The sequence below is a fragment of the Streptomyces sp. NPDC028722 genome (genome assembly GCF_040637655.1).
Taxonomy (GTDB): domain Bacteria; phylum Actinomycetota; class Actinomycetes; order Streptomycetales; family Streptomycetaceae; genus Streptomyces.
On record NZ_JBEZWU010000001.1, the window covers coordinates 114,600 to 341,907 of the forward strand.

At 72.7% G+C, this 227,308-nt stretch carries 202 protein-coding genes, 2 pseudogenes and 2 riboswitches (2 of these 206 only partly in view); of the genes and pseudogenes, 91 read left to right on the plus strand and 113 right to left on the minus strand.

What is annotated here, in order from left to right; genetic code table 11:
- Nucleotides 1-1,421: the 5' portion of an anthranilate synthase component I gene (locus tag AB0F03_RS00480; RefSeq protein WP_361984643.1), read on the minus strand. The gene continues 58 nt to the left of window position 1, outside the view; 1,421 of the gene's 1,479 nt are visible here — the first part of the coding sequence; the start codon lies at nucleotides 1,419-1,421; its stop codon lies off the left edge, out of view.
- 11 nt (nucleotides 1,422-1,432) lie between these two features.
- Nucleotides 1,433-1,834, minus strand: coding sequence for a phosphoribosyl-AMP cyclohydrolase (gene hisI / locus AB0F03_RS00485; protein ID WP_356820814.1), 402 nt, complete (start codon nucleotides 1,832-1,834; stop codon nucleotides 1,433-1,435).
- 139 nt (nucleotides 1,835-1,973) lie between these two features.
- On the opposite strand from hisI, the gene AB0F03_RS00490 reads away from it, so the two are divergent.
- The gene (locus AB0F03_RS00490; RefSeq protein ID WP_361984646.1) at nucleotides 1,974-2,609 is read left to right on the plus strand and encodes a TIGR03085 family metal-binding protein; all 636 of its coding nucleotides are present in this window, start codon (nucleotides 1,974-1,976) and stop codon (nucleotides 2,607-2,609) included.
- Nucleotides 2,610-2,622: 13 nt separating this feature from the next.
- A complete protein-coding gene (locus AB0F03_RS00495; protein WP_361984649.1) occupies nucleotides 2,623-3,009 on the plus strand; it encodes a VOC family protein in 387 nt (128 codons plus the stop codon).
- A 7-nt stretch (nucleotides 3,010-3,016) separates the two neighbouring features.
- Here AB0F03_RS00495 and AB0F03_RS00500 read toward each other — a convergent pair whose 3' ends face one another.
- From AB0F03_RS00500 to hisD, 10 genes are all read right to left on the minus strand, one after another.
- Entirely contained in the window at nucleotides 3,017-4,267 is a 1,251-nt protein-coding gene (locus AB0F03_RS00500; RefSeq protein WP_361984653.1) for an MFS transporter, read from the minus strand.
- A gap of 108 nt (nucleotides 4,268-4,375) precedes the next feature.
- Entirely contained in the window at nucleotides 4,376-4,963 is a 588-nt protein-coding gene (locus tag AB0F03_RS00505) for a helix-turn-helix domain-containing protein (protein WP_361984656.1), read from the minus strand.
- A gap of 84 nt (nucleotides 4,964-5,047) precedes the next feature.
- Nucleotides 5,048-5,803, minus strand: coding sequence for an imidazole glycerol phosphate synthase subunit HisF (gene hisF / locus AB0F03_RS00510; RefSeq protein ID WP_361984659.1), 756 nt, complete (start codon nucleotides 5,801-5,803; stop codon nucleotides 5,048-5,050).
- Nucleotides 5,800-6,210 carry a RidA family protein gene (locus AB0F03_RS00515; RefSeq protein WP_361984662.1) on the minus strand — a complete coding sequence of 137 codons (411 nt, stop codon included), beginning with the start codon at nucleotides 6,208-6,210 and terminating at the stop codon, nucleotides 5,800-5,802. The genes hisF and AB0F03_RS00515 overlap by 4 nt, the downstream gene beginning before the upstream one ends.
- Nucleotides 6,207-6,932 (minus strand): bifunctional 1-(5-phosphoribosyl)-5-((5-phosphoribosylamino)methylideneamino)imidazole-4-carboxamide isomerase/phosphoribosylanthranilate isomerase PriA, encoded by a 726-nt coding sequence (gene priA / locus AB0F03_RS00520; protein ID WP_361984665.1) that lies wholly within the window; start codon nucleotides 6,930-6,932, stop codon nucleotides 6,207-6,209. Before priA ends, AB0F03_RS00515 begins: the two co-directional genes overlap by 4 nt.
- 3 nt (nucleotides 6,933-6,935) lie before the next feature.
- Nucleotides 6,936-7,580: an imidazole glycerol phosphate synthase subunit HisH gene (gene hisH, locus AB0F03_RS00525; RefSeq protein ID WP_361984668.1), complete on the minus strand. Its 645-nt coding sequence runs from the start codon at nucleotides 7,578-7,580 to the stop codon at nucleotides 6,936-6,938.
- A complete protein-coding gene (locus tag AB0F03_RS00530) occupies nucleotides 7,571-7,735 on the minus strand; it encodes a hypothetical protein (RefSeq protein WP_361984671.1) in 165 nt (54 codons plus the stop codon). Before AB0F03_RS00530 ends, hisH begins: the two co-directional genes overlap by 10 nt.
- Before the next feature lie 3 nt (nucleotides 7,736-7,738).
- Nucleotides 7,739-8,332, minus strand: a complete 594-nt coding sequence (gene hisB, locus AB0F03_RS00535; RefSeq protein ID WP_361984673.1) for an imidazoleglycerol-phosphate dehydratase HisB — start codon at nucleotides 8,330-8,332, stop codon at nucleotides 7,739-7,741.
- Complete coding sequence (locus AB0F03_RS00540) at nucleotides 8,329-9,438, minus strand: histidinol-phosphate transaminase (RefSeq protein WP_361984676.1); 1,110 nt, start codon at nucleotides 9,436-9,438, stop codon at nucleotides 8,329-8,331. Before AB0F03_RS00540 ends, hisB begins: the two co-directional genes overlap by 4 nt.
- Complete coding sequence (hisD, locus tag AB0F03_RS00545; RefSeq protein WP_361984678.1) at nucleotides 9,435-10,760, minus strand: histidinol dehydrogenase; 1,326 nt, start codon at nucleotides 10,758-10,760, stop codon at nucleotides 9,435-9,437. Before hisD ends, AB0F03_RS00540 begins: the two co-directional genes overlap by 4 nt.
- A 220-nt stretch (nucleotides 10,761-10,980) precedes the next feature.
- Between hisD and AB0F03_RS00550 the strand changes: the two genes are divergently transcribed.
- From AB0F03_RS00550 to ybaK, 4 genes are all read left to right on the plus strand, one after another.
- Nucleotides 10,981-12,558 carry an oxidoreductase gene (locus tag AB0F03_RS00550; RefSeq protein ID WP_361984681.1) on the plus strand — a complete coding sequence of 526 codons (1,578 nt, stop codon included), beginning with the start codon at nucleotides 10,981-10,983 and terminating at the stop codon, nucleotides 12,556-12,558.
- Between the two features lie 171 nt (nucleotides 12,559-12,729).
- Nucleotides 12,730-13,782 carry a hypothetical protein gene (locus tag AB0F03_RS00555; protein WP_361984684.1) on the plus strand — a complete coding sequence of 351 codons (1,053 nt, stop codon included), beginning with the start codon at nucleotides 12,730-12,732 and terminating at the stop codon, nucleotides 13,780-13,782.
- A gap of 11 nt (nucleotides 13,783-13,793) precedes the next feature.
- Nucleotides 13,794-14,534, plus strand: coding sequence for an LON peptidase substrate-binding domain-containing protein (locus AB0F03_RS00560; RefSeq protein WP_361984686.1), 741 nt, complete (start codon nucleotides 13,794-13,796; stop codon nucleotides 14,532-14,534).
- Nucleotides 14,535-14,552: 18 nt separating this feature from the next.
- Nucleotides 14,553-15,050 (plus strand): Cys-tRNA(Pro) deacylase, encoded by a 498-nt coding sequence (gene ybaK / locus AB0F03_RS00565; protein ID WP_361984689.1) that lies wholly within the window; start codon nucleotides 14,553-14,555, stop codon nucleotides 15,048-15,050.
- 54 nt (nucleotides 15,051-15,104) lie between these two features.
- Here the strand turns inward: ybaK and AB0F03_RS00570 are convergent, their stop codons facing one another.
- The 4 genes from AB0F03_RS00570 to AB0F03_RS00585 all read right to left on the minus strand — a co-directional run bounded on the left by AB0F03_RS00570 (nucleotide 15,105) and on the right by AB0F03_RS00585 (nucleotide 19,053).
- Entirely contained in the window at nucleotides 15,105-15,773 is a 669-nt protein-coding gene (locus tag AB0F03_RS00570) for an AAA family ATPase (RefSeq protein WP_361984692.1), read from the minus strand.
- Nucleotides 15,774-15,807: 34 nt separating this feature from the next.
- Nucleotides 15,808-16,629 (minus strand): ABC transporter permease, encoded by an 822-nt coding sequence (locus AB0F03_RS00575; RefSeq protein ID WP_361984695.1) that lies wholly within the window; start codon nucleotides 16,627-16,629, stop codon nucleotides 15,808-15,810.
- A gap of 64 nt (nucleotides 16,630-16,693) precedes the next feature.
- Entirely contained in the window at nucleotides 16,694-17,707 is a 1,014-nt protein-coding gene (locus tag AB0F03_RS00580; RefSeq protein WP_361984698.1) for an ABC transporter ATP-binding protein, read from the minus strand.
- A gap of 122 nt (nucleotides 17,708-17,829) precedes the next feature.
- Complete coding sequence (locus tag AB0F03_RS00585) at nucleotides 17,830-19,053, minus strand: NYN domain-containing protein (RefSeq protein ID WP_361984701.1); 1,224 nt, start codon at nucleotides 19,051-19,053, stop codon at nucleotides 17,830-17,832.
- A 225-nt stretch (nucleotides 19,054-19,278) separates the two neighbouring features.
- Between AB0F03_RS00585 and AB0F03_RS00590 the strand changes: the two genes are divergently transcribed.
- The gene (locus AB0F03_RS00590; RefSeq protein ID WP_361984704.1) at nucleotides 19,279-19,458 is read left to right on the plus strand and encodes a hypothetical protein; all 180 of its coding nucleotides are present in this window, start codon (nucleotides 19,279-19,281) and stop codon (nucleotides 19,456-19,458) included.
- Nucleotides 19,459-19,529: 71 nt separating this feature from the next.
- Here the strand turns inward: AB0F03_RS00590 and dnaE are convergent, their stop codons facing one another.
- The gene (gene dnaE, locus AB0F03_RS00595; RefSeq protein WP_361984707.1) at nucleotides 19,530-23,069 is read right to left on the minus strand and encodes a DNA polymerase III subunit alpha; all 3,540 of its coding nucleotides are present in this window, start codon (nucleotides 23,067-23,069) and stop codon (nucleotides 19,530-19,532) included.
- Nucleotides 23,070-23,305: 236 nt separating this feature from the next.
- Between dnaE and AB0F03_RS00600 the strand changes: the two genes are divergently transcribed.
- From AB0F03_RS00600 to AB0F03_RS00615, 4 genes are all read left to right on the plus strand, one after another.
- Entirely contained in the window at nucleotides 23,306-24,631 is a 1,326-nt protein-coding gene (locus tag AB0F03_RS00600) for a DUF2252 domain-containing protein (RefSeq protein WP_361984710.1), read from the plus strand.
- 67 nt (nucleotides 24,632-24,698) lie between these two features.
- Nucleotides 24,699-25,385, plus strand: coding sequence for a hypothetical protein (locus AB0F03_RS00605; protein ID WP_361984713.1), 687 nt, complete (start codon nucleotides 24,699-24,701; stop codon nucleotides 25,383-25,385).
- Between the two features lie 102 nt (nucleotides 25,386-25,487).
- The gene (locus AB0F03_RS00610; protein ID WP_361984715.1) at nucleotides 25,488-26,300 is read left to right on the plus strand and encodes a thioredoxin domain-containing protein; all 813 of its coding nucleotides are present in this window, start codon (nucleotides 25,488-25,490) and stop codon (nucleotides 26,298-26,300) included.
- A gap of 80 nt (nucleotides 26,301-26,380) precedes the next feature.
- Nucleotides 26,381-28,051: an alkaline phosphatase D family protein gene (locus AB0F03_RS00615; protein ID WP_361984718.1), complete on the plus strand. Its 1,671-nt coding sequence runs from the start codon at nucleotides 26,381-26,383 to the stop codon at nucleotides 28,049-28,051.
- Nucleotides 28,052-28,059: 8 nt separating this feature from the next.
- Here the strand turns inward: AB0F03_RS00615 and AB0F03_RS00620 are convergent, their stop codons facing one another.
- Nucleotides 28,060-28,632 (minus strand): dienelactone hydrolase family protein, encoded by a 573-nt coding sequence (locus AB0F03_RS00620; RefSeq protein ID WP_361984720.1) that lies wholly within the window; start codon nucleotides 28,630-28,632, stop codon nucleotides 28,060-28,062.
- A gap of 108 nt (nucleotides 28,633-28,740) precedes the next feature.
- Here AB0F03_RS00620 and AB0F03_RS00625 point away from each other — a divergent pair, with 108 nt between their 5' ends.
- Nucleotides 28,741-29,847 (plus strand): mechanosensitive ion channel domain-containing protein, encoded by a 1,107-nt coding sequence (locus AB0F03_RS00625; RefSeq protein WP_361984723.1) that lies wholly within the window; start codon nucleotides 28,741-28,743, stop codon nucleotides 29,845-29,847.
- A 61-nt stretch (nucleotides 29,848-29,908) separates the two neighbouring features.
- Here the strand turns inward: AB0F03_RS00625 and AB0F03_RS00630 are convergent, their stop codons facing one another.
- The 5 genes from AB0F03_RS00630 to AB0F03_RS00650 all read right to left on the minus strand — a co-directional run bounded on the left by AB0F03_RS00630 (nucleotide 29,909) and on the right by AB0F03_RS00650 (nucleotide 35,001).
- Nucleotides 29,909-31,495, minus strand: coding sequence for a Na+/H+ antiporter (locus AB0F03_RS00630; RefSeq protein WP_361984728.1), 1,587 nt, complete (start codon nucleotides 31,493-31,495; stop codon nucleotides 29,909-29,911).
- A 150-nt stretch (nucleotides 31,496-31,645) separates the two neighbouring features.
- Complete coding sequence (locus tag AB0F03_RS00635) at nucleotides 31,646-32,110, minus strand: GNAT family N-acetyltransferase (protein ID WP_361984731.1); 465 nt, start codon at nucleotides 32,108-32,110, stop codon at nucleotides 31,646-31,648.
- A complete protein-coding gene (locus tag AB0F03_RS00640) occupies nucleotides 32,107-33,051 on the minus strand; it encodes an RluA family pseudouridine synthase (RefSeq protein WP_361984734.1) in 945 nt (314 codons plus the stop codon). Before AB0F03_RS00640 ends, AB0F03_RS00635 begins: the two co-directional genes overlap by 4 nt.
- A 98-nt stretch (nucleotides 33,052-33,149) precedes the next feature.
- The gene (gene lspA / locus AB0F03_RS00645) at nucleotides 33,150-33,785 is read right to left on the minus strand and encodes a signal peptidase II (RefSeq protein WP_361984737.1); all 636 of its coding nucleotides are present in this window, start codon (nucleotides 33,783-33,785) and stop codon (nucleotides 33,150-33,152) included.
- Between the two features lie 67 nt (nucleotides 33,786-33,852).
- Nucleotides 33,853-35,001, minus strand: a complete 1,149-nt coding sequence (locus tag AB0F03_RS00650) for a TraR/DksA C4-type zinc finger protein (protein ID WP_361984740.1) — start codon at nucleotides 34,999-35,001, stop codon at nucleotides 33,853-33,855.
- 627 nt (nucleotides 35,002-35,628) lie between these two features.
- Between AB0F03_RS00650 and ileS the strand changes: the two genes are divergently transcribed.
- Nucleotides 35,629-38,772 carry an isoleucine--tRNA ligase gene (gene ileS / locus AB0F03_RS00655; RefSeq protein ID WP_361984743.1) on the plus strand — a complete coding sequence of 1,048 codons (3,144 nt, stop codon included), beginning with the start codon at nucleotides 35,629-35,631 and terminating at the stop codon, nucleotides 38,770-38,772.
- A 540-nt stretch (nucleotides 38,773-39,312) separates the two neighbouring features.
- Here ileS and AB0F03_RS00660 read toward each other — a convergent pair.
- The 16 genes from AB0F03_RS00660 to rsmH form a co-directional block, all read right to left on the minus strand.
- Entirely contained in the window at nucleotides 39,313-40,587 is a 1,275-nt protein-coding gene (locus AB0F03_RS00660) for a DivIVA domain-containing protein (RefSeq protein WP_361984746.1), read from the minus strand.
- Between the two features lie 52 nt (nucleotides 40,588-40,639).
- Complete coding sequence (locus AB0F03_RS00665; protein ID WP_121789244.1) at nucleotides 40,640-40,930, minus strand: YggT family protein; 291 nt, start codon at nucleotides 40,928-40,930, stop codon at nucleotides 40,640-40,642.
- A gap of 59 nt (nucleotides 40,931-40,989) precedes the next feature.
- Complete coding sequence (gene sepF / locus AB0F03_RS00670) at nucleotides 40,990-41,631, minus strand: cell division protein SepF (RefSeq protein WP_361984749.1); 642 nt, start codon at nucleotides 41,629-41,631, stop codon at nucleotides 40,990-40,992.
- A 128-nt stretch (nucleotides 41,632-41,759) separates the two neighbouring features.
- Nucleotides 41,760-42,479, minus strand: coding sequence for a YggS family pyridoxal phosphate-dependent enzyme (locus AB0F03_RS00675; RefSeq protein ID WP_361984752.1), 720 nt, complete (start codon nucleotides 42,477-42,479; stop codon nucleotides 41,760-41,762).
- Between the two features lie 6 nt (nucleotides 42,480-42,485).
- On the minus strand, nucleotides 42,486-43,214 hold the full coding sequence (gene pgeF / locus AB0F03_RS00680) for a peptidoglycan editing factor PgeF (RefSeq protein WP_361984755.1): 729 nt from the start codon (nucleotides 43,212-43,214) through the stop codon (nucleotides 42,486-42,488).
- A complete protein-coding gene (ftsZ, locus tag AB0F03_RS00685; RefSeq protein ID WP_361984758.1) occupies nucleotides 43,211-44,422 on the minus strand; it encodes a cell division protein FtsZ in 1,212 nt (403 codons plus the stop codon). The genes pgeF and ftsZ overlap by 4 nt, the downstream gene beginning before the upstream one ends.
- 280 nt (nucleotides 44,423-44,702) lie before the next feature.
- Nucleotides 44,703-45,497: an FtsQ-type POTRA domain-containing protein gene (locus tag AB0F03_RS00690; RefSeq protein ID WP_361984760.1), complete on the minus strand. Its 795-nt coding sequence runs from the start codon at nucleotides 45,495-45,497 to the stop codon at nucleotides 44,703-44,705.
- Nucleotides 45,498-45,577: 80 nt separating this feature from the next.
- Nucleotides 45,578-46,672, minus strand: coding sequence for an undecaprenyldiphospho-muramoylpentapeptide beta-N-acetylglucosaminyltransferase (gene murG, locus AB0F03_RS00695; RefSeq protein WP_356820740.1), 1,095 nt, complete (start codon nucleotides 46,670-46,672; stop codon nucleotides 45,578-45,580).
- Between the two features lie 6 nt (nucleotides 46,673-46,678).
- The gene (gene ftsW, locus AB0F03_RS00700; protein ID WP_361984763.1) at nucleotides 46,679-48,058 is read right to left on the minus strand and encodes a putative lipid II flippase FtsW; all 1,380 of its coding nucleotides are present in this window, start codon (nucleotides 48,056-48,058) and stop codon (nucleotides 46,679-46,681) included.
- 68 nt (nucleotides 48,059-48,126) lie between these two features.
- Nucleotides 48,127-49,569, minus strand: a complete 1,443-nt coding sequence (gene murD, locus AB0F03_RS00705) for a UDP-N-acetylmuramoyl-L-alanine--D-glutamate ligase (RefSeq protein ID WP_361984766.1) — start codon at nucleotides 49,567-49,569, stop codon at nucleotides 48,127-48,129.
- The gene (gene mraY, locus AB0F03_RS00710) at nucleotides 49,551-50,621 is read right to left on the minus strand and encodes a phospho-N-acetylmuramoyl-pentapeptide-transferase (protein WP_361985798.1); all 1,071 of its coding nucleotides are present in this window, start codon (nucleotides 50,619-50,621) and stop codon (nucleotides 49,551-49,553) included. The genes murD and mraY overlap by 19 nt, the downstream gene beginning before the upstream one ends.
- Nucleotides 50,621-52,027 (minus strand): UDP-N-acetylmuramoyl-tripeptide--D-alanyl-D-alanine ligase, encoded by a 1,407-nt coding sequence (gene murF, locus AB0F03_RS00715; protein WP_361984768.1) that lies wholly within the window; start codon nucleotides 52,025-52,027, stop codon nucleotides 50,621-50,623. The genes mraY and murF overlap by 1 nt, the downstream gene beginning before the upstream one ends.
- A gap of 4 nt (nucleotides 52,028-52,031) precedes the next feature.
- The gene (locus AB0F03_RS00720; protein WP_361984771.1) at nucleotides 52,032-53,687 is read right to left on the minus strand and encodes a UDP-N-acetylmuramoyl-L-alanyl-D-glutamate--2,6-diaminopimelate ligase; all 1,656 of its coding nucleotides are present in this window, start codon (nucleotides 53,685-53,687) and stop codon (nucleotides 52,032-52,034) included.
- A 31-nt stretch (nucleotides 53,688-53,718) separates the two neighbouring features.
- On the minus strand, nucleotides 53,719-55,683 hold the full coding sequence (locus tag AB0F03_RS00725) for a penicillin-binding transpeptidase domain-containing protein (RefSeq protein WP_361984774.1): 1,965 nt from the start codon (nucleotides 55,681-55,683) through the stop codon (nucleotides 53,719-53,721).
- A gap of 5 nt (nucleotides 55,684-55,688) precedes the next feature.
- Nucleotides 55,689-56,255 (minus strand): septum formation initiator family protein, encoded by a 567-nt coding sequence (locus AB0F03_RS00730; RefSeq protein WP_361984777.1) that lies wholly within the window; start codon nucleotides 56,253-56,255, stop codon nucleotides 55,689-55,691.
- A gap of 91 nt (nucleotides 56,256-56,346) precedes the next feature.
- The gene (gene rsmH, locus AB0F03_RS00735; RefSeq protein WP_361984779.1) at nucleotides 56,347-57,303 is read right to left on the minus strand and encodes a 16S rRNA (cytosine(1402)-N(4))-methyltransferase RsmH; all 957 of its coding nucleotides are present in this window, start codon (nucleotides 57,301-57,303) and stop codon (nucleotides 56,347-56,349) included.
- Nucleotides 57,304-57,722: 419 nt separating this feature from the next.
- Between rsmH and AB0F03_RS00740 the strand changes: the two genes are divergently transcribed.
- The 4 genes from AB0F03_RS00740 to AB0F03_RS00755 all read left to right on the plus strand — a co-directional run bounded on the left by AB0F03_RS00740 (nucleotide 57,723) and on the right by AB0F03_RS00755 (nucleotide 63,344).
- A complete protein-coding gene (locus AB0F03_RS00740; RefSeq protein ID WP_361984782.1) occupies nucleotides 57,723-58,271 on the plus strand; it encodes a carbonic anhydrase in 549 nt (182 codons plus the stop codon).
- Nucleotides 58,272-58,531: 260 nt separating this feature from the next.
- Nucleotides 58,532-59,608, plus strand: coding sequence for a MoxR family ATPase (locus tag AB0F03_RS00745; RefSeq protein ID WP_361984785.1), 1,077 nt, complete (start codon nucleotides 58,532-58,534; stop codon nucleotides 59,606-59,608).
- The gene (locus AB0F03_RS00750; protein WP_361984788.1) at nucleotides 59,608-60,966 is read left to right on the plus strand and encodes a DUF58 domain-containing protein; all 1,359 of its coding nucleotides are present in this window, start codon (nucleotides 59,608-59,610) and stop codon (nucleotides 60,964-60,966) included. Before AB0F03_RS00745 ends, AB0F03_RS00750 begins: the two co-directional genes overlap by 1 nt.
- A complete protein-coding gene (locus tag AB0F03_RS00755; RefSeq protein WP_361984790.1) occupies nucleotides 60,963-63,344 on the plus strand; it encodes a DUF3488 and transglutaminase-like domain-containing protein in 2,382 nt (793 codons plus the stop codon). The genes AB0F03_RS00750 and AB0F03_RS00755 overlap by 4 nt, the downstream gene beginning before the upstream one ends.
- 377 nt (nucleotides 63,345-63,721) lie before the next feature.
- Here the strand turns inward: AB0F03_RS00755 and AB0F03_RS00760 are convergent, their stop codons facing one another.
- The 3 genes from AB0F03_RS00760 to AB0F03_RS00770 form a co-directional block, all read right to left on the minus strand.
- A complete protein-coding gene (locus tag AB0F03_RS00760) occupies nucleotides 63,722-64,099 on the minus strand; it encodes a DUF3040 domain-containing protein (RefSeq protein WP_356820718.1) in 378 nt (125 codons plus the stop codon).
- A gap of 278 nt (nucleotides 64,100-64,377) precedes the next feature.
- Complete coding sequence (locus AB0F03_RS00765; RefSeq protein WP_361984793.1) at nucleotides 64,378-65,205, minus strand: methyltransferase; 828 nt, start codon at nucleotides 65,203-65,205, stop codon at nucleotides 64,378-64,380.
- Between the two features lie 234 nt (nucleotides 65,206-65,439).
- A complete protein-coding gene (locus AB0F03_RS00770; RefSeq protein ID WP_361984796.1) occupies nucleotides 65,440-66,024 on the minus strand; it encodes an SAV_6107 family HEPN domain-containing protein in 585 nt (194 codons plus the stop codon).
- Nucleotides 66,025-66,186: 162 nt separating this feature from the next.
- Here AB0F03_RS00770 and AB0F03_RS00775 point away from each other — a divergent pair, with 162 nt between their 5' ends.
- From AB0F03_RS00775 to AB0F03_RS00795, 5 genes are all read left to right on the plus strand, one after another.
- On the plus strand, nucleotides 66,187-67,059 hold the full coding sequence (locus AB0F03_RS00775) for an ATP-binding cassette domain-containing protein (RefSeq protein ID WP_361984799.1): 873 nt from the start codon (nucleotides 66,187-66,189) through the stop codon (nucleotides 67,057-67,059).
- On the plus strand, nucleotides 67,031-69,115 hold the full coding sequence (locus AB0F03_RS00780) for a YhgE/Pip domain-containing protein (protein WP_361984802.1): 2,085 nt from the start codon (nucleotides 67,031-67,033) through the stop codon (nucleotides 69,113-69,115). The genes AB0F03_RS00775 and AB0F03_RS00780 overlap by 29 nt, the downstream gene beginning before the upstream one ends.
- A gap of 47 nt (nucleotides 69,116-69,162) precedes the next feature.
- Nucleotides 69,163-69,792, plus strand: coding sequence for a TetR/AcrR family transcriptional regulator (locus AB0F03_RS00785; protein WP_361984805.1), 630 nt, complete (start codon nucleotides 69,163-69,165; stop codon nucleotides 69,790-69,792).
- Nucleotides 69,793-70,188: 396 nt separating this feature from the next.
- Complete coding sequence (locus AB0F03_RS00790) at nucleotides 70,189-70,791, plus strand: DUF4126 domain-containing protein (protein ID WP_361984809.1); 603 nt, start codon at nucleotides 70,189-70,191, stop codon at nucleotides 70,789-70,791.
- Between the two features lie 58 nt (nucleotides 70,792-70,849).
- On the plus strand, nucleotides 70,850-72,361 hold the full coding sequence (locus AB0F03_RS00795; RefSeq protein WP_361984812.1) for an NAD(P)/FAD-dependent oxidoreductase: 1,512 nt from the start codon (nucleotides 70,850-70,852) through the stop codon (nucleotides 72,359-72,361).
- Between the two features lie 48 nt (nucleotides 72,362-72,409).
- On the opposite strand, the gene AB0F03_RS00800 is transcribed toward AB0F03_RS00795, so the two are convergent.
- From AB0F03_RS00800 to AB0F03_RS00825, 6 genes are all read right to left on the minus strand, one after another.
- Entirely contained in the window at nucleotides 72,410-73,366 is a 957-nt protein-coding gene (locus AB0F03_RS00800; protein WP_361984815.1) for a hypothetical protein, read from the minus strand.
- A 53-nt stretch (nucleotides 73,367-73,419) separates the two neighbouring features.
- The gene (gene metF / locus AB0F03_RS00805; protein ID WP_361984817.1) at nucleotides 73,420-74,343 is read right to left on the minus strand and encodes a methylenetetrahydrofolate reductase [NAD(P)H]; all 924 of its coding nucleotides are present in this window, start codon (nucleotides 74,341-74,343) and stop codon (nucleotides 73,420-73,422) included.
- A gap of 161 nt (nucleotides 74,344-74,504) precedes the next feature.
- Nucleotides 74,505-75,155 (minus strand): thiamine phosphate synthase, encoded by a 651-nt coding sequence (gene thiE, locus AB0F03_RS00810; RefSeq protein ID WP_361984820.1) that lies wholly within the window; start codon nucleotides 75,153-75,155, stop codon nucleotides 74,505-74,507.
- Nucleotides 75,156-75,243: 88 nt separating this feature from the next.
- Entirely contained in the window at nucleotides 75,244-75,609 is a 366-nt protein-coding gene (locus tag AB0F03_RS00815; protein ID WP_361984823.1) for an Rv2175c family DNA-binding protein, read from the minus strand.
- 109 nt (nucleotides 75,610-75,718) lie between these two features.
- Nucleotides 75,719-76,966 (minus strand): FAD-dependent oxidoreductase, encoded by a 1,248-nt coding sequence (locus AB0F03_RS00820; RefSeq protein ID WP_361984826.1) that lies wholly within the window; start codon nucleotides 76,964-76,966, stop codon nucleotides 75,719-75,721.
- Between the two features lie 32 nt (nucleotides 76,967-76,998).
- Nucleotides 76,999-77,349, minus strand: coding sequence for a hypothetical protein (locus tag AB0F03_RS00825; RefSeq protein ID WP_361984829.1), 351 nt, complete (start codon nucleotides 77,347-77,349; stop codon nucleotides 76,999-77,001).
- Nucleotides 77,350-77,402: 53 nt separating this feature from the next.
- Nucleotides 77,403-77,514, plus strand: a riboswitch (TPP riboswitch).
- On the opposite strand from AB0F03_RS00825, the gene thiO reads away from it, so the two are divergent.
- The 6 genes from thiO (at nucleotide 77,512) to AB0F03_RS00855 (ending at nucleotide 83,290) form a co-directional block, all read left to right on the plus strand.
- Nucleotides 77,512-78,681, plus strand: a complete 1,170-nt coding sequence (gene thiO / locus AB0F03_RS00830) for a glycine oxidase ThiO (protein WP_361984832.1) — start codon at nucleotides 77,512-77,514, stop codon at nucleotides 78,679-78,681. Its footprint overlaps the riboswitch before it by 3 nt.
- On the plus strand, nucleotides 78,678-78,890 hold the full coding sequence (gene thiS, locus AB0F03_RS00835) for a sulfur carrier protein ThiS (protein ID WP_361984835.1): 213 nt from the start codon (nucleotides 78,678-78,680) through the stop codon (nucleotides 78,888-78,890). The genes thiO and thiS overlap by 4 nt, the downstream gene beginning before the upstream one ends.
- Before the next feature lie 3 nt (nucleotides 78,891-78,893).
- Nucleotides 78,894-79,688 carry a thiazole synthase gene (locus tag AB0F03_RS00840; RefSeq protein ID WP_361984838.1) on the plus strand — a complete coding sequence of 265 codons (795 nt, stop codon included), beginning with the start codon at nucleotides 78,894-78,896 and terminating at the stop codon, nucleotides 79,686-79,688.
- Between the two features lie 161 nt (nucleotides 79,689-79,849).
- A complete protein-coding gene (gene pknB, locus AB0F03_RS00845; protein ID WP_361984841.1) occupies nucleotides 79,850-81,778 on the plus strand; it encodes a Stk1 family PASTA domain-containing Ser/Thr kinase in 1,929 nt (642 codons plus the stop codon).
- Nucleotides 81,779-81,835: 57 nt separating this feature from the next.
- Nucleotides 81,836-82,717 (plus strand): deoxyribonuclease IV, encoded by an 882-nt coding sequence (locus AB0F03_RS00850; RefSeq protein WP_361984844.1) that lies wholly within the window; start codon nucleotides 81,836-81,838, stop codon nucleotides 82,715-82,717.
- Between the two features lie 75 nt (nucleotides 82,718-82,792).
- Nucleotides 82,793-83,290 (plus strand): DUF4396 domain-containing protein, encoded by a 498-nt coding sequence (locus AB0F03_RS00855; RefSeq protein WP_361984846.1) that lies wholly within the window; start codon nucleotides 82,793-82,795, stop codon nucleotides 83,288-83,290.
- Between the two features lie 18 nt (nucleotides 83,291-83,308).
- Here AB0F03_RS00855 and AB0F03_RS00860 read toward each other — a convergent pair whose 3' ends face one another.
- Nucleotides 83,309-83,941 (minus strand): sulfite oxidase-like oxidoreductase, encoded by a 633-nt coding sequence (locus tag AB0F03_RS00860; protein ID WP_361984849.1) that lies wholly within the window; start codon nucleotides 83,939-83,941, stop codon nucleotides 83,309-83,311.
- 175 nt (nucleotides 83,942-84,116) lie between these two features.
- Between AB0F03_RS00860 and bfr the strand changes: the two genes are divergently transcribed.
- Nucleotides 84,117-84,596 (plus strand): bacterioferritin, encoded by a 480-nt coding sequence (bfr, locus tag AB0F03_RS00865; RefSeq protein WP_361984851.1) that lies wholly within the window; start codon nucleotides 84,117-84,119, stop codon nucleotides 84,594-84,596.
- A 12-nt stretch (nucleotides 84,597-84,608) separates the two neighbouring features.
- Here bfr and AB0F03_RS00870 read toward each other — a convergent pair whose 3' ends face one another.
- Nucleotides 84,609-84,842 (minus strand): (2Fe-2S)-binding protein, encoded by a 234-nt coding sequence (locus AB0F03_RS00870; protein ID WP_361984854.1) that lies wholly within the window; start codon nucleotides 84,840-84,842, stop codon nucleotides 84,609-84,611.
- Nucleotides 84,843-84,996: 154 nt separating this feature from the next.
- On the minus strand, nucleotides 84,997-86,349 hold the full coding sequence (locus AB0F03_RS00875) for a class II 3-deoxy-7-phosphoheptulonate synthase (protein ID WP_361984857.1): 1,353 nt from the start codon (nucleotides 86,347-86,349) through the stop codon (nucleotides 84,997-84,999).
- A gap of 105 nt (nucleotides 86,350-86,454) precedes the next feature.
- On the opposite strand from AB0F03_RS00875, the gene AB0F03_RS00880 reads away from it, so the two are divergent.
- Together AB0F03_RS00880 and AB0F03_RS00885 are read left to right on the plus strand one after the other, a co-directional pair.
- Complete coding sequence (locus tag AB0F03_RS00880; RefSeq protein WP_121791294.1) at nucleotides 86,455-86,511, plus strand: trp operon leader peptide; 57 nt, start codon at nucleotides 86,455-86,457, stop codon at nucleotides 86,509-86,511.
- Between the two features lie 99 nt (nucleotides 86,512-86,610).
- On the plus strand, nucleotides 86,611-88,500 hold the full coding sequence (locus AB0F03_RS00885; protein ID WP_361984860.1) for an anthranilate synthase family protein: 1,890 nt from the start codon (nucleotides 86,611-86,613) through the stop codon (nucleotides 88,498-88,500).
- A gap of 68 nt (nucleotides 88,501-88,568) precedes the next feature.
- Here the strand turns inward: AB0F03_RS00885 and AB0F03_RS00890 are convergent, their stop codons facing one another.
- The 4 genes from AB0F03_RS00890 to AB0F03_RS00905 all read right to left on the minus strand — a co-directional run bounded on the left by AB0F03_RS00890 (nucleotide 88,569) and on the right by AB0F03_RS00905 (nucleotide 92,455).
- Nucleotides 88,569-89,597, minus strand: coding sequence for a 6-phosphofructokinase (locus AB0F03_RS00890; protein ID WP_361984862.1), 1,029 nt, complete (start codon nucleotides 89,595-89,597; stop codon nucleotides 88,569-88,571).
- A 108-nt stretch (nucleotides 89,598-89,705) separates the two neighbouring features.
- Nucleotides 89,706-90,383 carry a response regulator transcription factor gene (locus tag AB0F03_RS00895; protein ID WP_361984865.1) on the minus strand — a complete coding sequence of 226 codons (678 nt, stop codon included), beginning with the start codon at nucleotides 90,381-90,383 and terminating at the stop codon, nucleotides 89,706-89,708.
- A complete protein-coding gene (locus AB0F03_RS00900; RefSeq protein WP_361984867.1) occupies nucleotides 90,380-91,624 on the minus strand; it encodes a DUF5931 domain-containing protein in 1,245 nt (414 codons plus the stop codon). The genes AB0F03_RS00895 and AB0F03_RS00900 overlap by 4 nt, the downstream gene beginning before the upstream one ends.
- Before the next feature lie 60 nt (nucleotides 91,625-91,684).
- Nucleotides 91,685-92,455: a lysophospholipid acyltransferase family protein gene (locus AB0F03_RS00905; protein WP_361984870.1), complete on the minus strand. Its 771-nt coding sequence runs from the start codon at nucleotides 92,453-92,455 to the stop codon at nucleotides 91,685-91,687.
- Nucleotides 92,456-92,557: 102 nt separating this feature from the next.
- Here AB0F03_RS00905 and AB0F03_RS00910 point away from each other — a divergent pair, with 102 nt between their 5' ends.
- Both AB0F03_RS00910 and AB0F03_RS00915 read left to right on the plus strand, forming a co-directional pair.
- Nucleotides 92,558-93,337, plus strand: coding sequence for an alpha/beta fold hydrolase (locus AB0F03_RS00910; protein ID WP_361984872.1), 780 nt, complete (start codon nucleotides 92,558-92,560; stop codon nucleotides 93,335-93,337).
- Entirely contained in the window at nucleotides 93,330-93,953 is a 624-nt protein-coding gene (locus tag AB0F03_RS00915) for a hypothetical protein (protein WP_361984875.1), read from the plus strand. The genes AB0F03_RS00910 and AB0F03_RS00915 overlap by 8 nt, the downstream gene beginning before the upstream one ends.
- 94 nt (nucleotides 93,954-94,047) lie before the next feature.
- On the opposite strand, the gene AB0F03_RS00920 is transcribed toward AB0F03_RS00915, so the two are convergent.
- The 6 genes from AB0F03_RS00920 to AB0F03_RS00945 form a co-directional block, all read right to left on the minus strand.
- Nucleotides 94,048-94,800, minus strand: a complete 753-nt coding sequence (locus AB0F03_RS00920) for an endonuclease/exonuclease/phosphatase family protein (RefSeq protein WP_361984878.1) — start codon at nucleotides 94,798-94,800, stop codon at nucleotides 94,048-94,050.
- Between the two features lie 458 nt (nucleotides 94,801-95,258).
- Complete coding sequence (locus AB0F03_RS00925; RefSeq protein WP_361984881.1) at nucleotides 95,259-96,212, minus strand: ROK family glucokinase; 954 nt, start codon at nucleotides 96,210-96,212, stop codon at nucleotides 95,259-95,261.
- Between the two features lie 67 nt (nucleotides 96,213-96,279).
- Entirely contained in the window at nucleotides 96,280-96,768 is a 489-nt protein-coding gene (locus tag AB0F03_RS00930) for a DUF5304 domain-containing protein (protein WP_361984884.1), read from the minus strand.
- Between the two features lie 57 nt (nucleotides 96,769-96,825).
- Nucleotides 96,826-97,998, minus strand: coding sequence for an ArsA-related P-loop ATPase (locus AB0F03_RS00935; RefSeq protein WP_361984887.1), 1,173 nt, complete (start codon nucleotides 97,996-97,998; stop codon nucleotides 96,826-96,828).
- 44 nt (nucleotides 97,999-98,042) lie between these two features.
- Nucleotides 98,043-98,486 carry an SRPBCC family protein gene (locus AB0F03_RS00940; protein WP_356820656.1) on the minus strand — a complete coding sequence of 148 codons (444 nt, stop codon included), beginning with the start codon at nucleotides 98,484-98,486 and terminating at the stop codon, nucleotides 98,043-98,045.
- A 120-nt stretch (nucleotides 98,487-98,606) separates the two neighbouring features.
- Nucleotides 98,607-99,404, minus strand: a complete 798-nt coding sequence (locus AB0F03_RS00945; protein WP_361984890.1) for a metallophosphoesterase — start codon at nucleotides 99,402-99,404, stop codon at nucleotides 98,607-98,609.
- Nucleotides 99,405-99,702: 298 nt separating this feature from the next.
- Between AB0F03_RS00945 and AB0F03_RS00950 the strand changes: the two genes are divergently transcribed.
- Complete coding sequence (locus tag AB0F03_RS00950; RefSeq protein WP_361984893.1) at nucleotides 99,703-101,499, plus strand: AMP-dependent synthetase/ligase; 1,797 nt, start codon at nucleotides 99,703-99,705, stop codon at nucleotides 101,497-101,499.
- Between the two features lie 194 nt (nucleotides 101,500-101,693).
- On the opposite strand, the gene AB0F03_RS00955 is transcribed toward AB0F03_RS00950, so the two are convergent.
- Entirely contained in the window at nucleotides 101,694-102,836 is a 1,143-nt protein-coding gene (locus AB0F03_RS00955; protein WP_361984896.1) for a glycosyltransferase family 4 protein, read from the minus strand.
- 143 nt (nucleotides 102,837-102,979) lie between these two features.
- On the opposite strand from AB0F03_RS00955, the gene AB0F03_RS00960 reads away from it, so the two are divergent.
- Nucleotides 102,980-104,215 carry a glycosyltransferase 87 family protein gene (locus tag AB0F03_RS00960; protein ID WP_361984899.1) on the plus strand — a complete coding sequence of 412 codons (1,236 nt, stop codon included), beginning with the start codon at nucleotides 102,980-102,982 and terminating at the stop codon, nucleotides 104,213-104,215.
- On the opposite strand, the pseudogene AB0F03_RS00965 reads toward AB0F03_RS00960, so the two are convergent.
- The 6 genes and pseudogenes from AB0F03_RS00965 to AB0F03_RS00990 form a co-directional block, all read right to left on the minus strand.
- A pseudogene (locus AB0F03_RS00965) lies at nucleotides 104,176-104,391 on the minus strand (MATE family efflux transporter); the annotation flags it as partial. The gene AB0F03_RS00960 and the pseudogene AB0F03_RS00965 overlap by 40 nt on opposite strands.
- Before the next feature lie 65 nt (nucleotides 104,392-104,456).
- A complete protein-coding gene (locus tag AB0F03_RS00970) occupies nucleotides 104,457-105,659 on the minus strand; it encodes a hypothetical protein (RefSeq protein WP_361984902.1) in 1,203 nt (400 codons plus the stop codon).
- Between the two features lie 26 nt (nucleotides 105,660-105,685).
- On the minus strand, nucleotides 105,686-106,696 hold the full coding sequence (locus AB0F03_RS00975; RefSeq protein ID WP_361984905.1) for an NlpC/P60 family protein: 1,011 nt from the start codon (nucleotides 106,694-106,696) through the stop codon (nucleotides 105,686-105,688).
- Nucleotides 106,697-106,938: 242 nt separating this feature from the next.
- Nucleotides 106,939-107,973 (minus strand): NlpC/P60 family protein, encoded by a 1,035-nt coding sequence (locus tag AB0F03_RS00980; RefSeq protein WP_361984908.1) that lies wholly within the window; start codon nucleotides 107,971-107,973, stop codon nucleotides 106,939-106,941.
- Between the two features lie 212 nt (nucleotides 107,974-108,185).
- The gene (locus AB0F03_RS00985; protein WP_361984911.1) at nucleotides 108,186-109,529 is read right to left on the minus strand and encodes an NYN domain-containing protein; all 1,344 of its coding nucleotides are present in this window, start codon (nucleotides 109,527-109,529) and stop codon (nucleotides 108,186-108,188) included.
- Between the two features lie 45 nt (nucleotides 109,530-109,574).
- Complete coding sequence (locus tag AB0F03_RS00990; protein WP_356820636.1) at nucleotides 109,575-109,814, minus strand: hypothetical protein; 240 nt, start codon at nucleotides 109,812-109,814, stop codon at nucleotides 109,575-109,577.
- Between the two features lie 153 nt (nucleotides 109,815-109,967).
- On the opposite strand from AB0F03_RS00990, the gene AB0F03_RS00995 reads away from it, so the two are divergent.
- Nucleotides 109,968-110,762: a rhomboid family intramembrane serine protease gene (locus AB0F03_RS00995; protein WP_361984914.1), complete on the plus strand. Its 795-nt coding sequence runs from the start codon at nucleotides 109,968-109,970 to the stop codon at nucleotides 110,760-110,762.
- Nucleotides 110,759-111,040, plus strand: coding sequence for an Lrp/AsnC ligand binding domain-containing protein (locus AB0F03_RS01000; RefSeq protein ID WP_121789193.1), 282 nt, complete (start codon nucleotides 110,759-110,761; stop codon nucleotides 111,038-111,040). The genes AB0F03_RS00995 and AB0F03_RS01000 overlap by 4 nt, the downstream gene beginning before the upstream one ends.
- Nucleotides 111,041-111,095: 55 nt before the next feature.
- Here AB0F03_RS01000 and AB0F03_RS01005 read toward each other — a convergent pair whose 3' ends face one another.
- From AB0F03_RS01005 to AB0F03_RS01030, 6 genes are all read right to left on the minus strand, one after another.
- Nucleotides 111,096-112,457, minus strand: a complete 1,362-nt coding sequence (locus tag AB0F03_RS01005) for an aminotransferase class V-fold PLP-dependent enzyme (RefSeq protein ID WP_361984917.1) — start codon at nucleotides 112,455-112,457, stop codon at nucleotides 111,096-111,098.
- A 176-nt stretch (nucleotides 112,458-112,633) separates the two neighbouring features.
- Nucleotides 112,634-112,750: riboswitch (SAM riboswitch) on the minus strand.
- Nucleotides 112,751-112,824: 74 nt separating this feature from the next.
- The gene (gene trpD, locus AB0F03_RS01010) at nucleotides 112,825-113,889 is read right to left on the minus strand and encodes an anthranilate phosphoribosyltransferase (RefSeq protein ID WP_361984920.1); all 1,065 of its coding nucleotides are present in this window, start codon (nucleotides 113,887-113,889) and stop codon (nucleotides 112,825-112,827) included.
- Nucleotides 113,890-114,010: 121 nt separating this feature from the next.
- Nucleotides 114,011-115,672, minus strand: coding sequence for a cytochrome bc complex cytochrome b subunit (locus AB0F03_RS01015; RefSeq protein ID WP_361984923.1), 1,662 nt, complete (start codon nucleotides 115,670-115,672; stop codon nucleotides 114,011-114,013).
- Nucleotides 115,669-116,727 (minus strand): Rieske 2Fe-2S domain-containing protein, encoded by a 1,059-nt coding sequence (locus AB0F03_RS01020; protein WP_361984926.1) that lies wholly within the window; start codon nucleotides 116,725-116,727, stop codon nucleotides 115,669-115,671. The genes AB0F03_RS01015 and AB0F03_RS01020 overlap by 4 nt, the downstream gene beginning before the upstream one ends.
- Entirely contained in the window at nucleotides 116,724-117,536 is an 813-nt protein-coding gene (locus AB0F03_RS01025; RefSeq protein WP_361984929.1) for a c-type cytochrome, read from the minus strand. The genes AB0F03_RS01020 and AB0F03_RS01025 overlap by 4 nt, the downstream gene beginning before the upstream one ends.
- A gap of 61 nt (nucleotides 117,537-117,597) precedes the next feature.
- Nucleotides 117,598-118,218: a heme-copper oxidase subunit III gene (locus tag AB0F03_RS01030; RefSeq protein ID WP_361984932.1), complete on the minus strand. Its 621-nt coding sequence runs from the start codon at nucleotides 118,216-118,218 to the stop codon at nucleotides 117,598-117,600.
- A 154-nt stretch (nucleotides 118,219-118,372) separates the two neighbouring features.
- On the opposite strand from AB0F03_RS01030, the gene AB0F03_RS01035 reads away from it, so the two are divergent.
- Nucleotides 118,373-118,774, plus strand: a complete 402-nt coding sequence (locus AB0F03_RS01035; protein WP_361984935.1) for a hypothetical protein — start codon at nucleotides 118,373-118,375, stop codon at nucleotides 118,772-118,774.
- Nucleotides 118,775-118,914: 140 nt separating this feature from the next.
- Here AB0F03_RS01035 and AB0F03_RS01040 read toward each other — a convergent pair whose 3' ends face one another.
- From AB0F03_RS01040 to coxB, 4 genes are all read right to left on the minus strand, one after another.
- Nucleotides 118,915-120,177: an Ig-like domain-containing protein gene (locus AB0F03_RS01040; protein WP_361984938.1), complete on the minus strand. Its 1,263-nt coding sequence runs from the start codon at nucleotides 120,175-120,177 to the stop codon at nucleotides 118,915-118,917.
- Between the two features lie 167 nt (nucleotides 120,178-120,344).
- Nucleotides 120,345-120,743, minus strand: coding sequence for a cytochrome c oxidase subunit 4 (locus tag AB0F03_RS01045; RefSeq protein WP_361984941.1), 399 nt, complete (start codon nucleotides 120,741-120,743; stop codon nucleotides 120,345-120,347).
- A complete protein-coding gene (gene ctaD / locus AB0F03_RS01050; RefSeq protein ID WP_361984944.1) occupies nucleotides 120,740-122,476 on the minus strand; it encodes a cytochrome c oxidase subunit I in 1,737 nt (578 codons plus the stop codon). Before ctaD ends, AB0F03_RS01045 begins: the two co-directional genes overlap by 4 nt.
- Nucleotides 122,473-123,432 (minus strand): cytochrome c oxidase subunit II, encoded by a 960-nt coding sequence (gene coxB, locus AB0F03_RS01055; RefSeq protein ID WP_356825137.1) that lies wholly within the window; start codon nucleotides 123,430-123,432, stop codon nucleotides 122,473-122,475. The genes ctaD and coxB overlap by 4 nt, the downstream gene beginning before the upstream one ends.
- Nucleotides 123,433-123,760: 328 nt before the next feature.
- On the opposite strand from coxB, the gene AB0F03_RS01060 reads away from it, so the two are divergent.
- A complete protein-coding gene (locus AB0F03_RS01060) occupies nucleotides 123,761-125,143 on the plus strand; it encodes an aminotransferase class V-fold PLP-dependent enzyme (RefSeq protein WP_361984948.1) in 1,383 nt (460 codons plus the stop codon).
- Nucleotides 125,144-126,002: 859 nt separating this feature from the next.
- Here the strand turns inward: AB0F03_RS01060 and AB0F03_RS01065 are convergent.
- Complete coding sequence (locus tag AB0F03_RS01065) at nucleotides 126,003-126,977, minus strand: carbohydrate kinase family protein (protein ID WP_361984951.1); 975 nt, start codon at nucleotides 126,975-126,977, stop codon at nucleotides 126,003-126,005.
- A 130-nt stretch (nucleotides 126,978-127,107) separates the two neighbouring features.
- Here AB0F03_RS01065 and AB0F03_RS01070 point away from each other — a divergent pair, with 130 nt between their 5' ends.
- Nucleotides 127,108-127,317, plus strand: coding sequence for a hypothetical protein (locus AB0F03_RS01070; RefSeq protein ID WP_361984954.1), 210 nt, complete (start codon nucleotides 127,108-127,110; stop codon nucleotides 127,315-127,317).
- Nucleotides 127,318-127,449: 132 nt separating this feature from the next.
- Nucleotides 127,450-129,075 (plus strand): hypothetical protein, encoded by a 1,626-nt coding sequence (locus AB0F03_RS01075; protein ID WP_361984957.1) that lies wholly within the window; start codon nucleotides 127,450-127,452, stop codon nucleotides 129,073-129,075.
- 92 nt (nucleotides 129,076-129,167) lie between these two features.
- On the opposite strand, the gene erpA is transcribed toward AB0F03_RS01075, so the two are convergent.
- Complete coding sequence (gene erpA / locus AB0F03_RS01080) at nucleotides 129,168-129,524, minus strand: iron-sulfur cluster insertion protein ErpA (protein WP_121789178.1); 357 nt, start codon at nucleotides 129,522-129,524, stop codon at nucleotides 129,168-129,170.
- Between the two features lie 304 nt (nucleotides 129,525-129,828).
- On the opposite strand from erpA, the gene nadA reads away from it, so the two are divergent.
- Complete coding sequence (gene nadA, locus AB0F03_RS01085) at nucleotides 129,829-131,013, plus strand: quinolinate synthase NadA (RefSeq protein WP_361984960.1); 1,185 nt, start codon at nucleotides 129,829-129,831, stop codon at nucleotides 131,011-131,013.
- 65 nt (nucleotides 131,014-131,078) lie between these two features.
- Here nadA and AB0F03_RS01090 read toward each other — a convergent pair whose 3' ends face one another.
- The 5 genes from AB0F03_RS01090 to AB0F03_RS01110 all read right to left on the minus strand — a co-directional run bounded on the left by AB0F03_RS01090 (nucleotide 131,079) and on the right by AB0F03_RS01110 (nucleotide 137,936).
- The gene (locus AB0F03_RS01090) at nucleotides 131,079-134,180 is read right to left on the minus strand and encodes an efflux RND transporter permease subunit (RefSeq protein WP_361984963.1); all 3,102 of its coding nucleotides are present in this window, start codon (nucleotides 134,178-134,180) and stop codon (nucleotides 131,079-131,081) included.
- A 192-nt stretch (nucleotides 134,181-134,372) separates the two neighbouring features.
- Nucleotides 134,373-135,053, minus strand: a complete 681-nt coding sequence (locus AB0F03_RS01095) for a response regulator transcription factor (protein WP_361984966.1) — start codon at nucleotides 135,051-135,053, stop codon at nucleotides 134,373-134,375.
- Complete coding sequence (locus AB0F03_RS01100) at nucleotides 135,050-136,267, minus strand: histidine kinase (RefSeq protein WP_361984968.1); 1,218 nt, start codon at nucleotides 136,265-136,267, stop codon at nucleotides 135,050-135,052. The genes AB0F03_RS01095 and AB0F03_RS01100 overlap by 4 nt, the downstream gene beginning before the upstream one ends.
- Before the next feature lie 566 nt (nucleotides 136,268-136,833).
- Complete coding sequence (locus tag AB0F03_RS01105; RefSeq protein ID WP_361984971.1) at nucleotides 136,834-137,112, minus strand: hypothetical protein; 279 nt, start codon at nucleotides 137,110-137,112, stop codon at nucleotides 136,834-136,836.
- Nucleotides 137,113-137,144: 32 nt separating this feature from the next.
- A complete protein-coding gene (locus AB0F03_RS01110; RefSeq protein WP_121789173.1) occupies nucleotides 137,145-137,936 on the minus strand; it encodes a PspA/IM30 family protein in 792 nt (263 codons plus the stop codon).
- Between the two features lie 246 nt (nucleotides 137,937-138,182).
- On the opposite strand from AB0F03_RS01110, the gene AB0F03_RS01115 reads away from it, so the two are divergent.
- The 3 genes from AB0F03_RS01115 (at nucleotide 138,183) to AB0F03_RS01125 (ending at nucleotide 140,757) form a co-directional block, all read left to right on the plus strand.
- Nucleotides 138,183-138,812, plus strand: a complete 630-nt coding sequence (locus AB0F03_RS01115) for a DUF3043 domain-containing protein (RefSeq protein WP_361984974.1) — start codon at nucleotides 138,183-138,185, stop codon at nucleotides 138,810-138,812.
- A 77-nt stretch (nucleotides 138,813-138,889) separates the two neighbouring features.
- Entirely contained in the window at nucleotides 138,890-139,627 is a 738-nt protein-coding gene (locus AB0F03_RS01120; protein WP_361985801.1) for a class I SAM-dependent methyltransferase, read from the plus strand.
- A gap of 56 nt (nucleotides 139,628-139,683) precedes the next feature.
- On the plus strand, nucleotides 139,684-140,757 hold the full coding sequence (locus AB0F03_RS01125) for a trypsin-like peptidase domain-containing protein (RefSeq protein WP_361984976.1): 1,074 nt from the start codon (nucleotides 139,684-139,686) through the stop codon (nucleotides 140,755-140,757).
- Nucleotides 140,758-140,790: 33 nt separating this feature from the next.
- Here the strand turns inward: AB0F03_RS01125 and AB0F03_RS01130 are convergent, their stop codons facing one another.
- Nucleotides 140,791-141,000 carry a hypothetical protein gene (locus AB0F03_RS01130; RefSeq protein WP_361984979.1) on the minus strand — a complete coding sequence of 70 codons (210 nt, stop codon included), beginning with the start codon at nucleotides 140,998-141,000 and terminating at the stop codon, nucleotides 140,791-140,793.
- 79 nt (nucleotides 141,001-141,079) lie between these two features.
- Here AB0F03_RS01130 and AB0F03_RS01135 point away from each other — a divergent pair, with 79 nt between their 5' ends.
- Nucleotides 141,080-142,282, plus strand: coding sequence for a bifunctional adenosylcobinamide kinase/adenosylcobinamide-phosphate guanylyltransferase (locus AB0F03_RS01135; RefSeq protein ID WP_361984981.1), 1,203 nt, complete (start codon nucleotides 141,080-141,082; stop codon nucleotides 142,280-142,282).
- A gap of 12 nt (nucleotides 142,283-142,294) precedes the next feature.
- Here AB0F03_RS01135 and AB0F03_RS01140 read toward each other — a convergent pair whose 3' ends face one another.
- On the minus strand, nucleotides 142,295-143,278 hold the full coding sequence (locus AB0F03_RS01140; RefSeq protein WP_361984984.1) for a class I SAM-dependent methyltransferase: 984 nt from the start codon (nucleotides 143,276-143,278) through the stop codon (nucleotides 142,295-142,297).
- A gap of 133 nt (nucleotides 143,279-143,411) precedes the next feature.
- Between AB0F03_RS01140 and cobT the strand changes: the two genes are divergently transcribed.
- The 3 genes from cobT (at nucleotide 143,412) to AB0F03_RS01155 (ending at nucleotide 147,239) form a co-directional block, all read left to right on the plus strand.
- Complete coding sequence (cobT, locus tag AB0F03_RS01145) at nucleotides 143,412-144,545, plus strand: nicotinate-nucleotide--dimethylbenzimidazole phosphoribosyltransferase (RefSeq protein ID WP_361984987.1); 1,134 nt, start codon at nucleotides 143,412-143,414, stop codon at nucleotides 144,543-144,545.
- A 152-nt stretch (nucleotides 144,546-144,697) separates the two neighbouring features.
- Complete coding sequence (locus AB0F03_RS01150; protein WP_361984990.1) at nucleotides 144,698-146,494, plus strand: phosphatidylglycerol lysyltransferase domain-containing protein; 1,797 nt, start codon at nucleotides 144,698-144,700, stop codon at nucleotides 146,492-146,494.
- 10 nt (nucleotides 146,495-146,504) lie between these two features.
- Entirely contained in the window at nucleotides 146,505-147,239 is a 735-nt protein-coding gene (locus AB0F03_RS01155) for a hypothetical protein (protein WP_361984992.1), read from the plus strand.
- Here the strand turns inward: AB0F03_RS01155 and AB0F03_RS01160 are convergent.
- Nucleotides 147,179-147,943: a hypothetical protein gene (locus AB0F03_RS01160; protein ID WP_361984995.1), complete on the minus strand. Its 765-nt coding sequence runs from the start codon at nucleotides 147,941-147,943 to the stop codon at nucleotides 147,179-147,181. The genes AB0F03_RS01155 and AB0F03_RS01160 overlap by 61 nt on opposite strands.
- A 96-nt stretch (nucleotides 147,944-148,039) precedes the next feature.
- On the opposite strand from AB0F03_RS01160, the gene AB0F03_RS01165 reads away from it, so the two are divergent.
- A complete protein-coding gene (locus AB0F03_RS01165) occupies nucleotides 148,040-148,825 on the plus strand; it encodes an adenosylcobinamide-GDP ribazoletransferase (protein ID WP_361984998.1) in 786 nt (261 codons plus the stop codon).
- Between the two features lie 73 nt (nucleotides 148,826-148,898).
- Here AB0F03_RS01165 and AB0F03_RS01170 read toward each other — a convergent pair whose 3' ends face one another.
- A complete protein-coding gene (locus AB0F03_RS01170; protein ID WP_361985001.1) occupies nucleotides 148,899-150,935 on the minus strand; it encodes a hypothetical protein in 2,037 nt (678 codons plus the stop codon).
- Nucleotides 150,936-151,276: 341 nt separating this feature from the next.
- On the opposite strand from AB0F03_RS01170, the gene AB0F03_RS01175 reads away from it, so the two are divergent.
- The 8 genes from AB0F03_RS01175 to AB0F03_RS01210 all read left to right on the plus strand — a co-directional run bounded on the left by AB0F03_RS01175 (nucleotide 151,277) and on the right by AB0F03_RS01210 (nucleotide 163,530).
- Entirely contained in the window at nucleotides 151,277-152,821 is a 1,545-nt protein-coding gene (locus tag AB0F03_RS01175) for a leucyl aminopeptidase (RefSeq protein ID WP_361985003.1), read from the plus strand.
- 297 nt (nucleotides 152,822-153,118) lie between these two features.
- Complete coding sequence (gene lpdA, locus AB0F03_RS01180; RefSeq protein WP_361985005.1) at nucleotides 153,119-154,507, plus strand: dihydrolipoyl dehydrogenase; 1,389 nt, start codon at nucleotides 153,119-153,121, stop codon at nucleotides 154,505-154,507.
- 60 nt (nucleotides 154,508-154,567) lie between these two features.
- A complete protein-coding gene (gene sucB / locus AB0F03_RS01185) occupies nucleotides 154,568-156,415 on the plus strand; it encodes a 2-oxoglutarate dehydrogenase, E2 component, dihydrolipoamide succinyltransferase (RefSeq protein ID WP_361985008.1) in 1,848 nt (615 codons plus the stop codon).
- 182 nt (nucleotides 156,416-156,597) lie between these two features.
- Nucleotides 156,598-157,221 (plus strand): GntR family transcriptional regulator, encoded by a 624-nt coding sequence (locus AB0F03_RS01190; RefSeq protein WP_361985011.1) that lies wholly within the window; start codon nucleotides 156,598-156,600, stop codon nucleotides 157,219-157,221.
- Between the two features lie 285 nt (nucleotides 157,222-157,506).
- Complete coding sequence (gene aceE, locus AB0F03_RS01195) at nucleotides 157,507-160,209, plus strand: pyruvate dehydrogenase (acetyl-transferring), homodimeric type (RefSeq protein ID WP_361985014.1); 2,703 nt, start codon at nucleotides 157,507-157,509, stop codon at nucleotides 160,207-160,209.
- A 307-nt stretch (nucleotides 160,210-160,516) separates the two neighbouring features.
- On the plus strand, nucleotides 160,517-161,503 hold the full coding sequence (locus tag AB0F03_RS01200; protein ID WP_361985017.1) for a WYL domain-containing protein: 987 nt from the start codon (nucleotides 160,517-160,519) through the stop codon (nucleotides 161,501-161,503).
- A 56-nt stretch (nucleotides 161,504-161,559) separates the two neighbouring features.
- Nucleotides 161,560-162,078 (plus strand): DUF4240 domain-containing protein, encoded by a 519-nt coding sequence (locus AB0F03_RS01205; RefSeq protein WP_356825268.1) that lies wholly within the window; start codon nucleotides 161,560-161,562, stop codon nucleotides 162,076-162,078.
- 267 nt (nucleotides 162,079-162,345) lie between these two features.
- Entirely contained in the window at nucleotides 162,346-163,530 is a 1,185-nt protein-coding gene (locus tag AB0F03_RS01210; RefSeq protein WP_361985020.1) for a MarP family serine protease, read from the plus strand.
- Nucleotides 163,531-163,576: 46 nt separating this feature from the next.
- On the opposite strand, the gene AB0F03_RS01215 is transcribed toward AB0F03_RS01210, so the two are convergent.
- Complete coding sequence (locus tag AB0F03_RS01215; RefSeq protein WP_361985023.1) at nucleotides 163,577-164,062, minus strand: GNAT family N-acetyltransferase; 486 nt, start codon at nucleotides 164,060-164,062, stop codon at nucleotides 163,577-163,579.
- Between the two features lie 73 nt (nucleotides 164,063-164,135).
- On the opposite strand from AB0F03_RS01215, the gene AB0F03_RS01220 reads away from it, so the two are divergent.
- Nucleotides 164,136-165,032, plus strand: a complete 897-nt coding sequence (locus AB0F03_RS01220; protein WP_361985026.1) for a TIGR01777 family oxidoreductase — start codon at nucleotides 164,136-164,138, stop codon at nucleotides 165,030-165,032.
- Nucleotides 165,033-165,213: 181 nt separating this feature from the next.
- On the plus strand, nucleotides 165,214-166,587 hold the full coding sequence (locus tag AB0F03_RS01225) for an NAD(P)/FAD-dependent oxidoreductase (RefSeq protein WP_361985029.1): 1,374 nt from the start codon (nucleotides 165,214-165,216) through the stop codon (nucleotides 166,585-166,587).
- A 14-nt stretch (nucleotides 166,588-166,601) separates the two neighbouring features.
- On the opposite strand, the gene AB0F03_RS01230 is transcribed toward AB0F03_RS01225, so the two are convergent.
- Complete coding sequence (locus AB0F03_RS01230; protein ID WP_361985032.1) at nucleotides 166,602-168,077, minus strand: regulator; 1,476 nt, start codon at nucleotides 168,075-168,077, stop codon at nucleotides 166,602-166,604.
- A 239-nt stretch (nucleotides 168,078-168,316) separates the two neighbouring features.
- On the opposite strand from AB0F03_RS01230, the gene lipB reads away from it, so the two are divergent.
- From lipB to AB0F03_RS01250, 4 genes are all read left to right on the plus strand, one after another.
- Complete coding sequence (gene lipB / locus AB0F03_RS01235; RefSeq protein ID WP_361985035.1) at nucleotides 168,317-169,114, plus strand: lipoyl(octanoyl) transferase LipB; 798 nt, start codon at nucleotides 168,317-168,319, stop codon at nucleotides 169,112-169,114.
- A gap of 97 nt (nucleotides 169,115-169,211) precedes the next feature.
- Complete coding sequence (gene lipA / locus AB0F03_RS01240) at nucleotides 169,212-170,177, plus strand: lipoyl synthase (RefSeq protein WP_361985038.1); 966 nt, start codon at nucleotides 169,212-169,214, stop codon at nucleotides 170,175-170,177.
- A 251-nt stretch (nucleotides 170,178-170,428) separates the two neighbouring features.
- Complete coding sequence (locus AB0F03_RS01245; protein ID WP_356825203.1) at nucleotides 170,429-170,626, plus strand: hypothetical protein; 198 nt, start codon at nucleotides 170,429-170,431, stop codon at nucleotides 170,624-170,626.
- 77 nt (nucleotides 170,627-170,703) lie between these two features.
- Nucleotides 170,704-171,405, plus strand: a complete 702-nt coding sequence (locus AB0F03_RS01250; RefSeq protein WP_356825205.1) for a DUF4191 domain-containing protein — start codon at nucleotides 170,704-170,706, stop codon at nucleotides 171,403-171,405.
- Between the two features lie 106 nt (nucleotides 171,406-171,511).
- Here AB0F03_RS01250 and AB0F03_RS01255 read toward each other — a convergent pair whose 3' ends face one another.
- Nucleotides 171,512-172,705, minus strand: coding sequence for a ferritin-like protein (locus AB0F03_RS01255; RefSeq protein WP_361985042.1), 1,194 nt, complete (start codon nucleotides 172,703-172,705; stop codon nucleotides 171,512-171,514).
- A 192-nt stretch (nucleotides 172,706-172,897) separates the two neighbouring features.
- Here AB0F03_RS01255 and AB0F03_RS01260 point away from each other — a divergent pair, with 192 nt between their 5' ends.
- Together AB0F03_RS01260 and AB0F03_RS01265 are read left to right on the plus strand one after the other, a co-directional pair.
- Complete coding sequence (locus AB0F03_RS01260) at nucleotides 172,898-173,980, plus strand: right-handed parallel beta-helix repeat-containing protein (protein WP_361985045.1); 1,083 nt, start codon at nucleotides 172,898-172,900, stop codon at nucleotides 173,978-173,980.
- Nucleotides 173,981-174,023: 43 nt separating this feature from the next.
- Entirely contained in the window at nucleotides 174,024-175,088 is a 1,065-nt protein-coding gene (locus AB0F03_RS01265; protein WP_361985048.1) for a methyltransferase, read from the plus strand.
- Nucleotides 175,089-175,164: 76 nt separating this feature from the next.
- Here AB0F03_RS01265 and AB0F03_RS01270 read toward each other — a convergent pair whose 3' ends face one another.
- From AB0F03_RS01270 to AB0F03_RS01300, 7 genes are read right to left on the minus strand one after another with little or no spacing between them, the layout of a single operon-like run.
- Nucleotides 175,165-175,497, minus strand: coding sequence for a TcmI family type II polyketide cyclase (locus AB0F03_RS01270; RefSeq protein ID WP_121789139.1), 333 nt, complete (start codon nucleotides 175,495-175,497; stop codon nucleotides 175,165-175,167).
- 21 nt (nucleotides 175,498-175,518) lie between these two features.
- Entirely contained in the window at nucleotides 175,519-175,998 is a 480-nt protein-coding gene (locus AB0F03_RS01275) for an SRPBCC family protein (protein ID WP_361985051.1), read from the minus strand.
- Between the two features lies 1 nt (nucleotide 175,999).
- Complete coding sequence (locus tag AB0F03_RS01280; protein ID WP_361985054.1) at nucleotides 176,000-176,257, minus strand: acyl carrier protein; 258 nt, start codon at nucleotides 176,255-176,257, stop codon at nucleotides 176,000-176,002.
- Between the two features lie 54 nt (nucleotides 176,258-176,311).
- Entirely contained in the window at nucleotides 176,312-177,556 is a 1,245-nt protein-coding gene (locus tag AB0F03_RS01285) for a ketosynthase chain-length factor (protein ID WP_361985057.1), read from the minus strand.
- On the minus strand, nucleotides 177,553-178,821 hold the full coding sequence (locus AB0F03_RS01290) for a beta-ketoacyl-[acyl-carrier-protein] synthase family protein (RefSeq protein ID WP_361985060.1): 1,269 nt from the start codon (nucleotides 178,819-178,821) through the stop codon (nucleotides 177,553-177,555). Before AB0F03_RS01290 ends, AB0F03_RS01285 begins: the two co-directional genes overlap by 4 nt.
- The gene (locus tag AB0F03_RS01295) at nucleotides 178,818-179,282 is read right to left on the minus strand and encodes a cupin domain-containing protein (RefSeq protein WP_361985063.1); all 465 of its coding nucleotides are present in this window, start codon (nucleotides 179,280-179,282) and stop codon (nucleotides 178,818-178,820) included. Before AB0F03_RS01295 ends, AB0F03_RS01290 begins: the two co-directional genes overlap by 4 nt.
- Nucleotides 179,283-179,315: 33 nt before the next feature.
- A complete protein-coding gene (locus AB0F03_RS01300; protein WP_361985066.1) occupies nucleotides 179,316-180,401 on the minus strand; it encodes a SchA/CurD-like domain-containing protein in 1,086 nt (361 codons plus the stop codon).
- A 201-nt stretch (nucleotides 180,402-180,602) separates the two neighbouring features.
- Here AB0F03_RS01300 and AB0F03_RS01305 point away from each other — a divergent pair, with 201 nt between their 5' ends.
- Nucleotides 180,603-182,249 (plus strand): FAD-dependent monooxygenase, encoded by a 1,647-nt coding sequence (locus AB0F03_RS01305; RefSeq protein WP_361985069.1) that lies wholly within the window; start codon nucleotides 180,603-180,605, stop codon nucleotides 182,247-182,249.
- 512 nt (nucleotides 182,250-182,761) lie between these two features.
- On the opposite strand, the gene AB0F03_RS01310 is transcribed toward AB0F03_RS01305, so the two are convergent.
- A complete protein-coding gene (locus AB0F03_RS01310) occupies nucleotides 182,762-183,229 on the minus strand; it encodes an RDD family protein (protein ID WP_361985071.1) in 468 nt (155 codons plus the stop codon).
- Between the two features lie 209 nt (nucleotides 183,230-183,438).
- On the opposite strand from AB0F03_RS01310, the gene glnA reads away from it, so the two are divergent.
- The 4 genes from glnA (at nucleotide 183,439) to AB0F03_RS01330 (ending at nucleotide 186,912) form a co-directional block, all read left to right on the plus strand.
- A complete protein-coding gene (gene glnA / locus AB0F03_RS01315; protein ID WP_361985074.1) occupies nucleotides 183,439-184,848 on the plus strand; it encodes a type I glutamate--ammonia ligase in 1,410 nt (469 codons plus the stop codon).
- Between the two features lie 179 nt (nucleotides 184,849-185,027).
- Nucleotides 185,028-185,282, plus strand: coding sequence for a hypothetical protein (locus AB0F03_RS01320; protein ID WP_361985077.1), 255 nt, complete (start codon nucleotides 185,028-185,030; stop codon nucleotides 185,280-185,282).
- A gap of 121 nt (nucleotides 185,283-185,403) precedes the next feature.
- Nucleotides 185,404-186,324, plus strand: a complete 921-nt coding sequence (htpX, locus tag AB0F03_RS01325; protein ID WP_361985080.1) for a zinc metalloprotease HtpX — start codon at nucleotides 185,404-185,406, stop codon at nucleotides 186,322-186,324.
- 3 nt (nucleotides 186,325-186,327) lie between these two features.
- Nucleotides 186,328-186,912 (plus strand): hypothetical protein, encoded by a 585-nt coding sequence (locus tag AB0F03_RS01330; RefSeq protein ID WP_361985083.1) that lies wholly within the window; start codon nucleotides 186,328-186,330, stop codon nucleotides 186,910-186,912.
- A gap of 19 nt (nucleotides 186,913-186,931) precedes the next feature.
- On the opposite strand, the gene AB0F03_RS01335 is transcribed toward AB0F03_RS01330, so the two are convergent.
- Complete coding sequence (locus AB0F03_RS01335) at nucleotides 186,932-187,207, minus strand: hypothetical protein (RefSeq protein WP_361985086.1); 276 nt, start codon at nucleotides 187,205-187,207, stop codon at nucleotides 186,932-186,934.
- 132 nt (nucleotides 187,208-187,339) lie between these two features.
- Between AB0F03_RS01335 and AB0F03_RS01340 the strand changes: the two genes are divergently transcribed.
- Nucleotides 187,340-188,083: an alpha/beta fold hydrolase gene (locus AB0F03_RS01340; protein ID WP_361985089.1), complete on the plus strand. Its 744-nt coding sequence runs from the start codon at nucleotides 187,340-187,342 to the stop codon at nucleotides 188,081-188,083.
- 48 nt (nucleotides 188,084-188,131) lie between these two features.
- On the opposite strand, the gene AB0F03_RS01345 is transcribed toward AB0F03_RS01340, so the two are convergent.
- Nucleotides 188,132-188,446 (minus strand): hypothetical protein, encoded by a 315-nt coding sequence (locus tag AB0F03_RS01345; protein ID WP_356825240.1) that lies wholly within the window; start codon nucleotides 188,444-188,446, stop codon nucleotides 188,132-188,134.
- Nucleotides 188,447-188,668: 222 nt separating this feature from the next.
- On the opposite strand from AB0F03_RS01345, the gene AB0F03_RS01350 reads away from it, so the two are divergent.
- The 8 genes and pseudogenes from AB0F03_RS01350 (at nucleotide 188,669) to AB0F03_RS01385 (ending at nucleotide 196,468) form a co-directional block, all read left to right on the plus strand.
- Nucleotides 188,669-189,040, plus strand: a complete 372-nt coding sequence (locus AB0F03_RS01350; RefSeq protein WP_361985092.1) for an arsenate reductase family protein — start codon at nucleotides 188,669-188,671, stop codon at nucleotides 189,038-189,040.
- A 119-nt stretch (nucleotides 189,041-189,159) separates the two neighbouring features.
- Nucleotides 189,160-189,912, plus strand: a complete 753-nt coding sequence (locus AB0F03_RS01355) for a hypothetical protein (protein ID WP_361985095.1) — start codon at nucleotides 189,160-189,162, stop codon at nucleotides 189,910-189,912.
- Nucleotides 189,913-190,042: 130 nt separating this feature from the next.
- Nucleotides 190,043-190,559, plus strand: a pseudogene (locus AB0F03_RS01360) (hypothetical protein); the annotation flags it as partial.
- A gap of 494 nt (nucleotides 190,560-191,053) precedes the next feature.
- Entirely contained in the window at nucleotides 191,054-191,629 is a 576-nt protein-coding gene (locus AB0F03_RS01365) for a winged helix-turn-helix domain-containing protein (protein WP_361985098.1), read from the plus strand.
- Nucleotides 191,630-191,696: 67 nt separating this feature from the next.
- Nucleotides 191,697-192,722, plus strand: coding sequence for an NAD-dependent epimerase/dehydratase family protein (locus AB0F03_RS01370; protein WP_361985101.1), 1,026 nt, complete (start codon nucleotides 191,697-191,699; stop codon nucleotides 192,720-192,722).
- Nucleotides 192,723-192,773: 51 nt separating this feature from the next.
- Nucleotides 192,774-194,051 (plus strand): sensor histidine kinase, encoded by a 1,278-nt coding sequence (locus AB0F03_RS01375; RefSeq protein WP_361985104.1) that lies wholly within the window; start codon nucleotides 192,774-192,776, stop codon nucleotides 194,049-194,051.
- Nucleotides 194,036-194,689, plus strand: a complete 654-nt coding sequence (locus AB0F03_RS01380; RefSeq protein ID WP_361985107.1) for a response regulator transcription factor — start codon at nucleotides 194,036-194,038, stop codon at nucleotides 194,687-194,689. The genes AB0F03_RS01375 and AB0F03_RS01380 overlap by 16 nt, the downstream gene beginning before the upstream one ends.
- 174 nt (nucleotides 194,690-194,863) lie before the next feature.
- The gene (locus tag AB0F03_RS01385; protein ID WP_361985110.1) at nucleotides 194,864-196,468 is read left to right on the plus strand and encodes a DUF1996 domain-containing protein; all 1,605 of its coding nucleotides are present in this window, start codon (nucleotides 194,864-194,866) and stop codon (nucleotides 196,466-196,468) included.
- 84 nt (nucleotides 196,469-196,552) lie between these two features.
- On the opposite strand, the gene AB0F03_RS01390 is transcribed toward AB0F03_RS01385, so the two are convergent.
- Nucleotides 196,553-196,945, minus strand: a complete 393-nt coding sequence (locus AB0F03_RS01390; protein WP_356825254.1) for a hypothetical protein — start codon at nucleotides 196,943-196,945, stop codon at nucleotides 196,553-196,555.
- 115 nt (nucleotides 196,946-197,060) lie between these two features.
- Here AB0F03_RS01390 and AB0F03_RS01395 point away from each other — a divergent pair, with 115 nt between their 5' ends.
- The 5 genes from AB0F03_RS01395 to AB0F03_RS01415 all read left to right on the plus strand — a co-directional run bounded on the left by AB0F03_RS01395 (nucleotide 197,061) and on the right by AB0F03_RS01415 (nucleotide 202,311).
- Nucleotides 197,061-197,561, plus strand: a complete 501-nt coding sequence (locus AB0F03_RS01395; RefSeq protein ID WP_361985113.1) for a tetratricopeptide repeat protein — start codon at nucleotides 197,061-197,063, stop codon at nucleotides 197,559-197,561.
- Nucleotides 197,562-197,610: 49 nt separating this feature from the next.
- Nucleotides 197,611-199,518 carry a hypothetical protein gene (locus AB0F03_RS01400; protein ID WP_361985116.1) on the plus strand — a complete coding sequence of 636 codons (1,908 nt, stop codon included), beginning with the start codon at nucleotides 197,611-197,613 and terminating at the stop codon, nucleotides 199,516-199,518.
- A gap of 79 nt (nucleotides 199,519-199,597) precedes the next feature.
- Nucleotides 199,598-200,494, plus strand: a complete 897-nt coding sequence (locus AB0F03_RS01405; protein ID WP_361985119.1) for a metal-dependent hydrolase — start codon at nucleotides 199,598-199,600, stop codon at nucleotides 200,492-200,494.
- Nucleotides 200,491-201,558, plus strand: coding sequence for a PDR/VanB family oxidoreductase (locus AB0F03_RS01410; RefSeq protein ID WP_361985122.1), 1,068 nt, complete (start codon nucleotides 200,491-200,493; stop codon nucleotides 201,556-201,558). Before AB0F03_RS01405 ends, AB0F03_RS01410 begins: the two co-directional genes overlap by 4 nt.
- A gap of 36 nt (nucleotides 201,559-201,594) precedes the next feature.
- Nucleotides 201,595-202,311, plus strand: coding sequence for a TetR/AcrR family transcriptional regulator (locus AB0F03_RS01415; RefSeq protein WP_361985125.1), 717 nt, complete (start codon nucleotides 201,595-201,597; stop codon nucleotides 202,309-202,311).
- A 7-nt stretch (nucleotides 202,312-202,318) separates the two neighbouring features.
- On the opposite strand, the gene AB0F03_RS01420 is transcribed toward AB0F03_RS01415, so the two are convergent.
- From AB0F03_RS01420 to AB0F03_RS01450, 7 genes are all read right to left on the minus strand, one after another.
- Complete coding sequence (locus tag AB0F03_RS01420; RefSeq protein WP_361985128.1) at nucleotides 202,319-202,681, minus strand: isomerase; 363 nt, start codon at nucleotides 202,679-202,681, stop codon at nucleotides 202,319-202,321.
- Nucleotides 202,682-202,713: 32 nt separating this feature from the next.
- Nucleotides 202,714-208,119 carry a pullulanase-type alpha-1,6-glucosidase gene (gene pulA / locus AB0F03_RS01425; protein WP_361985131.1) on the minus strand — a complete coding sequence of 1,802 codons (5,406 nt, stop codon included), beginning with the start codon at nucleotides 208,117-208,119 and terminating at the stop codon, nucleotides 202,714-202,716.
- Between the two features lie 161 nt (nucleotides 208,120-208,280).
- Nucleotides 208,281-209,657 carry an alpha-amylase family protein gene (locus AB0F03_RS01430; RefSeq protein WP_361985134.1) on the minus strand — a complete coding sequence of 459 codons (1,377 nt, stop codon included), beginning with the start codon at nucleotides 209,655-209,657 and terminating at the stop codon, nucleotides 208,281-208,283.
- 132 nt (nucleotides 209,658-209,789) lie between these two features.
- A complete protein-coding gene (locus AB0F03_RS01435; protein ID WP_361985804.1) occupies nucleotides 209,790-211,472 on the minus strand; it encodes a glycoside hydrolase family 13 protein in 1,683 nt (560 codons plus the stop codon).
- Between the two features lie 177 nt (nucleotides 211,473-211,649).
- Nucleotides 211,650-212,555 (minus strand): ABC transporter permease subunit, encoded by a 906-nt coding sequence (locus AB0F03_RS01440; RefSeq protein WP_361985137.1) that lies wholly within the window; start codon nucleotides 212,553-212,555, stop codon nucleotides 211,650-211,652.
- A gap of 19 nt (nucleotides 212,556-212,574) precedes the next feature.
- A complete protein-coding gene (locus AB0F03_RS01445) occupies nucleotides 212,575-213,579 on the minus strand; it encodes a sugar ABC transporter permease (protein WP_361985140.1) in 1,005 nt (334 codons plus the stop codon).
- Nucleotides 213,580-213,678: 99 nt separating this feature from the next.
- A complete protein-coding gene (locus AB0F03_RS01450; protein ID WP_361985142.1) occupies nucleotides 213,679-214,953 on the minus strand; it encodes an extracellular solute-binding protein in 1,275 nt (424 codons plus the stop codon).
- A 377-nt stretch (nucleotides 214,954-215,330) separates the two neighbouring features.
- Here AB0F03_RS01450 and AB0F03_RS01455 point away from each other — a divergent pair, with 377 nt between their 5' ends.
- Nucleotides 215,331-216,365 carry a LacI family DNA-binding transcriptional regulator gene (locus AB0F03_RS01455; protein ID WP_361985145.1) on the plus strand — a complete coding sequence of 345 codons (1,035 nt, stop codon included), beginning with the start codon at nucleotides 215,331-215,333 and terminating at the stop codon, nucleotides 216,363-216,365.
- 68 nt (nucleotides 216,366-216,433) lie between these two features.
- Nucleotides 216,434-217,300 carry a phosphatase PAP2 family protein gene (locus AB0F03_RS01460; protein ID WP_361985148.1) on the plus strand — a complete coding sequence of 289 codons (867 nt, stop codon included), beginning with the start codon at nucleotides 216,434-216,436 and terminating at the stop codon, nucleotides 217,298-217,300.
- A 32-nt stretch (nucleotides 217,301-217,332) separates the two neighbouring features.
- On the opposite strand, the gene AB0F03_RS01465 is transcribed toward AB0F03_RS01460, so the two are convergent.
- Complete coding sequence (locus tag AB0F03_RS01465) at nucleotides 217,333-220,326, minus strand: bifunctional [glutamine synthetase] adenylyltransferase/[glutamine synthetase]-adenylyl-L-tyrosine phosphorylase (RefSeq protein ID WP_361985151.1); 2,994 nt, start codon at nucleotides 220,324-220,326, stop codon at nucleotides 217,333-217,335.
- A gap of 132 nt (nucleotides 220,327-220,458) precedes the next feature.
- Nucleotides 220,459-221,322, minus strand: coding sequence for a DUF72 domain-containing protein (locus tag AB0F03_RS01470; protein ID WP_361985153.1), 864 nt, complete (start codon nucleotides 221,320-221,322; stop codon nucleotides 220,459-220,461).
- Nucleotides 221,323-221,448: 126 nt separating this feature from the next.
- Between AB0F03_RS01470 and AB0F03_RS01475 the strand changes: the two genes are divergently transcribed.
- From AB0F03_RS01475 to AB0F03_RS01490, 4 genes are all read left to right on the plus strand, one after another.
- On the plus strand, nucleotides 221,449-222,336 hold the full coding sequence (locus AB0F03_RS01475; protein ID WP_361985156.1) for an alkaline phosphatase family protein: 888 nt from the start codon (nucleotides 221,449-221,451) through the stop codon (nucleotides 222,334-222,336).
- Between the two features lies 1 nt (nucleotide 222,337).
- Entirely contained in the window at nucleotides 222,338-223,600 is a 1,263-nt protein-coding gene (locus tag AB0F03_RS01480; protein ID WP_361985159.1) for an MFS transporter, read from the plus strand.
- Nucleotides 223,597-224,616 (plus strand): TolB-like translocation protein, encoded by a 1,020-nt coding sequence (locus AB0F03_RS01485; protein ID WP_361985162.1) that lies wholly within the window; start codon nucleotides 223,597-223,599, stop codon nucleotides 224,614-224,616. Before AB0F03_RS01480 ends, AB0F03_RS01485 begins: the two co-directional genes overlap by 4 nt.
- A 141-nt stretch (nucleotides 224,617-224,757) precedes the next feature.
- Complete coding sequence (locus AB0F03_RS01490) at nucleotides 224,758-227,223, plus strand: Orn/Lys/Arg decarboxylase N-terminal domain-containing protein (RefSeq protein ID WP_361985165.1); 2,466 nt, start codon at nucleotides 224,758-224,760, stop codon at nucleotides 227,221-227,223.
- Nucleotides 227,224-227,291: 68 nt separating this feature from the next.
- Here the strand turns inward: AB0F03_RS01490 and AB0F03_RS01495 are convergent, their stop codons facing one another.
- A protein-coding gene (locus AB0F03_RS01495; RefSeq protein WP_361985168.1) for a glutamine synthetase crosses the window boundary here: on the minus strand, nucleotides 227,292-227,308 show its final stretch. The gene runs 118 nt beyond the window's last position; only the last 17 of its 135 coding nucleotides appear in the window; its start codon lies beyond the right edge, outside the window — the gene reads right to left on this strand; the stop codon is at nucleotides 227,292-227,294.

Below are 227,308 nucleotides of genomic sequence, written 5' to 3' on the forward strand. Positions count from 1 at the left end.
CGGCACTCCAGGTCCTCGGCGGCCGGGTCGGAGTCGGCGACGATGCCGGCGCCGGCCTGGACGTACGCGGTGCCGTCGCGGAGCAGGGCCGTACGGATGGCGATCGCGGTGTCGGAGTCGCCGGCGAAGTCGAGGTAGCCGACGCAGCCGCCGTACAGTCCGCGCCGGGAGGGCTCCAGCTCGTCGATGATCTGCATCGCCCGGGGCTTGGGGGCGCCGGAGAGGGTGCCCGCCGGGAAGCAGGCGGTGAGCACGTCGAAGGCGGTGCGGCCCGGGGCCACCTTGCCGGTGACGGTCGAGACGATGTGCATCACGTGCGAGTAGCGCTCGACGGACATGAAGTCGACCACCTCGACCGAGCCGGGCTCGCAGACCCGGCCGAGGTCGTTGCGGCCGAGATCGACGAGCATCAGGTGCTCGGCGCGCTCCTTGGGGTCGGCGAGCAGTTCCTCGGCGAGGGCCTGGTCCTCCTGCGGGGTGGCCCCGCGGTGCCGGGTGCCGGCGATGGGGTGGACCATCGCGCGCCCGTCCTCCACCTTCACCAGGGCCTCCGGGGAGGAGCCGACCACGTCGAACCCGTCGAGGCGGAAGAGGTACATGTACGGCGAGGGGTTGGTGGCCCGCAGGACCCGGTAGACGTCCAGGGCGCTCGCCGTGCACGGCGTCTCGAAGCGCTGGGAGGGCACGACCTGGAAGGCCTCGCCCGCGCGGATGCGCTCCTTGATGTCCTCGACGGCCCGCCGGAAGTCGGGGCCGCCCCACAGGGCGGTGTGGTCGGGCAGCTCGGAGGGCGGCAGGACGGCCGGGGGCTGGGCGACCGCGCGTGTGAGGTCGGCCTCCATGGCGTCGAGACGGGAGACGGCGTCCGCGTACGCCTCGTCCACGCCGGTGTCGAGGTCGTTGTGGTTGATCGCGTTGGCGATCAGCAGGACCGAGCCCTCCCAGTGGTCCATCACGGCGAGGTCGCTGGTCAGCAGCATGGTCAGCTCGGGCAGCCGCAGGTCGTCGCGTTCGCCGGGGCCGATGTTCTCCAGGCGGCGGACGATGTCGTAGCCCAGATAGCCGACCATGCCGCCGGTGAAGGGCGGCAGGCCCTCCTGGTGCGGGGTGTGCAGGGCCTCCAGGGTGGCGCGCAGGACCGCGAGGGGGTCGCCGTCCACGGGGACGCCGACCGGCGGGGTGCCGAGCCAGTGGGCCCGGCCGTCGCGTGCGGTGAGCGTGGCGGCGCTGCGGACCCCGACGAAGGAGTAGCGGGACCAGGACCGGCCGTTCTCCGCCGACTCCAGCAGGAAGGTGCCGGGGCGCTCGGCGGCGAGCTTGCGGTAGAGCGCGACCGGGGTGTCGCCGTCGGCGAGGAGCTTGCGCGTGACCGGGATGACACGCCGGTCGGCGGCCAGTTTGCGGAAGGTCTCGAGGTCCATGGCCGCTGACCTTACTGAGCGGAGGCGGTCGGGCCGGAATCGGCGGCTTCGAGGAGGACGTCCGCGTCGAAGCAGGTGCGGGCACCGGTGTGGCAGGCGGCGCCCACCTGGTCCACCTTGACCAGCAGCGTGTCGGCGTCGCAGTCCAGCGCGACCGACCTCACCCACTGGAAGTGGCCCGAGGTGTCGCCCTTGACCCAGTACTCCCCGCGGCTGCGGGACCAGTAGGTGCAGCGGCCCGTGGTCAGCGTCCGGTGCAGTGCCTCGTCGTCCATCCAGCCGAGCATGAGCACCTCGCCGGTGTCGTACTGCTGGGCGATGGCGGGGACGAGCCCGTCGGTGCTGCGCTTGAGCCGCGCGGCGATCTCCGGGTCGAGGCTGCTGGGCCGGGGCGTGCCGGTCGTACTGGTCATGGGTGCCATTGTGCCGCGCGGGGCCGGCCGGGCGGCCGGGGCGTCCGGGGAATGGTCAGGGCGCCGGCGGCGCCCTCCGGGGAGGGAGATGGGCGGGTGGCGGCTGGGAGGACCGCCGGCGGGGCCGTAGGCTGGCTGCATGTCGACCTTCGCCAAGCGTGAACGGCTTCTTCTCGCCGACCTCTTGGAAACCGTCGGCCCGGCCGCGGAGACACTCTGCGAGGGCTGGCGGACCCGGGACCTGGCCGCGCACGTGGTCGTGCGCGAGCGCCGCCCCGACGCGGCGGGGGGCACGCTGGTCAAGCAGCTCGCGCCCCGTCTCGAGAAGGTGATGGCCGAGTACGCCGCCAAGCCGTACGAGGAGCTGATCCGGCTGATCCGGACCGGCCCGCCCCGCTTCTCACCCTTCCAGCTCAAACAGGTCGACGAGGCCGCCAACATCATCGAGTTCTACGTCCACACCGAGGACGTCCGCCGCGCCCAGCCCGGCTGGAGTCCGCGGGAGCTGGACGCGGTCTTCCAGGACGCGCTGTGGTCCCGTCTGGAGCGGGCCGCGCGGCTGATGGGGCGGGGCGTGCCGACGGGGCTGGTGCTGCGCCGCCCGGACGGGCAGACGGTGGTGGCGCACCGGGGCACTCCGGTGGTGACGGTGACCGGTGAGCCGTCGGAGCTGCTGATGTTCGCGTTCGGCCGGCAGAGCGCGGCCCGGGTGGACCTGGAGGGTGACGCGGACGCGATCACCACGCTGCACGAGTCCCGGCAGCTGGGCATCTGAGAGGGGCGCCCCCGTGATCAAGGTGGCGATGACCGGCGTCTACGTGGACGACGTGGCACGGGCGCACACCTTCTACACGGACGTCCTCGGCTTCGAGACCCGGCTCCACATGGACCTCGGCGGTGGCACGCTGTTCGTCACCGTCGGCGCGCCCCAGGGGGCCCAGCCGGATCTCCAGCTGCTGCTGGAGCCCGGCGAGGGGCCGTACCGCAGGGCGCTGTACGAGGCGGGGCTGCCGTGCATCGTCTTCTCCGTGGACGACATCCGGGCCGAGTACGAGCGGCTGCGCGGGCTCGGGGTCCGGTTCACGCATCCCCCGCGGGACCAGGGGCCGGTGCTGGCGGCGGTGTTCGACGACACCGTCGGCAATCTGGTGCAGCTGGTGCAGCCGAAGGAGTGAGGCGGCGTCAGCCCGGGATCTCGGCGCGGCGCAGGCCCGGCACGAGGAGGGCGACGGCCCCGCCGAGGCCGCAGACGACCGCGCTGACCACGAAGACCGGCCCGAGGCCCCAGACGCCGATCGCGGCGGCGGCGAACGGCATGCTCAGCGGGGCGAGGCCGAGACTGACCAGGCCGGCCACGGCGGTGACCCGGCCGAGGTAGGCGGGGTCGGCCTGGGTCTGGAGCAGGGCTCCGCACAGGGCGCCGCTGAGCCCGGCGAGCAGGCCGACGAGCAGGGCCACCCCGACGGCGGCGGCGAGCGCGGGCACGAAGGCGAGGGCGCCGATGGCGACGGAGCCCGCGACGCACGCGCACCCGGTGACCAGCCCCGCGCGGGGCACCCGGCCGCGCACGGCCAGCAGCAGCGAGGCGGCACCCGCGCCGGCGCCGAACCCGGCGAGCACCCAGCCCATCCCGGGGGCGCCCCAGCCGCGCCGGTCGGCGAGCAGGGTCAGGCCGACGTTCAGCGGGCCGACGAAGCCGAAGTCACCGAGGGCGATGGCCAGCATCAGCGGGGCGAGGACCCGGTGGCGGCGGATGTGGCGCAGGCCGTCCCGCAGCTCGCTCCAGGCGGTGCCGCGCGGGGCGTCCGTCCGGTCGGCGGGCTGGTCCCGGACGCGGACGGAGATCAGCAGCGGCACCGAGACGGCGATCAGCACGCCCGCCAGGGCGAAGGCCGCCGGCGCACCGCCGACCGCGACGCCGAGGCCGCCGAGCGGGGCCCCGGCGACGTTCGCGAACCGGATGGCGAGTCCGCGCATGCCCTGCACGCGGGCGAGCTGGCCGGTGCCGGTGATCCGGGCCGGGAGGGCGCCCACGGCGGGCAGGAAGACGGCGTCGACGGTGCCGAAGACCAGCGCGAGCAGGGCGAGCGGCCACAGTCCGGGGCTGGTGAGGAACAGCAGGGCGGCGACCGTGAGGACGGCGGCGCAGCGCACCGCGTCGCTGCCGATGACGACCCTCCTGGGGCCGAGCCGGTCGGCGACCACTCCCCCGCCGAGCAGCAGCACCGCCCGGGGCAGCGCGCTGGCCGACATCACCAGGCCGGCCCGCGCCGGGCTCCCGGCCTGGACGGCGGCCCAGGACAGGGCCAGGTAGTACACGCTGTCGCCGAGCATGGAGGAGGTGTAGGCGCCGAGCCAGCGCAGGACGTCGGGGTCGCGGTGGGCGGGGCGGTCGGGCCTGGCGGGGGCGGGGGGCAGGACGGTGGCGGTCACGGAGAGGTCCTCTCAGACACGGATCCGACGCGAACCGGCACGAACCGACGCGGACCGGGCGCGAATCGGACGTAGACCTGGCACGAATCGACGTGGGTCGGGCGGGGGTCAGACCCGGAAGGGGAAGCCGTACGCGAACAGCGCGACGCGTTCGCGGCCCTCGGTGTCGCCCGCGGCCTCGGCGGCGCGGGCCCGCTCGTCGTACCGGCGCAGCAACGCCTCCAGCTCCTGCTTCAGCGCGGCGAGCTCCGCCGGGGTCAGCCGCATCCAGGACTCGTTGTCGAGGGACGCGGTATTCCACTCGGGGGTCCAGGTGGGCCGCTCGTCCAGGTACCGGCGGTAGTGGTCGGCGCGCTGGTCGTGGAAGAGGCGCGTGGCCGCCAGATGCGCCGCGGCCCTGCCGGGCTCGCCCCGGAAGTCCTCGCCCCGGATGCTCACCCCGTCCGAGGCGGGCCGCCACCAGCGTTCCCGCCCGTCCCCGGTCTGCGGCTCGGCCTCCTCGATCAGCCCGTGCCCGGCGAGCTTGCGCAGGTGGTAGCTGACCAGCGAGACGGCCTCGTCCACGTGCTCGGCGAGCTGGGAGGCCGTGGCGACCCGCTCGACGCACAGCAGCCGGTACAGATCCGCGCGCAGGGGATGCGCGAGGGCCTTCAGCGTGCCCACGTCCGTGATGCGGCGGTTCTCTTCGCTCGGCATGCCCTCACCCTAGATACGAAAGAGAAGTTGCGCAATTAACGTTGCACAGCTTCTCTTTCGTATCCGCTCCGGGGCTCCGGAGGGTCACCGCACCGGGTGCCCGGCCTCCCGGAGGGTCTGCTTCACCTCGCCGATCCGCAGGTCGCCGAAGTGGAACACCGACGCGGCCAGCACCGCGTCCGCGCCCGCCTCGACGGCCGGCGGGAAGTCGGCGAGGGCGCCGGCGCCGCCGGACGCGATCACCGGGACGGTCACGTGCTTGCGGACCGCCGCGATCATCTCCAGGTCGTAGCCGTCCTTCGTGCCGTCCGCGTCCATGGAGTTCAGCAGGATCTCCCCCGCGCCCAGCTCGGCCGCCCGGTGCGCCCACTCCACGGCGTCGATGCCCGTGCCGCGCCGGCCGCCGTGGGTGGTCACCTCGAAGGTGCCGCCGGGGGTGCGCCGCGCGTCCACCGAGAGGACCAGCACCTGACGCCCGAAGCGTTCGGCGATCTCGCGGATCAGCTCCGGACGCGCGATCGCCGCGGTGTTGACGCCCACCTTGTCGGCGCCCGCCCGCAGCAGCTTGTCCACGTCCTCCGCCGTGCGGACACCGCCGCCGACCGTCAGCGGGATGAACACCTGCTCGGCGGTGCGGCGCACCACGTCGTAGGTCGTCTCCCGGTTGCCGGAGGAGGCGGTGATGTCCAGGAAGGTCAGCTCGTCGGCGCCCTCGGTGTCGTACACCTTGGCCATCTCGACGGGGTCGCCCGCGTCGCGCAGGTTCTGGAAGTTGACGCCCTTGACGACCCGGCCGTTGTCCACGTCCAGGCAGGGGATGACTCGTACGGCCAGGGTCATGCGGGCACCCCGGGTTCTCCGCCGGAGCGGAACGCCTCCACCTCGACCTCGACGACCAGACTGGGGTCGACGAGACCCGAGACGATGATCATGGATGCGGCGGGCCGGACGCTGTCGAACAGCTCCTTGTGGGCACGGCCGACCTCGTCCACGTCCCGGGCGTGCGTGAGGTACATGCGGGTGCGTACCACGTCGTCCCGGCCGAGCCCCACCTTCTCCAGCGCCGTCAGCGCCACGTCGAAGGCGTTGACCGCCTGCTCGTAGGGGCCGCCCCCCGCGATCTGGCCGTCCACGATGGAGGTGCAGCCCGAGACCAGCACCAGGCCGTTGGGCAGCGCCACCGCGCGGGCGTAGCCGAACTGCTCCTCCCAGGGCGCGCCCGTCGTCACACGCCGTACGTCACTCACCGGGACACCGCCTCCAGAGCCTCTTCCAGGGTGAACGCCTTCGCGTACAGCGCCTTGCCGACGATGGCGCCCTCGACGCCGAGGGGCACCAGCCCCGCGATGGCGCGCAGGTCGTCCAGGGACGACACGCCGCCGGAGGCGACGACCGGGCGGTCGGTGGCGGCGCACACGTTCTTCAGCAGCTCCAGGTTGGGGCCCTGGAGGGTGCCGTCCTTGGCGATGTCGGTGACGACGTAACGGGCGCAGCCCTCCTTGTCGAGGCGCTCCAGCGTCTCGTACAGGTCGCCGCCGTCGCGGGTCCAGCCGCGGCCCCGCAGGGTCGTGCCGCGCACGTCCAGGCCGACGGCGATCCGGTCGCCGTGCTCGGCGATGACCCGGGCGACCCACTCGGGGGTCTCCAGGGCGGCCGTGCCGAGGTTCACCCGGGTGCAGCCGGTGGCGAGGGCGGCGGCCAGGGTGTCGTCGTCGCGGATGCCGCCGGACAGCTCCACCTCGATGTCCATCGCGCCGGTGACCTCGGCGACCAGGGCGCGGTTGTCGCCGGTGCCGAACGCGGCGTCCAGGTCGACCAGGTGCAGCCACTCGGCGCCGGAACGCTGCCAGGCGAGGGCGGCCTCCAGCGGGGAGCCGTAGGACGTCTCGGTCCCGGACTCGCCGTGGACGAGGCGTACGGCCTGGCCGTCGCGTACGTCGACGGCGGGGAGGAGTTCGAGCTTGGCCATGGTCTACAGGGTTCCGATCCAGTTGGTGAGGAGCTGGGCACCGGCGTCGCCGGACTTCTCGGGGTGGAACTGGGTCGCCCGCAGGGCGCCGTTCTCCACGGCGGCCACGAACGGCTTGCCGTGCGTCGACCAGGTGACCCTGGGCGCCTCGATCACCGGGTTGTGGCTCTCCAGGGTCCACTCGTGGACGGCATAGGAGTGCACGAAGTAGAAGCGGGCACCGGCGTCGAGGCCGGCGAACAGCTCGGAGCCGGCGGGCGCGTCGACGGTGTTCCAGCCCATGTGGGGCACCACGTCGGCCTGGAGGGGCTCGACGGTGCCGGGCCACTCGTCCAGGCCGTCGGCCCGGACCCCGTTCTCGATGCCGCGCGCGAAGAGGATCTGCATGCCGACGCAGATGCCCATGACGGGGCGGCCGCCGGACAGCCGGCGGTCCACGATCCAGTCGCCCCGGGCGGCGCGCAGGCCGTCCATGCAGGCCGCGAACGCGCCGACGCCCGGCACCAGCAGCCCGTCGGCGTTCATCGCCCGGTCGAAGTCACGCGTGATCTCGACGTCGGCGCCCACGCGCGCGAGGGCGCGCTCGGCGGAGCGGACGTTGCCGAAGCCGTAGTCGAAGACGACGACCTTCTTGGTGCTCAATTCCACACCTCCAGCCGCATGACGCCCGCGACGAGGCACAGGGCCGCCCCGATGGAGAGCAGCACGATGAGGCTCGCGGGCATCTTCTGCTTGACGAAGGAGATGATCCCGCCGGCCAGGAAGAGGCCGACGACGATCAGGAGGGTCGACAGACCGGTCATGGGTTAGAGCGCGCCCTTCGTGGAGGGGAGGATGCCGGCCGCGCGCGGGTCGCGCTCGCTGGCGTAGCGCAGCGCCCGGGCGAGCGCCTTGAACTGGCACTCCACGATGTGGTGCGCGTTGCGTCCGTACGGCACGTGCACGTGCAGCGCGATCTGCGCCTGGGCGACGAACGACTCCAGGATGTGCCGGGTCATCGTCGTGTCGTACGCGCCGATCATGGATGCCATGTTCTCGGGCTCGGTGTGCACGAGGTACGGGCGGCCGGACAGGTCGACGGTGACCTGGGCGAGGGACTCGTCCAGCGGGACCGTGCAGTTGCCGAAGCGGTAGATGCCCACCTTGTCGCCGAGCGCCTGCTTGAAGGCGGCGCCCAGCGCGAGGGCGGTGTCCTCGATGGTGTGGTGGGAGTCGATGTGCAGGTCGCCGTCGGTCTTCACGGTCAGGTCGAACAGACCGTGCCGGCCGAGCTGGTCGAGCATGTGGTCGTAGAAGCCGACGCCGGTGGCGATGTCGGTCCGTCCCGTGCCGTCGAGGTCGATCTCGACCAGGACCGCGGTCTCCTTGGTGGTGCGCTCCACGCGTCCTATGCGGCTCATGCCTCAAACTCCTTCTTCAAGTCCCGTACCGCGTCGAGGAACGCGTCGTTCTCCTGCGGGGTGCCGGCGGACACCCGCAGCCGTCCCGGTACGCCGTTGTCCCGGACCAGGACGCCCCGGTCGAGGATCCGCCGCCAGGCGTCGTGGGCGTTCTCGAAGCGGCCGAACTGCACGAAGTTCGCGTCGGACTCGGTGACCTCGTAGCCCATCGCGCGCAGTTCGGTGACCAGCCGGTCCCGTTCCGCCTTCAGCTGCTCGACGTAGCCCAGCAGCGTGTCGGTGTGCTCCAGGGCGGCCAGGGCGATCGCCTGGGTGATCGCCGACAGGTGGTAGGGCAGGCGCACCAGCTGGACGGCGTCGACGACCGCGGGGTGCGCGGCGAGGTAGCCGAGGCGGAGCCCGGCGGCGCCGAACGCCTTCGACATGGTGCGGGAGACGACCAGGTGGGGGCGGTCCGCCAGCAGGGGCAGCAGCGACTCGCCATGACTGAACTCGACGTAGGCCTCGTCCACGACGACCATCGACGGCTTCGCCCGCTGGGCCGCCTCGTACAGCGCGACGACGGTCGACGCCGGCACCGCGTTGCCGGTGGGGTTGTTGGGGGTGGTGATGAAGACGACGTCCGGCCGGTGCGTGGCGATCGCCCGCTCCGCGGCGGCGGGGTCGAGGGTGAAGTCCTCGTTGCGCGGGCCGGCGACCCAGCCGGTGTTGGTGCCGCGCGCGATGAGGGCGTGCATCGAGTAGGACGGTTCGAAGCCGAGGGCCGTACGGCCCGGGCCGCCGAAGGCCTGGAGCAGCTGCTGGATGACCTCGTTGGAACCGTTGGCGGCCCAGACGTTCTCGGTGCCGAGCGGGTGCCCGCCGGTCCTCGTCAGGTACCTCGCCAGCTCGGTGCGCAGCTCGACCGCGTCCCGGTCGGGGTAGCGGTTCAGGTCGCGGGCCGCCTCCCGCACCCGTTCCGCGATCCGCTCGACCAGCGGGCCGGGCAGCGGGTAGGGGTTCTCGTTGGTGTTCAGCCGTACCGGCACGTCCAGCTGGGGCGCGCCGTAGGGGGACTTGCCGCGCAGCTCGTCCCGTACGGGTAGGTCGTCGATGCCGAAGCTCACTTGTCCGCCGGAACCTTCCATCCGAACCGCGCCTTGACCGCCGCGCCGTGCGCCGGCAGGTCCTCCGCCTCCGCCAGCGTCACCACGTGGTGGGCGACCTCGGCGAGCGCCTCCCTGCTGTAGTCCACGATGTGGATGCCGCGCAGGAACGACTGGACGGACAGGCCCGAGGAGTGGCAGGCGCAGCCACCGGTGGGCAGGACGTGGTTGGACCCGGCGGCGTAGTCGCCGAGCGAGACGGGGGCCCAGGGGCCGATGAAGACCGCGCCCGCGTTCTTCACCCGGTCGGCCACCTCGGCGGCCCGGGCGGTCTGGATCTCCAGGTGTTCGGCGCCGTACGCGTCGACCACCCGCAGGCCCTCCTCGACGCCGTCGACGAGGACGATCGCGGACTGCCGGCCCTTGAGCGCGGGCACGATCCGGTCCTCGATGTGCTTGGTGGCCGCGACCTGCGGCTCCAGCTCCTTCTCGACCGCGTCCGCCAGCTCGGCGGAGTCGGTGACGAGGACGGCCGCCGCGAGCGGGTCGTGCTCGGCCTGGCTGATCAGGTCCGAGGCGACGTGCACCGGGTCGGCGGTGGCGTCCGCGAGGATCGCGATCTCGGTCGGGCCGGCCTCGGCGTCGATGCCGATCCTGCCGGTGAAGTAGCGCTTGGCGGCGGCGACCCAGATGTTGCCGGGGCCCGTGACCATGTTGGCGGGCGGGCAGGACTCGGTGCCGTACGCGAACATCGCGACGGCGGTGGCGCCGCCCGCGGCGTACACCTCGTCCACGCCGAGCAGCGCACAGGCGGCGAGGATCGTCGGGTGCGGGAGGCCGCCGAACTCCGCCTGCGGCGGGGAGGCGAGCGCGATGGACCCGACGCCGGCCTCCTGGGCCGGTACGACGTTCATGATCACGGAGGAGGGGTAGACGGACCGGCCGCCGGGCGCGTACAGCCCGACGCGTTCGACCGGCACCCACTTCTCGGTCACCGAGCCGCCGGGCACCACCTGGGTGGTGTGCGTGGTCCGGCGCTGCGCGCGGTGGACGAGGCGGGCGCGGCGGACGGACTCCTCCAGGGCGGCGCGCACGGCCGGGTCGAGGCCGTCGAGCGCGTCGGTGAGCGCCCGGGCCGGGACACGGACGGATTCCAGCCGTACTCCGTCGAACTTCTCGGCGAAGTCGATCAGCGCCGCGTCACCCCGATGATGCACGGCCTCGCAGATGGGACGCACCTTCTCCAGGGCGGCCGCGACGTCGAAGTCGGCTCGGGGCAGCAGGTCGCGCAGGGCGGGGCCCTCGGGAAGGGCGTCGCCGCGCAGATCGATTCGGGAGATCACAGTCCCAATTCTCTCAGACCGGCGTAGGGAGTCGTCCGCGCGTATCAATGGCTGATACAGAACGCGGGCCAATGGCGGGCCAATGGCTGGTACATAGGCTGGCCGGAACCCGGAAGATCCCCTTCACCTGCTGTGTTCCGAGGGTCACTCACCGGGCATGAACGGCTGTACGAAACCACTGGACCGGACTGGACCGGGACTGGACCGGGAGAGGACAACGGTGACCGAGGGGACCGGCATCCGCGCCGGGGACCTGCCGGACGACCTGACGGCGGCCGAGGCCGGCATGTGGCAGGCCTTCCGCAACGGCAGCGTCTACGACCTGAGCAGCGGAGACGCCATCGTGGACGATCCGCACGGCGGTCATCCGTGGGGTCCCGAACGCACCGTGCGGGCCCGCATCGTGTGCTGGCTGCTGCTGGACGGCCCGCCGGCGCTCGCGGGCCGGGTGTCCGCGCTGAAGCTCGCCGGCGTGCGGATCACCGGCACGCTGGACCTGGCGGGCGGCCAGGTCACGCCGTACCTGGAACTGAGCGGCTGCCGGTTCGACGAGGAGGTCCGGCTGCCGGAGGCCCGGTTCACGACCGTGCGCCTGGTGGACTGCTCGGTGCCGCGCCTGGAGGCGGCCCGTGTGCACACCGAGGGCGATCTGCACCTGCCGCGCTGCCGTTTCCAGAACGGGGTCCGGCTGACCGACGCCCACATCGGCACCGATCTGCTGCTCAACCAGGCGATCGTGTACCGGGACCGCAGCGGCCGGTCGATCGCGGCGGACGGCATGACCGTCGGCCAGGATCTCCAGGCCGAGCTGCTGGAGTCGCACGGCGAGCTGAGCCTGCGCGGCGCCAAGGTCGGCGTGTCGCTGAGCCTGCGCGGCGCGAAACTGGCCAATCCGTACGCCCGGCTGGCCCTGAACGCCCCCCAGCTGACGGTCGAGCGCACCCTGTACCTGACCCCGGCCGGCGTCGGCAGCCCGCTGCTGAGCGGCACGACACCCGCGCGCGGGACGCGCATCCAGCGGTTCGAGTGCCGGGGCGGGGTGCGGCTGGACGACGGGCGGTTCGGGGACGCCGTCGACCTGGAGCGGGCCCGGTTCACCTTCACCGACGACCAGGAGCTGTCGCTGCGCCGGGTGCAGACGCCGGAGCTGCGCTTCCTCGGGGACCGGCCCGAGCGCGGCAAGGTGGTGCTGTCCGGCGCGCGGATCGTGAACCTGGTGGACCGCGCGAGCAGCTGGCCGGACGAGGGGAACCTGCACATGGGCGGGTTCGCCTACGAGAACCTGGTGCCGCAGGGCCCGTTCCCGCTGACCCGGCGCCTGGACTGGGTGTCGGCGGCCACCGCCGAGTACGCCCCGGAGCCCTACGAGCGGCTGGCCGCGGTGCTGCGCGCGGCCGGGGAGGACGAGGACGCGCGCGAGGTGCTGCTCGCCAAGCAGCGCCGGCGGCGCGAGACGCTGCCGCTGGCGGGCAAGCTGTGGGGCCACGTCCAGGACTGGACGGTCGCCTACGGCTACCGGCCCGGCCGGGCGGCGGTGTGGATGACGGTGCTGTGGGCGGCGGGCACACTGGCGTTCGCGCACGCGGCCCACCCGCCGGTGAACCCCGGCGGCCACCCGGCCTGGAGCCCGGCGCTGTTCACGCTGGACCTGCTGCTGCCGGTGATCGACCTGGGGCAGGCCGGCCAGTGGCAGCTGCGCGGCGGCTGGCAGTGGCTGGCGGCGGTGATGATCCTGCTCGGCTGGATCCTGGCGACGACGGTGGCGGCGGGCGCGACCCGGCTGCTGCGGCGCAGCTGAGGCCGCGACGCGACACGCCGGACACCCGGGGCATCGACACCCGTCCTTCACCTCCGGACCCGGACGCACACAATTTGAACATTCATCCTTTACGGGTCCTTGACTCGCAGACATACAACTTTCCCCGACTTGCCCGGACCCTCTGGCGCCGCCGGGACCTGCGGACTTTCAATGGTCGGCACCATGGCTCTGCTGCCCTCGTTCATCCGCCCCACCCGGATGGCCAAACGCTCCGCGCACCCGTCCGGCCGGCCGCCGGCCGGGGACGAGACGGTGCTCGACGCCCCCGACGACCGACTCTCGCCCGCGCTGGTCGCCGCCGGACGGGGCGAGTACGCCGTCGCGGCCGGTCTGCTGGCCGCCACCCGAGCCGCCGCCGAGTGGGAGAACCGGGACCGGTACACGCGCCGCCTCGCCGCCTTCGCCCGCTCACGCCCCGAGTGGTACGAGGAGTGGCGCGCCGCCGCCCCCGAGGACCCCGGCGCGCTGCTGGTCGGCGCCCAGCTGGCGGTGGACCGCGCCTGGCCCTCGCCGGCGCGCGCCGAACTGCTGCGCGAGGTCAGCCCGCACATCACCGCCGCCGCCCGCGCCGACGACCGCGACCCGGTGCCCTGGCGGATCGCGCTGGACCACGCGCGCGGCTCACGGGCCGGGCACCGCTACTTCGAGGAGCTGTGGGAGGCCGCGGTCCGCCGCGCCCCGCACCACTACGGCTGTCACGTGGCCGCCCTGCGCTACCTCGCCGCCTCCTGGCACGGCTCGCACCACGCGTGCTTCGACTTCGCCGACCGCGCCGCGCAGGACGCCCCCGCCGGCTCGCTCGTGCAGGCCCTGCCCGCCCGCGCGGCCTTCGGCTACCTGACCGACGGCTGCGGCCCCGAGGTGCCGCGCGCCCGGCTCGACGCGGCGGCCGACCGGGCGATCGGGCTCTCCGGGCACTTCCCCGAGGCCGATCCGTGGCCCGCCGAGGTCCGCAACAAGCTGCTGTACGTCCTGCTGCGCCTGGACCGCCGGGAGGACGCCCGCACGCAGCTGCGGCTGATCGGCCCGTACGCCACGTCCTTCCCCTGGGAGCTGTTCTCCGACGACCCGCTGGGCCACTTCCTGCGCCTGCGCGAGCACCTGCTGACGCAGGGGCCCCGGCCCCTCCCGGCCGGGCTGATCACCGCACCCGAGGACCCCCTCGGCGAGCACGGCGGACACGTCCGCGCCGACGACCACTAGGCTGGGGCGCCGTGACCACCGTCCGTCTCCCGCTCTTTCCGCTGAACTCGGTGCTGTTCCCCGGGCTCGTGCTGCCGCTGAACGTCTTCGAGGAGCGGTATCGCGCCATGATGCGCGAGCTGCTGAAGACCCCCGAGGACGAAGCGCGCCGGTTCGCCGTCGTGGCCGTCCGCGACGGCCACGAGGTCGCGCCCAGCGCCCCCGGCATGCCGGATCCCACGGCCGAGCCGGAACGCGGCCCGTCCGCCGGCTTCGGCCCCGACCTCGTCCGGGCTTTCCACAGCGTCGGCTGTATCGCGGACGCGGCGACCGTCCGGGAGCGGTCCGACGGCACGTTCGAGGTGCTGGCGACGGGCACGACCCGCGTCCGCCTGCTGTCCGTGGACGCCTCGGGCCCCTTCCTCACCGCGGAGCTCCAGGAGCTGCCGGAGGAGCCCGGAGACGAGGCCGGGGCACTGGCGGAGGGCGTCCTGCGGTCCTTCCGCCAGTACCAGAAGCGCCTGGCGGGCGCCCGCGAGCGCTCCCTGTCCTCGGGGGCGGAGCTGCCGGACGACCCGAGCGTGGTGTCGTACCTGGTGGCGGCGGCGATGGTGCACGACACGCCGACCAAGCAGCGCCTGCTCCAGGCGCCGGACACCGCGTCCCGGCTCCGGGACGAGCTGAAACTCCTTCGCGCGGAGACGGCCATCATCCGTAGCCTGCCGTCGTTGCCGGCGTTCGAGCTGACGCGGACGCCGACCAGTCTCAACTGAGGAGGACCGGCACTCCCGATGGCGAAGAAGCAGAAGCAGCAGTCCGGGGGCACGCCCGCGACGGTGGCCCTGACGGCGGCTGGCGTGGACTTCACGGTCCACGCCTACGCACACGACCCGTCCCACCCCTCCTACGGCGAGGAGGCGGCCGAGGCGATGGGCGTCTCCCCCGACCGGGTCTTCAAGACCCTGGTCGCCGACGTGGACGGCTCCCTGGTGGTCGGCGTGGTCCCGGTGGCGGGCTCCCTGGACCTGAAGGCCCTCGCGGCGGCGGTCGGCGGCAAACGCGCCACGATGGCCGACCCCACCCTCGCCGAACGCACCACCGGCTACGTCCGCGGCGGCATCTCCCCCCTCGGCCAGCGCAAGAAGCTCCGGACGGTCCTCGACGACTCGGCCGGGGCCCATCCCACGATCTGCGTCTCGGCGGGCCGCCGCGGCCTGGAGGTGGAACTGGCCCCGCAGGACCTGGCCGACCTGACGGACGCGGTCCTGGCCCCCATCGGCCGGGGCTGAGGGTCCCGGCCCCGGCGGCCGGGGCGCGGGGGCGTACCGGGCGGAGCGTCGCGGTCAGGCGTGCGGGTGCGGCGGCTCGGGGTCCTGCGGGCCGAAGAGCTCCGGCTCGGGGTCCCGCGGCCCGAAGAGCGCCGTGAGCCCGAGATGCACCAGCGCCCCGCCCAGCGGCCAGGCCAGCAGCGAGCCCCTCGCCCCGAGCTTCAGCGGCGCAGCGAACGTCACCCCCTTGCCCGCGGCCCGCGCGCGTGCGAGCACGTCGGACCCGGGGCCCAGCCACACGCCCAGCCGCCAGGCCAGCAGCGAGCCGAGCAGCCCGCCCACGCCCAGTGCCACCACGACCGGCACGCCTCCGCGCCGCCGTAGCAGGAAGACGACCACCGCGCTGACCAGGCCGAAAGCGAGCCCCAGCAGCGCGAACGTGCCGTCCACGCCGATCGCCTGCTCGCCCTCGGTGTCCTTGAGGTAGACGACCCAGTTCTTGTCGATCACGTCCCCGACCAGCGGCACGTGCGGCGCCAGCCACCACCACAGCAGTCCCAGCAGCACCCCGCCGAGCGCCACCGCCACCGTGATCACGGCGGCGTCCCGTACTTCCGTCTTCATCCCGGGGCCGTCCTGTTCGTACGGACCCGCGCCCGGCGCCCCGGCGGACGGCGGGGCCTGCCGTACCTGGTGCGGGGAATCGTCGTGCGGGGGCGGAGGCGGAGTCAGCGGTGCGGTCACCCTGACATCGTGCCAGGTCGCGCCGCGCGGCGCGTCACCGGACGGCGGCCCTGCGGTACGCCCGTGCCGCCACGGCCAGCGAGACCACTCCGACACCCGCGCACACCCCCAGGTCAGCGAGGACGACCGCCCAGTCCGGGTGCGCCCCGAACGTCCGGGCGTACGCCTCCACACCGTAGGTCGAGGGCAGCAGATCACGGGCCAGCCGTACGATCTGGGGCATCCGGTCGGCCGGCAGCACGCCCAGCAGCAGCGCCGCCGACATGCCCAGCTGGCCGAGCAGCGTGGCCAGTTCCGGCCGGGGCGCGAGGAGTCCGCACGCGGCGCCGAGCCCGGACAGCGCGGCCCCGGCGAGCGGGATGACGGCCAGCAGGATCCACAGGTTGGACAGCGGCAGCCCGAACAGCACGCACCCGAAGACGGCGGTCACCAGCGTGCCCGGCACGGTGAAGGAGGCGTACGCCGCCGCGGCGCCCAGCACCACGGCGGCCGGCGGCACCGGCAGCGTGGCGTAGTGGTCGAGTCCGCCGCTGGCCCGCAGCTGCCCGAAGTACTGGGACAGCAGGTTCAGCGCGACGAACGCGACGACCAGCACCGAAGACCCGGCCACCACGGACTGGGCCTCGCTGCCGCTGTCGACGACCCCCCGCATCATCACGGTGATCCCGACGGACTGGAAGGTGGCCACGAACAGCAGAGGCATCCGCGCCACCCGGGCCCGGGACAGCTGCGCCCGGTAGACAGCCACCAGCGACGGCCACAGCCGCGCGGGCGGCCCCAGCTCGGCCGGACCGGGCGCCGTCCCGGGCACGGCCCGGGCGCCGCCCGGCACCACCTCGGCGGGTACGACACTCACGGTGAGCTGCTCCCCTTCCCTACGGCGGTCGCGTGGACCCCTGCGCTCGGCGCGGCCGGTGCGCTCATGCCCTCACCAGCCCCTGCCGGGCCGCGCCGCCCAGCGCCAGGTAGACGTCCTCCAGGCTGGGCGTGGCGAGCGTGAAGTCGTCCAGGGCGGCGAAGGCGGCTCCGCCGGTCACCGTGGCGACGACGGCGCGGGCCTCCTCGGGCACGAGCCGGAGCGTCCAGCGCCGGCCGGACTCCACGGCCCGCTCGCGCAGGACGGCGACCTCGGGCACCTCCAGCGGCGCCCGCTCCCGCCACACCAGCTCGACCCGTACCTCGCCGGCGACCCGCGCCTTGAGTCCGGCGGGACTGTCGCAGGCGATGACCCGTCCCTGGTCGAGCACGGCGACCCGGTCGAGCACGGTCTCGGCCTCGATGACGTTGTGGGTGACCAGCAGCACGGTCGTGCCGCGCTCGGCCCGGCGCCGGTCCACGGCCGCCCACACCGCGCGCCGGGCCACCGGGTCCATGCCGGTGGTCGGCTCGTCCAGTACGAGCAGCGGCCGTTCCCCGACGAGGGCGGCGGCGAGGCAGGCGAGCCGCCGCTGGCCGCCGGACAGCTTCTTCAGCGCCCGCCCGGCGATCGGGGCGAGCCCCAGTTCGTCCAGTACGGCGTCCCGTTCGGCCCGCGCCCGCCGGACGTCCAGGCCGCGCAGGCGTCCGGTGGTCTCGGCGGCGAGGGAGACGGTCAGCTCGTCCAGGGCGGAGGACTCCTGGCCCAGGTACGCGAGGAGCCGCGCGGCCCGCTCGGGATGGCGCACGATGTCGTGCCCGAGGATCTCCACGCTTCCGGCGTCCGGCCGCAGCAGCCCGGTCAGCTGCCGTACGAGGGTGGACTTGCCGGCGCCGTTCGGTCCGAGCAGCCCGAAGATCTCCCCGCCGCGCACGTCCAGCTCGACCCCGTCGGTGGCGCGCAGCTCGGGGGTGCCGGGTGCGCCCCGCCGCCCCTTCACGGCCGGGTAGGTCTTGCTGAGCCCGCGCACGCGTACGACCTCGTCGTACCGAAGTGCCTGTGCCGCGCGCGTACTCACAAGGGACGAGGGTACGGGGTCGGGGGCCTTTACTCGCCTTTGGGGCCGCTTCTCCCGGTCACCGCGGCACGACCGCGCCGCCTTCGGCGGGACGGCCGCGGTCCTCGGCGGGGTGCGTCGCGTCAGTCGGCCGCGGGCGTGCTCTCCGTCGCCGCCGGAACGCCGGCCTCCCGCCAGAAACCCGCCCGGATGGCGTAGCGGTCGTGCTCGTCGATCTGGTCGTCCTTGTGGGCCAGCAGCCCGAACCGCGCCGCGTAGCGCAGCAGCTCCCCGTCGATCCGGTGCGGGATCCGCGGGTACATCTGCGACAGCCGCGCAAGATGGCTCTGCTCGCCGCCGAGCCGGGACATCCAGCGGCGGGCGAAGACCTGCCCCACCTCGTACGGGTCACCCCCGACGGTGGTGATGTCCTCCTCCCGGTCGGCCCAGCGCTGCTCGGCCGTGGTGAGCTGGGCCAGCGTCGGCATCGAGGCGACCTCGGGCGGCTCCGTGACCGCGCCGGGCCGGTCGACCCACCCCTTGTCGGAGGACCAGCGCAGGGTCGCGGTCGGCGGTTGCTGCGCGGGCTGGGCGCCGGGCGCGCGCAGCGCGGCGAGATCCTTGGGGGTCGGTACGGTCCTGGCGGCGGACGCCCGCTCCTGGGCGCCGTTCTCCGTCCCGCCGGTGCCCGGCGGTCGGTCGGTCCGCTCGGCGGAACCCTCGGTGGCCGCCGACGGCGCCGACTCGGGCAGCGGCGCGGAGAGGATCGCGGCGATCTCCGGGCGGGGCACGGGCGGCGGCGCGCAGATCCCGGTCAGCTCCTTGGCGCGGACGGCCTGGGTGATCCAGGCGCGGTCCAGCACGCGCCGCTCGTCGGCCTCGGCGACCAGGTCCTCGGACTGGTTGTAGTCGCCGTCGGCGGCCTGGACGGCCCACAGGTGGACGGCGACGCCGTGCTCCTTGGCGGCCATCATGCCGGGCAGCAGATCGCCGTCGCCGGTGACGAGGACGACGTCGGAGCAGGCGCGGTTGCGGGCCAGCTCGGTCAGTTCGGCGTGCATGGCCGCGTCGACGCCCTTCTGGGCCCAGCGTCCGTCGCTGCGGGTGAGGGCGCCGAGCCGGACGGTGACCCGGGGCATCACGCGCAGTCGGCGGTGCTCCGGCTGGGGGACGCGGTCGGGGGCGCCGTCGAACCAGTAGATGCGCAGCAGCGGCCGTTCGGTGTCGAACTCCGCGCGGTCGCGCAGTGCCTGGATCAGGGCGGCGTGGTCGACGGTGATCCGGGACCGCGAGGGCTCACCGGCGAGGAGGCTGGCGGCGGCGCCCAGCAGATACCCGGCGTCCACCAGGACGATGCAGCGGTCCACGCGACTCACCCTCTTCCCGGGAGGTTTTACTCCGGACTTCCCCCGAGTCTGCCCGACCGCGCGGGGGTTAACGGCCGGAACTCGATCTTCGGCGTGGCGTTTGCGGATCCCGCGCGCTCACCCACCCTGTCACACACGGTAATTATCCGACATGCGCCTGATGTCAGCCTATGTGAATCTGGTCCCGTCCCTGGCCCCCAGACCCCTCGCAGGAGGCAGATCAGCATGGCCAAGAACAAGAACCGCAAGCAGGCCGGCCCGCAGAACCGTGGCCCGCAGGCCGAGCAGACCCACGAGCGCACGCACCGTCCGCCGGCGGAGGAGCCCGAGTCCTCGATGGCGGGCATACCGGGCAGCCCGGCGGACGTCGCCCGCAAGCAGCAGAAGCGCTTCGGTCACAACTAAAGGGCAGTTGAAGCCCGGGCACACGAAAGGGGCGCACCCGTCGCGGGTGCGCCCCTTGACGCCGGGGGACCTCAGCCGGCCAGGCAGGACGGGCCGAGGAGCACCTTCAGGTCGCCGAAGAGCGCCGGGTCGGGCTTGACCCGGTGGCGGTCCAGACGCAGGACGGTGGTCTTGCGCGGGCCCTGGAGCTTGATACGGACCTCGCTGTCGCCCTTGTGGTGGCTGAGGATCTCGCCGAGCCGGCTGACCATCGGCGGGGTCACCTTCACCGAGGGGATGGTGAGGATCACGGGCGCGTTGGTGCCGGCGTTGGACAGGTCCGGGACCATCAGCTCCATGGCGACGAGGCGGGGCACGTCCTCGCGCTTGTCGAGCCGGCCCTTGACGAACACGACCGCGTCCTCGACGAGTTGGGTCGACACCAGCTGGTAGGAGGCGGGGAAGAACATGCACTCGATGGAGCCGGCGAGGTCCTCCACCGTGGCGATGGCCCAGGCGTTGCCCTGCTTGGTCATCTTGCGCTGGAGGCCGGAGATGATCCCGCCGATCGTCACGACCGCGCCGTCCGCGTGCTCACCGCCGGTGAGCTGGGCGATCCCCGCGTCGGCCTTGTCGGCCAGCACGTGTTCCAGGCCGAACAGCGGGTGGTCGGAGACGTACAGACCGAGCATCTCCCGCTCCTGGGCGAGCAGATAGGTCTTGTCCCACTCGTCGGCGGAGAACTCCACGTCCAGCCCGAAGCCGGGTTCGCTGCTGCTCTCCTCGCCCATGCCGCCGAAGAGGTCGAACTGCCCCTCGGCCTCCTTGCGCTTGACCGCGACCACGTTGTCGATCATCGGTTCGTACTGCGCCGTCAGGCCCTTGCGGGTGTGCCCCATGGAGTCGAAGGCGCCGGCCTTGATCAGCGACTCCGTGGTCCGCTTGTTGCAGACCACCGCGTCCACCTTGTCCAGGTAGTCCGGGAAGGAGGAGTACTTCCCCTTCGCCTTGCGGCACTTGATGATCGACTCGACGACGTTGGTGCCGACGTTGCGGACGGCGGAGAGGCCGAAGAGGATCACGTCGTCGCCCTGGGCGGCGAAGTTGGACTCGGACTCGTTGACGTTCGGCGGGAGCACCTTGATGCCCATGCGGCGGCACTCGTTGAGGTAGACCGCCGACTTGTCCTTGTCGTCCTTGACGGAGGTCAGCAGGGCGGCCATGTACTCGGCGGGGTAGTTGGCCTTGAGGTACGCGGTCCAGTACGAGACCAGGCCGTACGCGGCGGAGTGCGCCTTGTTGAACGCGTAGCCGGCGAAGGGGACCAGCACGTCCCACAGGGCCTGGATGGCCTCGTCGCTGTAGCCGTTCCGCTTCGCGCCGGCCTGGAAGATGGTGAAGTTCTTCGCCAGTTCGTCGGGCTTCTTCTTGCCCATCACGCGGCGCAGGATGTCGGCCTCGCCGAGCGAGTAGCCGGCGATGATCTGGGCGGCCTTCTGGACCTGCTCCTGGTAGACGATCAGGCCGTAGGTGACGGCCAGGACCTCTTCGAGGGGCTCCTCCAGCTCCTTGTGGATCGGGGTGATCTCCTGGAGCTTGTTCTTGCGCAGCGCGTAGTTGGTGTGCGAGTCCATGCCCATCGGGCCGGGACGGTAGAGCGCCGAGACGGCGGAGATGTCTTCGAAGTTGTCGGGCTTCATCAGGCGCAGCAGCGAGCGCATGGGGCCGCCGTCGAACTGGAAGACGCCGAGGGTGTCGCCGCGCTGGAGCAGTTCGAAGGTCGTCGGATCGTCGAGCGGGAGGCTCAGCAGATCGATGTCGACGCCCTTGTTGGACTTCACCATCTTGACGGCGTCGTCCATGATCGTCAGGTTGCGCAGGCCGAGGAAGTCCATCTTCAGCAGGCCGAGCGACTCGCAGCTCGGGTAGTCCCACTGCGTGATGGTCACGCCGTCGGTGTGCCGGACCCAGACGGGCACGTGCTCGGTGATGGTCTCACTGGACATGATGACGCCGGCGGCGTGCACGCCCATCTGCCGGACCAGGCCCTCGACGCCCTTGGCGGTGTCGATGACCTTCTTCACGTCCGGCTCGTTCTCGTACATCGCGCGGACCTCGCCCGCCTCCGAGTACCGGGGGTGGCTGGGGTCGGTGATGCCGTTCAGGTCGATGCCCTTGCCGAGGACGTCGGCGGGCATGGCCTTGGTGATCCGGTCGCCCATCGCGTACGGGTAGCCCAGCACGCGCGCGGAGTCCTTGATCGCGTTCTTGGCCTTGATCTTGCCGTACGTGCCGATCATGGCGACCTTGTCGGCGCCGTACTTCTCCGTCACGTACCTGATCACCTCGACGCGCCTGCGCTCGTCGAAGTCGATGTCGACGTCGGGCATGGAGACGCGCTCGGGGTTGAGGAACCGCTCGAAGATCAGGCCGTGCGGGATCGGGTCGAGGTCGGTGATGCCCATGGCGTACGCGACGATCGAGCCGGCCGCGGAGCCTCGGCCGGGGCCGACCGCGATGCCGTTGTTCTTGGCCCACATGATGAAGTCGGCGACGACGAGGAAGTAGCCCGGGAACCCCATCTGGATGATGACGTCCATCTCGTACTCGACCTGCTTCTGGCGGTCCTCGGGGATGCCGCCGGGGAAGCGGCGCTCCATGCCGCGGCGGACCTCCTCCTTGAACCAGGTGACCTCGGTGTAGCCCTCGGGGATGTCGAACTTCGGCATCAGGTCGCGCTTCTCGAACATGCCGGCGGTGTCGACCATCTCGGCGACGAGGAGCGTGTTGGCGCAGCCCTCCTGCCAGGCGTCCGAGGAGTCGATGGCGTACATCTCGTCCGTGGACTTCAGGTAGTAGCCGGTGCCGTCGAACTTGAAGCGGTCGGGGTCGGAGAGGTTCTTGCCGGTCTGGATGCACAGCAGGGCGTCGTGGGCGCCCGCCTCGTGCGCGTACGTGTAGTGCGAGTCGTTCGTCACCAGCGGCGGGATGCCGAGCTTCCGGCCGATCTCCAGCAGGCCGTCGCGGACCCGGCGCTCGATCTCGATGCCGTGGTCCATCAGCTCCAGGAAGTACCGGTCCTTGCCGAAGATGTCCTGGTAATCGGCGGCGGCCTTGAGTGCCTCGTCGAAGTGGCCGAGGCGCAGCCGGGTCTGCACCTCGCCGGAGGGGCAGCCGGTGGAGGCGACGATGCCCTCGGACCACCGGGCGATGGTCTCCTTGTCCATCCGGGGCCACTTCGTCAGCCAGCCCTCGGCGTACGCGTCGGAGGACAGCCGGAAGAGGTTGTGCAGACCGGTCCGGTTCACCGCCCACATCGTCTTGTGGGTGTAGCCGCCGGAGCCGGAGACGTCGTCCCGCTTCTGGTGCGGCTGGCCCCACTGGATCTTGCGCTTGTTGCGCCGGGACTCCGGGGCGACATACGCCTCGATCCCGATGATCGGGGTGATTCCGGCGTTCTTCGCGGAGTGGAAGAAGTCGTACGCCCCGTGCAGGTTGCCGTGGTCCGACATGGCGATATGGGTCATGCCCATCTCGTGGCAGGCCTGGAACATGTCCTTGAGCCGCGCGGCACCGTCCAGCAGCGAGTACTGGGTGTGGACGTGCAGGTGCGTGAAGGGCGGCTTTGACACGGTTCGAGCCTCCAGGGCAAACGTGCGTCGACGGGTGTCCCACGGGCTGTGGACAGTCAGGGGGACAGCGTCGAAGTCTATGCCCCCGCACTGACACGCGCGGGCCCCGTCCGCGTACCTTCGTGCGGGAAGCGGGCACTCCCGCGTGGCGTCGCCCGTTGAAACGGCGGAAGCGCCGTCGTACGCGTTCCCGCACCTACACGCACCACCCGTCCCGCACCAGGAGGCACCCCGCGATGTCGGTCCCCCAGCTCAACGACGAGCAGCGCGGCGAGGAGATCCTCGCCGTCTTCGACACCGCCTTCGGCCGGCTCCTGGCCGCCGACCCGGCCGCGTTCCGGGTGAAGTTCCGCAAGATGGCGGCCTCGGCGTTCGCCTTCTACCGCGGCACGGCGGCCCTCTTCTACCATGACCTCGACGCCGAGAAGCGCGGCGGTCCGTACCTGGACGACCGCACCTCGCGCGTGTGGATCCACGGCGACCTGCACGCGGAGAACTTCGGCACGTACATGGACTCCAACGGCCGCCTGGTCTTCAACGTCAACGACTTCGACGAGGCCTACGTCGGCCCCTTCACCTGGGACCTGAAGCGTTTCTCGGCCTCCATCGCGCTCATCGGGTACGCGAAGGCGCTCGGCGACGAGCAGATCACCGAGCTGGTGACGGTCTACGCCGACGCCTACCGCGAGCGCGTCCACGCCCTGGCCACGGGCGCCAAGCGGGACGAGGTGCCGCCGTTCACGCTGGACACCGCGCAGGGCCCGCTCCTCGACGCGCTGCGTGTCGCCCGCTCGCTGACCCGGTTCGGCCTGCTGGACTCGATGACCGAGATCCGGGACTTCGAGCGCCGCTTCGCCCCCGGCGGCGGCTCCATCGAGCTGGACGCGGCCACCCGCTACAAGGTCCTGGCGGCCTTCGACGGCTATCTGGAGACGCTGCCGGACTCCTCCCTGGCCCGCCCGGACTCCTACCGGGTGAAGGACGTCGTGGGCCGGCGCGGCATCGGCATCGGCTCGGCGGGTCTGCCGTCGTACAACATCCTCCTGGAGGGCCACAGCGACGCCCTGGAGAACGACGTGGTGATCTACATCAAGCAGGCGCAGACCCCGGCCGTCTCCCGGCACATCACGGACCCGGCCATCGCGGAGTACTTCCAGCACGAGGGCCACCGCACGGTGATCTCCCAGCGCGCCCTCCAGGCGCACGCCGACCCCTGGCTGGGGTGGACCGAGCTGGACGGCGCGGGCCAGCTGGTCGCCGAGGTCTCGCCGTACGCGGTGGACCTGGACTGGGGCGACATCGACGACGTCGAGGAGATCGCGGCCGTCGTCGCCGACCTGGGCCGGGCCACCGCCACCATGCACGCGGCGGCGGACGACCAGTCCGGCGAGTCCCTGGTGCCGTTCTCCACCGAGCGGGCCATCGACGCGGCGCTCGCGGCCGACGAGGAGGGCTTCGCGCCCCTGCTGGTGGACTTCGCGCACAGCTACGGCGCACGCGCGCGTGCCGACCACCAGATCTTCGTGGACCTGTTCCGCAACGGCCGGATCCCGGGGCTGTGACGCCGCGGATTCACAGGCATCCTTTAGGGGTCTCTTACCCGCGTACGTGACAGACTCTGCTCTCGCTATGGACATATCCGGGACCCAGCTCAGAGCCGTGCGCGCGGCGCTGTTCACGGCCTTCGTCGTGACGCTCGGCACCGCGTCGCACGTGCTGCTGTCCCGTGCCCCGCTGCCGTCGGCCGCCGTGGCCGCGGTCGCCGCGGGGGTGTTCGCCACCGCCTACGCGCTGGCGGGCCGTGAGCGCGGCTTCGGCCGGATCGCGGCCCTGCTGGTCCCGCTGGAGCTGGCCGCCGACACGGTGTTCACCACCGGCCAGCACGCCTGTTACGGCCGGGCGGGCGGCCCGGTCGCCGGCCCGCTGCGCGCGGTCGGCCTGGACGTGCTGTGCGAAGGCCGGATGGGCGCCCCCCTGGTCCGGGTGACCGGTGGCGGCGACCGGGCCGGCGCCCTGTTCGCCCATGCCGGCCCGGCCGCCGCCTGGCTGCTGCTCGCCGCGCACGTCGGGGTCGGCCTGCTGGCCGCCGCCTGGCTGCGCCGGGGCGAGCGGGCCCTGGCCCAACTGCTGTACGCGGTGGCCGGCACCACGTTCCGGCCGCTGCTGCTGGCGGTGGCCGCGGTCACCGTACGGGCGCTGCCGGCCCGCCGGGCGCCCCGCCCGGCGCCGCCCCGCAGCGCGGCCCGTGACCGGCTCCTCACGCACTCCCTGGGACGGCGTGGACCGCCGCGCTCCCCCGCCGCGGCCCTCGCCTGAGCCACCCCGGCTCCCGCGCGGCCGACGGCGTCCGGACACCGACCGGTCCCCCACCCGCGCCCGCGTACGAGCGGGGGCGCGTCCCCCATGGAGATCACCAGCATGAGCAAGCGGAACAGCCAGACGGCGAAGACGGCGGCCCGGGAGCGGCTGCGCCAGGAGCGCGAGCGGCAGGCCAAGCGCGACAAGGCCAGGCGGCAGACCATCGTGGCCGCCTCGGTCGTGGCCGTCCTGGCCGCGGCCGGCGGCATCGGCTACGCCGTCGTCCAGAACAACAAGCCCCAGTACTGGGAGGCCGCGAAGGACGACAAGCTCGTCAAGCCGGCCCACACCACGGGTGCCGACGGCACGACCGTCGTCGTCGGCAAGGCGAGCGCCGGGAAGACCCTCGTGATGTACGAGGACCCGCGCTGCCCGGTGTGCGCGGCGTTCGAGCAGACGGTCGGCCCGACGGTGAAGAAGGACCTCGACGCCGGCAAGTTCAAGCTCAAGTACGTCGGCGCCACCTTCATCGACCGGAGCCTGCCCGGCGAGGGCTCCAAGAACGCGCTCAGCGCCCTGGGCGCCGCGCTGAACGTCAGCCCCGAGGCCTTCCTCGAGTACAAGTCCGCGATGTACTCCAAGAAGTGGCACCCCGAGGAGACCACGGACAAGTTCAAGGACGACGCCTACCTGATCAAGATCGCCGACACCGTCCCCGCGCTGAAGGGCAACGCGGCGTTCCGCAAGGACGTGAAGGACGGCACCTACGACCGGTGGGCGCTGGAGGAGTCGAAGGTCTTCGACAAGGACGGTGTCTCCGGCACCCCGACCCTGAAGATGAACGGCAAGACCCTGACGGGTCCGGACGGCAAGAACGCCCCCATGACCGTCGCCGACTTCGACACCGCGCTCGGAGCGGCCCTCAAGGGCTGAGCCGACGCCCGGCCGAAGAGTGGGCGAACTTTCGCGAGTTCGCCCACTCTCGCGCGTACTGATCAGTAGCCTGATCGTCCGTGACCAGTCGATACAGATCATCCGAGGCCGCTCAGCGCCTCGGCACGCCGTTCCCCCGCCGCCGTACGGTCGTCAAGGCCGCGGCGGCGACCGCTGTCCTGGCGGGCCCGCTCGCCGCCGCCCTCCCGGCCCGCGCCGCCACGGACGCCCCCGCCTTCCTGCACGGCGTCGCCTCCGGTGACCCGCTGCCGGACGGCGTACTGCTGTGGACCCGCATCACCCCGGTCCCGGAGGCGATACCGGGCTCCGGGGCCGGCCCGGACACCGAGGTCAGCTGGGTCGTCGCCAGGGACAGGGCGCTGACGGACATCGTCGCCAAGGGCTCCGTCACCGCGACCGCGGGCTCCGACCACACCGTGAAGGCCGACATCCGCGGCCTGGCACCGGCCACCGACTACTGGTTCCGCTTCTCGGCCGGCGGCACCGACTCCCCGGTGGCGCGCACCCGCACCGCGCCGGCGGCCGACGCCGACGTGCCCGGGCTGCGCTTCGGCGTGGTCTCCTGCGCCAACTGGGAGGCGGGCTACTTCGCCGCCTACCGCCATCTCGCCGCCCGCAACGACCTGGACGCCTGGCTGCACCTCGGCGACTACATCTACGAGTACAAGAGCGGCGAGTACGCCGCCCGCGGCACGGTCGTCCGCCCGCACGCCCCGGCCAACGAGATCCTCACCCTCGCCGACTACCGCACCCGGCACGCCAAGTACAAGACCGACCCCGACCTCCAGGCCCTGCACCTGAAGGCGCCCGTCGTCGCGATCTGGGACGACCACGAGTTCGCCGACAACGCCTGGTCGGGCGGCGCGGTCAACCACACCGAGGGCGCCGAGGGCACCTGGGTGGCCCGTCAGGCCGCCGCCAAGCAGGCCTACTTCGAGTGGATGCCGGTCCGCCCGGCCGTCGCCGGCACCACCTACCGGCGGCTGCGCTTCGGCAGGCTCGCCGACCTGTCCCTGCTGGACCTGCGCTCCTTCCGCTCCCAGCAGGCGTCCACGGCCAGCGGCTCGGTGGACGACCCGGACCGCACGCTCACCGGACGCGCCCAGCTCGACTGGCTGAAGGCCGGGCTGAAGGCCTCCGACACCCGGTGGCGGCTGGTCGGCAACTCGGTGATGATCTCGCCGTTCTCCTTCGGCTCCCTCACCGCCGACCTGCTCAAGCCGCTCGCCAAGCTGCTCGGGCTGCCGCAGGAGGGCATCGCCACCAACACCGACCAGTGGGACGGCTACACCGACGACCGCCGCGAACTCCTGGCCCACCTGCGCTCCAACGCCATCGGCAACACCGTCTTCCTGACCGGTGACATTCACATGGCCTGGGCCAACGACGTGCCGGTGGACGCGGGCACCTACCCGCTGTCGGCGTCGGCGGCCACCGAGTTCGTGGTGACCTCGGTGACCTCCGACAACCTGGACGACATCGTGAAGGTGCCCGAGGGCACGGTCTCCGCGGTCGCCTCACCGGTCATCAAGGCCGCCAACCGGCACGTCCACTGGGTGGACACCGACCGGCACGGCTACGGCGTGCTGGACATCACCGCCGACCGCGCGCAGATGGACTACTACGTCCTGTCCGACCGCACCGACGCGCGCGCCACGTCCGGCTGGGCGCGCTCCTACCGCACCCGCAGCGGCACGCAGAAGATCGAGCGGACCTACGACCCGGTGTGACCCCTCGCTCAGCGCAGCGTCTCCAGGAAGCCGAGCGCCACCCGCCAGGTGGCCTCGGCGGCCTCCGCGTCGTGATCCGGCAGACCGGGGTCGGTGTAGAGATGCCCTGCCCCGGCGTACCGGTACACCTCCACGTCGGCACCCGCCCGGCCCATCTGCAGATACCAGGCGCTCAGCCAGTCGTCCGTCTCGAACGGGTCCGGCTCCGCCACGTGCAGCTGCACCGGCAACTCGTCCACCTGCGCGTTCGGCGCGATGTCGGAGGTGCCGTGCAGGAGCAGCAGCCCGCGCGCCTTGCCGTCGCCGAGGGCGAGCGTCTGGGCGACGGACGCGCCCAGCGAGAACCCGGCGTACACCAGCCCCCGGTCCGAGTACGGCGCGGCCGCCAGCACGGCCCGCTTCAGCAGCTCCTCCTTGCCGGTGCGCTCCTGGAACTCCATGCCGTCCTCGACGGTGTCGAACGTGTGTCCCTCGAAGAGGTCCGGCGTCCACACCTCGTGTCCCGCCGCGCGCAGCCGGTCCGCGGCCTCGCGCACCGCGGGCCGGAGTCCGTAGGCCGAGTGAAAGAGCATGATGTTCATGAGGCCATGGTGCCAGCCGTCGCCCTCGCGGCCGTATCGGCGGCCCTACCCACACACGCTCGGAACACACATGTTCATCACCCGCCGAGCCCGGTTAGGTTCGGAGGCATGGAGAACGTACTCCGCCCCCTGATCGTGGTGGGCAGCTCGGTGCTGCTCACCCTTGCCCTCGGCTGGGCCACCGACCGGCTGCTGCGCAAGGCCGACGAACGCAACCCGGACTCGACGCTGTGGGAACTGCTGCGGCGCGGCCGCATCCCCTACCAGCTGGTGCTGTGCGCCGCGCTGCTCAGAGGCTCCTACGACCAGGCGCAACTGTCCGCGCAGCACCACACCGGCATCGGCCGCGCGCTGACGCTGGTGCTGATCGGGTCCGCCGCCTGGCTGGTGATCCGGATAGCCGCGGCCGTCGTCGAGACCTCCTACAGCCGCTACGCGCGCGTCCACCGGGACGCGGCCCGGGTGCGCCGGGTCCGCACCCAGGTGGAACTGATCATGCGGGTGGTGTCCGCGATCGTCATCGTGATGGCGATCGCCTCGATGCTGCTGACGTTCCCCGCGATGCGCGCGGCCGGCGCCTCGCTGCTGGCCTCCGCCGGCATCCTGGGCATCGTCGCCGGTGTCGCCGCCCAGTCGACCCTGTCGAACCTGTTCGCCGGGCTGCAGATCGCCTTCGGCGACATGGTCCGCATCGGCGACACGGTCGTCGTGGACGGCGAGTGGGGCACGGTCGACGAGATCACCCTGACCTTCCTGACCGTACGGACCTGGGACGAGCGCCGGATCACCATGCCGGTGTCGTACTTCACCTCCAAGCCCTTCGAGAACTGGTCCCGCGGCACCCCGCAGATGACCGGGACCGTCTACTGGCACCTCGACCACAGCGCGCCGATCGAGGCGATGCGCGAGAAGCTGCGGGACATCCTGCGCTCCTGCCCGGCCTGGGACGGCCGGGCCTACAGTCTCCAGGTGACCGACACCACACCGAACACCGTCCAGGTGCGCGCCCTGGTGACGGCGAAGGACGCGGACGACATCTGGACGGTGCGGGTCGCGGTCCGCGAACAGATGATCACCTGGCTGTCCGAGGAGCACGCCTACGCGCTGCCCCGGGTGAACACCTCCGAGGCCGTGCTGCCGCCCTACCGCGTCCCGTCCCCCGACGGCGCCTCGCTGCGCCGGGCCTACGAGTTCCCGCGCACCGGCCGGGGCTGACCGGCCGGACGGTCACGGCGCCGGTTCTCCGGCGGCCACGCGGCGCGGCCACGGGAGCGGGTCACCGCAGGCTGCGCACGTCGAGGTGGCGCAGTACCCGGTCCACGATCTCCGGATCCGACCCGGGCTCGCTGCGCGCCGCCAGCACCTCGTGCCGCGCCGCGCTGAGCATCTCGCCCTGGATGCGCCGCACCCGCTTGAGCCGCCTGGCCCGCTGGTGCTGCGCCTCCCGGCGCTCCTCCTCCCCCATGTCCGGACTGATCCGGATGCCGATGTCGAAGGCCCGCCGCAGCATCTGCTCGGAGAGGTCGTCGGGCAGGTCCTCCACCTGCTCGATCTCCCGCAGCCTGCGCTTCGCCGCCTTCGCCGCCCGCACCGCGAGTTCCTTCTCGAACTCCTTCTCCCGCTCGGAGTCGGCCCGCACGCCCAGCCGCCGCACCAGCCACGGCAGTGTCATCCCCTGCACCACCAGCGTCGCGATGATCACCCCGAAGGCGATGAACACGAGCACGTCCCGCTGCGGGAAGGGCGAGCCGTCGTCGGTCTTCAGCGGGATCGCGAGGACCAGGGCCACGGAGGCCACCCCGCGCATCCCGGACCACCACATGACGACGGTCTCCCGCCAGCTGACCGGGATGTCCTCGTCGTAGTCCCGGCGGGCGTGCAGCCGCTTGGTCAGCCAGGTGGCCGGCAGCAGCCACAGCAGCCGTACGACGACCACCACGCCGACCACGGCGGCCGACCAGCCCAGCAGCTCGCCCCAGCGTCCGCGGCCCGTGTGGATGGCGTTGTGCAGCTCCAGGCCGATCAGCCCGAAGGCGACCCCCGTGACGAGGGTGTCGATGATGTCCCAGAAGGTGTGCCCGGCCAGCCGGGTCATCACGTCGTCGGCGTCGGTGGCGTACTCGGCGAGGAACAGAGCCGTGGTGAGCACGGCGAGCACCCCGGAGCCGTGCAGCTTCTCCGCGAGCACGTAGGAGGCGTACGGCACCAGCAGGGTCATGCCGATCTGGAGGGTCGGCTCGTCCAGCAGGTCCATCAGCCTGTTCGCGCCCCAGCCCAGCACCAGTCCCACGGCCACCGCGACGACGGCGGACAGCACGAGGTCGAGCCCGGCCCGCCAGGGCGAGAAGGAGCCGCTGAGGGCGGCGGCGATCGCCACGTGGTACAGCACGATGGCCGTCACGTCGTTGAAGAGGCCCTCGCCCTCCAGGATGGACACCAGGCGCCGCGGCAGCCCCAGCTGTCCGGCGACACTGGTCGCGGCGACCGGGTCGGGCGGTGCGATCAGGGCGCCCAGCGCGACGGCCGCGGCGATCGGCAGCCCGGGCACGATCGCGCTGGCGACCAGTGCCACGCACACCGTGGTCACGAACACCAGGGCGACGGCCAGCAGGAAGATCGGTCGGACGTTGGCCGCAAACTGCCGCCAGGAGGTCCGGCGCACGGCGGCGTAGAGCAGCGGCGGCAGCAGCGCGGGCAGGATCAGGTCGGGCGGGATGTTCACGTCGGGCACGAAGTCGGCCACCGCCAGGGCCCCGCCGAACAGGGTCATCAGCACGGGCGCCGGCACGCCGAACCGGTCCCCGAGCGGGACGCTCACCAGGGCCCCGAGCAACAGGGCGAACAACAGGGCCAACTGATCCACGGACGGCGCTCCGGGCTCGACGATCACACGGCAGACCTCTAGCCTGCCACGACGCCCGCGCCCCGGCCGTACCGACGTCTCCCGGGCGGAGCTGCGGGCGGGAGCTGCGGGGTGCGGCGGGCGGGAACCAGAGGGTGCGGCGGGTGGGAGCTAGAGGGAGCGGCGCATCGCCCGGTGCGGTATGCCGGCGTCCGGGAACTCCGGGCCGTACGCCACGTAGCCGAGCCGCTCGTAGAAGCCCTGGGCGTGGGTCTGCGCGTGCAGGTCGAGCGCGGTGAGGCCCTCCGCGCGGGCGATGTCCTCGATGGCGCGCACCAGGGCCGCGCCGATGCCTAGCCCGCGTGCCTCCCGGGAGACGGCGAGCCGCCCCAGGGAGCCGACCGCCGGGTCGCCACCGGTCTTCGCCGCCGCCTCGCCGTGCAGCAGCCGCCCGGTGCCCAGCGGTACACCGTCCTCGCGGACCGCCAGGACATGCACGGCCACGGCGTCCCAGGCGTCGTACTCGATGTCCTCGGCGACGCCCTGCTCGGCGACGAAGACCTCTTTGCGGACCGCGAAGCAGGCCTCGCGGTCGGTGAGGTCCGTCGCGACCCGGACGGTGTGGCGCGGGCTCACGCCCACGTCTCCTCGCGGACCTGGTCGAGGGCCTGCCGCAGGTCCTCGGGGTAGTCGCTCCCGAACTCGACCCACTGTCCGTCGCCGGGGTGCTCGAAGCCGAGCCGGACCGCGTGCAGCCACTGGCGGGTCAGGCCCAGCCGCTTGGCCAGGGTCGGGTCGGCGCCGTAGGTGAGGTCCCCGACGCACGGGTGGCGGTGCGCGGCCATGTGGACGCGGATCTGGTGGGTGCGCCCGGTCTCCAGCTTCACGTCGAGCAGGGAGGCGGCGCGGAAGGCCTCGACGAGGTCGTAGTGCGTCACCGACGGCTTGCCGTCCGCGGTGACCGCCCACTTGTAGTCGTGGTTGGGGTGGCGGCCGATCGGGGCGTCGATCGTGCCGCTCGTCGGGTCCGGGTGGCCCTGGACCAGGGTGTGGTAGCGCTTGTCGACCGTGCGCTCCTTGAACTGGCGCTTGAGCGACGTGTAGGCGCGCTCCGACTTCGCGACCACCATCAGACCGGACGTGCCGACGTCCAGACGGTGCACGATGCCCTGGCGCTCGGCAGCGCCGGAAGTGGAGATCCGGTACCCGGCGGCGGCGAGACCACCGATGACGGTCGGCCCGGACCAGCCCGGCGACGGGTGCGCGGCCACGCCGACCGGCTTGACGATCACGACCACGTCATCGTCGTCGTGCACGATCTCCATGCCCTCGACCGGCTCGGCGACCACCTGCACCGGCGCCGCGGCCTGCGGCATCTCGACCTCGAGCCAGGCGCCGCCGTGCACCCGCTCGGACTTGGCGACCACCGCCCCGTCGACCTGGACCTTGCCGGCCGCGGCCAGCTCCGCCGCCTTCGTGCGGGAGAAGCCGAACATGCGGGAGATGGCGGCGTCGACGCGCTCGCCCTCCAGGCCGTCTGGCACGGGCAGGGTACGAATCTCGGGAACGGTGCTCACCCGTCGAGTATGCCGGACGGGTGCCCGGCCACCGAACGGGCCTGTGGAAAACCGCCCGTCCGCAGGCCCCGCGGACGACGGGACGGGCGGGACCGGCCTCAGTCCTTGTGGACCGTGCCGTCCGGGTCCAGGCCGCGGAAGGACAGCAGCACGATCAGGATGCCGCCGCACACGATCGCCGAGTCGGCGAGGTTGAACACCGCGAAGCCCTGGGGCGCGATGAAGTCCACGACCTCGCCCTCGAAGATCCCCGGCGCCCGGAAGATCCGGTCGGTGAGGTTGCCGAGCGCACCGCCCAGCAGCAGGCCGAGCGCGATCGCCCAGGGAAAGCTGTAGAGCTTGCGGGCGAGACGGATGATCACCAGGATCACGGCGGCGGCGATGAGGGTGAAGATGATCGTGAAGGCCGCGCCGAACCCGAAGGCCGCGCCCGGGTTGCGGATGGCGTGCAGCTCCAGCCAGTCCCCGACGACCCGGATCGGCGCGTGGCCCTCCAGGCGGGCGACGACGAGCATCTTGCTGATCAGGTCGAGGGCGTACGCGAACGCGGCCACCGCGAACAGCACGGCGATCCGGCGCCCGCGGCCGGTCCGCCGCCCCACCGGGGCGGACCCCACGCCGGCATCGGCCGGGCCGGACGCTCCCGGACCGGCGGGCGCTCCGGCCGCCGCAGTCCGCTCGCCGCCGTCGTCCGGGGTTTCCGGCGTACCGATGATGCGCTCCGCCTCTGCCACGTGAGTCCCTCAACCTAGGTGCCTGACTGGGGACGAGACTACGGCACGCCCCCACGGCCCCCGGCGTTCAGGAGCGGCGTTCCTGCTTCTGCTTGCACTCCACGCACAGCGTGGCCCGCGGGAAGGCCTGCATGCGTGCCTTGCCGATGGGATTGCCGCAGTTCTCGCACAGGCCGTAGGTGCCCGCGTCGAGCCGTTCCAGGGCGCGCTCGGTCTGGTCCAGCATCTCGCGCGCGTTGGCGGCCAGCGCCATCTCGTGCTCGCGGGTGATGTTCTTGGTGCCGGTGTCGGCCTCGTCGTCGCCCGCGCCGTCCCCGGAGTCCCGCATCAGGCCGGCGACGGACGCCTCCGACGAGCTGATCTCCGCCCGCAGCCGCCCCGACTCGGAGTCCAGCTCCGCGCGGGCCTCCGCGACCTCTTCCGGGGTCCAGGGGTCCTCCCCGGTGCGCACCGCCAGCTCGCCGGGCTCCGCCGCGGCGGCCCTCGCCTTGGGAAGGGGGGTCTGTTCCGCCGTGACCGTGCCTGGGGTCTTCTTCGCAACCACTGTCGTGGCTCCCGTCTGCTTCGCGGCCCGCGCCGCACCCGCCTTCTTGGCCGTGCTCTTGTGGGCCGTCTCCGTGGAGACGTCCCCGTGGACCGCCCGCCTGCCGCCGGCCTTCCTCGCCGCCGGCTCCCGGGGGACCGTCTTGTCCGTAGCCGCCTCGCCGGTGGCCGTCCTGTCCGTAGCCGCCTCGCCGGTGGCCGTCTTCGTCGCCGGCTCCCTGGGCACCGCGGCCTTCCCGGCCGCCGCGTCCTGCACCGAGCCGTCGGCCCCCGCGTGGCCGTGTGCCGCCTTCCCGGCCACCGCCTTCCGCGCCGGGGACCTCCCGGCCGCCGTCTTCCGCACCGGCGTCCGTTCCACCGCCGCCCGCTCCGCCGTCGTCTCCGCCGCCCTCTCCGTCGGGGCCGCGTCCTTGACGGCCGCGTCCGCCGGGGCCGTGTCCGTCACAGCCGCCTCGTTCACGGCCGTCTCCTTCACGGCCGCCTTCTTCGTGACCGTCTTGCGCACGGTGGCTCTCCTCGCCACCCGTTCCTCCGCCTTCGCCGCCTCTCCCCGCTCCTGATCCACGGCCGCGTGGCCGGCTGCCGGCTTCCCCGCGGCCGTCCTCCCGGCGGCAGGTCCCGCGCCCGTCCTGCCGGTCGCCGGCTGCTGTACGGCGGTCTTCTTCGCCACCATGGCCGCGGCCCCTTCACATATTGTGATCTTGCTCGCGAATCGTGCTGGGACGATAAATCGACTCGAGTCCCGCGGCAACGGGGCACACCGCCCGATTCGCCCGCCCGCACCCCCCGAGCCACGGGCCTGCATCCGTTGTGCCCAGCTCCCCGCCGGGTAATCCGTCCGGTCGGGCCCGCGCGGACACGTACGCCCACCCCCTCGCCATTCGGGTCACGCGGCCCGGCTCGGGCCCGCCTCCACACCCGCCTCCACGCCTGCCTCCGCGCCGCGCGAAAACCGGTCCGCCGATGTCCGTGGGGCGCCGTACACTGGTCGGAGCGAAAAGCGTGGATGGGGACGAGTAGCGGCGTACGCAGCCCAGAGCGACCCGGGGACGGTGTGAGCCCGGGGGCGAGCGCGACGTGAAGATCACCCCGGAGCCGCCGGAAGAAAGCCGCAGCCGCAGGGCGACGGCGAGTAGACCCGGCCTCGCGACCCCAATGAGGGGGCTCACCGGCGTGTACGGCGCGGCGGAGGGCCAAGGAGGGTGGTACCGCGGGAGCGCGCCGCACACGGCGTGGATCAGGATCTGAGGCTCTCGTCCCTCCGACGGAAGGCAGCAAGTCCGTTGGAGGATGCTCGCAGATGACAGCGCCGACGTACCGCCAGGTGCCCGCACAGGTCGACCTGCCCGCCCTTGAGCACGCCGTGCTCGACTTCTGGCACGAGCAGAAGATCTTCGCCAAGAGCCTGGAGCAGTCCGAGGGCCGCCCCGAATGGGTGTTCTACGAGGGCCCGCCCACCGCCAACGGCATGCCCGGCGCCCACCACATCGAGGCCCGCGTCTTCAAGGACGTCTTCCCCCGCTTCCGCACCATGCGCGGTTACCACGTGGGCCGCAAGGCCGGCTGGGACTGCCACGGCCTGCCGGTCGAGCTGGCCGTCGAGAAGGAACTGGGCTTCGCCGGCAAGCAGGACATCGAGGCGTACGGCATCGCCGAGTTCAACGCCCGGTGCCGCGAGTCGGTGACCCGGCACACCGACGCCTTCGCCGAGCTGACGACCCGCATGGGCTACTGGGTCGACCTGGACGACGCCTACCGGACCATGGACCCCGAGTACGTGGAGTCCGTGTGGTGGTCGCTGAAGGAGATCTTCGGCAAGGGGCTGCTGGTCCAGGACCACCGTGTCGCCCCCTGGTGCCCGCGCTGCGGCACCGGTCTGTCCGACCACGAGCTGGCGCAGGGCTACGAGACGGTCGTCGACCCCTCCGTGTACGTCCGCTTCCCGCTCACCTCCGGCCCGCTCGCCGGCGAGGCCGCCCTGCTGGTGTGGACGACGACCCCCTGGACCCTGGTGTCCAACACGGCGGTCGCCACGCACCCGGAGGTCACCTACGTCGTCGCGACGGACGGCGAGGAGAAGCTCGTCGTCGCCGAGCCGCTGCTCGCCAAGGCGCTCGGCGAGGGCTGGGAGACCACCGGGCAGACCTTCACCGGCGCCGAGATGGAACGCTGGACGTACCAGCGCCCGTTCGAGCTGGTGGAGTTCCCCGAGCCGGCGCACTACGTGGTCAACGCCGAGTACGTGACGACCGAGGACGGTACGGGTCTGGTCCACCAGTCCCCTGCCTTCGGTGAGGACGACCTCAAGGTCTGCCGCGCCTACGGCCTGCCGGTCGTCAACCCCGTCCGCCCGGACGGCACCTTCGAGGAGGACGTCCCGCTCGTCGGCGGCGTCTTCTTCAAGAAGGCGGACGAAAAGCTCACCGAGGACCTGGCGCAGCGCGGCCTGCTCTTCCGGCACCTGCCGTACGAGCACAGCTACCCGCACTGCTGGCGCTGCCACACCGCGCTCCTGTACTACGCGCAGCCCTCCTGGTACATCCGCACGACGGCGATCAAGGACCGTCTCATCCAGGAGAACGAGAAGACCAACTGGTTCCCGGACACGGTCAAGCACGGCCGCTTCGGCGACTGGCTGAACAACAACATCGACTGGGCGCTGTCCCGCAACCGCTACTGGGGCACCCCGCTGCCGATCTGGCGCTGCGAGGACGACCACCTCACCTGCGTCGGCTCCCGCGCGGAGCTGACCGAGCTGACCGGCACCGACCAGTCGGGCCTGGACCCGCACCGGCCGTACATCGACGACGTCACCTTCGCCTGCCGTCACGACGGCTGCGGGAAGACGGCCACGCGCGTGCCGGAGGTCATCGACGCCTGGTACGACTCGGGTTCCATGCCGTTCGCGCAGTGGGGCTACCCGTACAAGAACAAGGAGCTGTTCGAGAGCCGGTATCCGGCGCAGTTCATCTCCGAGGCGATCGACCAGACCCGCGGCTGGTTCTACACGCTGATGGCCGTCGGCACCCTCGTCTTCGACAGGTCGTCGTACGAGAACGTCGTCTGCCTGGGCCACATCCTCGCCGAGGACGGCCGCAAGATGTCCAAGCACCTGGGCAACATCCTCCAGCCGATCCCGCTCATGGACCAGCACGGCGCGGACGCGGTGCGCTGGTTCATGGCGGCCGGCGGTTCCCCGTGGGCGGCCCGCCGGGTCGGCCACAACACCATCCAGGAAGTCGTCCGCAAGACCCTGCTGACGTACTGGAACACGGTCGCCTTCCAGGCGCTGTACGCCCGCACGTCCGGCTGGGCGCCCTCCGCGGCGGACCCGGCGCCGGCCGAGCGTCCGGTGCTGGACCGCTGGCTGCTGTCCGAACTCCACGCCCTGACCGACCAGGTGACCCAGGCGCTGGAGGCGTACGACACCCAGCGCGCCGGCAAGCTGCTGTCCGCTTTCGTGGACGACCTGTCCAACTGGTACGTCCGCCGTTCGCGCCGCCGCTTCTGGCAGGGCGACAAGGCCGCGCTGCGCACCCTGCACGAGGTGCTGGAGACGGTCACGAAGCTGATGGCGCCGATCACGCCGTTCATCACCGAGCGGGTGTGGCAGGACCTGGTCGCGCCGGTCACGCCGGGCGCGCCCGAGTCCGTGCACCTGGCCCCGTGGCCCGAGGCGGACCTGTCCGCGATCGACCCGGAGCTGTCGCGGCAGATGGTCCTGGTCCGCCGGCTGGTGGAGCTGGGCCGCGCCACACGCGCGGAGTCGGGCGTCAAGACGCGCCAGCCGCTGTCCCGTGCGCTGATCGCGGCGACCGGCTTCGAGTCCCTCGACCCGGAGCTGCACGCGCAGATCACGGAGGAGCTGAACGTCGAGGCGCTGGCATCGCTCAGCGAGGTCGGCGGCAGCCTGGTCGACACGACCGCCAAGGCCAACTTCCGGGCGCTGGGCAAGCGGTTCGGCAAGCGGGTGCAGGACGTGGCCCGGGCGGTCGCCGGTGCCGACGCCGCCGCGCTGTCCCTCGCGCTGCGGGAGGGCACCGCGTCCGTGGAGGTCGACGGGGAGACGGTCACCCTCGCCCCCGACGAGGTCATCATCACGGAGACCCCGCGCGAAGGCTGGTCGGTGGCCGCCGACTCCGGTGCCACGGTCGCCCTCGACCTGGAGATCACCGAGGAGCTGCGGCAGGCCGGTCTGGCCCGGGACGCGATCCGGATGATCCAGGAGGCCCGCAAGAACAGCGGCCTGGACGTGGCCGACCGGATCGCCCTGCGCTGGACCTCGACCGATCCCGCGGTCATCGCCGCGCTGTCCGAGCACAGCGCCCTGATCGCCGAGGAGGTCCTCGCGACCGACTTCGCCCAGGGCGAGGCGGACGGCACCTACGGCGACGCCTTCACCGACGAGGGCCTGTCCCTGACGTTCCGGCTGCGCCGGGCGTAACCGCCCGGACGCGCGCAAGGGCCCGGTCTCCGGCGAGGAGACCGGGCCCTTGCGCATGGACGCCGGACCAGCAGACCCGGGCCCTTGCGCATGGACGCCGGACCAGCAGACCCGGGCCCTTGCGCGTGGACACCGAACCAGCAGACCCGGGCCCTTGCGCGTGGACACCGAACCAGCAGACCCGGGCCCTTGCGCGTGGACACCGGACCGGCAGACCCGGCCCTTTTCCCGTGGACACCGGACCAGGGGTTCCCCCCCGGACGTCGTACCCGGAGTTCCTGCCCGGACGCGGACCAGGAGTTCACGCCCGGTACCGGACCGTGGGTTCCGCCCGGACGCGACGCCGGACCGTGGCTTCCGCCGGGATACCGGACCGGGCCTGCCGCCCGGATGGCGGCCGGTCCCGTCACCGTCGCGCGGTGTCCCGCACCCCACGGCGGGCGCGCGCAACCCGCGTAAAAGGGGCGGGCCCCCGGACCGAAGTCCGGGGGCCCGCCCCTGAGGCGCTGCCGACGCCGTTGTCGTACTAGTACCCGGTGCTCAGTTGTCGTCCTCGTCGATCAGGAACCCGCGCATCGGCGAGGGCGCCTGGCCCATCGGGGACGGACCCTGCGGGCGGACCGGGGCCATGGGCTGGGTCATGGCCGGGGTCATCTGCTGCTGGCCGCCGTAGGACGGGCCGGGGTTGCCGGGGTTGCCGCCCATCCCCTGGTTGCCGCCGTAGGACGGGGCGCTCGCGCCGGCCGGGGCCATGGAGGGCGCCGGGGACGGCGGCAGGGACGCGGTGGCCGGAGTGCGCGGCGGGGCCAGGGAGTCGTCGGCCTGGGTCTCCAGCTGACGCAGCTGCGACTCCAGGTACGACTTCAGCCGCGTGCGGTACTCGCGTTCGAAGCCGCGCAGGTCCTCGACCTTGCGCTCCAGCGTGGCGCGCGCGGACTCCAGGGAGCCCATGGCGACGCGGTGCTTCTCCTGCGCGTCCCGCTCCAGGGCGTCGGCCTTGGCACGGGCGTCACGCTCCAGACCCTCGGCGCGGCTGCGGGCCTCGCCGACGATCTTGTTGGCCTCGGAACGGGCCTCGGCGATCGCCTGGTCGGCGGTCTGCTGGGCCAGCGAGAGGACACGGGCGGCACTGTCGCCGCCGGGGCCCTGGCCGTGGCCGCCCATGGGACCGCCCATCGGGCCGCCCATCTGCTGCTGCATGGGCGGCTGACCGCCCATGTGACCCTGACCCATCTGGCCCTGGCCCATCTGGCCCTGACCCATGGAGCCCTGACCCATCTGACCCTGGCCCATCTGGCCCTGACCCATGGAGCCCTGCCCCATCTGACCCTGCCCCATCTGACCCTGGCCCATCTGACCCTGGCCCATCTGACCCTGACCCATCGGGCCGGGGCCCTGCGGGCCACCCTGACCGCCGGGGCCGGCGGGCAGCTGCGGGGCACCGCTCGGCAGCTGGGGCGGACCACCCATGGGGCCGCCCATCTGCTGCTGCGGCGGGCCCGATATGCCGGCGGGCACCGGTGCGCCGGGACCTCGCATCCCCTGCTGGGGCATGCCCTGCTGAGGCATTCCCTGCTGGGGCATCCCCTGCTGCTGGTCCTGCTCCGGGGGCTTGCGCATGTTCTGCTGGTTCTGGGCAGCCGCGCGCGTGGCCGCGGCCAGTTTGGCGCGCAGGTCCTCGTTCTCGCGGAGCAGCCGCGTCAGTTCGGCTTCGACCTCGTCGAGGAAGGCATCGACCTCGTCCTCGTCATAGCCTTCTCGGAGGCGGACGGTCGTGAACTGCTTGTTCCGCACGTCCTCGGGGGTCAACGGCATCTCTTCACCTCAACGTAGTCATCGGCAGTCGGCAAGACCGTATCGTCCACCCTCATCTCACGAAGTGCTGCGCAATGGAGATGAGGACGTAAACGATGATCATCAGTACGAAGAAGGACAGGTCGAGCGCCACGCCCCCGAGACGCAGCGGCGGGATGAACCGCCGCAGAAGCTTCAACGGTGGATCGGTGACAGTGTAGGTGGCCTCCAGTACGACCACCATCGCCTTGCCGGGTTGCCACGAGCGGGCGAACTGGAACACGTAATCCATGACCAGCCGGAAGATGAGCACGACGAGGAACACCATCAGCGCGATGTAGATCACCTGCGCGAACACGCTCATGGCCTGCGGTTCCCTCTCCCCTGCTCCGTGCTTTCCGTACTGCGGTCCGGTCGTGCGTCTCAGCTCTGGTTGAAGAACCCGCCCTCTGCGATGCGGGCCTTGTCCTCCGCCGTGACATCGACGTTAGCAGGAGACAACAGGAACACCTTCTGCGTCACCCGCTCGATGCTGCCGTGAAGACCAAACACCAAACCGGCCGCAAAGTCGACAAGTCGCTTGGCGTCTGTGTCATCCATCTCAGTCAGATTCATGATCACCGGGGTGCCCTCACGGAAGTGTTCCCCGATGGTACGGGCCTCGTTGTAGGTCCGCGGGTGAAGCGTGGTGATCCGGTAAGGCTCTCGTTCCGACACGACCTTGGGCATGATCACCGGTGCGTTCTTCTCCAGAGACTGACGTTCTTGTGTGATGGATGCCACGGGCGCGATCCGCGCCGGGCGCCCCGATTCCGCGGCGAGCGAAGTCGAACGGGCCACCGGTTCGCGTGGCGCGGGCGGTTGCACGATTCGCACCTCTTCGTCCCTTTGGGACTGGTGTGCACCATGCGACTGATGCGACGGTTCGTGCCGTCGGTGGTCCCGCTCGGGCTCCGGGTCCAGCTCGGGCTCGAATTCGTCGTCGGGGTCGAATCCGCGGCCGTCGTACCCATCGTCCTCCACGAGGCCGAGGTAGACCGCCATCTTGCGCATCGCGCCGGCCATGCTCTGAGTCCTCCGCTCTGTGGTGGATCGACTGACGACTGCCAAATGCCCGCGATCCACGTGGTCGTTGTGCCCGGCTTGACGGGCACTGACCATATTTTCTGCTGTGGTCCGACTTCCTGGCGACGTTACCCGAGCCTGGGGCGGACTCCGAGTACCGCACTGCCGACGCGTACATGTGTCGCTCCGGCGGCCACGGCCTGTTCGAGGTCCGCACTCATCCCTGCCGACACCATGGTTGCAGCCGGATGGGCCCGGCGCAGGTCGGTCGACAAATCCATGAGCCGTCCGAACGCCGCCTGTTCGCGTCCCGCGTATTCCCCGGTGAGCGGAGCGACGGTCATCAGGCCGTCGAGCCGCAGACCGGGCGCCGCGGCCACGAGGTCGGCCAACTCTTCGATTCCGTCCGGCGCCACGCCACCGCGCTCGCCCCGGCCGCTCGCCCCCGCGTCGAGCGCGACCTGGAGGAGGCAGCCCACCTCGCGCCCCACCCGTACCGCTTCCTTCGACAGCGCGGCGACGAGCCGGGAACGGTCGACGGACTGCACGACATCGGCATAACCGACCACGGAACGGACTTTGTTGGTCTGCAACTGCCCGACGAAGTGCCAGGTCAGGGGCAGATCCGCGCACGCGGCGGCCTTCGGGGCCGCGTCCTGGTCGCGGTTCTCGGCGACTTGGCGCACGCCGAGCCCGGACAGGATCCGCACATCGCTCGCCGGGTAGGTCTTGGTGACCACGATGAGGGTCACCTCGTCCCGCCCGCGCCCGGCCGCCGCACACGCGGTCGCGATGCGCTCCTCCACCTTCGCCAGGTTCGCGGTGAGTTCCGTCTTACGGTCCGTCATGCCCCATCAGTCCAGCCACACATAGCCGGCGAGCCGCCCCGTGGTGCGGTCGCGGCGGTACGAGAAGTGGTCCCCCGACTCCAGCGTGCACACCGGCGACTGCGCCCGGTCGCGCACCCCGAGCCGGTCGAGCTGCGCGTGCACGCCGGCGCCCACGTCGACCGCGGGCGTGCCCCAGCTCGTCTCGGCGTGCGCCGCCGGTTCGACGGCGGCGACCTCGGCGCGCATCGCCTCCGGCACCTCGTAGCACCGGCCGCAGACGGCCGGTCCGGTGCGGGCGACGATCCGGTCCGGTACGGCGCCGAGTTCGACCATGGCCCGTACGGCGGCCGGGACGACCCCCCGGACCATGCCGGGCCGGCCCGCGTGGGCCGCGGCGGCGACCCCGGCGACGGGGTCGGCCAGCAGAACCGGCACGCAGTCGGCGGTGAGGACGGCGAGGGCGAGTCCGCGCCGGGCGGTGACGACCGCGTCGGCCTCGGGCACCGGACGCCCGCCCCACGGCGCGTCCACGACCACGACGTCGGCGCCGTGCACCTGCCGCATCCAGACCACCGAAACGGGGTCGAGACCGAGCGACTTGGCCGCCAGCTCCCGGTTGGTCCCCACGGACTCCGGGGCGTCGCCGACCGCGCCGCCGAGGTTCAGCTCCTCGTACGGAGCGGCGCTCACCCCACCCCACCGGTCGGTGAAGGCGAAGTGCGCGCCGCTCACGCTCTCGCGCCGTCCTATCACTTGAGGAAGTCCGGGACGTCCAGCTCCTCGGCGGTACTGTCCGCGTACGCGGGCCGCGGCGCCGGCGCGACCGGCGGCGGGACCGGGATGTCGGCCACCGGCTCGGGCGCCGGCTCCGGCTCCTCCTTCGGCTTCACGCTGCCCAGCGACCCGAAGGACGGGCGGCTGGGCTCGCTCGACCGCACGGGCGCGGGCTCCTCGCGGCGGGCGGGCGCCGATCCGGAGGTCGAGCCGAGCACGTTGTCCCGGCGGGCGGGCGGCTGGCCGCCGTCGAAGCCGGCCGCGATGACGGTGACCCGGACCTCGTCGCCCAGGGCGTCGTCGATGACCGCGCCGAAGATGATGTTGGCCTCGGGGTGCGCGGCCTCGCTGACCAGCTGGGCGGCCTCGTTGATCTCGAACAGGCCGAGGTCGGAGCCGCCGGAGATGGAGAGCAGCACGCCGCGGGCGCCGTCGATGGACGCCTCCAGCAGCGGGGAGGAGATCGCCATCTCGGCCGCGGCCACCGCGCGGTCGTCGCCGCGGGCCGAGCCGATGCCCATGAGGGCCGAACCGGCCTCGGACATGACCGACTTGACGTCGGCGAAGTCCAGGTTGATCAGGCCGGGGGTGGTGATGAGGTCGGTGATGCCCTGCACACCGGAGAGCAGGACCTGGTCCGCGGACTTGAAGGCGTCCAGGACCGAGACCTGGCGGTCCGAGATGGACAGCAGCCGGTCGTTGGGGATGACGATGAGGGTGTCGACCTCTTCGCGGAGTTCCGCGATGCCGTCCTCGGCCTGGTTCGCGCGGCGCCGTCCCTCGAAGGTGAACGGGCGCGTGACCACGCCGATGGTCAGGGCGCCGAGATTGCGCGCGATGTTGGCCACGACGGGTGCGCCGCCGGTGCCGGTGCCGCCGCCCTCGCCGGCCGTCACGAAGACCATGTCGGCCCCCTTGAGGACCTCCTCGATCTCCTCGCGGTGGTCCTCGGCGGCCTTGCGGCCGACGGCCGGGTTGGCTCCGGCGCCGAGTCCGCGGGTGAGTTCGCGGCCGACGTCGAGCTTGACGTCGGCGTCGCTCATCAACAGCGCCTGTGCGTCGGTGTTGATGGCGATGAACTCGACGCCCTTGAGACCGACCTCGATCATCCGGTTGATGGCATTGACACCACCGCCGCCGACACCGATGACCTTGATGACTGCGAGGTAGTTCTGCGGTGCTGCCACGTCGAAGGCCTCTCGCCTCGAATTACGTTGTCGCCGCCGTGCGGTTGCCCCGCGCCGGGACGACGGATGCCGAATGGGACGGTCCGTAGCGCCGACCCGAACCCTAACCTTGAAGTTTAGGGTTACCAGTGTGTCTGTTCCCTGGAGTCTTCTGAACAGGACACTAAGTCGACAAGTGGCGCCCGTTCAACGAACACGCCGAACCTCCCGTTTTTCTTTTCACCCTATGTGATCAGGCATAGCAGTGCCCAACCAGGGTGCTGGCCTGCGCTGATGTGCGTCAACTCCCCGATGACGAAGGGGCGGTGGGAACGGTGACATCAAAGTGCCGTGCGCCGGGAACTGCTTTCATGAGAGCCGTGAGGGCCCGCGCCTTGGCGCTGCCGTTCTCGCCGCTGCCCCATGCCACCGTGCGCCCGTCGCCCCACTCCAGCGAGATCGCGTCGTAGGAGCGGACTTGGACGGCACGGGTGACCCTCAGCACGGGCTCCGGCAGGTCACCGGCGACCCGGACGGCCTCGCGCACCAGCCGGTCCACGCCGAAGCGCCGGAAGCTCGCGGCGCCGGACCCCTTGCGGGAGGCGGACACCTCCAGCGCCGGAACGCCCTTCGGCGCCTGCGGAACCGTGGCGAACCGGACACCTTCGTGGTCGACTTCGACGAAGTTCCCGCCCTTTCGGATCAGCAGAACCGGAGTGCGCTCGATCACTTTCAGGCCGATTCCATGCGGCCAGGAACGAACCACATCTACGGTGTCAATTCGGGGCAATTTCTGCCGAAGCCGGGCTTCGACGGCATCCGTGTCGGCGGAGATCATCGGCTCCCCGATGGGCACGGCCGCCGCCTCGCGCACCTGGGCGGGGGTCAGCACCCGCGTCCCGGACACCGAGACGTGGTCCACCCGCAGCCAGGCGGAGCCGTACAACGCCCAGACGGCACCGGCCCCGAGGAGCACCAGGAGGGCCGCGACGGCGGCGAGCACCAGGAGGCGCCGCCTCCTGGCCCGGGAAGCGGACGGCGGGCCGGACGACTCCTGCCGGCGTTCACCGCGCTCGGCGGTCGTCGGTCCGGCCACGCTCACTCCTTTTCCTGGCCCGGTTCACCTCCGGGGCGCGCCCGTGCGGTGCGCGCCCCTTCGGCTCACCCGCCCATGCCTTACTGCGGACGGCGTGAGGCGATCGCCTCGTACACCAGGCCGACGAGCAGGTCGTCGGCGTCCCGGCGGCCGAACTCGCTCGCCGAGCGGGACATCTCGTACAGCCGGTGGGGGTCGGCCAGCACGGGCAGGACGTTGTGCTGCACCCACTCGGGCGTCAGTTCCGCGTCGTCGACGAGGAGTCCGCCGCCGGCCTTGACCACCGGCTGGGCGTTCAGCCGCTGTTCGCCGTTGCCGATGGGCAGCGGGACGTAGGCGGCCGGCAGTCCGACGGCGGAGAGTTCGGCGACGGTCATCGCGCCCGCGCGGCAGAGCATCATGTCGGCCGCCGCGTACGCGAGGTCCATCCGGTCCAGGTAACTTACCGGGATATAGGGCGGCATTCCCGGCATCTGGTGCACTTGCGGCAGTTCGTTCTTCGGACCGACCGCGTGCAGGATCTGGATGCCGGCCTGCTGGAGCCAGGGAGCGACCTGCTGGACCACCTCGTTGAGGCGCCGGGCGCCCTGGGAACCGCCGGAGACGAGCAGCGTGGGCAGGTTCGGGTCGAGCCCGAAGCGGGCGCGCGCCTCCGGGCGGACGGCCGCGCGGTCCAGGGTGGCGATGGAGCGGCGCAGCGGGATGCCGATGTAATGGGCGTCACGCAGCTTGCTGTCCGGGGTCGAGACGGCGACCCGGGCCGCGTACCGCGAGCCGATCTTGTTGGCCAGGCCCGGGCGGGCGTTGGCCTCGTGGATCACGATGGGCACACCGAGGCGCTTGGCGGCCAGGTAGGCGGGCAGGGCGACGTAGCCGCCGAAACCGACCACGGCGTCCGCCTTGGTGCGCTCCAGGATCTGCTCGGCCGCCTTGATCGTGCCGCGCAGCCGGCCCGGGACGGTGATCAACTCCGGCGTGGGCTTGCGGGGCAGCGGCACCGCCGGGATCAGCGCCAGCTCGTAGCCGCGCTCCGGAACGAGCCGGGTCTCCAGGCCGCGCTCCGTGCCCAGGGCCGTGATCCCCACGGTCGGGTCCTGCCTGCGCAGGGCGTCCGCGAGGGCGAGCGCGGGCTCGATGTGGCCGGCGGTCCCCCCACCGGCGAGTACGACATGCACCGAAATTCACCGCTCTCCGGACGTACGCGCCGCCGAGGCACGCCGTCGCATCGTGTTCCATCTCCGTGGTCCCCGGCCGGATACCCGCCCGGCACCGGAGCCTCCCGCCCGCTTTCTACCAAAGCGAGGTTGCCGCGTCGCGAGCGCCGCCCGCGCAGCGGGCTCGTCGCGCGCGAAGGCGATCAGCAGCCCGATGGCGAACATGGTCGGCAGCAGGGCGGACCCTCCGTAGGAGAACAGCGGGAGCGGGACACCGGCGATCGGCAGCAGACCGAGCACCGCACCGATGTTGATCACCGCTTGGGCGGTGATCCAGGTGGTCACGCCTCCCGCGGCATACCTCACGAAGGGGTCCTCCGTGCGTCCGGCCACGCGGATACCCGCATAGCCTAGAGCCGCGAACAGGGCGAGCACCGACAGTGTCCCCGCGAGACCCAGCTCCTCGCCGGTGACGGCGAAGATGAAGTCCGTGTGGGCTTCCGGGAGTTGGCCCCATTTTTCCACACTCGCGCCGAGTCCGGAGCCGAAGAAGCCGCCGGAGGCGAGGGCGTAGATGCCGTGCACGGCCTGCCAGCAGTCGGCGACCCCGGTCTTCGGCTCGGTTGCGCCGATGCAGGCGAGGCGGGCCATCCGGTTGGGGCTGGTCTTGATGAGGACCACACCGATCAGCGCGGCGACCGACAGCACGCCCGCGAACAGCCGGGTCGGCGCGCCCGCGAGCCACAGCAGGCCGAACAGGATCGCCGTGAGAATGATCGCGGTGCCCATGTCCCCGCCCAGCATGATCAGCCCGAGCAGCAGGAACGTGACCGGGACCAGCGGCACCAGCATGTGCTTCCACTGGGTCAGCAGCTTGCGCTCCTGCTTGCGGGCGATCAGGTCCGCGCCCCACAGCACCAGGGCCAGCTTGCCGAACTCGCTGGGCTGGATCTGGAAGGAGCCGCCGAGCGAGATCCAGTTCTGGTTGCCGTTGACCGCCATCCCTATCCCGGGCACCTGCACCAGGGCCATCAGGAAGACGGCGCCGGCGAGGATCGGGTAGGCCAGCGCCCGGTGCAGTTTCACCGGCATGCGGGAGGCGGCGAACAGCAGTGCGCCGCCGATGAGCGCGGCGAGGAACTGCTTGCGGAAGAAGTAGGACCCCGGCAGCGACAGCTGCAACGCGGTGATCTGCGAGGCCGAGTAGACCATCACCAGACCGAGCACGGTGATCAGCACGCTGCCGCCGGCGATCAGGTAGTAGGCGGTCAGCGGCCGGTCCCAGGCCCTGCGCGCACGGGTGCAGAACCGCTGGACGGGGTTCTCGCGCGGGCGCCGGGGAAGGGCGGGACGCGGGCGCCGGGGCGCCCGCTGCACGGGCGGCCGGCCGGTTCGGCTACTGGGCATCGGCGCCTCCACTGAACGTCGACCGTCCCACGCGTCCCTCCCAAGGTCCGCCCGGCAGGCGGCCGGGGTCAGGCGCCGAGTTCGCGGACCGCCGCCGCGAACGCGTCGCCGCGCTGGTTGTAGTTGGTGAACATGTCCATGGAGGCGCAGGCCGGGGCCAGCAGCACCGTGTCGCCGGGCCGGGCCAGCCGCTTCGCCTGAGTCACCGCCTGGAGCATCGCCCCAGTGTCGGTCCGGTCGAGGTCGACGACGGGTACTTCCGGGGCGTGTCGCGCGAGGGCCTCTCGGATCAGTGCCCGGTCGGCGCCGATCAGGACGGCTCCGCGCAGTCGCTTCGCCGACTTGGCGACCAGTTCGTCGAACGTCGCGCCCTTCGCCAGACCGCCCGCAATCCATACGATCGGTTCATATGCCGCCAACGAGGCTTCCGCGGCGTGGGTATTGGTCGCCTTGGAGTCGTCGACGTACGCCACCCCGTCGATGTCGGCCACGTGCGCGATGCGGTGGGCGTCGGGCCGGAAGGCCCGCAGGCCGTCGCGTACGGCCGTGGCGGGCACGCCGAAGGCGCGAGCGAGGGCCGCCGCGGCAAGGGCGTTGGCGATGTTGTGCGGGGCCGGCGGGTTCACGTCGGAGACCTCGGCCAGCTCCTGCGCGTTCTTCTGCCGGTTCTCGACGAAGGCCCGGTCGACCAGGATGCCGTCCACCACGCCCAGTTGAGAGGGTCCGGGCGTGCCCAGGGTGAACCCCACGGCCCGGCAGCCCTCTTCGACGTCGGCCGCGCGCACGAGGTCCTCGGTGGCCGGGTCGGCGGCGTTGTAGACGCAGGCGACCCGGTTCCCCTCGTAGATACGGCCCTTGTCGCGCGCGTACGCCTCCATGGAGCCGTGCCAGTCCAGGTGGTCCGGCGCGAGGTTGAGGACGACCGCCGAGTGGGCACGCAGGGAGGGCGCCCAGTGCAGCTGGTAGCTGGAGAGTTCCACGGCGAGGACGTCGTGGCGCTCCTCGCCGAGGACCGCGTCCAGCAGGGAGACGCCGATGTTGCCGACGGCGGCCGTGCGCAGGCCCGCCGCGGTCAGGATGGAGGCGAGCATCTGGACGGTCGTGGTCTTGCCGTTGGTGCCCGTCACGGCCAGCCAGGGGGCCGCGTCGGGGCCGCGCAGGCGCCAGGCCAGCTCCACGTCGCCCCAGACGGGCACGCCCGCCGCATCGGCCGCCAGGAACAGCGGCTTGTCCGGCTTCCAGCCGGGCGCGGTGACGATCAGCTCGGTGCCCTCGGGCAGGGTGGCCCCGTCGCCGAGGCGCACGGTGATGCCGAGCGCCTCCAGCTCAGCCGCCTGTTCGCGCGCGCGTGCGTCGTCGCCGTCGTTGACGACCGTGACGACCGCCCCGCGCGCGTGCAGCGCCTTCGCCGCCGGGATCCCGGAGACGCCGAGCCCGGCGACGGTGACGTGCCTGCCCTGGAATGCGAAGGCCTCTGAAGGCACCGAGGAGGTCACTTGTCCGCTGCCCATCCCGCGTAGAAGAGGCCCAGTCCGACGATCACACAGATGCCCTGGATGATCCAGAAACGGACCACCACAAGTACCTCGGACCAGCCCTTGAGTTCGAAGTGGTGCTGGAGTGGCGCCATCCGGAAGACGCGCTTGCCGGTGAGCCGGAAGGAGCCGACCTGGATGACGACCGACATGGTGATGAGGACGAACAGGCCGCCCATGATGGCCACCAGCAGCTCCGTGCGGGAGAGGATGGCCAGGCCGGTGAGGACACCGCCGAGCGCGAGCGAACCGGTGTCACCCATGAAGATCTTCGCCGGCGAGGTGTTCCACCACAGGAAGCCCAGGCAGGCGCCCATCAGCGCGGAGGCGATCACGGCCAGGTCCAGCGGGTCGCGCACCTCGTAGCAGGCGCCCGGGTTGGTCAGGGTGCCCGCGTTGGCGCAGGACTCCTGGAACTGCCAGACGCCGATGAAGGTGTAGGCGCCGAAGACGAGGACGGAAGCGCCGGTGGCGAGGCCGTCCAGACCGTCGGTCAGGTTCACGCCGTTCGACATCGCGAGGATCATGAACAGCGCCCAGACGACGAACAGCACCGGGCCGAGCGTCCAGCCGAAGTCGGTGATGAACGACAGCTTGGTCGAGGCCGGGGTGTTGCCGCGCGCGTCGGAGAACTGGAGCGACAGCACGGCGAAGGCGATGCCGACGGTCAGCTGGCCGGCCATCTTGGCCTTGGCCCGCAGGCCCAGCGAACGCCGCTTGACGATCTTGATGTAGTCGTCCAGGAAGCCGACCAGGCCCATGCCGGCCATCAGGCCGAGGACCAGCAGACCGGAGTAGGTCGGGGGGTAGCCGGTGATGAGCTTGCTCAGGAAGTACGCGGCGATCGTCGCCAGGATGAAGGCGATACCGCCCATGGTCGGCGTACCGCGCTTGCTGGCGTGCTCGCGCGGGCCGTCGTCACGGATGTACTGGCCGTAGCCCTTGCGGGCGAGGAGCTTGATCAGCAGCGGGGTGCCGACCAGGGTCAGGAACAGACCGATGACTCCCGAGAACAGGATCTGCTTCATCATCGGGCATCGACCCCGCCCTCGGCACCGGTCTCGGTGAGCGCCTGGGCCACGCTCTCCAGCCCCACCGACCGGGACGCCTTCACGAGTACGACGTCCCCCGGGCGCAACTCGCTGCGCAACAGGTCGATCGCCGCCTGTGCGTCGGACACGTGCACCGACTCCTCACCCCACGAACCCTCGTTATATGCGCCCAGTTGCAGCCAGGAGGCCTCAATCCCCCCGACGGCGACGAGCTTGCTGACGTTGAGCCGGACGGCGAGCCGTCCGACGGCGTCGTGCTCGGCGAGCGCCTCGTCCCCCAGCTCGGCCATCTTGCCGAGCACCGCCCACGTGCGGCGCCCCTTGCCCATGGCCGCGAGCGCCCTGAGGGCGGCCCGCATGGACTCGGGGTTGGCGTTGTAGGCGTCGTTGACGATGGTCACGCCGTCCGGGCGCTCGGTGACCTCCATGCGCCAGCGGGAGAGGGAGCCCGCCTCGGAGAGCGCGGTGGCGATCTCAGCTGCGGACATGCCCAGCTCATGGGCGACGGCGGCCGCGGCGAGCGCGTTCGACACGTGATGCTCACCGTACAGGCGCATCGTCACATCGCTTGCACCGGAGGGTGTGTGAAGCCTGAAGGCGGGCTGTCCGCTGTCCGTGAGTCGTACGTTCTCGGCGCGTACGTCCGCTTCGGCCGACTCTCCGAAAAGGACCACCTTCGCCTTGGTACGGGAGGCCATGGCCCGCACCAGCGGGTCGTCGGCGTTGAGGATCGCCGCGCCGTCCCCGGGAAGGGCCTCCACGAGTTCGCCCTTGGCCTGGGCGATCTGCTCGCGCCCGCCGAACTCGCCGATGTGGGCGGTGCCGACGTTGAGCACCAGGCCGATCTTCGGGGGGGTCAGATCCGCGAGGTAACGGATGTGCCCGATGCCGCGGGCGCCCATCTCCAGCACGAGGAACCGGGTCTCCTCGGTGGCGGTCAGGGCGGTCAGCGGCAGCCCGATCTCGTTGTTGAGCGAGCCGGGGGTGAACACCGTCGGCGCCTTGCGCCGCAGGACCTGCGCGATGAGGTCCTTGGTGCTGGTCTTGCCGGCCGAGCCGGTCAGGGCGACGAGGGTCGCGCCGAGCCGCTGTACGACGTGCCGGGCGAGGGCGCCGAGGGCCGTCTGGACGTCGTCGACGACGATCGCGGGGACGCCGACCGGCCGGGACGCCAGCACGGCGACCGCGCCGCCCTGGACGACCCGGGCCGCGTAGTCGTGGCCGTCCACGCGCTCGCCGACGAAGGCGGCGAACAGGCTGCCGGGCACCACCTCGCGGGAGTCCCGGACGACCGGTCCCGTGACCTGCGCGGACGGATCCGGTATGTCGTGCGTCTGCCCGCCGACGACTGCTGCGATCTCGGCGAGGGAGAGGGCGATCACAAGTTCATCCCTGGGTCTGCTGGATAGCTTCGCGAAGCACCTGGCGGTCGTCGAAGGGACGGATCACGCCGGCGATGTCCTGGCCCTGCTCGTGGCCCTTGCCCGCGACCAGTACCGTGTCGCCGGCCTGGGCGCGGCCCACGGCGGCGGCGACGGCGGCGGCCCGTTCCTCGAACAGGAGCACCTCGCCGCGCTCGTGCGCGGGCACGGAGGCCGCGCCCTGGAGCATGGTCGCGAGGATCGCGAGGGGATCCTCGGAGCGGGGGTTGTCGGAGGTCAGTACGGCCGTGTCGGCCAGCCGGGCCACGGCGGCGCCCATCGGGGCGCGCTTGGTCCGGTCGCGGTCGCCGCCACAGCCGAGGACGACGTGCAGCCGGCCCTTGGTCACCTTGCGCAGCGCCTTGAGCACGGACTCGACCGCATCGGTCTTGTGGGCGTAGTCGACGACCGCGAGGTACGGCTGCCCGGCGTCGACGCGCTCCAGACGGCCGGGGACGCCCGGCACGGCCGCGATGCCGTCGGCGGCCGCCTGCGGGTCGAGGCCGGCCGCGGCGAGGGCGACGACGGCGGCGAGGGTGTTCGCCACGTTGAACGGGCCCGGCAGCGGGGACCTGGCCTGGACCCGCTCGCCGTTCGGGCCGAGGACGGTGAACGTCGAGTCCATCGGACCGACCTGGACGTCCTCGGCGCGCCAGTCGGCGTCGGGGTGGCCCTCGGCGGAGAAGGTGACGACGGGGACGCCCGCCTCGGCGGCGAGCCGGCGGCCGTACTCGTCGTCGGTGTTGACGACACCGAGCCTGCTGCGCCGCGGCGTGAACAGCTGGGCCTTCGCCTGGAAGTAGTCCTCCATGCCGGAGTGGAACTCCATGTGCTCCGGGCTGAGGTTGGTGAAGACGGCGATGTCGAAGACGCAGCCGTCGACCCGGCCGAGGACCAGGGCGTGGCTGGAGACCTCCATGGCGACCGCCTCGACACCGCGTTCGCGCATGACGGCGAACAGGGCCTGGAGGTCGGTGGCCTCGGGGGTGGTGCGCTCGGACTTGATGCGCTCCTCGCCGATGCGCATCTCGACGGTGCCGATGAGTCCGGTGCTGCGCGCGGTCTTCAGGCCGCCCTCGACCAGATAGGCCGTGGTGGTCTTGCCTGAGGTGCCGGTGATGCCGATCTGGAGCAGGTCGCGGCCCGGCCGGCCGTAGATGGTGGCCGCGAGTTCGCCCATCCCCGCGCGCGGGTCGTCCACGACGAGTACGGGCAGCCCGGTGGCGGCGGCGCGTTCGGCGCCCGTCGGATCGGTGAGCACGGCGACCGCGCCCAGACCGGCGGCCTGGGTGGCGAAGTCGGCGCCGTGCAGCCGGGCACCCGGCAGGGCGGCGTACAGGTCGCCGGGGCGGACGGCACGGGAGTCGTGGGTGATGCCCGTGACCTCGGCGGAGCCGGCCGGAGCGGCGGCACCCAGCTGATCGGCGAGTTCCGCGAGGGGTGTGGCGGAGACCTCGACCGGTCGCGGCGGTCCCGGATATGTCACGGAAGCGCCCTTCTGGGTGGTTTGGGACTGATCAGCGTGTGGCACGGCGGTGAGCGTACCGGGCGCACCCGCTCCGGAGCGAAGCGAGGGGCCCTCGGCCCCGTGGTTCCCGTCGTCGGGGGTGATCGTTGTCACGAGCTGGTTCCTGGTGTTTCCGGGGTGCTGATCAGGGCTTGTAGTCGACGGGCAGGTTGGCGGCCCTGGCTCCGGTCGGCGGGATCTGGAGGGTCTTGAGGGCGAACTCCATCACCTGCTTGTAGATGGGACCGCAGATCTGACCGCCGAAGTAGCTGCCGGCGGTGGCGTTCTGGATGGCGCAGTACACGGTGACGCGCGGGTTGTCCGCGGGCGCGAAACCGGCGAACGACGAGGTGTACCCGCGATAGCGGCCGGTGGCCGGATCCACGCGGTTGGCCGTGCCGGTCTTGCCCGCGACCCGGTACCCGGGGATGCGGGCCTTGATGCCGGTGCCCTGCTCGTCGTCCACGACCGACTCCAGCATCTGGGCGACCGCCTTGGCGGTCTTCGCGCTGACCACCCGGGTCTTCGTGGGCTTGTGGGCGGGTGTGAAGCGCCCGTCGGCACCCTTCGTGCCGCGCACCAGGCTCGGCTCGACGCGCACTCCGCCGTTGGCGATCGTCGAGTACACGGAGGCGGCCTGCATCGCGTTGATGGAGAAGCCCTGGCCGAAAGGAATCGTGTACTGCTGCGAGGTGGACCACTTCTGCGGCGGCGCGAGGATGCCGCGGGTCTCACCGGGGAAGTCCAGCCCGGTGTAGCCGCCGATGCCGAACCGGTGCAGATAGGAGTGGAGGATCCGGTTGGCCTCGGGCTGGGACCTGCCGAGTTCGCCGGTGGCCAGGATGGTGCCGATGTTGCTGGACTTGGCGAGCACGCCGTTGAGCGTGAGGTACCAGGTGGCGTGGTCGATGTCGTCCTGGAAGAGGCGGTCGCCGCGGTGCAGCCGGTTGGGTACGACGACGTGGGTGAGCGGGGTCGCCACGTTCTGCTCCAGCACGGCCGCCATGGACATCACCTTGGCGGTGGAGCCGGGCTCGAAGGCGTCCTGGAGGGCGGCGTTGCCCATGGCGTCGCCGTCGGCCTTCGACAGGTCGTTCGGGTCGAAGCCGGGCGAGTTGGCCATGGCCAGGATCTGGCCGGTGCGGGTGTCCTGGACGATGACGTACCCGCGGTCCGCCCGGGACTTCTTCACCTGCTCGGTGATGGCGTTCTGCGCGGCCCACTGGATGTCCCGGTCGATGGTCAGCTCGACGTCGGCCCCGGGCACGGCCGGTGTCTGCGTCGACCCCACGGTCGGCACCTGGCGGCCGCCCGACTGGGCGTACCGGACCTTGCCGTCCTTGCCGGTGAGCTGCTTGTCCAGTTCCTGCTCGATGCCGCCGCCGCCCCGGCCGTCGGCGTTGACCCAGCCCAGTATCCCGGCGGCCAGGTCTCCGTTGGGGTACACGCGCTGGCTGCTGGGATCGGCGAAGACGCCGGCCAGCACATTGGCGGTGTGCCGGTCCGTCCCCGCCTTCTTGGCGAGCGCGGCCTTGAGGTCCTTGATCTGCTTCCAGACCTGCGGGGTCTGCCGCGCGGCGAGCCGGGTGTAGCGGGAGTTCCTGTTGGCGGGCCGCAGCTTCTGGACGAGCGTCGCCTGGTCCTGGCCGAGGATCGGCGCGAGCAGCGCGGCTGCCTGCTCGGGGCCGTCGCCGGTCTTCAGCTGCTTGGCGGTGAACATCGTCGGGTCGGCCGTGATGTCGTACGCGTCCTCGCTGATGGCGAGGGCCACGCCGTTGCGGTCGGTGATCCCGCCGCGCGCGGCGGCCAGGGTGTGCACCACGTAGCGGTTCTGCTCGGCCCGGGCCGCGTAGGCGCTCGCGTCGACGGCCTGGACCTGGAGCAGCCGTACGACGAAGGCGAGCAAGACCAGGGTCAGGCCGAGGCCGACCAGGCGCAGCCGGGGCCGGGGGCTGCCGAGCCGGAGGGGACGCGGGGGCATGGGCCGGGCCCCGGCGGGGCGGCGGGCCGGGCGGGCGCCGGGCCCGGGCTGCCGCCGGACGGCGCCCCGTGGCCGGGGCGGCTTGGCGGGTCCGGGCACGCGGCGGCGGGGCGGTTGCCTGTCGGACACTTCCGTCACCTGCCGGGGGTCGGGGTGGGGGCGGTCTGGGGGGTGAGGGGCGGCGCGGCTGCCGGGGCGGGGGCCAGGGGGTCGCCCACCGGGGGCTGGGCCGGCGGGGCGGGGGGCGCCGCGGTGGGCGGCTGGGGCGGGGCGGCGGGGAGGCCGGCGGCCGGGAGCACCGCCCCGGGGTCGAGGGGGCCGGAGAAGACGGCGGACTCGGGGGCGGGGCTGGGGACACCGCGCACGGTGCCGCCGGGGCCGAGGAAGGCCGGGTCGCCGCCGGGGACCATGCCGAGCTCCTGGGCGCGGCGCTGGAGGGCGTCGGGGGACGAGTAGGCGTCGATGTCCCGCTGGAGGGACTGCTCCTCGTCGGTGAGGTTCTTGGTCTGTTTCTGGAGATCGGCCAGTTGGAACGAGCCTTCGCTGAGGGCGGAGTTGAGGACCAGCAGCCCGATGAGGCCGCCGCCCAGGAGCAGGACGACGAGGAGCACGAACGGGGTGCGGGCCGCCCGGGCGCGGCCGGCCGGGAAGAGCCGGGCGAGCCGGGCCGCCCTCCCCTTCAGCTGGGGTTTCCTGCTCACCGCTCCCCCCGTGCCCGGAGGTGACCGGTCCCCGGGTGCGTGGCGGGAACCGGTTCCCGGTGCGTGGGGGGAACCCACCGACCCGTCTGGCTCACTCGACGTCCTCCCTGATGCGCTCGGCGCCCCGCAGTCTCGCCGGGGCGGCGCGGCGGTTCTCGGTGATCTCGTCCTCCGTGGGAAGTTCGGCACCACGGGTGAGCAGCTTGAGCCGCGGCTGGTAACGCTCGGGCACGACCGGCAGCCCGGGCGGCGCGGTGGACGCCGCTCCGGCCGCGAACACGTGCTTGACGAGCCGGTCCTCGAGCGAGTGGTACGACAGCACGGCGATCCGCCCGCCCACGTCCAGGGCCTTCACGGCGGCCGGGACCGCCCGCTCCAGGACGGCCAGTTCGCCGTTCACCTCGATGCGCAGCGCCTGGAAGGTGCGCTTGGCCGGGTTGCCGCCGGTGCGCTTGGCGGCCTGCGGCAGGGCGTCGCGGATCAGGGTCACGAGCCGGGCGCTGTTCGTGAACGGCTCCTTCTCCCGCTCACGGACGATCGCGGAGACGATCCGCTTGGCCTGCTTCTCCTCGCCGTACGCGCGCAGGATGCGCACGAGGTCGCCCGGCGGGTAGGTGTTGAGGACCTCGGCAGCGCTGATGCCGGCCGTCTGGTCCATGCGCATGTCCAGGGGCGCGTCCTGGGCGTAGGCGAAGCCGCGGTCGGCCTCGTCGAGCTGCATGGAGGAGACCCCGAGGTCGAACAGCACGCCCTGGACGCGCGCGATGCGGAGCCGGTCCAGTACGTCGGGCAGTTCGTCGTACACGGCGTGCACGAGGGTGGCGCGGTCCCCGTACGGTGCGAGCCGCTCGCCGGACAGGCGCAGCGCCTCCTTGTCGCGGTCGAGGCCGATCAGCCGCGCCCCGGGGAACCGGGCCAGCAGCGCCTCGCTGTGGCCGCCGAGCCCGAGGGTGCAGTCGACGACCACCGCTCCCGGGCGTTCCAGGGCGGGCGCCAGCAGGTCCAGGCACCGCTGGAGCATCACCGGGACGTGTCGACTCTGGCTCAAGGGGGCCTCTCAGGATCCGGCGCGGCCGTACGCACCGCCGGGTCCCCGCCGGCTCGTGGAGGGGCGGCCTGCCGGCGCCGGAAGCGTCGGCCGGCCGGGAGCGGGAGGAGGCCGAGCCGTACGTACGCGCCCGCGCACGTGGGGAGACGGTCCGGGCGTGTGCCGGGGTCTTCGGGTGTTTCACCAGCAGGGAGAGCCACGCCTCCCGCTTCGCGCCACTTTAGTCCACCGTGTCTCGCGGTCAATCAACCGGCCTGCGCGTCGTGCGCCGCGGCGGGACGAAGGCGGCTGTTCGAACCGATTCATCCGTCCGGTCCGGGTCCGTCCCCCTGTGGGTTGGCTCACAACAAGCCGCGATGGCGTTCTTTGTCCTCTCTCACAGCAGGCCGGAACGCCACGTGACCAGTAACGTCGTCCTCATGACGACTTCCGCAGCAGTGCCCACTGGATCCGAAGACGCCATAACCGAGGGCGCCGACGTGACCGACCGCCTGGTGGCGGCCAACCAGCGGTATGCCGAGGCCTTCACGGACCCCGGCATGGACGCCCGTCCCGTGCTCCGTGTCGCCGTGGTCGCCTGTATGGACGCCCGGCTCGACCTGCACAAGGCGCTCGGCCTCCAGCTCGGAGACTGTCACACGATCCGCAACGCGGGCGGTGTGGTCACCGACGACGTCATCCGGTCCCTGACCATCAGCCAGCGCAAGCTGGGCACCCGCAGCGTGGTGCTGATCCACCACACCGGCTGCGGACTGGAGGCCCTCACCGAGGACTTCCGCACCGAGCTGGAGATGGAGATCGGCCAGCGGCCGGCCTGGGCGGTGGAGTCCTTCCGGGACGTGGACCAGGACGTGCGCCAGTCCATGCAGCGCGTGCGCACCTCGCCCTTCATGCTGCACACCGACGACGTCCGCGGCTTCGTCTTCGACGTGCGCACCGGCCGGCTGCGCGAGGTCGACCCGGCCTGACCCGGCCCGAACCCGGCCGCCGGCCGGCCACCCCGGAACACATCTCGCCGCGCACGTATCGAAAATGTGGTCGAAAAAGGCCCTAAGGCCGACATCGTGCGGGCAGTTGTCCACAGGCGAGTGACACGAATCCGTAACGGCAGCAAGAATGCGGGATGTGACGTCACGCGGAACCTTTCCCGCGTGGTGTCCGTGTTCCGGGGTGGGCCGGCCGCGCATCGAGAGCGTCGGCCCGGAAAGTACGGGCCGAGGAGGGCCGGGTGTCGACCTATGACGATCCAGCGAGCCATGGGGGCGCCACCGCCCGGGCGTATGCGGGGGCGGGGGATGATCTGACCGCCACCGTGGAGCGGGTGCGCGCCTCGGTGGAGAGTGTGATCGAGGGCAAGCCCGAGGTCGTACGGCTCGCGCTGACCGTGCTGCTGGCCGAGGGCCATCTGCTGCTCGAGGACGTTCCCGGCGTGGGCAAGACGATGCTCGCCAAGGCGCTGGCGCGGTCCATCGACTGCTCGGTGCGGCGCATCCAGTTCACGCCGGACCTGCTGCCCTCGGACATCACCGGAGTGTCCATCTGGGACCAGCAGCGCCGGGACTTCGAGTTCAAGCCGGGTGCCATCTTCGCGCAGATCGTGATCGGCGACGAGATCAACCGCGCCTCGCCGAAGACCCAGTCGGCGCTGCTGGAGTCCATGGAGGAGCGGCAGGTCACCATCGACGGGCAGACGTACGAACTGCCCAGCCCCTTCATGGTGGTGGCCACCCAGAACCCGGTCGAGATGGAGGGCACCTACCCGCTGCCCGAGGCGCAGCGCGACCGCTTCATGGCCCGTGTCTCCGTCGGCTACCCGAGCGTGGAGGCCGAGCTGCGGATGCTCGACGTGCACGGCGGGGTCAGCCCGCTGGAGGACCTGCGGCCGGTGGCGCACGCGCACGACATCGTGAAACTGACCGAGGCCGTGCGCGAGGTGCACGTCTCCGAGGCGGTCCGGCGGTACGCGGTCGAGCTGGTCGCCGCCACCCGCGCGCACCCCGATCTCAGACTCGGCGCCTCCCCGCGCGCGACGCTGCACCTGCTGCGGGCCGCGAAGGCCTCCGCGGCCCTCGCCGGCCGGGACTACGCACTGCCGGACGACGTCCAGGCACTCGCCGTCGCCGTCCTCGCCCACCGCCTGCTGCCCACCGCCCAGGCCCAGCTGAACCGGCGTACGGCCGAGCAGATGGTGCTGGAGATCCTCCAGCACACCTCGGTGCCCGCGGTGCCCGGGCAGCAGAGCGGCTTCGGCGGCCTGGGCCGGACCATCCCGGCCTATCCCCAGCAGCCGCCGCGGAGGCTCTGATGGACGCCGGGGGGGCCGGACCGGTGGACACCGGCAGCGCGGATGCGGGCGGGGTCCGTACGGCCCTGGCGGGGCTCACCACCCGTGGCCGCTCCTTCCTGGCGGCCGGGATCGCCGCCGCGGTCTGCGCCTACGTGCTGGGCCAGAGCGATCTGCTGCGGGTCGGGCTGCTGCTCGCCGTGCTCCCGCTGGTGTGCGCCACCGTGCTGTACCGCACGCGCCACCGGGTGGCCGCCGCCCGCCGGCTCTCCCCCGGGCGGGTGCCGGCCGGCACCGAGGCCCGCGTGCACCTGCGCATGGACAACGTCTCCCGGCTGCCGACCGGTCTCCTCATGCTCCAGGACCGGGTGCCGTACGTCCTCGGGCCCCGGCCCCGGTTCGTGCTGGACCGGGTCGAGCCGGGCGGGCGGCGCGAGGTGTCCTACCGGGTCCGCTCCGACCTGCGGGGCCGTTATCCGCTGGGCCCGCTCCAGCTGCGGCTCACCGACCCCTTCGGCATGTGCGAGCTGACCCGCTCCTTCTCCGCGTACGACACCCTGACGGTCGTCCCGCACGTGGAACCGCTGGCCCCGGTCCGCTTCAGCGGCGAGGCCCAGGGGTACGGCGACGGGCGGCAGCGCTCGCTGGCCCTGGCGGGCGAGGACGACGTGATCCCGCGCGGGTACCGCTACGGCGACGACCTGCGCCGGGTGCACTGGCGTTCCACCGCGCGCTACGGCGAGCTGATGGTGCGCCGCGAGGAGCAGCCCCGGCGCGCCCGGTGCACCGTGCTCCTGGACACCCGGGGCGGCGCCTACGAGGGCGCCGGCCCCGACTCGGCCTTCGAGTGGGCGGTCTCCGGTGCCGCCTCGGTACTCGCGCACATGCTCGAACGCGGCTTCTCGGTACGGCTGCTGACCGACAGCGGCAGCGCGGTGCCCGGCGAGAGCACCGACGGCTTCGCGGGCACGGGCCAGGAGACGGCGGACGCGGCCGGGCTGATGATGGACACCCTCGCCGTGCTCGACCACTCCGACGGCACCGGTCTGTCCCGGGCGTACGACGCGCTGCGCGGCGGCGACGACGGGCTGCTGGTCGCCTTCCTCGGCGACCTGGACGAGGAACAGGCCACGACGGTCGCCAGGATGAGCCGGCGCAGCGGCGCCGTCGCCTTCGTACTGGACCCCGACACCTGGACCCGCGAGACGACCGACGTGCCCCGCCCGGGCGGGGCGTACGGGGAGCGGCTGCGGATGCTGCGCGAGGCGGGCTGGACGGCACTGAGCGTGCCGCGCGGCGCCTCGCTGGACGGACTGTGGCGGCAGGCCGACCGGGAACGCTCGGGCCTGGCCGCCGTGAGCGGGGAGGCACGGGGATGAGCGGACGGGCACGGCTGGCCCTGAGCGCGGCGGCGGCCACGCTGCTGACCTCCTGCGCGCTGCTCCCCCTCGTCGACCAGCCGACCTGGCTGCTCGAACTGGTGCCGCTGCTGGCGGTGCAGACCGGGGTGGGCGTGGCGGCCCGGCGCGTGCCGCTGGGCCGGCCGCTGACGGTGGTGGCGCAGGCGCTGGCCACCCTGCTGCTGCTCACCCTGGTGTTCGCCCGGCAGCACGCGTTCGCGGGGCTGGTCCCCGGCCCGGACACCTTCCGGTCCTTCGCCGACCTGTTCCGGCAGGGCTCGGACGACATCAGCCGGTACGCGATTCCGGCGCCGCTGCACGACGGCATCCGGCTGATGCTGATCGGCGGTGTGCTGCTGATCGGGCTGCTGGTGGACACGCTGGCGGTGACCTTCCGCAGCGCCGCGCCGGCCGGTCTGCCGCTGCTCGCGCTGTACTCGGTGGCCGCGGGCCTGTCCGAGGGCGGCGCCGACTGGCTGTGGTTCCTCGCGGCGGCGGCCGGCTATCTGATGCTGCTGCTCGCGGAGGGCCGGGACCGGCTCGCGCAGTGGGGCCGGGTCTTCGGCGGCGCGCCCCGCGCCCCGGGCGTCTCCGAGGGCGGGGCCCTCGCACCGGTGCGCACCGGGCGCCGGATCGGCGCGGTCGCGCTCGGTGTGGCCCTGACGGTGCCGCTCGCCCTGCCCGCGATGCACGGCGGGCTGCTGGACCGCGCCGGCACGGGTGTGGGGCCGGGCGACGGCCCGGGAGCCGGCGGCTCCGCGGTCAGCCTGCTGGTGTCGCTGCGCGACGACCTGAACACCGATGACGACCGCCGGCTGCTGTCCCTGCGCACCGACACCGACGACATCTCCGACCTGTATCTGCGGATCGTGTCCCTGGACGACTTCGACGGCACCACGTGGAAGCCGGCCCAGCGGCACGTCGTCGGCGTGCCGGGCACCTTCCCGATCCCCGTCGGGCTCGGCGGCGACGTCAGGCGCGGCACGGTGCGCACGACCGTCACGGCGGCGGACACGTACGCCCAGGACTGGCTGCCGATGCCCTACCCGCCGAGCGGGGTGAAGATCGCCGGGCGGTGGCGGTACGAGCCGGTCGGCATGGCTCTGGTCGGCGACCACGGCCAGACCACGCGCGGCCAGACCTACCAGGTGACCAGCCTGGCCGTGCGGCCGACCGCGCGGCAGCTGGCCTCCGCGCCGCAACCGCCGGCGGCCCTGCGGCGCGAGTACACCGGCGTGCCGTCCGCGTTGCCGAAGGTGGTCGCCCGCACCGCCCGGAGGATCACCGCCGGCGCCGGCAGCCACTACGAGGAAGCCGTCAAGCTCCAGGACTACTTCGCCGTCACCGGAGGCTTCCAGTACGACACCCAGGTGGCGGTCGGGCGCGGACCCGGGGCCATAGCGAACTTCCTGAAGAAGAAGCAGGGCTTCTGTATCCACTTCTCCTTCACCATGGCGGCGATGGCCCGCACCCTCGGCATCCCGGCCCGGGTCGCGGTCGGCTTCGCGCCCGGCACCCCGCAGGCCGACGGCACGGTCGCGGTGAACCAGAAGGACGCGCACGCCTGGCCCGAGCTGTACTTCGAGGGGGTGGGCTGGACCCGCTTCGAGCCGACCCCGACCCGCGGCACCGCGCCGTCGTACACCCAGCCGGACACGCCCGGCACCTCGCTGCCGCAGGAGTCGCTGCCGTCCGGGAAGGCCTCCTCGGCACCTTCGGCGGCGGCCTCGCCGAGCGCGAGCTGCGCCGGCGAGCCGCGCCGGCCGGTACCCTGCGCCGGCGCGTCCGCGGCGGCGGCCGCCCATCCCGGGGGCGGCGGTCCCGGCCCGTGGTGGTGGCTGCCGGCCGGGCTGGGCGGGCTGCTGGTACTGGTGGCGGCGTTGTCGCCGCTGCTGTGGCGGAGACGGATGCGCGCGCTGCGGCTCGGCGGGCACTCCCGGACGCCGGAGGGCGCGGCGGCACACACCCTGGCGGCCTGGCAGGAGCTGACGGACAGCGCCTGGGACCACGGCATCACACCCGACGAGTCGCTGACCCCGCGTGGGGCCGCCGCCCGGGTCGTCCGGCTGGGGCACCTCGATCCGGCGGCCGGGGCCGCCGTGCACCGGCTGGCGGACGCGGTGGAGCGGGTGCTGTACGCGCCCCGGCCGCATCCGGCCCCGGGTGCGGCGGAGGACGTGCGCCGGGTGACGGAGGCACTGCGGGCCACGGTGAGCACCCGAACGCGGCTGCGGGCGCTGCTCCTCCCCCGTTCGGCCGTCCGCGTGCTCTGGAACCTGTCGGCCCGCTGGTCCGCCCTGCGAACCCGGTCGACCCTCCGCCCGAGACTGCGCCGGCCGTCAGGGCAACGGGGCTGAGGGCACGGCCCGTCCGTGGTCCGGCCGAGAGTACGGAGGACAACGGGGTTGAGGGCACGGCCCGTCCGTGGTCCGGCCGAGAGTACGGAGACCGTCGGCACGGCGGGGTGGGCGCACACGCGCCGGGCGCCCCTCCGCCAGAGGCAGGTGGCCGTCGGGGCGAGGGGACTGGGCTTAGCTCACGGGCCCGGACGGCGGTCCGGGCCGGGCCGCCGCTGCCGTCGAAGCGACGGGCCGAGGGCATCCGTGGCGGGGGCGGCCACCCGGGGTGCGCGCACCGTGTGCGGGGGCGAGCGTTCATGGAGAGGGGCGGCCACCCGGTGGTGGCCGCCCCTCTCCGTCCGTCTGTCGTGGCCGGCGCCGCTGCCGCGCGGCGGTCAGTGGCCCTGTTCGTCCCGCCGGCGCTGCCAGCGCTGCTCGATCCGGTCCATCACGGAGCGCTTCGGCCGCACCTGGCGGACGCCCGGGGGCTGCTCGCCCGGCTTCGGGGCCTTGCGCCAGCCGGTGACGGCGAGCACGGCGCAGCCGAGCATGACGAGGAAACCCACCACGCTGATCCAGATCAGCTGGGCGACCATTCCGGCCATGAGGAGCGCGATACCGACGAGGAAGCCCGCGACCGCCTGGTAGACCCGCCGCCGGGTGTACGTCCGCAGCCCGTTTCCCTCAAGCGCTGACGCGAACTTCGGATCTTCGGCGTACAGCGCTCGCTCCATCTGCTCGAGCATGCGCTGCTCGTGCTCCGAGAGCGGCACGGAGTCCTCCTCATCGTGCAGTCGCCGGGGCGACCCGGGGGGTCCCTTCAGGATAGGCAGGGAATCGCCCCCGTGAAACCCGCCCCTCTACGCCAATTGGCCAACCGGAGTCCGTCATGGCTGTCCCGGCCCACTGAGGCTTGCATTCCCCGGCGGCCGACCCGTCATGCCGGGCGGTGTACCTCGATCATACGGCGCAAACCCCTCGTTCGGGGGGCTTGTGGCGTACTCCATCCGCCGCCGAGAGCCTGATCAGCGGCCGGTCACGGCGGTGCCGCTCAGGCCTGTGCGGCACCCTCGGTCTCACCGAGCACGTGCAACTGGGTGGCGACGGAGTGGAACGCGGGCAGCTCGGCCGCCGCGGTCTCCAGCTTCAGCAGCGCGTCGAGCGCGCCCGGCTCGGTGTCCACGAGAACGCCGGGCACGAGGTCCGCGAAGACGCGCACGCCGTGCACCGCGCCGATGCGCAGACCGGCACCCTCCACCAGCCCGGTGAGCTGCTCGGCGGTGAAGCGGCGGGGCATCGGATCGCCGGAACCCCAGCGGCCGTCGGGGTCCTGGAGGGCTTGGCGGGCCTCGGTGAAGTGGCCGGCGAGGGCGCGGGCGAGTACGGCGCCGCCGAGGCCGGCGGCGAGCAGGCTGAGGATGCCCTCTGCGCGCAGCGCGGCGACCGCGTTGCGGACGCCCTCGGCCGGGTCGTCCACGTACTCCAGGACGCCGTGGCACAGGACGGCGTCGTAGCCGCCGCGCTCGACCACGTCGAACAGGCCGTGCGCGTCGCCCTGGACGCCCCTGACCCGGTCGGCGACCTCGGCCTCGGCGGCGCGGCGCTCCAGCGCGAACAGGGCGTTGGGGCTGGGGTCGACCACGGTGACGCGGTGGCCGAGGCGGGCGAGGGGCACGGCGAACTTGCCGCTGCCGCCTCCGGTGTCGAGGACGTCCAGCGCGTCCCGGCCGGTGGCCTTGACCCGGCGGTCGAGGGCCTCCTGGAGGACGTCCCAGACCACGGCGGTACGGGCGGAGGCGCGGGGACGAGGAGGGTCGGAGCGCAGCGACGCGGTGTGCGGGTGGTGGGGGGAGACGGGCGGGCGCATCGGGTCCGACACGGCAGTTGACTCCTCGGCAGGGCGAACGCTTCAGGCGACCTCCACCCTATTGCCTCCGCACCATCCCTGGTCACCGCACCAGCGCACGTCCCCACGCGCCCCACCCCGGCAGCCGGCCGGCGGCCCGCCCGGAGGGTCGCGGGGGCGAACGACGACCCGGCTGAGGCCCGGGGCCGGGGGCCGGGGGCCCGGTCCGGTGGATGTCGTGGGTCGGCCCGTCGGTCGGCCCGAGGGTCAGCCCGTGGGCGGGAGTCCGCCCGCTCTTTCCGGGGCGTCCGGACCGGCCTGGTCACCGGGGCCGGTGTCGGCGTCTCCGCGTGGTGCGGGCAGGGCCGGCTGGAGGACCAGCATCCGCTCCACTATGCGGAGGAACATCGCGACGTCCCGTACGAGATCGTCGGCGTCGCGCTGGCCGGCGGCGCCCTGGATGCCCGCCTCGGCGCGGGCGCGGCGCGCGGCGCCGGAGGCGAACAGCGCGCTCCACTCGGTCAGCTCGGGCGCGACCTCGGGGAGCACCTCCCAGGCGGGGCGGATGCGGGCCCGGCGGCGCGAGGAGGTCTCGGGGCGGCCCCGGGCGGCGAGCACGGCCGCGGCGGTGCGCAGCGCGGCGAGGTGGGCCGTCGCGTACCGCTCGTTCGGCGTGTCCAGGACGGTGGCCTCGTCCAGTCCGGCACGGGCCTGGGCGAGCAGGTCTAAAGCGGCGGGTGGGGCCGTGGCCCGACGGAGCACGGGGTGCACGTCGCTCGCCGGGCCGGTCAGTGAGGGGGCAGGGCCGGCGGCGCGGCGCCGGCGGGCGGCGGCTGCGGACGGGTGGGCCATGACGAACCTCCTGTCGTCTGGGTGACGGCACGTATGCCGTATGTACCCATCGTGAGGCGTACCACTGACAATCCGTCCTGACCTGCGCTTTTGCCTCGACCGTCAGTTCGGGCGTATTTTTGCACTGACCAGTCAGTTCAATTTCAAGGGGCAGGGGGGCGCGTGGAGGGCACGGACAGCACGACCGGCGCTGACGTCAGGGCCGGGAGCCTCGGGCTCAAGGGGCCACGGGGGTGGGCCTTCCGCGACGTCACCGTCGACGCGGAGCCCGGCTCGCTGATCGCGATCGAGGGACCGTCCGGCTCCGGCCGCACGTGTCTGCTCCTCGCACTCACGGGACGGATGAAGCCCACTGAAGGAGTGGCCGCCGTCGGCGGTCTCAAACTTCCCCGGCACATGGCGGCCCTGCGCCGCGTCAGCGCGGTGGCCAACGTGGCCGGCGTGACGGATCCGGAACCCGCCCTGACCGTCGGGGAGCACCTGCGGGAGCGGTCCCTGCTCCAGCGCCGGTTCGGCGACTCCCTGCGCGAGCTGCTGCACCCCCGGGTCCGCCGCGCGCACGAGGCGCGGCTGCGCGTGGACGCGGCCCTGGCCGCCGCCGGACTCGACCTGGAGAGCCTGCCCAAGGGTTCCCGCACCGCCGTCCGCGACCTGGAACGGCTGGAGGAGCTGCGCCTGTCCGTCGCCCTGGCCCTGATCGGCCGGCCCCGGCTGCTCGGCGTGGACGACGTGGACATGAAGCTCTCGGACGCCGAGCGCGCCGAGGTGTGGGACCTGCTGCGGTCCCTCACGCGCGCGGGGACGACGGTCCTGGCGGTGTGCCGCACCGCCCCCGCGGACTGCGTGTCCGTCTCCACCCTGCGCGACGACCACACCGGCGACGGGACGACCGGTTCCGCGGAGGGCGACGCGACCGGCTTCGGCACGGGCGACGACGACAGCGACGCCGGGACCGGTGACGGCAGTGACCCGCAGGACGGACCCGAGGACGCGAAGGAGGAGAGCGATGCGCTCACCGAGGCTCGCCGCGCTTGAGCTGAGGCGCTTCGGGCGCGGGAAGCTGCCGCGCGCCGCCCTGGTCGCGCTGCTCGTGCTGCCCCTGCTCTACGGCGCGCTCTACCTGTGGTCCTTCTGGGACCCTTACGGCCGTCTGGACCGCATCCCGGTGGCCCTGGTGAACGACGACAAGGGCGCCACGGCGGGCGGGAAGAAGATCACCGCCGGTGACGACATCGTCGGCGGACTGCGCGACAGCCGGACGTTCGAGTGGCACGAGGTGAGCGCCGAGGAGGCCCACGCGGGTGTCGAGGACGGCACCTACTACCTGTCGCTGACCATGCCCGCCGACTTCAGCCGGCGCATCGCCTCCAGTTCGGGCGACTCCCCGGAGACCGGCGCCCTCCAGGTGCGCACCAACGACGCGAACAACTACATCGTCGGCCAGATCTCCCGCACGGTCTTCAACGAGGTGCGCTCGGCGGCGTCCAAGAAGGCCTCCCGGGGCTTCCTCGACAAGATCTTCGTCTCCTTCTCCGACATCCACGACAAGACCGTCACGGCCGCCAAGGGCGCCGACAGACTGAACAGCGGCATCGGAAAGGCGGAGAAGGGCTCCAAGGAGCTCGCCGACGGGCTGAGGACCGCCAAGGACGGCAGCGGCAGGCTGGCCAAGGGCCTGAAGAAGCTCGACACGGGCTCGGGCGACCTTCAGGACGGTTCGCGGCAGGTCGCCGACGGCACCCGGCAACTGGCCGACCGGGTCAACGGGGTCTATGCCGAGGCGGGACCGTTCCTGAAGAGCAACGAGAAGACCATCGGCGACACGGCCCGGCTGGTCTCCGACTCGGCCAGGACGGTCAAGGACAACCTCGACGTCCTGGTGAAGCTCGCGCCGGGCGCCGCCAGGACCGCCCACGCGTCCTCGGCCGTCATCGACGAGGTCTACAAGGCGCGCTGCGAGAACGCGAGCGTCCCCGACCCGGCCTGCGCCGACCTGAAGCGGGTCAAGCTGGCCGCCGCCGAGGTGGCCACCGTCGCCGACGACCTGAACACGCTCATCGCCGACCAGGACGGCGACCTGAGGACGATGCGGGCCAACCTGGGGACGCTCCAGAAGCAGGCCGATGCCCTCGCCGCGCGCGCTCCGCACCTCTCCGAGGACGTCGAGGACGCCGTCAAGAAGATCAACAAGCTGAACACCGGCGCGCAGCAGGTCGCCGCCGGGGCCGAGAAGCTGCACACCGCGCTCGGCACCGCGCACACCGGCGCCGACAAGCTCGACCAGGGCATCGGAACGGCGAAGTCCGGCGCCGAGACCCTGAACGCCGGCCTGTACAAGCTCTCCGACGGCTCCGGCAAACTGGCCGGCGGCCTGCACTCCGGCGCGAAGAAGATCCCGGACTACGACAAGCAGGACCGCGACCGGCGCACCGGCGTGATGGCCGACCCGGTCCAGCTGGCCTCCCACGACCTGCACCAGGCGCCGAACTACGGCACCGGGTTCGCCCCGTACTTCATTCCGCTGTCCCTTTGGGTCGGCGCGATGGTGGCCTACATGCTGATCGCGCCGCTCAACCGGCGGGCCCTCGCGGCGGGCTCGTCCGCCTGGCGGATCGCGCTCGCGGGCTGGCTGCCCGTGGTCGCCGTAGGGGTGCTCCAGGTGGCCGCGCTGATGGCCGTACTGCACTGGGCGATCGGCCTCCAGATGCTCCGGGCCGCCGGCACGATCGGTTTCCTGTGCCTGGTCACCGCCTGCTTCGCGGCGATCGTGCAGTGGCTGAACGCCCAGTTCGGCGCGGCGGGCCGGATCCTGGTCCTCGCGCTGCTGATGCTCCAGCTGACCTCGGCGGGCGGCACCTATCCGGTGCAGACCAGCCCGGGCTTCTTCAACGCGATCCACCCGTTCCTGCCGATGAGCTACATCGTGGAGGCGCTGCGCCGGCTGATCACGGGCGGCGGGCTGGGCCCGGTGTGGCAGGCGTGCTTCGTGCTCAGCGCGTTCACCGCGGGCGCCCTCGCGCTGACCGCCCTCGCGGCCCGGCGCCGCCAGGTGTGGACGCTGGACCGGCTGCACCCGGAGCTGAGCCTGTGATCCCCGGGAAGCACCCGCACGCGCGCGTACCTGTGAGAATCGGGGCCATGGAAAGCAGCAGCGCCAGGTCCGGCGGCAGCCCGCGCCGCGAGGCCACCCGCCAGAAGCTCTACGAGGCGGCCGTCACCCTCATCGCCGAGCAGGGGTTCTCCGCGACCACGGTGGACGAGATCGCGGAGCGGGCCGGGGTCGCGAAGGGCACGGTCTACTACAACTTCGCGAGCAAGTCCGTCCTCTTCGAGGAGCTGCTGAGGCACGGCGTGGGCCTGCTCACCGCCTCGCTGAAGGAGGCGGCCGAGCGGACCGCGGCCGAGGGCGGCGGCAAGGTGGACGCGCTGGACGCCATGATCCGCGCGGGTCTGGTCTTCATCGACCGCTACCCGGCCTTCACCCAGCTGTACGTCGCCGAGCTGTGGCGCACCAACCGGGCCTGGCAGTCCACCCTGATGGTGGTGCGGCAGGAGGCCGTCGCGGTGGTGGAGGGCGTGCTGCGCGAGGGCGTGGCGGCCGGGGAGTTCAGCGAGGAGATCGACGTGCAGCTGACGGCGGCGGCGCTCGTCGGCATGGTGCTGGTGGCCGCGCTGGACTGGCAGTCCTTCCAGCCGGAGCGTTCCCTGGACGACGTCCACGCGGCCCTGTCCCGGCTGCTCCAGGGCCGGGTCAGCGGCAGGGTCTGAGAGCCTCCGGCAGCACGGGCGCACGAGGAAGGCGCCGGTCCGTCCGCGGACCGGCGCCTTCCCCTTCCCCGTGCTCCCCCGTGCTTCCTTTCCGGACTCCCCCGTACGGTGTCGCCGTACGGTTCCCCGTGCGGACCCCCGTGGTGGTCTTCCCCGGGACCCCCGTGCCTCGCTCCCGCCGACGGATCGGCGGAAGGAGCGGCGGCGGGCGCGCACCGTTCCGCCGCCCCGTGCCGGCGGTGCCGGGTCACGCCCCCTGCCGTGGTCACCACTCTCCCTTCTCCGGGGCCGGCATCCCATCCGCGCGCATACTCATCCGCAGGTCTGAGTACGTGTACTCAGCTGTCGGTGCGCGGGCCCACGACACCCGCCCGCCGCATGGCTACGATCGCCTCCGTGTCCGTACTCCCTCTGGTCTTCACGAGCGGCTGGGCGAGCGGCATCAACGCCTACGCGGTGGTGCTGCTGCTCGGCCTGTTCGGCGCGACGGGACTGAGCGACGACGTCCCGCAGACCCTTCAGAGCCCCCAGGTGCTGGTCGTCGCGGGCGTGCTGTTCCTGTGCGAGGCCGTCGCGGACAAGATCCCGTACGTCGACTCGGTGTGGGACTCCGTGCACACGGTGATCAGGCCGGCCGCCGGCGCCTGGGTCGGGGCGCTGCTCGCCGGCCACAGCGGTTCGCTCCCGGACGTGGCGGCCGGCCTGATCGGCGGGTCGACGGCGCTGGCCAGCCACACCGTCAAGGCCGGCACGCGGATGGCGGTCAACACCTCACCGGAGCCGTTCAGCAACGTCGTGCTGAGCCTCGCCGAGGACCTCGGGGTCGGCGGCGTCGTCGCGTTCGCGATGTTCCATCCCGAGGCGGCTGCGGTCGTCGCCGCCGTCCTGCTGGCCGGCGGGCTGCTGCTCCTGGTGTTCCTCGTCTCCCGCATCCGGCGCTTCCTGCGCCGCCGGGCCCGGCGGCGTGCGGAGCGGCAGCCGGTGACCCGGGCCCCCTGACCGGTGCCGCGACCGCCCGGCGGACGGATTGTCGGTGGCCCTCGGTACAGTCGCAGGCATGGCACGGATTGCGGTGATCGGCGCCGGGATGGGCGCGATGGCGGCTGCCGCCCGGCTGGCCGTCGCGGGCCACCGGGTGACGGTGTACGAACGGACGGAGACGTACGGCGGTGCCGTGCGCCGCTTCGAGCGGGACGGGTTCCGCTTCGACACGGGCCCGGGACTGCTGACCCTGCCCGCCGTGTACCGCGACCTGTTCGTCAAGACCGGCAAGGAGCCGCTGGAGGACTGCGTCGAGCTGGTCCAGGTCGACCCGTCGGCCCGGCACGTCTTCGCGGACGGCACCGCGGTGTCGCTGCCGAACGCCTCGCGCGCGGGTGTCGTCGCGGCGCTGGACGAGGCGCTGGGCGAGGGAGCGGGCCGGCGCTGGGGCGACTTCCTGGTGCGGGCCCGCGAGGCCTGGGACCGCACGCGCCGGCCGCTGCTGGAGGAACCGCTGTGGCCCGACTGGCAGGTGCTGGCCGGGAAGGAGCCGTATCCGGCGGTGCCGCACAAGCGGCTGCTGCGCACGCGGACGGCACGCACGGCGGCCGACATCGGCCGGTGGGAGCTGCGCGACGACCGCCTGGCGGACCTCCTGGACAGTGAGGTGCTCGCGTACGGCCTGGACCCCCGCACCGTCCCGGCGAGCGCGGCCGTGCTGCCGTACATGGAGCACGCCTTCGGCACCTGGTACGTGCGCGGTGGCGTCCGGGAGCTGGCGCGCGCGGTGTACGAGCGGTGTGTGCGGCGGCGGGTGGAGTTCGTCTTCGGCGCCGAGGTGACCGGGATCGTGGAGAAGGACGGCCGGGCCGCGGGGGTGGAGCTGGCGGACGGCACGGTGGCCGACGCCGACCATGTCGTGGCGGACGTGGACCCGGCGCGGCTGCGGGCCCTGACGGAGCGTGAGCTGGACACCGCCGGTGACGTGGGGGCCGAGCCCCTCGCCGCCCCGTTCGCCCGGTTCGCCCTGCTGCTCGCCCTGCGCGGCGCGCCGGAGTCCGAGGTCGTGCACCGCACGGTCGTCCATCCGGCGGCCCCCGAGTCGGAACTGGACTTCCTGGTCTCGCCGGGCGGTGACGTGCCTCCGCCGCCCACGGTGACCGTGCTGCGCCCCGACGACCCCGCGCTCCGGCCCGACGACGGGCACGAGTCGGTGGTGCTGTCCGCCGTGGTGTCGCCCGAGGCCCTCTGGACGGAGGAGGCCACGGTGCGGCGGTACACCGAGCTGCTCCTCGAAGCCGCCGGGCGCGTGATACCCGGTCTGCGGGAGCGTCTGCTGTGGCACGAGGTCCGCGCGCCCGGACACGTCGAGGACGAGACGGGCGCCCGCTCCGGTGCCGTGCCCGCGCCCGCGCTCGCCGCCGGCCAGGGGCGTTTTCTGCGCCCGGGGAACACCACGCGCCTGCCGGGCCTCTACCGGGTCGGCGGCTGGTCCCACCCGGGCGGCGGCCTCCCGCACGCCGGCATGTCGGGCGCGCTGGTGGCCGGGCTGATCGTGGAGGGCCCGGAGTTCCGCGGCTCGCAGTGACCGGCCCACCGGCGAGCGGGCCCGCCGCTCGCCGGCCCGGCCCGGCCCTCAGAAGCGGTACTGCTCGTCGTACCCGGCGCCGGGCTGCGGCTGCTGGGCGCCCGCCTGGTGCGGGTAGGGCTGCTCCTGCGGGAGTTCGCCGCCGTACGTCTCGTCGGTGCGCTGCTGCGGCACCCACACCCCGTTGGCCGGGGGCTCGCCGTAGCCGCCGGCGTACGGGTCCTGGGCGTAGCCCTGCTGGCCGTACTGCTGGGAGTAGTCGGTGCCGTAGGAGGCGTCGCCGTAGGGCTGGCTGCCGATGTACGGGTCGGAGTAGTTGGCGTAGCCCTGCTGGCCCGCGTCGTCGTAGCCGTAGCCCTGCTGGCCGTAGCCGGAGTAGTCGTAGGCGTAGTTCTGCTGGGCCGCGCCCTGGGGCTGGGCGGTCCCGGCGTAGGCGGGGCCGCCGTAGACGCCGTAGTTGCCGGTGTCGTCGGGGAGGGGCTGCGGCGCGTACACGTCACCGGTCCCGGCGGCCGTCGGTTCGGCCGGCCGGGAGGCGGGTGGCGTGAAGACGTCGTCGCGGTCGTAGTCGTCGTAGTCACCGGACGCCTGGGCGTGGCCGCCGTAACCGTCATGGGCGTCCTGGGCGCCGTGGTCGGCGTCCCGGTCGTCGGCGGTACCGGCGAACTGCGGGCCGGTGTCCTGCGTGTCCGGTTCGTGCCGGTCCGCCCGGCCGCGGCGGCGCTTGCTGCCGCCCTCGGCCTCCGGGCCGGGGCGCTTGACCGCCCAGCCCGAGGCGAAGCCTCGGCGGAACGACAGCGTGACGTAGGTCTGGCCGACCGCGAAGGCGATCGCGCCCAGTCCGATCACGACGACGGAGGGGATCAGCACACCGAGCACGACACCGACGAAGCCGGCGAAGGCGAGCAGCCGCCAGCGCAGGCGCGCCTTGTATTGCAGCAGTACCTCACCGAGCAGCCACAGCGCGACGCCGCCGAACGCGATGTAGAGGACCGTCCAGCCCATGTACGCCCCTCTCCCAGTGGCTCCGCAGTGTGTCGTATCGCGGTGCGGCCGGTCTAGGCCTGCGGGGGGTGGTGCAGGCCCAGGTTCTCGTAGATTTCCAGGGTCGCCGTGGAGTTGTTGAGCGTGATGAAGTGCAGTCCGGGCACTCCCTCGGCCAGCAGCCGAGCGCAGAACTCCGTGGCGAAGTCGATACCGATGGAGCGTACCGCCGCCGGATCGTCCTTCGCTGTGAGGATCCGCTCTTTCAGGGCATCCGGGAAGCGGGCGTTGCTGAGCTTCGGCAACCGTTCCAGCATCTTCACACTGGTGACCGGCAGGATCTCGGGGATGACGGGGGTGTCGCAGGCCGCCGCCACCACCCGGTCACGCAGCCGCAGATAGGACTCCGGCCGGAAGAACATCTGTGTGATGGCGTAGTCGGCGCCCGCGCGGCACTTGTCCACGAAGTGCGCGACGTCGGTGTCCCAGTCCGCGGAGCGCGGATGCATCTCCGGGAACGCGGCGACGCCCACGCAGAAGTCGCCCGACTCCTTGATGAGCCGGACGAGTTCGGCGGCGTAGGTCAGACCCCGGGGGTGCGGCACCCAGTCGCCCATGGGGTCGCCGGGCGGGTCGCCGCGCACGGCGAGCATGTTGCGGATGCCGGCGTCCGCGTACTGGCCGATGATGTTGCGCAGTTCGGCGATGGAGTGGTCGACCGCGGTGAGGTGGGCGACCGGGGTCAGCGTCGTGTCGGCGACGATCTGCTGGGTCTCCTTGACGGTGCCCGCGCGGGTGGAGCCGCCGGCGCCGTAGGTCACGGAGACGAAGTCGGGAGCGACCGCCTCGACCCGCCGCAGCGCGCTCCACAGGTTCCGCTCGCCCTTGGGGGTCTTCGGCGCCGAGAACTCGAACGAGTAGACCGTCTTGCCGGTGGCGAGCATGTCACGCACGGTACGTGCGCGATCAGTCCTGGTGGACGCGGTTCCGAGGGCCATACCCGCAGGTTAACCAGGGGTGGGCGGTCCCCCAACCGATCAGGGGATATTCGCCTGAATTATCTGCTTTTTGTCCAGCAGGTGGACAGCGGACGCCGTGCGGAACCGGCCGGCCGCCACCGGACCCCGTGTTTCCGGACCCCGTGTTACCGGGTCTCGCGTTACCGGGTCTCGCGCAGCCGCTTCGCGAACTCGGCCGCCGCGGCGCCCGGGTCGCCGGCCTCGGTGAGGGCGCGGACCACGACGACCCGGCGGGCGCCCGCGTCCAGCACCTCGTCCAGGTTGCCGAGGTCGATACCGCCGATGGCGAACCAGGGACGGTCGGTGCCGAGGGCCGCCGTGCGACGGACCAGGTCGAGGCCGGGGGCGGGCCGGCCGGGCTTGGTGGGGGTCGGCCAGCAGGGGCCGGTGCAGAAGTAGTCCACGCCCTGCTGGGCGGCGGCAGCGGTGGCCTCGGCCACGGAGTGCGTGGAGCGGCCGATCAGCACGTCGTCGCCGAGGACGGCGCGGGCGGCCGGGACCGGCAGGTCGCCCTGCCCGAGGTGCAGCACGTCGGCGCGGACGGCGTAGGCGACGTCCGCGCGGTCGTTGACCGCGAGGAGCTTGCCGTGCCGGGCGCAGGCGTCGGCGAGGACCCGGAGGTGTTCCAGCTCCTCGGCGGCCTCCATGCCCTTGTCGCGCAGCTGCACGATGTCGACACCGCCGGCCAGGACCGCGTCCAGGAACTCCGGCAGGTCGCCCTGGCGCTTGCGGGCGTCCGTGCACAGGTACAGACGGGCGTCGGCGAGCGCGGCGCGGGCGGTGTCGGACATGCGTGGGTCCCCCCGTGGTCGGTGTGTCTGACGGTGCGGGCGGCGTGCGGGCACGGGGCCCGCACGCCGGCCCCTGGTGCGGGCCGCCTCAGACGGCGAGCGCCTGGGCGCGGCGCTTCACCTCCGTGCCGCGATTCTCGCTCAGGGCCTGCGCGGGGGTGCCGGGCAGGGTCGGGTCGGGGGTGAAGAGCCACTCGATCATCTCTTCGTCGGTGAAGCCGTCGTCCCGCAGGAGCGTCAGGGTCCCGGTCAGGCCCTTGACGATCTTGTCCTCGTCGATGAAGGCGGCGGGGACGTGCAGCGCCCTGTTCTCACCTCGGCGTACGGCGATGAGCTGGCCGTCCTTGACCAGCTGCCGCACACGCGTCACCTCGACACCGAACATCTCGGCGATGTCGGGCAGGGTGAGCCAGGCGGGGACGAGAGCTTCGATCTTTGCGTCAATCTCGGTCACAGGACAAGCCTGCCATCCCCCACTGACAGTCGGAAGCCAGGTGGGTCCACCTGGGACGATGTGCCGGGGCGGCCGACCGTCGCCGGCGTGCCCCGAAGGGCGCCGCCGGCTAGTCGGTGCCGGCGTCCTTCAGGGGGCGGCTCGGGTCGGCCAGCGCCCGGGCGTCCATCCGCCGGCCCGCCTCGATCAGCCGTCGTCCCTGCGCCAGGTCCCGGGGGCGGCCGACCGCCAGCAGGGCCACCAGCCGGTCCTCGCGCAGCCAGCACACCGTCCAGGCCGGTCCCGCCGGGTCGCCGCGCCAGACCAGGTGGTCGGCGGCGGCGTGGTGGCCGGCGTGCTGCACGAACCGGCCGAACTGCTCGGACCAGAAGTACGGCACCGGGTCGTAGGTCTGCGGGGTGTCGCCGAGGTGGTCGGCGGCGAGGATGTTCGCGGCGACCGTGCGCGGGCCCTGGAGGGCGTTGTCCCAGTGGTGGACGAGCAGCCGTTCGCCGTAACGGGCCGACGGGAACGAGGCGCAGTCGCCGACGGCGTACACATCCGGCAGGGAGGTGCGCAGGCGGGCGTCGGCGAGGACCTCGCCGTGCGCGCCCAGCTCGATGCCGGAGCCGGCCAGCCAGGCGGTGGCGGGGCGGGCGCCGATGCCGACGACGACGGCGCCGGCGGGCAGCCGTGTGCCGTCGGCGAGCAGCACCGCGCCGGGCTCGACGCGCTCCACGCGCGCGTGGGTGCGCAGTTCGACGCCGGCGTCGGCGTACCAGGCGGCCATGGGGGCGGCGACCTCGGCGGGCAGGGCGCCGGCGAGCGGCCGGTCCGCGGCCTCGACGACGGTCACCGCGCAGCCCGCCTCGCGGGCGGCGGTGGCGAACTCGGCGCCGATCCAGCCGGCGCCGACGACCACGACGTCGTGCTGCCGGGCGAGGACGGGCCGCAGCCGTTCGGCGTCGTCCAGGGTGCGCAGCAGGTGCACGCCGGGCAGGTCCTCGGTGCCGGGCAGGGTGATCGGTTCGGCGCCGGTGGCGAGGACCAGGACGTCGTACGGCACCGGGCCGGTGCCGGTGTCCAGTTCGTGGTCGCCGGGGCGCAGGCCGCGCACCTCGCAGCCGAGGCGCAGTTCGACGCCGAGGGACTCGAAGTCCACGTCGAAGGCGGAACCCTCGGCCTTGCCGAGCAGGACGGCCTTCGACAGCGGCGGCCGGTCGTAGGGCTGGTGGGCCTCGGCCCCGAGGACGGTCACCGCGCCCCGGAAGCCCTGTTCCCGCAGGGCGACCGCGGTCTGGACCCCGGCCATGCCCGCGCCGACGACGACCACGCGGGGTCCTTGCGACGTGCCCTCTTGCGCTGTCTGCTCGCTCACCCGATCACCTTAGTCAGGTGACGTTCCGTCAGTCAGGGGGCGTGCTCGGTGACCTGTTCCACAACGCTGGTGCCGGAGCCCGGCCGGGACTCCCACTCCCAGGTCTCCTCCAGCCGCAGCCGCCCGTCGGGCAGCTCCACGACCGTGGACACGCAGTGCCCCGAGGCGGTCGTGCCGTCGGTCCTCAGCTGCACGTAGCGGAAGTCCAGCCGGTCGCCCTCGCGGGTGCCGACCAGGTGGCCCCGCACGACGTCGCCGCCCGCGTACCCGGCCCAGATCGCGCCGTCGTCCTCGTGGTAGGCGAACCGGGTGCGGGTGCCCACCTGACCTGGGGCCTGGTCCGCCACGGGGGCGAAATGCAGTCCGTCGAGCGAGCGGGACATGGCGGAGGACTCCCTTACGCGTGGTGAGCGGGGCGGGCTAGGGTGGCCACCGTACAAGCACTCGCGGGAGCCCGGACGCACCGGGCTGAGAGGGAGGCTGGCGGCCTCCGACCGTACGAACCTGATCCGGGTCATGCCGGCGAAGGGAGGGGCTGGACGCCCATGTCGTCACGTACGTCCGACGTCCTCGTCATCGGGGGCGGGATCATCGGCCTGGTCACGGCCTGGCGGGCCGCGCAACGCGGGCTGGCCACGGCCGTGGTGGACCCCGAGCCGGGTGGCGGGGCCGCCCGGGTCGCGGCCGGGATGCTGGCCGCGGTCACCGAACTGCACTACGGCGAGGAGACGTTGCTCGCCCTCAACCTGGAGTCGGCCCGCCGCTACCCGGAGTTCGTGGCCGAGCTGACCGAGCTGACCGGTCACGACCCCGGTTACCGCCGCTGCGGCACCCTCGCCGTCGCGCTCGACGCCGACGACCGCGCCCACCTGCGGGACCTGCACGCCTTGCAGCAGCGCTCGGGGCTCGCCTCCGAGTGGCTGTCCGGGCGGGAGTGCCGGCGCCTGGAGCCGATGCTGGCGCCCGGGGTGCGCGGCGGCCTGCGGGTCGACGGCGACCACCAGGTCGACCCGCGGCGGCTGGCGGCGGCCCTGATGGCGGCGTGCGAGCGGGCCGGCGTGGTGTTCCACCGCGCGTGGACCGAGCGGCTGGACGTCGCGGGAGGCCGGGCCGCCGGGGTCACCACGGCCGACGGGACCGGGTTGAGCGCCGGTCAGGTGGTGCTCGCGGCCGGGAGCCTGAGCGGGCGGCTCGCGGGCCTGCCGGAGGAGCTGCGTCCACCGGTCCGGCCGGTCAAGGGGCAGGTGCTGCGGCTGACCGTGCCCCACCGGTTCGCGCCGTTCCTGAGCCGTACCGTGCGGGCGGTGGTCCGCGGCAGCCAGGTCTATCTGGTGCCCCGGGAGAACGGCGAGCTGGTCGTCGGCGCCACCAGCGAGGAGCTGGGCTGGGACACGACGGTCACGGCGGGCGGCGTGTACGAGCTGCTGCGCGACGCCCACGAGCTGGTGCCCGGCATCACCGAGCTGCCGCTCACCGAGACCCGGGCCGGGCTGCGGCCCGCCTCCCCCGACAACGCCCCGCTGCTCGGCCCGTCCGGCCTGGACGGGCTGCTGCTGGCCACCGGCCACCACCGCAACGGGGTGCTGCTCACGCCGGTCACCGGGGACGTGCTGGCGCACACCCTGGTCACCGGCGGCCTACCGCCGGAGGCACGTCCGTTCACCCCGCGGCGGTTCGGCGCCGCACCCGTGGAACAGCTGGAGCAGCCCGCATGAGCGTTTCCGTCACCATCTCGGTCAACGGCGAACCCCGCCGCATCGTCGCGGGCACCGCGCTGGACGCACTGGTGGGGTCCCTCACCGCGGCGCCGCGCGGGGTGGCCGCCGCCGTCAACGAGACCGTCGTCCCGCGCGCGCGGTGGGCGGCGACCGCCCTCGCCGAGGGCGACCGCGTCGAGGTCCTCACCGCCGTGCAGGGAGGCTGAGTCATGGCCGACGATCCCCTGGTCCTCGGTGGGCTGACCCTGTCGTCCCGGCTGATCATGGGCACGGGAGGGGCGCCCAGTCTGGACGTGCTGGAGCGCTCGCTCGTCGCCTCCGGCACGGAGCTGACCACGGTCGCGATGCGCCGGGTGGACCTCGGCGTGCACGGCTCGGTGCTGTCCGTGCTGGAGCGGCTCGGCATCCGGGTGCTGCCGAACACGGCGGGCTGTTTCACCGCCGGCGAGGCTGTGCTGACCGCCCGGCTGGCCCGGGAGGCGCTGGGCACGGACCTGATCAAGCTGGAGGTCATCGCCGACGAACGGACGCTGCTGCCGGACCCGGTGGAGCTGCTGGACGCCGCGGAGACGCTGGTCGACGAGGGGTTCACGGTGCTGCCGTACACCAACGACGACCCCGTCCTCGCGCGGAAGCTGGAGGACGCCGGCTGTGCGGCGGTGATGCCGCTGGGCTCGCCGATCGGGTCCGGGCTCGGTATCCGCAACCCGCACAACTTCCAGCTGATCGTGGAGCACGCGCGCGTGCCGGTGATCCTGGACGCGGGGGCCGGTACGGCGTCCGACGCGGCCCTCGCGATGGAGCTGGGCTGTGCCGGGGTGATGCTGGCGTCCGCGGTGACGCGGGCGCAGGAGCCGGAACTGATGGCCGCGGCCATGAGGCACGCCGTGGAGGCGGGGCGGCTGGCCCGGCGGGCCGGGCGGATCCCGCGGCGCCACTTCGCGGAGGCCTCCTCCCCGGCCGCGGGCCTCGCCCGCCTGGACCCGGAGCGGCCCGCCTTCTAGGCCCTTCGCCCGGGCCCCTGCGCACGGAGCGGGGCCGGCTCCGGCCGGCCCCCGCCTCCCGCCGGGCTGCGCGTCGCGTGACGGTCACAGCTCTGCTGCATTCCGTCGCCGGGGCACCGTGGCCGGCGATGGTGTCGGTGGGTCCTCGTAGACTCCCCTGCGTGGATATGACCCTTCAGGACCCCCTCGTCGGTCAGCTGCTCGACGGCCGCTACCGCGTCGACGCGCGGGTCGCGGCCGGCGGGATGGCCACGGTCTACCGGGCCCTGGACACCCGCCTGGACCGCGTCCTCGCGCTGAAGGTGATGCACCCGGCGCTCGCGGCCGACGGGTCCTTCGTCGAGCGGTTCATCCGGGAGGCGAAGTCCGTCGCCCGGCTCGACCACCCCAACGTGGTGCAGGTCTTCGACCAGGGCACCGACGGGTCGTACGTGTACCTGGCGATGGAGTACGTCGCCGGGTGCACCCTGCGGGACGTGCTGCGCGAGCGGGGTGCCGTGCAGCCGCGGGCCGCGCTGGACGTCCTGGAGCCGGTGCTGGCCGCGCTGGGTGCCGCCCACCGGGCCGGGTTCGTGCACCGGGACATGAAGCCGGAGAACGTGCTGATAGGGGACGACGGCCGGGTCAAGGTGGCCGACTTCGGGCTGGTGCGGTCCGTGGACACGGTGACCAGCACGACGGGCGCCGTCCTCGGGACCGTTTCGTATCTCGCCCCCGAGCAGATCGAGCAGGGCACCGCGGACCCGCGCGTCGACGTGTACGCGTGCGGTGTGGTCCTGTACGAGATGCTGACCGGCGGCAAGCCGCACGCCGGTGAATCCCCGGCCCAGGTGCTCTACCGGCACATCCACGAGGACGTACCGCCGCCCTCGGCGCTCGTGCCCGGGCTGCCGTATCAGCTGGACGAGCTGGTGGCGTCGGCCACCGCGCGCACCCCGGACCTCCGGCCGCACGACGCCGTGGCGCTGCTCCTCCAGGTGCGCGAGGCCCGCGAGGGGCTGACCGACGAGCAGCTGGACGCACTGCCGCCGCAGGCGCTGACCGCGGAGCACGACAACGCCGGTGACCGCACGAGCGTGATCCCGCGCTCGCTGACCGTGCCCCGGCCGCGGCCCGTGGACGGTGACGCCCCCGCGGGCGTCACCGACCGCACCGCCCGCTTCGCGAGCCCGCCGCCGCCTCCTCCCCGGCGGCACCCGGCGCGGTCCCGGCGCACGGTGCTGGCGGTCGTCGCGGCGGTGCTGGTGGTGTTCGGCGTGGGCGCCGGGGTCTGGTACATCAACTCCGGCCAGTTCACCGAGGTCCCGCCGCTGCTGGCGAAGACCGAGGCGCAGGCGAGGGCGCGGCTGAAGGACGCCGGGCTCGACGTCGGGCAGGTCAGACACGCCTACAACGACACGGTCAGGCGCGGCACGGTCATCAGCAGCGACCCTGCGGCCGGCGGCCGGATACGGGACCACGACACGGTGACCCTGACCCTGTCACTGGGCCCGGAAACGGTGAAGGTGCCGGACGTGGCGGGCCGGCCGCTGGCGAAGGCGCGGGCGGGGCTGAAGGCGGACGGTCTGGAGCCGGGCATGGTCACGCACGCGTTCAGCGACGACGTGCCCAAGGGCTCGGTGATCGGTACGACCCCGGACGCGGGCACCGAGCGGCACGCCGGATCGGCGATCGCGCTGACCGTCAGCAAGGGCAGCCCCATCGACGTGCCGGACGTCACCGGCGAGAACGTGGACGACGCGAAGCAGGAGCTGACGGACGCGGGGCTGACCGTGCGGATCGCCACCGGGCGGGTCAACTCCTCGTACGACAAGGGCGAGGTGGCCGCCCAGAGCCCCCGGGACGGCGGGAAGGCCGCCGAGGGTGACACGGTGACGCTGACGCTGTCGAAGGGTCCGGAGCTGATCAAGGTCCCGGACGTGGTCGGGGACAGCGTGGACGACGCGCACCAGCGGCTGGAGGCGGCCGGTTTCGAGGTCGACGACGACCGTGGGCTGCTCGGACTGTTCGGCGACACCGTGAAGAAGCAGTCGGTGGCCGGTGGCGACAGGGCGCCCGAGGGAGCGACGATCACGATCACCATCCGGTGAGCGGAGTCACCGCGGACCGCGGTCCGGGCGCCGGGCCGGACATGACACCCTGGACGGGTGAGTCCCGATCCGTCGCCCCTCCTCCCCCGCAACCCGGTCGGCAGCCATGTGCCCGTGGCCGGCGGCCTGCACTCCGTGGGTCTGTCGTACGCCCGTGAGCTGAAGGCCGAGACCGTGCAGGTCTTCGTCGCCAACCCGCGCGGGTGGGCCACGCCCGCCGGGAACCCGCGGCAGGACGAGGCGTTCCGCGCGGCGTGCGCCGAGGAGTCGATACCGGCGTACGTCCACGCCCCCTACCTGATCAACTTCGGCTCGCACACCGAGGCGACCGTGGAGCGGTCGGCACAGTCGCTGCGGCACTCGCTGCGGCGCGGCCGGGAGATCGGCGCGCTGGGCGTGGTCGTGCACACCGGGAGCGCGACCGGCGGGCGGGCGCGGGAGGTGGCGCTGAAGCAGGTGCGGGAGTACCTGCTGCCGCTGCTGGACGAGCTGACCCACGACGACGATCCGTTCCTGCTGCTGGAGTCGACCGCCGGACAGGGCGCCTCGCTGTGCTCGCGGACCTGGGACTTCGGGCCGTACTTCGAGGCGCTGGACGCGCATCCGAAGCTGGGCGTGTGCCTGGACACCTGCCACGTCTTCGCCGCCGGGCACGACCTGGCCGGGCCGGAGGGCATGCACCGCACTCTGGACCTGCTGGTGGACACGGTCGGTGAGGGCCGGCTGAAGCTGATCCACGCCAACGACTCCAAGGACGTGGCGGGCGCGCACAAGGACCGGCACGAGAACATCGGCGCCGGCCACATCGGTGAGGATCCCTTCCGCGCCCTGATGACCCATCCGGCGACGGCGGGCGTCCCGCTGGTCATCGAGACGCCGGGCGGCCGGGAGGGCCACGCGGCGGACGTGGAACGGCTGAAGAAGCTCCGGGATTCCTGACCCGTTCCGGAATACCCCAGGGGGGTACCTGGTTCCATGGGACGACAGGAACCGTCACTCGGCTCGGGGGAAACCATGGACCAGACCCGCACCGGCCACGAACACCAGCACCAGCACCAAGGGCGCACCGGCACCTCAGCCACCTGGTCGACGGCCGTGCGGGCCACGCTGCACTGCCTGACCGGCTGCGCGATCGGCGAGGTGCTCGGCATGGTCGTGGGCACTGCGTTCGGCTGGGGCAACCTGCCGACCACGCTGCTGGCGATCGTCCTGGCCTTCTTCTTCGGCTACTCGCTGACCCTGCGCGGGGTGCTGCGCGCCGGGGTGGACCTTCGTACGGCCGTCCGGGTGGCGCTGGCAGCCGACACCCTGTCCATCGCCGTGATGGAGCTGATCGACAACGGCGTGATCGTGGTCTGGCCGTCCGCGATGGACGCGACGCTCGGCGATCCGCTGTTCTGGATCTCGCTCGCGGTCTCGCTCACGCTCGCCTTCGTCCTGACCACGCCGGTCAACAGGTGGACGATCGGGCGGGGCAAGGGGCACGCGGTGGTGCACCAGTATCATCACTGACCCCCGAGGGGCCGGAGCTCACAGCTCGGGTCCGTCGCCGGGCTCCTCCTGGTAGGAGTAGCGCTGCTCCTTCCAGGGGTCCCCGATGTTGTGGTAGCCGCGCTCCTCCCAGAAGCCGCGCCGGTCGGCCGTCATGTACTCCACGCCCCGGACCCACTTGGGTCCCTTCCAGGCGTACAGGTGCGGCACGATCAGGCGGACCGGGAAGCCGTGCTCGGCGGTGAGCAGCTCGCCGTCCTTGTGGGTGGCGAAGATCGTGCGGTCGGAGGCGAAGTCCGCGAGCCGCAGGTTGGAGCTGAAGCCGTACTCCGCCCAGACCATCACATGGGTGACGTCCGGCGCCGGCGGCGCGAGGTCCAGGATCGTGCGGGCGGGGACGCCGCCCCACTCCGCGCCGGGCATGCTGAACTTCGTCACACAGTGCAGGTCGGCGACCACGGTGGTGTACGGCAGCGCCGTGAACTCCTCGTGGTCCCAGGTGTGCTTGTCACCGTCGGCGGTGGCGCCGAAGATCCGGAACTCCCAGCGCTCGGGCCGGAACTTGGGCACCGGGCCGTAGTGCGTGACCGGCCAGCCGCGCTGGAGCCGCTGACCCGGCGGAAGCCCGGACCCTGCCGCCGCCCCAGACTCTCGCTCGACCGGATGACCCATGTATCCATCCTGACAGACCTCGGGCAATGCCCTTGACCACCCGCACACCAACCGGACAATCATCGACAACTCACTACGTACTCACTAAGTACGCACTTACTGGACGATCATCGTCGCCGGTGCAATCATGCCGCCGCACACCTCCCCCGTCCCCCGTGTGGAAGGAGCCGCTGCGATGCAGGGCGACCCCGAGGTCATCGAGTTCCTCAACGAGCAGCTCACCGGCGAGCTGACCGCCATCAACCAGTACTTCCTGCACGCGAAGATGCAGGAGAACTTCGGCTGGACGAAGCTCGCCACGTACACGCGGCACGAGTCGTTCGACGAGATGAAGCACGCCGAGGTGCTCACCGACCGGATCCTGTTCCTGGAGGGGCTGCCCAACTACCAGCGGCTGTTCCACGTCCGGGTGGGGCAGACGGCCCGGGAGATGTTCGAGGCCGACCGGCAGGTCGAGGTGGAGGCGATCGACCGCCTCAGGCGGGGCATCCGGGTGATGCGCGAAAAGGGTGACATCACGTCCGCGAACATCTTCGAGGGCATCCTCGCCGACGAGGAGCAGCACATCGACTACCTGGACACCCAGCTGGAACTGCTGGAGAAACTCGGCGAGGCCCTCTACATCGCCCAGGTGATCGAGCAGCCGGAGAGCTGAGCCGCGTCGCGGCTACGCGGCGTCCGCGACCTCCGCCAGGGCGGGCAGGCCCTGGCCGGCCGGCTCCGGGCGCGGGGCGGCGCCCCGGCCGAGAAGGGCCTGGATGCGGCGGACACAGGAGCCGCAGTCGGTGCCGGCCTTGCAGGCGGAGGCGACCTGGCGCGGGGTGCAGGCGCCGTTCGCCGCGTGTCGCTGGACCTGGGCCTCGGTGATGCCGAAGCAGCTGCACACGTACAAGCGGTTCACCTCCCGACGGGATCGCTGTCCTCCTGCCATCCCGTTCCCGGTGAGGCAAACCTAACCTTACCCATACCCGCGGGACCCGCAAAAGAGCGGGGGGCGCGGATCGCATGTGATCCGCGCCCCAGGAGGTCGGTGCTCCCCGGTCAGTGCTTCCCGGTCACTGGTCCCGGTACATCTCGGCCACGAGGAACGCCAGGTCCAGCGACTGGCTGCGGTTCAGCCGCGGGTCGCAGGCCGTCTCGTAGCGCTGGTGCAGGTCGTCGACGAAGATCTCGTCGCCGCCGCCCACGCACTCGGTGACGTCGTCGCCGGTCAGCTCCACATGGATGCCGCCCGGGTGGGTGCCGAGCGCCTTGTGGACCTCGAAGAAGCCCTTGACCTCGTCGAGCACGTCGTCGAAACGGCGGGTCTTGTGCCCGGAGGCCGCCTCGAAGGTGTTGCCGTGCATCGGGTCGGTCACCCAGGCCACCGCCGCACCGGACGCCGTGACCTTCTCCACCAGCTCGGGAAGCCGGTCGCGGATCTTGTCGGCGCCCATACGGACGATGAAGGTCAGCCGGCCCGGCTCCCGCTCGGGGTCGAGGCGGTCGATGTACCGCAGCGCCTCCTCGGCCGTGGTGGTGGGGCCGAGCTTGATGCCGATCGGGTTGCGGATCTGCGAGGCGAACTCGATGTGCGCGCCGTCCAGCTGCCGGGTGCGCTCACCGATCCACACCATGTGCGCGGAGACGTCGTACAGCTTGCCGGTGCGGGAGTCGACCCGGGTCAGGGCGGACTCGTAGTCCAGCAGCAGCGCCTCGTGCGAGGAGAAGAACTCGACGGTCTTGAACTCCTCCGGGTCCGTACCGCAGGCCCGCATGAAGTTCAGCGCGTTGTCGATCTCCCGCGCGAGCTGCTCGTAGCGCTGGCCCGACGGCGAGGTCCGCACGAAGTCCTGGTTCCAGGCGTGCACCTGGCGCAGGTCGGCGTAGCCGCCGGTGGTGAAGGCGCGGACCAGGTTCAGCGTGGAGGCCGAGGCGTTGTACATGCGCTTCAGCCGCTCGGGGTCCGGGATACGGGACTCGGGGGTGAAGTCGAAACCGTTGACGGAGTCGCCCCGGTACACCGGAAGGGTGACGCCGTCGCGGGTCTCCATGGGCTTCGAACGGGGCTTGGAGTACTGCCCCGCGATACGGCCGACCTTCACCACGGGCACGGAGGCCGCGTAGGTGAGGACGGCACCCATCTGGAGCAGCGTCTTCAGCTTGTTGCGGATGTGGTCGGCCGACACCCCGTCGAAGGCCTCGGCGCAGTCGCCGCCCTGGAGGAGGAACGCCTCTCCCTTGGCGACGGCCGCCATCCGGGCGCGCAGCTGGTCGCACTCGCCCGCGAAGACGAGCGGCGGATACGACTCGAGGTCCGCGATCGCTGCGCGCAGGGCCTCGGCGTCGGGGTACTCGGGCTGCTGCGCCGCGGGCAGGTCTCGCCAGGTGTTGCCAGCGCTCGGGCTGGTCTTAGCGTTCACGGTCACCCCATAAACACTACGGGGTCGTGTCGAATGATTTTGCTCCGGCTCGAAGAATGAGACACAGCGCTTACCCCCTGGACACCGTGGAGGTGAGGTAGGGTTTTTCGCATGTTCGCGCCGTCGATCCAGAACTGGTGGTGGACCGCTTCTCCGGCGGCCCGCTGATCGCGCGTACCCACACTTCGCGAAGGCCGCCCGAGGGGCGGCCTTCGGCGTTCCCGGGGCCGTTCCTCTCCGTCACACGATCGAGAAGGAAACCGACCCGTGCGCCTGAAGGACCTGCTCCGCGACCCCCGCCCCTTCGCCCTGCTCCGCCGCCGCACCCCCGGCCGCGACGAGCGGACGGTGGAGGTGCTGCTCGGGCCGGTGACCCGCCGCGAGCGGCTTGCCGACCTGCCGGACGAGGGGCTCGCCCTCGTTCCGTTCGGGCAGATCCGCGAGCGCGGCTTCGACGTCCGCGACGACGGCACGCCGCTGCTCGTCCTCACCCCCGAGGAGACGCACACTCTGCCCCTGGACGAGGTCCTCGCGCAGCTGCCCGCGCACGACGTACGGGTCGAGGACGGCGGATTCGACGTGGCCGACGAGGAGTACGCGCGGATCGTCGGCCGCGTGCTGCGCGAGGAGATCGGCCGGGGCGAGGGCGCGAACTTCGTGATCAGGCGCACGTACGAGGGCCGCATCCCCGGCTTCGGCCGCGCCGACGCGCTGGCGCTGTTCCGGCGGCTGCTCGCGGGCGAACGTGGCGCGTACTGGACGTTCGTCGTGCACACCGGGCCGGAGGCGGGCGGGCGGACGCTGGTCGGCGCCAGCCCCGAGGTGCACGTCCGGATGTCCGGGGGGACGGTCGTGATGAACCCGATCAGCGGGACGTACCGCTATCCCGCCGGGGGCCCGACGCCGGAGCACCTGCTCTCCTTCCTCGCCGACCGCAAGGAGACCGAGGAGCTGTCGATGGTCGTCGACGAGGAGCTGAAGATGATGTGCACCGTCGGCGACATGGGCGGGGTCGTCGTCGGCCCGCGGCTGAAGGAGATGGCGCATCTGGCGCACACCGAGTACGAGCTGCGCGGCAGGTCCTCCCTGGACGCGCGGGACGTGCTGCGGGAGACCATGTTCGCGGCGACCGTCACCGGCTCGCCGGTACAGAACGCCTGCCGGGTGATCGAGCGGTACGAGCCCCTCGGACCGGACGGCACGGGCCGCGGGTACTACGCCGGTGCGCTGGCGCTGCTCGGCCGGGACTCCGGGGGCGCACAGACCCTCGACTCCCCCATCCTGATCCGCACCGCCGACATCGGCGCCGACGGCCGGGTGCGCGTCCCGGTCGGGGCCACGCTGGTGCGGGGCTCGGACCCGGCCGGCGAGGTCGCGGAGACCCACGCCAAGGCGGCGGGCGTGCTGGCCGCCCTCGGGGTCCGGCCGGCCGCGCCGCGCACGGAGCACGGGCGGCCCCGGCTCGCCGACGACCCGCGGGTGCGGGCCGCGCTGGACGGGCGGCGGGCCGCGCTCGCCCCGTTCTGGCTGCGGATGCAGGACCGCGCCCCGGAGCCCACCGGCCAGGCCCTCGTGGTCGACGGCGAGGACACGTTCACCGCGATGCTGGCGCACGTGCTGCGCTCGGGCGGCCTCGGGGTGAGCGTGCGGCGCTACGACGAGCCGGGGCTGCGGGCGGCCGTGCTCGCGCACGAGGGACCGGTGGTGCTCGGTCCCGGCCCCGGCGACCCCCGCGACGCGGCCGACCCCAGGATGCGGTTCCTGCGGGCGCTCACGGCCGACGTGCTGCGGGAGCACCGGCACGGGGTGCTGGGCGTCTGCCTGGGCCATGAGCTGATCGCCGCCGAGCTGGGCCTGGACCTCGTCCGCAAGGAGGTGCCCCTCCAGGGGGCGCAGACGGTGATCGACCTGTTCGGGCGGCCGGAGACCGCCGGCTTCTACAACAGCTTCGCCGCCCGCTGCGACGACGGGGCGGCCCGCGGGCTGGCCGCCCGCGGCGTCGAGGTGAGCCGGGCGGCGAACGGCGAGGTGCACGCGCTGCGGGGGCCCGGGTTCGCCGGGGTGCAGTTCCACCCGGAGTCGGTCCTCACCCTGAACGGCGCGGCGGTCGTCCATGAGCTGCTCGACGGGCTGCGCGGGGCGCGTGTGACGCCGTAGACGCGAGCGGGACGGCGTGGGCCGGGCGGGCCCGGGGACCGTGCGCGGTTCCCGGGCCCGGCCGGGCCTCAGCCGAAGAACACGCCGACCTCCCGGTACAGCTCCGGGTCCACCGTCTTCAGCCTGGCCGTCGCCTCGGCGAGGGGGACGCGGACGATGTCGGTGGCGCGCAGGGCGACCATCGTGCCGAAGTCGCCGTCGTGGACGCAGTCGACGGCGTGCAGCCCGAAGCGGGTGGCGAGCCAGCGGTCGTAGGCGCTGGGGGTGCCGCCGCGCTGGACGTGCCCGAGGACCGTGGTGCGGGCCTCCTTGCCGGTACGGCGCTCGATCTCCTTGGCCAGCCACTCGCCCACGCCGGACAGCCGGACGTGCCCGAAGGAGTCCAGCGACCCGTCCTTGAGCACCATGGCCCCGTCCTTGGGCATGGCGCCCTCGGCGACGACCACGATCGGCGCGTACGACGCCCGGAAGCGGGAGGTCACCCAGCCGCAGACCTGCTCGATGTCGAAGCGCTGCTCGGGGATGAGGATGACGTTGGCGCCGCCGGCCAGGCCCGAGTGCAGGGCGATCCAGCCGGCGTGCCGGCCCATCACCTCCACCACCAGGACCCGCATGTGGGACTCGGCGGTGGTGTGCAGCCGGTCGATGGCCTCGGTGGCGATGTTGACGGCGGTGTCGAAACCGAAGGTGTAGTCGGTGGCGGACAGGTCGTTGTCTATCGTCTTGGGCACCCCGACGCAGGGCACCCCGTACCCGTCGGACAGTTGCGCGGCGACGCCCAGGGTGTCCTCGCCGCCGATCACGACGAGGGCCTGGACGTCCAGCTCGGCCAGGTTGTCCTTGATCCGGCGGATGCCGTTCTCCTCCTTGAGGGGGTTGGTCCGCGAGGAGCCGAGGATGGTGCCGCCGCGGGGCAGGATGCCGCGCACCGCGGGGATGCCGAGAGGGACGGTGCCGCCTTCGAGGGGGCCGCGCCAGCCGTCCCGGAAGCCGACGAAGTCATAGCCGTACTCCTGCACGCCCTTGCGGACGATGCCCCGGATGACGGCGTTGAGCCCGGGGCAGTCGCCGCCTCCGGTCAGTACTCCGACCCGCATGGGAAAATCCCTTCTCCGCGGTTGCCTGACGACCGGTCACGCTAATGGTGAGTCAGGTCACACGGGAGGGGCGGGGACGGGTGATTCCGGCGCACGGCCCCGCGCGCGCTACGCGTCGTCGAGCCCGCGCTCGATCGCGTACCGCACCAGCTCCACCCGGTTGTGCAGCTGGAGCTTGCCCAGGGTGTTCTGGACGTGGTTCTGCACCGTGCGGTGGGAGATGACGAGGCGTTCGGCGATCTGCTTGTAGCTCAGTCCCTTCGCCACCAGCCGCAGCACCTCCGTCTCCCGGTCCGTCAGCCGCGGCGCGCCCGGCTCACCGGCGTCCGGGGCGGGCGCGGGCTCGGCGGCCAGCCGCCGGTACTCGCCGAGGACCAGACCGGCCAGGCCGGGCGTGAACACCGGGTCGCCGGCGGCGGTACGGCGCACCGCGTCCAGCAGTTCCTCGGTGGAGGCGGACTTCAGCAGGTAGCCGGTCGCGCCGGACTTCACGGCCTCCAGCACGTCCGCGTGCTCGCCGCTCGCGGAGAGCACGAGGACCCGCAACGCCGGGTTGTGGGCGACCAGTTCCCTGCACACCTGGACACCGGGCTTGGCGGGCAGGTTGAGGTCCAGGACCAGGACGTCGGGAGCGGCGGCCCTGGCGCGGCGGACCGCCTGCTCGCCGTCGCCGGCGGTGGCGACCACCTCCATGCCGGACTCGGCCAGATCCCGGGCGACCGCGTCCCGCCACATCGGATGGTCGTCCACCACCATGACCCTGATCAGGTCCCGCTGCTCCGTCATCGCTGCTCCGCCTTCCTCCCCCGCGCCCGCACGGCGCCCTTGGGTACCTTCAGTTCGACTTCCGTGCCCTGCCCCGGGACCGAGACGACGTCGGCGCTGCCGCCGAGGTCGCGCAGCCGGCCCCGGATCGACAGGGCCACCCCGAGCCGCCCCTCGCCCTCGGCCTCGGCGAGCCGGCCCGCGGGGATGCCGGGGCCGTCGTCCCGGACGGTGACGACGACCTCGCCCGGCTCGTCCTCCACCAGGATCCAGGCCCGCGCCTGCGGTCCGGCGTGCCGGCGCACGTTGTCCAGGGCGGCCCCGACGGCGGCGGCCACCTCCCGGGCCACCGCCGGGGGCAGCGGCACCGGGGCGCCGGGCTCGGCGAGGGCGACCCGGGCGCAGGCGTACGGGGCGAGCAGGCAGCGCAGGTCGACCGGGCCGGCCGATCCGTCCTCGTCCGCCACCTCGACGGCGCGGACGACGGCTCCGGCCGCCGCGTCCCCCGACACCCGCGACACCCGCGACACCGGCACCGGACCGCCCGACACCAGCGTGCGCAGCGCCACCTCCTGCTCCCCGGCCAGCCGGCCCAGCTCGGCCGCCTCGCCGCCGAGGGCCGTGCCGCGCCGCTTCACCATCGCCAGCACCTGGAGCACGCCGTCGTGGATGTCCCGGGCCAGCCGCTCCCGCTCCCGGGTCGCGGCCTCGATCTCCAGGGCGCGGGCGAGGGTGCGTTCGGAGGCGCGGGCCACCTCCACGACGTAGCCGATCGCGATGGAGGCGACCCAGACGAGGACGACGTTGTGCACGGTGTCCCGGGCGGGGTGGCCGCGCTCGGCCAGGTTGGCGGCGGCCACGGCCGTGGAGGCGACGGCCGCCCAGCGCCAGCCGCCCTTGATGGCGAAGGCCAGCACCGCGCCTGCCGTCCATATCGACGGCAGGGTGGGGCCGCCGCCCGCGATCCGCTCGTGGCTGTCGGCGAGCGGGGTGAGCAGGATGCCGGCGAGGGCGACGGCCAGGTCGGCGGCCAGGAAGCCCCGGGTGCAGCTCGCCGCGTTCGCCACCCTGGGCAGGGTGGCGAGGGTCCACACCACCAGGACGGCGTAGTAGCCGACGGCGATCCAGGGCCGGACGAACTGGCCGTACGCGGTGGCGCACAGGCCGATGGCGTACAGCGTGGTCAGGACGCGGTAACCGGCCAGCGCGCGCCACAGCGGCAGCTCGACCGACATCCGTACGACGCGCTCGCGCTTGGGCATGTCCCCCGGTCCCCCCGATGTCCCCCCGGCTCCCGGACCCCCCGTCCGGGAACCGCCCGGCTACTTCTCGGCCTTCTCGGCCGTCTCCACCCTCTCGGCCGTCCCGGCCTTCTCCGCCTTTTCCTTGGCCGCCTTCGCCGCCTTCGCCGCGTCCGCGATCTGCCGTTTGGCGGCGGTGGCGTACATGTCGACGTACTCCTGGCCGGACAGCTTCATGATCTCGTACATGACCTCGTCGGTCAGCGCGCGCAGGACGAACCGGTCGTGTTCCATGCCCTGGTAGCGGCTGAAGTCCATGGGCTTGCCGATGCGGATGCCGGGCCGCATCAGCTTCGGCACGACCTTGCCGGGCGGCTGGATCTTCTCCGTGTCGATCATGGCGACCGGGATGACCGGCGCGCCGGTGGCGAGTGCCACGCGCGCGAGGCCGCCGGGCTTGCCCCGGTACAGCCGCCCGTCGGGCGAACGGGTGCCCTCGGGATAGATGCCGAACAGCTCGCCGCGCTCCAGGACCTCCATGCCGCTCCTGACCGCCGCCTCGCCGGCGCCGCGCGACCCGGAGCGGTCCACCGGGAGCTGGCCCACGCCCTTGAAGAAGGCCGCGGTGAGACGGCCCTTCACACCCGGGGTGGTGAAGTACTCGGCCTTGGCGATGAAGGTCACCTTGCGGTCCAGCACGGCCGGCAGGAAGAACGAGTCCGAGAAGGACAGGTGGTTGCTGGCCAGGATGGCGGGACCCTCGGCCGGAATGTTCTCCATGCCTTCCACCCAGGGCCTGAAGGCGACCTTCAGCGGGCCTCCGATGGCGACCTTCATCGTGCCGTACAACACCCGTGTGCCTCCCGTTTCCGTCGAACAGACCATAACCCGGGGGACCGTCAATGGGCCCGACGACCCTGGTCGGTGTCAGTGCGGTCGCGTACGGTGAAGCACATGCCAGTTCTCCCCGGAGCCGAGCCGTACCGCCACCAGGGCGGGGAGGTGGGGGTTCTCCTCTGCCACGGCTTCACCGGCTCGCCCCAGTCGCTGCGCCCGTGGGCCGAGCACCACGCGGCCCATGGCCTGACCGTCTCCCTCCCGCTGCTGCCCGGCCACGGCACCCGTTGGGAGGACATGCAGCTCACGGGCTGGCAGGACTGGTACGCGGAGGTGGACCGCGAACTGCGCGTCCTCACCGAACGCTGCTCCCGGGTGTTCGTCGCCGGCCTGTCGATGGGCGGTGCGCTGGCCCTCCGGCTCGCCGCGCGGCACGGCGAGCGGGTCACGGGCGTGGTGGTCGTCAACCCCGCGAACAAGGTGCACGGCCTGTCGGCGTACGCCCTCCCGGTGGCCCGGCACCTCGTGCGGACGACGAAGGGCATCGCCAGCGACATCGCGAAGGAGGGCGCGGCCGAGCTGGGGTACGACCGGGTGCCGCTGCACGCGGCGCACTCGCTGCGGGTGTTCCTGCGCCGGCTGGACGGCGAGCTGCCGCAGGTCACCCAGCCGTTGCTGCTGCTGCGCAGCGCGCGGGACCATGTCGTGCCGGCGGCCGACGCGGCCCGGGTGCTGAGCCGGGTGTCGTCCACGGACGTGACCGAGAGCGTGCTGGAACACAGCTACCACGTGGCGACGTTGGACCTGGACGCGGACCGGATCTTCGAGGAGAGCCTCGCTTTCATCGGCCGGCTCGCACCCAGTGTCGGCAAGGAAGGGACGGCCGCAGTTGGCTGAGCACGACTCCGGCCGGGAGGACCGGGAGCCGGACGAGCAGGGGGTGCCCTTCGACGAGGACGCCGCCTGGCGGGCCATCGTCGCCGGGTACGGCCAGGAGCCGCCGGATCCGCCCGGCGCCCGGCCCTTCAAGGCGGTGGAGGACCTCGCGCTGCTGGAGAAGAACAGCGGGCCGGACACCGCGGGGAACGCCGGGACGGACGCGGGCCCGGACACCGGTACGGACACCGCCGAGGACGGCGAGGGCGACGACGCGGGCCGGCGGCCCGCCCGGCCGCTGGGCGGCTCGGTCTCCTTCGCGGTCGGGGTCGGCCCGCGCGACCACACGCCCGCCGAGCCGTCCGACGACGACTTCGGCGAGGACGACGAGGGCCACTTCGTGCCGCCGGAGCCGCCGCCGCTGCCGGCCGCCGACACCACCTCCAGGTTCGCCTGGCTGGGTGTCGTCGGCGGCCCGGTGCTGCTCCTGCTGGCGGTGCTGCTCGGCTGGGACATGACCTGGTGGCTGGCGACCCTCGGCATCGGCGGCTTCCTCGGCGGTTTCGCGACGCTGGTGACGCGGATGCGGACGGACGACGACGAGGAGGACGGCCCCGGGCGCGGGGCCGTGGTCTGACAGCGGCGTGGGGCCGTGGTCTCCAGCGGCTTGGGGCCGTGGTCTGACAGCGGCGTGGGGCCGTGGTCTGACAGACACCGGCGCGGGTCCCGTCTCAGGCGGCGGGGACCCGCAGCGCGGCCAGCACCGGGAGGTGATCGGTGGCCGCGGTCAGGTCGGCGTGCGTGACGCCCGGCTGGTCCAGCGGGACGCCGCAGCCGAGCACCTCGATGCCTCCGGTCGCGAAGACCGCGTCGATGCGCTGCCGGGGGTCGGCCGGGGTGGAGGTGAACTCGCCGCCCCAGGGTGCCGTGGTCCGGCAGTCCTGGAGGCGGGCGGCGAGACGGCGGAAGGTGTCGCCGTCGGGGCGCTCGTTGAGGTCGCCGCCCGCGACGGCGTGGTCCACCCCGAGCCCGTCGAGACGTTCCAGCAGCTGGGCGCCCTGGTCGCGGCGCTCCTTCTGGTTCAGGCTGAGGTGGCAGCTGATCACGCCGAGACGGACGCCGCCGAACCGGACCACCGCCGTGGCGAGACCGCGGCGGTGCAGGCCGGGGGTGAGCGGGAACAGGACGTCCTCCGTGCGCTCCACCGTGGCCCGCAGCGTGCACAGGACAGCCGGCCCCGCCGCCGTGGCACCACCGGTCAGGACGACCTGGCCGGAGGCCGCGGCGAGCCGGGCGAGCTTCTTGCGCCAGCGGAAGAAACGGGGGGCCTCCTGCACGAGGACCAGGTCGGGGGCGCAGGCGGTGATGACACGGGCGAGCGCGTCCGTGTCGTCGCGCATCGACCGGATGTTGTAGCTCAGGACCCGGATGACCGCGGAACCATCGGGCTCCGTGCGCGAGTTGGGAAGCAGCGGAGTTGCCATGCCGTCAATTTACGCCGCGTGGGGCGCGTGGGGCTCGGGCCGCCGCGCGCCGCATGCGCGCGAACCTCGCGCGGCCCGGGTGTGGGTTCCGGGGCCGGACTGCGGGACGGGTCCGAGCGCGGGCCCTTTGGGCGAGGCCCAGGTGTCGGGCCGGGAGCGGGCCCGAACCGGAGACCGAGCACCGAACTCCGGGCCGAGCGCGCGACCCGGGCGAGGGCCGGGGGCCGGACCGGGGCGGGTACGCACGCAAGGGCCGGGCGCCGACGCAGGTGCCAGGTCGGAGCGCGACCCCCTGGCGAGGGCCGGGCGCCGGACCGGGGACGAGCCCGGGTGTGAGCTCCGGGGTCGAACACCGGCGGCAGGGCCCGGGGGCCCCGGCCGCGGTGGGGCGGGGTTCGGCCGGGTCGGCGCCCGCGTTCCCGGGTCGGGCGCGGGCGCCGTGGCTCGTGCGGTGGGTGTTACATGATCGGGTCGGGCTCGCGGGCCAGGTCCGCCGCGCCGACCATGCCGGCCTTGTTGCCGAGCTGGGCCGCGATCACGTCGGCCACCGGGCGCCAGTTGCCGCCGACCAGCCAGCGCTTGTACGACTTGCGGATCGGGTCCAGGACCAAGTCACCCTCGTCGGAGAGGCCGCCGCCGACGATGAAGGCGGAGGGGTCGAAGAGGGACGCCAGGTCGGCGAGGCCGGCGCCGGCCCAGCGGGCCAGCTCGCGGTAGGAGTCCACGGCCACCGGGCAGCCCTGGCGGGCGGCCATGGAGATGTGCTTCCCCTCGATGCCGTCGGGGGTGCCGTCGCCGAGCGACAGCAGCACCTCGGCACGCTCGGGAGTGGCGTTGGCACGCTGCTTGGCGTAGCGGACCAGGGCGCGGCCGGAGGCGTACTGCTCCCAGCAGCCCTGCGAGCCGCAGCCGCACAGCAGGCCGTCCGGGACCATCCGGATGTGGCCGAACTCGGCGGCCACGCCGAAGTGGCCGCGGCGCAGCTTGTTGCCGATGATGATGCCGCCGCCGAGGCCGGTGCCGAGCGTGATGCAGATGACGTTGCGGTGGCCCTTGCCGGCCCCGAACCTGTACTCGCCCCAGGCGGCGGCGTTGGCGTCGTTCTCGACCACGACGGGCAGTCCGGTGCGGGCCTCGACCTTCTCCTTGAGCGGCTCGTTGCGCCAGTCGATGTTGGGCGCGAAGTACACCGTGGAGCGCTGCCGGTTGACGTATCCGGCCGCGCCGATGCCCACACCGACGATCTCGTGCCCGGCGCGCGCGCCCTCCACCGCCGAGGCGATGGCGTCCACGATGGCCTCGGGCGTGGTGGGGGTCGGCACCTTGAAGGTCGAGAGGATGTTGCCTTCCTCGTCGACCACGCCGGCCGCGATCTTCGTGCCGCCGATGTCGACGCCGATGGTGAGTCCCATGAATCCCTCAGTTCCGGTCGAGCCCCGCTACGGCCAACCGTACCCGAGGCCCTGCCGTGGCAGGGCTTCAGTCCAGGTCGATGCGTTCTCCCGGACCGGTGCCCTCGTCCCCGTCGGACCGGCCCGGCCCGTCGGGCCCGTCGCCGGCCTGTCCGGCCGAGCGGGCGGTCCAGCGGCGCTCCTGGGCCTGGACGGCCGAGCGGTAGGCGGCGAGCAGCTCACCGCCGGCCGCGGCGAGATGGTCGAACACGTCCGGGTTGCGCTCCACGACGGGTTCGACGGCGGCCTTCGCCTGCTCGACGACCTGCCGCACCACCTGCTGCGCGGCGGGTCCGGCGAGGGGGCCGAGCAGGGGTGAACGCAGGCCGGACAGCTTGTCGGCGACCGTGTCCACGAGCTTCCTCAGCTCCTCGGCCGCGGAGCCCGGCGGCGGGCCGTGTCCGGTGTGGCGGCGGGCCTTCTCGGCGGCGAGGTCCTCGGCACAGGCCGTGGCCCAGGCGTCGGCGTCGGTCGCCCGCGGCTCGTCCGGTTCGGGTGCGGGGCGCTCTTCGCTCATGGCGGACTCCTGACGACGGTTCGCCCTTACGACGTTACCCGAACGGACGTGCCCCGTTCACCGTCCGGCGGCGGGCCACAGCCCGGGATCGGGGGCGAACCGGATGCGCAGCTCGCCCTCGCGGAGCGCGGCCCCGGCGACGGTGCAGCGGCGCAGGGCGGACGGCAGCGGCACGATCCGGCGGAACGGGCCCGCGGTGATCAGGAGTTCGTCGCCGCGCCGGACCAGGTCCAGGTCGTCCCGTACCGCGCCGGGCAGCGGGAGGTGCCAGACGAGTACGCCGTCCTCGGCGGTCCGGTCGGTGACGGGCCACTCGACCGGGGTGGGCGCGGGGTTGACGCCGGGTACGGCGAGGGCCTCCAGGTCGTCGGTGCCGTGCGGGTCGCGTCCGAGGTGGGGCACGGGGTGGACGTCGTACGGCTCCTCCCGCCAGCCGTCGAGGGTCTTGCGCTGCTGGGCGAGGAGCCCGGCGAGCCAGTCGCCCCCGGCCTCGGGCAGGACCCGGTTGGCGATCAGGGCCTCGGTGCCCAGGCCGCGCAGGGCGAGGCCGAGGCGTGCGGCGCGGACGGCGTCGGCGCCGGCCGGGCCGGGTTCGGCGACCAGGCGTACGGCGGTGTTCCGGTCGGCGAGGACGGCCTGCACGGCGGCGAGTTCTACGTCCCAGCGGGCCGCCGTCTCGTACAGCCATGCGGCGGGCATGGGGACGCCGGCCAGCCGGCCGAGGACCGGGCGCAGGGCGCGGGCGGCCTGCCGCTCGGGCGGCAGCAGGCGGCGCAGGTAGCGGCGCAGTTCCTCGGGCAGGGCGAGCAGGGCGAGGGCCTGCGGGAGGGGCGGGAGGTCGACGACGAGGAGGTCGTAGCGCTCGGAGAGGGCCGCGTCCCGCAGGGCGCGCAGGAAGGACAGTTCCTCGGCGCCGGGCAGCGGGGTGACCTCCTCGGCGTCCAGGCGGGCGGCGCCGAGGAGGTCGAGGACGTTCGCGGCGCGGGTCTGGAAGGCGGTGAGGTCCTCGCGGAAGCGGGCGGACGCGTCGGGCCGCCAGGCGGTGAGGCGCTCGGCGGCCCCGGCGGGGTCCGGTCCTGTCGCGGCGCCCAGTGCCGTGCCCGGGGTGTCGGTGCGGTCGGCACTCAGCAGGAGGGTGCGGTGTCCCTCGCGGGCGGCGGTGAGCGCGGTGGCGGCGGCGATCGTCGTACGGCCGCTGCCGCCGGGGCCCGTGATCAGGATGGTGCGCATGGAGGTGAACGCTACCGTCGTGCGCGCGGCGGGCGCCGGGCCGGCTACGCGTCCCCGGACTCGACGCGCTTCTTCAGTCCCGCGAGCGCGCGGTCGATGATGACCTTCTCGGCCTTGCGCTTGATCATGCCCAGCATGGGGATCTTCACGTCGACCGTCAGCCGGTAGGTGACCTCGGTGGCGCCCGCGCCGGCCGGCTTCAGCAGGTAGGAGCCGTCCAGGGAGCGGAGCATCTGGGACTTGACGAGGGTCCAGGAGACCTCGTGGTCACCCGTCCAGGTGTAGGCGAGGGTCTGGTCGTCCTTGATGGCGCCGGCGTCCATGACGAGGCGGACCCGCTCGGCGCGGCCCTGGCCGTCGGTCGCGAGGACCTCGGCCTCCTTCACCTCGCCGGTCCAGTCCGGGTAGCGCCCGAAGTCGGCGATCACCGCCATGACGTCGGCCGGGGCCGCCTCGATCGTGATGCTCGAACTGGTGTGTTCCGCCATCGTCGTGGCTCCTCCGGATGCGGGCCGTGTGGAGAGGTGTGCGCGCCGGTCTGCGCACGTGTGTGCAGCGTGAAGGCTACCGCGCCACCGCGCCGCCGCCGTCACCCCGCCTGCGTGGCCTCACCATTCGAGCGCCCAGGGCGTGCCGGTGCCGGCGAAGTGCCCCACGTTGACGCACTCGGTGGCGCCGATCCGCATCCGGGGGGCCAGCGGCTGGTGCACGTGTCCGAACAGCGCGTACCGCGGCCGGGTGCGGCGGATGGCGTCCAGCAGGGCGCGGCTGCCCCGCTCGAAGCGGCGCGCGACGGTGTCGTAGACCAGCTCGGGCACCTCCGGCGGGATGTGGGTGCACAGGACGTCGACCTCGCCGACCGCCTCGATCTTCGCGGCGTACTCCTCGTCGCCGATCTCGTAGGGCGTGCGCATCGGGGTGCGCAGGCCGCCGCCGACGAAGCCGAAGGTCCGGCCGCCGATCTCGACGCGTTCGCCGTCGAGGACCGTGGTGCCGGGCCGGGCGTACTCCGGCCACAGGGCCGGCATGTCGACGTTGCCGTAGGTGGCGTAGGTGGGGGTGGGGAACGCGGCGAACAGTTCCGCGTACTGCTTGCGCACCGCCCGCTCGATGGCGGCGGCCCGGTCGGCGCCGATGCCGCTCCACAGCCGGGCGCCGAAGGCGCGGGCCTCCTCGAAGCGGCGGGCGGTGCGCAGCTCGACGATGCGGTCGGCGTTCTCCGTGCCGAACAGGTCGGGGAAGATGCCGCGGGAGTGGTCGGCGTAGTCGAGGAAGAGGACGAGGTCGCCCAGGCAGATCAGGGCGTCGGCACCCTCGCCGGCCCGGGCCAGGTCACGGGCGTTGCCGTGGACGTCGCTGACGACGTGGACGCGGGTCCGCCCGCTGCCGGTGCGTGTGGATGCCATGGCGATCAAGCGTAGGCGGAGCGCCGCACCTGTGAACAGTGCCGGTCAGGCGCTCGGTTACTCGCCGGTCGGATCGGCCGTCGACTAATGTGCGCGAAGGAACGCCCCCGTGTGTGACGCAGCGAACATCTGCCCTGGCCCCCCTGTCCTAGACGGCATACCGGCGGGTAACGTCCGGGCAGTCCAGTCGTGCTCAGGATTTCAACATGTGAATTCCGTGAGCACTTGCCCGAGCCTTGGACCGCACCGTCGCATCGCACAACGTCGTGGCGCCGGCGCCCTATGAGGAGCAGCAGTCTTGCGCGAGTTCAGCCTTCCGGCTTTGTACGAGGTCCCCGCGGACGGGAATCTGACCGACATCGTCCGCAGAAACGCCGCGCAGCATCCCGACGTCGCCGTGATCGCCCGCAAGACGGGAGGTGTCTGGCAGGACGTGACCGCCCGGACGTTCCTCGCCGAGGTGCACGCCGCCGCCAAGGGGCTCATCGCCGCCGGGGTGCAGCCGGGCGACCGGGTGGGCCTGATGTCCCGCACGCGTTACGAGTGGACGCTGCTGGACTTCGCGATCTGGAGCGCGGGCGCGGTCACCGTGCCGGTGTACGAGACCAGCTCGCCGGAGCAGGTGCGGTGGATCCTGTCCGACTCGGGTGCCACCGCCTGCGTCGTGGAGCTGGACGCTCACGCGGCGGCCGTCGAGTCGGTGCGCGAGTCCCTGCCCGCGCTGAAGCACGTCTGGCAGATCGAGGCCGGCGGTGTGGAGGAGCTGGGGCGGCTCGGCCAGGACGTGTCGGAGCAGACGGTCGAGGAGCGCGGCTCGCTGGCCAGGGCCGACGACCCGGCGACCATCGTGTACACGAGCGGTACGACCGGGCGGCCCAAGGGCTGTGTCCTCACCCACCGCAGCTTCTTCGCCGAGTGCGGGAACGTCGTGGAGCGGCTGCGTCCGCTGTTCCGCACCGGCGAGTGTTCCGTCCTCCTCTTCCTGCCGCTGGCGCACGTCTTCGGGCGGCTGGTGCAGATCGCGCCCATGATGGCGCCGATCAAGCTGGGCTGCGTCCCGGACATCAAGAACCTCACGGACGAGCTGGCCGCGTTCCGGCCGACGCTGATCCTCGGTGTCCCGCGGGTCTTCGAGAAGGTCTACAACTCGGCGCGGGCCAAGGCGCAGGCGGACGGCAAGGGCGCGGTCTTCGACAAGGCCGCCGACACCGCGATCGCCTACAGCAAGGCGCTGGACAGCCCGTCGGGTCCGCCGCTGGGCCTGAAGATCAAGCACAAGGTGTTCGACAAGCTGGTCTACAGCAAGCTGCGCGCGGTCCTGGGCGGCCGGGGCGAGTACGCCATCTCCGGCGGCGCCCCGCTGGGCGAGCGGCTCGGACACTTCTTCCGGGGCATCGGCTTCACCGTGCTGGAGGGCTACGGCCTGACCGAGTCCTGCGCGGCGACCGCGTTCAACCCGTGGGACCGGCAGAAGATCGGCACGGTCGGGCAGCCGCTGCCCGGCTCGGTGGTGCGGATCGCGGACGACGGCGAGGTGCTGCTGCACGGCGAGCACCTGTTCAAGGAGTACTGGAACAACCCGGACGCGACCGCGGTGGCGCTGGCGGACGGCTGGTTCCACACCGGTGACATCGGCACCCTCGACGAGGACGGCTATCTGCGGATCACCGGCCGGAAGAAGGAGATCATCGTCACGGCGGGCGGCAAGAACGTGGCCCCGGCCGTGATCGAGGACCGGATCCGGGCGCACGCGCTGGTCGCGGAGTGCATGGTGGTGGGCGACGGGCGGCCGTTCGTGGGCGCGCTGGTCACCCTCGACGAGGAGTTCCTGGACCGCTGGTGCGCCGAGCACGGCAAGCCGGCGGGCTCGACCGCGGCGTCGCTGCGCGCGGACGCGGATCTGATCGCCGCGGTCCAGGCGGCCGTGGACGACGGCAACGCCGCGGTGTCGAAGGCGGAGTCGGTGCGCAAGTTCCGCATCCTGCCGTACCAGTTCACGGAGGAGTCGGGCCATCTCACCCCGTCGCTGAAGCTCAAGCGGCACGTGGTGGCGAAGGACTACGCGGACGAGATCGAGGCCATCTACGCCAAGTGAGCCCGCCCGACGGCGCGGTGTCCTCGGTGAGGACCCGCGCCGTCACGCTGTCCGGCTGACGGGGCATCACATTCGGTGCGTGGCAAGCGCGCCGGCTGCGGGCGCCCGGTCACCGCCGGCCGTGCGGGCGGGTCTGGGGATCACGGCCGGCCGGACGGGCCGGACCGGGGATCACGGCCGGCCGTGCGGGCGGTTCACAGCAGGGCCTTCAGCTTCTCCGCCAGCAGGTCCCAGCGCCACTTCTCCTCCACCCACCGCCGGCCGCGCTCGCCCATGCGGCGGCGCAGCTCGGGGTCCTGGAGCAGGACGACGATCCGCTCCGCGGTCTGCTCGGCCGAGCCGCCCCGGACGACCCAGCCCGTCTCCCCCTCCAGTACCGCGTCCGGCGCGCCGCCCGAGTCGCCCGCGACGACCGGCAGGCCCGTGGCGGACGCCTCCAGGTAGACGATGCCGAGGCCCTCCACGTCCAGGCCGCCGCGGCGGGTGCGGCACGGCATGGCGAACACGTCCCCGGCGCCGTAGTGCGCGGGCAGCTCGGCCCAGGGCACGGCCCCGGTGAAGCGGACCGAGGCCGCGACCCCCGTCTCGTGGGCGAGGCGGCGCAGGTCCTGCTCGTAGGGGCCGCCGCCGACGACGAGCAGCACGGTGTCCGGCTCGGCGGCGAGGATGCGGGGCATGGCCCGGATCAGGGTGTCCTGGCCCTTGCGCGGCACCAGCCGGGAGACGCAGACCACGACCGGCCGGTCGGTGAGGCCGAGCCGCGCGCGGACCTCGCCGCCGCCGGAGCCCGGGTGGAAGGTCTTCTCGTCGACCCCGGGCGGCAGCTGAGCCATCCGCCGGGCCGCCGCCGGGGTGAGCGCGGTGGCGATCCGGGAGCGGGTGTACTCACCGAGGTAGGTGACCGTGTCGGTGCTCTCCCCGATCCGGCGCAGCAGCTGCCGGGCGGCGGGCAGCTGGGCCCAGCCGGCCTCGTGCCCGTGGGTGGTGGCCACCAGCCGCTCGGCGCCGGCCCCGCGCAGCGCGGGCGCCATGAGTCCGAGCGGCGCCGCGGCCCCGAACCACACCGAGGTGCAGCCGTGCTCCCGCAGCAGCCCGGCCGCCCGCCGGGTCACCCGCGGGGTGGGCAGCAGCATCGTCGTACGGTCGCGGACGACGGTGAAGGGCTGCTCGGCGTCGAACGCGGCGGTGGCCTCGGCGCCCTCCGGGCCGCGCTTCCAGGTGGAGGCGTACACGACAAGCCGGTCGGGTTCCAGGCGCAGCGCCATGTTGTGCAGGAAGGCCTGGATCCCGCCCGGGCGGGGCGGGAAGTCGTTGGTGACGATCAGGGTCTTGCGCATCGCCGCCGACCCTACCGAATCGCCCGTCCGGCGCCGGGCGCGGCCGGGTCCGTGGCAGCGCACAGGTACGCAGGACATCATGGTCGCCCGGGGCGGAATCGAACGGCGCGCCCGGGCGCCGGGGACGGACGACAGGGGTTCACGTGGAGACGAAGGCCGTCCGGCGGTTCCCGGCCCGGCCGCTGGCGGCCTGGGGCGTCACCCGCGGGGTGCTGCTGCTCGCCGTCTTCGGGGTGTACGCCTTCCCGGGCCCGGACGTCACCTCGGACGTGTCGGTGATCTACCGCGGCTGGTACGAGGTGCTGCGCCACGGAACGTTTCCGCTGGACGACGTGACCTGGCAGTACCCGCCCGCCGCCGCCCTCGCCGTCCTCTCCCCCGCCGCCCTGCCGTTCCTGTCCTACCCGCACGCCTTCTTCCTGCTGGCGTTCCTCGCCGACGCCGCCGTGCTGGCCGCGCTCCTCGTCGCGGGCGGGCGCCCCGGCCGGTCGCCGCGCGGGGCCTGGGCGTGGGTGGCGGGCGTGCCGCTGCTCGGGCCGACGGTGTACGCCCGCTACGACGTGATGGTGACCGCGGTGGCCGTGGCGGCGCTGCTCGCCGGGACCCGGCACCCCCGGGTGCTGGGCGCGCTGGCCGCGTTCGGCGCGCTGCTGAAGGTGTGGCCGGTGCTGCTGCTGGCCGGGGCCGTGCGGAGGGCCTGGCGGACGGCGGCGGTGACCGCGGCGGGCCTGGCGGCGCTGTTCGCGGTGTCCATGCCGGGCGCCTTCGCGTTCCTGGCCTTCCAGCGGGAGCGGGGCACCGAGGTGGAGTCGCTGGGCGCGCTGGTCTTCCATGTGGCCCGGCACTTCGGCTGGGAGGGGCAGGTGCTGCTGAACTACGGCTCGATCGAGTTCCTCGGCCCGTACGTGGACCGGGTCAGCACGGCCGCGCTGGCGCTGACCGTGGCCGCGTTCGGCTGGCTGCTGCTGTGGCGGCTGCGCGCGGGCCTGTTCCCGGCGCACGTCCTCGCCGAGGCGGCCCTCACGGCGGTGCTGCTGTTCACGGTGACCAGCCGGGTGATCAGCCCGCAGTACCTGGTGTGGCTGGTCGGCCTGGCCGCCGTGTGCCTGTCGCACCGGGCCAGCCGCATGACGGCGCCCGCGGTGCTGGTCGTCCTCGCGTCCTTCGTGACGGTCCTGGAGTTCCCGATCGGCTTCTCGCACGTGGTGGCGAGCGACTGGTACGGCGTCGCGCTGCTGGCGGTCCGCGACGGCCTGCTGCTCGCGGCGGCCCTGACGGCGGCCCGCCGCCTGTGGTCCTCGACCGTCCCCCACGCCATGCCCACCGCCCCCTTCCCTTCTCAGACCACCCGCACGAAGGAAACGCCCCTCTCCTCCTGACGCCCGGTCCGCCGCATCAGCACCCCCACGACCACGCACTGCACGGCCATCGCGAGCGCCGGCGCCAGGCAGATGCCGGGCAGCCCGAGTCCGGAGAGGGCACAGGCGAGCGGCAGCTGGACGGCGGTGCCGGGCAGGGTGACCCGCGGCAGCGCGGACGCCGACCCACTGCCCTCGTGCTGCGGCCGGCCCGGGCCGGGGGGCGCCGAGCGGGAGTGGTTGCGGGAGGCTGTGGGCGGGCTCAGTCGAGTTGTGCCGTGACGTATCGCCGCCAGCGTGCGGTGAAGTCCCGCGGGGTCGTGCCGAGTACCTCCCGCAGTGCATCCTCGACCGCCCCCGGCCGTTTCCCGTGGGCGCCGACGGCCCGGTAGAAGGCGCCCAGGCGGGCCGTGCCCCACTGTCCGGCGATCATCCGGCAGGCCAGCCAGCCGCCCTCGTAGGCGCGCGCCAGGTCGGTCGGGTCGCTGGTGAAGCCGAAGTCCCGGTCGGCGGGGAGGGTGGCCGGCAGCTCGTCCTGCCGGACGGCCCGGGCGAGTTCCGGGGCGGCCTCGGCCGGGGTGCGCCCGGTGTCCAGGTAGCCGATCCAGTCGGCATAGCCCTCGGAGAGCCACAGCGGGGTGGCGGCGGTGGTCTGCGCCCGGGTGGCGACATGGGTGGTCTCGTGGGTGAGCACGACCTGCTTGCCGAGGTCACCGAGGACCGCGTACGCCTCCGGGTTGACCACCACCCGGTCGGCGGGGGCCGCGCCGGCGGGCCCGGCCGGGGTCGCGCTCACCTCGCCGGTGGTGACGGCGGCGATGCCCCGGTAGGTGGCGGCCGGCGAGCCGAGCAGGGCCGCCATCCCCGCCAGGGACCGCGGGACCAGGACGACGACCCGGCGGCTCCAGCCGGCGCCCCAGGCCCCGGAGACGGCCGGGACCGCGCGGTCGGCCAGCCGGGCGTACGTCCGCAGGCCGGCGGCGGACCCGCCGGCGCCGAGCACCAGGCTGTGCGCGCCCCGCACCACGGTCACCGTGCCCTGGTCCCACAGCTGCTGCCCGGCCCTGCCGGCGGGCCGGTCGGCGGTGACGTACCAGCGGCCGCCGGCGGTGCGGGCGAGGGTGAGGGTACGGCGGGCGCCGACGGAGGCCCGGTCGTAGCCGGCGACGCGGTAACGCAGGTCGGCGTCGGCGGTGGCGCCGGTGCCGGTGCGCCGCAGGCCGGTGACCCGGTAGCTCCAGGAGGCCAGCGGGAGGGCGCGCAGCCGGGTGTACTCGGTGCGGGCGCCCGTCGCGCCGTACGCCCTCTCGTCGTGGCCGAGCAGGGCCGCCGCGCGCCGGTCGAGCATCCGCTGCACCTCGGCCCCGGCCGGGTCGGCCGCGGGCCCGCCGCGGCACCCGGCAAGGGGCAGCAGCAGAGCCAGTCCCACCGCTCCGACACCCCATGCCCGCCTGCGACCAGCCACTTCCCGATCGTACGGCGAGCGGGCGGTCAGGGTCTGGTGACCGAGGAGACGGGCATCATCCCGACCGGGTCGTAGCGCACCGGGGCGCCGGGGTAGGGCGCGTGGATGACCTGGCCGTTGCCGACGTACATCGCCACGTGGCTGGCGTCGGAGCGGTACACGACCAGGTCGCCGGGGCGGGCCTGGGAGAGCGGGACCTGCCGACCGGCGAAGCGCTGCGCCTGCGAGGTGCGCGGCAGGTGGATGCCCGCGTGCGCGTACGACCACTGCACCAGGCCCGAACAGTCGAACCCGGAGGGGCCGTTGGCGCCCCACACGTAGGGGCGGCCGAGGGCGGAGCGGGCGGCGGCCAGGGCCGCGGCGGCGCGGCCGTCGGCGGCGACGGCACCGACCGGGCCGGGCAGGCCCGCGCGGCTGCCCCGGGAGGCCCGGTCGTAGGCGGCGCGCGCGGCGGCGGGCAGCGCGTTGATCAGCTGCCGGGCCCGGGCGAGCTTCTGCTCCACGGTCCGCTTGTGGGCGGCCACCGCCCTGCGGCTGCGCTCCAGTTCGGCGAGCTTGCCGGTCGCCTCCGCGCGTTCCTGGGCCAGGTCGCGCAGCGCGGACTGCAACTGGCGGAGCTGGCCCGCCTGCCGGCTGCCGATGCGGTCGAGGGTGGACGCCTTGTCGAGGTAGTCGTCGGGGTCGTCGGAGAAGAGCAGGGCGACCGCCGGGTCGATGCCGCCGGCGCGGTACTGGGCGCCGGCCAGCGAACCCAGCCGCTCCCGCAGGGTGTTGATGCGCTGCTGCTGGCGGGCGATGTGGTCCTGCGCGTCGCGGACCTCCCGGCGCAGCACCCCGGCCCGCTCCCCGGCCCGGTCGTAGGCCTGGGTGGCCTTCTCGGCGGCCTCGTACAGACGGTCCACCTCGGCGCGGGTGTCGGCGTCCGGCGTCGCGTGCGCCGGTACGGCGCCGAGCGCGGCTGCCGCGGCCGACACCACGCACAGGGCGACGGAGCCCCGGTCGAAGCCGGACGGGGCGAGACGGCGATGAGAGCCCACGAGAAGCCGTGTTCCTTCCGCTGGCCTACAGGACACGTCCGCCCGGCGCCGGGGACGGGGAGACCCCGGCGCCGGGGAAACGCGGCAGACAGTAGCCGTGCGGAGGGGTCCGGGCCAAAGACCGCGGAGTCAACACAGGGTGACGCCCCGCCGCTGACGCAGGTCATGGGCGGGGCGTGACGTCAGTTCCGGTCACCGGGATTCGCTCGTTCGGGCGCCCCTCGTGTCCGTGTCGTACGGGGTCAGACCCGGACGCCGAACTGGAAGGGCATGTTGCCGATGGCCTCGTAGCGGACCACGGCACCGGTGTGCGGGGCGTGCAGGACCTGGCCGTTGCCGGCGTACAGGCCCACGTGGTGCAGGTCGCCGTAGAAGAAGACCAGATCGCCGACCTTCAGGTCACCGACGGAGCCGATCCGGGTGCCGATGTTCGCCTGCGCCTCGGAGGTGCGCGGGATGGACACGCCGGCCTGGGCGTAGGCCCAGGAGGTCAGGCCCGAGCAGTCGAAGGAGGAGGGGCCGGTGGCGCCGTAGACGTACGGCTTGCCGATCTGGGTCTGGGCGGCGGAGAAGGCCGCCGAGGCGCGCCCGGAGGCGGGCGGGGCGTCGCCGAGGTCCACACGCTCGGTGGAGGAGCGGTTGGCGCGCTGCTGCTCCTGCGCGAGCTGCGCCTTCTCCTTGGCGGTGAGGGTGTTCAGGAGCTTCTGCGCGGCGGCGAGCTTGCCCTGCACCTCCTGCTTCTTGCTGCCCAGCTCGGTGCGGGTGGCGGCGAGGTCCTTGAGCTTCTCGGTGGCCTCGGCCCGCTCCTGGGCGAGTTCGCGCTGTTTGTCCTGGATCTTCTTCAGCGCGTCGACCTGCTGACTGCTCAACTGGTCGAGGGTGGACGCCTTGTCGAGGTAGTCGTCCGGGTTGGAGGACAGGAAGAGCTGGACGGAGGCGTCGATGCCGCCGGAGCGGTACTGGGCGGTGGCCAGCGAACCCAGGCCGTCACGCAGCTTGTTGAGCTCCTCCTGGCCACGGGCGACATCGTCCTGGATGGTGGAGATGTCCTTCTGGAGCTTCTGCTGCTTCTCCTTGGCGCCGTTGTACTTCTCGGTCGCCTGCTCCGCCTGCTCGTAGAGCTTGTCGACCTTGGCCTTCACCTCGTCCTTGCTCAGCTTCTCGCTGGGGGCGGCGTTGGCGGCGTTCGCGCTGAGCGCGACGGCCGCGGCGGCTGCGGTGGTCAGCACGGTCACGCGGGTGCGACTGGGCTGCTTGGGTCGACGGTGGGACGCCACGGAGGACGAACTCCTTCTTGTGAGTGATCACCCGTTCGGAGGTTCGAGCCCAGACCCTAGTGACACAGTTGTGATCAGTTCAAATCCTCACAGGAAAAAACCCTGTCACGCCATGCATTCTTTGCACATAACTCACTTGTAGTGAGACCCGATTGACGCAACGTTGCGCGACGCAACGACCAATTCGGGCATGAGCGACGTCCGTTGGACCTTCAGGACAGTCGCTTCAGAAGTACCGCAGAAGCCACGGGACGGGCACCGGCCCTGGCGACCCCGTCGGCCACCTCGCGGTCCGTGGACGCGACGATGACCGGACGCCCCGGCGGCTCCGCGCGCACCAGCTGGCGGATCAGCTCGTCGGCCGTGACGCCCGGCTTGGAGAACAGCACCCGCACCCCGCGCGGCGGCGCGAGCAGCACCGGCGCGGCCAGTTCGGCGCCGTCGAAGACGCACGTCACCTCGGCCCCGGTCTGCGCGGCGAGCGCGGAGAGCTGGCCCAGCAGCCGGAGCCGCTGCTTCTCCAGCGGCATCTGCGGATAGCCGGTCTTGGTCACGTTGTAGCCGTCGACGACCAGATGCGCCTGCGGGAGTGCGAGGAGCTGGTCCAGGATGGCCGGATCGTGCTCGGACAGGGCCCGTGCCGCGATGTCCTTCGGGGTCATCCGGCCCGGTTCCACCGCGTCGACCGTCTCGGCCGGCCGCACGGACACCGGGGGCAGGGCGAGTTCGCGCCGCAGGCCCTGGGTCGCCTCCAGCAGGGTGTCGAGCAGCAGCCGTACCCGCATGTCCTCCACGCTGCGGCCCTCCCGGGCCGCCCGCCGGGTGGCCTCCAGCGCGGCCTCGGACTCGCTCAGCCTGGCCTTGAGCCGCCGCGACTCGCTGTCCGCGGCCGACACCCGCGCGTGCGCCTCGGCGCGCGCGGCGTCGATCTCGCCGTGCGCCTTGCGCAGCGCGGCCTCGCCCCGCTTGACGTCGCTGAGCGCGGCCCGCAGCTTGCGGTGCAGCGAGTCGGCTTCCTTCTTCGCCGACTCCAGCTCCGTGCGCAGCCGTTCGGTCTCGGCGCGGGTGTGGTCGCGGGCCTGCGCCAGCTCCGCGCGCAGCCGCTCCAGCTCGGCGCGGCTCTCCTCGCCGGCCCGCTCGGCGTCCGCGCGCTGGGCCTCCTCGCCGGCCGCGGTGACCAGCTTCACCCAGCCCGCCGGGCGCAGTACGTAGGCCGCGGCCGCCACGTCGAGCGGGTCCGCGGCCGGGGGCGGCGAGCCGGAGTCGAGGGCGCCGGCGAGTTCCGGCTGCGTCTCTCTGAACTTGTCGCCGATCCGCTGCCGGAACAGCGGATCGGTCTCCAGCGCCGCCGCCATCGCGTTGCCGGCGAACTTGGCCCGGCGGTTCGGGGCGAACCGGGCGTACTGCCGCAGCTGGGCGGGCAGTTCGGCCACCGTCAGCCCGCCGAAGGCGTCCGAGACGATCTGCACGACCCGCCGGCGCACGCCGTCGGGCAGCGGACGGTCAAGCACCTCAGCGGTGCCGTCGCCCGGCCCCCCGCCTGCGGTCTCCACCATCCGTCACACCCCAATACCGAAAAAGCCGCCCCGGGACCGCTCCGCTCAGGAGCCGTTGCCCGGCCTGTCCACGAGTTCCACCTGGTCCACCGCGTTGCACCAGCGGCAGCGCACCGACTCGATGGTCTCACTGACCACCTCGCGCTCCTCTACCGTGGGCTCACCGGCCAGGTCGAGGTGGACGTACTCGACGACCTTGGACGAACGGGTCACGTCGAAGCGGGTGAGGTTGCCGCACAGCGTGCAGCGCCATCGTGTCGTGGCCGTCGGCAGGGGAACCGTCATCGTGACCGTCCGCTTCCTTCTCGTGTCGTTACGCGCCGTTCCCCGGCGCGTGTGGCTCGTAACCCTACGGCCTGCCGGGTCCTCGCCGCCCGCGCGTCCAGGGCGGCGAGGCGGTCTGTCAGCTTGCGTCCCGTTACGTCATGCTCTGTAGTCATGATCAGCACCTGGAGCACGGCGGCCGGCAGGACCCTCAGAGCGGTCCGGGGCACCCCGGCACCGATCACGTACGGCCTCATCGTCCTGTGCTGCCTGATCTTCGTCCTGGGCCCCGCCTCCGGGCTCACCCCCGGGTACGGCACCGGGGACGCGCTGCTCGCCGCGCAGCGGACGTACTTCCGGCGCTGGGGCGTGGTGCCGGCCGTGCTGTTCGGCAGACCGGCCCGGGAGGCGCTCACCCCGGCCACCGCGCTGTTCGTGCACGGCGGCTGGGTCCACCTGCTCGGCAACATGCTCTTCCTCTTCGTCTTCGGGGCGATGACCGAGGAACGCATGGGCCGGGTGCAGTTCACCCTGTTCTACGTCGGCTGCGGATATCTCGCCCTGCTGGGCTACGCGGCCGCCAACGCCGCCTCCGAACAGTCGCTGGTCGGCGCCTCCGGGGCGATCTCGGCGGTCCTCGGAGCGTTCCTCTACCTGTTCCCCCGTGCCCGGGTGACCAGTCTTCTGCCGTTCCTGTTCTTCCTGCCGCTGCGCTTCCCGGCCTGGGTGGTGCTGCCGTTCTGGGCGGCGCTCCAGTGGTTCGCGGCGGGGCGGGCCTCCGACGGGCCCGGGGTGGCCTACCTCGCGCACCTGGTCGGGTTCGGTCTGGGGTTCGGCTACGCGTGGGTGCGCTACGGACGCGGGCGGAACCGCGCGGACGGAACCGGCGGGGCGGTGGTGGCGGACGGGCGGGCGACTAGAGTGAGGGCCGCACCAGCTCCGGTCACCGAGGGAGAGACACAGCCGTGATCACCGCGATCGTCCTGATCAAGACCAGCGTGGACCGGATCCCCGAGATCGCGGAGCGCATCGCCGCGCTGGAGAGCGTCAGCGAGGTCTTCTCGGTCACCGGCACCTACGACCTGATCGCCATGGTCCGGGTCGGGCAGCACGAGGACCTCGCCGAGATCATCCCCGGCCGGATCAGCAAGATCCCCGGCGTGGAGGCCACCGACACGCACGTCGCGTTCCGCACCTACTCCCAGCACGATCTGGAAGCGGCCTTCGCCATCGGCCTCGACAACTAGCCCGGCGACCGGGGCCCGCCACCCCGGCAGGAGCCGGGAGGCGGGCCGGGTGGTCTCAGACCGCCGGGACGCAGCGGCCGTCCTCCGTGCGGTACTGCCACCGGGCGCCGTCGCGCACCAGTTCCCGTACGGCGTTCACGAAGCGCTCGACGTGCTCGTCGGGGGTGCCGGCGCCGAAGCTGACCCGGACGGCGTTCAGGGACTTCTCGCCCGGGGCCGCCTCGGGGGCGCCGCACTCCCCCTGGGTCTGCGGGTCGGTGCCCAGCAGGGTGCGGACCAGGGGGTGGGCGCAGAAGAGGCCGTCGCGCACGCCGATGCCGTACTCGGCGGAGAGGGCGGCGGCGAAGTGCGAGCTGTTCCAGCCCTCGACGACGAAGGAGAGGACACCCACGCGCGGGGCGTCGTCGCCGAAGAGGGAGAGGATCCTGACCTCCGGGACCTCGGCGAGGCCCTCGCGGACCGTGCGGATCAGCTGCTCCTCGCGGGCGACGAGGGTGTCCCAGCCGGCCTCGGTGAGGGCCTTGCAGGCGGCGGCGATGGAGTAGGCGCCGATCACGTTCGGGGAGCCGGCCTCGTGGCGGGCGGCGCTGTCGTGCCACTCCACGGCCACCCCGCCGTCCTGCCGCCGGGTGACCTTGCGGCTGGCGCCGCCGCCCGCGAGGTACGGCTCGGCCGCCCGCAGCCAGTCGGCGCGGCCGGCCAGGACACCGGAGCCGAAGGGGGCGTACAGCTTGTGGCCGGAGAAGGCGACCCAGTCGACGTCCAGGTCCCGGATGTCCACCGGGTGGTGGGGGGCCAGCTGGGCGGCGTCCAGGACGATGCGGGCGCCGTGGGCGTGCGCGGCTGCGGCCAGCTCGCGCACCGGCCACAGCTCGCCGGTGACGTTGGAGGCGCCGGTGACGCAGACCAGGGCCGGGCCGTGGGGGTCGCGGCCGGCGAGGGCCCGCTCCAGGGTGCGGACCGCCTGGCGCGGGGTGCGCGGGGCGTCGAGGTAGGTCACCCGGGCGTCCTGCCAGGGCAGCAGGGAGGCGTGGTGCTCGGTCTCGAAGACGAAGACCTGGCAGCCGGCCGGGAGGGCGCGCGCCAGGAGGTTGAGGGAGTCGGTGGTCGAGCGGGTGAAGACGACCTGGTCGTCCGGGCGGCAGCCGAGGAACTCGGCGACGGTCCTGCGGGCGTTCTCGAACAGGTCGGTGGAGAGCTGGGAGAGGTAGCCGGCGCCACGGTGGACGCTGCCGTAGTACGGGGCGTAGGCCGCGACGTCGTCCCAGACCCGCTGGAGGGCGGGGGCGCTGGCCGCGTAGTCGAGGGCGGCGTAGGCGACCTCGCCGCCCGTCACGAGCGGGACGGTGACGTCCCGGCCCAGGACGGGCAGCGGGGCGCAGAGGGACCGGTCGGCGGCAGCGGTGGAGACGGACATGGCTGAACTCCCGTGAAGGCAGGTGGAATCCGCCGGGCGAGCGGGTGTGCTTGAGCGCCGGTGGGGTGAAGGGGGATGCGGAGGCGGGGCTCTGCGGCCCTAGCGCATTCGCTTGCTCACGGGAGGCTCCTCGACGACCAGGATCCCTGGTCCCACACCCTGAGAGGTGTGCGAGGGATCCGCGCTTGCCGTGGACCTTGCTGTCCACGGCCTGGTCTTCACCCGGGGCACCCCGCCACGGACGGAGGGTTGCCGGACAGTCGGCCGGGGCCTCATGACTGTCACTCATGACCTGGTGGAAGAACGTACGCGAACTGATCGTCGTCCCGCAACCCGTGTCCGGATCGCGGGACGACGTGCGGTGCGGTCAGGCGTTGCTGGCCGCCACCCACCGCTCCAGCGTCCGCCGGGCCGCGCCCGAGTCGATCGACTCCGCGGCTCGCGCCATGCCCGCGCGGAGCTGCTCGGTGAGCGACGCGCCGGTCGGCTCCAGGGCCACCAGGGCCGCCGCCGAGTTCAGCAGGACGGCGTCCCGTACGGGTCCCTGCTCGCCGTCGAGCAGACGGCGGGCGACGTCGGCGTTGTGGGCCGGGTCGCCGCCGCGCAGCGCCTCCACCGGGACCAGGGGCAGACCGGCGTCACGGGGGTCGAAGGACTCCTCGCGGACCCGGCCGTCGCGGACCACCCACACCCGGGAGGTGGAGGTCGTCGTCAGCTCGTCCAGGCCGTCGTCGCCCCGGAAGACCAGGGAGGAGTTGCCCCGTTCCGCGAGCACGCCCGCGACGATGGGCGCCTCGTGCGCGACGGCGACACCGACCGCCTGGGCCCGCACCCGCGCCGGGTTGGTCAGCGGGCCGAGCAGGTTGAACACGGTCCGGATGCCCAGCTGTCCCCGGGCGGCGCCCACATGGCGCAGGGCGGGGTGGAACTTCACCGCGAAGCAGAAGGTGATGCCGGCCTCCTCCGCGACCTCCACGACCCGGCGGGGGGTCAGGTCGAGGTTGACGCCGAGCTTCTCCAGGACGTCGGAGGAGCCGGACGCCGAGGAGGCGGCGCGGTTGCCGTGCTTGACGACCTTCGCGCCCGTGCCGGCGACGACCAGCGAGGACATGGTGGAGATGTTCACCGTCCTGGCCCCGTCGCCGCCGGTGCCGACGATGTCGACGGTGCGGCCGGGCACCTCGATCACGTTCGCGTGCTCGTACATCGTGCGGACCAGGCCGGTGATCTCCTGGACCGTCTGCCCCTTCGCCCGCAGCGCCACCGCGAAACCGGCGATCTGGGCGTCGGTCGCCTCACCGCGCATGATGCGGTCCATCGCCCACGCGGTGTCGTCGGCCGCCAGGTCACGGCCCTCCAGGAGGCCGTTCAGCAGGACGGGCCAGGAGCGGCCCGCCGTGGTGTCGCCTCCAGCGGGGGTCACAGCGCTCATCAGCCGCTCCTCGTACACGGTCCTGCTCGGTCGTACCCCACCCTATCCAGCCCGAGGCACCGCGAAGGGCCCCGTCCGCGAGGCGGACGGGGCCCTTCTGCGTGGTGTGGCGACGCGGGGATCAGTGGTGGCCGTGGCCGCTCGTGATCTCCTTGAACTCCTCGACGGTCGGCTTGGGGATCTGGCTGTCCTCGCCGTAGTAGACGTTGGAGAGCTTGACCCGCAGCTTCTGCGAGGTGCCCACCTTGCGCTCGACGCCGTTCTCGTCGGTCGTCGGACCGATCTCGGCCGGCCGGTACTGCTCGTGCGAGGTGAGCGTGTGCAGCTGCTCCTGGCTGAGCGGCTCGTGCACCTCGATGAACTCACCGTGCGGCAGCCGCTTGATGATGCCGGTCTCGCGGCCGTGCAGCACCTTGTCGCGGTCGCGGCGCTGGAGGCCGAGGCAGATCCGCCGGGTGGCGATGAACGTGAGGACCGGTCCGGCGAAGAACGCGATGCGGACGAACCAGGTGACCGCGTTGATCGACAGATGGAAGTGCGTGGCGATGATGTCGTTGCCACCACCGATCAGCATGATCACGTAGCCGGCGACCCACGCGGCGCCGAAGGCGGTGCGGGTCGGGGCGTTGCGCGGCCGGTCCAGGATGTGGTGCTCGCGCTTGTCGCCGGTGATCCAGGACTCGATGAACGGGTACAGCGCGATCATCGCGAGGAACAGCCCGAACAGCGCCAGCGGGATGAACACGCCCAGGACCAGCGTGTGGCCCCAGAAGTTGATCTCCCAGCCCGGCATGGCGCGGACGAGACCCTCGGCGAAGCCCATGTACCAGTCGGGCTGGGCGCCCGTGGAGACCTGGTCCGGACGGTAGGGGCCCATCGCCCAGATCGGGTTGATGGACGCGATGCCGGCGATGAGGGCGATGAAGCCGAACACCAGGAAGAAGAACCCACCGGCCTTGGCCATGTAGACCGGCAGCAGCGGCATGCCGACGACGTTCTTGTTGTTCCGGCCGGGGCCCGCGAACTGCGTGTGCTTGTGGTAGAAGACCAGGATCAGGTGCGCCACCACCAGGCCGAGCATGATGCCCGGCAGCAGCAGGATGTGGATCGAGTAGAACCGGGCCACGAAGTCGTGGCCGGGGAACTCGCCGCCGAACAGGAACATCGAGATGTACGTGCCGACGATCGGCACGGACAGGATCGCGCCCTGCGTGAAGCGGACACCGGTACCCGAGAGCAGGTCGTCCGGCAGGGAGTAACCGGTGAAGCCGGTGAACATGCCGAGGACGAACAGCAGGAAGCCGAACAGCCAGTTGATCTCACGCGGCTTGCGGAACGCGCCGGTGAAGAACACGCGCATCATGTGCACGAACATGCCGGCGAGGAAGACGACCGCCGCCCAGTGGTGGATCTGCCGGATGAGCAGGCCACCGCGCACGTCGAACGAGATGTGCATGGTCGAGTTGAACGCCTCGGACATCAGCTGTCCCTGGAGCGGGACGTAGCTGCCGTGGTATTCGACCTCGTTCATCGACGGGTGGAAGAACAGCGTCAGATAGACACCCGTCAGGATGATGATGATGAAGCTGTACAGGCAGATCTCGCCGAGCATGAAGGACCAGTGGTCCGGGAAGATCTTGCGCATGTTGGCCTTGGCCAGGGAGTAGATCCCGAGCCGGCCGTCGGCCCAGTCGGCGATCCGCTCGCCGGCCGGGGCCTTCCCGCGAGAGCGGCCCGCCGCGGCAGCGGTGGACGAATTCGTCTCGTTCGATGCAGTACTCATCCGCGCTCCCAGAAAGCAGGACCGACGGGCTCCTCGAAGTCGCCGAGCGCCTGGAGGTAACCCTCACTGTCCACACCGATGCGCAGCTGCGGCAGGGGGTGGCCGGCGGGGCCGAAGATGACCCGGGCGCCGTCGGAGAGGTCGAAGGTGGACTGGTGGCACGGGCAGAGCACGTGGTGCGTCTGCTGCTCGTACAGGGAGATCGGGCAGCCCACGTGGGTGCAGATCTTCGAGAACGCGACGATGCCCTGGTGCGACCAGTCGAGTTCGCGCTTGTCCTTGATGTTGCCCGGCTGGAGCCGGACGATCATCAGGGCCGCCTTGGCGATCTGGTCCTGGAAGTCCTCGGCGCGCTCCTCCAGCCCGTCGGGCTTGGCGAAGGTGAGCGAGCCGACCTCGATGTCCTCGGGACGCAGCGGCTGGTTGGTGTTCATGTTGACCAGGCGCTTGTTCTTGGCCCACAAGGTGTGCCGGAGCTTGGTCCCGGGGGCCGGGCCCAGACCGCCGAGCAGCATCACGCCGGAGAGCGGCACCAGGGCCAGCGCGCCGAACATCGTGGTGCGGATCAGCTTGCGGCGGCCGAGCGCCGACTCCTTGGCACCCTGGCGGAAGTCGTCGTGGACCTTCGCGCGGACCTCGGGGGAGGCCTCGATCGGGTGACGGTCGTCGGCGACCTCGACGTCGGACATCAGGGTGCGGGCCCAGTGGACCGCGCCCGCGCCGATGCAGAACAGGGCGATGCCGAGGGTCAGTCCCAGCGCGAAGTTCATCGCGCTGATGTGCCCGAGCGGGAAGACGAAGATCGACTTGTCGTTCGGGATCACCAGATAGGCGGCGATGAAGCCGATCGTCGCCAGCATCGACACCGTGAACAGCAGGGCGACCACGCGCTCGGACCGCTTGGCGGCCCGCTCGTCGATGTCCTGGATCCGGTGCTCGTGCGGCGGCAGTCCGGGGTTCGCGAACGGGTTCTCCCGGTCCGCGACGTCTACCGCGCCGTGCGCGTGGTCCCGCCCGGCGGGCAGGTTCTCTTCTGGAATGTCTTGGCTACTCATGACTTCTTGGCCTTTGCGGTCCGGGCGGCAACCCACACGGCGACGGCGATCAGTCCGCCGAGACCGAAGATCCAGCCGAAGAGACCCTCGCTGACCGGCCCGACGCCGCCCAGCTCCAGACCACCCGGGTTCTCCGTCTCATCGCCGTTGACCGCGTTCAGGTACGCGATGATGTCCTTCTTGTCCTTTGCTGGCAGCGTGGTGTCGGGGAAGGACGGCATGTTCTGCGGGCCGGTCTGCATGGCCTCGTAGATGTGCTTGGGAGTGACACCCTCCAGGCTCGGCGCGTACTTGCCCTTGGTGAGGGCACCGCCCTTGCCGGTGAAGTTGTGGCACTGCGCGCAGTTGGTCCGGAACAGTTCGCCGCCGTGGGCGATGTCCGCGCCGGCCGGGCCGTACTGGTCCTTGGTCGGCACGGTCGGGCCGGCGCCCAGCGACGCCACGTACGCGGCGAGCTGGTCGATCTCGGCCTGCGTGTAGCTGACCTTCTTGCGCGGGAGCTGGGCCATCTGGGAGGTGGAGGCCGGCATGCGGCCGGTGCCCACCTGGAAGTCGACCGCGGCCGCACCCACGCCGACCAGGCTGGGGCCGTCGGAGGAGCCCTGGCCACCGGTGCCGTGGCAGCTGGCGCAGCCGACCTCGTAGAGCTTCTTGCCCTCCTTGATGGTGAGGGACTGGGAGGAGTCGTCGGCCTGCGCCTTGCCCGCGGGCGCGAACGCGGCGTACAGCCCCCCAGTGGCCGCCAGCGCGAGGAGTAGGACGACGACCGCCGCCAGCGGATGGCGTCGTCGTGCGGAGAGCTTTTTCACGGATTACCCCGGTGTCAGGATCTTCTGCGTCGGTGCTTCTGGATTGCGGGAGCGGTCCCCGCTACTTGATCAGGTAGATCGTGGCGAAGAGGCCGATCCAGACGACATCGACGAAGTGCCAGTAGTAGGACACGACGATCGCGGCGGTCGCCTGCTCGTGCGTGAACCTCTTGGCCGCGTAGGTGCGGCCGAGGACCAGCAGGAAGGCGATGAGACCGCCCGTCACGTGCAGGCCGTGGAAGCCGGTGGTCAGGTAGAACACCGAGCCGTACGGGTCCGAGGACAGCGAGATGCCGTCCTTCTTCACCAGCTCCGTGTACTCGTAGATCTGACCGCCGATGAAGATCGCACCCATCATGAAGGTGAGGGTGAACCAGCCGCGGAGCTTCTTCACGTCGCCGCGTTCGGCAGCGAAGACACCGAGCTGGCAGGTGAGGGAGGAGAGCACCAGGATCGTGGTGTTCGTCGCGGAGAAGGGCACGTTGAGCGCGTGCGCCATCTCCTTCCAATGGGCCGGTCCGGTCACCGACCGGAGGGTGAAGTACATCGCGAAGAGGGCCGCGAAGAACATCAGCTCGGAACTCAGCCAGATGATGGTTCCGACGCTGGTGAGGTTCGGCCGGTTGACCGACGGGTGCGCGTGCCCGGTTTCTACTGTCGTTGCTGTCGCCACGACCGACATTATGTCGGTCGCTTATCCCGCCCTCACTCCGGGGGGTGCCGTTCGGAGTGTTGCCGCCCGCCGAACCGGTGCTGACGTGGTGTTCATGGGAGTAACATCCGCCCGAACGGCCCTGTCCGTCCTGTCCGTACGACGCTGACGTCCCGGAGGAACAATGCAGCCGACCGCCACGGTGCTGGTCTACAGCGACGACTCCAACACCCGCGAGCAAGTACGGCTGGCCGCCGGGCGCAGGCCGGCCCCGGACGTCCCCCCGGTGGAGTTCCTGGAGTGCGCGACCCCCGAGGCGGTGCTGCGCGAGCTCGACAAGGGCGGCATCGACGTCTGCGTGCTCGACGGCGAGGCCGTGCCGATGGGAGGCATGGGGATGTGCCGGCAGATCAAGGACGAGGTGTTCGACTGCCCGCCGGTGCTGCTGCTGATGGGCCGTCCCCAGGACGCCTGGCTGGCCACCTGGAGCCGCGCCGACGCCGCCGTGACGCTGCCGGTGGACCCGGTCGGGTTCGCCTCCTCGCTGGCCTCCCTGCTGCGCCGCAAGAGGCTGCTGAGCGCCTAGGGACCCGGGGCGCGGGTCCGTGCGCGCGCACCGCCCCGTGCGCGCGCACCGCCCCGTGGGCGCGCACGGGGCCGTGGGCGCTCCTCGCGCCCGTACGGGCGGCCCGTGCTCCGGTACGGCCCCGCGCCCCCGGGTGACGCTCACACGGCCGTCGGCTGGAGGCGCAGCGCGTCTCCCGGTGCCGGGCCGTCCGGTGTGCCGTTGAAGAGGGCACTGCCCTGGCGCCACTTCGCCCAGTCGACGTTCCAGTCGCCGAAGCCGTTGCCGAAGGGTTCCATCGGGTCGCCGGCGGAGTTGACGACCCGCACGATGTCGCCCTCGCGGACGGTGTCGAAGAACCACTCGGCGTTGGACGTGTTCATGCCGGTGCAGCCGTGGCTGACGTTGGCGTAGCCCTGGGAGCCCACGGACCAGGGGGCGGCGTGGACGTACTCGCCGGACCAGGTCACCCGGGTGGCGTAGTAGACCGGCAGGTCGTAGGAGTCGGAGCTGCCCTCGGCGATGCCGACCGTGGTGCTGCGCATGCGTACGAAGTACTGCTTGCCGAGCACGACCTTGACGCCGTTGCGGGTCTCGTAGCCGGGCTTGCCGGTGGTGACGGGGATCTGGTTGATCTCCGCACCGTTCTTGTAGACCGTCATCTGGTGCGAGGAGGCGTCCGTGACGGCCTCGACCCGGTCGCCCGTGGTGATCTTCAGCGGCTTGGAGGCGCCGCCCCACAGCCGGTCGCCGATCCGGATGCCGTCCAGGTTGCTGTGGACCCGGACGGTGGCGTGGATGGGCCAGTACTCCTTGGGCCGGTAGTGGAGTTCCTTGCCGCTCACCCAGTACCAGGCGCCCTGCACCGCCGGCGTGGATTCCACCCGCAGGGCGCGTTCCACGACGGCGCGCTGCGCCTTGTCCTTGATCTCTTGGTCGAGCTGGGCCGTGAGGGGCTGCCCGACGCCGTAGGTGCCCGCCTGCGGCCCGAAGGTGACGTTCAGGCGTTTCTTGCTGGTGGGCTTGCTGGTGTCGAACGTGAGGACCTTGCGGCCGGGCGCCCCGTCCTCGTCCTCGGTGCTCACCGACACCGTGTAGTGGGCGTTGGCGGCCAGGGGGGAGGTGCTGTGCCAGCGGCTGCCGTCCGCGGCGAGTTCGCCCGCGACGTAGCGCCCTGTGGAGTCCTGGGCGGTGACGTCGGTGATGCGCCCCTCGTCACCGTTGGCGGTGACCTCCAGGGGCTTGTCCGGATCGGCCCGCTTCTCTGCACCGGTGGGGCCGTTGAAGGAGATCAGGCCCGCTGCGTCGTACGGCTTGGCCGACAGGGGGTTGCCGTCCGAACCGCAGGCGGTGACGCCCGCGCCGAGGGCGGTCACCAGCAGGGTGCAGCTGACGACGGTGCGGGTCCGCGGAATGTGGTTCATATGATCACGCTATGAGACGGAGAGCTTACCGGCACGGCAGGTAATCCGTACGAGCGAACGACACTCCGGCAAAGGACGGACCCGCACTGCCGCGCGAACGACGGGAGCCCGGGCCCTCCTGGCGGAGGGTCCGGGCTCCCGGTGCGCTCGGCGCGTGCTACTGGGTGCTACTGGGTGCGGTTCTCACCGCGGTAGTACTCGAAGACCCAGCCGAACAGGCCGATCATGATGATCGGGGCGGCGAAGTACACCAGCCACCAGCCGACCGCGACACCGAGGAAGGCGAACGCGCCGCCGACGCCCAGCATGAGCGGCTGCCAGCTGTGCGGGCTGAAGAAGCCCAGCTCGCCCGCGTCGTCCGCGACGTCCGCTTCCTTGTCGTCCTGGGCGCCCGCGTCGACCCGCCGGGCGGTGAAGCCCAGGTAGAAGCCGATCATGACCGTCAGGCCGAAGGCCAGGAAGAGCGCGGTGGTACCGGCCGGCTCCTTCGACCACACGCCGTACACGCTGGCCATGATCAGGATGAAGACGCTCAGCCAGATGAACAACCAGCCCTGGATCTTCACTTGCCGGCCTCCTTGCTGCCCGTGACAGCGCTGGTGCCGTGGCCGGCGTGCTCAAGCTGCTCGAGGGCGGCGATCTCGGGGTGGTGCAGGTCGAACGCCGGGGACTCGCTGCGGATCCGCGGCAGGGTGAGGAAGTTGTGCCGCGGGGGCGGGCAGGAGGTCGCCCACTCCAGCGAGCGGCCGTAGCCCCACGGGTCGTCCACGTTGACGGGCTTGCCGTACTTGGCCGTCTTCCACACGTTGTAGAGGAACGGCAGGATCGACAGGCCCAGCAGGAACGAGCTGATCGTCGAGACCGTGTTCAGGGCGGTGAAGCCGTCGGCCGCCAGGTAGTCGGCGTACCGGCGCGGCATGCCCTCGGCGCCCAGCCAGTGCTGGACCAGGAAGGTGCCGTGGAAGCCGATGAACAGCGTCCAGAAAGTGATCTTGCCGAGGCGCTCGTCCAGCATCTTGCCGGTCCACTTCGGCCACCAGAAGTGGAAGCCGGAGAACATGGCGAAGACGACCGTACCGAAGACCACGTAGTGGAAGTGCGCCACCACGAAGTACGAGTCGGAGACGTGGAAGTCCATCGGCGGCGAGGCCAGGATGACACCGGTCAGACCACCGAACGTGAAGGTGATCAGGAAGCCGGTGGCCCAGAGCATCGGTGTCTCGAAGGACAGCGAGCCCTTCCACATCGTGCCGATCCAGTTGAAGAACTTCACCCCGGTCGGGACGGCGATCAGGAAGGTCATGAAGGAGAAGAACGGCAGCAGCACACCACCGGTGACGTACATGTGGTGGGCCCACACCGTCACGGACAGACCGGCGATCGCGATGGTCGCGGCGATCAGCCCCATGTAGCCGAACATCGGCTTGCGGCTGAACACCGGGATCACTTCGGAGATGATCCCGAAGAACGGTAGCGCGATGATGTACACCTCTGGATGGCCGAAGAACCAGAAGAGGTGTTGCCACAGCAGCGCTCCGCCGTTCGCGGCGTCGAAGACGTGGGCGCCGAACTTGCGGTCCGCCTCCAGGGCGAACAGGGCGGCGGCCAGCACCGGGAAGGCCAGCAGGACCAGCACACCGGTCAGCAGCACGTTCCACACGAAGATCGGCATGCGGAACATGGTCATGCCCGGGGCGCGCATGCAGATGATCGTGGTGATGAAGTTGACCGAGCCGAGGATCGTGCCGAAGCCGGAGAAGGCCAGACCCATGATCCACATGTCGGCGCCCATGCCCGGCGAACGCACCGCGTTCGACAGCGGCGAGTAGGCGAACCAGCCGAAGTCGGCCGCACCCTGCGGGGTGAGGAAGCCGGCGACGGCGACCAGCGAGCCGAACAGGTACAGCCAGTAGGCGAACATGTTCAGCCGCGGGAACGCCACGTCGGGCGCGCCGATCTGGAGCGGCATGATCCAGTTCGCGAAACCGGCGAACAGGGGGGTGGCGAACATCAGCAGCATCACGGTGCCGTGCATCGTGAACGCCTGGTTGAACTGCTCGTTCGACATGATCTGAAGGCCCGGCCGGGCCAACTCGGCGCGCATGAGCAGCGCCATCACGCCACCGATCAGGAAGAACGCGAACGACGTCGCCAGATACAGCGTGCCGATCGTCTTGTGATCGGTGGTCGTGAGCCACTTGATGACGACTTCACCGCGGCGCTGGCGCCGGACCGGCAGCTCGTCCTCGTAGTGGGACCCTGCTGCCGCGGCACCCTGGGGTTCGTTGAGGATGCTCACAGGATGTTCGACTCCCGGTTCTTCTCGTGGGTCGTCTGCTCGATGCCCGCGGGAATGTAACCGGTCTGCCCCTTCTTGACGAGGTCCTTGAGGTGCTGCTCGTAGCGCTCCGGGGAGACGACCTTCACGTTGAACAGCATGCGGGAGTGGTCGACGCCGCACAGCTCGGCGCACTTGCCCCGGAAGGTGCCTTCCTTGTTAGGAGTCACCTGGAAGGCGTTGGGGTGGCCCGGAATGACGTCCTGCTTCATCAGGAACGGCAGCACCCAGAACGAGTGGATGACGTCACGAGAGGTCAGGACGAAGCGGACCGTCTTGCCCTTGGGCAGCCACAGCGTCGGGCCGGGGTTGCCGTTCTGCGGGTTGCGCGTACCGGGCGTACCGGCGTCGTAGACACCGCCGGCGTGCGCCGGGAAGTACTTCTTGTACCGGTCCGGGACGCCGGCCAGGTTCGCGTCGGTCCGCGCGTCACCGGTGGAACCGGGGACATCGGCGATGTAGTTGAAGCCCCAGCTCCACTGGTAGCCGACCACGTTGACCGTGACGTCGGGCTTCTTCGACATGTCGAGGAGCTTGGACTCGTCCCGGGCCGTGAAGTAGAAGAGCACCGAGATGATGATGATCGGGACCACTGTGTAGAGGGCCTCGATCGGCATGTTGTACCGCGTCTGCGGAGGTACTTCGATCTTCGTGCGGCTGCGCCGGTGGAAGAAAGCACTCCACAGGATCAGGCCCCACACCAGCACGCCGACGGCGAGCGCGGCAGCCCAGGAGCCCTGCCACAGGGAGAGGATCCGCGGAGCCTCTTCCGTGGTCGGGGTGGGCATGCCAAGGCGGGGGAAGTCCTTGTATGTGCAACCGGTTGCGGTCGCCAGGACCAGGCCCGCGGTCAGTGCCTGCAGCAGCTTCCGCCGCATCGGGCGCCGCGGCGAGCGGTCGGAGCCGTTGGGACTCACGTAGCGCCTTCCCGAGAGTCTCGCCCGCGCGGTCGGCTGCGGCCTTCTCGCTGGTCGGTCGCCGCCCTGCGTCGGGCAGGGGTTTGGATGTTTATGCGGACCAAACCCTAGCCGACGCCCTTCGGGGGTTCGCGGGGAGGGGGGCATACGCGCCGCCTGTCACTCCGACGGGGTGGAACGGGGTGCCTGATAGCTCGGGGTTGTCGCGTTTTGGGGCAGCGCCGCGAAGGGCATCGTGGCTGCTCGCGCCGCGCGGCGGGCCCTTGTTCGGGCACGGCCGCGTGCCCCTGCGGCGGGCCGCCCCCGGACCACGTTCTACCGTGGCTGTGTGTCCTACTTCGACGCCGCCTCCGCCGCCCCGCTCCATCCCGTGGCCCGCCAGGCCCTGTTGGCCTCGTTGGAGGACGGCTGGGCCGATCCCGCCCGGCTCCACCGGGAGGGGCGCCGGGCGCGGATGCTGCTGGACGCCGCCCGGGAGGCGGCTGCCGAGGCCGTGGGATGCCGGGCGGACGAGGTCGTGTTCACCGCGTCCGGGACCCGGGCCGTGCACAGCGGGACGGCGGGGGCGCTGGCCGGGCGGCGCCGGGCCGGACGCCACCTGATCGTGTCCGCGGTCGAACATTCCTGCGTCCTCCATTCGGCGGACGTGTTCGAGGCGGACGGGGGTACGGTCACCCGGGTGGCCGTCGGCCGGACGGGCGCCGTCGACCCGTCGGCCTTCGCCGCCGCGCTCCGCCCGGACACCGCGCTGGCCTGCCTCCAGTCGGCCAATCACGAGGTGGGCACCGTGCAGCCGGTGGCCGAGGTGGCCGAGGCCTGCCGGGCGGCCGGGGTGCCGCTGCTGGTGGACGCGGCGCAGTCGCTGGGCTGGGGGCCGGTCGCGGGCGACTGGTCGCTGCTTGCGGCCAGTGCGCACAAGTGGGGCGGGCCGCCGGGGGCCGGGCTGCTCGTCGTGCGCAAGGGCGTGCGGTTCGCCGCCCAGGGGCCGGTGGACGAGCGGGAGTCGGGCCGGGCGCCCGGCTTCGAGAACCTCCCGGCGATCGTGGCGGCCGTGGCCTCGCTGCGCGCGGTACGGGCCGAGGCGGCCCAGGAAGCGGTACGGCTGCGGGAGCTGACGGAGCGGATCCGGGTGCGGGTGCCGGAGCTGGTGCCGGACGTGGAGGTGGTCGGCGACCCCGAGCAGCGGCTCCCCGGGATCGTCACCTTCTCCTGCCTCTACGTCGACGGTGAGGCGCTGCTGCACGAACTGGACCGGGCGGGCTTCTCGGTCTCCTCCGGCTCCTCCTGCACGAGCAGCACGCTGACGCCCAGCCACGTGCTGAAGGCGATGGGGGTGCTGAGCGAGGGGAACGTCCGGGTCTCCCTGGCGCCGGGCACGGCCGAGGCGGACGTGGAGCGCTTCCTGACGGTGCTGCCGGGGGCGGTGGCCGGGGTGCGGGAGAAGCTGGGGGCACCGGCTACGGCGCCGGTGACGGCCGTCCGCGCGGCGGAACTCCTCGTCGACGCGCTCGGCAGACGGTGCCCGATCCCGGTCATCGAGCTGGCCAAAGTGATCGGGGACGTACCGGTGGGCGGCACGGTGCGGGTGCTGTCCGACGACGAGGCGGCCCGGCTGGACATTCCGGCGTGGTGCGAGATGCGCGGGCAGGAGTACGCCGGCGAGGAGCCGGCGGAGCGGGGCACGGCGTACGTGGTCCGCCGGGTGAGCTGAGGGGGCCGTCCGGGGGGCGCGGTTCCGGGGCGCGGGGTTCCCGGGGGCGCTGCTCCCGGGGGCGCTGGTCCCGAGGGCGCTGCTCCCGGGGGCGCTGGTCCCGAGGCGGCCCCGGGGGCTCGATCCCGGGGGTCCCGCCCGGGGTGCCGTCCCGACAGTGCGATCCCGGGGATGCGGTTCCGGAGCGCCGGCCCGAGGGCGCCGTCCCCGAGAGTGCCGACCCGAGGGCGGCAGCCCGAGGCGGCCGTCTCAAGGGCGCGATCCGCCCGTCCGAGGGTGCGGTCCGGGGGCGCCGGCCCGAGGCGGCCCCAGGGGCTCGATCCCGGGGGTCCCGCCCGGGGTGCTGGCCCGAAGGCGTGCTCCCGGGGATGCGGTTCCGGAGCACCGGCCCGGGGATGCGATCCCCGGGGGCGCCGTCCCCCAGAGTGCTGGCCCAGGGGGCGGCGGCCCGAGGCGGCCGTCCCGAGGGCGCGATCCCGCCCGCCCGAGCGTGCGGTCCGGGGGCGCCGGCCCGAGGCGGCCCCAGAGGCTCCATCCCGGGGGCCCCGCCCGGGGTGCCGTCCCGACAGTGCGATCCCGGGGATGCGGTTCCGGAAGGCCGCCCCGGGGGTGCGATCCCCGGGAGCGGCGTTCCGAGGCTGCCGACTCGGGGTGCTGGCCCGGGGGCGTTGTCCCGAAGGTGCCGTCCCGGGGGTGCGATCCCCGGGGGGCGCCGTTCCGAGGCTGCCGACTCGGGGTGCCGGTCCGGAGGTGCGGTTCCGAGGTGCCGACCCTAGGGTGCCGGGCCGAGAGCGCCGGGCCGAGAGCGCGTGGGGCCCGTTGGAGGGGGTCCCCACGCGTTCCGGTCCGGGGCCGGGGGTCAGCGCAGGTGGCCCTGCACCTCTGCGGCGGCCGGCTCCCCGTACGCCTTGGTGAAGCGCTCCATGAAGGACTCCCGGCGCAGCCGGTACTCCTGCGTGCCGACGGTCTCGATGACGAGCGTCGCCAGCATGCAGCCCACCTGCGCCGCCCGCTCCAGGGAGATCCCCCAGGCCAGCCCGGAGAGGAAGCCCGCGCGGAAGGCGTCGCCGACACCCGTGGGGTCGGCCTTGCGCTCCTCGTCCGGGCAGCCGACCTCGATCGGGTCCTCGCCGGCCCGCTCGATGCGCACGCCCCGCGAGCCGAGCGTGGTGACGCGGTGGCCGACCCTGGCCAGGATCTCGTCGCCGGTCCAGCCGGTCTTGGACTCGATGAGGCCCTTCTCGTACTCGTTGGAGAAGAGGTAGGTGGCGCCGTCCAGCAGGATCCGGATCTCCTCACCCCCCATGCGGGCGATCTGCTGGGAGAAGTCGGCGGCGAACGGGATGCCGCGAGAACGGCACTCCTCGGTGTGGCGGAGCATCCCCTCGGGGTCGTCGGCGCCGATGAGGACCAGGTCGAGGCCGTTCACGCGGTCCGCGACGGTCTTCAGCTCGATGAGGCGCGCCTCGCTCATCGCACCGGTGTAGAAGGAGCCGATCTGGTTGTGGTCGGCGTCCGTGGTGCACACGAAGCGGGCGGTGTGCAGGGTCTCGGAGATGCGGACGGATTCGGTGTCCACGCCGTGCCGGTCGAGCCAGGCGCGGTACTCGTCGAAGTCGAAGCCGGCGGCTCCGACCAGGATGGGCCTGGTGCCGAGCTGGCCCATGCCGAAGGCGATGTTGGCGCCGACGCCGCCCCGGCGTACGTCGAGGTTGTCGACGAGGAAGGAGAGCGAAACCGTGTGCAGCTGGTCCGCGACGAACTGGTCGGCGAAGCGGCCGGGGAAGGTCATGAGGTGGTCAGTGGCGATGGAGCCGGTGACTGCGATGCGCACGACGCGATCTCTCCTGCGGGAGGCTGAGTTGACAGTTCACGCTACCCGCTCGGGAGCCACCGCTGTAGCTGACGAAACTACCCGATAGTAGATCTTTCTTCGCGGCCGGTGACGTGTCTACGGTGCGGTCATGACGAACCCGAAGGTCACCTCCTCCGCCCCGGCCGACACCGACGGCGACCTGGCCGCACTCCGCGGCGACTGTGCCCGGATGGCCCCGCACTGGGCGGCCCCCGAGCACGTCGAGTCCCGGCCGGTGCCGCCGTCCCGCATCCACGGCGTGTCGGTGCCCGCGCGGTCCGCCCGGCTGCTGGACGCGATGTCGGACTACGGCGACTGATCCGCGGGACGCCGCCCGCGGGGGCGTGACCCCCGGGGGTCACGCTCCGGGAACCGTGCGCTCCCCTCCCGCGTCCCATCGGCGTCCCCCGCGTCGGGGACTGCGGGACACGACCCAGCGAGGAGCGATGCGGTGAACACCGAGCGGCCTGAGAACGCCGGGAACGCGGAGGTTCCCCCTGCGTCCGGGGAACGGCCGGCGAAGCCCTCCGGGGCGTCCGGACCCGAGGACAGCGCCTCCCGGCCCCCTGCGGAGGTGCCGGACATCTCCCCGGACCCCGAGACCTCCGGGGCACCCGGAGCCCCGGAGACGGCGGGACGGCGGCGGCCGGCCGCCGTCGTGGTGTCCGTCGCCGCGGCCGTACTGCTGGCCGGGGGCGGCGGCGCCTACCTCGCCGCGAGCGACGGCGGCGGCCGTACGGACGGCCCGGCCGCCTCCGGCAGGAGCACCGCTCCCCCGCCGCTCGCCCTGGACGGCTGGACCACCGGCGGCACGGGCGGCATCGCGCCCGGTGAGCCGGACCCGTACGGCGTCCGGTACGTGGCGCGGGGTGAGCTGCCGGACGGGCCTGGTTCCGCGCCGGTGTACGAGCCGGGGCCCGGGATCGGCCGGGACCGGGTGGTCCGGCTGGCGAAGGCGTTCGGCCTCACGGGCGGTCCGGTGGCCGAGGGACGGTTCTGGCGGGTCGGCGGCCAGGACGGTTCCGGTCCGGTCCTGGAGGTGAGCCGGGACGCACCCGGCAGCTGGACCTTCACCCGGCTGGCGCCCGGCACCGACAACTGCCGGAAGGTGACCGTCTGCACACACGACCCGGCCGCCCCGGCCGGCGAGCCGGTGAGCGTGGCCCGCGCCGAGAAGGCGGCGGCGCCGGTCCTGAAGGCGGCGGGGCTGGACGACCCGAAAACCGACGCGGGCGACGTCATGGGCGACCAGCGGGTGGTCCACGCCGACCCGGTCGTCGGCGGCCTGCCCACGTACGGCTGGACGACCGGCCTGACCGTCGGCCGGCGGGGCGAGCTGGTCGGCGGCCACGGACTGCTGGCCACGCCGGTGAAGGGCGACACGTACCCCGTCCTGGGCGCGCGCGGGACGCTGGCGCTGATGAACGGGCCGGTGAAGGACGCCCACCGGATGGGGATCGGCGGGTGCGCCACCCCGGTGCCGCTGAAGGACCGGCTGGAGCAGCCGTGCGGTACGGCCGCCACGGCGCCCGCGCCCGCGGGGGCCCGGGACACGGTGACCGTGGAGAAGGCGGTGTTCGGGCTGGCCGCGCACTCCGTCGGGGGCCGGCAGGCGCTGGTGCCGTCCTGGCTGTTCCGGGTGCGGGGGTCCACGGCGGGCGGCGCGTTCACGGTGACGTACCCGGCCGTCGACCCGGCCTACCTCGCGTCGGCGTCCCCGTCCCCGGCGTCCGGCGGACCCTCGGCGCCACGGACGTCAGGTGCGCCCGGGAAGAGCCGGAGCGTGCGGGTGAACGCCTACACCGCCGACGGGCGGACGCTGGACCTGAGCTTCTCCGGCGGGGTGTGCGCCGACTACCGGACGTCGGCGCGGGAGAGCGGCGGCCGGGTGACCGTGCGGGTCACCGAGACGCCCTGGCCGCACCGGGTGTGCGTGCTGATCGCCAAGGAGTACGTGAAGACCGTACGGCTGGACGCCCCGCTGGACGGGCGGACGGTGGTCGGCACCGACGGCAGGAAGATCGCGAGGGCGAAGGCCGGCTCGCTGCGGCCGGACGCGTCGGCGATGCCGCGCTGACCCGCCGCGCACGCGCGAAGGCGGCGGCCCCCGGACAGGGGCCGCCGCCTTCGTCACACCGCCGGCGGTCGCGCCGCCGGACGGTCACTGCATCAGCTGAAGGAGTCGCCGCAGGCGCAGGAGCCGGTCGCGTTCGGGTTGTCGATCGTGAAGCCCTGCTTCTCGATGGTGTCCACGAAGTCGACGGTCGCGCCGCCCAGGTACGGAGCGCTCATGCGGTCGGTGACGACCTTGACGCCGTCGAAGTCCTTCTCCACGTCGCCGTCGAGCGAGCGCTCGTCGAAGAAGAGCTGGTAGCGCAGGCCGGAGCAGCCGCCGGGCTGGACGGCGACGCGCAGCGCGAGGTCGTCACGGCCTTCCTGGTCGAGCAGGGCCTTCACCTTGGCCGCGGCGGCGTCGGTCAGGATGATGCCGTCGGTGACGGTGGTGGTCTCGTCCGATACGGACATCTACATCTCTCCCGGGTTGTACGGAGACTGCTTGCCGACGAGTGCAACCGGCGCTTCCGCGGATTCATTCCGGGCCGGCCAGTCAGTGGTCGCGTTCGTTGTTCCTTCTTCATGCTCGCACATGCCCCTGGAGGCGGACAGCGGCCCGGAGCCGGACTCCGCCGGGCGGCGGGGGACCGGAGAGGGCCGGGGAGAGCGCCGAGGGGATTCACGTCACATGGACGTTATGGCCGTCGTCAAAGTGACGTGAACCAGCTATGATAGATAGCGTCAGTTAGACGAAAAGCAGAAAGGGTCGCGTGTCGTGACCACCGCCCAGACCCCGGAACTCGACGTGCAGCCGACTCCGCTCGCCCTGCTGCTGCTCGGCCGTGAGGCCGACCCGAGGAGCGAGCGGGGCGTCGAGTGCCCCGGTGACCTGCCCTCCCCGTCCGACCCCGACCTGGTCGAACGGGCCCGCGCGGCCAAGGAGAAGCTCGGAGACAAGGTCTTCGTGCTCGGCCACCACTACCAGCGCGACGAGGTCATCCAGTTCGCCGACGTCACGGGCGATTCCTTCAAGCTGGCCCGGGACGCCGCGGCGCGCCCGGAGGCCGAGTACATCGTCTTCTGCGGTGTGCACTTCATGGCCGAGTCGGCGGACATCCTGACCTCCGACGACCAGAAGGTCGTCCTTCCCGACCTCGCCGCCGGCTGCTCCATGGCCGACATGGCGACGGCCGAGCAGGTCGCGGAGTGCTGGGACGTGCTGACCGAGGCCGGGGTGGCCGACCTGGTGGTCCCCGTCTCCTACATGAACTCCTCCGCCGACATCAAGGCGTTCACCGGCAGGCACGGCGGCACCATCTGCACGTCGTCCAATGCCAGGCGCGCCCTGGACTGGGCGTTCGAGCAGGGCGAGAAGGTCCTCTTCCTGCCCGACCAGCACCTGGGCCGCAACACCGCCGTCCGTGACATGGGGATGTCCCTGGACGACTGCGTGCTCTACAACCCGCACAAGCCGAACGGCGGCCTCACGGCGGACGAGCTGCGCGCCGCCAAGATGATCCTGTGGCGCGGGCACTGCTCGGTCCACGGCCGGTTCAGCGTGGAGTCGGTGAACGACGTCCGCGCGCGCATCCCGGGCGTGAACGTCCTGGTCCACCCCGAGTGCCGGCACGAGGTCGTCGCCGCGGCGGACCACGTCGGTTCGACCGAGTACATCATCAAGGCGCTGGAGGCGGCCCCGGCCGGCTCCAAGTGGGCCATCGGCACCGAGCTGAACCTGGTGCGCCGCCTGGCGAACCGTTTCGCTCCCGAGGGCAAGGAGATCGTCTTCCTCGACCGGACGGTCTGCTTCTGCTCGACCATGAACCGCATCGACCTGCCCCACCTGGTCTGGACCCTGGAGTCCCTGGCCGAGGGCAACCTGGTCAACCGGATCGAGGTCGACAAGGAGACGGAGGCGTTCGCGAAGCTGGCGCTGGAGCGGATGCTGGCGCTGCCGTAGCGTACTGCCGCCGCACGCGCGAAAGGGCCGGGCCTCCCCGTGAGGCCCGGCCCTTCGTCATGCCGTCACACCCCGGCCGGCTCCGGCGTCCGCTGTGCCTTCGTCCGCCGCTTCTCGGCCCGCTTGTGCGCCCGGCGCTCCTTGCGCAGCTCCAGCGTCGCGTAGAGCGTCGGGACGAGGAGCAGCGTCAGCAGGGTGGAGCTGATCAGGCCGCCGATGACGACGACCGCCAGCGGCTGGGCGATGAAGCCGCCCTCACCGGTGACGCCCAGGGCCATCGGCAGCAGGGCGAAGACGGTGGCCAGGGCCGTCATCAGGATCGGGCGGAGGCGGTGCCGGCCGCCCTCGACCACGGCTTCCACCACGCCGTGACCCTGGGCACGGTACTGGTTGATCAGGTCGATCAGCACGATCGCGTTGGTCACCACGATGCCGATCAGCATCAGCATGCCGATCATCGCCGGCACGCCCATCGGGGTGCCGGTCGCGACCAGCAGGCCGATCGCGCCCGTCGCCGCGAAGGGGATGGAGACCAGCAGGATCAGCGGCTGGGCGAGCGAGCGGAACGTCGCGACCAGGAGCATGAAGACGATCGCGATGGCCGCCAGCATGGCCAGGCCCAGGTTCTTGAACGCGTCGTCCTGGTCGGAGGTGACCCCGCCGATCTCGGCCGTGGCGCCCGCGGGCAGCTTCAGGGCCTTGATTCCCGACTGGAGCCTGCTGCTGACCGCGCCGGTGTTGTCGCCCGTCGGCCTGGCCGTGACGGTGGCCGCGCGCCGCCCGTCGATCCGGGTCATGGACACCGGGCCGTCCACCGCCTTCACCGTGGCGATGTCGCCCAGCTTCACCGGGCCGAGCCGCAGCGCCTTCAGCCGGGCCAGGGTCGTGACGGGCTTCGCCGACCGTACGACGACGTCGCGCTCGGTGTCGTCGAGGACCGCCTTCGTGGCCGTCGTGCCGCGCACGGCCTGCGCGACCGCGGCGCCCAGCTTCTGGTCGTCGAATCCGGCCGCGGCGGCCTTCGCGTTCGCCCTGACCGAGATCCGGGGCACGCTCTGCGCGAGGTCGCTGGTGACGTCGGTGACGTGGTCGAGGCCGGCGACCGCGGAGCGGACCTGTTCGGCCGCCGTGCGCAGCGCCCGCGGGTCGGAGGCCTTCACGACGACGCTCAGGTCCTGGTTGCCGAAGCCGCCGCCGGCCGACACGGTGGTCGTGCCGATGCCGTGGAGCTTCGCCAGCCCGTCCGTCACGCGCTGCCGGACGTCGTCGTAGGACGCCGAGTCCTTCAGCATCACCTGGTAGGTGGCCTGGTTGGTGTCGGTGCCGCCGCCGAAGGCGGCCATGAAGCCGGAGGAGCCGACGGTGACCTGGTAGTCCTTCACGCCCTCGGTGGCGGCGAGCAGCTTCTCCACCCGCCGGGCCTGCGCGTCGGTGGCGGCCAGGCCGGTGCCGGGCTCCGTCTTCTGCCGGAGGGTGAGGACCTCCTGGTCGCCCTGGTCGAAGAAGTTGGTCTTGAGCAGGCCGGACATGCCGAACGTGACGGCCAGGACGGCGACGGCGATGAGCACGCTGGTGAGGCGGCGGCGGGTGGCGAAGCGCAGGACGGGGACGTACGCGCGCTGGAGGCGGCTGTTCGCCTCCTTCGCCTCGGCCGCGCGGCGGGCCTCGGCCGCGTCCCCGGGGGTGCCCTTGGGGGCGCGCAGGAACCAGTACGACAGGACGGGCACGACCGTCAGCGACACCAGCAGGGACGCCAGCAGCGCGGCCGTGACCGTGATGCTGAACGAGCCGAACAGGGCGCCCACCATGCCGCCGACCAGGCCGATCGGCAGGAACACGGCGACCGTGGTGAGGGTGGAGGAGGTGACCGCGCCGGCCACCTCGCGCACCGCGGTGAGGATGGCCTCCTGCCGCTCCTCGCCGTAGCCGAGGTGCCGCCTGATGTTCTCCAGGACCACGATCGAGTCGTCGACGACCCGGCCGATGGCGATGGTCAGCGCGCCGAGCGTGAGCATGTTCAGCGACAGGCCGCGCGTCCACAGCACGATCAGCGCGAGGACGACCGACAGCGGAATGGACACCGCGGTGACCAGCGTCGAGCGCACCGACGCCAGGAAGACCAGGATGATCACGACCGCGAAGAGCAGACCGAGCGCGCCCTCCGTGGTCAGGCCCTTGATGGACTTGGACACCGCCGGGCCCTGGTCGCTGACGACCGTGAGCCTGGCGCCCGAGCCGAGGTCCGCGCGCAGGCCGGGCAGCTTGTCCGCGACCGCGCCGGAGATGGCGACCGCGCTGCCGTCGTGGTCCATCGTCACGTTGACGGCGAGGCTGGGCCGGCCGTCGGTGCGTGTCAGGGAGTCGGCCGGGGCGGGCTGCTCCCGGACGGTGGCCACGGCACCGAGGCGTACGGGCCTGCGGGCGTCCTCGGCGGTGACGGTCAGGTCCCTGATCTGCTTCAGCGAGGTGAGGCCGCCGCCGACCTGGACGGTGCGGTCGGCGCCGTCCTCGTCGAAGGAGCCGGCCGGGACGGTCGCCCCGGCCGCCCTGAGGGCCTCGCCGAGGGACGCGGTGGTCAGGCCGGCGCGCGCGAGCTTCGCGTCGTCGGGGGTGACGGTGACCTGGAGGTCGCGGACGCCCATGACCTGGACGCGGCCGACGCCGTCGATGTCCTTCAGCGCCGGGACCACCGTCGTGTCCAGCTGGTCGGCGAGGGCCTGCTGGTCCTTGTCGGAGGTGACGGCGAGGACGACGGTCGGCATGTCGTCCGTGGAGCCGGAGACGACCTGCGGGTCGACGTCGTCGGGGAGCCGGTTGCGAGCCCGGTTCACGGCCTGCTGGACGTCGGAGACGATCCGCTTGGTGTCGTTGCCGTAGTCGAACGACGCCATGATCACGGCGTTGCCCTCGCTCGCGGTGGAGGTGACACCGCTGACGCCGTCGACGGCCTGGAGGTTGTCCTCGATCGGCTCGACGACCTGCTTCTCCACGACATCGGGTGCGGCGCCCTGGTAGGGGGCGATCACCGACACCATGGGCAGTTCGATGGTGGGCAGCAGCTGCTGTTTGATCTGGGGTATCGCGATCAGCCCGAAGGCGAGCGCGACGAGCGACACGAGCCCGACGAGGGCCCGTTGGGCAAGGCTGAATCCGGACAGCCGGAACATGGGTGAGGGTCTCTCTTCTGTGAGCGGCAGAAGCGCTGCGCCACGGCCCTGAACCACGGCGGAAGCAGCCACGGGACGCACAGGTGAGCGCCCACCCCACCACCCTGGACCATCGCGGGGAGCCGCTCCGTAGCCCCCAGGTCCCGTTCCTCGTCCGGCTCCTACTCCCCGCGCAGTACGCCAGGGTGGAGATCACTCCATCCGCGGACGGACCAGCCCCGACTCGTACGCGATCACGACGAGCTGGGCCCGGTCGCGCGCGCCCAGTTTGGCCATGGCCCGGTTGACGTGCGTCTTCACCGTCAGGGGGCTGACGGCGAGGCGCTGGGCGATCTCGTCGTTGGAGTGGCCGCCCGCGACCAGGCCGAGGACCTCCCGCTCCCTGCCGGTGAGCGCGCCGAGCCGCTCGGAACGGGCCGGATCCGGGCCGTCGCCGTCGTCGCCCCGGGCGAGGAAGCGGGCGATCAGGCCCTTGGTGGCGGCCGGGGACAGCAGTGCCTCGCCGCCGGCCGCGACCCGGATGGCGTTGAGCAGCTCCTCGGGTTCGCTGCCCTTGCCGAGGAAGCCGGAGGCGCCGGCGCGCAGCGCCCGGACGACGTGGTCGTCCACCTCGAACGTGGTCAGGATGACCACCCGGACCTGCCCGAGGGAGGGGTCGGCGCTGATCAGCCGGGTCGCGGCGAGACCGTCGGTGCCGGGCATCCGGATGTCCATGAGGACGACGTCGGGGCTGTGCTCCCGGGCCAGCCGGACCGCCTCCGCCCCGTCGGCGGCCTCCCCCACCACCTCCATGTCGGGCTCGGAGTCGACCAGCACCCGGAACGCGCTGCGCAGCAGCGCCTGGTCGTCGGCGAGCAGGACACGGATGGTCATACGGGCTCCCCCTGGGCCGTCACCGTCTGGACCGGCAGGATCGCATGGACGCGGAAGCCGCCTCCGGGGCGGGGGCCGGTGGTCAGGGCGCCGCCGAGGGCGGTGACCCGCTCGCGCATGCCGAGCAGCCCGTGCCCGCCGCCGGCCTCCGGCGCGCCGGGTCCTCCCGGGCCGTCGTCGAGGACGGTGACCTCCACGTCCGGACCGGCGCGGACGATGCTCACCTCGGCGCCGGCCCCGGGACCCGCGTGCTTCTGCACGTTGGTCAGCGCCTCCTGCACGATGCGGTAGGCGGCCAGGTCGACGGCGGCGGGCAGTGCGGCGGCCCGGTCGGCGCCGACCAGCCGGACCGGGAGGCCGGCGCTGCGGAAGGTGGTGAGGAGGTCCTCCAGGCGGTCCAGGCCGGGGGCGGGCTCGGTGGGGGCCTCCGGGTCGCCGCACTGGCGGAGCAGACCGACGGTGGCGCGCAGTTCGTTCAGCGCGCTGCGGCCGGCCTCGCGGACGTGGGCGAGGGCCTCCTTGGCCTGGTCGGGCCGCTTGTCCATGACGTGCGCGGCGACACCGGCCTGCACGTTCACCAGGGCGATGTGGTGGGCGACGACGTCGTGCAGGTCACGGGCGATGCGCAGCCGCTCCTCGGCGACCCGGCGGCGGGCCTCCTCCTCGCGGGTGCGTTCGGCGCGTTCGGCGCGGTCCCGCATGGCCTGGACGACCGCGCGGCGGCTGCGTACGGCGTCCCCCGCGGTGGCGCCGATACCGGTCCAGGCCAGGACGCCGAGGTTCTCCTGGGCGTACCAGGGCAGCGGGCCGGCGAACACGGCGGCGGCCGTCAGCACGGTCATGGTGAGCAGGCCGAGGCGCCAGGTGGTGGCGCGGTCCGTGGTCGAGGCGACGGTGTACAGGGCGACGACGGCGGACATCGCGACCGGGGCACGCGGGTCACCGGTGACGCACTCGACCACGGAGACGGTGCCGGTGAGGGCGAGGACCGCCTTGGGAGCGCGGCGGCGCAGGACGAGCGCCGCGGCGCCGACCAGCATCAGCAGGAGGCTGAGGGTGTCCGGGACGCGTACGCCCCAGGTCACGCCGTTCTCGCTCCGGGGCACCACGAAGGAACCGGCGACCATGCAGACCAGCACGCCCGCGGCGAGCGCCGCGTCCAGCGCGAGGGGGTGGGCCCTGAGGCTGCACCGGGCGCGTTCGAGAGTGCTCACGGGGTGAACAGTACGGCCCGGCCCCGTGCCGGTCAGCCACACGGACGAACGCCGCGCACCGGCCCGGCCGGGGCCCGCGACCGCGGGAACGCGGCCTCGGCCACAGCATCGCGGGCATCGCCACACGCGCCGTACGGGACCCGGGAGTCCCAGCCAGGCGGGCAGACCCGAGCCCGGGAGCGACAGCCAGGCGGGGGGTCACCGGCCGGCCGGGCCGCCCAACGGTGCGGAGGCCGCCGCCCGGCGAGCCCCGGCTCCGGCGGCAGGCCGGTCATCGCCGAGCGGGAAAGCCTCCGCAGTCCGGAGCAGGAGTCACGGCAGGCAGCTCCGGGGCCGCTGGAGGGCACCGGGGCCACCGCTCCCGAGCCCTGTTTCCCCGAAAGCATGACGGCCAGCGCCGCTCCGTCCCCGAGCCCGGAAGCACGACAGCCGGAACCGCGCCACCCCGAGCCCCGTTCCCCGGCTGCCTCGGTGGCACCGCCGAGGCAGCCGGCCGCTGCCCCGTGGGACCGCCCCTCGGGCCGCGGCCGGGCCCGTGCCGGAGTGGCCGGCGTAGGTGGCTGGGGTCAGCTGGGGATCAGGCCGTCGTCGCCGAGGAGGTCCCGGACCTCCTCCAGCGTCGCGTCCGGCGACGGCAGGATCAGTCCCGAGGGTTCCAGCGCGTCGTCCGGCAGCGGGGTGCCGAGCCGGCGGACGGCGTCCAGGAGAGCGGACAGCGTGCGGCGGAAGCCCTCACCGTCACCGCTCTCCATCTCGTCGAGCAGGTCGTCGTCCAGCCTGTTCAGCTCGGTGAGGTGGACGTCGTCCAGCTCGACCTGGCCCTCCCCCATGATCCGTACGATCACGTCGGCCTCCTCGGCTCGGTCCCGGCGCGGGGCTACTGCTTGTCGAAGCGCGGGGTGTCCTGCGGCTGCTGCTGGGTCTGTCCCTGACCGGTGCCACCCTCGATGGCCTGCTGCGGGGAACCGCCGGCCAGCTCCGCCTTCATGCGCTGGAGTTCCAGCTCTACATCCGTACCACCGGAGAGCCGGTCCAGCTCGGCCTGGAGGTCGTCCTTCTGCATGCCGGAGGGGTCGTCCAGGGCGCCGGAGGCGAGCAGTTCGTCGATGGCACCGGCCCGCGCCTGGAGCTGGGCGGTCTTGTCCTCGGCACGCTGAATGGCCAGGCCGACGTCGCCCATCTCCTCGGAGATGCCGGAGAAGGCCTCGCCGATCCGGGTCTGGGCCTGGGCGGCGGTGTAGGTGGCCTTGATGGTCTCCTTCTTGGTGCGGAAGGCGTCCACCTTGGCCTGGAGGCGCTGGGCCGCGAGGGTGAGCTTCTCCTCCTCGCCCTGGAGGGTGGTGTGCTGCGTCTCCAGGTCCGTCACCTGCTGCTGGAGGGCGGCGCGCCGGGACAGCGCCTCGCGGGCGAGGTCCTCACGGCCGAGCGCGAGCGCCTTGCGGCCCTGGTCCTCCAGCTTCGAGGACTGCTGCTGGAGCTGGTTGAGCTGGAGCTCCAGGCGCTTGCGGCTGGTCGCCACGTCGGCGACACCGCGCCGCACCTTCTGGAGCAGCTCCAGCTGCTTCTGGTAGGAGTAATCGAGGGTCTCGCGCGGGTCCTCGGCCCGGTCAAGGGCCTTGTTCGCCTTCGCGCGGAAGATCATCCCCATACGCTTCATGACACCGCTCATGGGCTTCGCGCGCCCCCTTCTGACGGACTCCGGCTCACCGATCCTGCGACAGGACCCACAGTACGGGCCCTGCCTCCATTACCGCACTGTTCGGGGAGTGATGCGCTCATCCCCGAGGACGACTGCGGTGCGCACCGCTCCGGCGTAAGGAGTAGGTGATCGCACCGGAGCGCCCGCTCCCGTGTCCTCTCTGTCCCTTTGAGGACGTCCGGTGTTGCCGGATCGTTCCCCGCCGGGCGGGGGAGCATGCCGGCGCAGCGCTTACCCTTGGGTTTTGTGTTCCGTAGCCGTGCCAAGGAAGAGAAGGCCCCGACCGCCGACAAGGCGCAGGTGACCCTCTCCAAGCAGCCCCGTGACCCGCAGGCCCCCAAGGGTCGGCCCACGCCCAAGCGCAGTGAGGCCCAGTCCCAGCGCCGCAGCGTGGCCAGTACCCCGACGAACCGCAAGGAGGCCGCGAAGCGGCAGCGCGAGGAGCGGCGCCAGGCCCTGGAGCGGCAGCGCCGCGCGCTGGCCGGCGGGGACGAGCGCTATCTGCCGGCCCGGGACAAGGGCCCGGTCCGCAAGTTCGCCCGGGACTGGGTGGACTCGCGGTTCAACGTGGCGGAGTTCTTCCTGCCGTTCGCCGTGGTGATCCTCGTGCTGAGCGTGGTCCGGGTGCCCGCGATCCAGACCGTCGCGCTGCTGCTGTGGCTGATCGTGATCGTGCTGATCGTGCTGGACGCGGCCGTCAGCGGCTTCCGGCTGAAGAAGCGGCTCAAGGAGCGCTTCCCGGACGGGAACACGCGCGGCGCGGTCGCCTACGCCCTGATGCGGTCCCTTCAGATCCGCCGGCTCCGGATGCCGAAGCCGCAGGTCAAGCGCGGAGAGCGGCCCTGAGCGCAGAGGCTTTCACCGGGGAGGCGGCCCGGCCGGCCGGACCCGGCGGGCTGCGTGAGGTCGTACGGCGGGAACTGCTGGCCCGGCAGCTCGACGAGCAGATAGCCGGGCGGTTCCCGGTCGGGCGGCGGCTGCGGGTGCTGGACGTGGGCATGGGCCGGGGCGCGCAGGCGCTGCGGCTGGCCCGGCTCGGCCACCAGGTGACCGGGGTCGAGCAGAACGCGACGCTGCTCGCCGCCGCCCGTGAGGCGCTCGGCCGGGAGCCGGAGGGCATCCGGGAGCGGGTCCGGCTGGTGCAGAGCGACGGCCGGGACACGGGTGTGCACTTCCTGCCGGGCAGTTTCGACGTGGTGCTGTGCCACGGCGTGCTGATGTACGTCACGGAGCCCGATCCGCTGGTGGCGGGTCTGGCCCGGATGCTGGCCCCGGGCGGTCTGCTCTCCCTGCTGGTCCGCAACGGCGACGCGCCGGCGATGCGGCCGGGTCTCAGCGGCGACTGGGCGGGCGCGCTGGCCGCCTTCGACACCGCCGCCCACGTCCCCCGCGCCCGGCCGGACACGGACGAGGAGAATCCCGTCCGGCTCGGTACGGACGTCCGGGCCGACCGGCTGGCGACCCTCAGCGCCACGCTCGACGGCATCGCGGCCCCGCTGCACGCCTGGTACGGCGTCCAGGTCTTCACAGACACGGTGCCGGACGGCGCGGCGGTCCCGGAGGACCTCCGGGCGCTGCTGGCGGCCGAGGAGCGGGCGGGCCGCACGGACCCCTACCGCGCGGTGGCGGCGCTGCTGCACCTGTGCGGCGTACGCGGCTGAGCCCGTTCGGGGCAACAGCACGGGCCGGGTGATCACCGCGCGGTGAGACTCGGGGCATGAACGCTTCCCCTGCCCGTGCCCCGCGGACGGCCGTCGTCCGGGCCCTCGCGCTGGTGTGCTGCGCGGCCCTGGCCGCCGGCTGCTCCGGTCCCGCCCGAGCCGGAGCGGACACCGCGGCGGCCACCCGGGCGGCCGTACCGACGTCCGTGGACGGCCTGGAGGGCCAGTACCTGAAGGTCATCGGAGAGGTCCTGCCGTCGGTCGTGCAGATCCGGGCGAGCAACGACCTGGGCTCCGGGGTGGTGTACGACGGTGACGGGCACATCGTCACCAACGCGCACGTGGTCGGCTCCGAGAAGACCTTCCAGGTGACCACCGCCCACAACCAGGAGCCGCTCACCGCGAGGCTGGTGTACTCCTATCCCGAGCAGGACCTCGCGGTGATCAGGCTGGACCGGCCGCCGGGCGGGCTCAGGCCCGCGGTGTTCGGGGACTCCGAGAAGGTGCAGGTGGGCCAGATCGTGCTGGCCATGGGTTCGCCGCTCGGGCTGTCGTCCAGCGTCACCCAGGGGATCGTCTCGGCGACCGGACGGACCGTCAGCGAGGGCAGCACCGGCGGTGGTACGGGCGCGACCATCGCGAACATGGTGCAGACGTCGGCCGCCATCAACCCCGGGAACAGCGGCGGCGCCCTGGTCGGCCTGAACGGGCGGGTCGTCGGCATCCCGACGCTGGCCGCGACCGACCCGGACCTCGGGGGCGGTGCGGCGCCCGGCATCGGGTTCGCGATCCCCGCGTCCATGGTGCGCACGGTCGCCGACCAGATCATCGAGAAGGGCAGGGTCGTCGACTCCGGGCGGGCCGCCCTCGGCATCACCGCGCGGACGGTGGTGGACGACCGCTACCGGCCGGCCGGGGCGGCGGTGGTCAGTGTGCACGGCGGCGGCCCGGCCGCCCGGGCGGGCCTGCGTCCCGGTGACGTCATCACCCGGCTCGGTGACCAGCCCGTCACCTCCATCACCTCGCTCTCGGAGGCGCTGGCGGCGGGCCGGCCGGGGCAGCGGACCACGGTGACGTACCGGCGGGACGGCACGGAGCGGACGGCTCAGGTCACGCTGGGCGAGCAGTGAGGAGGGAGGCGGCCCTCCTCACCGCCGGCCGGATCACGCGTCGGCGTGCAGGCTCATCGGCCCGTAGATCTCACTGGTCTCCTCGAACAGCCGCACCTGGTCGGCCCCGCCGTCCTTGAGGCTCTTCCAGTGCTCGCCGATCCAGGACTCGGCATCCCCCTGCGTGGTGAAGTCCTCCGGCTGCACGGCCGGCTGGACCTCCGTCCCGTCGGCCGTCTCGAACCGCCACGTCCATGCCGTCATGTGGTCCTCCTTCGATCCAACACCTGTCGGCAGCCTAGCCGGAAGCGCAAGACCTGCGCGGACAGGCGAAAATCGGTGCGTGGAAATCACTCTGCTCGGTACCGGTGCCCCCGCGGGACTGCCTCGCCCCGACTGTTCCTGTGCCGCCTGCGCGAGCGCGCTCGGGCCGGACGCGCGGGCCGCGACCGCGGTGCTCGTGGACGGGACGCTGCTGCTCGACCTGACGCCGGGAGTGGCGTTCGCGGCGGCCCGCGCCGGGCATTCGCTGGGCGGGGTGCGCCAGGCGCTGCTGTCGCACCCGCACGACGGCCCGGCGGTGGAGGTGCCGGCCGGGCTGCCGCAGCCCGGCCGGGTCGCGGACGGGCGGGAGCTGGCGCTGCTGACGGGGCATCGGGTGCGGGCCGTGGCGATGGACGCGGGCGGCACCGGGTACGCGGTGACCGGGCCGGACGGGCAGCGCCTGCTGTACCTGCCGCCGGGCGGGGCGCCGGCCGGTCTTCAGGGGACGGCGTCGGAGCCGTACGACCTGGTCCTCGCGGATGTCGTGGGCCGCCCGGACGCGCTCGCCCGGCTCCGCGCGGCCGGCTCGGCCGGTCCGGCGACGGACGTGCTCGCCGTCCACCTCGACCACGACGTGCCGCCGGGCGCGGAGCTGCGGCGCCGGCTCGCGGCGGCCGGGGCGCGGGCGGTCCCGGACGGTACGACGCTGACGGTCGGGGCGTACGAGGACGTGCCGGACGTGCCGCGCCGGACACTGGTGCTGGGCGGGGCCCGTTCGGGGAAGTCGGTGGAGGCGGAGCGGCGCCTGGAGGCGTTCCCGGGCGTGGTGTACGTGGCGACCGGCGGCACGCGCGGCGGGGACACCGAGTGGGCGGAGCGGGTGGCCACGCACCGGGAGCGGCGGCCGGGGTCGTGGCGTACGGCGGAGACGACGGACCTGGTGCCGCTGCTGGCCGGGGAGGGGCCGCCGCTGCTGATCGACTGTCTGTCGCTGTGGCTGACCGACGTGATGGACGCCGTCGGGGCGTGGGACGACTCGGAGTGGGCGGGCGGGGCGCAGAAGGCGCTGCGGGAACGGGTGCGGGAGCTGACGTCCGCGGTGCGCGCGGCGCGGCGGACCGTGGTGGCGGTGTCGAACGAGGTGGGGTCGGGAATCGTGCCGGCGACGGCGTCGGGCCGGCGCTTCCGGGACGAACTGGGGCGGCTGAACGCGGCGTTCGGGGCGGAGTGCGAACAGGTGGTGCTGGTCGTGGCCGGGCAGGCGCTGGTCCTCAGGGGCTGAGCGGCGCCCGGCTCACCGGGTGTCCTTGCGCGCGACGATGCGGTACGCGTTGGCGAACCGCGTACGGCGCAGCAGGGGCGCCAGCGTGCGGTCCACGGTCCCGGCCAGCGCCGGCAGGGGCTCGGCCATGCCTCTCAGCAGCGGGTTGACGTGGGCCAGGGCGAGGACGGCGGCCGCCGACAGGTCGTACGGCTGGTGCGGGGTCGTGCGGTCGGTGACGAGCACCGTGCAGCCCTGGGCCCGCAGTTCGGTGCGGAGGTTGGCGAGCGGGACCAGGTGCAGATGGCGGGGCTGGCCGTACGGGAGCCACCAGCTGCCGAGGAGCGTGGCGAAGAGGCAGCGCGGGTCGGGGGATTCGACGACCAGGTGGCCGCCGGGGCGCAGCACCGTGAGGGCGGCGTGGAGTTCGGCGCGCGGGTCGGGGGTGTGCGCCAGATGGTGGAACATGCTGACGACGTCGTAGCGGGCGCGCAGCCGGGCCGCCGTCCCGGGGGTGGTGAGATAACCGCGGTGCGCCTCCTCCACGCGGCCCTCCAGCAGCGCCTGTTCCACGCGGGCCGTCGGGTCCAGGCCGTCGAAGCTGGTGTACGGGAAGAACTCCTTCGCCGCCTCGGGGAAGCGGGCGTGGCCCGTGCCGACGTCCAGCCAGCTCTCCGGTTCGCGCAGTGCCGACAGGCGCCAGGCGGTGGCGCGGTGCCGGCGGCGGGCCACGTGGGCGGGGACGACGCGTTCGGTGAGCTGCTCCAGCTGGCGCTCGTAGAAGTCGCGGTGGAAGAAGGCGAGCCCCTCCGCGCTGAGCCGGGGGTTCTGGAAGGCGTGGCCGCAGTCACGGCACCCGTCCAGGGCGAACGTGCCCGGCCGGTGCCGCAGCGGGTCGGGTGCGCGCAGCCGGGTGCGCAGGCGCCGGGAGCCGCACCAGGGGCAGTCCTCGCGGCGCGGTTCCTGGAAGGGGTCGGTGGGGGTGGTGGTCCGGGGGACGAGAGGCGAGGTCGGCATGGGCGGCTCCCTGTGCGACATTCCGCTGCAAACCGGAACGTATGGGATACCGCGGTGAGGTGCAATGACGTCGCGGGGGTGTGGTGGCCATGTGGCACCTCGGCGTCAGTCCGCCGGCTGTACTGTTCGGCGAATGAGCAGGTTTGATCTGGACGACTTCAGCGATCTGATCGAGCGCCCGGACGGGGGCGTGCGCCGTGACGCCGAGGCCCGGCGGGAGCGCCGGGCCGTGCCGCCCGGGGCACTGGGCCGGCTGGACGAGCTGGGCGAGTGGCTGGCCGCCGCGCAGGGTGCCGTACCGGTGCGGCAGGTCGAACGGCCGCGCGTGGTGCTCTTCGCCGGCGACCACGGCATCGCCGGGCTGGGCGTCTCGGCGCGGCCCGCGGGCGGGGCGGAGCGGCTGGTGCGGGCGGTGCTGGAGGGTGCGAGCCCGGTGGCCGTGCTCGCCCGCCGGCTCCAGGTCCCGGTACGGGTCGTGGACATGGCCCTGGACTGCGATCCGGGGACGCTGCCCGAGGACGTGGTCCGGCACCGGGTGCGGCGGGGCAGCGGCCGTATCGACGTCGAGGACGCGCTCACCCTGGACGAGACCGAGGCGGCCCTGCGCGCGGGGGTCGCGGTCGCCGACGAGGAGGCCGACTCGGGAACCGATCTCGTGGTGCTCGGTGACGTCAGCGTGGGCGGGACGACGGCGGCGGCGGTGCTCGTCGCCGCGCTGTGCGGCACCGACGCGTCGGTGGTGACCGGGCGGGGCGGGCTGGCGATCGACGACCTGGCGTGGATGCGCAAGTGCGCGGCCGTCCGGGACGCGCTGCGGCGGGCGCGGCCGGTCCTCGGCGACCAGACGCAGCTGCTGGCGACCGTGGGCGGGGCGGACCTCGCGGCGATGACCGGGTTCCTGTTGCAGTGCGCGGTGCGCAAGCTGCCGGTGATCCTGGACGGCGTCGTGGCCGCGGCGTGCGCGCTGGTCGCGCAGCGGGTGGCGTTCCGGGCGCCGGACTGGTGGCTGGCCGGCCATGACAGCGGGGAGCCCGGGCAGGGCAAGGCGCTGGACCGGATGGCCCTGGAGCCGCTGCTGGAGCAGGGCGTGAAGGTCGGCGAGGGCGTGGGTGCGCTGCTGGCCCTGCCGCTGGTCCGCAGCGCCGCCGCCCTGGCCGCGGAACTCCCCGAACAGCCGGAGTCCGAGGCCACCTCCGTCCACCCGGAGTCCGAGGCCACCTCCGTCCACCCGGAACCCGAGGCCACCCCCCTCGCACAGCCGGAGTAGCCGCTTCCCCTCTTCGCTCTCCCCGTTCGCTCCGCCCCGGCCCGTCGCCCGTGTCGCCATGGGGCGGTGTTGTGGGGAAAAGTCGGGTGGATGGTGGCGGCCGGGTCAGATGGGTCTGGTTCGCCGGGGTCGCGCCCATATGATTCTGCCCCATGGGAGATGCCCGAATTGCCGTGGAGCAGCGTGCCGAGACAGAGCGGTCGGACGGGCGGGCGCGGCGGTCCGCCGGGGCTTCCCGCAGGGCCGCCGCCTTCGCCGTCTGGTACCTGCGGACGGTCGCGTTCATCAACTTCCTCAGCGGGGTGTGGCTCTCGCTCGGCCAGGACGTGCGCCGGCACAACCAGGACGACTTCTTCACGCCCTACCTGCTGACGGCCGGCTTCGCCTCCGGGGTGTTCACCGCCTTCCTGGCGATCACGATGCGGCGCCGGAAGCGGGCCGCGTGGATCCTGAACCTGGTGGTGAGCGGCCTCTTCCTGGCCCTGTTCGCGTTCGCCATGACGTTCCCGGACATCCGGCGGTACCCGCAGAACTGGGTCTCCCTGGCGCTGACGGCCGCCTTCGTCGGCGCACTGCTCGCCGGCCGCCGGGAGTTCTACGCCAAGGGCGACCGGTCCAACCCCCGGCTCGCGGCCACGGTGGCCGTCGTCGGGGGGCTCGCCGCGAGCCTGCTGGCCGGGCTGCTGGTGACCGTCACCAACCAGGCGCCGGACGCGGCCCGTTCGACGTTCCTGGAGCGCTGGCACTACGGAACCCTGCGCCTGGTGTCGGTGGCCGCGCAGGAGTCCCGCTTCCCGGGGATCGAGCCGCCCAACTGGACCAACGTCACCGTCAACGTCCTCAGCACGGCCCTGGTCCTCGCCGTGTTCTACGCCGCCTTCCGTTCCCGGCGGGCCGTCGACCCGCTCACCGAGGACGACGAGAAGCGGCTGCGGGCCCTGCTGGAGCGGCACGGTGACCGGGACTCCCTCGGCTATTTCGCGCTGCGCCGGGAGAAGAGCGTGGTGTGGTCGCCGACCGGGAAGGCCGCCGTCGCCTACCGGGTGGTCGGCGGAGTGAGCCTGGCGTCCGGGGACCCCATCGGGGACCCGGAGGCCTGGCCCGGGGCGATCGTGCCGTGGCTGGCGGAGTCACGGGCGCACGGGTGGATCCCGGCGGTGATGGGGGCGAGCGAGGAGGCCGGCACCGTCTACGCCCGGCACGGCCTGGACGCCCTGGAACTGGGCGACGAGGCGATCGTGGAGGTCGCCGAGTTCACCCTGGAGGGCCGGGCGATGCGCACCGTCCGGCAGGCGCACAACCGGGTGCGGCGGGCCGGGTACCGGGTGCGCATCCGGCGCCACGAGGACATCCCGGCGGACGAGATGGCGTACCTCGTGGAGCGCGCCGACGACTGGCGGGACGGCGCGACCGAGCGCGGCTTCAGCATGGCGCTGGGCCGGCTCGGGGACCCGGAGGACGGCCGGTGCGTGATGCTGGAGTGCACGGACGCGCAGGGCCGGCTGCGGGCGCTGCTCTCCTTCGTGCCGTGGGGGCCGCACGGGCTGTCCCTCGACCTCATGCGGCGGGACCGGGACTCCGACAACGGGCTGATGGAGTTCGCGGTCATCGAGCTGCTGCGGCGGGCCGGCGAGATCGGGATCACGCAGGTCTCACTGAACTTCGCCATGTTCAGGTCGGTCTTCGAACGTGGCGCGCGCCTGGGGGCCGGACCGGTGCTCAGGCTGTGGCGGTCGCTGCTCAGCTTCTTCTCCCGCTGGTGGCAGATCGAGTCGCTGTACCGCGCCAACGCCAAGTACCGGCCCATCTGGGAGCCGCGGTTCCTGCTCTTCGAGAAGAGCGCGGACCTGCTGCGCATCGGCCTCGCCTCGGCCCGCGCGGAGGGCTTCCTGGAGGCGCCGGGACTGCCGAAGTGGCTGCACCGCAGGCACCTGGACACGCACCGGTGAGGAACGTCTGATGAGAACGCCCGCCCGCTGGGCCCGCGCCGAGTGGGGGCTGCTGTACGACACCGCGCGCACGCCCCTGCGGGAGCGGGGCCCGGCGGCACTGCCGATGACCGTCGGGGTGGTGTGCCTGACGGCGTTGCTCCAGTACGTGCAGAACCAGCCGTGGGGGTACCGGGTGGTGCAGGACCTGGGCGCCGTACGGGCCGAGGACCCGCTGTGGCTGGCCCTGCTGCGCACCCCCCTGTCGCTGTTCGTGCCGGCGCTGGACCTGCCGGTGTGGGGGGCGCTGGCGCAGCTCCTGCTGGTGTTGGGGGTCGCCGAGCTGTGCCTGGGGTGGTGGCGGACGCTGGTCATCGCGTACGTCGCCACGCTCGCCGGCACGCTGTACGCGCGCCTCGGCATCACGCTCGGCGCGCACGCCCCGTTCGGGTTGCCGTGGACCGACGCGCAGGTGGTGGACACCGGCCCGTCGGCGGCCGTCGTGGGGCTGGCGGTGTTCGTGAGCTGGCGGTACGGCGCCTACGGGACGGCGGGCGCGGTGACCCTGGCGATGGTCGTCGAGGTGCTGGTGAAGGGGAACCTCGCGGGCAAGGAGCATCTGGCCGCGCTGACGGCCGTGGGGCTGCTGTGCCTGCTGGTGGCGGTGCGGCACCGGCACGGCCGCGTGCCGCCCCGAACCCTGACTCACCTGCCGCCGGGCAGGCGCGCCGGGCGTGGGTCGGGCTTGCCGCCGATCCAGTCCTGAACGGCGCGGCGCGGCCGGGCCCAGCGGCGGTCGTGGTGATAGGCGCGCAGGGCGGCCCTGGCGCGGGCGCGGGGACGGCCGCCGTAGAAGCGGCGGGCCCACGCGGAGCCGGGGCGGGCCAGCCGGACGGCGCCGACGAGCGCGACCAGCGGCACGATCGTGCCGAAGACGGCGGTGCGGGTCTTGCCCTTGCCCAGGGCGATGAGCGAGAAGAGGAAGTTCCCGGCGATGGTGGCGATGACGCTGCCGCGGTCCGCCAGTTCCTGCTGGGTCAGGTCGTTGACGCCGAACGGGGAGAAGCCGGCCAGCAGCAGGCCGACCAGGGCGGCGGTGAGCACGACGACCTCGACGCTCTTGCGGCCGTCCTCGGTCCAGTAGACGTCGTTCAGGTGCAGGATCAGCGCGAACTCGTCCAGGACCAGGCCCACGCCGATGCCGAACACGACGGCCGCGACGGCCCCGCCGGCGCCGTGCCGGTCGCTGGCCACCGCGCCGAAGCCGCCGACGACGGTGAGGACGACCCCGGGGACGGCGTGGTGGATGTGCAGGCCGCCCGCCTCGACGTTGCCGAACGGGCCCCTGCCCGCGCGGATCAGGCGGGTGATGACGCGGGTGACGACGAAGGTCAGCACGAAGGCGCTGAGGGCGAGGAGCAGGGGCAGCTTGCCCGGCTCGACGATGTTCCGCACCCACCAGTGCCCCATAGGCGCACATTACCCGGATATGCCCGACTGTCTCGGTCGGACCGGATGGGCCCGGGGGCGGGAGGCGGCCCGGTGGGCGCCCGGTAACCTGCGCCGGTGCTCACGTCCTCCCCTCTCGACGGTCTCCGCTTCGCCTTCGGCACCCTCACCGTGCTGCCCGTCCGGGTACGCCGGTGGGACCGGGAGGCCGCCCGCGGGGGCATGCTGTGCGCCCCGGTGGCCGGTCTCGTCGTCGGCGGCTGCGCGGCCGGGCTCGGCCTGCTGCTGCTCCTGCTCGGCGCGGGACCGCTGCTCGCCGCCGTCGCCTCGGTCGCCGTACCGGCCGCGCTGACCCGGGGGCTGCACCTCGACGGGCTCGCCGACACCGCCGACGGGCTGGGCAGCGGCAGGTCCGCAGAGGACGCGCTCAGGATCATGAAGCAGTCGGACATCGGGCCGTTCGGGGTGCTCACCCTGGTGCTGGTACTGCTGGCCCAGGTGGCCGCGCTGGCCCAGCTCTACGGCGGTTCCTGGGCGCGGGGTGCGCTGGCCGCGGTCGTCTCGGCGACCGCCGCCCGTCTCGCGCTCACCCTGGCCGCCCGCGCCGGGGTGCCGGCCGCCCGCCCGGAGGGACTGGGGGCGGCGGTGGCCGCGGTGGTGCCCAGGGGCGCGGCGCTGGCGGTGGCGGCCGGGGTGATCTGCGTGGCCGGTGCGGCGGGGGCCTGCCTCGGCGGGTACGACAGCGTGCGTACCGCCCTCGCCGTGGCCGCCGCCGTCGTCGTCGCCGAACCGCTGCTGCGGCGCTGCGTCCGCCGGTTCGGCGGGGTCACCGGGGACGTGTTCGGCGCGCTCGCGGAGACGGCCGCGACGGCCGCGCTCGTCGTGCTGTGCCTCGGCCGCTAGCCGCCGCCCGCGGCGTACGCCGCCTCCGGGGCGCGGGACCGTGCCCGGCACCGCACCCCTTCGGCGTGCTTCCCTACGGCAGTTTCAGTGTGAGCGCCGCCTGGAGGGCGCCCGGTGTCCCCCACGCCGAGCGCGTGCCCGCGTACGGCGTGCCGAAGGCGGCGGAGGAGAGCAGGAACTGCTGCTTGGTGCCCTCCGGTGCCGTGACCGGGATCCTCGTCCCCGACGGGGCGGTGACCGTCACGGTGTTCCCGACGCGGTAGGCGGTGACCTTGCCGGCGTCGAGGGCGGTCTGCCACCGGGCCCGGTTCTGGAGTTCGGCGCCGATCGCGCTCTGACGGAGGTTCACGACGGGGGTGTTGTCGGCGAACAGTGCCCGGTGGTCGGCGAGGACCCGGTCCAGCACCGGGTAGAGGACGCGGTCCTCGGCCAGGTTGGACTGGTGGGCGTAGTGCGGGCGGGGGTCGTTGCTCAGGACGTGCCCGAGGTCGGTGTGCGCCTCGGCCGGCACGATGCGGTCGGTGAACCCGGTGGCGGTGTCCAGCGGCTCGGACAGGCAGGTGGAGGCCGGGTTGTCCGTGCAGACGCCGCTGCCGCCGTCGGCCTTCGCGGTGTAGATCCAGTTGTACTCGTCGGCCATCTCGGCCTTGGTGCCGGCGTTGTAGTACACGTTCATCGGGTAGCGGGGCACGGTGAGCGCGCTGCCGCCCACGGCGCGCTGCGCGGACTCCCGGGAGTTGTCGGAGGCCGTCCACCTCACCCCTTCGGCGGCCAGCGCCGGCCCGAGGCCGGGGTTGTCCTGCGGCTGCTGCGGCAGGGTCTTCAGGCCGGAGTGCTCACCGGTGACCAGCTCGCTGCGGTCGACGGGCAGGCCGTGCGAGAGCGCCCAGTCGGCGTTGGCGGAGATCTCCCGGGAGATGTCGGAGCGGCTCACCCACCTGGTCGTGCCGTCGGCGTTCTTCGCGCAGCTCCACGGCACGGCCGAGGTGTCCTGGACGCAGCCGAGGAAGAGGTGGGTGTAGGTGTGGTTCACCCAGCGGTAGGCGGCCTTGTCCGTCAGGAGCTGGTCGGCGAGCGGGTCCTTGCCGCCGTTCCCGGTCCTCCACTCCTCGCCGGCGCCCGCGTTGAACGCCAGGTCCAGCGTGAAACCGTGGCTCTTCTCCCACTGGGCCGCGTACTGCGCGTCGGCCGCGGTCATGCGGATCGGTGTCCCGGTGTCCTCGCCGCCGCCCGCGCAGTCGATGTCGCCGGGCGTGCAGTTGCGCTCGGTGTCCCAGCGGGCGTCGGACGCGAGGACGTCGTCGACGTGGACGGCGAAGTAGTCCCGGGCCTGTCCGAGGTGCACGCCCTGGGTGAGCCACTCGACCATGCCGCGGGCCAGGACCCGGAACTGCTGCTGGTACTGGTTGTAGGCGAAGGTGACGACCAGCTCGCGGCGGCCGTCGTGCGCGTACTCGCCGAGCAGGGTGCCGGTGCCGGAGCCGCCGGGCACGGGGGTGTCGACGTAGCTGGTGAAGCCGGTGCGGGGCTGGGCGACGAAGCCGTAGCTCTCGTCCGCCGAGGGCGTGTCGTCCTCGAAGGAGAAGGAGCCCCGCAGATAGCCGAAGGGACCCGTCCGGCCGGCCGGGGTGACGGTGGCGCTGCGGCCGTCCAGCGGGCCGGTGTACCCGTCGTGGTCGGCGTAGTCGAGCCCGACCCCGGGGTGGGCCCAGGTGTAGGCGTCGACCTGCGGGATGCCGTAGGTCCTCTCGTACGTCTCCAGGGCCGTCCGCTCGGCGGAGTCCGCGCCGAACGGGGCCTCGTTCGGCAGGACCACACCCTGGAACCTGGCCCGGGGCCGGCCGCCGACGGTGTCGCTCAGGAAGGCGCCGGTGATCGTGGGGCGCCCGGAGTCGCCCAGGTCGAGCACGGTGTACGGGACGCCCTCGCTCCTCAGCTGGGCGGCGATCGCGCCGGCCGGGCCCGCGCCGTCGTCGACGACCAGCACCCGGAGGTCGACGCGTGGCTCGGCCGCCGCCGAGGCGCCGGGTGCGGCGAGCCCCAGCGTGAACAGTCCCGCGGCCGTGACGGCGACGCCGGCCGTTCTCCGACGGTACGCGCGGTGGGCCATGACAGGTTCCTCCCCCCAGAGGATCCGCCGCGGTGAGCCCGTGGCGGATCGGTGGCAATCTCGCGAACCGGTGGGTCGTCACCCGGTCGGAACCCGTCGAGTGTGGCCCAGATCACGTGTGCGCGGGGCGAGAAATGGCCATGTCGCCACGCGCGGCTGAACGCCCGAAGGAATGAGCGATCGGGGGGACGCGCGTAGTCTCGTCCCGGGTGTTCGCCGACAGGGTGAAGGCCCCGGTGCCACCTGTCTCCAGGCCTGGACCTAGGGTCGGCTCTCGGGCCCGGTCGACCCACCCCATATCGGCCACAGCAACTTCACATCGGAAGCGAGATCTCACCACCGTGACTGCTCTGACTCTCAGCACCGCCGCGGCGCCCGGCCTGCGGGCCGACGCGATCGTGATCGGTGTCGCCAAGGGCGCCCAGGGGCCCGTCCTCGCGCCCGGCGCCGAGGCCGTGAACGAGGCGTACGACGGCAAGCTGGCCGGCCTCCTGGAGACCCTCGGCGCCTCGGGTGCCGAGGGCGAGCTGACGAAGCTGCCCTCCCCGGCCGGCTTCCGGGCCCCGCTCGTGGTGGCGGTGGGCCTGGGCGCCGAGCCCGGGACCGAGGACGCCGAGGACGCCGAGGCCGGTTACGACGCCGAGGCGCTGCGCAGGGGGGCCGGCGTGGCCGCCCGGGCGCTCGCCGGGGCGCGGAAGGCCGCGTTCGCGCTGCCCGTCGACGGCCCCGGCGCCGTCGAGGCGATCGGCGAGGGCGTGCTGCTCGGCGCGTACTCCTTCGACACCTACAAGGCCGGTGCCGAGGACCCGAAGGCCAAGAACGGCAAGACGCCGCTGGCCGAGGCCACGCTGCTCGGCGGCAAGCCGCGCGACGCCGCCCACAAGGGCGCGCTCGCCCGCGCGGTCGCGATCTGCGAGGAGCTGAACCGGGCCCGCGACCTCGTCAACACGCCGCCGAACGACCTCACCCCCGCCGACTTCGCCGGCATCGCGCAGGCCGCGGCCAAGGAGCACGGCCTCAAGGTGCAGGTGCTCGACGACAAGGCACTGGCCAAGGGCGGCTACGGCGGCATCCTGGGCGTCGGCGGCGGCTCCGAGGCGCCCCCGCGCCTGGTGAAGCTGTCGTACACGCACCCCGAGGCGGACAAGCACCTCGCCTTCGTCGGCAAGGGCATCACCTACGACTCCGGCGGCATCTCGCTGAAGCCGGCCGGGCACAACGAGACGATGAAGTGCGACATGGCGGGTGCGGCCGCGGTGTTCGGCGCGGTCGTCGCCGCCGCCCGCCTGGGCCTCGCCGTCAACGTCACGGGCTGGCTGGCGCTGGCCGAGAACATGCCCTCGGGTTCCGCCGTCCGTCCGGGTGACGTGCTGCGCATGTACAGCGGCAAGACCGTCGAGGTCCTCAACACCGACGCCGAGGGCCGTCTCGTCCTCGCCGACGCGCTGTGGGCGGCCTCGCAGGAGAACCCGGACGCGATCGTGGACGTCGCCACCCTGACCGGCGCGATGATGCTGGCGCTGGGCAGCCGGACCTTCGGCGTCATGGCCAACGACGAGGCGTTCCGCTCCGCCGTGCACGAGGCGGCCGAGGAGGTCGGCGAGCCGGCCTGGCCGATGCCGCTGCCGGAGCACCTGCGCAAGGGCATGGACTCACCCGTGGCCGACATCGCGAACATGGGCGAGCGCTGGGGCGGCGGGCTGGTCGCCGGCCTGTTCCTGCGCGAGTTCGTGGGCGAGGGCATCGCCTGGGCGCACCTGGACATCGCCGGCCCCGCGTTCAACGAGGGCGGCCCGTTCGGTTACACCCCCAAGGGCGGCACGGGTACGGCCGTGCGGACGCTGGTGCGGCTGGCGGAGCTGACGGCCGCGGGCGACCTCGGCTGATGTCCGCCTGACCGCCCGGCGCGATCCGCCGGGCGCGGGCCCGCGGGCGCGGGGAGCCGTTCGCACGGTTCCCCGCGCCCCTTCCGCGCGCCCCGCGTCTCCCGGGGGACGTGGGGTGCGTCACACCTCGGCCCGGCGTCTCGTCCGCCTCGAACAAGTGCAAAGATGGAGCCCGGCAGGACAGGGCCCCCACCGAAGGGCCGAAGCATCAAGCGGCCGGACACCAGCCGACCGGCCGGTCACCTCCCGAATGGACAGGGTGCCCGGCGCGCGGCACACATGCATGGAGGACGTGACGTGGCGAACGACGCCAGCACCGTTTTCGACCTAGTGATCCTCGGCGGTGGCAGCGGTGGTTACGCCGCGGCCCTGCGCGGGGCGCAGCTGGGCCTGGACGTCGCTCTGATCGAGAAGGACAAGGTCGGCGGCACCTGCCTGCACCGGGGCTGCATCCCCACCAAGGCCCTGCTGCACGCGGGCGAGATCGCCGACCAGGCCCGCGAGAGCGAGCAGTTCGGTGTCAAGGCCACCTTCGAGGGCATCGACGTCCCGGCCGTCCACAAGTACAAGGACGGTGTCGTCGCCGGCCTGTACAAGGGCCTCCAGGGTCTGATCGCGTCCCGCAAGGTGACGTACATCGAGGGCGAGGGCCGGCTGTCCTCCCCCACCTCCGTCGACGTCAACGGCCAGCGGGTCCAGGGCCGCCACGTCCTGCTGGCGACCGGCTCCGTGCCGAAGTCGCTGCCGGGCCTGGAGATCGACGGCGACCGGGTCATCTCCTCCGACCACGCCCTCGTCCTGGACCGCGTGCCGAAGTCCGCGATCATCCTGGGCGGCGGCGTCATCGGCGTCGAGTTCGCCTCGGCGTGGAAGTCCTTCGGCGCGGACGTCACCGTCATCGAGGGCCTGAAGCACCTCGTCCCGGTCGAGGACGAGAACTCCTCGAAGCTGCTGGAGCGCGCGTTCCGCAAGCGCGGCATCAAGTTCAACCTGGGCACCTTCTTCGAGAAGTCCGAGTACACCCAGGACGGCGTGAAGGTCACCCTGGCGGACGGCAAGCAGTTCGAGGCCGAGGTCCTCCTCGTCGCCGTCGGCCGCGGCCCGGTCTCCCAGGACCTGGGCTACGAGGAGGCCGGGGTCGCCATGGACCGCGGTTACGTCCTCGTCGACGAGTACATGCGGACCAACGTCCCGACCATCTCCGCCGTCGGTGACCTGGTCCCGACGCTCCAGCTCGCGCACGTCGGTTTCGCCGAGGGCATCCTGGTGGCGGAGCGTCTGGCCGGGCTGAAGACCGTCCCGATCGACTACGACGGCGTGCCGCGGGTGACGTACTGCCACCCGGAGGTCGCCTCCGTGGGTATCACCGAGGCCAAGGCCAAGGAGATCTACGGCGCGGACAAGGTCGTCGCTCTGAAGTACAACCTGGCGGGCAACGGCAAGAGCAAGATCCTGAACACCTCGGGCGAGATCAAGCTCGTCCAGGTGAAGGACGGTGCCGTGGTCGGCGTCCACATGGTCGGCGACCGCATGGGCGAGCAGGTGGGCGAGGCCCAGCTGATCTACAACTGGGAGGCGCTGCCGGCCGAGGTCGCCCAGCTCATCCACGCCCACCCGACGCAGAACGAGGCGATGGGCGAGGCCCACCTGGCGCTGGCCGGCAAGCCGCTGCACTCCCACGACTGAGCCTTCGGTCACGGGCGCGACGACACAGACTTCCGCAATTCGTTAGGAGCAACCGAAACCATGGCGGTTTCCGTAACCCTTCCGGCGCTCGGTGAGAGCGTCACCGAGGGCACTGTCACCCGCTGGCTGAAGGCCGAGGGAGAGCGCGTCGAGGCCGACGAGCCGCTGCTCGAGGTGTCGACCGACAAGGTCGACACCGAGATCCCCTCGCCCGCCGCCGGCGTGCTGGCCTCCATCAAGGTCGCCGAGGACGAGACCGTCGAGGTCGGTGCCGAGCTGGCCGTCATCGACGACGGCACGGGCGCGCCCGCCGCCGCCCCGGCCCCCGCCGCCGAGCCCGAGCCGGCCGCCGAGCCCGAGCCGGCGCAGGCCGAGGCGCCCGTCCCGGCCGCCCAGGCCGCTCCCTCCACGGAGCAGGCCGCCCCCGCCCCGGCCCCGACGGCCGAGGCCGCCGCCGGCGGTGCGTCCGCCGAGGGCACGGACGTGGTCCTGCCCGCGCTCGGTGAGTCCGTCACCGAGGGCACCGTCACCCGCTGGCTGAAGTCGGTCGGCGACTCCGTCGAGGCCGACGAGCCGCTGCTCGAGGTCTCCACGGACAAGGTCGACACCGAGATCCCGGCGCCCGCCTCCGGCGTGCTGCTGGAGATCGTGGTGAACGAGGACGAGACCGCCGAGGTCGGCGCCAAGCTCGCCGTCATCGGCGCGCCGGGCGCTGCTCCGGCCGCCGCCCCGGCTCCGGCCGCCCCGGCCGCGGAGCCCGCCGCCGCTGCCCCGGCACCCGCTCCGGCTCCGGCGCCCGCCCCGGCTCCCGCTCCCGCCCCGGCCCCGGCCGCCCCGCAGGCGCCGACGGCTCCGGCTCCGCAGCAGGTCACGACCCCGGCTCCCGACCCGGTGCCGTCCGCTCCGGCGCCGGCTCCGGCGCCCGCCCCCGCCCCGGCTGCCGCCCCGGCCGCTCCGGCGCCCGCCGCCCAGGCGAGCGACGAGGGCGCGTACGTGACCCCGCTGGTGCGCAAGCTCGCCGCGGAGAACGGCGTCGACCTGTCCGGCGTCAAGGGCACCGGCGTCGGCGGCCGCATCCGCAAGCAGGACGTCATCGCCGCCGCCGAGGCCGCGAAGGCCGCCCCGGCTCCGGCCGCTGCCGCCGCCGCGCCCGCCGCGAAGAAGGCCCCCGCCCTGGAGGCCTCCCCGCTGCGCGGCCAGACCGTCAAGATGCCCCGCATCCGCAAGGTCATCGGCGACAACATGGTCAAGGCGCTGCACGAGCAGGCCCAGCTGTCGTCGGTCGTCGAGGTCGACGTCACCCGCCTGATGCGCCTGCGCGCCCGGGCCAAGGACTCCTTCGCCGCACGCGAGGGCGTCAAGCTCTCCCCGATGCCGTTCTTCGTCAAGGCGGCGGCCCAGGCGCTGAAGGCCCACCCGGTCATCAACGCCCGGATCAACGAGGCCGAGGGCACGATCACCTACTTCGACACCGAGAGCGTCGGTATCGCGGTGGACTCCGAGAAGGGCCTGATGACCCCGGTCATCAAGCACGCGGGCGACCTCAACATCGCCGGCATCGCGAAGGCCACGGCGGAGCTGGCGGGCAAGGTCCGCGCCAACAAGATCACTCCGGACGAGCTGTCCGGCGCGACCTTCACCATCTCCAACACCGGTTCGCGCGGCGCGCTGTTCGACACGATCATCGTGCCCCCGAACCAGGTCGCGATCCTCGGCATCGGTGCCACGGTCAAGCGTCCGGCCGTCATCGAGACCGAGGAGGGCACGGTCATCGGCGTCCGCGACATGACCTACCTCACCCTCTCCTACGACCACCGTCTGGTGGACGGCGCCGACGCGGCCCGTTACCTGACGGCGGTCAAGGCGATCCTGGAGGCGGGCGAGTTCGAGGTCGAGCTGGGCCTGTAGCGCCGACCGGCTGTCACACGCTGGTGCCCCCGCCCGGGAAGTTCCGGGCGGGGGCACCGGCGTTGGGGGGCGCCCACACCGTGTGCGCCTCGTCTCACCTGCGCCGAAGCACCCCCGCGCGCCCTGCCCACGGAGCGAACCCGCCGTATTGTCTACACGTCAGCCCTCCCGAAGGAGCCCTCATGACCGCGCCCGTCGTCCACTCGCTGCGCGAACAGATCCGCGAGCACATCGTGGAGGGGATCGTCAGCGGGCGCTGGCAGCCGGGTGAGCGCATCGTGGAGCGCCGGATCGCCACCGAGCTGGAGGTCAGCCAGACCCCGGTCCGGGAGGCGTTGCGCGAGCTGGAGTCCCTGCGCCTGATCGAGTCGGCTCCGAACAAGGGCGTACGCGTCCGCAGTCTGAGCGCGGCAGACCTGGAGGAGAGCTATCCCGTCCGGGCGGGTCTGGAGGCCATCGCGGCGGAACTGGCCGTCGAGCGGCTCGCGGAGGACTGCTCGGCGCTGGAGCCGCACGTGCTGGCCCTGTACGAGGCCGACCGCGAGGGCGACGGCACGGCACAGGTGCGCCACACGGTCGGCTTCCACCGCGAGCTGGTGCGCGCGGCGCAGAACTCCGTGCTGCTGCACACGTGGGAGGGCCTGGGCATCGAGGTCTTCACGGCGCTGTCGATCCGCTGGCTGGGCACGGTCCAGCAGTCGTACGCGGAGGAGCACGAGGAGCTGGTGCAGGCGTTCAAGCGCCGGGATCCGCGGATCGCGGAGCTGGTGAAGGCGCACGTCCTGGGCTGCGCCCCGCGCGCCTGATCCTGGGCTGCGCGCCGCACGCCTGACTCCACCGAGCATCCCACCGCTCACCTGCGAAAACTCCCCCGAAGCGCGTCACCCGGTGCCAGTACCGAAGGCACCGCGTGCCGACTTTCTTCAAATCAAGAGGTTTTCGCACTCAACCCTTTGATCGATCATCGATCAGGGAGTTACAGTCGCCGACGGACTTCTACCGGAGTCCGCTGCCCTGTCCTGCCAAAGACCAAGGGCAACCCCGAACCCTTACCGATGAGGGAACCCCCTTCGACCGAGGAAGGCGGCGACATGACCGACCCCCAGGCCATCCAGCCGAGCGCGCTCGACCAGCTCCCGGACCGCGACCCGGAGGAGACCGCCGAATGGCAGGCCTCCCTGGACGCCGTCGCCCGGGAGGCCGGACCGCACCGCGCCGCGTACCTGATGCGCCGCACGCTGGAGCGCGCCGAGGCGGGTGGCATCGCGCTGCCGAAACTCCTCGAGACCGACTACGTCAACACCATCCCGACCGCCGCCGAGCCGTCCGTGCCCGGCGACCCGGAGATGGAAGCCCGGATCACCGCCTGGAACCGCTGGAACGCGGCCGCCATGGTGACCCGCGGCGCGAAGCACGGCGTCGGCGGCCACATCGCCACCTTCGCCTCCGCGGCCTGGCTGTACGAGACCGGCTTCAACCACTTCTTCAAGGGCAAGGAGGGCGACGGTTCCGGCGACCAGCTGTACATCCAGGGCCACGCCTCCCCCGGCATCTACGCCCGCGCCTTCCTCGACGGCCGCCTGGACGAGCACCACCTGGACAACTTCCGCCAGGAGGCCGGCGGCAGCGGCCTGCCGTCGTACCCGCACCCGCGCCGGCTGCCCTGGCTGTGGGAGTTCCCGACGGTGTCGATGGGCCTCGGCCCGCTCTCCGCGATCTACCAGGCGCGCTTCAACCGCTACCTGACCAACCGCGGCATCAAGGACGTCTCCGCCTCGCACGTGTGGGCGTTCCTCGGCGACGGCGAGATGGACGAGCCGGAGTCGACGGCGGCCCTCGCGCTCGCCGCCCGTGAGGAACTGGACAACCTCACCTTCGTCATCAACTGCAACCTCCAGCGCCTCGACGGCCCGGTCCGCGCCAACTTCAAGATCGTGCAGGAGCTGGAGGCACAGTTCCGCGGCGCCGGCTGGAACGTCGTCAAGACGCTGTGGGGCTCCGCCTGGGACGAGCTGTTCCAGCTGGACACCACGGGCGCGCTGGTACGCCGGCTGCGCCAGGTACCGGACGCGCAGGTCCAGACGTACCAGACCCGCGACGCCGCCTACATCCGCCAGGACTTCTTCGGCGCCGACCCGGCGCTGGCGGAGATGGCGAAGCTGCTGAGCGACGACAAGATCCTCGAATGCTTCCACCTCTCGCGCGGCGGTCACGAGTCCCGCAAGGTGTACGCCGCGTACAAGGCCGCCGTCGAGCACAAGGGCGCGCCGACCGTGATCCTGGCCCAGACGGTCAAGGGCCACACCCTCGGTGAGGGCTTCGCGTCGAAGAACGCCAACCACCAGATGAAGAAGCTCTCGGTGGACGAGTTCAAGGCGATGCGCGACCTGCTGGAGCTGCCCATCAAGGACAGCGACTTCGTCGACGGCGTGGTCCCCTACGGCCACCCGGGCGCCGACTCCCCCGAGGTCCGCTACCTCCAGGAGCGCCGCGCGGCCCTCGGCGGCCCGGCCCCCGCCCGCCGTACCCACGCCCTGGCCCCGCTGCCCGCCCCCGCCGAGAAGGCCTTCGCCTCCTTCGACAAGGGCTCCGGCTCCCAGAACGTGGCCACCACCATGGCCTTCGTCCGCCTGGTCAAGGACCTGGTCCGCGACAAGGAGACGGGCCGGCGCTGGGTGCCGATCGTCCCCGACGAGGCGCGCACCTTCGGCATGGAGTCGCTGTTCCCGTCCCTGGGCATCTACTCCCCCAAGGGCCAGACGTACGAGCCGGTCGACCGCGACCAGCTGATGTACTACAAGGAGGCCGAGAACGGCCAGATCCTCAACGAGGGGATCACCGAGGCCGGTTCCATGGCCGACTTCATCGCCGCGTCGACCGCGTACGCGACGCACGGCGAGGCGATGATCCCGTTCTACATCTTCTACTCGATGTTCGGCTGGCAGCGCACCGCCGACCAGATGTGGCAGCTCGGCGACCAGCTCGGCCGCGGCTTCCTCGTCGGCGCCACGGCCGGCCGTACGACCCTGACGGGCGAGGGCCTCCAGCACGCCGACGGGCACTCCCCGGTCATCGCCGCCACCAACCCGGCCGCCCTGAGCTACGACCCCGCCTTCGCCTACGAGATCGCGGTGATCGTCCGCGAGGGTCTGCGCCGGATGTACGGCGAGGCCGCGCCCGGTGAGGACCAGAACGTCTTCTACTACCTGACGGTCTACAACGAGCCGCTGCCGCAGCCCGCCAAGCCGCAGGGTCTGGGCATCGACGAGGGCATCGTCAAGGGCCTGTACCGCTTCAACACCGCCGAGTCCGCGGGTGTGGCCGTGCCCGCCGACGCCCCGCGCGTCCAGCTGCTCGGCTCCGGTACGGCGATCCACTGGGCCCTCCGGGCGCAGCGGCTGCTCGCCGAGGAGTGGGGCGTGGCCGCCGACGTGTGGTCGGCGACGTCCTGGACGGAGCTGCGCCGGGACGCGCTGGAGGCCGACGCGGCGCTGCTGCGCGGCGAGGAGCGGGTGCCGTTCGTCCGCCAGGCGCTCCAGGGCGCCGAGGGCCCGGTGCTGGCCGTGTCCGACTACATGCGCCAGGTTCCCGACCAGATCGCGCAGTGGGTCGAGCAGGACTACTCGTCCCTGGGCGCCGACGGTTTCGGCCTGTCGGACACCCGCGAGGCGGCCCGCCGCCACTTCGGCATCGACGCCCCGTCGATCGTCGTCGCGGCCCTGGCCCAGCTGGCCCGCCGCGGCGAGGTGAAGGCCACGGCCGTCAAGGAGGCCCGCGAGAAGTACGGCCTGTAGACACCGGGCACCGCCGTCGCGGCGGACCGGGGACGCGTACCGCGTCCCCGGTCCGCCGCGTTCGTCTTCCACCGCGTTCGTCCTCGGCTGCGTGCGTCCTCCGCCGCGTTCAGTCTCCGCGCCCGGCAGTACCGGACGCCGCGCCCGCGTCCCGGTCGGCCGCCGCGCACCCGGCGGCCGACCGTGTCCGCGTACAGCCAGGTGCGTGCGTCCTCCGCCGTGACGGCGCCAGGACCGCGCGGCGGTGACCGGCCGGCGGCGGACCGTGCCCGTCCCCGCTGTCGGCCGGCTCCGGCATCATGAGTCCATGCGTGCGGCCCGGCTCATCAGAATGGTTCTCCTGCTCCAGTCCCGGCCCGCCATGACCGCCGCCGAACTCGCGCGGGAGCTGGAGGTGTCGGAGCGGACCGTGGCGCGCGACGCGCAGGCGCTGTCGGAGGCCGGGGTGCCGGTGTACGCCGACCGCGGGCGGGCCGGCGGATACCGGCTGGCCGGCGGGTACCGGACGCGGCTGACGGGCCTGGCGCGCGGCGAGGCGGAGGCGCTGTTCCTGAGCGGGGTGCCGGGCGCGCTGCGGGAGATGGGGCTGGAGGACACCGCCTCGGCGGCCCGGCTGAAGGTGGCGGCCGCGCTGCTGCCCTCGCTGCGCGACGCCCCGGACAGCGCCGCCCAGCGGTTCCATCTGGACGCCCCGGCCTGGTTCCGGGAACCGGTGACGCCCGGCCTGCTGCCCGTGATCGCGGAGGCGGTGTGGGACGACCGGCGGATCGACGCGGTCTACCGGCGCGGGGAGGATGCCGTGAAGCGGCGGCTGGAGCCGTACGGGCTCGTGCTGAAGGCGGGTGTCTGGTACCTGTGCGCGCGGGTGGCCGACGGCGGCTCCCCGCGGACGTACCGCGTCGACCGGTTCGACACCGTCGACGCCCTCGGCGAGCGGTTCGCCCGCGACCCGGGCTTCGACCTGCCCGCCCACTGGGCGGACCAGACCGAGCGCTTCGCCCGGTCGATCCTGCGCACCGAGGTCGTCGTACGGCTGTCCCCGCGGGGCCTGCGCGGGCTGCCGCACGCCGTCGACCCGCTCTCCGCGCGCCGGGCACTGGCGGGTGCGGGGGCGCCCGACGCCGGCGGATGGGTGACGGTGACACTGCCCGTGGAGTCGGAGGAGGTCGCGCACGCCCAGCTGACGGCGCTCGGGCCGGAGGCGGAGGTGCTGGCTCCGGCGAGCCTGCGGGAGCGGTGCGCGGCCGACGCGGCCCGGCTCGCACAGCTGTACGGGCGGGCGGGCGCCGGGTAACGATCCGCGGTACTCCACGTGCGGCCCACCGGCCGAGGCCCGATGCTGGTGGCGTGATGGACGAGACGGAGTTCTGGGAGCTGATCGACGCCGCCCGCGAGGCCGCCGGGGGCGACCCCGAGGAGCAGGCCGACCTGCTCGTGGAACGGCTGCTCCGGCTGGACCCCGATCTCGTCCTGGACTTCGCCCGGCACTTCGAGGCCCGTTACAACCGCGCCTACCGGTGGGACCTGTGGGGCGCGGCCTGGGTGCTGCTGGACGGGTGCAGCGACGACGCGTTCGACTTCTTCCGGTGCTGGCTGATCGGCCAGGGCCGGGAGGTCTTCGAGGGCGCCCTGCACGATCCGGACGCGCTGGCCGGGCTGCTGGGCGAGTTCGACGAGGAGATCGACGGCGACGGCGAGGAGCTGGGCTACGCGGCGGACGAGGCGTACGAGCAGCTGACCGGGACCGTCGCGCCCGATCTGGGCATCGCCCCGGCGCCCGCGGAGCCCGAGGGCACGCCGGTGGACCTGGAGAACGAGCGGGCGCTCGCGCAGCGGTATCCGCGCCTGTGGGAGCGGTTCAAGGACTGACGCCGGCCCGGTCCGCGCGGTGGTACGGCCGGCCACGGTGGGGCCCGGCTGGGCCGCGTGCGGTCCGGGTCCGGCCGGTCCTGTCCCGCGCGGGTGCGGGGCGGCGGGCCCCGGACCGTCCCGGTGGAACCATCGCCCGGGTCCCGGACGTTTCCGGGGTACACACGTACGTGAGCCGGTTTCGCCGCCGGGTGCGCTCACGCACGGGTGGCCGGCCGGCGGACCCGTCCCGGCCGTGCGGAGGGGTCCGGGAGAGAGGCGGCTGGCGTGGACCTGCTCGACCTGCTGCTCGCGCTGCTGATCGTCGTGTACGCGGTGTCCGGATACCGGCGCGGACTGGTGGCCGGATGCGTCTCGCTGACCGGGTTCGTGGGCGGCGCCGCGGTCGGGGTGTGGGTGCTGCCGTGGGTGACGGGCCAGGTGGCGCGGGGCACGTCGGCGGCGACGGTGCTCGCGGTGCTGACGGTGGTGGTCCCGGCGGTGGTGGGGCACGAACTGGCGGGCCGGCTGGCGCTGCGGCTGCGCGGGGAGCTGGACCGGGGGCCGCTGCGGGTCGCGGACGGGGCCGGGGGCGCGGCGGCGAACGCGGTGGCGGTGCTGATCGTGGCCTGGGTGGCGGGGAGCGTGCTGGGCGCGGCCCCGGCGCGAACGCTGTCGACGCAGATACGGGACTCGACACTGCTGGGCGCGGTGCAGCAGGCGATGCCCGAGACGACACCGGCGTGGTTCTCGCGGGCGACGTCCGCGCTGGCCGACGCGGGTTTCCCGCAGGTGTTCAACCCGTTCGAGAACGAGTCGACGGCCCGGGTGGCCCGGCCCTCCGGTGACAGTGTGACCCCCGCGGCGTCGGAGGCGGCCCGCAGGAGTTCGGTGAAGATCGAGGGCGCCGCCGGCAACGAGGGCCGGGAGGGCAGCGGGTTCGTGTACGCGCCGGAGCGGGTGATGACCAACGCGCACGTGGTGGCGGGCATCGACCGCCCGGGCGTGCGGGTCGGCGGGGTCGGTCCCTCGTACGGGGCCCGGGTGGTGCTGTTCGACCCCGACCGGGACGTGGCGGTGCTGTACGTGCCGGGACTGCGCGCCCCGGTGCTGCGGTTCGGCGGCGGTGCCGTGCGCGGGGACTCGGCGGTGGTGGCCGGCTATCCGCAGGACGGGGGCCTGGACCTCCAGGCGGCGACGGTCGCGAACCGGGTGCGGGCGCTGGGGCAGGACATCCACAACGACCGCGCGGTCACCCGGGAGGTGTACTCGATCCGGTCCACGGTCCGGCCGGGCAACTCCGGGGGCCCGCTGCTGACGACGGGCGGCCGGGTGTTCGGGGTGGTCTTCGCCCGCTCCACCTCGGACGCCGAGACGGGTTACGCGCTGACGGCGGCCGAGGTGGCGGCCGACGCCCGGCGCGCGGCCGCGGCGACGGCGCCGGTGGACACGGGCGAGCTGGTCGGTTCCTGACGAGGGCGGCCGGTGGCCGCGGCCCGGTCCGCCGGGTGCGCGGGGCTCACAGCCGGCGGCCCATGAGGATGTCGTCGACGTAGGTGCCGTCCAGGTGGAACTCTTCGGGCAGCACGCCCTCGACGGCGAACCCCTCGGACTCGTAGAGCCGGCGTGCCGGGGTGTTGTGCCCGAGGACGCGCAGGGTGAGGCGCCGGGCGCCGCGTCCCCGGGCCTCGGCGACGGCGGCCCGGATCAGGGCCCGCCCGACACCCTGCCCGCGCGCTTCCTCGGCGACGAGGAAGCCCTGGACCGCCAGGACGTGCGCGTTGGAGGCGAGCGGGGTCGGGCGGACGAGGCGGATGTAGCCGAGGAGGCGCCCGCCGGCCTCGGCGACCAGGTGGTCCCGCGGGTCGTGCCGCTCGAAGAACGGCGCGTAGGGCGGCTCGGGCGCGGGCACCACCTCGTGCAGGGGGGACCATGCGGCCCGGTCGAGGCGGGCCAGTTCGGCGTCGTCGTCGGGGCGGGCGGCGCGCAGGGACAGCTCGGACATGGTGATCACCCTACGGCGGGCCGTCCGGGGCGCCCACCGGGTTTCCCGGCGGCTGTGCGGTCATGCTGGTGGCATGGAACGTTCACGCATCGCGGTGGCCGGCGCGTCCGGCCTCATCGGCAGCGCTCTGGTGCGGTCCCTGACCGCGGACGGGCACGAGGTGGTACGTCTGGTGCGCCGTGCGCCCCGCGGCGCGGACGAGGTCCGCTGGGACCCCGGGCGGAGTCACGTCGACGCGGCCGGGCTGACCGGCTGCGACGCGGTGGTCAACCTGGCGGGGGCCGGGGTGGGTGACCGGCGCTGGACTCCGGAGTACAAGCGGCTGCTCCGGGACAGCCGGGTGCGGGGCACGGCCGCGCTCGCCGAGGCGGTGACCGCGCTCCCCGAGCCGCCGCGGGTGTTCCTGAACGGCAGCGCGATCGGCTTCTACGGTGACACCGGCGACCGCGTGGTGGACGAGGACGCCCCGCCGGGCGACGGCTTCCTGTCCGGGCTGTGCGTGGAGTGGGAGGAGGCGGCGGCCCCCGTGCGGGAGGCGGGGGTGCGGACGGTGTTCCTGCGCACGGGGCTGGTCGTGGCCCGGGACGGCGGGGCGTGGGCGCGGCTGTTCCCGCTGTTCCGGGCGGGGCTCGGGGGGCGGCTGGGCGACGGGCGGCAGTACTGGTCGTACATCGCGCTGCACGACGAGGTCGCCGCGATCCGGCACGTCCTGGACACCGCCACGCTGTCCGGGCCGGTCAATCTGACGGCGCCCGAGCCGCTGACGAACCGTGAGATCACGGCGGCGATGTCCCGGGTGCTGCGCCGCCCGGCGGTGTTCGCGGTGCCCGCGCCGGCGCTGCGGGCGGCGCTCGGGGAGATGGCCGGGGATGTGCTGGGCAGTCAGCGGGTGGTGCCGAAGCGGTTGCTGGAGTCGGGGTTCCGGTTCGCCTTCCCGGGCATCGATGAGGCGATCCGTGCGGCGGGATGAGCCGACTGGCAACCAGGGCGAACGAAAGTGACCGTATGCGACCTCTATGCGACCGTGCTCTGTTGATGCGCGACTCCTTCTGACCGAAGGCGGCCCCTACCCTCGACGCGAACTCCGGTATCCCGGACGCCAGTTGGGGGCATGACGTCTCCACCGGCCGCGCAACCACAGGAGGGGCCTCGTGCTTGAGCCCGCGTACCAGGTGGACGTCGTCGTCGTGGGAGCCGGAGTCGCCGGCCTCTCGGCGGCTCACCGGCTGACCAGCGCAGGACTGACGACCGCGGTCCTGGAGGCCGCCCCGTCCGTCGGCGGCCGTATGTCGACCGAGAAGGTCGACGGCTTCCGGCTCGACCGCATCGGACAGCTGCTGTCCACGTCCTACCCCGAACTCCGCCCGACCCCGGGCCCGGGCGCCCTGGCCGTGCGCCGCTTCGCGCCGGGCGTCCTGCTGCACCGCGACGGCCGCACCCAGCGCGCGGGCGCGCCGGCGCCCGGAGGGAGCGCGCGGGGCGCACGGGGCGCACTTCACGTGGTGCGAGCCCTCGCCGGCACCCCCCGGGGCCCGGTGCCCCCGCCCGGCCGGGCCGGCGCGCCGGTGGGCGGCGCCGTGGACCAGGCCCGGCTGGGCGCCGCGCTCGGCCGGATCGCGGCCACGCCCGTCGACCGCCTCCTGGCCCGCCCCGAGCTGCCGGCCGCGCTGGCCCTCGCCCGGCGCGGGGTGCCGGCGCGCACCATCGAGGGCTTCCTGCGCCCGCTGCTCGCCGCACTGCTGTGCGACCCGGAGCTGATCACGTCCAGCCGGTGCGCCGACCTGGCGCTGCACGCCTTCGCGAGCGGACGGCTGTGCGTGCCCGAGGGCGGCGCCAGGACGCTGCCCGAGCTGCTGTCCCGGGCGCTGCCACCGGACACCGTGCACACCGGGGTGCGGGTCACCTCGGTGTCCACGACGTCGGTGGCCACCGCCGAGCACGGGGAGATCCGCTGCCGGGCGGTGCTGCTCGCGACCGACGCGCGGGCCGCGGCGGAACTGCTGCCGGGGCTCCGGGTGCCGGACTTCCACCCGGTGACCGTGCTCCACCACACCACCGACGAGCCCGGGGCGGCCTTCACGACCGGGACCTCACTGCTGCTGGACGCCGACCGGGGCGGGCCGGTGGCGCACACGGCGGTGCTCAGCAACGTGGACCCGAGCCGGGCGCCGGCCGGCCGGACGCTGATCTCCTCGACCGTGCTGGGCACCCCGCCACCAGGCGTGGACACGGCGGTCCGCATCCACCTCGCCCGGCTCTACGGCACCTCGACGCGCCACTGGGAGACGCTGGCCGTGCACCACACGCCGGAGGCGGTCCCGGTGATGCGCCCGCCGCACGATCCGCGCCGGCCGGTACGGCTGCTGGCGGGTCTGTACGTCTGCGGGGACCACCGGGACTCCGGCACCGTCCAGGGCGCTCTGCACTCCGCCCGCCGGGCGGCGACGGCGATCCTCTCCGACCTGGGCATGGCGGCCTCCCTCCACCGGGCCGACCCGGTCCCGACGCTGCCGCGGGCTGCCTGAGGCCCGGGGCGCGTTCAGGCCAGGGCCGCCACCTTCTCCCGGTAGGTGCGGACCGGAAGCGCGTCCCGGTAGGGCTCCAGCCGGCGTTCGAAGTCCCGCACGTACTCGACCGCGCGGGCGGAGCGCATCTCGGCCGCCTGGCCGGCGGCCTCGGCCCCGAGCGCGCAGGCCTGGTCCAGTTCGCCGAGGGCGAGGCGGGCGGTGGCCAGGACGACCCGGCAGAACAGGCGGCTGCGGGCGTACGCGGGGGCGCGCAGCTGGAGCGAGCGCTCGGCGTGCTGGGCGGCGGCCCGGAACTGCTGGAGATCGCGGTGGCAGTGCCCGAACTCGTCGGCGAGCTGCGCCTCGTCGAAGAACGCGGCCCAGTGCGGCACGTCGTCCCCGGCTCGTGCCGCGTCCAGGGCGCGCTCGGCCCGCACGAGCGCCGCGGTGCACGCCCGCACCTCGCCCAGGACGCCGTGCGCCCGCGCCTCGGCGGCGTGCAGCAGCGCCTGCACGACCGGCGGGGCGCCCGTGCCGACCCCCTGCTGGGCGACCCGCGCCAGCTGCACGGCCTCCCTGCCGTGGCTGAGGTAGACGGCCTGGCGGCTCATGGTGACCAGGACGAAGGAGCCGTACGCCCGGTCGCCGGCCGCCTGCGCGAGCCGCAGGGCCTGCACGAAGTACCGCTGGGCCAGCCCGTGCGCGGCGATGTCGTACGACGTCCAGCCCGCGAGCCGGGTCAGGTCGGCGGCGGCGCCGAACAGCCGGCGGCCGGTCTGCTCGTCGTAGCTGCCGCGGAGCATCGGCTCGCACTCGTGCTCCAGATAGCGCACCAGTGCCTGCCGGGCGTGGCCGCCGCCGAACCGGTCGTCGAGGGTGCGGAACAGCTCGCCGACCGAGCGGAGCGCGGAGATGTCGCCGCCGGTGACCCGGTGGCCGGGGCCGTGTCCGCCGGTCCCGCCCGGCCGCGACGGCACCGGCACCCCCGGACGGGGCTGCGGCTGGGGCCTGGCCGCGCCAGGGCGGCCCTGGGCGGGCACCCGGGGTGCCGGGTCCCGGGCCACCCGGTCGTCGGGCTTGCCGATCAGCCAGTCCCGGCTGGGCACGACCAGCCCGGCCGGGGTGAAGGCGATCTTGCGCAGCTCGGCGTGGCTGCCGGAGTCCTTGCGCCACAGCCCGCTGACGATGTCGACGGCCTCCTCGGGGCCGGCCGCGTACTCCAGCCCGGCGTAGACCGGCGCGCACGCGTCCAGGCCGAGGTCCTGGGCGCTGAGCCGGCGTCCGAGCCGCCGGGTGAACACCTCGGCGATGAGGGCGGGCGTCGTGCCGCGCGGCTGCTGTCCGCGCAGCCAGCGGGTGACCGAGGTCTTGTCGTATCTGAGGTCCAGCCCGTGCTCCAGGCCGAGCTGGTCGACCCGACGAGCCAGACCCGCGTTGGAGAACCCCGCCTCTGCGATGAGCGCGGCGAGCTGGCGGTTGGGGGTGCGCTGCGCGGGTCGGTCCGTCATCTGCGGTGCGGTCTCCTGCCTTCCGGGCCTCTGAAGTGCCCGGATTGCTTTTGAGCAGCCCATATGGCCTCACGAACGGCGCGAATGTAGCGGAGAGTGAACGGACGCTCGCACCTTTCGCCGGGCATTCATCCGATCGTGTGAGGAACGCCCGCAGGGCTGACGTACTCCGGTCGGACGTACAGTGACGTGGGCGCTTGACGCGCCTGACACACCGGTCGCTGAGGGAGGCGCTTGCCGTGAGTGAGTTGCGGTTCGTCCGTATGGGGTTCGGTGCGGATGCCGTCGAGTACCAGGAGGCCTGGGACGAGCAGCGCCGGGTGCACGCCGCCCGGTTCGCCGACGAGGTCCCGGACACCGTGCTCCTCCTGGAACACCCCCCGGTGTACACCGCGGGCCGCCGCACACAGGACAACGAGCGCCCGCTGGACGGCACCCCGGTCATCGACGTGGACCGCGGCGGCAAGATCACCTGGCACGGACCGGGCCAGCTGGTGGGGTACCCGATCCAGAAGCTGCCCCGCCCGGTGGACGTCGTCGCGCACGTGCGGCGCCTGGAGGAGGCCCTCATCCGCACCTGCGCCGACTTCGGCCTGGAGACCACCCGGGTGGAGGGCCGCAGCGGCGTGTGGGTGCTCGGCGACCCGGTCGAGCGGCGCCCCGCCCTCGGCGGCCTCTCCCTCGACTTCGACCCGCGGCTGACCGACGAGGAGTTCGACCCCCGCCTCGACGGCCCGGAGTACGCCCCCTCCAACGCCGGCCAGCGGCGCGAGGACCGCAAGATCGCCGCGATCGGCATCCGTGTCGCCAAGGGCGTCACGATGCACGGCTTCTCCTTCAACGTGAACCCGGACAACGTCTGGTTCGACCGGATCATCCCGTGCGGCATCCGCGACGCGGGCGTCACCTCGCTCGCGGCCGAGCTGGGCCGGGACGTCACGGTCGAGGAGGTCCTGCCGGCGGTCGAGAAGCACCTGAGGGACATCCTGGAGAACGCGGACCTCAAGCCGCGGGACATCGAGAGGACACCCGCGTAGCGGCGGCCCGCCCCCGAGAACGGCGCCCGCACCGGGCCATGAAATCAACGGGCGTACCCTGGGGAACGCCGAAGAATCAATCGCTAGGGAGCCGGTCGTGTCCGCAGTCGCACCCGACGGACGCAAGATGCTGCGCCTGGAGGTCCGCAACAGCCAGACCCCCATCGAGCGCAAGCCCGAGTGGATCAAGACCCGGGCGAAAATGGGCCCCGAGTACACGAAGATGCAGAGCCTCGTGAAGAGCGAGGGCCTGCACACGGTCTGCCAGGAAGCCGGCTGCCCGAACATCTACGAGTGCTGGGAGGACCGCGAGGCGACCTTCCTCATCGGCGGCGACCAGTGCACCCGGCGCTGCGACTTCTGCCAGATCGACACCGGCAGGCCCGAGGCGCTGGACCGGGACGAGCCGCGCCGCGTCGGCGAGTCCGTGGTCACCATGGACCTGAACTACGCCACCATCACCGGCGTCGCCCGCGACGACCTGGCGGACGGCGGCGCCTGGCTGTACGCCGAGACCGTGCGCCAGATCCACCTCCAGACGGCGGACCGGGAGGGCGGCCGGACCAAGGTCGAGCTGCTGGCGCCCGACTTCAACGCGGTCCCCGAGCAGCTCGCGGAGGTCTTCTCCGCCCGGCCCGAGGTCTTCGCGCACAACGTCGAGACGGTCCCGCGGATCTTCAAGCGGATCCGCCCCGGCTTCCGCTACGAGCGCTCCCTGAAGGTCATCACCGAGGCCCGCGACGTCGGCCTGGTCACCAAGTCCAACCTGATCCTCGGCATGGGCGAGACCCGTGAGGAGGTCAGCGAGGCGCTGAAGCAGCTGCACGAGGCGGGCTGCGAGCTGATCACCATCACCCAGTACCTGCGTCCGTCCGTGCGCCACCACCCGGTGGAGCGCTGGGTCAAGCCGCACGAGTTCGTGGAGCTGAAGGAGGAGGCCGAGCAGATCGGCTTCTCCGGTGTGATGTCCGGCCCGCTGGTGCGGTCCTCCTACCGCGCCGGCCGCCTCTACCGGATGGCCGTGGAGAAGCGCGGCTCCTACAGCGCGGCCCAGGCCGTCTGACGGGCCGTCCGCCAGGCCGTCCGACGGCCGTGTGAAGTCACGCACAAGCACTACCGGCCGGTATTGGCCGAACCGACGCGGTCCTGACCGTCCTCGCTGATGAGGGCGTACGTCAGGGCCGCGTCGGCGTTCACGGGGCGACGCATTCGGGTTCATGGGCGTTTGACCGGTCGGACACGCCCTGGTAACACCAAACAGTGACTCTGGTATCACGCCCCGTACACCATCCGCTTCCAGGGGGGACCCCGCCCATGCAGGCCGCGCCGGTACACGCCACCGCGATCCCGTCCTTCACCGACGCCCTTCGGGCCGTCGAGTCGCTGCTGATGAGCGGCGGTCAGCGCACCGCCCGCCGCAACGCCTGGACCTCCGTCCTGGAGGACCGCCGCCGCGCCAAGGACCGGGTCGAGGCGCAGCGGTTCCTGGAGCAGGCCGCCACCCGCTCCTGACGCCCGCGCCGGTCCCGTGCGGCCCCCGCCGGGCACTGCCGTCGTCCGCGCTCCCGGGGGCACGTAGACTTCGTGGCATGGCGAGGAAGGAACCCGCGGCGGACGCCGCGAATGCCGGGCGACTGAAGCAGATCGCCCTCACGTACAAGATGACCCGCAAGGCCGACAAGACGATCGGCCTGGTGCTCGCGGCCGTCGGCATCGGCACGCTCGGTGTCTTCCTCGCGATCGGCTTCCTGATCGGCCACCCGGTCTACCTGGGTGTCTTCGGTCTGCTGATCGCCCTGCTGGCGACGGCCGTCGTGTTCGGCCGCCGTGCCGAGCGGGCCGCCTTCGGTCAGATGGAGGGCCAGCCGGGCGCCGCCGCGGCCGTGCTGGACAACGTCGGCCGCGGCTGGACGACCACTCCGGCGGTGGCGATGAACCGCAGCCAGGACGTGGTGCACCGGGCGGTCGGCAAGGCCGGCATCGTGCTGGTCGCCGAGGGCAACCCGAACCGGGTGAAGAGCCTGCTGGCCGCCGAGAAGAAGAAGATGAACCGCATCGTCGCGGACGTCCCGGTGCACGACCTGATCGTCGGCACCGGCGAGGGCCAGGTCGAGCTGAAGAAGCTCCGCACGACCATGCTGAAGCTGCCGCGCGTGCTCACCGGCCCCCAGGTCACGGCCACCAACGACCGGCTGCGTGCCCTGGGCGACCTGATGAGCAACATGCCGCTGCCCAAGGGCCCGATGCCGAAGGGCATGAAGCTGCCCAAGGGCGGACCGCGGGGGCGCTGAGCACTCCGCCGCACCACCGCGGACCGCCACCGGCGGTCCGCACGACAGTCAGGCCCCGCACGCCCCCGGCGTTGTCGGGGCCGACGTCGTCCCGGGCCGGCGTCGTCTAGGGCAGGCGGAACTGGGGGCCGTAGTTGCCCGGGGCGTCCGGGATCGTGATCTCCATCAGCTCCACGGCGGGCTCCTCCATCGCGCGCATGGCGTGGACGGCCGCGCCCATGGCGCTCGCACCGCCGCCGGACCAGGCCGCGTCGAGCTTGTCCAGCACGGTGGCGTACGTGCGGTCGAACCGGTCCAGGAGCTGCCGGACCCGCTGCGGCGGATGCGGCCAGCCGCCGGCCGGGACCCGCGCCATGGGGCGGGCGTCGGGGAAGGGCACCGGCGCGCCGGTGAAGTGCCAGCCGTGGTCGGTGCGGCGCAACTGCCGGCCGTGGTAGATCTCGGCGAAGGCGTAGTAGTGCGCCGGATGATCGTCCTGGACGGAGTCGGCCGGGGAACTCGCGGTCCCCTCGCCCTGCTCCTTGACGATCGCGATGCTGCGCTCGACGTCGTCGAGGGAGCGGACCGGCTCCAGCTCGTCGGAGCCGATGCGGCTGGACAGCTGTCCGCGCGCCGACAGCTCCGGTGCCGCCTCGCGGAACGCCTTCAGCAGGTCGCCGTAGAAGTCGCCGATGCTGGGCGAGCGGTCCGCCGCCCGGGCGAGCGGTGTGTCGGGGGCCTCGATCGCCATCATCACGTCGTGCACGAAGGACCGGGTGAGCCCGGACAGGTACACCTTCAGCCCGCTGCGGACACCGCCGGGCAGCGGTCCGGGGTAGGTGGGCGCCGACTCCCTGATCCGGGGTCGGCCGCCCACGGCCACGAGCAGGTTGCAGACCGCGCCCAGGTGGTACATCTCGTCGCCGATGACGCGCCGGATCAGCCGGGCGGCCTCTCCCCGGCGGTCCCCGACGGACCACCAGGCGCACAGGTAGGGCGGGAGCGTGGCGAGTTCCAGGGCCACGGCCGCCTCCAGGGCCTGCCTGAGCCAGCCGACCCCGCGGTCCGCCTCCGGGACGGCGAGCAGTCCCGCCACGGACCGGCAGCCGGGCCCGCCGGGCGGCCCGCACTCCGGCAGCGCGCCGGCCTGCCCAGGCCCCCCGGCCGGATCGGGCACCCCGGCCGGATCGGGATCGGCCGCCCGTACCGGATCCGCGGCCGGGACCTGGGCGGCGGCCACCAGGGCCGCCGATGCCAGGAAGCTGCGGCGCCGGAAGGGGCCGGCTGCCGAACCGTGCGCGTCTTCCGTGGTACCGGTCACCGTTGCCTCCGCTCGCGGCCATGCCCCCGTACCGCCCCGGAACGCCCGGGGCCCTCGGACCGCTCGCGAAGCTAGCAGCCCGCACGGCCGTTCCCCCGGCGCCCGGGCGGGGCGCTCCCCCGTCTCCGGGGGACACGCCGCCGAACGGAGCATCACCAGGTAATCGGGTCATGTGCTCCTAGCCTTCGGAATGTGAAAAAACACCACATCTCGTACCTCGCGTGCACCACGGTCCTCCTCGGTACGTTCGCCGGCACCACCCCGGCGTCGGCCGCCCACCGGACCCTCGTGGTGCACCCGGGTGAGTCGATCCAGAAGGCGGTGAACGCCGCCCGGTCCGGTGACACCGTGCTCGTGCGCGCCGGCACCTACCGCGAGAGCGTCACGGTGCGGACACCGGGACTGACCCTGCGCGGCGCGGGTCAGCGCACGGTGATCCGGCCGGCCGCGAAGGCCTCCGCCACTGCCTCCAAGAAGGCCTCCGCCAGCTGCCGGGGGTACGGCAACGGCATCTGTGTCGTCGGCGGGAAGAACAAGGCCCTGCGGGACGTCACCGTCGCCGACCTGAAGGTGGCCGGCTTCTCCAAGACCGGGCTGTGGGCCATGGGCACCGACCGCCTGACCGTGCGCGGGGTGACCGCCGACGACAACGGGCAGTGGGGCATCGCCCAGGAGCACTCCACCCGCGGCGTCTTCCGGGAGGACACCGCCCGGGGCAACGGCGACGCGGGCCTGTTCCTCGCCAACAACGTGAAGGCCGAGCAGGGCGCCACCGACAGCAAGGGCACGCGGGTCGAGGACAACCACCTCGAGGACAACCGCATCGGCATCACCGTCCGCCGGCTGCGCAACCTCACCGTCGCCGGCAATTACCTCACCGCCAACTGCGCCGGCGTGTTCGTCGTCGGCGACGAGAACAAGCCGCGGGCGGGCGCCCTGACCGTGAGCGACAACCGCCTGGAGCGGAACAACAAGTACTGCCCCAAGACCGCCCGGCTGCCCTACCTGAAGGGCTCCGGCATCGTACTGACCGGCACCGAGAAGGCACTGGTGACGAGGAACACCGTGCTCGGCCACTCGGGCAGGTCCCCGCTGTCGGGCGGCATCGTCCTGTTCAAGAGCTTCGTGGGCGCCCCGAGCGAACGGAACCGGATCACCGGCAACCACCTGGAGAACAACGCCCCGGCGGACCTGGTGAACCAGGAGGCCGCCAAGCGCAAGAACGCCTTCGACGCCAACTCCTGCCGGGCCTCCAAGCCCGCGGGACTGTGCTGACCGGACGGCCGGACCTCACCCACACAAGGAAGGAAGGCGGCACATGACCGCACCATCCCCCGAGCTGTCGGCACCGGCCGGCCAGGGGGCGACCCCTCCCCCTCCGCCGTCGATGCGGCTGAGAGAGCTCGTGTTCGGGGCGGCCTGTGCCGCCGCCGTCCGCGCCGCCGCCCGGCTGGGCGTCGCCGACGTACTCGGCGACGCACCCCTGACCGTGGAGCACCTCGCGGCGGCCGTGCGGGCCGAGCCCAAGCCGCTGCGCCGGCTGCTGCGCGCCCTGTCCTGCTACGGCGTCTTCACCGAGCGGCCGGACGGGACGTTCGCCCACACCGACATGTCCCGGCTGCTGCGCGAGGACGACCCGAACAGCCTGCGCTACATCTCCCTGTGGTGCACCGAGCCGTGGACCTGGGACGCCTGGCCGAGGCTGGACGAGGCGGTCCGCTCCGGCCGCAACGTCGTCGAGGACCTCTACGGCAAGGAGTTCTTCGTCTACCTGAACGAGGACGCCCCCGAGTCGGCGGACGTCTTCAACCGGGCGATGACCACCTCCAGCGAGCAGTCGGCGCGCGATGTCGCCGCGCTGCTGGACCTGTCCGGCGCCTCGTCCGTCGCGGACCTCGGCGGCGGGCAGGGCCACGTGGTGGCGAGCCTGCTGGACAAGTACCCGGCGATGCGGGGCTACCTGCTCGACCTGCCCCGGGTGGTGGAGAACGCCGTGCCGCGGCTGCGCGAGGGCGGCGACCTCTCCGGCCGGGCGCGCATCGTGCCCGGCGACGTCCGGGTGTCCGTCCCGGTCGAGGCCGACGTCTACATCATCAAGAACATCCTGGAGTGGGACGACGAGTCCACGACCAGGCTGTTGCGCAACGTGCTGGAGGCGGGCGGTCCCGGCACCCGGGTCGTGGTCATCGAGAACCTCGTCGACGACACCCCGTCGATGCGGTTCAGCACCGCCATGGACCTGCTGCTGCTGCTCAACGTCGGCGGGGCCAAGCACACCACCGCCAGCATGGTCGCGCGGCTGGAGGGCGCGGGCCTGGCCGTCGGTGACATCCGGCCGGTCAACCCCTATCTGCACGCGTTCGACTGCACGGTCTCCGCGTGAGCGGACGCCCGCGCGCAACACCGGTGCGGGGCCCGCGTCGTGACGCGGGCCCCGCACCGATGGCCGGACGGGGGTCTCACGCTCCGGCGTCGCGCTCCCAGAGGTAGAAGCGCTGCGCCATCGCGTCCTTCGGGGACCGCCAGGTCTCCGGGTCGTACGCGCTGACGTACGCCGAGAGGCGCTCGCTGACCTCGACGAAGTCGGGGTGCGAGGTGACCTTGGCGATGGCCGGTCCCGGCTCCCGCTCGGACTCGACGAGGTGCATGTACACATCGCCGAACTGGAAGAGGCTGCGCCGGACGACGCCGACGAGGTGCGGCAGCTCTCCCCGGTCGGACTCCGCGAACACCTTGGCGATGTCGGAGGCGGAACCCGGGGCCATGCGGGCGACGATCAGGGCCTGGTGCACGGTCTTCTCCTGTCCTGCGGCTCAGTCGGCCAGGGCCGGGGCGGGCCGGTGGCCGGCGGCCGCCTTCTCGATCCGGTCCCGGATCAGGGCCAGCTGGACCTTGGAGTTCTTGTTGATGTTGTCGGTCATCCAGGCGTCGTCGACGGGCGCGTCGGGCTTCATCGCGAAGTCCTGCGTCCAGATCATCCGGGTGCCTTCCGGGACCTCCTCGTACTCCCAGCGGATGTCCATGTGGGCGAAGGGGCCGGTCTCGATGCGGCGGGCCGTGACGCTCAGCCGGTCACGGTCGGTCTCCCGTTCCGAGACCCAGCTCCACACCGTGCCGTTCTCGTCGGGGTGCATGGTGAGACGGAAGGTGACCTTGTTCCCCTCCTGGGAGAGGATGTCGGCCCGGGCGTACTCGCTGAACAGCTGCGGCCAGTTCGCGACGTCGTTGGTCATGTCCCAGACCAGGTCGACGGGTGCCGCGATGGTGATCTCGTTCTGGGTGTGTCCGGTCATGTCAGGCTCCCGCGGGCAGTGCGCTGTTGACGAGGTCGAGGAACTGGCGGGGCGTCCTGGAACGCTCCGCGTCGGTGGGCATCGGGGCCCCGTGCCGGTTCTCCAGCTCGCCGACGATGCCGAGCAGGCCGAGCGAGTCGACGCCGAGGGCGTCGAAGCCGGAGTCGTACATCTGCTGGAGCTCCTCCGCGGAGACGGTGACTCCGGCGGCCTTCTTCATGAGTTCGGACAGCTCTTCCACGGTGATGCGGTCACTCATGGCGATTCCTTCTCCTTTGCTGCTGGTGTGCTGCTGGAAGGGCGGAGGCGCGGCTCATCCGTCGGCGCCGTGGCGGACGACGAGTGCCGAGTTCGACCCCATGAGGCCCCGGCTGAGGACCAGCGCCGTACGCAACTCGGCGGGCCGGGCGCGGCCGGTCACGAGGTCGAGGTCGTAGCAGGCGGCGACGACACCCGGGGTGGGCGGGATCAGGCCGTGCTCCAGTGCCAGCACGGCCGCCGCGGTGTCCAGCACCGGTGCCGCGCAGTAGCCGCGGCCGGTCCCGGTCTTGGGCGCCGTGACGGGCACGCGCCGGCCGTGCGCCCCGAGGACGTCGGCGACGGCCAGCGCCTCGGCACGGTCGGCCTCCGGTACCCCGAGGGCGTCGGCGAAGACGACGTCGACCTCCTCCGGGGCGCAGTCCGCGTCGGCCAGGGCGCCGCGGATCGCCTGGGCGAGCCCCTCGCGGGACTCCGCCCAGCGGGAGGCGCCGGTGAAGGTCGCCGCGTGTCCCGCGAGGCGGGCGCGGATGTCCGCGCCGCGTTCCCGGGCCGCCGTCTCCGCCTCCACCACGAGCATCGCGCCGCCCTCGGCCGGCACGAACCCGCAGGCGTCCTCGGTGAACGGCCGGTAGGCGCGGGACGGGTCGGCGACGGTGCTCAGCTCCTCGTAACCGAGCTGGCACACCACCGAGTACGGCGCCAGCGGCGCCTCGGTGGAACCGGCCACGATGACGTCGGTGCCGCGCCGTACCGCCCGTGCCGCGTGCGCCAGGGCGTCCAGACCGCCGGCCTCGTCGGAGGCGACGACCGAGCAGGGGCCCTTGAACTTGCGGCGGATGGAGATCTGGCCGGTGCTGGCGGCGTAGAACCAGGCGATGGACTGGTAGGGGCCGACGAACCGGCTGCCCTTGCTCCACAGCCGCTGGAGTTCGCGCTGGCCGAACGCGCCGCCGCCGGAACCGGCCGCCGTCACCACGCCGATGGAGTAGGGCGCCTCGGCGGCGTCGGCCTGCCCGAGCCGTGCGTCGTCCAGCGCGAAGTCGGCCGCGGCCATGGCGAAGTGCGTGAACCGGTCGGTCTGGACGAGGAAGCGCTCCTCGATCGTCGCCGCCGGGTCGAAGCCGCGGACCTCGCCGGCCACCTTCAGCGGAAGGTGCTCACAGCCCTCGCGGGTGACCGGGCCGAGGACGCTGAGTCCTTCCTGGGTGGCCTTCCAGAAGGTGTCGGTGCTGGTGCCGTTCGGCGCGACCACCCCGATGCCGGTGATGACCGCGCGCCGGTCGTGCGGTTCGCTCATGGTGTCCTCTCCCTCGTCCGGGTCAGGACCACGGCGGACTGGAAGCCGCCGAACCCGCTGCCCACGGACAGGACGCTGGAGAGCTTCCGTTCGCGGGCGACACGCGGGACGTAGTCCAGGTCGCACTCGGGGTCGGGGGTGTCGTAGTTGGCGGTCGGCGGTACGACCTGCTCGGCCAGGGCCAGCACACAGGCGACGACCTCGATCGCACCGATCGCGCCGAGGGAGTGGCCCACCATCGACTTGATGGAACTCATCGGGGTGTCGTAGGCGTGCGGGCCGAGCGCCCGCTTCACGGCCGCCGTCTCGTGGCGGTCGTTCTGCCGGGTGCCGGAGCCGTGCGCGTTGACGTAGTCGATCGCCGTCGGGTCCAGCCGGGCGTGGTCGAGGGCCAGTTCGATGGCTCGCGCCATCTCCAGGCCCTCGCTGGTCAGGCCGGTCATGTGGTAGGCGTTGCCGAAGGTGGCGTAGCCGCCCAGTTCGCAGTACACGTGGGCGCCGCGGGCCCTGGCGTGTTCCAGTTCCTCCAGGACGAGCACCGCGCCGCCCTCGCCCATGACGAAGCCGTCACGGTTGTTGTCGAAGGGCCGGGAGGCGTGGGCGGGGTCGTCGTTGTTGGAGGACGTGGCCTTGATCGCGTCGAAGCAGGCCATGGTGATCGGGGAGATCGGGGAGTCGGAGGCACCCGCTATGCAGATGTCCGCCCGGCCCTCCTCGACGCTGTGGAAGGCGTACCCGACCGCGTCCAGGCCGGAGGTGCAGCCGGTGGAGACGGTCTGCACCGGACCCTGGGCGCCGAACCGTTCCGCCACCGCGGAGGCGACCGTGCTGGGCGAGAACGCCCGGTGCAGGTACGGCTCCGCCTGCCGGTGGTCGACGTCCCAGTGCTCCCCGCGGTTGCTGACCAGGACGTAGTCGTGCTCCAGCCGGGTGGTGCCGCCGACCGCGGTGCCCAGGGACACCCCGACCCGCCACGGGTCCTCCCGGGCCAGGTCCAGGCCCGAGTCCCGGATCGCCTCCGCCCCGGCGACCAGCGCGAACTGGATGTACCGGTCCGCGCGTGCGGCCTGCTCCTCGTCCAGGCCGTGTGCCAGCGGGTCGAAGTCGCACTCCGCCGCGATGCGCGACCGCAGTCCCGAGGGGTCGAAGAAGGTGATGCCCCGCGTCGCGGTCCGGCCGTTGGCGAGCAGGTCCCAGAAAGCCGGTACGCCGATGCCGCCCGGGGCGACGATGCCTATGCCAGTGACCGCCACGCGCCGGGTCATGACCGGACCTGACCCCGGGCGGGGGCGGCACCGGCCGCAGCGGGCTCCGTGACCACCGCGGCGGCCCCGATGACCTCCGTCTCCTCCGTGTCGACGTGTCCCAGGTTGGGGCGAGGGGCCAGCGGGCCCAGGTGGAAGACCATCCGCGCCTCCACGTCGCCCACGTTGCGGAAGCGGTGGCGCATGTTGAGGGGGATCATCAGCCCCTGCTCCGGCCGGAGCGGGTGCGGCTCGCCGTCGAGGTCCACCTCCAGCTCCCCGCAGACGACGTACACGAACTCCTCGGAGTACGGGTGGTAGTGCTCACCGATGCGCTCGCCGGGCTGGATGAGGGCCACGCCCATGAATCCGCTGGTGGAGCCCACCGTGGCCGGGGTGAGCATGGCGCGCAGATCGCCGCCGCGCCGGGTGTTGTGCTCGACCTCGCTGAGGTCCACGATCTTCGGAAGGGGTTTGATCACGACGTTCCTCCGTGGGTGTGCTGCGCCTGACAGTCAGGCGACCGGCGAGCGGCGGTCGGTGATGAGTTCCATGCGGACGGCGTCGCCGTCCAGCAGGGCGTCCAGCGGGGCCTGCGCCGCGCGTCGCGGCAGGGCTGCGTCGGCGCCCGGGCCGGGGCGCACGTCGATCAGCCGGACGACGACGTCGTCGCGCTGGAAGATCGTGCTGCGCAGGACCGGGCTGCCCGGGTCCTCCGCCGCCTCCTCGTCCTGCCGGGCGAGCAGCTCGGCCAGCTGCATCCCGCTGCCCGGCCGGGCGGGGTAGTACAGCGCGTGCCGCTCGCCCTCGGGCAGTTCGTCCGCGCTGACGTGGTGGACGGCCGGCAGCGCCGCCCGGGTGAAGAACACCCGCGCGGACTCCTGGTCGTCGAGGTCCCGCGCCTGCTCCAGGTACGGGTTGATGGCCTCCTCGACGGCCCGGACCTCGGGCTGCCGGGCGACGTGGCGCAGGGCGGCGAGCAGGTCGCCGCGGACCTCGATGGCCCGCACGACCCGGTTGCCGTGCATGAACAGGGAGGTGCGCATCAGACGGGTGGTCTCGTCGACCCGCGCCTCGGGCGAGGCGTAGTCCGCGAGGATCTTCGCGACCTCCGGCTCGCTGCCCGGCTTCACCGTGAAGGTGAGCGCGTGCCGGATCACGCCGTCGCCGATCCGCGGGGACGTCTGGAGCCGGCGCTGGGCCGTGCTGGCCGCGGCGGCGTCGCCGCCCGTCTCGCGGACGACGTGGAAGCGCAGCGAGCGGGTGTCCCGCACGCAGCTGTGGAGCGGTTCCACCATCCGCACGTGCTCCTCGCTGTTCACCCAGGCGAGGAACGGCGGGGCGCTCTCCCACTCGCTGGTGATGAGCCACTGGGAGGGGTTCTCGATGGACTGGCACAGCTGGTCGCTGACGTGGCCGGGCACGGACGCGACCTGACTGCACAGTTGTTCGTAAGCCTCCAGGAACTGCTGCTGGGCGCCGTCGTGTACGTCCACCAGCAGGACGACCCGGAGGCGGGAGCCGTCGAACACGGACTGGGAGACCCGCTTCGACACGTGTCGCGTCAGCTGTTCCGAAACCTTTTCCGATGTGGTGGTCATACTGCGCACATCTCCTTCACGGGGGGCAGAGCCGAACGCCGGCCGCCGATGACGCGACGTCAGCGCTTTCTGATCCTGTGCCGGTCCCCCGATGCGCGCGACTCGCGTGAACCACGCGGGTGATTGCGCACGCGGAACCCCTCCCACCGGGCATGGACACTGCGACACCCCCCACACCCCACCCCTGTCTCAGGAGCCTCGATGCAGCAGAAAGCCGATCACCAGGTTCCCGTCCTCGTCGTGGGCGGCTCTCTGGTGGGCCTGTCCATGTCCCTGTTCCTGGGCCGTCTCGGCGTACGGCACATGCTCGTCGAGCGGCACTCCGGGACCTCGGTCCACCCGCGCGGACGCGGCAACAACGTGCGGACGATGGAGCTGTTCCGGGGGGCCGGCGTCGAGCCCGGCATCAAGGAGGCGGCCTCGCTCCTCGCGGACAACCACGGCATCCTCCAGACCCCGAGCCTGGTCGGTGACGCCGGCGAATGGCTGTTCAAGGAGATCGATCCGGGCGGCGGGCTCGCGAGATTCAGCCCCACGGGGTGGTGCCTGTGCAGCCAGAACGACCTGGAGCCGGTCCTCGTGAAGGGGGCCCGCGCGCTCGGCGGCGACCTGCGGTACTTCCACGAGCTGGAGTCGTTCGCGCAGGACCCCGAAGGAGTGACGGCGTACGTCCGGGACCGCGACAGCGACCGGATGTACACCGTCCGCGCGGACTACCTGGTCGCGGCCGACGGTCCGCGCAGCCCTGTCCGGGGCCGGCTCGGCATCGGGCAGGACGGCCCCGGCGACCTCTTCGCCAACGTGAGCGTCACCTTCCGCTCCAAGCTGCTCGCCGACATCGTCGGCGACCGGCGCTTCATCTGCTGCTACCTCACCGACCCGGGGGGCGACGGGGCGCTGCTGCCGGTCGACAACAAGGAGAACTGGGTCTTCCACGCCCCCTGGCACCCGGAGCACGGCGAGACGCTGGAGGAGTTCACCGAGGAGCGGCTCCAGCGGCACATCCGCCACGCGGTCGGCGCCCCGGACCTCGATGTCGAGATCACCGGAAAGGCGTCCTGGCGGGCCGCCGAACGGGTGGCCGAACGGTATGCCGCCGACCGGGTGTTCCTCGCGGGCGACTCCGCCCACGAGATGTCGCCGACCGGCGCGTTCGGCTCCAACACCGGCATCCAGGACGCCCACAACCTGGCCTGGAAGCTGGCCGCCGTGCTCGGCGGCTGGGCCGGACCCGGCCTGCTGGGGACGTACGACACCGAGCGCCGGCCGGTGGCCCTGGCGACCAGCGCCCGGGCCTCGGCCCGCTCGGTCGAGCACAGCCACCCCGGTTTCGCGCCCGCCCCCGGCATCGGCGGCGGCAAGCGCGGCGGCATCCTCAACGTGGTCCTCGGCTACCGCTACCCCGAGGGCGCCGTCGTGGGCGCCGACCCCGACCAGCCGGTCGTACCCGACGGGCTGCGGCTGACCGGAGAGCCGGGCAGCCGGGCCCCGCACCTGTGGCTGCGCCGCGCGGGCGAGCGGATCTCCACGCTCGACCTGTACGAGCGGTCACCGGTGCTGCTCTGCGACGCCGGGTCGGCCGCCGGCACCGGCTGGCACGCCGCCGCCCGCCGCGTCGCCGGCACGGACGGGGTGCCGCTGGAGGCGTACCGGATCGGTGCGGGCGCGGATGCCTGGCTGATGTACGACACGGAGGGTGACGACTGGGCGGCGGCCCACGGCGTCACGGCCGACGGGGCGGTGCTGGTACGGCCGGACGGATTCGTGGCCTGGCGCACGCCCGGCACCGTCCCGGATCAGGAGGCCGGGCTGCGGGAGGCACTGGCGGAGGTCCTGGACCGCGGCTGAGACGGGCCCGTACGCGGCGGACGTCACCCGCACGGAGGGTGCGGGCGGCGTCCGGCGAGGTGCGGGACGCGCCGTGCGGGGTACGGGCGGGGTCCGACAGGCGTGCTGCCCTCGGGGCACGGGCGGGGTCCGACAGGCGTGCTGTCCCCGGGGCACGGGGGGGTCCGACAGGCGTGCTGTCCCCGGGGCACGGGGGGGCCGACAGGCGTGCTGCCCTCGGGGTGAGGGCGGCGTCGGGGAAGTCGGTGGCAGCCGGGGTGCCGGTGGGGTCCGGGATGCGATGTCCGTGGGATCCGGGACGCTGGCGCCATCGACAGGCGTGCTGCCACCGGCGTACGGGCGGCCGCAGGCATCCGGGTGCCGTCCGGCAGAGGTGTCGCCCCTGGCGTAGGGACGGCGTCCGGGATGTCGGGGCCGGCCGGGGCGCCGGGCTCGGATGCCGGCCGGGGCGCCGGGCGTCGGATGCCGGATACCGGCCGGGGCGGACGTCAGCAGCCCGGCCGCGCCGGGCGTCAGATGCGGACCTCGACCGTCCTGGCGAGCCGGTCGTGCAGGCCGCGGCCGTCCCGGTCCCAGACCAGGGCGGGGATCGCGAGGCACAGCAGGACCGTGCGCAGCAGCGAGCGCCCCGGGCTGACGGTGCCGGTCTCCAGGGCCACGACCCGGATGCCGAACAGGCGCTTGCCCGGGGTGAAGCCGACCGTGCCGACGGTCAGGGCGCTCAGGACGAAGAAGACGCCGAGCGCCCAGTTGCTGGTGGCGGGGCCGTAGCCGTGGGTGATCAGGCCGTATGCGATCAGCACGCACAGCGCCCAGTCCACGACGAGGGCGCCGAGCCGCCGTCCGGGCCGTGCGATCGAGTTCGGCCCGTCCTCCGGGAGACCGAGCTGCTCGCCCCGGTATCCGAAGTCGGCGCCCGCGTCCTCCATGGCCGCGCGGGGGCCGGAGAGCCACGATCCGAGTGCCTGCCTGTTGTCCACCCGTCCACGGTACTGTGCCCGGTTCCGGGCACAGCACAGGGGTGTGGCCGGCGCTACGGTGGACAGGTGGCTGGTTAACTTCTGTGAAACAAACGAGTCACGCCCGAGAAATCACCCGTCCCTAGGGTCGAGACCAGCGTGTGCCACCGCACTGGCCGCACGAACGATCTACCAGCCCGGCGTCGACGGTCGGGAGTAGGAGGAGCTGGATGTTCCAGAACGCCGACGAGGCCAAGAAGTACATCGCGGACGAGGACGTCAAGTTCGTCGACGTCCGGTTCTGCGACCTGCCGGGCGTCATGCAGCACTTCACGTTGCCCGCCGAGGCGTTCGACCCCGACGCCGAGCAGGCGTTCGACGGGTCCTCGATCCGCGGTTTCCAGGCCATTCACGAGTCGGACATGGCCCTGCGGCCCGACCTGTCCACCGCGCGGGTCGACCCGTTCCGCCGGGACAAGACCCTCAACATCAACTTCTTCATCCACGACCCGATCACGGGCGAGCAGTACTCCCGTGACCCGCGCAACGTGGCGAAGAAGGCGGAGGCCTACCTCGCCTCGACCGGTATCGCGGACACCGCGTACTTCGGTCCCGAGGCCGAGTTCTACGTCTTCGACTCCGTGCGCTTCCGGACCGCCGAGAACGAGTCGTTCTACCACATCGACTCCGAGGCGGGTGCCTGGAACACCGGTGCGGTGGAGGACAACCGCGGGTACAAGGTCCGCTACAAGGGCGGTTACTTCCCGGTCCCGCCGGTCGACCACTTCGCCGACCTGCGCGCCGAGATCTCCCTGGAGCTGGAGCGGTCCGGCCTGAAGGTCGAGCGCCAGCACCACGAGGTGGGCACCGCCGGCCAGGCGGAGATCAACTACAAGTTCAACACGCTGCTCGCCGCCGCCGACGACCTCCAGCTCTTCAAGTACATCGTGAAGAACATCGCCTGGCGCAACGGCAAGACCGCGACCTTCATGCCGAAGCCGATCTTCGGTGACAACGGCTCGGGCATGCACGTGCACCAGTCGCTGTGGAGCAACGGCGACCCGCTGTTCTACGACGAGGCCGGTTACGCGGGCCTGTCGGACACCGCCCGCTACTACATCGGCGGCATCCTCAAGCACGCGCCGTCGCTGCTGGCCTTCACCAACCCGACGGTGAACTCCTACCACCGCCTGGTGCCGGGCTTCGAGGCGCCGATCAACCTGGTGTACTCGCAGCGCAACCGCTCGGCCGCGATGCGTATCCCGATCACCGGTTCCAACCCGAAGGCCAAGCGCGTCGAGTTCCGCGCCCCCGACTCCTCCGGCAACCCGTACCTGGCCTTCTCCGCGCTGCTGCTGGCCGGTCTGGACGGCATCAAGAACAAGATCGAGCCGGCCGAGCCGATCGACAAGGACCTCTACGAGCTGGCTCCCGAGGAGCACGCGAACGTGGCCCAGGTCCCGACCTCCCTCGGCGCGGTCCTGGACCGCCTGGAGGCCGACCACGAGTTCCTCCTCCAGGGCGACGTCTTCACGCCCGACCTGATCGAGACGTGGATCGACTTCAAGCGCACCAACGAGATCGCCCCGCTCCAGCTGCGCCCGCACCCGCACGAGTTCGAGCTGTACTTCGACGTGTGACAGTCGCCCCCGAGCGCTGACCAGGCCCCGCCCCTCTCCGCACGGAGAGCGGCGGGGTCTCGTCGTCGGGCCGGACGGCCCGATCCGCTCGCCCTGCGCAACCTTTCGCACTTCCCGGACTTCCTATTGTCGGGGGATCATTTCTCCAGGCTCTGGCGGACGAGAGAGGTTGAACGGGGATGTCGGAACAGGACGACTGGGAGCGCGAGTTCGATCACAGGTGGGCGAACTCGGCCGAACACAAGGAGCCCTCCGCGCGGGCCCGGATGCTCGCCGCCCGCTGGAAGGAGAACCCGCCGGACCCGGCGCCGTTCCGCGCCGACCCCGGACCGGTGCCGCGGCGCTCGTCGTGGGTGTCGACGGCCGTGGTGCTCGGCTGCGTGGCCGTGGTGATCGTGCTGCTGGGTTACGCGCAGATGCGCTCCTCCTACTGAGGCGGGCCGGCGCGGCGCCGCGGCCCCTTTGCCGCTCCCGGGGTCGTTCCGGACCGCTTCATGGGGACCGGCGGGTGCACACTGGATGCGGGACGAGTGCCTGACTGCGGGGTGGTGCAGCATGCAGAGCCGCTTTAGGACCGACCGGCGCCTGACCGTGCGCATGGGTCTGACGCTGTTCCTGCTCGGGCTGCTGTACGTGGGGTTCGTCGCCGCGCTGATCGTGCTGCTGCGGTCCTGGGTGCTGGTCGCCGTCCTGATCGGGGCGATGTTCGTCGCGCAGTTCTGGTTCTCCGACCGGATCGCCATGTTCGCGATGCGCGGGCGGGTCGTGGAACGCGAGGAGTATCCGGAGCTGCACGCGGTGGTGGACCGGCTGTGCGCGATGGCCGACCTGTCCAAGCCGGCGGTCGCCGTGTCCCGGATGGACATGCCGAACGCGTTCGCGACCGGGCGCAGTCCCGAGCACGCGGTGGTCTGCGTGACCACCGGGCTGCTGCGCCGGCTGGATCCCGGGGAGCTGGAGGGCGTGCTGGCGCACGAGCTGTCGCACGTGCGGCACAAGGACGTCGCCGTGATCACGATCGCGTCGTTCCTCGGGGTGCTCGCCGGTCTGGTCGTACGGTTCGCCCTCTACTCGCAGATCCTGGGCGGGGGCCGGCGGGACCAGAACACGGCCGCCGTGCTCGCCGCCGTACTGGGCGTCTCCCTGGCCGTGTACGCGCTCAGCTTCCTGCTGATCCGGGCGCTGTCCCGCTACCGGGAGCTGGCGGCCGACCGGGCGGCGGCCCTCCTCACCGGGCGGCCCTCGGCGCTGGCGTCGGCGCTCACCAAGGTCTCCGGGGAGATCGCCCGGATCCCGGCCGAGGACCTGCGCACGGTGCAGGCGTTCAACGCCTTCTACTTCACCCCGGCGACCGGCGGGAAGGCCGGTCTGGAGCGGTTCTTCTCCACCCACCCGGCCCTGGAGCAGCGGCTGGAGCAGCTCGGCCGGATCTCGGCGGAGCTGGGCGAGGCCGCCCGCCCGGGCGGGGCGGAGTGAGCGGTGGGCCTGCTGGACATCCTGCTGGGCCGTACGAGACCGGTGGCGCCGGATCTCGACCGGCTGTTCGCGTTGCCCTCCGCCGCCGTGACGCTCGAGGCGGGGGCCGGTTTCACGGCGACCGGGGACGGGGCGGTGTGCTTCGCTACCGTGGAGGGCGCGGCCTTCGAGCAGACCCATCGTGAGGTGCGGGCGCTGCTGGACGCGGACAGCGACCGCACCGGACCACCGGTGGAGCTGTGCCGGGACGGTTACGGCTACTCCTGGCTGGTGTCCCGCCGCTCCCCCGACCGGCTGCCGCAGCTCGTGGGCGACCTGCACGCGGTGAACACGTCGATGGAGGCCAACGGTTTCGGTCCGCAGCTGCTGTGCTCCCTGGCCGGTTTCACGGACGACACCGGCCGGAGGCTGGCGCTCGTCTACCTGTACAAGCGCGGCACGTTCTACCCGTTCGCCCCGCTGCCCGGTGGCGGCGGGCGGCGGGACAACGCGCTGGAGCTCCAGGTGCGGGCGGCGCTCGGGGACGACCTGCGGATCGAGCCTGACCTGGGCCGCTGGTTCCCGGTCTGGGGCGCCCCCGGCCTGTGACGTCCGGCGGCGCCCCGGCTCACGGCCGGCCCTTCTCCTGTTCCTGCCGCCGGGCCTCGGCGGGCCGTTCCCGGCGGTAGCGCCGTTCCCATCCGGCCTGGCGGTCCCGGCGCTCCCGGTAGGTCCGGTAACTGTCGGGCTGGGTGGCCGGTGCGGCCGACGGGGCCGTACCGGGCGAGCCACGCCCGTGCGTCGCGTACAGGTACAGCAGTGCCACGGCGGCGAGCCACCAGAGGTGGTTGCCGCATCCGAGGAGCACCAGGACGACGGTGCCGGTCGCGAGGATGCCACGCATGACGGACCTCCCTTGGGCGGGTCGAGGGGATGGGGCCGGAGGGTGTCGGCCGGCCGCCTCCGTTCGCTCAGCGTAGGGAATGCGTCACCATGGGTGCATCCTGTTTTCCGGGCGCGGGACCGCCGTGAGTGAATGACCCGCATGGACGAACTCACCGGTTTCAGCTACGCGTACGACGGCGAACGGCTCAGCGGGGTGAGCGCCGGTCCGGCCGGCCGGGCCACGGCGGTCCTGCTGCACGGCGCCGGCAACGGCAGCAAGGAACGGCTGTCGCCGCTGCTCGCCGACTTCGCCGCCCGCGGCTGCCGCGCCCTGGCGTTCGACTTCTCCGGACACGGCGACAGCACGGGAGCGCCGGCCGAGCTGAGCCTGCGCCGGCGCTACGAGCAGGCGGTGGCGGTGCTCGACGCGCACGCCCCGGCGGACGAGCCGCTGATCCTGGTCGGTTTCAGCATGAGCGGCCAGACGGTCGCGGATCTGACGCGGCACTACGGACGCCGGGTCGTCGCCGTCGGCCTGTGCGCCCCCGCCGTCTACGCCCCCGAGGCGTGGGAGGTGCCGTTCGGCGACGGTGACGGCCGCTTCTCGGAGATCATCCGCACCCCGGACAGCTGGCGGACCTCCCCCGCCCTGGCGGCCTTCTCGTCCTACGAGGGCCGGGCGGTCCTGGTGGTCCCGGGCACCGACACGGTCATCCCGGCGGTGGTGACCCGGGCCGTGCAGGAGGCGCTGTCGGCCCGCGCGCGGTTCACACGCCTGGTGCTGCCGGATGCCGAGCACTGGCTGGGGCTGTGGCTGCGCGACCACGCGGCGGACCGGACGGCGCTGGTGGAGGCGCTGGTGGAGGCCGTGGCGGAGCGGGAGCCGACGGTGTGACGGTGCCGGGTGCCCCGCACCGGCGGGGCACCCGGCGGCCCGGCCGGCTCAGCGGGAGTAACGCATCAGCGCCCGCACCATGCGGCACGTCGTGTCGGACGGCGGACGCATCCCGATCCGCTCGGCCGTGCCGCGGATGGTCTCGTCACGGGCCTCGCCCGGCAGGTGGACCCCGGAGTCCAGCAGGGCTATGGCCAGGCGCATGGCCTTCAGGCGCCGGTTGTGCGCGACGTACCACTCGCGGGGCCGTCCGGCCGGCAACGGACGCTTCGCCACGGGCTCGTAGGGCGAGTCGAACAGCACGGATCGCTTGGCGGTGGACTGGGTCGGCAACGGTTTCGGCTTCAGGGCGGCAGCGGGCACGGGCATCCTCCTGTCGCGGTCGGGGCAGCCGCCGGCCGTCCGGCGCCTGCCCTCGAACACTGTGCCTCCATTCTACTGCCGGGCACTGACAACCGGGGTGCGCGGGAGTCGATAAAACAGCAGGTGAGGACGGAAATTGGCGCTCCGTCACGGCAGGTGCCGGTGAGGCTTCCGAGGTCTCGTGAATTCGAACAGAGGTGGGGCCGGGGTACCGTGTGCCGCATGGAAATCTGGATCAACCCGGCCTGCTCCAAGTGCCGTAGTGCCCTGAGTCTGCTGGACGCCGAGAAGGCCGACTACACCGTCCGCCGCTATCTGGAGGACGTACCGGGCGAGGACGAGATCAGGGCCGTTCTGGAGCGGCTGGGCCTGGAGCCGTGGGACATCACCCGCACCCAGGAGGCGGTCGCCAAGGAGCTGGGGATCGGGAACTGGGCCCGGGACGAGGCGTCGCAGGGGCGGTGGATCACGGCTCTCGCCGAGCATCCCCGGCTGATCCAGCGGCCCATCATCACCGCCGACGACGGCACGGCCCTGGTCGCGCGCACCGAGGAGGCCGTACGGGAGGCCGTCTCCCGCGGCAGGCGGAGCTGAGCGCTGCTCAACTCCGCTGTGATCCACGTTACTTGAGACAGTGCCGTGACGGTTGAGTCACTCCGTTCGGTATCTCGTACATAGCGCCGTACGCTCCCCTCTCTGTTCAGGAGGCGCGCATGTCGCGCAGGCGAAGTCTCGGTACGAAGAAGAAGATCGCGCTGCTCGTCAGCGCCGCGGCGGTGGCGGGCGGCGGGGCCTTCGCACTGGCCGGCACGTCCGGCGCCGCGCAGCCGCCGCAGGCGAAGACGCTGTCCGCCGGTGATGCGACGGTCTGCCAGGGGCTCGCCACCGCCCTCGGCAACAACCAGAAGTTCATCGACGGCCAGAAGGCGAACCCGGACGCGCAGTCGGCGGCCCGGATCACCAACCGGCAGGCGGTCATCGACCAGATCAAGGTCCAGCAGAAGGCGTCCGGTTGCACCGTTGGGGAGTCGGCTCAGGACTCCCAGGCGGCGCAGGGCTCCCAGGCGGCGCAGGGCTCCCAGGCGGCGCAGAACGGCAACGCCCAGCAGGGCGGCGGTCAGCAGGGCGGCGGTCAGCAGGCGGGAGGCGCCCAGCAGGGTGCCGGCCAGCAGGCCGGGGACGCCCAGCAGCAGGCCGGGGGCGCCCAGCAGGCCTCCGGTCAGCAGGTGTGCAAGGGCTCCACCGTGACGCTCTCCGGTGAGGGCGGGGCCCCGGCCGCGTCCAGCAGCCAGTTCCCGGCGGGGACGACCCTGAAGGTCACCAACCTCGACAACAACAAGTCCACCACGGTGAAGGTGACGTCCGTCTCCGGCAGTTGTGTCCTGCTGAACAACGCCGCGTTCGAGCAGGTCCGCGAGCCCGGCAAGTTCCTCATCCGGCGGGCGGTGATCGAGAAGGTGGGCTGAGGCCCGGACCGGGAACCGGTCCGGCGACGCGGTGTCCTGCCGTCCACGGCCACGGACGGCAGGACACCGGCGCCCCCCACCGCGGCCGGCCGCGCCTCACCAGGTGAACCTCCTCCACCGACCGGGCCGGGGCCATTCCTCGGACTGCGTGCTGCGGCCGGTCCTCACCTGCCCGGACCCGATCCGCGGCGGCGACGACGACATCCTGGTGCAGCGCGAGGTCCTGGACACGGACATAGCCCCGCACCCGTCCCACACGCGGGCCGCGCCGGCCGGGGTCGCGGAGCGGTGCGCGGCGCAGGAGCCGGTCTTCGGCATCGAGCAGGAGTACACCATCTTCGACGGCGCGATCGTCACCGCGTGCGAGTCGCTCGGTGAGGGCTCCAGGCCGCTGGACCACGTCAAGAACTACGGCGCCGGCATCGACCAGGGCCTGACGGGTCTGCACGGGACGGCTCCGTGGGACGAGTTCTCGTAACGGCGTCTCCGACCGCGGCGCCTCGGTGCGTATGCCGTGGCAGGTCGAGAAGGACGGCAAGGGCTACCTCGAGGACCGCCGCGCCAACGCCGGCGTCGACCCGTACGTGGTGTCCCGCCTGCTGGTGGACACCTGCTGCGCCGCGCCGGAGAAGGCCGGACAGGTCTGATCCGCCGACCGCTTCCTAGGGGCGCCCGCCGTCATGGCGGCGCCCCTCGCGCATGCCGCCGCCTCCCCTGCCGCAGCGGTGCCGTCCGAGGAGTGAGACGGGATTCCGGAGCCGCCGACCGGTCGCCAGGCCCCTGACCAGGCCATCAGACCGGCCCCGTAGCCGTACGCCATGTCAACTTCACGCCAAGGAAGCGTCCAAGCAGTGAGAGGAGACTCCTGCCCGCGGTGCGCCTCTGCTTCAATGGGCCCATGGCCGGCTTCCAGATGATCACCGCGACGGGTCGTCACGACCTCGAGCCGTTCTGGCCTTCCCGTCAGCACCATGACTTCGACCGTGTGTGTTGCCGCGCGACGAACGCGCGGGCCCTCTAAAGCCGTACACCCCCGGCCTTCGGCCCAGCGCGAAACGACGTACGTCCCCGGCGCGCCCGACCACGAATCGTGGCCGCCGTCCTGCCCGACGAACCTCTCGCGCGAAAGAGCTGACCTCTCATGGCGACCACCCGTTCCCTCTCTACCGCCGCCGTCGACTCCCCCGCCCAGAACGGCACCCGGCACCGGCTGCGCGCCGTCGACCGGGACGAGGTGGTGGACGTCGCGGACTTCCTGCCGCCCGGCGCCACCTGGCTGCCCGCGCCGCAGCACACCCTGCCCGCCCTGCCCGGCCGGCCACCGATGGTCGGCTACCTGGTGCTGGTCCCGGCCGACCAGCGGCCCCCGTTCCTGCCGGTCGCGGTCCCGGACCAGCCGGAGGCCGAGCAGGGCGGCGACACCGAGCCGCTGGTGCGGATCGACCCCGTGCGGCGCACCGCCAGCGTGGACGGCCGTGAACTCGACCTGACCTACCTGGAGTACGAGCTGCTCGCGCACCTGGTGGCGCACCCGCACCGGGTGCACACCCGCGACCAGCTGGTCACCACGGTGTGGGGGTACGGCCACGTCGGTGACGGCCGCACCGTCGACGTCCACATCGCCCGGCTGCGCCGCAAGCTGGGCGCCCAGCACCGTCAGACCATCCAGACGGTGCGCCGCGTCGGCTACAAGTACACCCCGCCGGCGGGCCGCTGACCCTCCCCGGCTCTGCCCTCGGCAGAGTCCGGTTCCGGTCCGCCCCCGGACGGGGCACCATCCCGGCATGAGACTTCTGGTGCTGGGCGGTACGGAGTTCGTGGGGCGGGCCGTCGTGGAGGCCGCGCTCGGACGCGGCTGGGAGGTGACCGTCTTCCACCGTGGACGGCACCGACCACCGTCGGGTGTACGGGCGTTGCACGGTGACCGTACCGCCGCCGACGGCCTCGCCGCGCTCGCGGCGGACGGTGGCGGCTGGGACGCCGTGGTCGACACCTGGTCGGGCGCGCCGCGTGCCGTGGACGCGGCGGCCCGGCTGCTGCGCGACCGGGCCGGGCGGTACGTGTACGTCTCCAGCCGGTCGGTGTACGCCTCGCCCCGGCCCAGGGGCGGCACGGAGGACGCGCCGCTGGTCGAGGGCGCGGCCGCCGCCGCGGAGGCGACGGACTACGCCCGGGACAAGCTGGGCGGCGAACTGGCCGCCGTCGGGGCCTTCGGCGCCGCCGGTTCCCTCCTGGTCCGGGCCGGGCTGATCCTCGGCCCGTACGAGAACATCGGCCGGCTGCCCTGGTGGCTGACCCGGATCGCCCGCGGCGGCCCCGTCCTCGCGCCCGGCCCGCGCGGGATGCCCCTCCAGTACGTCGACGCGCGCGACCTCGCCGACTGGCTGCTGGGCGCCGTGGAACGGGAGTCGAGCGGGCCGTACAACCTGGCGAGCCCGCTCGGCCACACCACGACGGAGGAGCTGCTCCGGGCCTGCGTGCACGTCACCGGCGCGGACGCGGAGCTGCGCTGGATCGACCCGGAGGTGATCCTCGGCGCCGGGATCGCGCCGTGGACGGAGCTGCCGGTGTGGGTGCCGCCGGACGGCGAACTGCACACCGCGGTGTACGGCGCCGACGTGTCGCGGGCGCTGGCGACGGGCCTGGTGTGCCGGCCGGCCGCCGAGACGGTCGCGGACACCTGGCGGTGGCTGACCGGGTCGGGGGGCACGGTCCCGCTGCGGCCGGACCTGCCGTCCCCGGGCCTGGACCCGCGGGTGGAGGCGAGGCTCCTGGCCGGCGCCGGGGGTGTACCTGGCACCACCCCCTGACGTGGGGCTCCGCCCAGTGACCGGGCGGGCCGGGCCCGACAGACTGGCGCCATGGACACGGACACGCACGAGGACGACTTCCGCAGCCGCGCCCGGGAGGCGGTGCTGGCCGCGGTACGGGGGCTCGTCCTTGCCCTGGTGATGATGCCGGTGACGCTGCTGTGCCTCGTCCTGACCCTCGTCTCGCTGGAACTCCTCCTGGTCGGCGTCGGATTCCTGCTGGCCCCCTGGATCCTCGGCGGCCTGCGGAACTACGCGAACACCCGGCGCCGGCTGGCCGAGGAGTGGTGCGGGGTGCGGATCCCGGTGACGTACCGGCCCGTCCCGGCGGGCGCCGGCCCCTGGACGCGCACCGTCACCATGCTCCGTGACCCGCAGACCTGGCGGGACGTGCGCTGGCTGCCGGCCGACATGACGGCCGGTTTCGTCACCGCCCTGCTCCCGGCCCTGGTGGTGTTCTTCCCGCTCCAGGGGCTGCTGCTGCCGGCCGGGCTGTGGCGCGCGTACGTGTCCGGTCCGGCCGACACCTACTGGTACGCATTCGTGCCGGTCACCGGTGAGGCCACCGCCGTCCTCGCCGCCGCGCTCGCCGCCGCGCTGCTGGTGTTCGCCCACCGCTTCGCCCCGCGGCTGCTCACCGCGCACTTCCGGCTCACCCGGGCCGTCCTCGGCGGCGACCAGGGCGAACTCGTGGAGCGGGTGCGGGTGCTGACCGAGACCCGGCGGCACGCGGTCGACACCTCGGCCGTCGAGCTGCGCCGCATCGAGCGGGACCTGCACGACGGCGCCCAGGCCCGGCTGGTCGCGATGGGCATGGACCTGGGCACCATCGAGATGCTGGTCGAACGGGACCCGGCGCAGGCGAAACGGCTGATCGCCCAGACCCGGCGGAACTCCGCGGAGGCTCTGGAGGAACTGCGCGACCTGGTGCGCGGCATCCACCCGCCGGTCCTCGCCGAACGCGGACTCGGCGACGCGGTGCGGGCGTTGGCGCTCCGGCTGCCGTCGGCCACGGAGGTGTCCGTGGAGCTGCCGGGCCGGGCGGAGGCGCCGGTCGAGTCGGCCGCCTACTTCGCGGTCAGCGAGGTGCTCACCAACGCCGTCAAGCACTCCGGGGCCGACCGGATCTGGATCGACGTGCACCACGACGACGGCCGGCTGCGGATCACGGTCACGGACAACGGGCAGGGCGGCGCGGCGGTCGGGCCCGGCTCGGGGCTCGCCGGGATCGAGCGGCGGCTCGGTACATTCGACGGAGTCCTGGCCGTCAGCAGTCCCGCCGGCGGTCCCACCATGGTGACCATGGAGATCCCGTGCGTGTTGTCCTAGCCGAAGACCTGTTCCTGCTGCGCGACGGACTGGTACGGATGCTGGAGGCCTACGGCTTCGAGATCGCCGCCGCCGTCGGGACCGGTCCCGAACTCGCCCGTGCGCTGGCCGAGTCGGCGCCGGACGTGGCGGTGGTCGACGTACGCCTGCCGCCGACGCTCACCGACGAGGGTCTCCAGTGCGCGCTCGCGGCCCGGCGGGAGCGGCCCGGGCTGCCGGTGCTGGTCCTCTCCCAGCACGTCGAGCAGCTGTACGCGCGCGAGCTGCTCGCCGACGGCGACGGCGGCATCGGCTATCTGCTGAAGGACCGGGTGTTCGACACGGACCAGTTCGTGGACGCGGTACGACGGGTGGCTGCGGGCGGTACGGCGATGGACCCGCAGGTGATCCAGCAGCTGCTGTCACGGCGGTCGGCCGGCGACCGCGCGCTGGCCCGTCTCACCCCGCGTGAGCGGGAGGTCCTGGAGCTGATGGCGCAGGGCCGGTCCAACGCGGGCATCGCGGCACAGCTGGTGGTGACGGAACGGGCCATTGCCAAACACACCTCCAACATCTTCGGCAAACTGGGCCTGGAGGTGTCGGACGATGACAACCGGCGCGTTCTGGCCGTGCTCGCCCACCTCGACCGCGACCGCTGATCGACGTCGAACATCCGCTGCTCGGGCGGCTGTTGGGATGTGTGTGACGTGGTGGTCCCGGGAAGAATTCGCGGGACGGCTGAACACCTCTGCGACGGCGTGCGTATGAAAGGACGCCGCTTCACTCCTGTCGGGCGCCTCGATGCTGCCCCGCAAGGAAGTCAGAGGAGTTCCATGGGACGCAACACACGCAAACGCCGTACGCCGCTGGCTACCAAGGCCATAGCCGCATCGGCGGCCCTAGCGCTCGGCGGGGGCGGGCTGATCTGGGCGAATTTCTACGCCTCGGCGCACGAGCCGGACCACCAGACGTGGGGAGGCAACCAGACGAAGGCCGCGGCGGCGCAGGTCGCGACCATCTCCTGCCCGGACGTCGGCCAGAAGCTGACGAACGTGCCGAACACGGCCCGTCAGGGCGTGGCGACAGAGCTGGCCAACCTCGACAAGCAGATCACCGAGGCCTACACCCGGCTCGCCTCCACCCGCAACGCCCAGACGAGGGACGCGAGTTTCGTACAGAACGCGATCGTCGGCCCGCTCAAGGAGAAGCGGGCGGCGACGATCGACCGGATCCGGATCGACATCCAGCGGGTCGGCGGTTCCTTCGACGACGCGCTCCGGCAGCTCGCCGCCTGTACGACGCAGGCCGCCAACCAGACCAACGCCGGCGGCCAGCAGAACAACACCGGCGGCCAGCAGCAGAACGGCGGTCAGCAGAACAACACCGGCGGCCAGCAGCAGAACGGTGGTCAGCAGAACAATACCGGTGGCCAGCAGCAGAACGGTGGTCAGCAGCAGGGCCAGAACGGGCAGCAGCAGGGCCAGAACGGTCAGCAGGGCAATGTCGGTGGACAGGCCGGCAACGGCCCGGCGGCGGCCGACTTCGTCGACATCACCAAGGTGGCGCCGAACGTCCAGGGCAAGCCGCGCAGCAGCGGCAACGCCTCGACCGGTACGTTCACCACGCGCTGCGGTGTCAACGCCAACAAGAACCACAACACCGACAACGTGATCGTGGCGCCCGGCGTGACCAACGGCGCGCACCACCTGCACGACTACGTCGGCAACCAGAAGATCGACGCGTTCGCCAGCAACAACACGTTCCTCCAGGGCGGCACCAGCTGCCAGAACAGGAGCGACCTGTCGTCGTACTACTGGCCGGTCGTGCGCGTGCAGGACGGCTCGCAGGACTTCGACCAGAACAAGGACGGCGGCGGCAAGGAAGGCAACGTCGGCAAGATCCTGACCCCGGTGCAGGCCCAGATCAAGTACGTGGGCAGCCCGGCGGCCAAGGTGGTCGCGATGCCGCAGTTCCTGCGCATCATCACCGGTGACGCCAAGACCACCACCAACGGCCTGGCGAACGCCAACGCGCACTGGAGCTGCACCGGCTTCGAGAACAAGGTCCAGCTGACGCAGCAGTACCCGATCTGCCCGCAGGGCAGCAAGGTGGTGCGCACGTTCGCCTTCCAGAGCTGCTGGGACGGGCAGAACACCGACAGCGCCAACCACCGCACGCACGTGGCCTTCCCCGACCCGGCGAGCGGGGTCTGCCCGAACGGCTTCAAGGCGATCCCGCAGCTGACGATGCGCCTGCTGTACAACATCACCCCGCCGACCGTGCAGAACGGCCAGGTGAAGAACGCCTACGCGGTGGACGGCTTCCCGGAGCAGCTGCACAAGGCGGCCACGGACCACGACGACTTCATCAGCATCACGAAGAACGGACTGGCCAACAAGATCGCCAACTGCATCAACCGGGGCCAGAACTGCGCCTGATCCCCGCGAGGGCCGCATGACAGAAGGCCGGTGACGAGTCCCCCTCCCGTCACCGGCCTTCGCCGTGTCCGCGCCGCGGCCGCGTCAGCCGCTGTGCGCGTGGTGGTCGGTGCCGGCCTCCAGGTCGCCGCCGAGCGTGCCGCGCAGCGCCTTGACCGTCCCGTCGTCGCCGACCGCCACCCACTTGCGGCCGACCAGGTAGTGGCCGCCGTAGTCCTTCGCCTCGTTGATCCACTCGCGCTGGCCGCGGTCGGTGGCGAAGGTGGCGAGGACGAACCGCCCGTCGCCGTTGCGGCAGATGGCCTGGCGGATCTCGTCGGCGTCGGTCTGCATGTCCGGCTTGCAGCGGACCTCGGCGGCCAGGCGCTCCAGGCTGCCGGTCGCGGTGGGCGGCACCGCCTCGGTGCGGGCGCCCGGGGCGCAGCCCGCCAGTGCCGTCACGGCCGCGGCGCCGAGCAGCAGCCTCGTCAACCTCATCTGTTCCTCCGGTTCTGGTGAGCCGAGCATGCCCCAGCGCCCTCGGATACGGCTCCCGAGGGCGGTCCGCTCAAATCACTCGCCACGGCGCGCACACGTGTGCGAGGGTGCCCCGGTGAACCAGGACTGGGAAGACCGCGTGGCCGCCGCCTGGGCGTCCTTCGACGGGTATCCGCAGGAGCGGGCGGACGAGTTCCGCGCGGTGATCGAGGGCCTCGTGGCCGAGCTGCCGGCCGGCAGTCCGCTCGGCCCGTTCGAGTCGGCGTGCGCCTGGGACTCCACCGGTCACTCGGACCGGGCGGTGCCGCTGTACCGGCTGGCGCTGGATCGTGGACTGACCGGGGGCAAGCGCCGCCGCGCCCGGATCCAGCTGTCGAGTTCGCTGCGCAACATAGGGCAGGCGGCGGAGGGGGTCCGGCTCCTCACTCCCGAACTGGACGCTCCGTCGGACGAGTTGGACGACGCGGTGCGCGCCGTTCTCGCCCTGTGTCTGTCCTCCCTCGGCCGTGACCGCGAGGGGCTGGCCCTCGTGCTCGGCGCCCTGGCCCCGCATCTGCCACGCTACCAGCGGTCGATGGCCGCCTACGCGCGCGCCCTCGTCGGACCGGAGGCGTGAACCACTCGTCCCACGGTGACCAACCCACGGCCCGCTCGTTCTCCCGTACGTGCAGTCACAGGATGTAGCCCAGCGTCACGCACCCGCCTCCGCCGCCCCCGTCGGTGTCGAGCAGGCCGAGGCCGCGCTCGTCGAGCACTACGCCCGGCTGGTACGGCTCGCCTACCTCGTGCTGCCGCCGGGCCCCGGCCGCAGCCGCCGCGTGCTGACCGCACACGCCCTCGCCCAGCGCGCCCTGCCCCGCGGCCGCAAGCGGCCGGCCGTGATCCCGGCCCAGCCGCCGGGCCGGGAGGGCGACTCCGGGTACGCCTATCTGCGCGGCCGGGTCCTGCGGGCGACCCTGGAGGCGGCCCGCCCGCGCACGGGCCTGCCCCGGCTGTCCCAGCTGCCGCCGCCGCTGCCCCTGGTGTGGGGCCTGCGGCTGTTCCCGCGCTCGGGCGGCGCGGACGCCCTCGCGCTGGACCAGCGGCTGTCCGCCCTGTCCGCCCCGGCCCGCGCCGCGTACGTGCTGCGCGGCCTGGAGAAGCTGTCCGACCCGGACGTCCGCGAGCTCCTCGAGGCCGCCGGTGTGGACGACCCGAGCGGCGCGCTGGCCTCGGCGGCCAGCGTGCCCGCGCTCCCGGGTCTGCTCTCGTCCCCCGAGTTCGACCCGTGCGCGCTCCAGGCCCGCCCCACCGACCTCAGGCGCCGTCACCAGCACGCCAGGGCCGCGCTCGCCGCCGCCGCCGCGCTCGCGGTGTGCGGCGTGCTGGTGGCCCTGCCGGGCGGCGGCTGGGGCCCGGACGGCGCCGCCGCGCCCGTCTACGCCGAGAACCCGGCCGCCGAGGCCGCCCTGGACCCCGGCAGGCTCACCCGGGTCTCCCCCACCGCCTGGCGGACCTCGGCCCGTAACGACTTCTCGGCGTGGCCCGCGCGCGGGCCGCTCACCGGGGACCGGGCCCTGCTGCGCCGCGCCCTCGCGGTCTGGGCCCGCCCCGGGGAGACGGTCCGCGTCGCGGCGCCTCCGGGCACCGCGACCGGCGGCCCGGCCGGCCCGCCCCAACTGCTGTACGCGGGCGAGGTGGACAACGCCCGAGTGGTGCTGCTGTACGACGGGCTGCGCATCGCCCGGTACGCCGAGCCGAGGGACGGCACCCAGGGAGCGGCCCTCGACTTCGCCCGGGTCGACGGCGCGACGCGTGCCGGGGCCGGCGCGCTGGTGCTGAGCCGCGCCGACGGCAACGCCCGCTATCTGATTGCGCCGTGGGTGCGGAAGGCGGCCCGGCGTGACCTGACGAAGCCGGACGCGACCGCCGTCCCGCTGACCGTGACCGACGGGGTGACCGCGCCACTGGCCAGCCCCGTCCTGCGGCCCGGTGCCTGCACCTCGTGGACCGTGCTCCAGCTGACCGGCCCCTCCGGCACCCAGGTGTCCGGTGACCTCGGCGAGCTGGTCCCGGCCCATCTCACGGCCGGCCGGCCCGGTTCGGCCGGGGAGCTGACCGGCGAACGGCTGCGCACGTGGGCGCCGTTCGCCTGCTCACTGGCGGCCGAGCGTTCGGCGGGCGTCCGGAGCGTCAACGCCTGGGCCTACGCCGAGCAGCCGCTGCCCGACGGCAGCGGGGCGGGAGCGTGGGTGTGCACGCGGGCCGAGACCTGGCGCGGTGACGGCACGGCCGCGCTGGCCCAGTTCCGTACGCCGGGCGGAGCGACCGGGGCGGTCGTCGCCCGGGGCACGGACGTGCCGGCCTGCGGGCCGCGGGATCCCCACGTGCTGGCCGGGGTGCTGTGGAAGTCGGCGGGCGGGCACTGGTACCTGCTGGCCGCGGGCAGCCCGGGGATGTCCTCGGTCTCGGCGACGGGCGGCGTGACCGCGTCGGCGCGGGGCCCGCTGCTGATCGCCAGGGCCACGCAGGGCGTCCGGGCCGACCTGGCCGGCACGCTGGCGGACGGGCGGCGGATCACCGGGCTGCGGTGACCGACCCTCGTTGACACCAATGTCAACAAGGTGCCGCACAGGGGTTCTCACGCGCCGTACCCGCCAGTACATTGACGCCATGTCTCATGAGCAGGCCCGGCCGGTGGAGTCCGAGCGGGTCGCCCTCAAGGCCCGTGACGTGTCCTTCTCCTGGGCGGACACACCCCTGCACTGGGTGCCCGGCGACCCGTTCACCGCGCACACCATCAATGTGCTGCACCTGCTGCTGCCCGCCGGTGAACGGTGGTTCGTGCACGCGTACAAGCAGGCGCTGCCGCTGATCCGGGACGACCGGCTCCGCGAGGACGTCGTCGGGTTCATCGGGCAGGAGGCCATGCACTCCCGGGCCCACGACGAGGTCCTGCCGCATCTGCGGGCGCAGGGGCTGGACCCGACGCCGTACACCGCCCAGGTCGACTGGTTCTTCGAGAAGCTGCTCGGCGACCGCTCACTGCCGCCGGGCAGGCCGCGCCGCTGGTGGCTGCTGGAGCGCCTCGCGCTGATCGCCGCCATCGAGCACTACACCGCCTTCCTCGGCGACTGGGTGCTCAACGCGGCCGAGCTGGACCGGCGCGGCGCCGATCCGACCATGCTGGACCTGCTGCGCTGGCACGGTGCCGAGGAGGTCGAGCATCGCTCGGTCGCCTTCGACCTGTTCCTGCACGTCGACGGCGGTTACCGGCGCCGGGTGCGCACCTGGGCGCTGGCGTTCTCGGCGCTGGTGTTCCTGTGGCAGCGCGGCGTGCGCTTCTTCCTAGAGAACGACCCGGCCCTCGTCGACGGCAAGGCCTCGTTCCGGGAGTTCCGGCTGCGCGGCCGGCAGGGCGTCCTGCCGGCCACCGGCGACATGCTGCGGTCCGTACCCCGCTATCTCAGCCGCGCCTACCACCCCTCGCACGAGTGCTCCACCGCCCAGGCCGTCGCCTATCTGGCCGCCTCCCCCGCCGCGCTGGCCGCCGCCAGGAGGCAGGTGTGACGCCCGGGCCGCGGGCCGTCGCGCTCGTCGCGGGCGCCGCCCTGCTCACCCGGCGGGCCCTGCGCCGCCGGATCAAGGCCTCCCCGCTGTGGCCGCTGCCCGCCCTGGACCCGCCGGTCTCCGGCCGGCCGCGCCCCCGTGCGCTGCGGCTGCTGCTCACCGCTCGGGAGGCGGTCGCCGACGGGGTCGTACAACTGCGGCTGGAGGGTGCCGGTCTGCCGCGCTGGGAGCCCGGCGCCCATGTGGACCTCGTCCTGCCGTCGGGGCTGGTCCGGTCGTACTCGCTGTGCGGGGACCCGGCGGACACCTCGTCCTACACGGTCGCCACACGGCTGGTGACGGACGGCCGGGGCGGTTCCCGCGAGGTGCACCAACGGCTCACCGTGGGCACGGAGCTGGAGGTGCGCGGCCCCCGCAACCGTTTCCCGCTGGTGGACGCGCCGTCGTACGTCTTCGTCGCCGGCGGTATCGGCATCACCCCGGTCCTGCCGATGCTGCGGGCCCTGCCGGACGGCACCGAGTGGCGGCTGCTGTACGGCGGGCGGACGCGGGCGTCGATGCCGTACCTTGACCGGCTGCGCGGGCTCGCCGGGGCGGGGGACGGCGGCAGGCGGCTGACGGTCGTCGCCGGGGACGAGGACGGACGGCCGGACCTGGACGCGCTGTTCGCCGACGTGCACCAGGGGACGGCGGTGTACTGCTGCGGCCCGGAGGGTCTGACGGCGGCGGTACGCGAGCGGCTGCCCGCCGGGGCGACCCTGCACACGGAGCGGTTCACGCCCGGCGCGGGGGCCGCCGGCGACACGGAGTTCCAGCTCGAACTGCGCCGCAGCGGACGGACCCTGACCGTGCCGGCCGGCTCCTCCGTCCTGGCCGCCGTGCGGCGCGTACTGCCGGACACCGCCTACTCCTGCGAGCAGGGGTTCTGCGGGACCTGCCGGCAGCGGGTACTGGAGGGCGAGGCCGATCACCGGGACGAGCTGCTGACGGACGTGGAACGGACCGACTCCCTGCTGATCTGCGTCTCACGGGCCCGGGGCGACCGACTGGTGCTCGACATGTGAACACCGGCGGCCGAATCCGATCGGTAAGGTGTTCGCATGAGTACCGGGGTTCGCCGCAGGATGGGCGTCGAGGAGCGGCGGCAGCAGCTGATCGGTGTCGCCCTCGACCTCTTCAGCCGGCGCTCGCCCGACGAGGTCTCCATCGACGAGATAGCGACGGCGGCGGGCATCTCGCGTCCGCTCGTCTATCACTACTTCCCCGGCAAACTCAGCCTCTACGAGGCCGCGTTGAAGCGGGCCGCGGACGATCTCGCGAGCCGCTTCGCCGAGCCGCACGAGGGTCCGCTCGGCGCCCGGCTGCTGCGCGTGATGCGCCGCTACTTCGACTTCGTGGACGAGCACGGACCCGGTTTCTCGGCGCTGATGCGCGGCGGCCCGGCCGTGCCCGCGGACGGCGTCGGCTCCCGGGAGCACGCGTCGGCGACCCACGCGCTCATCGACTCGGTGCGGCAGGCCGCGTACGACCAGATCCTGTCGCATCTGGGTGTGGCCGAGGCGCCCGCGCGGCTGGAACTGGTCGTACGCTCCTGGATCTCGCTGGCCGAGTCCACGGCCCTGCTCTGGCTGGACGGCCGCCGCATCCCGCGCGCCGAACTGGAGCGGCAGCTCGTGCACGACTTCGCCGCGCTGACCGCCGTCAGCGCCGCTCACGACCCGGACATGGCGGCGCTGGTGCGCACGATGATGCGGGCCGAGCCGGCCGACGGCCCCTTCGCGGAGCTGGCCGGCCGGCTGCTGTCCCTGGCGACCTGAGCGGCGGCTACCGGTCGAACTTCCGGTACGAGGCGTCGAGGTCACGGACCTCGGCGGAGGCGTGCAGGGTGACCGCCGCCTCCGCCACGTGCTCCCGGAGCAGTTCCAATACCGCCTCGGTGAGCCTCGTCCTCGTCTCGTCGCTGCGGCCGGCGAGGAGCCCGATCGTCACGTGCACGACGGCGTGCCCGCGCGCCCCGGGGTCCTCGTACCCGAACACGGTGTGCGCGCTCGGCCGGAACTGCGTCTTGCAGGCCTCCGGCTTCGCCGCCGCGATCTTCACGGTCGCCTCGTGCAGCGCCCGCGCGAACCCCTCGCGGTCGAAGGCGTCTTCCACGGTGTCGGAGTAGTCGACGGTGATCTGCGGCATGCGCACTCCTGTTCTACGGCAACGGCCTCGGCCTAGTCCCCGGTCCGGGTGAACACCGCCACGGTCCGCGCCGGCACGGTGAAGGTACCCGAACCGGTGGCGTAGGAGGCGGTCTTCACGACCGGGTCGGCGCCGGCGGCCTGCACCGGGTGCAGCCGGTAGTGCCGGCCGGTGAGGGCGCTGATCCGCTGCTCCTGCCGCTGGGGCGTGGCGTTGAGGACGACGACCAGGCCGCCGAGGCGCATGGTGATCACGCCGGGCGTCTCGTCCTTGCCGGACAGCGGGAAGGAGAGGTGCTCCTGCACCTGGGCGGTGGTGCCCAGGGAGAAGGTCTTCTCGCTCGTCCGGATCCGCAGCAGGTCCTGGTAGGCGGCGGAGGCCCCGGTGATCTGCGGGCAGTCGACCTTCACCGTGGTGAGCAGCGGTGCGGCGTACGTCCACTTGGACCGGTTGTCGGCGGCCATGGGCAGTCCGCGGCCGAAGCCGTTGCCGTCGGCGCAGTTCCAGTGGATGGCGTTGAACCAGTCCCCGCTGTCGTGCGAGTTGCGGTCCAGGGACTTGGAGCGCAGCAGGTCGGTGCCCGCCTGGGACAGGGACGGGCCCTGGGAGAGGGTGGCCGTGGCCATGGCGAGGACCTGCATCCGGGCCCGGTCGGCGGCGCTCGTCGAGGCGGGCAGCTTGTAGGCCAGTGTGTCGAAGAGGGACTCGTTGTCGTGGGCGTCGGCGTAGGCCAGGGCGTCACCGGGCGCGTCCGCGTAGCCGGCGGGCGAGCCGTTGTAGTCGACACCGGCTCCCGTGACCTTCTTGCCGTCGGTGTCGGTGAAGGTGAAGGACTTCAGGTCGCCGGTCAGGCCGATCTTGATGAGGTCCTGGTAGTGCAGCAGCCGGGCCTTCTGCTGAGCCGTGGAGCCGTTGGCGGTGGAGGAGTTGGGGTCGGTGTAGAGGCCGGAGGCGAAGCCCTGCACGCCGGGGTCGGCGTCGAAGGGGCTGCCGCCGCGGACGGCGTCGCGGGCGCGGTCGGAGAAGGTGGCGATGCCGGTGCCGGCCATGTTCTTCTGGGTGGCCTGCACGAAGCGGGCGTCGTCGGCGACCTCGCCGAAGTTCCAGCCCTCGCCGTAGAGGATGATCTTCTTTCCGTCGACGCCGTCCTTCTGCGGCGTCAGCGCGTCGAGGGCTTTCCTGACCGCGAGGATGTTGGCCTTGGGGTGGTGGCCCATGAGGTCGAAGCGGAACCCGTCGACCTTGTACTGCTTGGCCCAGGTGACGATCGAGTCCACGACCAGCTTGCCCATCATGGCGTTCTCTGGCGCCGTATTGGCGCAGCAGGTGCTGTCGGCGACCGAGCCGTCGGCCAGGAGCCGCTGGTAGTAGCCGGGCACGATCCGGTCCAGGACGGCGGTGTCGGCCTGGCCGGCGGCCGCGGTGTGGTTGTAGACGACGTCCATGACGACCCGGAGGCCGTCCTGGTTCAGCGCCTCGACCATCCGACGGAACTGCACCGTGCGGGCGGTGCCGTCGGGGTCGGTGGCGTAGGAGCCCTCGGGGACCGTGTAGTGGTACGGGTCGTAGCCCCAGTTGTAGGCGTCCTTCGCGGCGGTCTTCGCCACGCACGCCTGCTGCTGGTCGGAGTCGGCCGGGTAGGCGGCCGGATCACAGTCCGGGGTCTCCTGGCCGGCCTTCTTCTCGGGGATCGTGGCGATGTCGAAGGCGGGCAGGAGGTGGACGTAGGACGTGCCGGACTTCGCCAGCGCCTTCAGGTGCCGGGAGCCGTCGCTGTTCTTGTCGGTGAAGGCCAGGTAGGTGCCCCGGTCCCGCGCCGGGACGGTCCTGTCGGCGACGGAGAAGTCCCGGATGTGCAGTTCCTGGATCTGCGCGTCCTTCAGCGGTACGGCTCTGGGCTTGCGCAGCGCCGGCCAGCCGGCCGGTGCGAGGGATCTGTCGTTCAGGTCGACGACGAGGCTGCGCTCCGAGTCGGCCGTGAGGGCGACGGAGTACGGGTCGGTGACCTTGTTGGTGACCAGCCTGCGGACGCTGGGCGCCCACACCTCGACGACGTACCGGTAGGGCTTGCCCTTCCAGGACGCGGGGCCGGTGACGGACCAGACGCCGGTGGCGGGGTCCCGGTGCATCGCGACCGCGCGGCCGTCCAGGTCGAGGCGGACGGACCGGGCCGTCGGCGCCCAGACGGAGAGCGTCGGCCTGCCGTCGTGGAAGACCGGGCCCAGCCGGGCCTTGGTGGCGCCCGGGTAGAGGTCGTCCAGCACGCCGGCGGTCTGCACGCCGGTGGCGGCCAGCACGGCACCGTTGGCGGCCCGCTGCGAGGCGACGAGCTGCCCGGTGAGCGCCGCGCGCACCCGGTCCCGGTCGCGCGGGTCCACGGACCAGGCCGCGCGGTCCTTCAGGTGCGGGAACCTCGCCTTCTGCGCGTCGGTGAGCGTGGTCTTCGTCAGCCGCAGCCACCGCTCGTCGTCGCTGGTCAGCGTCCCGTCCTTGACGGTGATCGAGCCGTCGCGGGAGTACAGCAGCTGGGTGGAGGCGGCGCCGTCGGTGCCGTCCCAGGCCACGGTGTCCCGGTCGATCCAGACCGCCTTGGAGGTGGTCAGGTCGAGGGCGGCGGCGCTGCCCGCGGGCTGTGGCAGCAGGTTCTGCTCCTGGCCGCTCAGCAGCCACGCCTCGTGCCCGTCGGCGGTGAGGTCCAGGGACCGGTCGGTCGGGAGGTCCTTCTCGTCGCCCTTGTGGATGAGGTAGCTGAGGCTGCCCGCGCCCTCGGTGAGGGGCACCTCGAAGACCGCGCCGTAGGAGTCGGTCCTTACCGGCTCCAGGGGTTTCGACCAGTCGGTCGGGTGCGCGGCGCCCGTCCAGACGTGCAGGCCCCAGCCGTCGTAGTTCCCGTCGGCCCGGTGGTAGTGGAGGACGGCCTTGGCCGTGTCCTGGGCCGGGTAGGCGGGCCGCTCGGTGCGGACGTCGGCCTTGCCCTGCTCGATCCACACCTCGCCCGTCCTGGTGACGTCGATCGACCGGTCGGCGGAGACGTCCTTGTCGCCGTTCTTGTCGACGACCAGGAAACCGATGTTCGAGGCGCCCGGCTCGAGCCGGACGTAGGCGAAGGCGCCGTAGGCGTCCCGCCCGGTGAAGGGGTGGCCGGCCGGCCAGGTCGTGGCCTCGCCGTCGGCGAGGTCGCCCCAGGCGTACAGGCCCCAGTCGGCGTAGTCGTCGTCGGTGCGCTTGTAGTGGACGACCGCGTAGTCCCGGGAGGTGGCCGTGGGCACCTCGGGTGCGGGCGGGGTGCCCGTGCTGCTGTTCGCGGTGGCGCTCGCGGTGTGCCCGGCCGCGTCGACGACGACGGCCTTGTAGCGCAGGGCGGTTCCCGCGGGCACGTCGGTGCCGAGGGTCTGGGTGACCTGGTAGGGGGCGTGGTCGGCGGAGCCGAGGATCCGCCACGGGCCGTTGCCGGTCTGTGCGGCGAAGACGACCCGGTCGAGCGGGCCGCCACCGGTGCCGGCGCTGATCCTCACGGTGCCGGTGGCTCCGGCGGCCGGGGCCTTCAGGGTGATCACGGGTGCGGTGGTGGGCTCGGCGAGGGTGCCGGACGCCTTGTAGACCACGGCGGAGCCGGCCGGGACGGTGACGGTGAGCCTGCGGTCGGCGTCGGATCGCACGGAACCGCCGGCTCCGTGGATGCCCCGGTAGGTCATGCCGGCCGAACCGGTCGGGAAGGTGGCCGTCTTCGCCGTGCCGGCGTTGTTGAGGGCGACGACGTACTCCTGGCCGGTCCCGGGGTCCGTCCGGGTGAAGGCGTAGATCCCGGCGCCGTCGGCCGCGTACCGCTCGGTCTGCACGCCGTCGGTCAGGGCCGGGTTGGCCTTGCGGAGCCTGGCGAGGCCGGCGATCTGCCGGTAGAGCGGGGCGCGGGTGTCGTAGGAGGCGCTCGCGTGGGTGCGGTCGGTGCCGATCTCGTCGTCGTCCAGGTAGTCGGCGACCTTGGAGGCGAACATCGTCTGGCGGGCGTCCTTGTCACCGCCGGAGCCGGTGAAGCCCTGCTCGTCGCCGTAGTAGACGACCGGGTTGCCGCGGCTGAGGAACATCAGCTCGTTGGCGAGTTCGTCCTTCTTCAGGATCTCGGCGTCGGTCGCCCTGGGGTCGTCCTGCTTCAGGAAGTAGCCGAAGCGGCCCATGTCGTGGTTGCCGAGGAAGGTGACCTGTTCGTAGGCGTTGGCCTTGTCGGTCGTGTACGCGTAGTCGTCACCGAAGACGCCGGCGAGCCGCTGGGCGCTGCCGCCCTGGGAGGCGTAGGCGCGGGCGGCGTCCTGGAAGGGGAAGTCGAGGGTGGCGTCGAGGCGGCCCTGGGTGACGTACGGGGCGGTGACGGAGGTGTCGGCGGAGTACACCTCGCCGAACATGAAGAAGTTCTTCCGGCCGTGCGCGGCGGCGTACCGGTCGAGCGCGGTCGCCCACTGGGTCCAGAACGGCAGGTCCACGTGCTTGACGGTGTCGATCCGGAACCCGTCGACGGCGAAGTCCCTGACCCACCTCTCGTAGATCCGCTCCATGCCGTGGACGACCTCGGGGCGCTCGGTCCACAGGTCGTCCAGGCCGGCGAAGTCGCCGTAGGTGGCCGACTCACCGGCGTACGTGGAGTCCCCGCGGTTGTGGTACATCGTCGGGTCGTTGAGCCAGGCCGGGACCTTGCCCCCCGCCGTGACCTCGGGGGTGCGCGGGAAGGAGGCGGCGTCGACGGCCGGGAACCCCTTGCCGCCGGCCGCGCGGTCGGCGTCGTCGAAGGGCCTGCCGTCCGCGGTCAGGTAGGGGAAGGCGCCCTTGGACAGGTAGCCGTAGGACTTCTCCCGGTAGTCCACGAGGTCGGCCGTGTGGTTGGTGATGACGTCGAAGAAGACCTTCATGCCCTTGGCGTGAGCCTTGGAGATGAGGTTCTTGAGGTCCTGGTTGGTGCCGAAGTGCGGGTCGACCTGGGTGAAGTCGGTGATCCAGTAGCCGTGGTAGCCGGCGGAGGCGTTGGCGCCGGTGCCCTGCACGGGGCGGTTCTTGAAGAGGGGCGCCAGCCAGATGGCGGTGGTGCCCAGGCCCTTGATGTAGTCGAGCTTGCCGGTCAGGCCCTTGAGGTCGCCGCCCTGGTAGAAGCCCTTGTCGGTGGGGTCGTAGCCGGTGCTGAGGCGGGAACCGGTGAGTCCGCCGCGGTCGTTGGACGGGTCGCCGTCGGCGAAGCGGTCCGGCATGACGAAGTAGAACTGTTCGCGCGTGTCGTCGTGCCGGGCGGGCTGGGCGGCGAGCTTCGCGTCCGAGGGGGGTGCGGGCGGGGTGGCGGCCCGGGCGGCCAGTGGCTGGACCAGGGCTGCGGCCAGGGCGACGACGGTGACGGCCGCCGCCCTTCTGCGATGCGGGGTACGGCGCGTGCGGGGCGCCGGCCATCTCGGTATCACAGGCGGTAACTCCTTGCGGTTGCGGCTCTCTTAGGGGCGACCCCGACGCCGGCGGCACGCTGCGCCGCCGGGCGACCGCGCGACCGTACCGCCGGCGAAAAGGTTTCAGCAAGAGTCCTGAAACCATGGGCAAGAGATTTCAGGGACCGGGGGGTGACGGGTCAGCAGCTCGGCTTGCCCGCGTAGAGCGCCAGGGCCGTGTCGGGGCCCAGGGTGGCGGTGAACCGGCCGCCGGAGTCCACGGTCACCGTGGTGTTGTTCTGGACGTTGCAGTACGTGCCGGCCGCGAGTGAGGTCTGGTAGGTGCGGGTGAGCGACGAGGACTCGTGGTTGATCGCCACGTACCCCTTGGCGCCGCGCCCGAAGGCGATGGCGTTGTTGCCGTTGTCCCACCAGTTGGCGACCGCCTGTCCGCGGGTGGCGTTGCGGAAGGCCACCATGGACCTGATCTCCGGCCAGGCGTGCTGGCACTTCCAGCCGTCCTGCCAGCAGGCGTTGACCTTGCCCCCGTTGGGCGGGCCGGCGTCGGCGTCGGTCCATTCGTAGCCGGAGTCGATGTCGGGGGCGCCGTAGGGCCAGGCGAGCATGAAGACGTTGGCCAGGGTGTAGTCGGCGCCGGCCTTGTAGTTCAGGGTGCTGCCGTTGCGTTCGGTGTCGTGGTTGTCCACGAAGACGCCGGCCACGGAGCTGTTCAGATAGCCCCAGCCCTCGCCGTAGTTGCTCAGGTAGGCCAGCTTCTCGCTGGTGAGGACGCGCTTGAGGTCGTAGGCGTAGCGGAACTCCTGGACGTCCCCGTTGCCGGTGTACTCGCCGGGCTGGACGGCCTCCCCGGCGCCGTAGATGACCTCCTGCTTCCAGTAGACGCCGGGGTTGGTCAGGCGGCTCTTGATGTTGGCCAGGTCGGCGCTGTCGATGTGTTTGGCGGCGTCGATGCGGAAGCCGTCGACGCCCAGGGAGAGCAGGTCGTCGAGGTAGCCGGCGATCGTCTTGCGGACGTACTCCTCACCGGTGTCCAGGTCGGCCAGGCCGACGAGTTCGCAGTGCTGGACGTTCCAGCGGTCGGCGTAGTTCGACACCGGGGAGGTGCAGTCGTCGAAGTCGTACGAGGAGTACAGGCCGGGGTAGCTGTACTTCGTGTACGCCGTGCCGCCGGTGCCGGTGCCGCTGCCGGCCGCCATGTGGTTGACGACCGTGTCGGCGACGACCTTGACGCCCGCGGCGTGGCAGGTGTTCACCATGTTCCGGAAGGCGGCCCGGTCGCCGAGACGGCCGGCGATCCTGTAGGACACCGGCTGGTACGACGTCCACCACTGCGGGCCCTGTATGTGCTCGGCGGGCGGGGAGACCTGGACGTAGCCGTATCCGGCGGGGCCGAGGGTGGTGGTGCACTCCTTGGCGACCGAGGCGAAGTTCCACTCGAAGAGGACGGCGGTGACGTCCTTGGTGCCGGGCGGGGAGGCCTCGGCATTTGTCGGGTTCATGCCAACCGTGAGGGCGGCTGCGAGGGCGAGCCCCGCGGGGAGGATCCTGCGTGCCATGTGGGGTTCCTTCGACGCTGAAGGTTCTTGCTGCAATGTCTGAAAGTTGCGGTGACGCAGATGGTAAGGGCCCGCTGCCGTAAAAGGCAGCGGGCCGGTGTGAAGTTGATGCAAGAAATTTCGGACGGTCCGTCAGACCGCGGCGGCCCACCACACGGTCGTGTCGGCGGGCACCTTCGCCTCGTCGCCACTCTCCGCGACCTCACCGCTGCTGAGCAGCACCCGGCCGTACACCGGGGTCCGCACCGTCTCGCCCGTGGTGTTCGCGACACAGACGAAGTCGCCGCGCCGGAAGGCCAGTACGCCCTCGGGCGCCCGCAGCCACTCCACCGCGTCGCCCGCGCCCAGGTCCGGCCGCGACCGGCGCAGCCGCAGCGCGGTGCGGTACAGCTCCAGGGTGGAACCGGGCGCGCCGGTCTGCGCCTGGACGCTCAGCTCGCCCCACTGGGCCGGCTGCGGGAGCCAGCTGCCGCCGTCGCCGAAGCCGTACGACGACCCCTCGCGGGTCCACGGGATCGGCACCCGGCAGCCGTCGCGGAAGCCGTCCTGGCCGGCGCCGCGGAAGTACGCCGGGTCCTGGCGCACCTCGTCGGGCAGGTCGACGACGTCCGGGAGGCCCAGTTCCTCGCCCTGGTAGACGTAGGCCGAGCCGGGCAGGGCCAGCATCAGCAGGGTGGCCGCCCGGGCCCGCCTGAGCCCCAGTCCGCGGTCGCCCGCGGTGCGGATCTGGGTGCCGAGGCCGGGCGGGTTGGCGAAGCGGGTGGCGTGCCGGGTGACGTCGTGGTTGGACAGCACCCAGGTCGCGGGGGCGCCGACCGGGCGCATGGCCTCCAGGGTGCGGTCGATGACGGCGCGCAGCTCGCCCGCGTCCCACGCCGTGCCCAGGTACTGGAAGTTGAATGCCTGGTGCAGTTCGTCGGGGCGGACGTAGTGGGCGGTGCGCTCGACGGTCGGGGTCCAGGCCTCGGCGACGAAGATCCGCTCACCCGCGTACTCGTCGAGGATGCCGCGCCACTGGCGGTAGATGTCGTGCACGCCGTCCTGGTCGAAGAACGGCATGACATCGTTGCCCAGCAGTTTCAGCTGCTCGTGCGAGCCGAGGTCGGGCAGGCCCTCCGCCTTGACCAGGCCGTGGGCGACGTCGATCCGGAAGCCGTCGACGCCCATGTCCAGCCAGAAACGCAGGATGGAGCGGAACTCGTCACCGACGGCCGGGTGGTTCCAGTTGAAGTCGGGCTGCTCGGGGGCGAAGAGGTGCAGGTACCACTCGCCGGGGGTGCCGTCCGGCTCGGTCACCCGGGTCCAGGCCGGGCCGCCGAAGATGGACTCCCAGTCGTTGGGCGGCAGTTCGCCGTTCTTCCCCTTGCCGGGACGGAAGTGGTAGCGCTCCCGCAGCGGCGAGCCGGGGCCCTCGGCGAGGGCCCGCTTGAACCACTCGTGCTGGTCGGAGGAGTGGTTGGGGACCAGGTCGACGATGATCCGCAGTCCCAGTCCGTGCGCGTCGCGGATGAGCGCGTCGGCATCGAGGAGGCTGCCGAACATGAGGTCGACGGCGCGGTAGTCGGCGACGTCGTAGCCGGCGTCGGCCTGCGGGGAGGCGTAGAAGGGGCTCAGCCACACGGCGTCGACGCCGAGGTCGCGCAGGTACGGGAGGCGGGAGCGTACGCCTTCCAGGTCGCCCATGCCGTCGCCGTTGCTGTCGGCGAAGCTGCGCGGATAGACCTGGTAGATGACCGCGTCCCGCCACCAGTCGCGGCGGTCGGCGACGGTGGCGGCGAGGTGGCGGGCCGGTGCGGCGGAGTGCTGCTGGCTCATGGCGTCCTTGATACGTGACAGGGGCATGGTGGGCGTGGATACGGCGGCGGTCGGAGGGTACGAGGCGGGCCGCGGGGCCGGCGGGGTCCGGTCGTCCCCCCGCCGGAGCGGCGGGGGGAAGGCCCGCGCGGCCCGCCCACCCGCGCGGCCGGGCCGCGCGGGAGCCTCCGGCGGGCGTCAGCCCTTGGTGCCGCCGGCGGTGAGACCGGTGACGAGGTTCTTCTGCACGAGATAGAAGAACACGGTCACGGGTATCGCGATCAGCACCGCGGTGGCGGCCATGTAGTTCCACTGGGCGTCGTGCTGGCTGACGAAGGTCTGGAGGCCGACGGCGAAGGTGTACTTGGAGTCGTCCAGCATGAAGGTGGTCGCGAAGGCGACCTCCCCGACGGCGGTGATGAAGTTGTAGAACGCGGCGACGGCCAGGCCCGGGCGGGCCAGCGGCAGGATCAGCCGGAAGAAGGTCCCGAACGGGGTGAGCCCGTCCACGCGTCCGGCCTCGTCGATCTCGAAGGGGATGGTGTCGAAGTACCCCTTGAGCAGCCACGCGCTGTACGGCACGGCGGTGGTGCAGTTGATGATGATCAGCGACCAGTAGGTGTCGATGAGGCCGAGTTCGCCGAAGATCTCGTACATCGGCACGATCAGGATGGCGATCGGGAAGGCCTGGGTGAGCAGCAGGACCCACATCAGCTGCTTGTAGCCGGGGAAGCGCATGCGGGAGACCGCGTAGCCGGTGGTCGCGGCGACGAAGACACCGATGAGGGTGGTACCGAGGGCCACGATCATCGTCGACCTGAACCAGTCGAAGAACGCGGTGTGCTCCAGCACGAAGCGGTAGTTGCCGAAGGTCAGCTTGTCCGCGATCTTGCCCGGGTGCAGGTAGTCGTCCTTGCCCGGGCCGAGGGACAGGTAGAACAGCCAGGCCACCGGGGCCAGGGCGATGAGGCTCGCCGCGGTGAGGCCGCCGTGCAGCAGGGCGGCGCCGAGCGGGCCGCGCTCGCCGCGCCGGCGCGTGCGGCGCGCGGGCGCGGTGGCGCAGGCCGGTGCGGTCTCGGTCTTTTCCAGGGTCGGGGTGCTCATGGCGGCGGCTCCTGCGGCGTCAGACGGCGAGCTGGTCATTGCGCTTCAGCCAGCGGAAGTAGAAGGAGGTGAAGACGGTCAGGATCGACAGCAGCAGCACGCCGTACGCGGCGGACTGGGCGAAGTCACGCGGCTGCTGGCCGAAGCCGAGGTAGTAGGCCCAGGTCACGAGTATCTGGGCGTCGGGCGCGCCGGTCGGGCCGAACAGCAGGAAGATGATGGCGAACTGGTTGAAGGTCCAGATGATGCCGAGCAGGACGACGGTGGAGCTGACCGAGCGCAGGCCGGGCAGGGTGACGTACCGGAAGCGCTGCCAGGCGGTGGCGCCGTCCATCTCCGCGGCCTCGTAGAGCGAGGAGTCGATGGACTGGAGGCCGCCGAGCAGGGAGAGCATCATGAACGGCACACCGCACCAGGTGTTGACCATGATGGCGGCGAACCGCTGCCAGAACGTGTCCTCCAGCCACTGCGGCTGGGGCAGGTGGAGGGCGCCGAGGACCTGGTTGAGCACGCCGGAGTCGGCGAGCATGATCCGCCAGGAGAAGACGGTGACGAAGGTCGGCACGGCCCAGGGCAGCACGAGCAGCAGCCGGTAGACGGTGCGGCCGCGCAGCTTCTGGTCGAGCATGAGCGCGAGGCCGAGACCGATGGTGTAGTGCAGGACGACGCAGGCGGCGGTCCAGAAGACGGTCCACAGGAAGTGCGACCAGAACCGGTCGTAGGCCGTCGGGCCGAACAGGATGTCCTTGTAGTTGTCCAGGCCGATGAACCGGTAGGTGGCGGCGATGTGGTTGACGCCGATGGTGCGCGCCGAGTTGAGGCTGTTGGCGTCGGTGAGGGTGAGGTAGACGCCGCGGAACAGCGGGTAGGCGACGATGCCGCCGAGCACGGCGACCACCGGGGCGATCATCGCGTAGGCGTACCAGTGCTTCTGGTAGCCGTTCCTGATGCGCTGCCCCAGCCCGGGCCGAGGCGCGCGGTCACCGCGGCGCTTGCCGGTCGCGCGGTCGATGGCGACTGTCATGGTTCGACACCTTCAAAGATCAAGGATTCGGGCTGGGTACAGGGCGGTGGCCGCCGGATCCCTCCCCTCCTGACGAGGGGATCCGGCGGCCACTGCGGCTCACTTGCTGAAGTCGGGCACCAGCTTGGCGATGGCCAGTTCGACGTTGCCCAGGCCCTTGTCCAGGGACTCCCGGCCCGAGGCGATCTTGGGCAGCTCGGTGTCCAGCGGACTCCACAGGGAGCTGTACTCGGGCAGCGCCGGGCGCGGCTGGGCGGAGGCGAGGACACCCTGGTAGCCGGCGATGCCGGGGTCGGCCTTGACCTGGGCGGTGTAGGCGTCGGAGCGGGTCGGCAGGGTGGAGTTCTTCAGGGCGACGGCCTCCTGGGACTTCGCGGAGGTCATGAACTTGACGAACTTCAGGGCCGCCGCCTGGTGGGCCTTGTCCGAGCCGGCGTAGACCGAGAGGTTGTGGCCGCCGGTCGGGGCGCCCGCCTTGCCGGCGGAGCCGGCCGGGACGGTGGCGATGCCGAGGTTGGCCTTGTCCTTGAAGGCCGCGCCCTGGTAGAAGTTCGTGATCTCCCAGGGGCCCTGGATGATCGCGGCGACCTTGCCGTTGACGAACGCGTCCTGGATGTGGGCGTAGGCGTCGGCGGTGGTGTCGGCCTTGTGCAGGCCCTTGCCGGAGAACGTGCTGAGCCAGGTGCCGTAGGCCTTCTTGGCGGCGGCGGAGCCGACGGTGATCTTCTTCGCCGCGGCGTCGACGGTGTCGGTGCCCTCGCCGTAGAGGAAGGTCTGCGCGTAGTAGCCCTGGGTGGAGCCCCAGTAGCCGTCGGCCTTGGTCTTCGCCTGGATCTTGGCGGCGTCGGACTTCAGCTCGTCCCAGGTCCTGGGCGCCTGGCCGATGCCGGCCTTCTTGAACAGCGCCTTGTTGTAGACCAGGGCGAGGGTGTCGGTGACCAGCGGGACGCCGTAGGTCTTGCCCTGGTACTGGGCCTGCTCGACCAGGCTGGGCTGGAACTTCGCCCGGTCGGCGAGGGCCTCGGTGCCGTCCAGCGGCAGGAAGAAGCCCTTCTTGGCGAAGGCGGGGGTCCAGCCGACCTCGGAGCGCAGCACGTCCGGGGCGCCCTGGGAACCGGCGGCGGTGTCGAACTTGTTCTGCGCCTGGTCGAAGGGGACGTTGACGTACTTGACCTTGATGTTCTTGTTGGCGCTCTCGAACTGCTGCACCAGGCTCTTGTACGTCGGCGCCTCATTGGTGGCGTTGGAGGTGTCCCACCAGGTGATGGTGACCGGGCCGTCCGACTTTCCGCTGTCGCCGTCGCTCCCGCCGCATGCCGTCGCCGTGAGGGCGAGGGACGCCACCAGCGCGGAGGCCGCTATGCCACGCCGCATGAGTTCTCCTTGAGGGTTGAGCCCGAGTGGTACAGGAGGCGGTACCGTCCGCCCCTGCGACTTGCCGACTGCGCCGTTGCCACGGCCGGGCGACTGGGAACGTAACAGCGATGTAAGCGTTGCGAAAGACCTTGCAGAAAAAAAGTGCAAGGGAGCACGATGGTTACCCACCCGTGACCGGCTCTCGACCGCGGCGCGACCCAAGGGGGGAGCGGCTGAGCGGCGAGGATCGCTCCTGTGCAAGACTCTGCAAGCTCTTGCCGCCATGAAACCGAGGGAGCGCGATGAAGCAGCAACCCACGGCAGGTCCCCCGGCCGCCCGCGCCCGGCGTCCGGCCGGTGTGCAAGGGGACATACGACCGGTACAGTCCGGTGCCGTGACCACACGGCTTGCCGATATCGCTGCGCAGGCGGGGGTGAGCGAAGCGACCGTCAGCCGGGTCCTCAACGGGAAGCCGGGCGTCGCCGCCACCACCCGCGAATCCGTGCTGGCCGCGCTGGACGTGCTCGGCTACGAGCGTCCGGTGCGGCTGCGCCAGCGCAGTGAGGGCCTGGTGGGCCTGATCACCCCGGAGCTGGAGAACCCGATATTCCCGGCCCTGGCCCAGGTCATCGGCCAGGCGCTGACCCGTCAGGGGTACACGCCGGTGCTCGCCACGCAGACCCCGGGCGGGTCGACGGAGGACGAGCTGACCGAGATGCTCGTGGACCGCGGGGTCGCCGGGATCATCTACGTCTCCGGGCTGCACGCCGACACCACCGCCGACATGCAGCGCTACGAGCGGCTGCGCGCGCAGGGCGTGCCGTTCGTGCTGGTGGACGGCTTCTCGCCGAAGGTGCAGGCGCCGTTCATCTCTCCCGACGACCGGGCGGCGATGGCGCTGGCGGTCACACATCTGGTGTCGCTGGGGCACACCCGGATCGGGCTGGCGCTCGGGCCGAAGCGGTTCGTGCCGGTGCAGCGCAAGATCGAGGGCTTCGTGCGGACCGTGCAGGAGCAGCTGGGGATTCCCGCGCAGACCGTCGAGACGGAACTGGTCCAGCACTCGCTGTACACGCTGGAGGGCGGTCAGGCCGCCGCGGCGGCGCTGATCGAGCGGGGTTGCACGGCGGTGGTCTGCGCCAGCGACATGATGGCCCTGGGGGCGATACGGGCGGCCCGGCAGCGGGGCCTGGAGGTGCCACGGGACGTGTCGGTGGTCGGGTTCGACGACTCCCCGCTGATCGCGTTCACCGACCCGCCGCTGACCACCGTCCGCAAGCCGGTCCCGGCGATGGGGCAGGCGGCGGTGCGCACGCTGCTGGAGGAGATCGGCGGCACCCCGGCGCCGCACAGCGAGTTCGTGTTCATGCCGGAGCTGGTGGTGCGTGGTTCCACGGCCTCGGCCCCGCGCGCCCTGCGTGCCTCGTAGAAGGTGCGCCGTGGAACCGTCCGGGGGATGATCGGGCGGGGAAACCTTTTCTGGCAGACTCTGTGTCTATGAGTGACTCGACCGTGACAGAACCGGAAGGTCGCGAGCAGGTGACCGTTCCGCGGGTCGTCACGGGCGAGGCCGGACGGGGCCCGCTGGGCCGGCTGCGGCGTCCGCGACGGCCCCGGCTGTGGTTCGAGATCCTTCTGGTCGCGGTGAGTTACTGGACGTACTCGCTGATCCGCAACGCCGTGCCGGAGCAGCGGGCCGAGGCGCTGCGCAACGCGCGCTGGATCTGGCGCGTCGAGCACAGCCTGGGCGTCGCCGTCGAGCAGTCGGTCAACCACGCCGCCAACTCGGTGACTTGGCTGATCATCGGCATGAACTACTACTACGCCACACTGCACTTCGTCATCACGATCGGCGTGCTGGTGTGGCTGTACCGGTGGCATCCCGGCCGGTACGCGGCGACCCGGCTGGCGCTGTTCGCGACCACGGGCGTGGCCCTCGCGGGTTACTACCTGTTCCCCCTGGCACCGCCCCGGCTCATGCGCGGCGGGCACTTCGTCGACACCGTGCTGATCCACCACACCTGGGGCTCCATGGCGTCCGGCGACCTCAAGCACATGTCGAACCAGTACGCGGCGATGCCGTCGATGCACATCGGCTGGTCGCTGTGGTGCGGGCTGACGGTGTTCGCGCTGGCCTCGGTGCCGTGGGCGCGGGTGCTGGGGCTGGCGTACCCGACGCTCACCCTGCTGGTGATCGTCGCCACGGCCAACCACTTCTGGCTGGACGCGGTGGGCGGCATGGTCTGCCTGTGCTTCGGGTTCGCGGTGGCCCGGCTCTGGTACGGCACCCTGCCGTACGCGCTGCCCCGGCGGGTGACGGCGCCGCCCGCGGGTGAGCCGGTGCCCGCCGTCACGTCCGCGTAGCGGCACGGCGCACACGGACGGCGGTGCCGGTTTCAGTCCGCGTAGAACAGCTCCTCCACGACCGTGCGCGCCCGGCGGGCGGTGCGCCGGTAGGCGTCCAGCATGTCCCCGGCGTGCCCGGCGCCGTAGCCCAGGTAGCGGCCGACGGCGGCCAGCTCGCGGGGCTCGGTGGGGAAGGTGTCCCCGGCCCGGCCGCGGACCAGCATGACCGCGTTGCGCACCCGGGTGGCCAGCACCCACGCCTCGTCCAGGATCTCCGCGTCCGCGGCGGACAGCAGCCCGGCGTCGCGGGCGGCGGCCAGGGCCCCGCGGGTGCGGGTGGTGCGCAGGCCGGGCTCGTGGTGGGCGTGGCGCAGCTGGAGCAGCTGGACGGTCCACTCGACGTCGGACAGGCCGCCGGGGCCGAGCTTGGTGTGCAGCTTGGGGTCGGCGCCCCGGGGCAGCCGCTCGGACTCCATCCGGGCCTTCAGCCGGCGGATCTCGCGGACCGCGTCCTCGCCGAGACCCTCGGCCGGATAGCGCAGGGGGTCGACCAGGGCGGTGAAGCGCCGGCCCAGGTCCTCGTCGCCGGCGACGGGTTCGGCCCGCAGCAGCGCCTGGGACTCCCAGACCAGGGACCAGCGGCGGTAGTACGCCTCGTACGACTTCAGGGTGCGCACCAACGGGCCCGACTTGCCCTCCGGGCGCAGGTCCGCGTCGATGAGCAGCGGCGGGTCGGCGCTGGGCAGCTGGAGCAGGCGGCGCATCTCGGCGACGATCCTGTTCGCGGCGGCGGACGCCTCCTGTTCGTCCGCGCCGTCCCGGGGTTCGTGCACGAACAGCACGTCCGCGTCGGAGCCGTAGCCCAGCTCGTGCCCGCCGAAGCGGCCCATCCCGATGATCGCGAACCGGGTGGGCAGGGCGTCGCCCCAGCCGTCGCGGACGACCGCGCTCAGGGTGCCGGCGAGGGTGGCCGCGGTGAGGTCGGAGACGGCCGCGCCGACCCGGTCCACGAGGGCGCCCTGGTCGGTCTCGGCGGCGTTGGCCTCGGTGCCGTAGGAGCCGACGATGTCGGCGGCGGCGGTGCGGAACAGCTCGCGGCGGCGGACCCCGCGGGCCGCGGTGACGCCCGGCCCGGCGCCGGCCGCGCGGCCCACCGCGGCCATGATCTCCTGCTCCAGGGGGACGCGGTCGCGGGGCGCGAGGCCGCCGGCGTCCCCGTCGCCCAGCAGCGCCACCGCCTCGGGGGCGCGCATCAGCAGGTCGGGGGCGAGGCGGCCCGCCGACAGGACGCGGGCCAGGTTCTCGGCCGCCGCCCCCTCGTCGCGCAGCAGCCGCAGGTACCAGGGCGTCTTGCCGAGCGCGTCGGAGACCTTGCGGAAGTTGAGCAGGCCGGCGTCGGGGTCGGCCGAGTCGGCGAACCAGCCGAGCAGGACCGGGAGCAGGGTGCGCTGGATCGCCGCCTTGCGGGTCACCCCGGAGGCCAGGGCCTCCAGGTGGCGCAGGGCGGCGGCCGGGTCGGCGTAACCGAGGGCGACCAGCCGTGCCCGGGCCGCCTCGGGGCTCAGCCGGGTCTCGCCGGGCGCCAGCTGGGCCACCGCGTCGAGCAGCGGGCGGTAGAAGAGTTTCTCGTGCAGCCGCCGTACGACGCCGGTGTGCCGCCGCCACTCGCGGTTCAGCCCGCTCACCGGGTCGGTGCGCAGGCCCAGGGAGCGGCCGAGGCGGCGCTGGTCCGCCTCCGCCTCGGGGACGAGGTGGGTGCGGCGCAGGCGGTACAGCTGGATGCGGTGCTCCATCGAGCGCAGGAAGCGGTAGGCCTCGTCCAGGCGGGCGGCGTCCTCGCGGCCGACGTAGCCGCCGGCGGCGAGGGCCTGGAGGGCGTCCAGGGTGGTGCCGCTGCGCAGGGCCGGGTCGGTGCGGCCGTGCACCAGCTGGAGGAGCTGCACGGCGAACTCGACGTCGCGCAGGCCGCCGGGGCCGAGTTTGAGTTCGCGGTCGATCTCGGCCGGGGGGATGTTCTCCACCACGCGGCGGCGCATCTTCTGCACGTCCGTCACGAAGTTCTCGCGGTCCGCCGCCTGCCACACGAGGGGGTGCAGCGCGTCGAGGTAGGCCTGGCCGAGGTCGGCGTCGCCGGCCACCGGGCGGGCCTTGAGGAGGGCCTGGAACTCCCAGGTCTTGGCCCAGCGCTGGTAGTAGGCGAGGTGGCTGCTGAGGGTGCGGACGAGGGGGCCGTTGCGGCCCTCGGGGCGGAGATTGGCATCGACCGGCCAGATGGAGCCCTCGACGGTCGTCTCGGAGCAGATCCGCATGAGGTGGGAGGCCAGTGAGGTGGCGGAGTTGACGGCCTTGTTCTCGGGTGTTCCGTCGGTCGCCTCGGCCACGAAGATGACGTCCACGTCGGAGACGTAGTTCAGTTCGTGGCCGCCGCACTTGCCCATGGCGATCACCGCGAGGCGGCAGGCGGCGGCGTCCTCGGGGGCGGCGCGCCGGGCCATGGCCAGGGCCGCGCGGAGGGTGGCGGTGGCCAGGTCGGCGAGTTCCGCGGCGGTCTCGGCCACGTCGGTGGTGCCGCAGACGTCCCGGGCGGCGATGGAGAGCAGGCAGCGGCGGTAGGCGACGCGGAGGCTGACCGGGTCGTCGGCCTCGGCCAGGCCGCGTTCGAACTCCGTGAGGCCCGGGTGCAGGTCCTGCGGCTCGTAGGTGACCAGGACCTGCCAGTCGGTGGGGTGGCGGGCCAGATGGTCGGCGAGGGCGGCGGAGGCGCCGAGGACGCCGAGGAGGCGGTCGCGCAGGGGCTTCGCCGCGATCAGGGTGTCCAGCAGGGAACGGTGGGCCGTGGGGCCGTCCTGCGCCTCCAGGAGGCGGACCAGGCCGTGCAGGGCGAGGTCGGGGTCGGCGGTGGCGCCGAGGGCTTCGAGGAGGACCGGGTCGTCGCGGACGGGGCCGAGTTCGGGGCCGTCCAGGAGGCGCTCGGCGGCGGAGGGGTCGGTGAAGCCGTGCCGCAGCAGACGGGTGAAGGTGCTGCTCCTGCGCCCCGGCGTCATGTCCGTGGTCTCCCCTCGGATCTTCGGTCGTCCTGGCCAGAGCCTAACCGGAGGGGGCCGGGGCAGCTCCGCCCGCGGTCGGGTGGGGGCGGGCCCGTACGCGCGGGGGCGCACGGGCCGTGCGGCCCCCGGTCAGGTGGTGACCCGGCTGGTGCGGTCCTGCTGGTGCGGGAACGCCGTCGTCAGCAGGTCGTGCATGGTCTGGGCGGCCCTCGGCGCCGCGTCGCCGCAGCAGTTGTTGAACAGGAGGTGCAGTTCCTCGGTGTGCCGGGACAGGTCCCGGACGCGCGGCAGCCATTCGGTCAGTTCCGCCGCCATGTAGGTGTGGCGGAAGCGCTCCTCCTTCGTGCCCGCGCCCCACAGGGGGCTGCGGCCGTGGAAGCGGACCACGGCCAGGCGGGGGGTGGTCACGACGGCCGGCGTCATGCCCTCGACGGTGTCCGTGGCCACGGCGGAGGCGTCGATGTCCTGGAGGAAGGCGGCCGTACGGCCGGTCCGCCACCAGGCGGGGTCGCGGAACTCGGCGGCGAACGGCCAGCCGCGGGCGCGTTCGCGGGCGGCGCGCACGAAGTCCTCGGCCTCGGGGCCGGGGGCGAGGGAGGGCGGGAACTGGAACAGGAGGGTGCCCAGGCGGCCTGCGTCGCGCAGGGGGGTGAGGGCTTCGGCGTAGCGGGCCCAGACCTCGGCGCGCAGGGCCTCGTCGCGGGGGTGGCCGCGCAGGTCGGCGGGGAGCGCGGCCGGGCGGGTGGGGTGGCCGGTGAGGAGGGAGAACGCCTTGACGTCGAAGCGGAAGCCGGGGGGTGTGCGCTCCGCCCACAGGGCCGTGGTGCGCGCGGCCGGCAGGGCGTAGTACGGCGAGTCGACCTCGACCACGGGGAAGCGGGTCGCGTAGTGGCGCAGGCGTTTCTCGGCGTCGCGGTGGCCCCGTGGGTACCAGCCGCTCGCGAGCAGTGCAGGGTCCGTCCAGCCGCAGGTACCGATGAGGATGTCCGCCATGGGGCGCGGGTACCCGCCGTTCACCGGCTCTTCACTCACGGGGTCGGCCCGCGTGGGCCACGGGCAGATTGGCGTGTGCATGCTCTGAGCGCACCGCCAGCCGCCCATCCCTACCCGGAGGTTGATGTGTCCGGCAGTTCCGTGTACCGCCGTGCCCGTACCGTCGTGGCGTCCGCCTCGGCCCTCGCCGCGGCCGCGTTCGGGCTGTGGACCGGCCTCGGCAGCGGATCCGCGCACGCCGCGGGCACCGTGCCCAGCCCGGACCACGTCATCGTCGTGGTCTTCGAGAACCACGCCTACAGCCAGGTCATCGATTCCTCCAGCGCGCCGTACATCAACTCGCTGAAGAGCGGCGGCGCGAACCTCACGCAGTCCTACGCCGAGACCCACCCGAGCCAGCCGAACTACTTCGCGCTGTTCTCCGGCTCCACGCAGGGCATCACCGACGACAGCTGCTACACGCCGGGCTTCTCCTCGGCGCCCAACCTGGCGTCCGAGCTGATCGCCGCCGGGCGCAGCTGGGCCAGCTACAACGAGACCCTGCCGAGCCAGGGCTCCACCACGTGCAGCAGCGGTAACTACGCGCGCAAGCACAACCCTTGGTTCGGTTTCAGCAACGTGCCGGTGTCGTCGGCGAAGACGTTCGCCCAGTTCCCGGCGGACTACTCGACGCTGCCCAAGGTGTCCTTCGTCGTGCCGAACCTGTGCAGCGACATGCACGACTGCTCGGTGTCCACCGGTGACACCTGGCTGAAGAACAATCTGGGCGCGTACGCGACCTGGGCCAAGACCCACAACAGCCTGCTCGTCGTCACCTTCGACGAGGACAACCGGCTCAGCGGGAACCGGATCCCGACCGTGCTCTACGGGCAGCCCGTGACCGCCGGTGCCAGCTCCTCGGTCACCTACAACCACTACGACCTGCTGCGCACCCTGGAGGACACCCAGGGCCTGAGCACGCACGCGGGCAACGCGGCGACCGCCAAGGACATCACCGGCGTCTGGGCGTCCTGACGTGTACGTAGCGGACAGTCGCGCGTCCACGTCCGCTCACGGCGCCGCCCGGCCCTCCGCCGGGCGGCGCCGTGCCGCGGTCGCGCCGACGGTGCTCGCGCTGGGCACGGTGAGCCTGGTCACCGACGTGTCGTCGGAGATGGTGACGGCGGTGCTGCCGCTGTACCTGGTCACCGGACTCGGCCTGTCGCCCCTGGGGTTCGGCCTGCTGGACGGCATCTACAACGGCTTCTCGGCGCTCGTACGCCTCGTCGGCGGGCACCTCGCCGACCGGGGCGGCGGGCGGCACAAGTGGGTCGCCGGGCTGGGGTACGGCATCTCGGCCGTGTGCAAGCCCCTGTTGCTGGTGGCGCACACGCTGACCCCGATCGGCGCGGTGCTCGCCGCCGACCGCACCGGCAAAGGACTGCGGACGGCCCCGCGCGACGCGCTGATCTCGCTGTCGAGCACGCCGGAGACGCGCGGGCGGGCCTTCGGGGTGCACCGCGCGATGGACACCGCCGGGGCCCTGCTCGGACCGCTGGCGGCGTTCCTCATCCTGCGGGCCACCGTGGACGGTTACGACGCGGTGTTCGCCGTCAGCGCCTGCGTGGCCGCGCTGGGTCTGCTGGTGCTGGTGCTCTTCGTGCCGGGCGGGCGCAAGCCGGCGACCCCGGCGACCCCCGCTGAGCGGCCGACCCTGCGGGCCGCCGTCGGGCTGCTGCGCCGCCGCGACCTGCGCCGAATCACCGTCTGCGCGCTGCTGCTGGGCCTCGCCACGGTGAGCGACTCCTTCGTCTACCTGCTGCTCCAGCGGCGTCTCGGGGTGCCCGACCGGTGGTTCGCGCTGCTGCCGCTGGGTACGGCCGCCGCGTTCCTGCTGCTGGCGGTGCCGCTCGGCCGGCTCGCGGACCGGGTGGGGAGCTGGGCGGTCTTCCTGGCCGGGCACGGGGCCCTGCTCCTCGCCTACGCCCTGCTGCTGACCTCCTGGCACGGCACCGGGCTGCCGTATCTCGTCCTCGCCCTGCACGGCGGCTTCTACGCGGCCACCGACGGGGTGCTGATGGCCGCCGCCTCCGACAGCGTGCCGGAGCGGCTGCGCTCCTCCGGTCTCGCCGTCGTACAGACCGGGCAGGCGCTGACCCGGTTCGCCTGCTCCCTGCTGTTCGGCGCGGCCTGGACGGTCTGGGGCGACCGGGCGGCGCTGGCGGGCGCGCTGGTGGCGCTGGCCGCGTGTGCCGCCTTCTCCCTGACGCTGCGCCCGGCGGGGGCGGTGACCGCATGACCGTACGCTCGCGCGTCCTCGTCCTCGTCGCGGCCGTCGCCGTGCTGGCGGCGGTCGGGCTGGCCGCCGTGCTGCACGCCTCCGCGCGCGCCGAGCGCCGTGACCACCCACAGGCGGGCGGTCCGCGCGTCACCCCGGGACCGGTGACGCTGCGCGGGTCCGGGCGCCTGGTGTTCCGCAACATGGCGTGGGGCCCGCACCGGGACGAGCTGACCGCCGTCCCGGCCGCTGACCCGGGCGGGCCGCGCACCGCCTCCGGCCTCAAGTGCCTCCGCTTCCACGCCGCCTCGGGCACCGGCGTGTGCCTGCAAGCCGTGCACGGGCCGGTCTCGGACACCTACCGGGCGCTGATCCTGGACTCCCGTCTGCACACCGTGGACCGCTACGACGTGCCGGGCATCCCGTCGCGCGCCCGGGTCTCCCCCACCGGGCACTTCGCGGCCTGGACGGCGTTCGTGGGCGGCGACTCGTACGCCGGGACGCACTTCTCCACGCGCGCCGCGATCGTGGACACCCGCACGGGCGAGCTGATCCCGTCGCTGGAGTCCTTCCGGATCGTCCGGGACGGGCGGCCCTACCGGGCGGCGGACGCCAACTTCTGGGGCGTGACGTTCGCGGCCGACGACCGCACGTTCTACGCCACCCTGGCCGGCGGGGGCCGGACCTATCTGGTCCGCGGCGACCTGCGCGACCGCACGGTCACCACTCTGCACGCCAATGTCGAATGCCCGTCCCTGTCGCCCGACGGCACCCGGATCGCGTACAAGAAGCGGGTGGCGGGGCTGCCCGAGGACGCGCCCTGGCGGCTGTACGTCCTCGATCTGCGCACCCTGCGGGAGACCCCGCTCGGCGAACCGCGCAGCGTGGACGACCAGGCGCTGTGGCGGGACACGCACACGCTCGTGTACGCGCTGCCCGGGGACTACGGCGCCGACCTGTACGAGATTCCGGCGGACGGGTCGGGAAGGCCGCGGCGGATCAGCCCGGCCGCCGTGTCGCCGGCGTACCTCCGATAGCCGCACCCCGGGTCAACAGGGCGGCCGGGCTTTCCACCATCACGGTGTCTTCCCGACCCGGGCTCCCGCACTCCCGGCGGGCCGCCCCGGAGACTTCCCGGGGAGGCGGCCGGGCGGCTGCCGGGAGAGACGAGGACACGGATGTCCGACAGCAAGATCCTGGTCGCGGTGGGCGAGCATCCGCGCGCCGAGGGGGCCGCGGCCGAGCAGCTGCGCAAGATCCGGGACGCGGTGCAGGCGGCCGGCTTCGGGGTGCGCTGGGCGGTCACCGCCGAGGACGCGGACGCCGTACTGCGTACCGAGGCGGGACTGGCGGCGGCCATGGTCGCCTGGGACCTGCCCGTGGCGGGGGCGGGGCCGCGGATCAGCGGCGACGGTCATCGGATCAGCGGTGACGGCCCCGGGGCCGCGCTCGCCCCGCCGGCCCCGCGGGACGGCGCCGCCCGCTGGAGCACGGACGGGAGGGGCCGGACGGACGGGCGCACCGACGGGGCCACGGCCGGAAGCACCGAGGGGGTCACGGGCGGGGCCGCCGTGCTGCGCCGGATCGGGCGGCGCTTCCGGGACCTGCCGGTGTTCCTGGTCATGGCCGACGAGGGGCTCGAGGACCTGCCGCTGTGGGTGTCGGAGACGGTCGTCGGATACGTGTGGCCGCTGGAGGACACCCCCGGGTTCATCGCCGGCCGCATCACCACCGCCGCCCGCGCCTACCGCGAGGACGTGCTGCCGCCGTTCTTCCGGGCGCTGCGCCGCTTCGACGATGCCCACGAGTACTCCTGGCACACCCCCGCCCACTCCGGCGGCGTCGCCTTCCTCAAGTCGCCCGCCGGACGCGCCTTCCACGACTACTTCGGCGAACGGCTGCTGCGCAGCGACCTGTCGATCTCCGTGGAACAGCTCGGCTCGCTGTTCGAGCACACCGGCCCCATCGGCGACGCCGAACGCAACGCGGCCCGCGTCTTCGGCTCCGAGCTGACCTACTTCGTGCTGCACGGCGACTCCACCTGCAACCGGCTGGTGGGCCACTTCAGCGTCACCCGCGACGAACTGGCCCTGGTGGACCGCAACTGCCACAAGTCGGTGCTCCAGGGCCTGGTCGTCTCCGGTGCCCGGCCCGTCTACCTCATCCCCACCCGCAACGGCTACGGCCTCGCCGGCCCGCTGCCCCCGGCCGAGCTGGCGGCGGACTCCGTCGCGGCCCGGATCGCCGCGCACCCGCTCGCCGAGGGCGCCGTCTCCCGTCAGGCCCAGTACGCGGTGTTCACCAACTCCACTTATGACGGCCTCAGTTACGCGGCCGTCCCGGCGGCGCGGGCGCTCGCGGCCAGCACGCCCCGGGTGCACTTCGACGAGGCCTGGTTCGCGTACGCCCGGTTCCACCCGCTGTACGCGGGCCGGTACGGCATGTCGGTGGACCCGGACACCTTCCCCGGCCCCGACCGGCCGACGGTCTTCGCGACCCAGTCCACGCACAAGCTGCTGGCCGCGCTGTCGCAGTCCGCGATGGTGCACGTGCGGCCGGCGCCCCGGGCGCCGGTGGAGCACGACCGCTTCAACGAGGCCCTGATGATGCACGGCACCACCTCCCCCCTCTACCCGATGATCGCCTCGCTGGACGTGGCGACGGCCATGATGGACGGGCCGCAGGGCGAGTGGCTGATCGACGAGGCGCTGACGGAGGCGGTCCGCTTCCGGCAGGAGATGGTCCGGCTGCGCCGGCGGGTGGAGAGCGCCGGGGACCGGCCGCCGTGGTTCTTCGGCGTCTGGCAGCCGGAGGAGGTCACCGACCCGGCGACGGGCGAACGGCTCGCCTTCGACACGGCCCCGCCGGAGCTGCTGCGCACCGAGCAGTCCTGCTGGCTCCTGGAGCCGGACGCCGCCTGGCACGGGTTCCCGGGGCTGACCGAGGGCCACTGCATGCTGGACCCGGTGAAGGTCACCCTGACCTGCCCCGGCATCTCCGCGACCGGCGAGATGACCGAGGAGGGCATCCCGGCGCGGGTCCTGACCGCGTACCTGGCCACCCGGAACATCGTGGTCGAGAAGACCGACAGCTACACCACGCTGGTGCTGTTCTCCATGGGCATCACCAAGGGCAAGTGGGGCACGCTGCTGGACGCGCTGATGGACTTCAAGGCCCTGTACGACGGCGACGCCCCCCTGGACCGGGTCCTGCCCGAGGCGGTCGCCGCGCACCCCCGCCGCTACGCCGGCATGACCCTGCCCGAGCTGTGCCGCCAGATGCACGAGCAGCTTCGCTCGGTACGCCTGGTGGAGCTGCTGGACACCGCGTTCCAGCAGCTGCCCGAGCCGGTGTTCCCGCCGCAGCACTGCTACCAGCGGCTGGTGCGGGGCGGCACGGAGCGGGTGCGGATCGCCGACGCGGCGGACCGGGTGGCCGCGGCGATGGTCACGGTGACCCCGCCCGGCATCCCCGTCCTCATGCCGGGCGAGTCCACCGGCACCCCCGACGGCCCCCTCCTGCGCTACCTCACCGCCCTGGAGACCTTCGACCGCCGCTTCCCGGGCTTCCGCAGCGAGACCCACGGCGTGACGATCGACGAGGACAGCGGCGACTACGAGATCGAGTGCCTGCGCACGGACTGACCCGGCGCAGCCGGATACCGGGGGGCCGGTGGTCGCGGACCACCGGCCCCCGCGCCGCCCGGGCGCCTCTACAGCACCGGCAGGT

Bases quoted from the DNA above. Each gene is read 5' to 3' on its own strand.
- hisI (WP_356820814.1), bottom strand. From the start codon at position 1,834: ATGACCAGTACGACCGGCACGCCCCGGCCCAGCAGCCTCGACCCGGAG.
- AB0F03_RS00490 (WP_361984646.1), top strand. From the start codon at position 1,974: ATGTCGACCTTCGCCAAGCGTGAACGGCTTCTTCTCGCCGACCTCTTG.
- AB0F03_RS00505 (WP_361984656.1), bottom strand. From the start codon at position 4,963: ATGCCGAGCGAAGAGAACCGCCGCATCACGGACGTGGGCACGCTGAAG.
- hisF (WP_361984659.1), bottom strand. From the start codon at position 5,803: ATGACCCTGGCCGTACGAGTCATCCCCTGCCTGGACGTGGACAACGGC.
- priA (WP_361984665.1), bottom strand. From the start codon at position 6,932: ATGGCCAAGCTCGAACTCCTCCCCGCCGTCGACGTACGCGACGGCCAG.
- AB0F03_RS00530 (WP_361984671.1), bottom strand. From the start codon at position 7,735: ATGACCGGTCTGTCGACCCTCCTGATCGTCGTCGGCCTCTTCCTGGCC.
- hisB (WP_361984673.1), bottom strand. From the start codon at position 8,332: ATGAGCCGCATAGGACGCGTGGAGCGCACCACCAAGGAGACCGCGGTC.
- AB0F03_RS00555 (WP_361984684.1), top strand. From the start codon at position 12,730: ATGGTCGGCACCATGGCTCTGCTGCCCTCGTTCATCCGCCCCACCCGG.
- ybaK (WP_361984689.1), top strand. From the start codon at position 14,553: ATGGCGAAGAAGCAGAAGCAGCAGTCCGGGGGCACGCCCGCGACGGTG.
- AB0F03_RS00590 (WP_361984704.1), top strand. From the start codon at position 19,279: ATGGCCAAGAACAAGAACCGCAAGCAGGCCGGCCCGCAGAACCGTGGC.
- AB0F03_RS00600 (WP_361984710.1), top strand. From the start codon at position 23,306: ATGTCGGTCCCCCAGCTCAACGACGAGCAGCGCGGCGAGGAGATCCTC.
- AB0F03_RS00605 (WP_361984713.1), top strand. From the start codon at position 24,699: ATGGACATATCCGGGACCCAGCTCAGAGCCGTGCGCGCGGCGCTGTTC.
- AB0F03_RS00610 (WP_361984715.1), top strand. From the start codon at position 25,488: ATGAGCAAGCGGAACAGCCAGACGGCGAAGACGGCGGCCCGGGAGCGG.
- AB0F03_RS00620 (WP_361984720.1), bottom strand. From the start codon at position 28,632: ATGAACATCATGCTCTTTCACTCGGCCTACGGACTCCGGCCCGCGGTG.
- AB0F03_RS00625 (WP_361984723.1), top strand. From the start codon at position 28,741: ATGGAGAACGTACTCCGCCCCCTGATCGTGGTGGGCAGCTCGGTGCTG.
- AB0F03_RS00650 (WP_361984740.1), bottom strand. From the start codon at position 35,001: ATGGTGGCGAAGAAGACCGCCGTACAGCAGCCGGCGACCGGCAGGACG.
- ileS (WP_361984743.1), top strand. From the start codon at position 35,629: ATGACAGCGCCGACGTACCGCCAGGTGCCCGCACAGGTCGACCTGCCC.
- AB0F03_RS00660 (WP_361984746.1), bottom strand. From the start codon at position 40,587: ATGCCGTTGACCCCCGAGGACGTGCGGAACAAGCAGTTCACGACCGTC.
- AB0F03_RS00665 (WP_121789244.1), bottom strand. From the start codon at position 40,930: ATGAGCGTGTTCGCGCAGGTGATCTACATCGCGCTGATGGTGTTCCTC.
- sepF (WP_361984749.1), bottom strand. From the start codon at position 41,631: ATGGCCGGCGCGATGCGCAAGATGGCGGTCTACCTCGGCCTCGTGGAG.
- AB0F03_RS00675 (WP_361984752.1), bottom strand. From the start codon at position 42,479: ATGACGGACCGTAAGACGGAACTCACCGCGAACCTGGCGAAGGTGGAG.
- ftsW (WP_361984763.1), bottom strand. From the start codon at position 48,058: ATGCCCAGTAGCCGAACCGGCCGGCCGCCCGTGCAGCGGGCGCCCCGG.
- murD (WP_361984766.1), bottom strand. From the start codon at position 49,569: ATGGGCAGCGGACAAGTGACCTCCTCGGTGCCTTCAGAGGCCTTCGCA.
- mraY (WP_361985798.1), bottom strand. From the start codon at position 50,621: ATGAAGCAGATCCTGTTCTCGGGAGTCATCGGTCTGTTCCTGACCCTG.
- AB0F03_RS00740 (WP_361984782.1), top strand. From the start codon at position 57,723: ATGACGACTTCCGCAGCAGTGCCCACTGGATCCGAAGACGCCATAACC.
- AB0F03_RS00750 (WP_361984788.1), top strand. From the start codon at position 59,608: ATGGACGCCGGGGGGGCCGGACCGGTGGACACCGGCAGCGCGGATGCG.
- AB0F03_RS00755 (WP_361984790.1), top strand. From the start codon at position 60,963: ATGAGCGGACGGGCACGGCTGGCCCTGAGCGCGGCGGCGGCCACGCTG.
- AB0F03_RS00770 (WP_361984796.1), bottom strand. From the start codon at position 66,024: ATGGCCCACCCGTCCGCAGCCGCCGCCCGCCGGCGCCGCGCCGCCGGC.
- AB0F03_RS00780 (WP_361984802.1), top strand. From the start codon at position 67,031: ATGCGCTCACCGAGGCTCGCCGCGCTTGAGCTGAGGCGCTTCGGGCGC.
- AB0F03_RS00785 (WP_361984805.1), top strand. From the start codon at position 69,163: ATGGAAAGCAGCAGCGCCAGGTCCGGCGGCAGCCCGCGCCGCGAGGCC.
- AB0F03_RS00795 (WP_361984812.1), top strand. From the start codon at position 70,850: ATGGCACGGATTGCGGTGATCGGCGCCGGGATGGGCGCGATGGCGGCT.
- AB0F03_RS00800 (WP_361984815.1), bottom strand. From the start codon at position 73,366: ATGGGCTGGACGGTCCTCTACATCGCGTTCGGCGGCGTCGCGCTGTGG.
- metF (WP_361984817.1), bottom strand. From the start codon at position 74,343: ATGGCCCTCGGAACCGCGTCCACCAGGACTGATCGCGCACGTACCGTG.
- thiE (WP_361984820.1), bottom strand. From the start codon at position 75,155: ATGTCCGACACCGCCCGCGCCGCGCTCGCCGACGCCCGTCTGTACCTG.
- AB0F03_RS00825 (WP_361984829.1), bottom strand. From the start codon at position 77,349: ATGTCCCGCTCGCTCGACGGACTGCATTTCGCCCCCGTGGCGGACCAG.
- thiO (WP_361984832.1), top strand. From the start codon at position 77,512: ATGTCGTCACGTACGTCCGACGTCCTCGTCATCGGGGGCGGGATCATC.
- thiS (WP_361984835.1), top strand. From the start codon at position 78,678: ATGAGCGTTTCCGTCACCATCTCGGTCAACGGCGAACCCCGCCGCATC.
- AB0F03_RS00840 (WP_361984838.1), top strand. From the start codon at position 78,894: ATGGCCGACGATCCCCTGGTCCTCGGTGGGCTGACCCTGTCGTCCCGG.
- AB0F03_RS00855 (WP_361984846.1), top strand. From the start codon at position 82,793: ATGGACCAGACCCGCACCGGCCACGAACACCAGCACCAGCACCAAGGG.
- AB0F03_RS00860 (WP_361984849.1), bottom strand. From the start codon at position 83,941: ATGGGTCATCCGGTCGAGCGAGAGTCTGGGGCGGCGGCAGGGTCCGGG.
- bfr (WP_361984851.1), top strand. From the start codon at position 84,117: ATGCAGGGCGACCCCGAGGTCATCGAGTTCCTCAACGAGCAGCTCACC.
- AB0F03_RS00890 (WP_361984862.1), bottom strand. From the start codon at position 89,597: ATGCGGGTCGGAGTACTGACCGGAGGCGGCGACTGCCCCGGGCTCAAC.
- AB0F03_RS00895 (WP_361984865.1), bottom strand. From the start codon at position 90,383: ATGACGGAGCAGCGGGACCTGATCAGGGTCATGGTGGTGGACGACCAT.
- AB0F03_RS00900 (WP_361984867.1), bottom strand. From the start codon at position 91,624: ATGCCCAAGCGCGAGCGCGTCGTACGGATGTCGGTCGAGCTGCCGCTG.
- AB0F03_RS00910 (WP_361984872.1), top strand. From the start codon at position 92,558: ATGCCAGTTCTCCCCGGAGCCGAGCCGTACCGCCACCAGGGCGGGGAG.
- AB0F03_RS00920 (WP_361984878.1), bottom strand. From the start codon at position 94,800: ATGGCAACTCCGCTGCTTCCCAACTCGCGCACGGAGCCCGATGGTTCC.
- AB0F03_RS00925 (WP_361984881.1), bottom strand. From the start codon at position 96,212: ATGGGACTCACCATCGGCGTCGACATCGGCGGCACGAAGATCGCGGCC.
- AB0F03_RS00930 (WP_361984884.1), bottom strand. From the start codon at position 96,768: ATGAGCGAAGAGCGCCCCGCACCCGAACCGGACGAGCCGCGGGCGACC.
- AB0F03_RS00935 (WP_361984887.1), bottom strand. From the start codon at position 97,998: ATGCGCACCATCCTGATCACGGGCCCCGGCGGCAGCGGCCGTACGACG.
- AB0F03_RS00940 (WP_356820656.1), bottom strand. From the start codon at position 98,486: ATGGCGGAACACACCAGTTCGAGCATCACGATCGAGGCGGCCCCGGCC.
- AB0F03_RS00945 (WP_361984890.1), bottom strand. From the start codon at position 99,404: ATGGCATCCACACGCACCGGCAGCGGGCGGACCCGCGTCCACGTCGTC.
- AB0F03_RS00955 (WP_361984896.1), bottom strand. From the start codon at position 102,836: ATGCGCAAGACCCTGATCGTCACCAACGACTTCCCGCCCCGCCCGGGC.
- AB0F03_RS00985 (WP_361984911.1), bottom strand. From the start codon at position 109,529: ATGGTGGAGACCGCAGGCGGGGGGCCGGGCGACGGCACCGCTGAGGTG.
- AB0F03_RS00990 (WP_356820636.1), bottom strand. From the start codon at position 109,814: ATGACGGTTCCCCTGCCGACGGCCACGACACGATGGCGCTGCACGCTG.
- AB0F03_RS00995 (WP_361984914.1), top strand. From the start codon at position 109,968: ATGATCAGCACCTGGAGCACGGCGGCCGGCAGGACCCTCAGAGCGGTC.
- AB0F03_RS01005 (WP_361984917.1), bottom strand. From the start codon at position 112,457: ATGTCCGTCTCCACCGCTGCCGCCGACCGGTCCCTCTGCGCCCCGCTG.
- trpD (WP_361984920.1), bottom strand. From the start codon at position 113,889: ATGAGCGCTGTGACCCCCGCTGGAGGCGACACCACGGCGGGCCGCTCC.
- AB0F03_RS01015 (WP_361984923.1), bottom strand. From the start codon at position 115,672: ATGAGTACTGCATCGAACGAGACGAATTCGTCCACCGCTGCCGCGGCG.
- AB0F03_RS01020 (WP_361984926.1), bottom strand. From the start codon at position 116,727: ATGAGTAGCCAAGACATTCCAGAAGAGAACCTGCCCGCCGGGCGGGAC.
- AB0F03_RS01030 (WP_361984932.1), bottom strand. From the start codon at position 118,218: ATGTCGGTCGTGGCGACAGCAACGACAGTAGAAACCGGGCACGCGCAC.
- AB0F03_RS01035 (WP_361984935.1), top strand. From the start codon at position 118,373: ATGCAGCCGACCGCCACGGTGCTGGTCTACAGCGACGACTCCAACACC.
- AB0F03_RS01040 (WP_361984938.1), bottom strand. From the start codon at position 120,177: ATGAACCACATTCCGCGGACCCGCACCGTCGTCAGCTGCACCCTGCTG.
- AB0F03_RS01070 (WP_361984954.1), top strand. From the start codon at position 127,108: ATGACGAACCCGAAGGTCACCTCCTCCGCCCCGGCCGACACCGACGGC.
- erpA (WP_121789178.1), bottom strand. From the start codon at position 129,524: ATGTCCGTATCGGACGAGACCACCACCGTCACCGACGGCATCATCCTG.
- AB0F03_RS01090 (WP_361984963.1), bottom strand. From the start codon at position 134,180: ATGTTCCGGCTGTCCGGATTCAGCCTTGCCCAACGGGCCCTCGTCGGG.
- AB0F03_RS01095 (WP_361984966.1), bottom strand. From the start codon at position 135,053: ATGACCATCCGTGTCCTGCTCGCCGACGACCAGGCGCTGCTGCGCAGC.
- AB0F03_RS01110 (WP_121789173.1), bottom strand. From the start codon at position 137,936: ATGAGCGGTGTCATGAAGCGTATGGGGATGATCTTCCGCGCGAAGGCG.
- AB0F03_RS01115 (WP_361984974.1), top strand. From the start codon at position 138,183: ATGCCGGCGCAGCGCTTACCCTTGGGTTTTGTGTTCCGTAGCCGTGCC.
- AB0F03_RS01125 (WP_361984976.1), top strand. From the start codon at position 139,684: ATGAACGCTTCCCCTGCCCGTGCCCCGCGGACGGCCGTCGTCCGGGCC.
- AB0F03_RS01130 (WP_361984979.1), bottom strand. From the start codon at position 141,000: ATGACGGCATGGACGTGGCGGTTCGAGACGGCCGACGGGACGGAGGTC.
- AB0F03_RS01140 (WP_361984984.1), bottom strand. From the start codon at position 143,278: ATGCCGACCTCGCCTCTCGTCCCCCGGACCACCACCCCCACCGACCCC.
- cobT (WP_361984987.1), top strand. From the start codon at position 143,412: ATGAGCAGGTTTGATCTGGACGACTTCAGCGATCTGATCGAGCGCCCG.
- AB0F03_RS01150 (WP_361984990.1), top strand. From the start codon at position 144,698: ATGGGAGATGCCCGAATTGCCGTGGAGCAGCGTGCCGAGACAGAGCGG.
- AB0F03_RS01155 (WP_361984992.1), top strand. From the start codon at position 146,505: ATGAGAACGCCCGCCCGCTGGGCCCGCGCCGAGTGGGGGCTGCTGTAC.
- AB0F03_RS01160 (WP_361984995.1), bottom strand. From the start codon at position 147,943: ATGGGGCACTGGTGGGTGCGGAACATCGTCGAGCCGGGCAAGCTGCCC.
- AB0F03_RS01170 (WP_361985001.1), bottom strand. From the start codon at position 150,935: ATGGCCCACCGCGCGTACCGTCGGAGAACGGCCGGCGTCGCCGTCACG.
- sucB (WP_361985008.1), top strand. From the start codon at position 154,568: ATGGCGGTTTCCGTAACCCTTCCGGCGCTCGGTGAGAGCGTCACCGAG.
- AB0F03_RS01190 (WP_361985011.1), top strand. From the start codon at position 156,598: ATGACCGCGCCCGTCGTCCACTCGCTGCGCGAACAGATCCGCGAGCAC.
- aceE (WP_361985014.1), top strand. From the start codon at position 157,507: ATGACCGACCCCCAGGCCATCCAGCCGAGCGCGCTCGACCAGCTCCCG.
- AB0F03_RS01200 (WP_361985017.1), top strand. From the start codon at position 160,517: ATGCGTGCGGCCCGGCTCATCAGAATGGTTCTCCTGCTCCAGTCCCGG.
- AB0F03_RS01205 (WP_356825268.1), top strand. From the start codon at position 161,560: ATGGACGAGACGGAGTTCTGGGAGCTGATCGACGCCGCCCGCGAGGCC.
- AB0F03_RS01215 (WP_361985023.1), bottom strand. From the start codon at position 164,062: ATGTCCGAGCTGTCCCTGCGCGCCGCCCGCCCCGACGACGACGCCGAA.
- AB0F03_RS01220 (WP_361985026.1), top strand. From the start codon at position 164,136: ATGGAACGTTCACGCATCGCGGTGGCCGGCGCGTCCGGCCTCATCGGC.
- AB0F03_RS01230 (WP_361985032.1), bottom strand. From the start codon at position 168,077: ATGACGGACCGACCCGCGCAGCGCACCCCCAACCGCCAGCTCGCCGCG.
- AB0F03_RS01245 (WP_356825203.1), top strand. From the start codon at position 170,429: ATGCAGGCCGCGCCGGTACACGCCACCGCGATCCCGTCCTTCACCGAC.
- AB0F03_RS01250 (WP_356825205.1), top strand. From the start codon at position 170,704: ATGGCGAGGAAGGAACCCGCGGCGGACGCCGCGAATGCCGGGCGACTG.
- AB0F03_RS01265 (WP_361985048.1), top strand. From the start codon at position 174,024: ATGACCGCACCATCCCCCGAGCTGTCGGCACCGGCCGGCCAGGGGGCG.
- AB0F03_RS01275 (WP_361985051.1), bottom strand. From the start codon at position 175,998: ATGACCGGACACACCCAGAACGAGATCACCATCGCGGCACCCGTCGAC.
- AB0F03_RS01280 (WP_361985054.1), bottom strand. From the start codon at position 176,257: ATGAGTGACCGCATCACCGTGGAAGAGCTGTCCGAACTCATGAAGAAG.
- AB0F03_RS01285 (WP_361985057.1), bottom strand. From the start codon at position 177,556: ATGAGCGAACCGCACGACCGGCGCGCGGTCATCACCGGCATCGGGGTG.
- AB0F03_RS01290 (WP_361985060.1), bottom strand. From the start codon at position 178,821: ATGACCCGGCGCGTGGCGGTCACTGGCATAGGCATCGTCGCCCCGGGC.
- AB0F03_RS01300 (WP_361985066.1), bottom strand. From the start codon at position 180,401: ATGACCACCACATCGGAAAAGGTTTCGGAACAGCTGACGCGACACGTG.
- AB0F03_RS01305 (WP_361985069.1), top strand. From the start codon at position 180,603: ATGCAGCAGAAAGCCGATCACCAGGTTCCCGTCCTCGTCGTGGGCGGC.
- glnA (WP_361985074.1), top strand. From the start codon at position 183,439: ATGTTCCAGAACGCCGACGAGGCCAAGAAGTACATCGCGGACGAGGAC.
- AB0F03_RS01320 (WP_361985077.1), top strand. From the start codon at position 185,028: ATGTCGGAACAGGACGACTGGGAGCGCGAGTTCGATCACAGGTGGGCG.
- htpX (WP_361985080.1), top strand. From the start codon at position 185,404: ATGCAGAGCCGCTTTAGGACCGACCGGCGCCTGACCGTGCGCATGGGT.
- AB0F03_RS01335 (WP_361985086.1), bottom strand. From the start codon at position 187,207: ATGCGTGGCATCCTCGCGACCGGCACCGTCGTCCTGGTGCTCCTCGGA.
- AB0F03_RS01340 (WP_361985089.1), top strand. From the start codon at position 187,340: ATGACCCGCATGGACGAACTCACCGGTTTCAGCTACGCGTACGACGGC.
- AB0F03_RS01350 (WP_361985092.1), top strand. From the start codon at position 188,669: ATGGAAATCTGGATCAACCCGGCCTGCTCCAAGTGCCGTAGTGCCCTG.
- AB0F03_RS01355 (WP_361985095.1), top strand. From the start codon at position 189,160: ATGTCGCGCAGGCGAAGTCTCGGTACGAAGAAGAAGATCGCGCTGCTC.
- AB0F03_RS01365 (WP_361985098.1), top strand. From the start codon at position 191,054: ATGGCGACCACCCGTTCCCTCTCTACCGCCGCCGTCGACTCCCCCGCC.
- AB0F03_RS01370 (WP_361985101.1), top strand. From the start codon at position 191,697: ATGAGACTTCTGGTGCTGGGCGGTACGGAGTTCGTGGGGCGGGCCGTC.
- AB0F03_RS01375 (WP_361985104.1), top strand. From the start codon at position 192,774: ATGGACACGGACACGCACGAGGACGACTTCCGCAGCCGCGCCCGGGAG.
- AB0F03_RS01385 (WP_361985110.1), top strand. From the start codon at position 194,864: ATGGGACGCAACACACGCAAACGCCGTACGCCGCTGGCTACCAAGGCC.
- AB0F03_RS01390 (WP_356825254.1), bottom strand. From the start codon at position 196,945: ATGAGGTTGACGAGGCTGCTGCTCGGCGCCGCGGCCGTGACGGCACTG.
- AB0F03_RS01405 (WP_361985119.1), top strand. From the start codon at position 199,598: ATGTCTCATGAGCAGGCCCGGCCGGTGGAGTCCGAGCGGGTCGCCCTC.
- AB0F03_RS01415 (WP_361985125.1), top strand. From the start codon at position 201,595: ATGAGTACCGGGGTTCGCCGCAGGATGGGCGTCGAGGAGCGGCGGCAG.
- AB0F03_RS01420 (WP_361985128.1), bottom strand. From the start codon at position 202,681: ATGCCGCAGATCACCGTCGACTACTCCGACACCGTGGAAGACGCCTTC.
- AB0F03_RS01430 (WP_361985134.1), bottom strand. From the start codon at position 209,657: ATGGCACGCAGGATCCTCCCCGCGGGGCTCGCCCTCGCAGCCGCCCTC.
- AB0F03_RS01435 (WP_361985804.1), bottom strand. From the start codon at position 211,472: ATGAGCCAGCAGCACTCCGCCGCACCGGCCCGCCACCTCGCCGCCACC.
- AB0F03_RS01440 (WP_361985137.1), bottom strand. From the start codon at position 212,555: ATGAGCACCCCGACCCTGGAAAAGACCGAGACCGCACCGGCCTGCGCC.
- AB0F03_RS01445 (WP_361985140.1), bottom strand. From the start codon at position 213,579: ATGACAGTCGCCATCGACCGCGCGACCGGCAAGCGCCGCGGTGACCGC.
- AB0F03_RS01450 (WP_361985142.1), bottom strand. From the start codon at position 214,953: ATGCGGCGTGGCATAGCGGCCTCCGCGCTGGTGGCGTCCCTCGCCCTC.
- AB0F03_RS01460 (WP_361985148.1), top strand. From the start codon at position 216,434: ATGAGTGACTCGACCGTGACAGAACCGGAAGGTCGCGAGCAGGTGACC.
- AB0F03_RS01465 (WP_361985151.1), bottom strand. From the start codon at position 220,326: ATGACGCCGGGGCGCAGGAGCAGCACCTTCACCCGTCTGCTGCGGCAC.
- AB0F03_RS01470 (WP_361985153.1), bottom strand. From the start codon at position 221,322: ATGGCGGACATCCTCATCGGTACCTGCGGCTGGACGGACCCTGCACTG.
- AB0F03_RS01485 (WP_361985162.1), top strand. From the start codon at position 223,597: ATGACCGTACGCTCGCGCGTCCTCGTCCTCGTCGCGGCCGTCGCCGTG.
- AB0F03_RS01490 (WP_361985165.1), top strand. From the start codon at position 224,758: ATGTCCGACAGCAAGATCCTGGTCGCGGTGGGCGAGCATCCGCGCGCC.